The organism is Sphingomonas sp. NCPPB 2930, assembly GCF_042867205.1.
GTDB lineage: Bacteria > Pseudomonadota > Alphaproteobacteria > Sphingomonadales > Sphingomonadaceae > Sphingomonas.
The window spans coordinates 1-226,009 of the sequence record NZ_JBHZQU010000005.1 but is presented as its reverse complement, the minus strand read 5'-3'; the positions used below and the strand labels follow the sequence as shown (position 1 = coordinate 226,009).

Here is a 226,009-nt window from a genome sequence, read left to right as displayed (position 1 = left end):
GGCTGGTCCATGAGGACTTCGCGCCGCATCTGCTCGACAATCTGGCGCGCGGCGACACGCTATGGATCGAACCGATCTGGAAGATGATCTGGTCGAACAAGGCGATCCTGCCGGTGCTATGGGACCTGTTTCCGGGCCATCCCAACCTGCTGCCCGCCAGCTTCACGATCCCCGACGGCGATGCGGTGGCCAAGCCGCTCCTGTCGCGCGAAGGCGCCAATGTCTCGATCCGCCGCGCGGGCGACATCATCGCCGAGACGAAGGGCGAATATGGCGAGGAAGGCTATGTGTACCAGTCGCTCTATCGCCTGCCGGAGACGGCGCCGGGATGTTTTCCGGTCCTGGGGAGCTGGGTGGTCGACGGCGCGGCGGTCGGGATGGGCATCCGCGAGGACGGGCTGATCACCTCGAACACGGCGCGGTTCGTTCCGCACGTGATCGACGGCTGATCCGTCATGCTGGCGCTGTCTGGGGAAAGACAGCGCCGGTGGCTCCCTGAGTAGGATTCGAACCTACGGCCGCTCGATTAACAGTCGAGAGCTCTACCGCTGAGCTATCAGGGAATGTTCCGGCGCTGTGGAGGGGTCCTATAAAGGGCTCGAAAAAAGCCGCAACCCCTTTTTTGACGGTTTCGCGTAAGCCCGGCCGTCAAAGCTGTGGATAAAATGCGGGTCAGGCGACGAACTGCTCCCCCCGTCGCCGGTCAGGCGACGAACTGCTCCATCGTGATGCGGTCGTCCAATGCGTGTTCGGGATCGAACATCAGCGTCAGCTCGCGCGAGCGGTCCATGCAGATATCGACCTGCGCCACGTCGCGCACCTCGCGCTGGTCGGCCACCGCCGACACGGGGCGCTTGCCGGGATCGAGCACGCGGATCGAGATGCGCGCCTTGTCGGGCAGGATCGCCCCGCGCCAGCGCCGGGGACGGAAAGGGCTGATCGGGGTCAGCGCGATCAGCGCGGAGCCGAGCGGCAGGATGGGCCCTTGCGCCGAGAAATTATAGGCGGTCGACCCCGCCGGAGTGGCGGCCAGGATGCCGTCGCAGGCCAGTTCGGGCAGGACGATGCGGCCATTGACTATGACCTCCAGCTTGGCGGTCTGGCGCGTCTCGCGGAGCAGCGACACCTCGTTGATCGCGGGCAGCGTGTGGACGCGGCCGTCGATCCCGGTCGCGGTCATCTTCAGCGGGGTGACGCGGAACGGCTTGGCGCGGGACAGCCGGTCCTCCAGCCCATAGCCGCGCCACTCGTTCATCAGGAAGCCGACCGTGCCCAGGTTCATGCCGAACACCGGCACCGGGCCACGCCGCCGCTCGAGCATCCGATGCAGCGTCTGGAGCATGAAGCCGTCGCCGCCGAGTGCGATGACATAATCGGCTTCGTCGAAATCGACCCAGTCGGCGCTGTTCTGCAGGTCGGCGACCGCGGCTTGGGCCGGGGCGGTGGGCGAGGCGACCAGCGCCCGCCGGACGGGAAGCGTCATCCGCCGGTCACGCTCATATGACGCGACACCGCCGGGGCCGATCCCGCCTCGATCCGGAAATCGTGCCGCGCGGGCTTGGCCGCCAGACCCGCATCGATCGCCTCGTCCAGCGCGCGCAGCCCGCCCTCGCGCAGGGCCGCCTTCAAATCCACCTGATCCTCATGGCCCAGACACATATACAGCTTGCCCTCGGTCGTCAGCCTCACCCGGTTGCAACCGTCGCAAAAATTGGCGGTGAGCGGGGAGATGAGGCCCAGTCGCGTGCCGGTGCCCTCGACCTGCCAATATCGCGCGGGGCCTCCGGTCCGATGCCCGGCGCGCACGAGCGGGAATTGCGAGGACAGCCGGTCGAATATTTCGGTCAGCGGCAGGAAGCGGTCGACCCGATCCTCGTCGATCGCGCCGAGCGGCATCGTCTCGATCAAGGACAGGTCGAGGCCCTCGGCCACGCACCAGGCGAGCATCGCCCCGATCTCGTCGTCGTTCAGCCCCTTGAGCGCGACCATGTTGATTTTGACCGACAGCCCGGCGTCGCGCGCGGACAGGATGCCATGGATCACCTGCGCCACGTCGCCGTGCCGGGTGATGTAGCGGAAGCGTTCGGGATCGCGGCTGTCCAGGCTGACATTGATTCGCCGCACGCCCGCATCGACCAGCGCCCCGGCATGGTCCGCCAGCCGGGTGCCGTTGGTGGTCATGGTCAGTTCGTCCAGGCCCTGCCCGACATGGCTGCCCAGCCGCCGGACCAGATCGGCGACGTCGCGCCGGACCAGCGGCTCGCCGCCCGACAGACGGATCCGGGTCACGCCGCGCGCGATGAACCGCTCGGCGATGATCGCGATTTCGTCCAGGGTCAGCAGCTTGGCGCGCGGCAGGAAGGTCATCTGCTCGGCCATGCAGTAGCGGCAGCGCAGGTCGCACCGGTCGGTGACCGAAATCCGCAGATAGCGGATGGTCCGGCCATGCTGGTCGACAAGGGACCCACGCGAGGACCCACCGGGTGAGGCGGAGGCGCAACCCATGGTCATATCGCTAGACCCATGACGGGACGTCGACAAGACGGATAGGCGTTGGTGATGCCGATGCCGGGGGATAGGATGCGTTCATGACGCAGGATGAATTCGGATTTAACGCCCACATGGGGGGAACGGCGGTCTTTGCGCTTTCGTTCCACCCCGGCGACCCGGCATCCGGCAAAGCCATGCCCACGCTGGACGAGGCGGTGATCCGCGCGGGCTGGGCGATCTGGTCGATGGCGCCGCGCGACGGCGATCCGCCCGGCGGCGACACGTTGATTGGGTCCTTCCTGACGAGCGAGGCGCGCATCGCACTGATCGACGCGCGGTGGAACGAGGATGCCGGACTGCGCGCGGCGCAGGCGCTCGGCGCGGTGGTCGCGGCGACGGGGGCGGCGATGCTGGTCGCGGTTCCCGATGGCGACGGCATGACGCTCGATGCCTTCTTGGCCGCGGGGGCGACCCATATCCTGACGTCAGGGGCCGACGACGCGATGATCCGCGCCGCGCTGAAGATGGCGGATCGGCACGCGCGGCGCACGCTCGACGTGCGGCGGCGGCGAAGCCATGCCGATGGCGAGGTGGGGGAGATCCATCGCTGGATCGCCGACACCATCGGTCGCGGTCATCCTTGCGTCGCGATCGTCATATCGCTGTCGCGGCTGGACCTGGTCAATGCCGCGCATGGGCGTCCGGCGGGCAACATGCTGCTGCGCGGGGTGGAGGCGCGAATCCAGGCGGCGGCGGCCGAGGCCTTTGGCGACGGGGCGATCGTCGCGCGGTCGGGCGGTGCCGAGTTCGTCATGGCGGGCATCGCGCCACCGGGCGAGGGGCGCGCCATCGCCGAGACGCTGGAGGCGCTGCTCGCGCTGCCGTTCCAGGCGGGGGCGGTGCCGATCCGGCTGGGCGTGCGGCTGGGCCTGGCCGAGCATCGCCCCGGCGAAGACCCCGGCATGCTGCTGACCCGCGCGGGCGAGGCGTTGCGCAAGGCGCGGGCGAGCGACGGGGCGATGCTGCGCTTTGCCCATCCGGGCGATGCCGCGCCGCTCGACGTGCTGGGTGCCGATCTGCACCATGCCATCGAGCGGGGGGAGATCGACATCGTCTTCCAGCCGCAGGTCGCGATCGCCACCGGACGGATCACCGGCGTCGAGGCCCTGGCGCGCTGGCGGCATCCGACGCTGGGGCCGCTGGGGGCCGATCCCCTGTTCGCGGCGGCCGAGCGCGCCGATCTGGGGCTGGCGCTGTCCGACCATATCCAGCAGATCGCGTTGCAGCGCGCGGCATGCTGGCCCGCGCCGCTGGCCAAGCTGCGCCTGTCGATCAACATCACCGCCGCCGATGTCGGCCGCTCGGGCTTCGCCCGGCTGTTCCTCGACCGGGTGGCGGCAAGCGGCTTTCCGCTCGACCGGCTGACAGTGGAGATCACCGAGACGGGGCTGATCAGCGAGCTCGACCGTGCGGCGGTCGTGCTCGACACGCTGCGCGCGGCGGGCGTCCGGGTGGCGATCGACGATTTCGGGACCGGCTATTCCAGCCTCGCCTATCTGACCAGCCTGCCGATCGACTATCTGAAGCTCGACCGCGCGCTGGTGGCGGAGGTCGACGGATCGCAGCATGACCGGGTCGTGGTGCGCGGGGTCATCGGGATCGCGACGCAACTGGGCATGGGCATCATCGCCGAGGGGGTCGAGACGCATGAGCAGGCGCAGCTGCTCGGCCGTCTGGGCTGCGAGACCTATCAGGGTTTCCTGCGCGCCGCGCCGCTCGACGGGCCCGATCTGGTCGCGATGGTCGAGGAGGAGATGGAATGCGCGAAGTGATGGTGATGGCGGCGGTCGCGCTGGCCCCGATGACCGCCCATGCGGCGGCCCCCGCCGTCGATCCGGCGGAAGCGGCGATCCGCGCGACGATGCTGGCGAGCGCGGCGGGATGGAATGCGGGCGATTTGGACCGCTTCATGGCGATCTATGCCCCCGATGCGGTTTTCGTCGGCAGCAAGGGGCTGATCCGCGGAAAAGCCGCGATCGCCGACAATTACCGCAAGAGCTTCGCAGGCGGCGGCAACAGCCGGGGACAGCTGCGCTTCGCCTTTCTCGAATGCAAGCGGATCGGCGAGCGGCGCATCCTGTTCGCGCGCTGGATGCTGACGGGGGGCGCCAAGGACGAGAGCGGGATGACCACCCTGGTCTTCGAGCACCGCGCCAACGGCTGGAAGATCGTCGCCGATCACAGCAGCTAGGCACATGCTGTCGCCCCAGCGCAGGCTGGGGCCTTTCCCGACGAGGTCCGACGATCGCGAGAGGCCCCAGCCTGCGCTGGGGGCGACGATTTACCCCGCCGCCTTCGCCAATCCCTTCGACAGTTGCAGCGCGCCGTGCAGCCGGGCCTTGGCATCGGGCCAGGCGCGGTTGAGGACCAGCTTGCCGTCGGGGCGCAGCTTGGCGAGGTCGCCCAGCCGCTCGACATAGGCGAACAGACCGTCGACATTGGGCGGACGATTGTCGTGGAAGCTGATCAGCACCCCGCGCGGGCCGACGTCCATCTTGGCGATGCAGGCCGTTTTGGCGTTCAGCTTGATCTTGATGACCTGGATCAGATTGTCGGTCGCCTCGGGCAGCGGGCCGAAGCGGTCGATCATCTCGGCGGCGAATTCCTCGACTTCCCTGTGCTTTTCCAGGTCGTTGAGGCGGCGATACAGCCCCATGCGCAGGTCGAGATCGGGGACATAGTCCTCCGGGATCAGGATCGCCGCATCGACGGTGATCTGGGGCGAGAAGTCGCGCTTCTTCTCGAACGCGCCGCCCGCCTTGGCCTCCAGGATCGCCTCTTCGAGCATCGACTGATAAAGTTCGTAGCCCACCTCCTTGATATGCCCCGACTGTTCGTCGCCGAGCAGATTGCCGGCGCCGCGAATGTCGAGGTCGTGGCTGGCCAGCTGGAAGCCCGCACCCAGCGAGTCTAGGTCGGACAGCACCTTCAACCTTTTCTCCGCCGCCTCGGTCATCATCCGTTCGGGCGGCGTGACCATATAGGCATAGGCGCGCGTCTTCGACCGGCCGACGCGCCCGCGCAGCTGGTAGAGCTGGGCGAGGCCGAAGCGGTCGGCGCGGTTGACGATCATCGTGTTGGCGGACGGAATGTCGATGCCGCTTTCGATGATGGTGGTCGAGACCAGCACCTCGAACTTGCGGTCGTAAAAGGCCGACATGCGCTCCTCGACTTCGGTCGGCGACATCTGGCCGTGCGCGACGACATAGCGGACCTCGGGCACTTCCTTGCGGAGGTACTCTTCAATATCCGGCAGGTCGGCGACGCGCGGGGTGACGAGGAAGCTCTGCCCGCCGCGATAATGTTCGCGCAGCAGTGCCTCGCGCAGCACCACCGGGTCCCAGGGCATGACATAGGTCCGCACCGCAAGCCGGTCGACCGGCGGCGTCTGGATCACCGACAGCTCGCGCAGGCCCGACATCGCCATTTGCAGCGTGCGCGGGATCGGCGTGGCGGTCAGCGTCAGCATATGCACATCGGCCTTCAGCGCCTTCAGCCGTTCCTTGTGCGTCACGCCGAACCGCTGTTCCTCGTCCACGATGACGAGGCCGAGCCGCTTGAACTCGACATTCTTGGCCAGCAGCGCATGGGTGCCGACGACGATGTCGATATCGCCCGACGCCGCACCGTCCTTGACCTTCTTCGCCTCGGTCGCGGTGACCAGGCGGGAGAGGCGGCCGATCTTGATCGGAAAGCCCTCGAACCGCGCGACGAAGTTGTTGTAATGCTGGCGCGCGAGCAGCGTGGTGGGACAGACCACCGCCACCTGCATCCCCGCCATCGCAGCGACGAAGGCGGCACGCAGCGCGACCTCGGTCTTGCCGAAGCCGACATCGCCGACGATCAACCGGTCCATCGGCTTGCCTGCGGTCAGGTCGCCCAGCACATCGTCGATCGCCCGGTCCTGATCGTCGGTTTCCTCATAGGGGAAACGGTCAACGAACGCCGGATAGCCCGCGCTGTCGGGCTCGGCCACCTCGCCGGGGCGCAGCGCGCGTTCGGCGGCGGTGGCGATCAGCTCACCCGCGATCTCGCGGATGCGCTCCTTCATCTTCGACTTGCGCCGCTGCCACGCCTCGCCTCCCAGACGGTCCAGCGTCGCGCCGTCCTCGCCCGAGCCGTAGCGGGTCAGGACTTCGAGATTTTCGACCGGCACGTACAGCTTGTCGCCGCCCGCATAGGAGAGCGCGACACAGTCATGCGGGCTCTTGCCGACTGGGATCGAGGTCAGCCCCTCATAGCGGCCGATGCCATGGTCCGAATGCACCACCAGATCGCCGGGCGACAGCGTCGCCAGCTCCGCCAGGAAGGCATCGGCCGACTTGCGCCTTTTCTGCCGCCGGACCAGCCGGTCGCCCAGCATGTCCTGCTCGGTCAGCACCGCAATGCCCGGTGCGGTAAAGCCATGGTCGAGCGGCAGGACGACCAGCGCGACGCCGAAGCTCTTCGTGGTATCGGCGATGCCCAGCGCTTCCTGCCATGTCTCGGCGGCCTTGGCGCCCTTCAGCCCATGGTCCTTCAACAGGCTGCCGAGCCGTTCGCGCGCGCCGTTGGAATAGCTGGCGAGGACGGGCTTGCGGCCTTCCTTGCGCAGCGCCTCGACATGATCGACCACCGCCTCATAGATATTGGCATGGGCCGCGCGTTCGGGGGCGAAGTCGCGCGCGCCGTCCACCTCGAAATCGAGGACGGTGGCGCTTTCGGGCTCGTGGAAGGGCGAAACGAGGTGCGCGGTCGCCGCCTCCAGCCCAGCCTCCCATTCCTTGGGCGCCAGATAGAGCGCCTTGGCGGGGAGCGGCCGGAAGCTGCCCGGTTGCGCGGCTTCTGCGCGCTTGCGGTTCTCGTAATAGTCGGCGATCGCGTCGAAGCGGCCGCTCGCCGCCGCCGCGACGCCATTGTCGCGCACGATGACCGCGCCGTCGCCGAGATGGTCGAACAGCGTCGACAGCTTCTCCTCGAACAGCGGCAGCCAATGCTCCATCCCCGCCATGCGCCGTCCCTCGGACACCGCCTGATAGAGCGGGTCGCCGGTCGCGGTCGCGCCGAAGGTTTCGCGGTAGCGGGTGCGGAAGCGCTTGATCGATTCCTCGTCCAGCAGGGCTTCCGACGCGGGGAGCAGGGTGAAGCCCTCGATCCGCCCCGTGGTCCGCTGGTCGGCGGGGTCGAAGGTGCGGACGCTCTCGATTTCGTCGCCGAAGAAGTCGAGCCGCAAAGCCTGTTCCTCGCCGCTGGGGAACAGGTCGACCAGCCCGCCGCGCACCGCGAACTCGCCCTGGTCGTGGACCGTCTCGGTGCGGACATAGCCGTTCGCCTGGAGCAGCGCGGACAGCCTTTCCAGGCCGATCCGCTCGCCGGGGGCCAGGCGCGCGACCAGCTGGCGGATGCGGAACGGCGTCAGCACCCGCTGGGTCGCGGCATTGGCGGTGGTCAGCACCAGCTGCGGCGTCTTCGGCTTGGCCTGAAGCCGGTGCAGTCCCGCGATCCGCTCCGCCATGACCCGCAAGGTCGGCGAGGCGCGGTCATAGGGCAGGCAGTCCCAGGCCGGGATCTGCAAGATTTCCAGCTCGGGCGCGAAATAGGGCGCGGTCGAGGCGAGTTCGCGCATCTGCGCTTCGTCGGCGCAGATGAAGACCGCACGGGTCGTCGCGGCGCGCGACAGGTCGGCCAGCAGCACCGGCAGGAACCCCGCCGGAACGCCCGACAGGGTCAGCGGGCTCTTGGCGGTCAGGATCGTCTTGATATCGGGCATGGGGTTCCGAAGCTGGGGAAAGCAAAGGGCCAAACGCGTGTCGCGGAAAATTTCCCCCTCATCCGTCATCCCGGCGAAGGCCGGGATCTCGTGCGGCAAGGGAAGAATAGCCGCCAAAGGCCCCAGCCTGCGCTGGGGCGACGGTTTTACCGGGCGATCGGCACGAAATTCAGCGCGCGCATCCGCTGCATCACCGGGCCGTCCCATTGCGGCGGACAGGCTTGCGTGCCGATGGCCCAGGCCATGATGTCGACATCCTGTTCCTCCAGCAGCGCCTCGAACCAGTCGAGCTCTTCCGGGCTCAGCGTCTCATGATGCGCGTCGAAAAAGCCGCCGATCATCAGATCGGCTTCCTTGGTGCCGCGATGCCATGCGCGGAAGCGGAGGCGCTTGATACGGGTTTCGTGGTCCATGGGGCTCCGATCGGACGAGATTGTCCGCACGCTCTGGCGACATGCGGCGGGTAGGCTATACAGACCCATCTAGTCATGCGTCCCGATATCCTCAATCCGCTGTTCGCCGAGGTCACGTCGCTGAAAGGCGTCGGGCCCGGCCTCGCCAAGCCGCTCGAACGCCTGCGCATCGCGCGCGTGGTCGATGTCGCCTTTCATTTGCCGACCGGGCATATCGACCGCTTTCCCCGCGACGAACTGATGGTGTCGGACGCGGGGCGGGTGATCGCCATCCCGCTGACCGTGAAGGAGCACCGCGTTTCCTCCTCCCCGCGTGGGCCGACACGGGTGCGCGCGGAGGATGCGCGCGGCAACAGCGTCGCGCTCGTCTATTTCGGCGGCAATTCGGGCTGGGTGAAGAAGCTGCTGCCGATCGGCGAGACCAAGGTCGTGTCGGGCCGGCTCGACCTGTACGGCCAGGATTTGCAGATCGTCCATCCCGACCTGGGCGACAGCGCCGAGGGGTTTCGCGAGCGCGAGGCCATCTATCCGCTGTCGGAGGGGATCACCTCCCGACGGCTGGGCGCGCTGGCGGCGCAGGCGGTGGAGCGTTCGCCCGACCTGCCCGAATGGATCGAGCCGGGGCTGAAGGCGCAGCGCGGCTGGCCCGACTGGAGGGAGGCGCTCGCCCGCATCCATGCGGACCCCGCCGATGCGAAGGCGCGCGAGCGGCTGGGCTATGACGAGGTGTTCGCGAACCAGCTGGCGATGACGCTGGTGCGCGCCGACACTCGAAAGCGACGCGGGCGGGCGCTGAACGGCGACGGACGCTTAAGGGACATGCTCAGGCTGCCCTACACGCTGACCGGCGCGCAGAGCCGGACGGTGCGCGAGATCGAGGGCGATCTGGCGCAGGACGCGCCGATGCTGCGGCTGCTCCAGGGCGATGTGGGCGCGGGCAAGACGCTGGTGGCAGCCATGGCGATGCTGATCGCGGTCGAGGCCGGAGCACAGGCTGCCATGCTGGCCCCGACCGAAATCCTCGCGCGTCAGCATTATGAGACGCTCCGCAAGACGCTCGCCGGGCTGCCGGTCGAGATCGCCGTGCTCACGGGCCGCGACAAGGGCAAGGCGCGCGAGGCCACGCTGATGGCGCTGGCGGCGGGAGAGATCGACATTCTCGTCGGCACCCACGCCATCTTCCAGGAAACCGTGACCTATCGCGACCTGGCATTGGTCGTGGTGGACGAACAGCACCGCTTCGGTGTGGCGCAGCGAATGATGCTGTCCGCCAAGGGCAAGGCGCCGCCGCATCTGCTGGCGATGACCGCGACGCCGATCCCGCGCACGCTGACGCTGGCCAATTATGGCGAGATGGATGTCAGCCGCCTGGACGAGATGCCCCCCGGTCGCCAGCCGATCGAGACGCGGGTGGTGTCCGAGGATCGGCTGGACGAGGTGGTCAACGCGCTCGGGCGGCATCTTTCCGATGGCGGTCAGGCTTATTGGGTTTGCCCGCTGGTCGAGGAAAGCGAGAAGTCCGACCTCGCCGCCGCCGAGATGCGCGCCGAGTCCTTACGGGCGCGGTTCGGCGAGCGGGTCGGCCTTGTCCATGGCAAGATGAAGCCCGCCGAGAAGGACGCCGTGATGGAGGCGTTCGCGGGCGGGCGGCTGGGCGTGCTGGTCGCGACGACGGTGATCGAGGTGGGGGTGGACGTGCCCAACGCCACGCTGATCGTGATCGAACATGCCGACCGCTTTGGCCTGGCCCAGCTGCACCAGCTGCGCGGGCGCGTCGGGCGGGGCGGGGGGCTGTCGCGCTGTCTGCTCTTGCGCGGTTCGCATCTGTCGGAGACGTCGCGCGCGCGGCTGGCCTTGATGCGCGAGACCAATGACGGCTTCCGCATCGCCGAGGAGGATCTACGGCTGCGCGGGGCGGGCGAACTGCTCGGCACGCGGCAATCGGGGGAGATGGCATTCCGCCTCGCGACCCCTGAGAATATGGCCGACCTGATGCAATGCGCGCAGGACGATGCGCGGCTGCTGATCGACCGCGACGGCGGGCTGGAGGCTCCGCGCGGCCAGGCGGCGCGGACCGCCCTCTATCTGTTCGAGCGGGATGCGGGCGTGGCGCTGTTGCGCTCGGGCTGAACGAAGCGGCTTGGTTGGCGTTGAGCGCGGATGGCTGCTGTCTTTCCGCTTATTCTCGTCCTGATCGCCGGTATCGGCCTTGCCATCCAGCCGCCGACCAATGCCGAACTCGCCAAGGTGTCGGGGTCGGTCGTGCTGGCGGCGCTGACCTCGTTCCTGATCGGAACGGTGGTACTGGCGGTCGCCTGGGCGGCAATGGATCGGACCAGTCCGGCGGCGCTGAAGGGGGCGCCGGGCTGGGCCTGGCTGGGCGGCTTCTATGGCGCGGGGTTCGTGGCGGTGCTGGCCTATGCCGCGCCGAGGCTGGGGATTTCGGTGGCGTTGACGGCGGCGATCGCCAGCCAGCTGGTCGCCGCGCTGATCGTCGACCATTTCGGGCTGTTTGGGGTGCGGGTGGAGCCGGTGACCTTGGGGAAGGTCATCGGTGTCGCGCTGGTGATTGCGGGGGCGGTGGTGGTTCGGCGGGGTTGAGGGGGCCCATACCCCGGCGGAGGCCGGGGCCCAGTTGCTGGTCGTTGGTGGTGGAAGGAAGGTGCCTCCCACGCATTGTTATCCCGCTTCTTCGGCGACGTAGAAACTGGGCCCCGGCCTTCGCCGGGGAACAGGTTGTTGAGGGGTTTAAGGACCTCAACCCCCGTTCAGCCTGACCGAAGTCGAAGGCCAGGGGAATCACCCGGCCGTCAGCAGCCCATGGTTCTTCTTGCCCGACGACAGCTTCACCGGCTCGCCGCCGACCGCGATGACGGCATTCTCGTCCGCTACCTTCTCGCCATCGACACGCGCGCCGCCGCCCGCGATCAGGCGGCGTGCCTCGCCCTTGGACTTGGCGAAGCCCAGCCCGATCAGCGCATCGACAATGGTGATCGATCCGCCCGCGACGGCAAAGCTGGGCAGCGCGGCACCCGCCGCGCCTTCCTCGAAGGTCCGCCGCGCCGTCTCCGCCGCTTCGTCCGCCGCCGCGCGGCCCCGGCACATGGCGGTGGCTTCGTTGGCGAGGATCTTCTTGGCCTCGTTGATCTCCGCGCCTTCCAGCTTTTCCAGCCGGGCGATCTCGTCCAGCGGCAGGTCGGTGAACAGGCGCAGGAAGCGGCCCACGTCACGGTCGTCGGTGTTGCGCCAGAACTGCCAGTAATCGAAGTGCGGTAGCTGGTCCTCGTGCAGCCAGACCGCACCGGCCATGGTCTTGCCCATCTTGCCGCCGTCCGCCGTGGTGATCAGCGGGGTGGTGACGCCGAACACCTCGGTCCCGTCCATGCGGCGGGCGAGTTCAATGCCGTTGACGATATTGCCCCACTGGTCCGACCCGCCCATTTGGAGACGGCAGCCATGACGCTGCGCCAGTTCGCGGAAGTCGTACGCCTGGAGGATCATATAGTTGAATTCGAGGAAGCTGAGCGACTGCTCGCGGTCGAGCCGCAGCTTCACGGAATCGAACGACAGCATCCGGTTGACCGAGAAATGCTGCCCCACTTCGCGCAGGAAGGGGATATATTCCAGCTTGTCGAGCCAGTCGGCATTGTCGACCATCACCGCATCGGAGGGGCCGTCGCCGAAGGTCAGGAAGCGTTCGAAGATGCGCTTGATCGAGGCGACATTGTCCTTGATCCCGTCCTCGCCAAGCAGCTTGCGCGCCTCGTCCTTGAAGCTGGGGTCGCCGATCTTGCCGGTGCCGCCGCCCATCAGCACGATCGGCTTGTGCCCGGTCTGCTGCATCCGGCGCAGCAGCATGATCTGCACCAGGCTGCCCACGTGCAGCGACGGCGCGGTGGGGTCGAAACCGATATAGCCGGGCACCACCCCCGACGCCGCCAGCTTGTCCAGCGCGGCGGCATCGGTCATCTGGTGGACGTAACCCCGTTCATCCAGGGTGCGAAGCAGATCGGACGTGTATGCCATAGGGCTGACTCGTTACACCGCCGATCCGCATTCGTCACCCTCCGACGAAGGGCTTAGCGACAGAGCGTCCGGCCATTCTGGCGGACATAGCGGCAGGGGCGATAACCGCGACCGTTGTAATTGGTATAGTCGCCCTGCGAGCGCGGATCGACATAGCCGGGGGTGCGGCGGGCTCGGTCCATCTCGCGCTGGACGCGCGCCTCGCGACGGCCGCGCCAGTCGTCGCCCCGCCAGCCGCGATCGTCGCGCCAGCCACGGCGTTCGCCGCGCCGGTCGTCCCGCCAGTCCCGCCGATCGTCGCGGCGCCACTCGGCCCGGTCGCGATCGCGATCCCGGCGCGGCCCGTCATCGCGCCAGGACTGGGCCTGCGCGTTGGAGAGCGGCAGCGCGGTCGTGGTCGCGACACCCGCCACCGACAGGCCCATCATGGCCAGCATCCGGAACATCTTCTTCATACGCCAACTCCCGGGGGCAACGGCCCCATGTCGTTTTCAACCTATGACAGGTCGTGGCGTTCCGAATCCTGAACCGGCCGTTAGGCAGCGTTCAGGATTCGGATAAGAGGGGTCAGCGTCCGGGCAATTGGCTCAGCGGGTCGACCGGGGTGCGCCCGCGCCGCAGTTCGAAATGCAGCTCGGGCCGTTCGGCAAAGCCGCTCTGCCCCGACAGCGCCAGCGTCTGCCCGCGCTTCACGCTTTGCCCGCGCTGGACGAGCAGCTTGGAGGCATGGCCATAGACGCTGGTCCAGCCGCCGCCATGCTTGACGATGACCAGCCCGCCCAGCGCGGCGATGCCGTCACCGACATAGGCGACCACGCCGTCCGCCGTCGCCTTGATCGGCGTGCCGGCGGGCACCGCGATCTTGATCCCGTCATTGCGCTCGCCGCTGGGCCCCGCGCCGAAGCGTTTGACGACGCGGCCCTCGACCGGCCAGGCGAAGCCCGAGCTGAGCCGGGCGGGCGCCGCCACCACGGCGGTCGGCGGCAGGACGCGGCGCGGCGTCGGGCTGGGCCGGGCGGGGGCCTGGTTGCTCGCCAGCGCGGGCTCGCCGCCGGTCAGGATGTCGTCGACGTCCAGGGTGAAGGCGGCGGCGCGCTCGGCCGCGCTGCTGAGCGGCGCGCTGACCGGATTGCCGGGGATCAGGATGCGCTGCCCGGCGCGCAGGACATAGGGCTCGGCAAAGGCATTGGCCTCGACGATCCGCGACCAGGGCACGCCGTAGGCGCGCGCGATCGCGATGCCGCTTTCGCCGGGGCGGACGAGGTGGAAGCGCCCGGCGGGGATGATCAGCTTCTGGCCCGTGCGGATCACATAGGGCGGGGGCAGGCCGTTGGCGCGCGCGATCGCCTCGGTCCCCGCGCCGGTCCGGTCGCCCACGACGCGCAGCGTGTCGCCCGGCTTGACGATATAGGTCGACCCCTCGATCACCTGCGCGTCGGGCGTGACCGGATGGAGTTCCCAGCTGGGACGCGGCGCAGGCGGCGAGGGCGCGTGCGCCTGCACCGGGGTCGGCACGGGCCGGACCGGCATTGCCGCGACGGGTGGGCGAACGGCCGGGCGGACCGGCACCGATCGCCGGATCGGCGGCCGCGTGCCGGTCGCATGGGGCGGCACGGTCGCGGTCGGGCGGACCGGAACAGGCTGGCGCGGCGGCAGCGGGCGAGCCTCCACGGAAGGGGGCGGTGCGGTGGGCTGGGCTGCTGGCTGGGCGACGGGCGGGGCGGGGCCGTCCGGCGGCTCCATGTTCGGGATGCAGCCCGACAATAACAGGCCGATTCCGACCACGCCCCCCGATAGTCTCAAACTCCGATCCACGCCCCGTTTCCCCCCAGGCACTGTGTCAGCGATATGCCGCGTCGAGCATAGCAAGCGATGTTTGATGCGTCAGATCAAGATGAAGCGGCGTGACCGCGATATGATCGTCCGCGATCGCGTCCAGATCGGTATCGTCCCCCGGCTGGTGCGGCAGGCGGCCCAGCGCCAGCCAGTAATAGTCGTAGCCGCGCGGATCGCTGCGCCGCTCCAGCCTGGCGCGGCCATAGTCGCGCAGGCCCTGGCGGGTGGCGCGGATGCCCTTCACCGCCTCGGACGCGACCGGCGGGAAATTGACGTTGACCAGCGTGCGCGGCCCGAAATCACGGGTCAGCAGCGGCCGGAGCACCCGCTCGCCCCACGCCTCGGCGGTGGCGAAGGACACCGCATCGCCCTTGCCCTGATGCGGATAGCGCTGGCTGAGCGCGATCGAGCGGATACCCGCCAGCGCGCCCTCCATCGCGGCGGCGACCGTCCCGGAATAGAACACGTCCTCACCCAGATTGGCGCCGCGATTGACCCCCGACAGGATCAGGTCGGGCTTATGATCCGCCATCACCTCGCCCAGCGCCATCAGCACCGAGTCGGTCGGCGTCCCCGTCACCGCGAAGCGCCGCTCGCCGAACTGGCGCAGTCGCATCGGCCGGGTCAGCGTCAGCGAGCGGCTGGTCCCCGACTGGTCCTCGGCGGGCGCGACGATCCAGACATCGTCGGACAAGGTCGCCGCGATCCGCTCCAACGCGGCGAGCCCCGGCGCGTGATAGCCGTCGTCGTTGGTCAGGAGGATGCGCATCAGCGCGGCTCCAGCACCGCCTGTCCGCCGAGATAGGGGCGCAGCGCCTCGGGCACCACGACCGAGCCGTCGGCCTGCTGGTAATTCTCGATCACCGCAACCAGCGTCCGGCCGACCGCCAGTCCCGATCCGTTGAGCGTATGGACGAAGCGCGTGCCCTTGCCCTCGGTCGGGCGATAGCGGGCCATCATCCGCCGCGCCTGGAAATCGGTGCAGGTCGAGCAGGACGAAATCTCGCGATACCGCGCCTGTCCGGGCAGCCAGACCTCCAGGTCATAGGTGCGCGCCGCCGAGAAGCCCATGTCCCCGGTGCACAGCAGCATCCGGCGATAGGGCAGGCCCAGCGCCTCCAGCACGCCCTCGGCCGCCGCCGTCATCCGCTCATGCTCGGCATCCGACTGGTCGGGGGTGGTGATCGACACCATCTCGACCTTATCGAACTGGTGCTGGCGGATCAGCCCGCGCGTGTCGCGCCCCGCCGCCCCCGCTTCCGAGCGGAAGCACGGGGTCAGCGCGGTGAAGCGCAGCGGCAGCTCCGCTTCGCTCAGGATCGCCTCGCGCACGATATTGGTCAGCGACACCTCGGCGGTGGGGATCAGCCAGCGGCCGTCGGTGGTGCGGAACAGGTCCTCGGCGAACTTGGGCAGCTGGCCGGTGCCGAACGCCGCCTCGTCGCGGACCAGCAGCGGCGGCTGGACCAGCTCGAAGCCGTGCTGCTCGGTCATCCGGTCGAGCATGAACTGGCCGAGCGCGCGCGACAGCCGCGCCATGGGACCGCGCAGCAGCGTGAAGCGCGCGCCGGACAGCGCCACGCCGGTCTCGAAATCCATGCCCAGCGCGGGCGCGATTGCGTCATGCTCGCGCGCCTCGAAGGCGAAGCTGGTGGGCTCGCCCTTCTGGTGGACCAGCGCATTGTCATTCTCGTCCGCGCCCTGCGGCACGTCGGCAGCGGGCAGGTTGGGGATCGCGGCGAGCGCGGTGTTCAGCTCGGCCTCCACGGCGCGCTCCTGCTCCTCCAGCTCGGGCAGCTTCGCCTTCAGCGCCGCGACCTCGTCCATCAGGGCTTGCGCACGTGCCTCGTCCTTCGCCGCCTTGGCCTGGCCGATCTGCTTGGACAGGTCGTTGCGGCGGGTTTGCGCGGCTTGCGCCTCGGCGATGATCGCGCGGCGGCGCTCGTCGATCGCGATCAGCGAGTCGGCCAGGGGGGCGGCGCCCCGCTTGGCGAGTGCGGCGTCAAAGGCGGCGGGGTCGGCCCCGATCAGGCGAATGTCGTGCATGGGGCGGAGGCTATGGCCCCGGCTCCGCCGTCACGCAACCCGTGGCGACGCGTCCGCGTTAACCTTGCTGCGCAATCAAGGAGAGACGCGATGCAGGTGCCGCATAACAGTTTCGTACTGGTCGTCGATGGTCGCAAGAGCCTGTTCTTCCGCAACGAGGGGGATGCCGAATATCCCAATCTGAAGGTCGAGCATGCCGTGGAGCATCCCAACCCCGCTGATCGCGACCAGAAGACCGATCGCGCGGGCTCGGCCTCCTCGACCCAGAGCGGCCCCGGCGCGCCCGCCATCGCGCAGGGCGGATCGAACCAGGCCGGTGGCGGCGGGCAGGGCGCGCAGTTCGCCGCCTCGCGCGGGTCGATGGGCGAAACCGACTATCACCAGCAGGAGGAGGATCGCTTCGCGGCGGAGACGGCCGACATGCTGAAGCGCCGCGCGCTGGCCAATGAGTTCGAATCGCTGATCGTGGTCGCGCCGCCCCGGACGTTGGGCGAACTGCGCAAACATTATCACAAGGAAGTCAGCGACCGGCTGGTCGGCGAACTGGCCAAGGACCTGACCGGCCATCCGGTGCCGGAAATCGAGGCCGCGCTGCAAAAGGCGTAACCGACCGTCCCCGGCGGCGGCGCGGCTCAGCCTGCCTTGGCTGCCAGCCGCCGCCGGATGACCAGGGCCGCCGCCGCGCTGCCGAAGAGCAGGATCATCGGCGGCGCGGGCACCGGCGTATAGGGTGGCTTGCCGTTGCCCGACGACGACGCGCTGCTGGCCGACGAGGCGCTGGACGCGGACGACGCGCTTGAGGCCGAGGAGGCGGAGCTGGCCGACGAACCGTTCGAGGACCAGCCGTTGCTGCTCGACGCATAGCCCCCGGACGATGCCGACGAGGCGGAGGATGCCGAGGAGGCGCTCGACGCGCTCGACGTCGACGAACTGACATTGCCCGACGAGGAACTGGTTGACGAGACGTTGCCGCTCGACGACGTGCTGGACACGTTGCCCGACGACGATGTGCTGGAGACATTCCCCGACGAGGACGTGCTGCTGACCCCGCCGGTGGAGGTGGACGAGGAGGACCCGCCCGAGCCACCCGAACCGCCCGAGGCCGAGGAGGTGGAGGTCGACCCGCCGCTGCTGGTCGACGAGATCACGATGTTGCCGCTCGATCCGCCGCCGCCAAAGCCCCCGCCAAATCCGAAGCCGCCGCCAAAGCCGCCGCCCCAACCGCCGCCGCCGCCCCAGCCGCCGATCACCGCCGGGACATAGCCGCCGCCGGACGTGACCGCCGGACCGGCATCGGGCAGGGGGACGGGGATCGGCGGCGCCTGGGTCGTGACGGTCACGATGGTCGGCGGCGGCGTGGTGGTGGTGACGGTGCGGCGGGTGACGATGCGACGCGGCGGCGCCTTGGGCCGGCGATGGACGATCCGCTTCTTCACCTTGGTCTGCTTGACCAGCGGCGGGCGCTTGGGACTTTCGACCATGTGGACGGCACCGCCGCCGATCACGGCGCCACCGGCGGCACATGCCGTCAGCTTCGCCAAGGCCATTCGCACTGACATCCACAATTCCTCAAACGGCACAATATGGCGGCATCCGGTTCTCCCGACCGTCCGCACGGCTTTTGCACCCTATCCTGTCATCATAGTGACCAACAAAGGCTTAAGCTCCAAGCCTCTTATGCCCGGCCACGTTCAGTTATGGGATTCGCGGGCATGTCGTGCCGCAGGTTCTGGGCGGTCGGTTGGCGCGCGCGCAGCCGTCCGATCGCCCTGTTGCATCGCGCCCGTATTTCGATGATCGGGTCTGGAAAATCCTTTGCAATCGATGGTTTCGTGCATCTCGCGTTAAGTTTGCAACTTTATTATAGAAATTCGAACTTCGATGAAATGCCGGTCGCTTGCGGCAGACGGTGGCACCGACTATAGGCGCTCTCGACCATCAGGGGGCGGCCCCGGGGACGCGGTGCGGGGTGTCGCACCGACGGGCCCTTTGGGAGAGTGGTATGGCGACGGTGTTTAATCACGTGACGGACTCCACAGGCCCGGATGTGGCCAACGATCTCGACGAAAACTATCGTCCCAGTGCGGACGAGCCGTTCATGAGCCTGAAGCAACAGGCCTATTTCCGGCGCAAGCTGATCGATTGGAAGGAATCGATCCAGCGTGAGGCGCAGGGAACGCTGTCTCAGCTTCAGGTGGATTCGCTGCGCGAACCCGATCTGACCGATCGCGCATCGAGCGAAACCGACTGGTCGATCGAGCTGCGCACCCGCGATCGCCAGCGCAAGCTGATCTCCAAGATCGACGCCGCGCTGCGTCGCATCGACGAGGGCGAATATGGCTATTGCGAAGTGACCGGCGAGCCGATCAGCCTGGGCCGCCTGGAAGCGCGGCCCATCGCGACCATGACGGTCGAGGCGCAGGAACGGCATGAGCGCAACGAAAAGGTCTCACGCGACGACTGAGGCGTGATGGCGGCCCCCGCTTCTCTTGCGGAGTCGGGGCCGGTCAGCGCGGGCGGATCCAGCCGGTTTTCGCATTAACGGCTTGGCAATCGGCATGCGGTTATCGCATGACGGCGCGAGAGACATACGGGCGCCACGGGCATCGACATGGACGCGATGGCCGTACGCCTGACAGCAGGGCTGACATGGCGGAAGACGAACTGGACGAAGGCCACCGCAACGGACGTCGCGATAGCCTGTTGCTGATGGCGGCGATGACGCTGGGCGACGATCCGGCGACGCGCGAAGTCCGGGTGCGCAACATCTCCGAGGGCGGCTTGATGGCCGAACTGCCGGTCGCGGTGGAAATCGGCACGCCGATCCAGTTCGACCTGCGCGGTATCGGTCTGGTCGCAGGGCGGGTCGCCTGGTGTACCCAGGGGCGGGTCGGGGTGGCCTTCGACCGGCCAATCGATCCGAAGCTGGTCCGCAAGCCCGTGGGCGGCGGCACCTCGACGCCGGAATATGCCAAGCCCAACATGGCCGGGCGGACTCGACCCTTTACCTATTGAGCGTTGGGTGACGGGCGTTGGCGGGACGCCTCCGGGCGTCCGGCTCGACGATGATCGCCATGGCCTATCGTGACGGCGCGGTCGGCGCGCCGAAAGGGCCGCGGCGGGTCGGTGTGACCCGCGCGGCCGGTCAGGGTTACAGGCCTTGTATCTCTTCCTTCAGCCTCAGCTTCTGTTTCTTGAGATCCGCCAGGATCATCGCGTCCGGCACGGGGCGTTGCGTCTCGGCACTGATTCGCCGGTCCAGCGTCGCGTGCTTGGTCTCCAGGGCCGTTTGATGCGCCGTATGCATAGGGCTTCAACCTCCTGATCCATTGCTTTGGGGCAGGAAGTAAAACACCAAAATGCGCGTCTGTCCCCCCTCAATTTCGTCAGAATCGACCAAGCGAGCCGATCCGTGCGACGATGCGAAGGCCTCTCGCGCGCATCGCCCGGCCTTGCTAGAGGTGGGGCGGATCGACGCGCAACCCTGCGTCGGTCGCGTCGAAAAGGGGGCAGGATGGACGTCACGCTGGCACGCGCGCGCATCGACATGTTGCGTGTCGAGCATCGCGATCTCGACGATGCGATTTCGGCCCTGTTGCAATCCGCCACCCCCGACCAGTTGCAGATCGCGCGCCTGAAGAAGCGCAAGCTGCGGCTGCGCGACGAGCTGGCCGAGCTGGAGGATCGCCTGATCCCCGACATCATCGCCTGACCGCGTCGTAACGGGACAAGGGGCCGGATTTCCGGGGCTTGTCCGATCCTTGGCGGTCGTGCGAGCGATGGCGCCATGCTTTGCGCGGCGTTCCGGTCCCAGTTCCAGTCACGGCTGATCGACAGCCTTTATGCCGAGGCGATGCTGCTGGCCGAATCGGCACGTGGTTATTTCGACGAGGCGGGGCGCGACGAACGCGGCACACTCGACCCGATCGCGCGCGTGGCCTTTTCCTGCGAGTCGCTCAAGGTCACGACACGGCTGATGCACGTCATCGCCTGGGTCCTGACCCAGCGCGCGGTCGAGGCGGGGGAGATCAGCTGGTCGCAGGCGCGCGAGCCCGTCCGGCGGCTCGGCGCGTCGCCCGAGTCGGAGGAGGCGGTCGTAGCCAGCCTGCCGACCCGCGCGCGGATGCTGATCCATGCCAGCCTCGACCTCCACCGGCGGCTGGACCGGCTCGACCAGATGGCGGACGAAGAGCCCCCCTCGACCAGCCCGGTCGGCGCCCTGCACGCCCGGCTGGACCGTGCCTTCTAGGCGGATCGCAACTGAGCGATGCCTTTTCTTCCCTCGCCCCTCGCAGAGGGGAGAGGGTTGCGCAGACTTGGTCTTTGCGAGAGCAAAGACTTAGTCGGAGCTGGGTGAGGGGTGGGCGCTCGCTTGGCGAGCGCGCGAGCCGAAGGCTCGCTCAACCCCTCACCCAAGCTGCGCTAGCCAGCAGGCTGGCAAGCTCCGCTATCCCTCTCCCCTGTCCAGGGGAGAGGGGGAGAAGGGGGTCTGAATGTCGATGGCCGTCAGGCGGAACCGCCTAGCAGCCGCTCGCGCGCGGCGTCATATTCGCGGCGAAGCTGCGCGATCCGATCGGCGGCGGGGACGATCGCATCGACCGCGCCGATCCCCTGGCCCGCGCCCCATATGTCGCGCCAGGCCTTGGCGGCCTGTCCGCCGCCGAAATCCATATGCGCCGCATCGCCGTCCGGCAGATGGTCGGGGTCCAGCCCCGCCGCGACGATCGAGGTGCGCAGATAATTGCCGTGCACCCCGGTAAAAAGGCTCGAATAGACGATGTCGCGGGCATGGCCGTCGACCACCGCCTTCTTATAGGCCTGTGCGGCCCGCGCCTCGACCGTCGCGATGAAGGGCGAGCCGATATAGGCGAAGTCCGCGCCCATCGCCTGTGCCGCCAGCACCGCATCGCCGGTGGCGATCGCCCCCGCCAGCGCCAGAGGGCCGCCGAACCATTGCCGGATTTCCTGGACCAGCGCGAAGGGGGACAGGCGCCCCGCATGGCCGCCCGCGCCGGTCGCCACCGCGATCAGGCCGGTCGCCCCCTTTTCGATCGCCTTTCGCGCGAAGCGGTCGTCGATCACATCGTGCAGCGTAATCCCGCCCCAGGCCGATACGCCCGCATTCACATCCTCGCGCGCGCCGAGCGAGGTGATGACGATCGGCACCTTCCACTTGGCGCACACCGCCAGATCCTCCTCCAGCCGGTCGTTCGAGCGGTGGACGATCTGGTTCACCGCAAAGGGGGCCGCGGGGCGATCGGGATGGTCGCGGTCATGCGCGGCCAGCGCCTCGGTGATCTGGTGCAGCCATTCGTCGAGCTGGCTGGCGGGGCGTGCGTTCAGCGCCGGGAAGGAGCCGACGATCCCCGCCTTGCACTGGGCAATCACCAGGTCCGGATGGGATATGATGAACAGCGGCGACCCGATCACGGGCAAAGTCAGGCGACTCAGGGCAGGGGGCAGGGGGGAGCGAGGCTGGGTCATGCCTTGACGATAACGTAAGCGTAAAGGCTGTCCAGCCCTCCCGTGTCCCGGCCCATGAGACTATGTGACATGACCGTCATTTGCTTTGCGCGGGTGAGCGCGTAGAGATTTGCCGATCCCTATGGAAAGGCCTTGATCGTAATGAAGTCTGCCCTCTCGGCGCTGCTTGCCCTGACCGTTTCCACCCCGGCGCTGGCGGCGGGCCAGCTGCCGCAGACGGTGGCACCCGTGCTGTACGACATCTCGATCCGTCCCGATGCCAAGGCGATGCGCTTCTCGGGCGAGGAGACGGTCGATGTCGATGTCCGCCAGGCCACCGCGACCATCGTCCTGAACGCCGCCGAGTTGACCATCACCCGCGCCACCTTCGACGGCAAGCCGGTGCCCTTCGCGCTCGACAAGGATGCGCAGACGCTCACCCTGACGCTGCCGCAGGCGGCGAGCACGGGGCGGCACAAGGTCGGCTTCGCCTGGACCGGCACGATCAACCGCTCGGCCAACGGGTTGTTCGCGATCGACTATACCAATGCCGACGGCACGCCCGACCGGATGCTGGCGACCCAGTTCGAGGCCCCCGACGCGCGCCGCTTCGCGCCGATGTGGGACGAGCCCGCGTTCAAGGCGAAGTTCCGACTGACCGCCACCGCGCCCAAGGGGCAGCGCGCAATCAGCAACATGCCCGCCTCCTCGATCACGCCGCAGGCCGATGGCAGCCAGCTCTATCGGTTCGACGAGACGCCGGTGATGTCGAGCTATCTGCTCTATTTCGGATCGGGCAATCTCGACCGCAAGACGGTGGATGCGAACGGCGTCCAGATCGGCGTCGTCAGCCGCAAGGGCGTGGTCGACCAGGGCGATTATTCGCTCGCCTCGGCGTCGAAGCTGCTCGCCTATTATAACGATTATTTCGGCACGCCCTATCCGCTGCCCAAGATGGACATGATCGCGGGGCCGGGGTCCAGCCAGTTCTTCGGCGCGATGGAGAATTGGGGCGCGATCTTCTATTTCGAGAATGAGCTGCTCTTCGACCCCAAGGTCATGACCGAGAGCAATCGCCAGCGCATCCACACCGTCGTCGCGCATGAAATGGCGCATCAGTGGTTCGGCGACCTCGTCACCCCGCGCTGGTGGGACGATCTGTGGCTGAACGAAGGCTTTGCCTCGTGGATGGAGGGCAAGGCGTCCAATGACCTGAACCCCAGCTGGAAGGCCGCCGCCGCCAGCATCGCGGGCGAGCGCGAATCCGCGATGGGCATCGACGCGACCAGCGCCACCCATCCGATCATCCGCAAGGTCGAGACGGTCGACCAGATCGGCGAGGCGTTCGACAGCATCACCTATCTCAAGGGGCAGGCGGTGATCGGGATGCTCGAATCGACGCTGGGCGCGGACACGTTCCGCAAGGGCATCCGCGCCTATATGGCCAAGTACAAGTATCAGAACACGGTGACCGAACAGCTGTGGGAGGAACTGTCCAAGGCGTCGGGCACCAATGTCGCGACCATCGCGCACGACTTCACCTTGCAGGGCGGCGTGCCGTTGGTCACGCTGTCGGGCGCGCGTTGCGAGGGTGGCAAGACGGTGGCGATGCTGGCGCAAGGCCGGTTCGGCCTGGACGAAGCCTCGAAGACGCCGCAGACCTGGCATGTGCCCATCCGCATCGCCACGATCGGCGGCGGTGAGACCAGCGCCATCGTCACCGGCGCGACGCCGACGCCGGTCAGCGTCGGCGGGTGCGGGACGCTGGTCCTGAACCGGGGCAAGGGCTCCTATACCCGCGTGATGTACGACGATGCGGGCCATGCCGCGATCGTGCGCGACTATGCCAGGCTGGCGCTGGAGGATCGCCTGGGCACGCTGGGCGACGATTATGCGCTGGCGGCGGGCGGCTATCAGAGCCTGGGTCGCTGGTTCGACCTGATGGCGCAGGTGTCGCCCGAAGCCAGCCCGCTGGAATGGCAGACGGTGGCTGGCGAGCTGTCGCGCCTCGACGGGCTGTATGAGGGCACGCCGCTCGAAAAGCCGCTGCGCGCGAAGATCGCGGCTCTCTTGTCGCCGGTGCTGGCGCGGATCGGGTTCGAGGCCAAGCCCGATGAGGGCGCGCTCGTCTCCAACCTGCGCGAGACGCTGATCGGGCGGCTGGGGACCAGCGGCGACGCGATGGTCGCGGCACGCGCGCGCGGCTATGTCGGGGCGCTCGCCAAGAATCCCAACGCGATCCCGGCGGCGATCCGCCAGCCGATTCTGGCGACCTATGCCACCCGCGCCACCCCGGCCGAGTGGGACCGGCTGTACGAACTGGCCAAGGCCGAGCGCAATCCGGTGGTCAAGAACCGCTATGTCTCGCTGCTGGGCTATGCCGAGGACGAGAGCGCGGCGCGCCGGGCGCTGAGCGTCCTGAAGAACGACACCTTCACTCCGCCGCAGCGTGCGGCGTTGCTCCGTTCGATCGCGGGGGCGCATCCCGACATGGCGTTCGACTGGGCGGCGGCGAACAAGTCGCTGGTCGACAGCTTCCTCGAGGAGAGCAACCGGGCGACCTTCATCGTCGGCCTGGGCGCCGGGTCGAACGATCCCGCCATGCCCGGCAAGATCGAGGCCTGGGCCGCCGCCAACCTGCCCGAAGGGTCGCGCGGCGGCGCCAAGCGCGCCATCTCGTCCATCGCGGTGCGCAAGGCGGTCGCCGACCGGCTGAAGCCTGCGGTCGAGGCCTGGCTGGCACGCTGATCCCGATCCTCTTCTTCCCCTCTCCCCTGGAAAGGGGAGAGGGTTAGCGAAGCTTGCCAGCCTGCTGGCTAGCGCAGCTTGGGTGAGGGGTCGAGCGAGCCCAAAGGCTCGCGCGCTCGCTTGCGAGCGCCCACCCCTCACCCAGCTCCGACTAAGCCTTTGCTTTCGCAAAGGCCAAGTCTGCGCAACCCTCTCCCCTCTGCGAGGGGCGAGGGAAGGAAGGGCATCGCCGAATGTCGATCGGGCCTGGGGAGGGAGCCGTCTGGCAGGGGAGGGGCGGGGCCCGCGCAACCCGCTTGCCTTGAACGACGAAACACGAAACGATGACTTATCCGTCATTCATTCGTGAGCGCTTCGTGATCCGCAACAGCCTTGCCCTTTTCCTCGCCGCCACCGCCCTGACCGCGCCGCTTGCCGCGCAGGAAGAGGGAGAGAAGAAATCCTCGCACGAAGCGGCGGCCAAGGCCGAGGTCGAGGCCGCCTGGGCCCGCGCGCCGCTCGATGAAGCCGAGGTCCGCCACCGCGACAGCGTGACCCTGGGCGGCCGCGCCTATCCCTATGTCGCCTCGGCGGGCACGCTGACCGTCCGCGATATCGAGGGCAAGCCGACCGCCTCGATGTTCTACACCGCCTATACGCTGGAGGGGGTGAAGCCCGGCACCAAGCGACCCATCACCTTCCTCTATAATGGCGGGCCGGGTTCGCCCTCCTTCTGGCTGCGCATGGGATCGTTCGCGCCGATCCGCATCCGCACCACCAGCCCGGAATTCGTCCGGCCCGCGCCCTATGATGTCGGGCCCAATCCGGATTCGCTGCTCGACAAGACCGACCTCGTCTTCCTCGATGCGATCGGATCGGGCTATTCGCGGCCGCTGGGCGACATGAAGCCCGCGCAATTCTACGGCGTGGACGAGGATGTCGACGTCTTCGCCAAGGCGATCCAGCGCTACGTCACCAAATATGGCCGCTGGATGAGCCCCAAATTCCTGCTGGGCGAAAGCTATGGCACGCTGCGCTCGGGCGCGCTGGCCTATGAGTTGCAGGAGCGGGGCATGGCGCTGAACGGGGTGATCCTGCTCAGCTCGATCATGAATTACGGCTATCGCCAGCCGGGGCTGGATCAGGTCTATCTCAATTACCTGCCCAGCTACGCCGCGACCGCCTGGTATCACAACCGCCTGCCCGACCGCCCCGCCGATGTGGCGACCGTGGTGGCGCAGGCGCGCGCCTTTGCGGTGGGCCCGTACATGTCCGCGCTGGCCAAGGGGCAGAGCATCTCGCCCCAGGAGCGCGACCAGATCGCCGAGCAGATGAGCCGGTTGATCGGCCTGTCGCCCGACTTCATCAAGCGCGCGAACCTGCGCATCGACCTGCCGCGCTTCCAGAAGGAATTGCTGCGCGGCTCGGCGCGGACGGTAGGGCGGTTCGACTCGCGCTACCTCGGCATCGACACCGACGCGGCGGGCGAACGGCCGGAGACGGACGCCTCTTCGGATGCGATTTCAGGCGCTTATATCGCGTCCTTCCAGGATTATCTGCAATCGACGCTCGGCTACAAGACCGAGCTGCCCTATCGCCTGTCGGCGCGCGATGCGGCGGGCTGGACCTGGAACTGGAAGCACAAGGCGCCCGACGGGTCGCAGAACAACCCGAACACCGCGATCGACCTGGCCGCCGCGATGCGGGCGAACCCGTATCTGAAGGTGCTGTCGATGAACGGCTATTACGACATGGCGACGCCGTTCTTCGGCACCGAGAACGACCTGGGCCATATGATGCTGGAGCCCGCGCAGCAGGCGAACCTGCGCTTTACCTACTATCCGGCGGGGCATATGACCTACCTGAACCCCGATGCGCTGCGGAGCATGAAGGCCGATCTGGCGGGCTGGTATGACGAAGCGGTGAGTGACGCCAGGTCATCGACCCCGCCGGTGCCGCCTTCGGGGCAGGGGGCGCGGTAAGTGAGCGAGGGGGCATGCGTTTCGGCGCCTGCTCCGCTTTGTCGGAGAGGCCCCCACGGACCCGTCATGACGATGAGGTTATGCCTAGGCCTCTTGGCGAAGCATATGTAAAGATATATGGAAAATGGTGGACGCACTTGGGCTCGAACCAAGGACCCGCTGATTAAGAGTCAGCTGCTCTACCAACTGAGCTATGCGTCCAATGCCGGTCTGCGGCATGGCGGGGAAGCGATGTCCCCGTCTGGTGGCGCGCTGTTAGCCGAGCTTTTTCGACCTGCCAAGAGGGTTTTTGACATTTTTCTTGCGACAGCGAAATGACGGCGAAACGGCCCGGCCCGCCGAAGCGCGCCGGGCCGGATGCGTCAGGCGATATGGACCGCCTTGGTGATCATGTGGTTGGCGATGCCCTCGGGGCCGTCCTCGGAGCCATAGCCGCTTTCCTTGACCCCGCCGAAGGGCGCGTCGCCCCAGCTGAGCCGTACGGTGTTGATCGCGACCATGCCCGCCTCGATCTCGTCGCCCAGCTGGTTCTGGCGGCGGCCATTCTCGGTGAAGCAATAGGCGCCCAGGCCGAAGGGCAGGCGGTTCGCCTCGGCAATGGCGTCTTCGGTGGTGGCGAAGGGGCGGATCAGCGCGATCGGGCCGAACGGCTCCTCGTTCATCGCCTTGGCGTCCAGCGACACATCGGCCAGCACGGTCGGCGCGAAGAAGAAGCCGTCACCGCCCTTCGCCTCGCCGCCGGTCAGCATCCGCGCGCCCGAGCGCACCGCATCCTCGATCATCGCGCCGATCGCCTCGGGGCGGCGGGGATTGGCCATCGGGCCCATCTGGGTGTCGCTCGACAGGCCGTCACCGATCTTCAGTGCGGCGGCGCGCTCGGCAAAGCCCTTGGCGAAACGCTCGTAAATGCCCTCCTGCACATGGAAGCGGGTGGGCGCGACGCAGACCTGGCCCGCATTGCGGAACTTGTGGGTGACGAGCGTATCGAGCGTCTTGTCGAGGTCGCAATCGTCGAAGACCAGCACCGGGCCATGCCCGCCCAGCTCCATGGTCGACTTCATCACCGTGTCGGCGGCCAGCTTCAACAGGTGCTTGCCGACTGGCACCGATCCGGTGAAGCTGAGCTTGCGGGTGACGGGCGAGGCGAGCAGGTGGCGCGACACCGCGTCGGGCACGCCGAAGACCAGCTGCGCGACGTCGCCGGGCAGACCCGCATCCTGGAAGCAGCGCATGATCGCGATCGCGCTGGCGGGGGTCTCCTCGCTGGGCTTCAGGATGACCGAGCAGCCCGCCGCGATGGCGGGCGAGATCTTGCGCACCGGGTTCATGACCGGGAAGTTCCAGGCGCAGAAAGCCGCGACCGGCCCGACCGGCTGGTGCAGCACCAGCGAGCGGGTGCCGGTGGGGCGAGGCAGGACGCGGCCATAGATGCGCACCGCCTCGCCCGCATGGAATTCCAGCAGCGCGGCGGTGGCGGCCACCTCGCCGCGTGCCTCGACGATCGGCTTGCCTTCCTCCAGCGTGGCGAGGCGGGCGAGATCCTCGGCGCGCTCGCGGACCAGCGCGGCGGTGCGCAGCAGGATGGCGGCACGCTCCTGCGGCGCGGTCTTGCGCCACGTCTCGAAACCGCGCGCGGCGGCTTCCAGCGCACGGTCCATGTCCGCCTTGGTCGCCAGCGGCAGGTCGCCCAGCGGCTGGCCGGTGGCGGGGTTCAGCACCGCCTGCGTCTCGCGCCCGTCCGCGCCCAGCCATTCGCCCGCGATATACAGGCCGGTCTTCACGTCGAAATCAGTCGCGGTCATGCGCGTCCTTTCCAGGGAATAAGGGGATGATGCGGGCGGGAGATCGGCCCTGTCCGCGCCCGATGCAAGGGCGAAGGAGGCCGGACCGGGCTTCTGTCGGGATCGAGGGAGCAAAAGCAGGGCTTTGTGCGTCCCAAGCTTTCCGGCATTTCCTATCGGGGGGATCGAGATAGGTTACGCACCGAAACGAAAGGGACGGGTCCAGATGCGAGCACCATTTTCGGCAAGCCTTGCCGCGTTGATGATCGGGGCGATTGGCCTGTCCGGCTGTTCGGGGGGCGGCAGCGGCGGCGGGAAGGGCTCGGTCGAGCTGCTGAACGTCAGCTATGACCCGACGCGCGAGCTGTACAAGGACGTCAACGCCGCCTTCGCCAAACAATGGCAGGCCAAGACCGGGCAGACCGTCTCGTTCCGGATGAGCCATGGCGGATCGGGCAAGCAGTCGCGATCGGTGATCGACGGGCTGTCGGCGGACGTGGTGACGCTGGCGCTCGCCTATGACATCGACGCGATCGCCGAGCGGGCCAAGCTGCTTCCGGCCGATTGGCAGGCCCGCCTGCCGGACAATAGCGCGCCCTATACCTCGACCATCGTGTTCCTGGTCCGCAAGGGCAATCCCAAGGGCATTCGCGACTGGGCCGATCTGGTGAAGCCGGGCGTGCAGGTCATCACCCCCAGCCCCAAGACCAGCGGCGGCGCGCGGTGGAATTTCCTGGCCGCCTGGGCCTATGGCAAGAAGGCGGGCGGCTCGGAGGCGGCGGCGCAGCGCTATGTCGCGGACCTCTACGCCCATGTGCCGGTGCTGGATTCGGGCGCACGCGGCGCGACCACGACCTTTGTCGAACGCGGCCTGGGCGATGTGCTGATCGCGTGGGAGAATGAGGCGCTTCTGTCGGAGAAGGAGCTGGGCGCGGGCAAGTTCGACATCGTCGTCCCCTCCATCTCGATCCTGGCCGAGCCGCCGGTCGCGGTGGTCGATGCCAATGCCAAGGCGCATGGCACCGAGAAGGTCGCGACCGAATATCTCAAATTCCTCTATACGCCCGAAGGGCAGGAGATCGTCGCGCGCAACTTCTACCGCCCGCGCGACCAGGCGGTGCTGGCGAAATATGCGGCGGTGTTTCCCAAGCTGGACATGGTGACGATCCGCGACTTTGGCGGCTGGGGCGCGGCGCAGAAGCGCTTCTTCGCCGATGGCGGCGTATTCGATGCCATCTATGCCGGCGGCAGGAAGCGCTGATCCGGATGCGGGCTTCGACGCGCCGATCCGCCTTGCCGGGCTTCGGCCTGACCATGGGGATGACCCTGTTCTGGCTGGGGCTGGTGGTCCTGCTGCCGCTGTCCGCGCTGGTCATACGCGCGGCGGGCATGGGCTGGGACGGCTTTGCCGCGGTCGGCCTGTCGCCGCGCGCGCTGGCCGCCTATCGGCTCAGCTTCGGTGCGGCGCTGGCGGCGGCGGCGGTCAATGCGGTGTTCGGGCTGCTGATCGCCTGGATCCTCGTCCGCTATGAATTTCCCGGCAAGAAGCTGATCGATGCCGCGGTCGACCTGCCTTTCGCGCTGCCGACGGCGGTGGCGGGCATCGCGCTGGTTTCGCTCTATGCGGATAATGGCTGGATCGGGTCGCTGCTCGCACCGCTGGGGATCAAGGTCGCCTATACGCCAGTGGGTGTCACCATTGCTTTAGTTTTCATTGGTTTGCCGTTCATTGTTCGCTCGGTACAGCCGGTGCTGGCCGATCTGGGGCGCGATGTCGAGGAGGCGGCCGCCACGCTCGGCGCGACGCGGGCGCAGACCTTTCGCCGGATCATCCTGCCCGCCATCGCCCCCGCGCTGCTGACCGGCTTTGCGCTCGCCTTTGCGCGCGGGGTCGGCGAATATGGCTCGATCATCTTCATCGCGGGCAACATGCCCTTCAAGTCGGAGATCGCGCCGCTGCTGATCATCACCCAGCTGGAGCAGTTCGACTATGACGGCGCGACCGCCATCGCGTGCGTGATGCTGGTGCTGTCCTTCGCGATGCTGTTGTTCGTCAATCTGCTCCAGGCGTGGCGCGCCAAGCGGGGGACGCGATGAGCGGTTCCAACCCCACCACCGTCGAAAGCCCGGTGGCGCGCTGGGCGCTGATCGGCACCGGCTTCGCCTTTCTGGCGCTGTTCCTGTTCCTGCCGCTCGTCATGGTGTTCGCGGGTGGTCTGGCCAAGGGATGGCAGGTCTTCGTCGCGGCCATCGCGGACCCCGACGCGCTCGCCGCGATCCGCCTGACGCTGCTGGTCGCCGCCATTGCGGTGCCGGTCAACGCGGTGTTCGGCGTGGCGGCCTCCTGGGCGATCGCCAAGTTCGACTTTCGTGGAAAAAGCCTGCTCATATCCCTGATAGACCTGCCTTTTTCGGTGTCGCCGGTGGTGTCGGGCCTGATCTTCGTGCTGCTGTTCGGGGCGCAAGGGTGGCTGGGGCCGTGGCTGACCGAGCATGGCGTCCGCATCATCTTCGCGGTGCCTGGCATCGTGCTGGCGACCGTGTTCGTCACCTTTCCCTTCGTCGCGCGCGAACTGATCCCGCTGATGGCCGAACAGGGCCGCGACGACGAGGAGGCGGCGCGGTCGCTGGGGGCGAGCGGGTGGCAGACCTTCTGGCATGTCACGCTGCCCAATATCCGCTGGGGGCTGCTCTACGGCGTGCTCCTGTGCAATGCCCGCGCGATGGGCGAGTTCGGCGCGGTGTCGGTCGTGTCGGGGCATATCCGGGGGCTGACCAACACCATGCCGTTGCATGTCGAGATCCTGTACAATGAATATGACTTTGTCGGCGCGTTCGCGGTGGCGTCCCTGCTCGCCTCGCTTGCGCTCGTGACCTTGGGAGTGAAGACCGTGCTGGAATGGCGTTTCGGCATCCACCGGGCGGGAGCCGCGCATTGAGCATCGTCGTCGAGAATATTTCCCGTCGCTTCGGCGGCTTCACCGCGCTCGACCGCGTGTCGCTGGAGACGCGGGCGGGCGAGTTCCTGGCGCTGCTGGGCCCGTCCGGATCGGGCAAGACGACGCTGCTGCGGACCATTGCGGGGCTGGACTTCGCCGATGAGGGTCATGTGCTGTTCGACGGGCAGGACATGACGGATACGCCCGCGGCCGAGCGTCGGATCGGCTTCGTGTTCCAGAATTACGCGCTGTTCCGCCACATGACGGTCGCGCAGAATATCGCCTTCGGCCTGACCGTGCGGAAACGGCGCGACCGTCCGGCCAAGGCGGCGATCACGGCCAAGGTCGCCGAACTGCTCGCCCTGATCCAGCTCCCCGATGTCGGGGACCGCTATCCCGCGCAGCTGTCGGGTGGGCAGCGGCAGCGCGTGGCCCTGGCCCGTGCGCTGGCCATCGAGCCGCGCCTGCTATTGCTCGACGAGCCATTCGGCGCGCTCGATGCCCAGGTTCGCAAGGATCTGCGCGGCTGGTTGCGGCGGATCCATGACGAGACAGGGCTGACCTCGATCTTCGTGACGCACGATCAGGAAGAGGCGCTGGAACTGGCCGACCGGATCGTCGTGATGCGCGGCGGCGTGATCGAACAGATCGGCACCCCGCATGAGGTGCAGGCCGAACCGGCCACCGCCTTCGTGTCGTCCTTCATCGGCGAGACCAACTGCCTGCCCGTCACCCGGTCGAACGGTTCGGCGATGGTGGGGCAGGGGCAGACGGTGCTGCCCGACACCGGCCAGGGGCAGGGGGCGGGCGAGCTTCATATCCGGCCGCATGATGTCGAACTGGTCGAACCCGGCGCCCCCGATGCGCTGGCCGTCACGGTGGAGACGAGCCGCCCGATCGGCCGGTCGCGTCGGATCACCGCCACGATGGCGGGGCTGGCCGAGCCGTTGACCTTCGACCTGCCCGTCGACGCCAGCGCCGGGGCGGGCGATGTGCTGAACCTGCGCCCGACCCGCTATCGGATATTCACAAAGACCTGATCGCCGTTCCCACGGACCATTTCGCCATCGCAACCGTTTGGCCATTTGCCAGCCCGGCAGGGCGTGGGCATGAGATGGTCGTGGACGCAGGCAGACGGGGAGATCGGGTTTGAAGGTCGGACAGGAGTGCTGGCGGATCGAGCAGGCCGAGCGCATGGCGGTCATCATCGATGCGGAGAAATATTTCCGGATGGCCCGCCGCGCGATGCTCGGCGCCCGCAAGCAGATCCTGCTGATCGGATGGGATTTCGACGCGCGCATCGTCCTCGATCACGACGAGTCCCCCAACGAATCCGTCGGCGATTTCATCTATTCGCTGGTCGAGCGGAACCCGGAGCTGGAAATCTTCCTGCTCCGCTGGGACACCGGCGCGATCAAGTCGCTGCTCCGGGGGCGGACATTCTTCACGGTGATGAAATGGATGGCGCACAAGCGCATCCATACCAAGCTCGACGGCCATCACCCGATCGCGGCCTCGCATCATCAGAAGATCGTCATCATCGACGACAAGCTCGCCTTTTGCGGCGGGATCGACATGACCAGCGACCGTTGGGACACGCGCGAGCATCGCGACGACGATCCCGGTCGCAAGCGGCCCGGCGGCCAGCCCTACAAGCCCTGGCACGACGCGATCAGCGCGGTGGAGGGGCCGGTGACGCATGCGCTGGGCGAGCTGTTCCGCGAACGCTGGCACGCCGCCGGCGGCAAGCGCATGGCCCCCGCCTCGCCGGGCGAAAGCTGCTGGCCCGAGGGGCTGGAGCCCGACTTTCTCGACCAGCCCGTCGCCATCGCGCGCACCATGCCCGAGATGGACGACCAGACGCCGGTGCACGAGAATGAGGCGCTGTTCCTGGCGCAGATCGCGCGGGCGGAGCGCTATGTCTATATCGAGAGCCAGTATTTCGCGTCGCGCCGCGTCGCCGAGGCGATTGCGCGGCGGCTGGACGAAGAGAATGGCCCCGAATTCGTCATCGTCAATCCGCTGACTGCGCAAGGCTGGCTAGAGCCGATCGCGATGGACACGGCGCGCGCGCGGCTGGTCGAGGCGCTCAGGCGGCGCGACCGGCACGGGCGTTTCCGCATTTATCATCCGTTCACGGCGGGGGGCGAGCCGATCTATTGCCATGCCAAGATCCTGATCGCCGATGACCGGGTGTTCCGGCTGGGTTCGTCCAATCTCAACAACCGTTCGATGCGGCTGGACACCGAATGCGACCTGGCGATCGCGGTCGAGCCCGACAGCGCGGCGGGGCGACGGATCGGGGCGATCCGCGACGACCTGCTCGCCGAGCATCTGGGCACCAGCCCCGCCGAGGTGCAGGCGGCGGTGCAACGGACCGGCGCGCTGATGGCGGCGGTCGAGGCGCTGCGCGGAGCCGAGGGGCGGACGCTGCGCCCCTATGAAGTGCCCGATCTGTCGAGCGTCGAGGAATGGCTGGCCGACAATGAGGTCCTCGATCCCGAAAGCCCCGACGAGATGTTCGAGGCGCTGAGCAGCCGCAAGGGGCTGTTCCGGCGGTGGCGGCGGCGCTGATGGGTGAGATCGTCAACTTCCGTCAGGCGCGAAAGGCCCGCGACCGGCGGCAGGCCGAACAGCAGGCGACGGAAAACCGCGCGCGCTTCGGCCGGACCAGGGCCGAGAAACAGCGGGATGCGGCGGAGCAGGAGCGTCTTCGCCGTGAGCTGGACGGGGCGAAGCGGGAAGAGGATGGGGAGTAAGCCCCGCCTATGACGGTCGGCCCGGCCTTTGCCGGGGCGACGATCGCGTTCAGCGTGGCGTGGCGAACCAGATGGTGTGGGTCGCGCCCTTGCCGTTCTCTCGGGCGCGCACCTTCACCTCGTCGACGGTGAAGCCCGCGCGCGACAGCCGCCGGGTGAATACCGGATCAGGCGCGGCGGACCAGATGGCGAGCACGCCGCCGGGGCGCAGCGCGACGCGGGCCTCGTCCAGTCCACGGAGCGAATAGAGCCCGTCATTGTCCGGCCGGGTCAGCCCGTCCGGGCCGTTGTCGACGTCGAGCAGGATCGCGTCATAAGCCCCGCGCCCCGCATAGATCGCATTGCCGACATCGCCCATTGCCAGGGTGACGCGGCGGTCGTCCAGGCATCCGGCGGTCAGTTCCGCCATCGGCCCGCGCGCCCATTCGATGATGCCGGGCACCAGCTCGGCCACCGTGATCCGCGCATCGCGCCCCAGCTTGGCCAGCACGGCGCGCAGGGTGAAGCCCATGCCATAGCCGCCGATCAGCAGATGCGGCGCCGCGCGCCCGCCCAGCCGGTCGCAGGTCATCGTGCCCAACGCCACCTCGGAGCCGCTCATCCGCGTGCTCATCAGCTCGTTGCGATCGAGCACGATCATGAAGTCCTTGCCCCGGCGGAACAGCCGCAGGGGCTCGCCGCCCGGCACTTCGGCAATGCCGAGCAGCTCGCGCGGGGTCATTTGCCCTGGCGCGCCTTGCGAGCGGCGTAGCGGGCGTCGCGGGCGGCCTTCAGCTCGGCGGCGGTCGGCACGACCGGCGGGCGTGCGGCGGCAGCGGCGGCCTCCGCAGCGGCCTCGGCCTCGGCCTTCGCCTTGGCGCGGGCTTCCTCGCGCGCGGCCTTTTCCTGCTCGATCGCAGCCTTGTGCGCGGCGCGGCGCTCGGCCTCGGCGGCCTCCTTGGCCTCGCGCGCGGCAGCGCGGGCGGCGACCACCGCCGGGTCGGGCGCGGCCTTGTTGCGCAGCTTTTCGAGCGCAGCCGCCTTGGCATCGCGCGAGGCCGATGCGCGATCGGCGAAACCGGGAACCTTATATCCTGCCATCAATCATCTATCCCGTTGGGGGCCGGACGGCCCCATAGCACAACGGCCCCGCATCGCTGCAGAGCCGTTGGAGAAACTGGTGGACGCACTTGGGCTCGAACCAAGGACCCGCTGATTAAGAGTCAGCTGCTCTACCAACTGAGCTATGCGTCCGTTCGTCACGTCGACCTGGCCGTCCGGCGGCCCGCCTCGTGATCGGGAGGCGCGCCTTTAGCATCGTGTTCGAGCTTTGCAAATGCTTTTTGCGTGGATGGCCGATTTTTTGACGATCACCAGCGGGCGGCGCGGCGATTTTCGCGGTCGATCGCCATCAAGATGCCCAGGCACAGCAACACCGTCATCTGCGACGATCCGCCATAGCTGACCAGCGGCAACGGGATGCCGACCACCGGGGCCAGCCCCATGACCATCATCAGATTGACCATGACATAGATGAAGATCGTCGTGGACAGCCCCGCCGCGGTCAGCCGGGCAAAGCGGTTGGGCGCTGCCTGCGCGACGTTCAGGCCCCAGCGGATGACGAGGAGGAAGGCCAGGATCAGGAAGCAGCCGCCGACCAGTCCCCATTCCTCCGCCATGGTGGCGAAGACGAAATCGGTATGCCCCTCGGGCAGATAGTCGAGATGGCTCTGGGTGCCGTTCAGGAACCCCTTGCCCCAGATACCGCCGGAGCCGATCGCGATCTTGGACTGGCTGATGTGATAGCCGGTGCCCAGCGGATCGCTTTCGGGGTCGAGGAAGATCAGCACGCGGTTGCGCTGATAGTCGTGCAGCAGGAAATTGACCGCGAGCGGCGCCATCACCGCCAGTCCGATCGCCCCGCCGATGAACAGCCGCAGCGGCACCCCGGCAAGGAACATGACGGTCGCCCCGCCCGCGCAGATCATCAGCGCGGTGCCCAGATCGGGCTGCTTCATCACCAGCGCGGCGGGCACGCCGATCATCGCCGCGACCGGCCATATGCCCGAGAAGCGCCTGGTTTCGGCGGGCGGCATCATCTCATAGAAACGCGCGGCGCCCAGCACGATGAACAGCTTCATCAGCTCGGACGGCTGAAGCCGGATGAAGCCCACGTCCAGCCATCGCTGGCTGCCCCCGCGTACCGCGCCCAGCAGTTCGACCAGAACCAGCGCGACGACGAGGATCAGATAGCCCGGCATGGCGATGCGCCGCCACAGGTCGAGCGGCAGTCGCGACAGCACCAGCGACCCGGCGAGCAGCACGAAGAAGCGCACCCCTTGCGGCTTGGCCCAGGGGGTCAGCGAGCCGCCCGCCGCCGAATAGAGCACGACCAGCCCGAAACAGCCGATCGCCATGACCAGCAGGATCACCCGCCAGGGCAGCTGCGCGATCGGTTCGGGGATGATGCGCGGGCCGCTCATTCGTCGGTGGTCCCGGCATCGTCGGCGGGCTGCTCGCTGCTGCTGGCGGCCATCGCCTCGGCCTGCGCGTCGGAAACGTTGGTCGCGGCCTTGACCGCCGGGGCGGCGGTGGGGGCACCGGCATCGGTCTTGGTCGCGGCAGAGGCGGGCTTGGGGGCCTGTGCCGCGCGATAGGCGGCTTCCTCGGCCGCCATGCGCGTGGCGATGTCGCCGCCCCAGGTGGGCTCGTCCTGCGCCAGCGACGCCAACGCGCGGTCGCGGTCGAACAGATAGGTCATGATGTCGCGCCCGATCAGCGGCGCGTCGAGATTGCGCACGGTATGGCCGTTATGCTCCAGCACGACGGCGGCCGCGTAACGCGGATTGTCGGCGGGGGCGAAGCAGACGAGCAGCGCGTGGTCGCGCAGCTTGAAGGGCAACTGGCCGTTCTTCAGCACGCCCATGCGCCGCTCCGCCATGGTGATCCGGCGGACCTGCGCGGTGCCGGTCTTGGCGGCCAGGCTGACGCCCGGCACCAGCATTCGCGCCGCGCCACCGGTGCCGCCCTGGTTGACCACGCCGAACATCGCGTCGCGCACGACCGCCAGATGCTCGGAGGCGACCGGCAGGGCGGGGGCGTCGAGATGGACCTGATGCGCCAGCAGGCTGGGCTGCAAGGCGCGGCCCGAGGCGATCCGCGCCGCCATCACCGCCAGCTGAAGCGGATTGGCGAGCACATAGCCCTGTCCGATCGAGGCGTTCAGGCCATCCGCGATCGTCCACTTCTTCTTGTATTTCCGTAGCTTCCAGTCGGGATCTGGCACGGTGCCGTAACGCTGCGCGCTGAGCGGCAGGTCGAATTTCTGGCCCAGCCCGACCATCCGCGCAATGGGCGCGATCCGGTCATAGCCCATGCGGCGGATCATCTCGTAGAAATAGATGTCGCAGCTCTGCTCGATCGCGCCCTTCAGGTTCAGCGCGCCGTGCCCGCCGCGCTTGTGGCAGTGGAAGACGCCGGTGCCGACCCGCATCGCGCCGGTGCACAGCACCCGGTCGTCGGCGCCGACCCCGGCCTCCAGCAGCGCGAGGCCGTTCATCGGCTTGACCGTCGAGCCCGGCGGATAGAGCCCCTGCGTCACCTTGTTCATCAAGGGCACATGGTCGTTCTCCGACAGCATCGCCCATTCCAGATGGCTGATCCCGTCCGAAAAGCTGTTGGGGTCATAGGCGGGCATCGACACCATCGCCAGCGTCTCGCCGGTGCGGCAGTCGAGCACCACGGCCGAGCCCGAATTGGTCCCCAGCCGCCGCGCCGCGAATTCCTGGAGCCCCGCATCGATGGTCAGGCGGATGTTGCGGCCGGGCGTGTCGGGCCGGGTGGCGAGTTCGGCCACCACCTTGCCGCGCGCCGTCACCTCGACCCGCTTGGCGCCGGGCTTGCCGCGCAGCACCGGCTCCAGCATCTTTTCCAGCCCGTCCTTGCCCAGCTTGAAGCCGGGGGTGACGAGCAGCTGGTCGTGGGTCGCCTTGAACTGTTCGGCGGTGGGCGTGCCGACATAGCCGGTCAGGTGCGCCACCGCCGCGCCCGCCGGATAGAAGCGCGCAAAGCCGCGCGTCGGCTGGACGCCGGGCAGCTCGGGCAGGCGGACGCTGACCGCCGCGAACCGCTCCCAGTCGAGCCGCTCGGCGACCTGCACCGGCTGGAACCCGGCGGCATGTTCCAGGTCGAGGCGGATGCGGTTCATCGCCTCGTCGTCCAGCCGCAGGATCTGGCGGAGCAGCGCGAGCACGCGGTCCTTGTCCTCCAGCCGGTCGGGGATGATGTCGACGCGGAAATCGGTGCGATTGTTGGCGATGGGCAGGCCGTGCCGGTCGATCAGCCAGCCGCGACGCGGCGGGATCATCGTCGTGTTGACGCGGTTGCTCTCGGAGAGGAGGTTATACTTCTCGTTCTGCGCGATCGACAGCCAGGCCATGCGCCCGGCGAGCAGCAGGCCGACGGCCCCCTGCGCCGCGCCCAGCACGAAGGCGCGCCGGGAAAAGCTGTAGGCCTGTGCCGCCTCGGTCATGATCCGCCCCTGGCGTTCCATGCCTATGCCCCTACCTCATTACGGCCACGCTTGCGATCGATCCATGCGACCAGCCGGGTCGCCATGGGAAAGAGCAGGATGGTGATCGCGATCTGGATGACCAGCGCCGCATCGACCTGCGCGCCGACCGGCACCGCCAAGAAACGCCCCGCGATCAGGCAGAAGGCGATGGCGCCGCTGGCGATCAGCCAGTCTTGCCAGAAATCGCGGAACACCAGCCGATGCTCGAATAGGTCGATCGCCAGCGAGGTCAGCGACCAGAGCAGCATCGCGGAGCCCAGCGGCTGGCCCGACAGCAGATCGTCGAACAGCCCCAGCGGCGCGGCCGCCCAGAGCCGCAGCGCGAACCGCGCGACCAGCCGCCAGGCGAGCAGCATGACGAGGCCCATGGGCGGCTGCAACGGTACGATCGCCACCACCGGCACGATGGCGAGGAGCGAACCGGCCATCACGGTCAGCCAGGGCAGCGCGCGGGCGCGTGCGGGCGGCAGTCCGGGGTCGAAGGGGTTGCTGATGTCGAGGGTCACGGCCGGGGCGACGGCGCCGATACCGGCATCGGCATGAAGGCGCGCTGAACGATCGCGAAATCCAGCGTGTCGGGATGGATGAAGGGCCGCGCCACCGCCGTATCGCCGCCATCGGCGCGGATGCGGGCGACGGGAATATCGGGGGCATAGAGCCCGCCGGTGCCCGAGGTGACGAACAGCTCGCCCTTGGCCAGCCGGACATTGGTGTTGACCGAGCGTATGTCGAGCGTCCCGTCGCCGCGCCCGACCGCGATGGCGGGCAGGCCGTCGCGGGTGCGGCGGACCGGCACGATGCTTTCGGGATCGGTCAGCAGGAGGACGCGCGCGGCGGCGGGCCCCGCCTCGGTCACGCGTCCGATCAGTCCCTCGGGACCGCGCACCGCCATGCCGGGCGCGACGCCCTGCCACCGCCCCGCATTGAGCAGCGCGAAGCGGCGACCGCTGCTGCCGGTCGAGCTGACCAGTCGCGCGGTGACGACGGTGTCGGGCGTCCGGTCGCGCACCGCCAGCAAGGTGCGCAGGCGGCGATTGTCATAGGCGATGGTGCGCGCGGTCAGCAGCAACTGGCGCGACTGGGCCAGTTCGGCGCGCAGCCGTTCGTTTTCCGAATGGACGAAGAAATAACGCCCGATCGCCGGGGGAATGTCGTCGACCGCGTCGCCGACCGCGACGAAGGCGCCGGAGACGGGCGCGGTGACGCTGCCCAGCGTCATGCGCAGGCCGGCGAAGGCGGGTGGGTTGAACGTGGATGCGACAAGCAGCACCACGCCCACCACCGCACCCGCCACCGCGAGCACATAGGCCAGGAAAGCTCCATATTGCCGCCGTCGCGAAAACCCGGTGCGACGGTCGCGGGCGGGCGCCATGCGCCGGTCCCCTTATGCTGGAGGTTAGCCGTTCAGCAGGACGCCGCGGTACATCGGATCTTCCAGCGCGCGGCCGGTGCCCAGCGCCACGCAGGTCAGCGGATCCTCCGCCACCGTCACCGGCAGCCCGGTTTCGTCGCGCAGCACCTCGTCCAGCCCTTCGAGCAGCGCGCCGCCGCCGGTCAGGACGATGCCCTGGTCGACAATGTCGGCGGCCAGTTCGGGCGCGGTGTTTTCCAGTGCGACGCGGACGCCCTCGACGATGGTCGCGACCGGTTCGGACAGCGCCTCGGCGATCTGGCCCTGGTTGATCTGGATTTCCTTGGGCACTCCGTTGACCAGGTCGCGGCCCTTGATCTGGATCGTCACGCCGATGCCGTCCGCCGGGGGACGCGCGATGCCGACTTCCTGCTTGATCCGCTCGGCGGTGGCTTCGCCGATCAGCAAATTATGGTTGCGGCGCACGTAAGAGACGATCGACTCGTCCATCTTGTCGCCACCGACGCGGACGCTCGTGGTGTAGGCGAGGCCGCGAAGCGACAGCACCGCGACTTCGGTCGTGCCGCCGCCGATATCGACGACCATCGATCCGATCGGTTCGGTGACGGGCATGTCGGCGCCGATCGCGGCGGCCATCGGCTCCTCGATTAGGAAGACCTGGCTGGCACCCGCGTTCGAGGCGGCGTCGCGGATCGCGCGGCGCTCGACCTTGGTCGAACCCGACGGCACGCAGATCACGATCTCGGGCCAGCGCGCGAACTTGCGCGGGCCGTGCACCTTCAGGATGAAGTGCTTGATCATCTGCTCGGCGACGTCGATGTCGGCGATCACGCCGTCGCGAAGCGGACGGATCGCCTCGATATTGCCCGGCGTCTTGCCCATCATCAGCTTGGCGTCGTCGCCGACCGCCTTCACCTTCTTGATGCCGTTGATCGTCTCGACCGCGACGACGGACGGCTCGTTCAGCACGATGCCGCGTCCGCGGACATAGACCACGGTGTTCGCGGTGCCGAGGTCGATCGCCATGTCTTGCGACATGAATTTCAGGAAGCGGGGGAGGGGCATCGAGGCTTTCGTTCCGTCTGTGGACCGGGTGGGCGTGACTCATATCCCGAACCGCCGCCAAGAGCCGTCACAGGCACCTGCACCGTCATTTGCGGGGTCGCGGGATGCCGTCGCTTGGGCTAGGGTTTGCCGCATGTCAATACGGCGTCTGCCTCCCCATCTCGTCAATCGTATCGCGGCCGGTGAAGTGGTGGAAAGGCCCGCCAGTGCGTTGAAGGAGTTGGTCGAAAATTCGATCGATGCCGGGGCGACGCGGATCGCGGTCGCGCTGGGTCAGGGCGGGGTCGGCCGGATCGAGGTGGCGGACGACGGATGCGGCATGTCGGCCGAGGACATGGCCCTCGCGCTGGAGCGGCATTGCACCTCCAAGCTGCCCGACGAGGCGATCGAATCGGTCCTAACCCTCGGATTTCGCGGCGAAGCCCTGCCGTCCATCGCCAGCGTCGCGCGCGTGACGATCGAGAGTCGTCCGGCGGGGCGCGACGGCTGGAGCCGGGTGGTCGACAATGGCGAGGTGCTGCGCGACGGCCCCGCCGCCGTGCCGCCCGGCACCCGCATCCTGGTCGAGGACCTGTTCGCGCGTGTCCCGGCACGGCGCAAGTTCCTGCGCTCGCCGCGCTCGGAATATGCCGCCTGTCTCGACATGGTGCGCCGGCTGGCGATGGCGCGGCCCGACATCGCCTTCACCCTGGAACATGACGGGCGGCGGGTGCTGACCGTGCCGGGCGGGGAGGAGCGGCCGGGGCGCGTCGCGGGGCTGACCGACCGGGCACTCGCGGAAAACTCGGTCGCGATCGACTGGGTGCGCGACACGGTGTCGCTGGGCGGCGTCGCGGGGCTGCCGACCTTCAACCGGGGCATCGCCGACCACCAATATCTGTTCGTCAATGGCCGCCCGGTCCGTGATCGCCTGCTGATGGGCGCGATCAGAGGTGCTTATGCCGAGATGTTGCCACGCGATCGTCACGCGGTGGTCGCGCTGTTCCTCGACATGCCGCCGTCCGAGGTCGATGTGAACGTCCACCCGGCCAAGACCGAGGTCCGCTTTCGCGACCCGGCGCTGATCCGGGGGATGATCGTGTCGGGCCTGCGCCGCGCGCTCGACGAAGCCGGGCATCGCAGCGTCCAGCGCCCGCCCGACTCGGCGCTGGCGATGTGGCAGAGCGAGAGCGTCGCCGCCCCGCCCGGCGGCACGCCGCCACTCGACAGCTGGGCCGCGTCCGCGCCCGAGACGCGCGTCATGGAGCGCCAGTCGCTCTTCGCGCCGCGCCCCGGCTTTGCGGCCCCGCCGCCGCTTGCCCGCGCCGAAGCCGCTTTCGCGGCCCCGCCCGAGGTGCGCCAATATCCGATGGGCGTCGCGCGCGGCCAGGTCGCCAAGACCTATATCGTCGCCGAGGCCGAGGATGGCCTCGTCCTGGTCGACCAGCATGCTGCGCACGAACGGCTGGTGCTGGAGCGGATGCGCGCCGCGCTGACCGGCGGGCGGATCGCGTCACAGGCGATGCTGATTCCCGAAGTGGTCGAGCTGGACGAACCCGCCTGCGACCGGCTGGAAGCGCGCGCCGAGGAGCTGGCGGAGTTCGGGCTCGATCTCGAACGGTTCGGCCCGACCGCGATGCTGGTCCGCGCCACGCCCGCTTTATTGGGTCAGAGCGATCCCAAGGGGCTGGTCGCCGATCTGGCGGACGAACTCGCGGCGTTCGACCAGGCGCTGTCCTTGCGCGAGCGGCTGGATCATGTCGCGGCGACCATGGCCTGCCATGGCTCGGTCCGCGCGGGTCGCATCCTGTCGGTCGCGGAGATGAATGCGCTCCTCCGCGAGATGGAGGTCACGCCACACTCCGGACAATGCAATCACGGCCGCCCGACCTGGGTGAAGTTGCAGCACGGCGATATCGAGAAGCTGTTCGGGCGGAAGTGAGTTTGGCGCGCGGCTAGCTTGGAGGGGCGTTGCATCCCCCTGCTGTGCCGACAGGCTGGTTGCCGTGCGCTCCGTCTTTGCTGCCTTATGCCCGAAATTGCCCAATCCACGATAAACCGGGCTTATTGCGACGGTGAGTCGAGCTGATAGGACGATGAACCGAAAAATTTTTCGGTCGTGCGTTCATCGGAACGAAACTTTTGCACTCGGCTGTTTATTTATCGTCCGTTGGACAGGATCGGGCATCATCATGAAACATATCATGCCACTCATTTGCGCGCTCATTCCGCTGGCTGCGGTCGTTAGCGCGTGCGTCACCTGTCCCTGAGCTGATCCCCGCGCGGCCCGTTGATTGTACGTGACGGCCGTCCACAAGACAAAAAAAGGGCCGCCCGGACATGCCGGACGGCCCTTCTTCTATTCGACCGAGGGCCGAAGCGTCGGGATTAACCCTGCGCTTCGTCCTGCTCCGGCTGAACCTCGGCGGTGGCGCCCGGCTCGGCGTTGGGATCGTAATCCTCGGTGAAGCCGGCTTCGTCACGCTCGAACATCGAGGCCATGACGTCGACGCCCTGCGCCTGCATCTCGGCTTCTTCCGGCGAGCGGGCGACGTTGACCTTGACGGTCACGGCCACTTCCGGGTGAAGCGCGACGCGCACGTCGTACAGGCCGATCGCCTTGATCGGACGGTCGAGCACGATCTGGCTCTTGTTGACCTTGTGGCCGTCGGCGACGAGCGCCTCGACCAGGTCGCGCACCGCGACCGAGCCGTACAGCTGGCCGACGTTCGACGCCTGACGGATCAGGGTGACGGTGGCGTTCTCGAAGGTCTTCGACTCGACCTCGGCCTCGGCGCGACGGTTCGCGTTCTCGGCTTCGATACGGGCGCGGTTGGCCTCGAACACCTTCTTGTTGGCTTCGTTGGCGCGCAGCGCCTTCTTGCGCGGCAGCAGGAAGTTACGGGCAAAGCCGTCCTTCACCGTGACCACGTCGCCGATGGCGCCGAGCTTTTCGACGCGCTCAAGCAGAATAACGTCCATCTTCTAGGACTCCTTACTTCACGACGTAGGGCAGGAGGCCCAGGTGACGGGCGCGCTTGATGGCCTGGGCCAGTTCGCGCTGCTTCTTGGCCGACACGCTGGTGATGCGCGAAGGCACGATCTTGCCGCGCTCGGACACGAAGCCCTGGAGCAGACGGACGTCCTTATAGTCGATCCGGGGCGCGTCCTTCGCGGAGAAGGGGCAGCTCTTGCGGCGACGGAAAAACGGGCGGGCCATTATGCGGCTTCCTCTTCACGATCACGACGGGGGCGGTCAGCGCGGTCGGGGCGTTCGCCACGATCGGCACGACGCTCGCGGTCGCGCTCCTGCTTGCGCATCATCACCGACGGACCTTCTTCATGGCCGTCAACCTTGACGGTCATGTAGCGGATCACGTCTTCGTTGATCTGGGTCTGGCGCTCCAGCTCGGCGACGACACCCGCGGGGGCGTCGATTTCGAGCATGACGTAGTGCGCCTTGCGGTTCTTGGCGATCTTGTACGCCAGCGAACGCAGGCCCCAGGTCTCGGTCTTCACGACCTTGCCCTGATTGTCCTCGACGATCTTCGTGGCGGCTTCCGCCAGCGCGTCCACCTGCGCCTGTGCCAGATCCTGGCGCGCAAGGAACACGTGCTCGTAAAGAGCCATGCAGCTTACCTTATGTTGGCCGATCGCTGACGCCCACCCCATGTGGAACGCCCCTCCGGCTGTCTTCCATACTTCAATACCGTCACGCCAAAATGGCATGAGGGCGGGTGAAGCAGGTGCTTCCCGCCCAATGGTGCGCTGGCTCATAGCGATTTGGCGGCAAAAGGCAAGCGGCGAAGGGGCCTCGGACTTGCCAGCGGCGGGCGACCTTTCTACCGCGCGGGCCATCCTATTACCGTTTCATGGCAGATACGAACATGCGTGCATTCATCTTTCCGGGCCAGGGCAGCCAGGCCGTCGGCATGGGCAAGGCGCTGGCCGAGGCGAGCCCGGTCGCCCGCGAGGTGTTCCAGGAGGTCGACGAGGCGCTGGGCCAGCATCTCTATCGCCTGATGGTCGAGGGGCCCGCCGACGAACTGACCCTGACCGAGAATGCGCAGCCCGCGATCATGGCGAATGCCATCGCGACCCTGCGCGTGTTGGAGAAGGAAGGCGGCGTCCGACTGTCGGAAAAGGCCGACTTCGTCGCGGGCCACTCGCTGGGCGAATATACCGCATTGTGCGCGGCCGATGCGATCGACCTCGCGACCACGGCGCGTCTCCTCAAGCTGCGCGGCCGGGCGATGCAGGCGGCGGTGCCGGTGGGTGAGGGCGCGATGGCCGCTCTGCTGGGCGCGGACCTCGAAAAGGCGAAGGTCATTGCGGGCGCGGCGGTCGATGCGATGCTGGCCGAGGGTGGCGAGCCGCTGGTCTGCACGGTCGCCAATGACAATGACCCGAGCCAGGTGGTGATCTCGGGCCACCGTGCCGCGATCGAGAAGGCGGTGGCGCTCGCCAAGGACCTGGGCGCCAAGCGCGCCGTCCTGCTGCCGGTGTCGGCGCCGTTCCACTGCCCGCTGATGCAGCCCGCCGCCGATGCGATGGACGCCGCCCTCGCCGAAGCGACGATCCGGGCGCCGCTGGTCCCGGTCTATGCCAATGTCGAGGCGGCGCCGGTCGCCGACCCGAGTGCGATCCGCGCGCTGCTGGTGGCGCAGGTGACGGGCATGGTCCGCTGGCGCGAATCGGTGCTGGCGATGGAAGCGGCGGGCGTGGCGCAGTTCGTCGAGTTCGGCGGCAAGGTGCTTGGCCCCATGGTCAAGCGCATCGCGCCCGATGCGGACGCGGTCAGCGTCGTGACGATGGACGATATCGAGGGGCTTCTGGCCAAGCTCTGATTTTTGCGCGCAGAGGCGCGGAGGACGCAGAGGGGGATTGGGGCCATTGCGTGATATCGATCTCATCAGCGGGGATGTCGTCGATGTGGCCTTGCGGCTGCACCGCGAATTGGGTCCCGGTCTCCTGGAAAGTGTCTATGAGATTGTCCTGGCCGCCAGATTGGCGGCCATGGGCTACTCCGTCGCGCGCCAGCGCAGTATCGACATCGAATTTGAAGGCGTGCGTATTGAGGGAGCCTTCAAGATCGACCTTTTGGTCGATGAGCGTCTTGTGGTCGAAATCAAATCGGTGGAACGCTTGGCTCCTGTTCACGCCAAACAACTACTGACGTATCTGCGTCTGACTGGTCAGCCCGTTGGGCTGTTGATCAACTTCGGAGGGGAGACGTTGCGCGAGGGCATACGCCGTCTCGTCAACAACCATAACCCCTCTGCGTCCTCCGCGCCTCTGCGCGAACAAAATTTCTAGGGAGTTTCCAATGTTCGACCTGACAGGAATGACCGCCCTCGTGACTGGCGCGTCCGGTGGGCTGGGTTCGGCCGTCGCCAAGGCGCTGGCGGCGCAGGGTGCGAAGCTGGCGCTGTCCGGCTCCAATATCGACAAGCTGGAGGCGTTTCGCGCCGAACTCAGCGGCGATCATGTCGCGGTGCCCTGCAACCTCTCCGACCCGGCCGCGGTCGATGCGCTGATCCCGCAGGCGGTCGAGGCGCTGGGCGGCAAGCTCGACATCCTGGTCAACAATGCGGGCGTCACCCGCGACAACCTGACCATGCGGATGAAGGACGAGGAGTGGGATCAGGTGATCCGCGTCAACCTCGAAGCCGCGTTCCGCCTGATCCGCGCCTCGGCCAAGCCGATGATGAAGGCACGTTTCGGCCGCATCATCTCGATCACCTCGGTCGTCGGGGCCACGGGCAATCCGGGGCAGGCCAATTATGCCGCGTCCAAGGCGGGCCTGGTCGGCATGTCGAAGGCGGTCGCGCAGGAGCTGGCCAGCCGCAACATCACCGTCAATTGCGTGGCGCCCGGCTTCATGCGGTCGGCGATGACCGACGTGCTGCCCGAGGCGCAGAAGGCCGCGCTGCTGGGCCGGATCCCGGCGGGCGATCTGGGCAAGGGCGAGGATATCGGCGCGGCCGTCGTCTATCTGGCGTCCAGGGAAGCGGGCTACGTCACCGGCCAGACGCTGCACGTCAATGGCGGCATGGCGATGCTGTAAAACGGCATAATCGCCACGAATGATCTTATCCTGGCGCTGGTCCGTCGCTGGACGGGCTTGCCAGACATGGGCGCGCGTTCTACGTGCGTTCAGGAATTACCAACCCCCGATTAGATACGAGAAGGGATTACCATGAGCGAGACCGCCGACCGCGTGAAGAAGATCGTCGTCGAGCATCTCGGCGTCGAAGCCGACAAGGTGACCGAGGACGCGAGCTTCATCGACGACCTCGGTGCCGACAGCCTCGACATCGTCGAGCTCGTCATGGCGTTCGAGGAAGAGTTCGGTGTCGAAATCCCGGACGATGCCGCCGAGAAGATCACGACCGTCAAGGACGCGATCACGTACATCGACGAGAACAAGGCCTGATACCGGGGCCTCGGCCCGCAGATGATGCGGGCCGAACGGGCCGCCAAGGCCAGGTTTCAAGCGGCTCCCCGACCCCGACTAGCGGGCGGGGAGCCGTTTTCGTTGTGGAATGGAGTGGAATATGCGGCGCGTCGTCGTAACCGGACTGGGTCTTGTCACGCCTCTGGGCGCGGACGTGGAAACCGCCTGGGCCAATCTGATCGCTGGCAAGTCCGGCGCCGGTCCGATCACGCGGTTCGATACCACCGGGCAGAAATGCACCATCGCGTGCGAGGTGAAGCCCAAGGATCATGAATATGGCTTCGACCCCGACAAGCGCGTCGACCACAAGGTCCAGCGCCAGGTCGATCCGTTCATCGTCTATGGCATCGACGCCGCCGGACAGGCGCTGGAGGATGCCGGCCTGACCGAGATGGACGAGGCCATGAAGCTGCGCGCGGGCGTGTCGATCGGCTCGGGCATCGGCGGCCTGCCGGGCATCGAGATCGAATCGGTCAATCTGCACGAGCGGGGCCCGGGCCGGGTCAGCCCGCACTTCGTCCATGGCCGCCTGATCAACCTGATCTCGGGTCAGGTCAGCATCAAATACGGCCTGATGGGCCCGAACCATGCCGTCGTCACCGCCTGCTCGACCGGCGCGCATTCGATCGGCGACGCGGCGCGGATGATCCGTGACGACGATGCCGACATCATGCTGGCGGGCGGTGCGGAAAGCACGATCAACCCGCTGGGCGTGGCCGGTTTCGCCCAGGCGCGCGCGCTGAACATGAGCATGAACGACCGCCCGACCGAGGCGAGCCGTCCCTATGACAAGGACCGCGACGGCTTCGTGATGGGCGAGGGCGCGGGCGTCGTCGTGCTTGAGGAATATGAGCACGCCAAGGCGCGCGGCGCGAAGATCTATGCCGAGGTGGTCGGCTATGGCCTGTCGGGCGACGCCTATCACGTTACCGCCCCGCACCCCGAGGGCAAGGGTGCCGAGAATGCGATGCGCATGGCGCTGCGCAAGGCGGGCATGGAGCCGTCGGACATCGACTATATCAACGCGCATGGCACCTCGACCATGGCCGATACTATCGAGCTGGCCGCCGCGAAGCGGGTGTTCGGCGACGACCTGTCGGGTGCGTCCATGTCGAGCACCAAGTCGGCGATCGGCCATCTTCTGGGCGGTGCCGGTGCGGTGGAGAGCATCTTCTGCATCCTGGCGCTGCGCGACCAGATCGTGCCGCCGACGTTGAACCTCGACAATCCGGATGAGGGCACCGAGGGCGTCGACTTGGTTCCGCACGTCGCCAAGAAGCGCGAAGTGAAGGCGGTGCTGAACAACTCGTTCGGCTTCGGCGGCACCAACGCCTCGCTGGTGATGAAGGCGATCTGACGCCCGTCCGCCGTTCGGGCGGGGCGGAGTCGCTGCGCTCCAGGGGTTTCCCCTGGCCTTCGACTGCGCTCAGGCTGAACGGCGGTTATACTATGCCATGATCCCCAACCTCCGTTCGGCCTGAGCAAAGTCGAAGGCCAAGGGGATCAGTGGCAGCGGGCAGCACGGGCACTTCGACTTCGCTCAGGGCGAACGGAGGACCGGGCTCGCCCGGCGAAATATCCAACCCCGGCTACGACCGGGTCCGGTTGCAATCTGGATCAAGCCGCGCCATCGGCCTGATCGCGACCGGACCCGGATCGGGGCCGGGGTTGTTCTATGTCCGGGGCATCGCCCCACCAAACCAGGTGAGATATGCGCAAGGTCGGCTGTATCGGGTTGCTGCTGGGGCTGATCGGCATCGCCGTCTTCGGCTGGGTCGCGCATGACTGGGCGGGCAGTGGCCCGGCGGACAAGCCGCTGGCGGTGGTCGTCCCCGAGGGCGCGAGCCTGGCGCGCGCCGCCACCGCACTCCAGAAGGCGGGCGCGATCCGCTCGGCGGGGCGCTTCCGGCTCTATGCGCGTCTGTTCGGCCATGGCGGCGCGATCAAGGCGGGCGAATATGCCATTCCCGAACAGGCCAGCGCCTCGGACGTGCTGGCGCTGCTACAGGAAGGCAAGGTCCGCCAGCGGCTGGTGCCGGTGCCGGAGGGCTATCCCTCGATCTTGGTCCATGACGCGCTGATGCGCGCCGACGGGCTGACTGGCGATGTGGCCGTCCCCGCCGAGGGATCGATCCTGCCCGACAGCTATGCCTATCAGAAGGGCGACACGCGCGCCTCGGTCGTCGCGCGGATGCAGAAGGCGATGAAGGACTATCTCGCCCGCGCCTGGGCCAACCGAAAGCCCGGCATCGCGGTCAAGTCGCCGCAGGAGGCGATCATCCTGGCCTCGATCGTCGAGAAGGAGACGGGCAAGTCCTCCGAACGCCGGACGGTGGCGGCGGTCTATGGCAATCGCCTGCGCATCGGGATGCCGCTCCAGGCCGATCCGACCGTCATCTATCCGATCACCAAGGGGCGTCCGCTCGGTCGCCGCATCCTGCGGTCCGAACTGCACGCGAAGAACGGTTACAACACCTATGCCAGCCCCGGCCTGCCGGTCGGGCCGATCGCCAATCCGGGCCGCGCCTCGATCGACGCGGTGCTCGATCCGGCGGACAGCAGGGCGCTGTATTTCGTGGCGGACGGATCGGGCGGCCATGTATTTGCCGACACGCTGGCCGAGCATAATGCCAATGTGCAGAAATGGTACGCGATCCGCCGCCAGCGCGGGGAAATGTAAGCGACCCTAGACGGCGTGGGGCCGACGCCAGTCCCTTCCCTGATGGGCTCTACGGCGCGCCGTGCCGCTCCTCGGCGATGCGCCGAGCCAGGGCGCGCTGCGACGAGAGGGCATAGGCGCGGCAGGCGCCGGGGGTAGTGCGGAAGCGGTCGGTGGCGCCGTCCTGATCGGCATGCGCGGTGATCAGGATGTCGCAGGGCAGAGCGCGCATCGCCGCCTGCCCCCGGGCGAAGGCGGCGACCACCGACCTGTTGGCCGGGGCAGAGAAACGATACTCGTCGGTCGAGACGGGGTTCAGGCTCGCCGCGAAGACGATCGCGCGGCATGATCCGTTCGCGCAGCTCCGCCAGCTCCAGCTGAGGCTGCCCATCGTGTGTCCCGGCGTCGCGCGTGCGGTGACGGTCGTGTTGCCGAGCGTCAGCGTTTCACCGTCACGGATCGTCTGCACTTTGGAAACCGCCGGGAAGCGGCTGTCATAGCCGCGTTGCGGATCGTCCGCCGCCAGCCGTCCGGTGCGCAGGCCCTGGGCCCCGCGCGGGCTGGCGATGACGGTCGCGCCGGTGTCGCGGGCCAGCGCGGCGATCCCGCCGGCATGGTCGAAATGCGGCTCGGTGCTGAGAATATATTTGATGTCGCGCGGGCGAAAGCCGAGCCGGGCGACATTGGCGAGGATCGCGGGCGCGGCCTGGGGCAGCGCGCCGTCGATCAGGATCAGCCCCCGGCCAGTATCGATCAGCGCGACGTTCAGGCCGCCAAAGCCCACCAGATAGCTGTTGCCGAAGACGCGGGTCGGCGGGCGCGGGGCCAGCCATTCGGCGGTGCGGTCGGTCACGATCGGGCGGGTCAGCGGATCGTCGGCACGCTGGGGTGCGGCGGTTGCGGATGCGGCGAGGATCAGCGCGGCGGCTATTCGGATCGGCATGTCCCATCTCCTTCGCCCCCTTGATGCCGGTGATGCGCGCCGGTGACAAAGCATCTTCCCTCGACAGAGCCATGAGCGCATTTCATGATGAAGCATGGACCGCGCCCAATTGCCGCTTAACGCCCTGCGCGCCTTCGAGGCGGCGGCACGGCATTTGAACTTCACCCGCGCGGCGATCGAGCTGTGCGTCAGCCAGGGCGCGGTCAGCCATCAGGTCGCAGGCCTAGAGAAAAGGCTGGGGGCGCGGCTGTTCCACCGCCTGCCGCGTGGGCTGGCGCTGACCGATGACGGGCAGGCGCTGGTGCCGGTGCTGGCGGAGACGTTCGACCGAATCGGCGCGACGCTGGATCGCTTCGCCGATGGGCGGTTCCAATATGTGCTGAACATCGGCGTGGTCGGGACCTTCGCCACCGGCTGGCTGCTGGCACGGCTGGACGATTTCGCGGCCACCCATCCGCACATCGACCTGCGCGTGTCGATCAACAACAATCGGGTCGATCTGGCGGGGGAGGGGCTGGATTATGCCATCCGCTTCGGAGACGGCGCGTGGCACGGCACCCATGCCGAGCGGTTGATGGCGGCGCCGCTGACCCCGCTTTGCGCGCCGCTGGTCGCCACGCGGCTGCGCGAGCCCGGGGATCTGGTACGCGAGCGGCTGTTGCGATCTTACCGGGTCAGCGAATGGGAAAGCTGGTTCGCGGCGGCGGGTGCTCCGGCACCGGCATTGCGCGGACCGATGTTCGACAGCTCCGCCCTGATGGTGGCGGCGGCGATGGCCGGGCTGGGCGTCGCGCTCGCGCCCAAAGTGATGTTCGGCAACGAATTGACGACGGAGCGGCTGGTCCAGCCTTTCGCGATCGAGATCGATGCCGGATGCTATTGGCTGACCCGGTTGCTGTCACGAAAAGAGGGGCTGGCGATGAAGGCGTTTCGTCAGTGGCTGATGGAGGCGGTCCAGCACTGATACTCCCCGGTACGGGGAGGGGGACCGCCGCAAGGCGGTGGTGGAGGGGGCGCACCCCAGGACGCGCCTGGTGCAGCCCCCCCGTCCGTCAGCCCCGCAGAGCCGACGCCGCGCGGGCCTTGGCCTCGACGTCCGCCATCGAACCGCCGGTGACCCAGCTCCCGCCGACGCACAGCACGCGGTCGAACGCGAGCCAGTCGGGCGCGCTCGCCTCGGTGATGCCGCCGGTCGGGCAGAAGCGGGCCTGGTAGAAGGGAGCGGCCAGCGCCTTCAGCGCCTTCAGCCCGCCGCTGGTCTCAGCGGGGAAGAACTTGAAGTGCGTCAGGCCCAGGTCCAGCCCGCGCATGATGTCGCCCGCATTGGCGACGCCCGGCAGATAGGGGATGCCGCTTTCCACGACCGCCGAACCGAGACGGTCGGTCAGGCCCGGCGAGACGATGAACTCGCCGCCCGCATCGGCCACGTCGCGCAGCTGCTGCTCGTTGACGACGGTGCCCGCGCCGACGATCGCGCCGGGGACTTTCTTCATCTCGGCCATCGCCTCGAGGGCGGCGGGGGTGCGCAGCGTCACCTCCAGCACCCGCAGGCCACCGGCGACCAGCGCCTCGGCCAGGGGCCTGGCGGTGGCGGCGTCGTCGATGACCAGCACGGGGATGACCGCGCTGGTGCGCATGATGGTGGCGATGTCGGTCATGAATGCTCCTGTGCGAAGGCCGCGGCCGCGCCGAACAGGCCGGGCTGGGGATGGGTGATGAGTTTGACGGGGATGCGCGCCATCAGCGACTGGAAACGCCCCTTGGCCATGAAGCGCTGGTCGAAGCCCGAGCGCAGCAGCTTGTCCTTGATCCGATAGCCCAGGCCGCCCGCGATCACGACGGTCTTGGCCCCCTGCGCCAACGCAAAGTCGCCCGCGACGGCACCCAGAGCGAGGCAGAACCGGTCGAGCGCGGCCAGTGCGATCGAGTCGGTGCCCTCGAGCGCCTCGGCCCAGATTTCGCGATCGTCGCGGCTGGGCACCGCGCGGCCTTCGAGCGAGGCAAGCGTTTCGTAGATCGCGATGATGCCCGGCCCCGAACAGATGCGTTCACACGACACGCGGGTATAGGTGCGACGCAGGCGCTTGAGGATCGCATCCTCGATCCCGTCGAGTGGGGCATAGTCCATATGCCCCCCCTCGGTTTCGATCACGTGATAACGCTGCGGCGTCATCAGCACCTGCGCGACGCCCAGGCCGGTGCCGGGACCGCAGACGGTGACGACGCCGTGCGCGGGCATCGGCTCCTCGGGGCCGCAGATATGGAGGAAATCCTCCTCCGGCACCTGTGCGACGGCATGGCCGATCGCGCCGAAGTCGTTGATGACGGTATAGATGTCCGCGCCCAGCCGCTCGGGGATCAGCGAAGGGCGGATGACCCAGGGATTGTTGGTCATCCGGATCACGTCGCTGGTGATCGGCGAAGCGATGGCCAGCGACGCCGCCCTGGGCAGTGGGCGTCCGACATGCGCGGCGAAGGCCTGCCACGCGGTCTGGAGCGAGGCGTGCTCGGCGGTCTTCTGCGTGCAGGGCTCGCCCAGCTTGACGACGCGGCCATTCTCGACCTCGGCGAGTGCGAAGCGTGCGTGGGTGCCCCCGATATCGGCAGCGACGATTTCCATGATATCCTCCCCCTTATCTTTTACAGGCCGGCGCCGGCGAGAATGGGCGATGCGCCCTTCTCGGCCTCGTCGGCGGCCTGGCGGAACAATGCGAACAGCTCGCGGCCCATGCCCTGAACCGGGGCGGGGGTCACGGCCTGTTCGCGCGCGGCCCATTCGGCCGGATCGACCAGCGCGTCGAGCGTGCCCGCCACCGCGTCCAGCCGGACGATGTCGCCGTCGCGGATCAGCCCGATCGCACCGCCGCCGATCGCCTCGGGGCTGAGATGGATGGCGCAGGGCACCTTGCCGCTGGCGCCCGACATGCGGCCGTCGGTGACGAGCGCCACCTTGAAGCCCCGGTTCTGGAGCACGCCCAGCGGCGGGGTCAGCTTGTGCAGCTCGGGCATGCCATTGGCCTTGGGCCCCTGGAAACGGACGACGACGACGACGTCGCGCTCCAGCTCGCCCGCCTTGAACGCGGCCTGCACTTCGGACTGGTCGGAGAAGACGCGCGCGGGCGCCTCGATGATCCAGCGGTCGCGCTCGACCGCCGACACCTTGATGCAGGCGCGGCCGATATTGCCCGACAGGATGCGCATCCCGCCATCGGGCGAGAAGGGCGCAGCGGCCGGGCGCAGGATCGTCTCGTCGCCGCTGTCGCCCACCGGGGTCCAGGCCAGCTTGTCGTCGGCGATCACCGCCGTCTGGCCGTAATCGGACAGGTCCTTGCCCGCGACGGTCAGGATGTCCTGGTGGAGGAGCCCCGCCGACAGCAGTTCGCGGATGACATAGGGCATGCCGCCCGCCGCCTCGAACCCGTTCACATCGGCCGAGCCATTGGGATAGACCCGCGCGATCAGCGGCACGGCGGCCGAGAGGCGGTCCATATCCTCCCAGTCGATGATGATCCCCGCCGCGCGCGCAATGGCGGGCAGGTGGATCAGGTGGTTGGTCGAGCCGCCGGTCGCCAGCAGGCCAACCGCCGCGTTGACGATCGCCTTTTCATCGACGCACCGTCCCAGCGGCCGGTAATCCTCGCCGCGCTGCCCGATCTTCGCCAGCTGGTGGACGGCGGCGCGGCTGAGTTCCTGGCGCAGCTTGGTGCCCGGATTGACGAAGGCGGCGCCCGGCATGTGCAGGCCCATCACCTCCATCATCATCTGGTTGGTGTTGGCGGTGCCGTAGAAGGTGCAGGTGCCCTTGGAATGATAGGCCGCGATCTCGGCGTCGAGCAGCTCGTCGCGCCCCGCCTTGCCCTCGGCAAAGGCTTCGCGGACGGCGGCCTTCTGCTTGTTGGGCAGGCCGGTCGGCATCGGGCCGCCGGGAACCAGGATCATCGGCAGATGGCCGAAGCGCAGCGCGCCCATCAGCAGGCCGGGCACGATCTTGTCGCAGATGCCCAGCAGCGCGGCGCCCTCGAAGGTGCCGTGGCTCAGCGCGACCGCCGTCGACAGCGCGATGGTGTCGCGGCTGAACAGCGACAGCTCCATGCCCGCATAGCCCTGCGTCACGCCGTCACACATGGCGGGCACGCCGCCCGCGACCTGCGCCGTGGCACCGACCTCGCGCGCCCAGACCTTCATCAGCTCCGGATAGCGGTAATAGACGGCATGCGCGGACAGCATGTCGTTATAGGCCGACACGATGCCGATGTTCATGCCGCGATCCGCCTTCATCGCGTCGCGGTCCTCCTCGGTCCCGGCATAGGCATGGGCGAGGTTGGCACAGCCCAGATTGGGGCGGCGCACCGCCGTTTCGGCCTCATGCGCGATCAGGTCGAGATAGGCCTGCCGACCGGGCTTCGAGCGTTCGATGACCCGGTCGGTGACGGCCGAGACGGCGGCGTTCAGACTCATTGCTCGCTCCAGTGGATGTCGATCGGCAGTTCGACGTCGGCCAGCACGCGGCCGATCGGATAGGGGGACGATGCCCCTTCCTTGATCGCGTCTTCCAGCACCTTTTTCTTGGCCGGTCCCGAAATGGCAATCATGATCGATCGGGCCGAGACGATGCCCGCCCGGCTGAGCGTCACGCGCGCGACGGGTGCCTCGGGGGGCAGGGGCTCCGGCATCAGGCCCAGCGCGCGGCGCTCCTTCGGGCCATTGAGCGCCTCGTCATAATCGGGGCCGGGGAAGATCGAGGCGGTGTGCCCGTCGGCGCCCATGCCCAGCAGGACCAGGTCGAGCGGCCAGTGGAGTTCCTGCATCAGCGCATCGGCCGAGCGGCCCGCGGCCTTATAGTCCTGGGTCGCCTGCGGCACGATCGGCATCACCCGCGCGCCCTTGGGCAGGAAGATCTTGCCGATCATCGTCACGTTGGACAGCGCGTCGCCCAGCGGCACGATGCGTTCGTCGGCGGGAACGATCGTCACGCGCTTCCAGTCGAGCTTGGCCTGGGCCAGCTTCTCATAGACCGGGATCGGCGTCTTGCCGCCCGACAGCGCGATCACCGCCGCACCGCGCGCCTCGATGGCGCTTTCGATGATGAACTGGATATCGCCCGCCAGCGCGCCCGCCATCTCGGCGGTGTCCTCGTAATCCCACCATTCGATTTCGTCGGTCATGTCGTCTCTATCCTGATAGTCCGGGCGCGAGGCGCGGCCCGCCGTGTGGGGCGGGCCGGGATCGCGCCGATGTCGTCCGCCCGCTCGGTGGGGCGGGGGTGGGTCAGTCGTCCTGCCAGGTCACGCCGTCGCGCTCGGTCAGCGCGATCGCGGCGGACGGGCCCCAGCTGCCGCTGGGATAGGATTTGGGCTTGAGGTCGTTGGCGTCCCAGCCAGCGCGGATCGCGTCGATCCAGGTCCACTGCGCCTCCACCTCGTCGCGGCGGACGAACAGCGTCTGGTCGCCTTCGATCAGGTCGAGCAGCAGCCGCTCATAGGCGATGCGGCGGCGGGTCCCGGCGAACTCGGCGTCGAGCGACAGGTTCAGCGGCACTTCGCGCAGATGGATGCCGTCGCGGTCCAGCCCGGGCTCCTTGGCCATCACCAGCAGCTGGATATATTCCTCCGGCTGGAGGCGGATGACCAGCGTGTTGGGCTGGAGCAGGCCGCCGCGCCCCGCGAACATCGAATGGGGGACGGGCTTGAACTGGATCGCGATCTCCGAACGGCGCGCGGCCATGCGCTTGCCGGTGCGCAGGTAGAAGGGCACGCCCTGCCAACGCCAATTGTCGACATGCGCCTTGATCGCGACGAAGGTCTCGGTGCGCGACGGCTTGCCCAGTTCGTCGGCATAGGAGCCGACGATCTTGCCGCCCACCGCGCCGTCCACATATTGGCCGGTGACGGTGTTGTGGGGCACTTCCTCGGGCTTCATCAGGCGCAGCGAGCGGAAGACCTTGGCCTTCTCGTCGCGGATCGCGGTGCCGTCATAGCGCGCGGGCGGCTCCATCGCGATCAGCGCGAGCAGTTGCAGGATATGGTTCTGCACCATGTCGCGCAGCGCACCGGCGCCTTCATAATAGCCCGCGCGATCCTCCAGCCCGACCGTCTCGGCGATGGTGATCTGGACATTGTCGATGCCGTTGGCGTTCCAGATCGGCTCGAAGAAGAAATTGCCGAAGCGCAGCGCCAGGATGTTCTGGACGGTTTCCTTGCCCAGATAATGGTCGATGCGGAAGGTCCGCTCCTCGGGGAAGCCATAGGCGACCGCGTCGTTGATCTCCTTGGACGAGGCGAGGTCATAGCCCAGCGGCTTTTCCAGGCCGATCCGCACCGTCTCGCCCGCCAGGCCCACCGATTCGAGGCCCTTGATCGTCGATTCGAACAGGCTGGGCGCGGTCGACAGATAGATGGCCAGGCCGTTCGACACGTCGCCGACCTTCTCGGCGAGTGCGGGGAAGCCCTCCGTCGAGGAGGCATCGAGCGACTGGTACTGCAATCGATTTAAGAAGCCTGCAATTTTTTCGGCGTCCTTGCGGTCATCGGGCAGGAACGTGTCGAGCGCGTGCGCGGCGAAGTCGCGGAAGCCCGCATCGTCATAGTCGGACCGCGCCGTCCCGGTGATCGTCAACTCCTCGGGCAACAGCCCATCGGCGTGAAGATTATAGAGCGACGGCAGCAGCATACGCTGCGACAGGTCGCCGGTCGCGCCGAACAGCAGCAGCTTGCCAACGGGATTGCGCGTCATGACGTCTCCTTAGAGCACGAGGCCGGCGGTCGGATCGAGCCCGGCCATGATGTTCAGATTCTGGACTGCCGCCCCACCGGCACCCTTGCCCAGATTGTCGAGCGTGGCGATCAGTCGAGCAAGACCCGTGGCCGGATTGCCGCAGACACGCAAGGTCATCCGGTCGGTTCCGGCATTTTCCTCGATATCCACCGCCGCCACGTCCTGCGTGGAAAAGCGGACGATGCGGCTGTCGGCATAGGCAGCGGCCAGCGTGTCCGACACCGCCTGGAGCGAGGGGCGGCCGGGCAGGGCGTAGAGCGGCAACGGCACCTCGACGACCATGCCGCGATAAGTGTCGACCACGGCGGGGGCGAAGATCGGCGCATGGGCCAGGCCCGAATGACGCTGCATCTCGGGCGCATGCTTGTGCGCCAGCGACAGGCCATAGGGGCGGAAAGCCCGGTGCTCGGCGGTCTCATATTCGGCGATCATCGCCTTGCCGCCGCCCGAATAGCCCGATGCGGCGTTGACCGACACCGGCCAGTCGGCGGGGATCAGGCCCGCGCGCACCAGCGGCCGGACCAGCGCCAGGAAGCCGGTGGGATAGCATCCGGGATTGGAGACGAAACGCGCCGCCGCGATCCGGTCGCCCTGCTCGGGCTCCAGCTCGGCCATGCCATAGACCCAGCCCTCCACGGTGCGGTGCGCGGTGGAGGCATCGACGACGCGCGTGCGATCATTGTCGATCAGCGACACCGCCTCGCGCGCGGCATCGTCGGGCAAGCAGAGGATGACGAAATCGGCATCGTTGATCGCCTCGTGCCGCGCATCCGCATCCTTGCGGCGGTCGTCGGGCAGCGTGACGATCGCCAGGTCGGGGCGCCCGGCCAGTCGGTCGGCGATTTCCAGCCCGGTCGTGCCCGCGCCGCCGTCGATGAACACCGTCTTCGTCATTGCACCCGCTCCAGCAACGCCGCATCGCAATAGCCGACCAGGCCCATATGCGGCGCAATGCCCCAGGCCAGACCGCCCGCGACTTCCAGCACCTCGAACGCCTCGCCGGGGGCGAGTTCGGCGAGCACCTCGCTGTCGGTCTTGCGTCCCTCGCGCAAGGTCAGCGCGCTGCACGTCTTATAGGGCAGGGGCGCGGCATAATGGGGTGCGAATACGTATTCGGCCAGCCGGACATCGGCCAGATCGGCGCGAACCGCATGGGTGCGAGGGTCGAGGCTGACCCGGCGTCCCTGCAGCGCAAAGCTCTTACGCGCTGGCTCGCTGGAGGGCAGGGGCGTCGCCAGCGCCGATGAAATGTCCGAATTCTTCAAGAAAGTCCGCCCCTTCAGGTGTCCTGGCGACAAAGATGTTACGCTTGTCGCTATCATCGCGTTGGCGGCGCAGATAGCCCAGCGTTCCCAGTCTATTCAAGGCGCGGGTGACGACGGGTTTCGAGACGTTCAAGGCGCGCGCCAAACCGCGCACCGTATGCGGGCCCGGACGCAGGTAAACGACGAGCAGCAGGGCCATCTGCCGGTTGGTCAGGTCGGGTTCACCCGAACGGACATAATCGACCAGCGCCGACATCCAGGCCAGCAGCGTCTGCGGTTCGTGTGGGTGGGACACGATGGCGATTCCAATGGCTGTGCCGGGCTTTGCCGGGCGTTGTTACGTGTTCATAACGCCCTTTCCCAATGGTGGTTTCCACTGATGTTCCGCATTTGCGAACATCTTATCGCCCCCCGACCGGCGATTCGTCGCGGCTCGGTCCGGCGCGGCAAGGTTGATCGCAGGCGCGGCCTCGCCTATGTGCGCGCTTTCGAACACCCTCCATCGGGATCACACGCGCCTCATGTTCGCATTCCTGCTCGTCATCCACGCCATCATCGCCGCGACCCTCGTCACGGTGATTCTCATGCAGCGGTCGGAAGGCGGCGGTCTGGGCATGGGGGGCAGCCCGTCGGGGCTGATGTCGGCACGCGGCGCGGCCGACTTCCTCAGCCGTGCGACGGCGGTGCTGGCCACGGCCTTTATCGGCTTCTCGATCCTGCTCGCGGTCCTGGCCGCGACGCGCGGCGCGCCCGCCATCGACACCTCGCTGGCCCGCACGCCCGCGACCCAGGCGCCGATTACCCAGCCCGCGCCCGCTCCGGTCCCGACCGGGACCGCGCCGGCCCAGGCTCCGGCGGACAATTCGGCGGTTCCGCTCGCCCGCTAAATTTCGTTTCCATCGCAGCATAGGCCAACGCGCCGCCGATAATTTCCGGCGGCGCGCATCTTTGCTGTTGTCGTATCCACCCCATCCAAGCTAGGCGATTCTTCCCATGGCGCGGTATATCTTCATCACCGGCGGCGTGGTTTCGTCGCTCGGCAAGGGCCTCATGGCGGCCTCTCTTGCGGCTCTTCTGCAGGCACGCGGTTACCGCGTGCGCATCCGCAAGTTCGATCCCTATCTCAACGTCGATCCGGGCACGATGAGCCCGTATCAGCATGGCGAGGTCTATGTGACCGATGACGGGGCGGAGACCGACCTCGACCTCGGCCATTACGAACGCTTCACCGGCGTGGCCTCGCGCCAGTCGGACAACGTCACCTCGGGCCGCATCTACAAGACGATCATCGAGCGCGAGCGGCGCGGCGACTATCTGGGTGCGACCGTCCAGGTGATCCCGCACGTCACCGACGCGATCAAGGCGTTCGCCAAGGCCGATACGGTCGACGAGAATGGCGAGGATCTCGACTTCGTGCTGTGCGAGATCGGCGGCACGGTCGGCGACATCGAATCGCTGCCCTTCATCGAGGCGATCCGTCAGCTCAAGAACGAGCTGGGCCGTGGCAAGTCGATCAGCATCCACGTGACGCTGGTGCCGTATATCGCGGCGGCGGGCGAGCTGAAGACCAAGCCGACCCAGCATTCGGTGCGCGAGATTGCGGCGCTGGGCGTGGCCCCCGACGTGCTGGTCTGCCGCTGCGAGCATCCGCTGCCCGCCTCGGACCGCGCCAAGATCGGCCTGTTCTGCAATGTGCCGCCCTCGGCGGTCATTCCGGCGCTGGACGCGGCGAGCATCTATGCGGTGCCGCTTCAGTACCATGCCGAAGGTCTCGATTCGGAAGTGCTGCGCGCATTCGGGATCGAGCCCGAGGGCGCGCCCGACCTGTCGCGCTGGACCGAGATCGTCGATCGCCTCACCAATCCCGAGGGCGAGGTCACGATCGGCGTGGTCGGCAAATATGTCGGCCTGCAGGATGCGTACAAGTCGCTCAACGAGGCGCTGGTGCACGGTGGCATCGCCAACAAGGTGAAGGTCCATATCCGCTGGATCGACGCCGAACTGTTCGAGGGCGACGAGAGCGAGATCGCGCAGCAGCTCGAACCCTGCCACGCCATCCTGGTCCCCGGCGCGTTCGGCGAGCGCGGCGCGGCGGGCAAGATCGCGGCGGTCCGGTTCGCGCGGGAACGCCGCGTGCCTTATTTCGGCATCTGCTTCGGCATGCAGATGGCCTGTGTCGAGGGCGCGCGCGATCTGGCGGGGATCACGGACGCCTCCTCGACCGAGTTCGGCCCGACCTCGGAGCCGGTGGTCGGCCTCATCACCGAATGGATGGGCCGTGACGGCCTGGAAAAGCGCGAGGCCAGCGGCGACCTGGGCGGCACGATGCGGCTGGGCGCCTATCAGGCGAAGCTGGCGGGCAACAGCGTCGTCGCCTCGATCTATGGCAGCGAGGATATTTCCGAGCGGCATCGTCACCGCTACGAGGTGAACACCGCCTATAAGGAAGCGCTGGAAAAGGGCGGGCTGGTGTTCAGCGGCATGTCGCCGGACGGCACGCTCCCCGAGATCGTCGAGCGGCCCGATCACCCCTGGTTCGTCGGCGTGCAGTTCCACCCGGAACTCAAATCGAAACCCTTCGACCCGCATCCCCTGTTCGCCAGCTTCGTTGAAGCGGCGGTGAAGCAGAGCCGGTTGGTGTGATTTGATGACCCCGCCTCCAGATGGAGGCGGGGTTTTTCTTTGAAGGTGATTTCTTTGCTCCGGTCGGCGTGGGCGAGGTTGAAGGCCGAGAGAGGCCCTGTCCGCTTGGCGGATGGCTGGGCGTGGGCTTCGACTACGCTCAGCCTGAACGGGTGTGGGATTTGGGGAAGGCGTTCGAAGCGACAGTCCTTGCCACCCGCCCACCCTCCGTTCAGCCTGAACGGGTGTGGGGTTTCGGGAAAGGCGTCCAAAGCGACAGCCCCTGCCGCCCGCCCACCCTCCGTTCAGCCTGAGCGTAGTCGAAGGCCAAGGGGGAAGCCTGCCCACTTGGCGGATGACGGGGCGTAGGCTTCGACTACGCTCAGCCCGAACGGGTTTGGGATTTGGGGAAGGCGGCCAAAGCGACAGTCCTTGCCGCACGCCCACCCTCCGTTCAGCCTGAGCGTAGTCGAAGGCCAAGGGAAAACCTGTCCACCCGGTGGATGACGGTACACAGACCTCGACCTCGCCCAGCCCGAACGGAGGCCGGAGAGAAACCAAAAGGCGCCCGGACCCGTCGGTCCGGACGCCCCGCGACGTCTTCAGGGAGGGGAAAGACGTCGAGCCTTGTTATGCCGCCTTGGCCGCGTCGGCCTCTTCGGCGTGATGTTCGACCGCCGCCAGCGGCTGGCCCGTCTTGATCGCGATCGTCTTGGGCTTCATCGCCTCGGGCACCTCGCGGACGAGGTCGATGACGAGCAGGCCGTCGTTCAGGCGCGCATCCTCGACGAACACGAAGTCCGCCAGTTCGAAGCGCCGCTCGAACGAGCGATTGGCGATGCCGACATGCAGGAAGTTGGGCGCAGTCGCCTTGTCATCCTTCTTGCCGGTGACGAGCAGCATGTTCTGCTGCGCGGTGATCTCGATCTCGTCGCGGGCGAAACCGGCCACCGCCAGGGTGATGCGGTAACGGTCCTCGGCCAGACGCTCGAGATTGAAGGGGGGATAATTCTCCGCCGAAGCGCCGCGCGAATTGGCCTCCAGCAGATCGAACAGCCGGTCGAAACCGATGGTCGAACGGCGATACGGGGTCAGGTCGATACGCATGTCAAAACCTCCATCAGAAGCGAATTGAAGAGGATCGGCCCACCCGTCGCCCGGACGGGCAAGGCCGCTCCGTGCGGCCCGTCAGCGGCACCGCACGCGAACCGATATGGTTCGTGTTTCATGTCCTTCAAGAGCCCACGCGGATCGAGAAGCAAATCTTCCAGCGGCCCAAGCCGGTCCGCGCTTGAATGCCCAGTAAATCGATGTGTGAATAGGAGGTGAAATCAAAAGGGGAGCTTCCATGTCCTTGACCCTGGCACTCATGCTTGCTGCCCAGACGGTGGCGGCCACGTCCGATCCACAGACCGCCACGCCGCCCGAGCCCGCCGCCCGGTCGGGTCGCGAAGAAGGGCGGCTGGGCACCGCGCAACAGGGCGGGGGCGACGTCGTCGTCACCGCGCGCCGTCGCGCCGAGACGATCCAGTCGGTTCCCATCGCCATGTCGGTGATCGGCGGCACCGCGCTGGCGGAGACGGGCACCTATAATGTCAACCGGCTGACCCAAATCCAGCCGACGCTGCAATTCTATTCGACCAACCCGCGCAATTCGGCCGCCAATATCCGCGGGCTCGGCGCGCCGTTCGGGCTGACCAATGACGGGATCGAGCAGGGTGTCGGCATCTATGTCGACCAGGTCTATTACAGCCGCATCGCCTCGGCGACGTTCGACTTCACCGATACCGAGCGGATCGAGGTGCTGCGTGGGCCGCAGGGCACGCTTTATGGCAAGAACACCACGGCGGGCGCGATCAACATCATCACCCGCCCGCCCAGCTTCACGCCCGAGGCGCGGGTCGAGCTGAGCGGCGGCAATTACGACTTCTTTCAGGGCAAGGCGTCGGTGTCCGGCCCGCTGGTCGACGACAAGGTGGCGGTGCGGCTGTCGACCTCGATCACCACGCGGCGCGGCACCGTCTGGAACACCCGCCAGCAGGAGTGGCAGAACAGCCAGGACAATCTGTCGCTGCGCAGCCAGTTCCTGTGGCATGCCACGCCCACGCTCGACCTGACCCTGTCGGGGGATTATGCGCGGCAGAACCCCAATTGCTGCGTCCAATATTATGCGCGGGTGGGCGCGACCCAGCGTCCGCTCAATCGCCAATATCCGGCGCTGGCCGCCGCGCAGGGCTATAGCGTGCCGTCGACCAACGCCTTCGACCGGCTCACCGATGTCGACACCGATCTGCGCGCCAAACAGGAACTGGGCGGCCTGTCGCTGGTCGCCAACTGGGACATCGGATCGGCGACGCTGACCAGCGTGTCAGCGTGGCGCTTCTGGCACTGGGACCCGTCCAACGACCGCGACTTCATCGGCTTGCCCATCACCACCGTCTCGGCCAATCCGTCGCAGCAGAGCCAGGTGACGCAGGAAATCCGCATCGCCTCCAACGGCAAGCGGACGCTCGATTATGTGCTGGGCGCCTTTTACTTCTGGCAGTCGATCGACACGCAGGGGTTGCAGGTGCAGGGCCCGGCGGCGAGCGCCTTCCTGCTCAATCCGACCGGCTCCGCCGGGCGCAACCCTGCGACGCTGAACGGGCTGACCGCGCGCAACACGATCGGTTTCACCAACACCTCGGCGGCGCTGTTCGGCAAACTGACCTGGCATGTCGACGACCGCCTGTCGGTATCGCCGGGCCTGCGGCTCAATTACGACCGCAAGGACGGCTCCTATGTCTCGGTCGTGACCAATGGCGCGGGTTCGACCAGCCTGACCAGCGACCAGCGCGGGGTGCTGGCGCCGCAAAACTACACGCCGTCCTTCACCAACTGGAACCTGTCGGGCGATCTGACCATCGCCTATGAGTTCAACCCCAATGTCCATTATTACGCGACCTATGCGCGCAGCTATAAGTCGGGGGGCATCAACCTGTCGGGCCTGCCGCTGGATGCGCAGAACAACCCGATCCTGGCGACCCAGACGGTGAAGCCGGAAAAGGTCAATCATTTCGAGCTGGGGCTGAAGACCCAGTTCGCCGACCGCCGCGCGACGGTGAACATCGCGGGTTTCTGGACCGAGATCGGCGATTATCAGGCGACGGTGAACAATCTTCAGGTCAATGTCCTGCGTGGCTATCTGGCGAATGCCGGGCGCGTGCGGACGCGGGGGATCGAGATCGATTCGGCCTTCCGCCCGACCGAACGGTTCAACGTCTATGCCAATGGCGCCTTCACCGATGCGCGCTATACCCGCTTCACCAACGCGCCATGCCCGCCCGAGCTGTCGGGCGGCACCGCGCTGCCGGTGGTCAACGGCCAGATCGTCGGCACGCCGGCGGCGGCGGGGACGCCGGGCAATTCGCTGCCCTATTGCAACATTTCGGGCCAGTGGCTGCCGGGCGTGTCGCGCTGGGCCTTTTCCTACGGCGCGGAATATGACCTGCCCGCGACCGTGGCGGGGACCGAGGGGCAATTCTATCTCGGCTATGACGGCAGCTATCGGTCCAAATTCTCGTCCAACCCGTCGCGCTCGGCCTATACCGACATCAATGGCTACAGCCTGTCCAATGTGCGGGCGGGGTTCAAGGCGCCGGGCAGCTGGAACGCGTTCGTCTGGGTCCGCAACCTGTTCGATCATGATTATTACGAGCTGTTGGCGACCCAGTCGGGTTCGACCGGGCTGATCGTCGGCCAGCCGGGCGATCCGCGCACATATGGGTTCACCATTTCCAAGTCGTTCTGACCCATTCCTCCCCATCGGTGGTGGGGAGGATCGAAGGGGACGAATCACAGGATTCGTCCACATTCGGTTCATCTTGATCTGGTATAGCGACAGTCCCGTGAACGGGCGCCGGGCCGGCATCTGGAAACGGAGTTTGGAAGCTCCCCGTTTCTCAGCCGGTTCCGGCGGCTTTTCGATGGAGCGATGCGCGACGAGGCCCCAATGACAAACGCCCGGACCGTTTCCGATCCGGGCGCCTGCGTGACGATCGCTCGTCAGCCCCCTTTTCCCGCTCCCGCATCAACCTCTTTGGGTGAGCGTTGGAGCAATCCCCGAACCACGGCCGTTGCTGCCTGTGTCTCAGTGAGATTGTGGTACGTTAGGATGGCGGGGCTTGTCATCCCTCTTGCGGCATCGATGCTACGATTGCGGGGCTTGTGTTGCCGTCGCGCAACAATGCGGCGAGTCGGCCGTTTGGCCGCCGGAATCGGGCGCGGCATTGCCACCGCCGGATGCCGCCCGTACAGCCGCTGGGCTTATCAGTTTCTCCACGGATCGATCGGACATCAATGATCCTGTCACGCTATGAACGGATGATCGCCCGGCGCTATCTGCTGCCGGGCAAGGGAGAGGCGTTCATCTTCCTCGTCGCCTCGATCAGCCTGGTCGCGGTCATGCTGGGCGTCGCCGCGCTCGTCATCGTCATGAGCGTGATGAACGGCTTTCGCGCCGAACTGTTCGACAAGATCGTCGGGCTGAACGGTCATGCGGTGGTGCAGGGGGTGGGCGGGCGCCTGCCCGACTGGCGCGACATCGTGCGCGAGGCCAAAGCGACGCCGGGCGTGACCAGCGCGGTGCCGATGATCGAGCAGCCGCTGATGTCCAGCTATAACGGCCGGGTCGAGGCGGTGCTGGTGCGCGGCATGCGGGTGCAGGACATCCGGGGCAATTCGGCGATCCGCTCCAAGATCATCATGGGCAATCTGAACAGCATCACACCGGGCAGCGGCCGCATCGCGATCGGCAGCCGGCTGGCGGAGGCGCTGGGCGCGCAGGTCGGCTCGGAGATTTCGCTGATCAGTCCGCAGGGGCAGACCACCCCCTTCGGCACGGTGCCGCGCATCGTCAGCTATACGGTCGGCGCGATCTTCGAGATCGGGGTGTACGACTATGACAAGGCCTATGTCATCATGCCGATCGAGGATGCGCAGACGCTGCTTCTGATGGGCGACACGGTCGGCATGGTCGAAATCCAGACGGTGGACGCCGACCGGGTGGGCCAGATCCTTGCGCCGCTCGCCGACAAGCTGGGCGGGCGCGCGGTGATCGCCGACTGGCGGACGATGAACGCGCAGCTGTTCGAGGCGCTGGCGGTCGAGCGGGTGGCGATGTTCACCGTGCTGTCGATCATCATCCTGGTCGCGGTGTTCAACATCCTGTCCTCGCTGATCATGCTGGTCCGTGCCAAGACGCGCGACATCGCCATTCTGCGCACGATGGGTGCGACGCGCGGCGGGTTGATGCGCATCTTCATGACGGTGGGCACGACGATCGGCGCGCTGGGCACGGTTGCGGGGCTGGCGCTGGGCGCGGTGTTCCTGTTCTATCGCCAGGGCGTGGTGAACTTCGTCCAGTTCGTGACGGGGCAGAATCTGTGGGACCCCTCGATCCGCTATCTGACCGAGCTGCCGTCCAAGACCGACCCCGTGGAGATCATCGTGATCGCGTCGATGGCGCTGGTCTTCTCCTTCCTCGCCACGCTCTACCCCGCCTGGAAGGCGGCGAGCACGGACCCGGTGCAGGTGCTGCGTTATGAATGATCCGATCATCCGCATGGGCGATGCCGTCGCCCCCCGCACGGCCGAGCCGGTGCTGGAGACGCGTGAGCTCTCGCGCAGCTTCACCCAGGGCGGGCAGACGATCGAGGTGCTGCGCGGCGTCGACCTGGCCGTCGCGCCGGGTGAGATCGTGGCGCTTCTGGGCCCCTCGGGCTCGGGCAAGTCGACGCTGCTCCAGGCGGTCGGTTTGCTGGAGGGCGGTTTCTCGGGCTCGATCCGGATCGCGGGCGAGGAGGTGTCGAAGCTCGACTCGCACGGCCGCACCATCGCGCGGCGGGATTATCTGGGCTTCGTCTACCAGTTCCACCACCTGCTGCCCGATTTCAACGCGATCGAGAATGTCGTCCTGCCGCAACTGGTGCAGGGCAAGCTGCCCGCCGCCGCCGATACGCGGGCCAGGGGGTTGCTGACCGCACTCGGCCTCGGCCACCGGCTGACCCATCGGCCGAGCCAGCTATCGGGCGGCGAGCAGCAGCGAGTCGCGGTCGCCCGTGCGCTCGCCAACCAGCCGCCGCTGGTGCTGGCCGACGAGCCGACCGGCAATCTGGACGAACACACCTCCGAGGTCGTGCTGGCCGAATTCCTGCGGCTGGTGCGCGGCGAGGGTTCGGCAGCGCTGGTCGCGACGCATAACGAGCGGCTGGCATTGAAGATGGACCGGGTGGTGCGCCTCCACGAAGGCCGCCTGCAATGAGCGTCTGGAGCGAGACGCCGACGCTGACCGGCCGCCACGTTCGCTTGCGCCCCTTCGTCGAGGCCGATCTGCCCGCGCTGGTCGAGGCCGCGCGCGAGGGCGAACTCTGGAACATCTTCTACGCCAATGTCTCGATGATGAAGACGCCCGAGCGCTGGCTGGCGGCGGCGCTCAAGGAGCGCGACGTGGGCCGTGCGCTGCTCTTCACGGTCGAGACGCCGGACGGCGCGGTGGTCGGCACGACCCGCTATATGCGGATGGCGCCGCAGCACCGGCGGCTGGAGATTGGCGGCACTTTCTACGCGGCGCGCGTCCAGCGGACCGGCGTCAATACCGAGGCGAAGCGGATGCTGCTGGCCCATGCCTTCGAGGTGATGGAGTGTCAGGCGATCCAGATCCGCACCGATTCGCTCAACAAGCGCAGCCAGGCGGCGATCGAGCGGCTGGGCGCGAAGAAGGACGGCGTGCTGCGCGGGCATCAGGTGATGGCGGACGGGCGCATCCGCGACAGCGTCGTCTATTCGATCATCGATCGCGAATGGCCCGGCGTGCGCGCCAATCTGGACTATCTGCTGGGGAAGCATCGATGAGCGGGATCAGCGATTTCACCGTTCGGGCGGCGGACGGCACGCCGGTCGCCATGGCGGCCTATGCCGGGCGCGTGCTGCTGGTGGTCAACACCGCGTCCAAATGCGGCTTCACCCCGCAATATGAAGGGCTGGAGGCGCTGCATCGTCGTTATGCGGCGCAGGGGCTGACCGTGATGGGCTTTCCCTGCAACCAGTTCGGCGCGCAGGAGCCGGGCGACGCGGCGGAGATCGCGAATTTCTGTTCGTTGACCTATGACGTGACCTTCCCGGTGATGGCGAAGGTCGAGGTCAATGGCGACGGCGCCGATCCGTTGTTCGGGTGGCTGAAGCGCGAAGCGCCGGGGTTGCTGGGGACGAAGGCAATCAAGTGGAACTTCACCAAGTTCCTGGTGGATCGGTCGGGCAAGGTGGTCGGCCGCTATGCCCCGACGACCAAGCCGGAGGATCTGGCGCACGACATTGAGGGGCTCCTCTAGGTCTCACGGTTGCTGGGGCTTGGACCCAACCCCCGTTCGGCTTGAAGCCAGGGAGCAAGTAGCGCCGTTTGGTAGAGGTCCGGGCGTGCGCTTCGACTTCGCTCAGCGTGAACGGAGGTTGGTTCGAACGGCCGTTCAGCCTGAGCGAAGTCGAAGGCCAAGGGCCTCAAAGCGAAAACGCACTCGCCCCCTTCTTGTGATCCAGTGCCGAGGCGATGGAGGTGATCCCGCCGAACAGGAAGCTGAGCCCCAGTATATAGCCCGGCAACGTCATCGCGCTCCACGGCAGCGTCGCCAGCACGAACAGCGCCAGGATGATGTTCAGCACGCCCAGCGCGATCATCCAGCCGCGCCGCCGCCGCATCCGCGCGCCCAGCCCGATTTCCAGCACGCCGCGCAAGGCCAGCCACACCGCGATCAACAGAGTGATCGAAATGGCCCCGGTCGCGGGCTCGAACGCCATGATCAGCCCGATGATCAGCGACACGATCCCGAAGCCGATCGCATAGCCGCGCCCCTCATGCCCCTTGCCGAAGATACCGGCACCGATCGACACCAGCCCCGAGGCGATGAGGAACGCGCCGATCACCAGCGTCGCAGCGAAGGTGGCGGGAACCGGGAACAGGAACGCCGCCAGACCCAGCAAGGCCGACAGGATGCCGTAAGCCAGAATCCAGCCCCATCCGGCACCGGGCCGAAGCGAGGCGGCAAAAGAACGGTCCGTATCGGTCATCATCACGTCCTTGAGCGAGATCAGGATATTCTGTCGGCGTAACGACTCCCTTTGACCGGGGTTCCGTGCTGGTCGAATCATGTTGCTTGGCGTAAGGGTGCGTGATGCATTCCGGATATGTGCCGCTTCGCATCTTTTCCTCCTTCACGATGCTCGACGGCGCGATCGATCCCAAGGCGATTGCGGCGCAGGCCAAGGCGAACGCCTTTCCCGCCGCCGGGCTGACCGACCGCAACGGCCTCTATGCCGCGATGGCCTTTTCGGACGCTGCCAAGAAGGCCGGGGTTCAGCCGGTGATCGGCACCATGCTGGGCCTGGCGCGGCCGGACATGCCCGACAATGTCGGCGCGGTGGTGGACTGGATCGCGCTCTATGCGCAGGACATGACCGGCTATGACAATCTGTGTGCGCTGGTGTCGGCGGCGCATCTCGACCGGCCGATCGAGTTGGCGGCGCATGTCGGCTTCGACACGCTGGAGAAGTTCAGCACCGGCCTGATCGCGCTGACCGCCGCCGGGGAGGGCGGGATCGCGCGGCTGTTCGCCGAAGGCCAGCCGGACCGGGCGAAGGCCTATGCCGACCGGCTTCAGGCGATCTTCGGCGACCGGCTCTATGTCGAACTGGCGCGGCGGGACGATCCCGTCGAGATCGCGGCCGAGCAGGATCTGATCGACCTGGCCTATGACCGCGACCTGCCTTTGGTCGCGACCAATCCCTGCTGCTTTGCCGATAGCGGCTTCCGCGATGCGCATGATGCCATGCTGTGCATCGCCAATTCGACCTATGTCGAAATGGACGACCGCCCCAAGAGCAGCCCCGAGGCCTGGCTGAAGCCTGCCGAGGTGATGAAGCAGCTCTTCGCCGACCTGCCCGAAGCGATCGACAACACTTTGGTCGTCGCACAGCGCTGTGCCGTCATGGCCCCGTGGCGCAAGCCGATCCTGCCCAGCCTGGCGGGCGACCGCGAGGGCGAGGCGGCGATGCTGCGCCGCGACGCGACGGCGGGTCTGGAGGCACGGCTCGACCGTATCGCAGAGCTGGAGGGCGAGGGCGAGCCCGGCTGGCGCGAGGCCTATCACGAACGGCTGAAGTTCGAGGTCGACATCATCATCCAGATGGGCTTCCCCGGATATTTCCTGATCGTCGCCGACTTCATCAAATGGGCCAAGGATCACGACATTCCCGTGGGTCCGGGCCGTGGTTCGGGCGCGGGCTCGGTCGTCGCTTGGGCGTTGACCATCACCGACCTCGATCCGCTGAAGCTGGGCCTGCTGTTCGAGCGCTTCCTGAACCCGGAACGCGTGTCGATGCCCGACTTCGACATCGACTTTTGCGAAACCCGGCGTGGCGAGGTCATCCGCTACGTCCAGGAGAAATATGGCCGCGACCAGGTCGCGCAGATCATCACCTTCGGTAAGCTGAAGGCGCGCGCGGTGCTGAAGGACACCGGCCGCGTGCTCCAGATGAGCTATGGCCAGGTCGACCGCCTCGCCAAGCTGGTCCCCAACCACCCGACCGATCCGTGGGACCTGAAGCGCGCGCTGAACGGCGTGCCCGAGTTGGCGAAGGAATATGCCAACGACAACCAGGTCCGCCGGTTGCTCGATCTGGCGACGAAGCTGGAGGGGCTGCCGCGCCACAGCTCGACCCACGCCGCGGGTGTGGTGATCGGCGACCGGCCGCTGGCGCAGCTGGTCCCGCTCTACCGCGATCCGCGCTCGGACATGCCGGTGACGCAGTTCGACATGAAGTTCGTCGAGGGTGCGGGGCTGGTCAAGTTCGACTTCCTCGGCCTCAAGACGCTGTCTGTGCTGCAAAAGGCGGTGCAGCTGCTCGCCAAGCGCGGGGTCGAGGTCGATCTCGGGGCCTTGGCCTGGGATGACGAGGCCACCTACGCTCTTCTGCAGAAGGGCGACACGGTCGGCGTGTTCCAGCTGGAATCGGAAGGCATGCGGCGCACCCTGTCCGCCGTGCGCCCGACCAATTTCGGCGACATCATCGCGCTCGTGTCGTTGTACCGACCGGGCCCGATGGACAATATCCCCAGCTTCGGTCGCCGCAAGCAGGGGACCGAGGAGATCGTCTACCCGCATCCCCTGCTCGAACAGATCTTGTCCGAGACCTATGGCATCTTCGTCTATCAGGAACAGGTGATGCAGGCCGCCCAAATCCTGGCGGGCTATTCGCTGGGCGGCGCGGATCTTCTCCGCCGCGCGATGGGCAAGAAGGTCAAGGCGGAGATGGACGCGCAGCGCGCCATCTTCGTCAAGGGATGCCAGGAGGTGAACGGCATCCCGTCGCAAAAGGCCAATGAACTGTTCGACTTGATCGACAAGTTCGCCGGCTACGGCTTCAACAAGAGCCATGCGGCGGCCTATGCGCTGCTCGCCTATCAGACCGCGTGGCTGAAGGCGCATCACCCGCATGAATTCTATGCTGCGTCGATGTGCTACGACATGGCGCTGACCGACAAGCTGGCGATCTTCGTCGACGATGCGCGGCGGATGGGCGTGACCATGCTGCCGCCCTGCATTAACGCCAGCCAGGCCGAGTTCGATGTCGAGCCACATGAGGACGGCCTGGGCGTCCGCTATGCGCTGGGCGCGCTCAAGTCGGTGGGCGAGGGCGCGATGGAGAAGCTGGTCGTCGAGCGCAATGCGGGCGGCCCCTTTGCCTCGCTCGATGCGCTGGCCAAGCGGGTCGATCCGCGCCTGATGAACAAGCGCCAGCTGGAGACGCTGGCGTCCGCAGGGGCGTTCGACGGGATCGAGGTCAACCGTGCGGGCGTCCATGCGGTCGCCGAAACCGTGCTCGCCATCGCCGCGCGCACCCATGAGGGGCGGACGAGCGGGCAGGGTGGACTGTTCGGCGAGACCGAGGTGGCGGGCGACGCGATCAAGCTGCCGACTGGCACCCGCTGGAGCCTGTCGCAGCGGATGGAGCAGGAGAAGGAGGCGTTCGGCTTCTATTTCTCCGCCCATCCGGTCGACCGCCATGCGCATATCGCCAAGATGCACGGCGCGCGGACCTATACCTCGCTGACCGACCTGATCATCCCCGACGACGGCGCGCGGATCGGCGCGACCATGGCGGTGCTGGTCGAGGATGCGCGTTGGCGGACCTCGGCGCGGGGCAAGCGCTATATGATGGCGCAGCTATCCGACGCGACGGGGCAGTTCCTGGCGACCTGTTTCGACGATTCGGTGGCGGGCGATCTGGAAAAGGCCGCCAAGGAGGGCGATTGCGCGCTCATCACCGTCGAGCTGGATCGCCGTCCGGGCGAAGAGGCGCCGCGTGTCAGCATCAAGCGGGTCCAGCCGTTTGACGGACTCGCCAGCACTGCAAAGTTCGTGGTCGAGGTGACGGTGGCAGACAAGGCAGCGTTCAAGGCGCTGCACGCGATGCTCGACCCGCTGCGCAATGGCCGGGGCGAGGTCCGGGCGCGGATCGCGGGGCCGGACGGCGATACGCTGCTAATGCTGGGGCGCAACTTCCTGCTCGACGCCGAGCTGGCCAGTCATATCGAGGACCTGCCAGGCGTGACCGCGGTGGCGATGAAGTCGTCGGAAGCGCGGCTGGCGTTGGTAGGGTAGCAGCCCGGACCGTCACCCCGGCGCGGGCGGGGGTGACGGTGTTCGGGCGATGACGCAATCAGCTCAGCCGCCGACCTCGCGGCGATCCTGCTCTTCTTCGCCCGCTTCGCCATGATTGCCATAGCCGCCGCCGGAGCTGTCGGCCTCGTCCTCGTTCGGCACCTGTTCGGGCTGGGTCTGTTCGGGGTCGTGGATCATCGTCGCTCTCCTTCCCGGTCCCAACGCGCGGGCAAAGCGGGATGATCCTCAGAACAGCTCGCCCTGCGGGCCGCTCGGCGGACGGAACTGGCCGGTGTCGAGCGGCGGCCGGTTGCGATTGAGGCCGTGCAACCGACAGGCGCGGTGGAAGCGGACGCGCAGCAATTCCGCCCAGGGGCCTTGCCCGCGCATCCGGGTGAAGAAATCGGGATCATTGTCGCGTCCCCCGCGCAACGACTGGATGATCGCCATCACCTTGCCCGCGCGCTCGGGGAAATGCGTGTCCAGCCATGCGCGGAACAGGGGCGCGACTTCATGCGGCAGCCGGACGGGGACGAAGAAGGCATGGCGCGCCCCCGCCTCGGCGGCGCGGGCGACCAGATGCTCGATCTCGTGATCGGTGATCGCGGGGATGACCGGCGCGATCGAGACATAGGTGGGGATGCCCGCCGCCGCCAGCTTCGCCACCGCTGCCAGCCGCCGCTCCGGCGTCGGCGCGCGGGGCTCGACCGTGCGCGCGACCCTGGCGTCGAGCGAGGTGATCGACACGCACACTGTCGCCAGCCCTCGGGCCGCCATGGGGGCCAGAATGTCGATGTCGCGCACGACGCGGTCCGATTTGGTGGTGATCGCCAGCGGATGGTTCGTCTCCGCCAGCACGCCCAGAATGTCGCGCGTGATCCGCCATTCGCCCTCGATCGGCTGATAGGGGTCGGTGTTGGTGCCCAGCGCGATGGGCGCGACGCGGTAGCCGGGCCTGGCCAGTTCGGCGCGCAGCAATTCGGCGGCGTTCGGCTTGGCGAACAGCCGGCTTTCGAAATCCAGCCCCGGCGACAGGTCGTGATAGGCGTGGCTAGGCCGCGCGAAGCAATAGATGCAGCCATGCTCGCAGCCGCGATAGGGATTGATCGAGCGGTCGAACGGCACGTCGGGCGAGCTGTTGCGGCTCAGGATCGTGCGCGGTCGCTCGACGGTCACGCTGGTCCGCAAGGGGGGCGGGGCGCCATCGACCTGATCCTGCATGTCGAGCCAGTCGCCGTCGGCCATGACCTGCGGCAAGGCGAAACGGGCGCTGGTCGCGTTGACCGTCGCACCGCGTGGAGTCCGCCTGGCCATATCGCGCTTGCCCATCACCCGAAACTAGGGCAGGAAATGGAACATAGCAAGAACGAAGGAGTCGGGTCATGGCGCGTCTGGACTATCTCGAACTGCCGGTCGGGGACCGGGCGGCGGCGAAGCGTTTCTATGCCGAGGCGTTCGGCTGGTGCTTCACCGATTTCGGGCCGGACTATGCCGCGACGATGAGCGGGGATACCGATGTCGGGCTGGACGCCTCACCCGAAAAGGTGAAGGCGCCGCTGCCCGTCATCCGGGTCGAGGCGCTGGAGGCGACGCTCTCGGCGGTCGAGGCGGCGGGCGGGACGATCGTGGTGCCGATCTTCGCCTTTCCGGGCGGGCGGCGCTTTCATTTCCGCGATGTCGACGGGCATGAGCTTGCCGTGATGCAGGCGGACTGACGCCGGTCAGCGTTCCAGCAGGCGGGGCATCAGCTCGACGAAGTTGCACGGGCGGTGGCGGCTGTCGAGCTGGTCGCGGAGGATGCCGTTCCACGCATCCTTGACCGCCCCGGTCGATCCGGGGAGTGCGAAGATATAGGTGCCCCGCGCGACGCAGGCACAGGCGCGCGACTGGATGGTCGAGGTGCCGATCGTCTGGAAGCTCAGCCAGCGGAACAGCTCGCCGAAGCCGGGGATCATCTTGCTCGCGACCTGCTCGACCGCCTCGGGGGTGACGTCGCGCCCCGTGACGCCGGTGCCGCCGGTGGTCAGGATGCAGTCGATGCTGGCATCGTCGATCCAGCGGTTCAGCTGGGCGACGATCTGGTCGGTATCGTCACGCAGGATGCTGCGCGCGGCGAGTTCATGCCCCGCCTCGGTCAGCAGTCCCGCCAGCGTGTCGCCCGAGCGGTCCTCCGCCAGCGAGCGGGTGTCGGAGACGGTCAGCACCGCGATGCGGACGGGCAGGAAGCTGCGGCTTGTGTCGATGGGCATGGGGGGTGAACGTCTCTGCGGGAGTTTCGGGGGCGGCTTGGCGCGCGGAGGGGCGTGGCCTTCGACTTCGCTCAGGCTGAACGGAGGGGAGGGACTGGCGGGCGGAAGCGATATTCGGGTTGCGTCATGGCTGGCCTGTCGGGAAGGGGCGGTGTGATCGACCACGCCCGCGGGGGCGGATCGATATTCAGGATTGTGTCTTCTTCCTTCTCCCCTGGACAGGGGAGAGGGTTAGCGAAGCTTGCCAGCCTGCTGGCTAGCGCCACCCCTCTCCCAGCTCCGACTAAGCCTTTGCTCTCGCAAAGGCCAAGTCTGCGCAACTCTCTCCCCTCTGCGAGGGGCGAGGGACGGGAAGGCATCGCTGAATGTCGACTGGCCCTTACCGGATAGAAATGGCGATGGTCCTCGCACCCCCCGCCGTTCAGCCTGAGCGAAGTCGAAGGCCAAGGGAAACCCTCAGCCCCGACACCCCCGCTCAATTCGCCTGGGGAAGCGCGGTGCTCGACTGCGGGTTCACCGCCGCGTTCAGCGCGATGGTGGTCCGGCGGGGCAGGCTCGCCTGCGCGGTGTTGGGCCGTTGGAGCCGTACCGCGCTGGCCCCCGGAAGGCCGGGGAAGCGCGGCCACATCCCCTGGGCCAGCGCGGCGCGGCTGGGCGACTTGGCCTTGCCGGTCTGGCCTTCGTACATCCAGTAATTGCGCAGCACTGTGGTCACGTAACCGCGCGTCTCCCAATAAGGAATGCTCTCGATATAGAGCAGCGGGTCGCCATTGTCGCGGACCAGGCTGTTCCATTCGCCGACCGGCTTGGGGCCAGCATTATAGGCCGCGATCACCTTGGGCAGCAGGCCGCCGGTTACGCCGGTCATGTCGCGCAACCGCTCCAGATGCCGCTGGCCGATATCCATGTTGGTCGACGGCTTGGTCAGCGCCGAGCGGTCGATCGACACGCCGCGTTCGCGCGCGAAGTCGGTGGCGGCTGCGGGCATGATCTGCATCAGGCCGTACGCGCCCGCCGGGCTGACCACCTTGTTGCGAAAGCCGCTTTCCTGAAGCGTGTGCGCATAGACCAGCGCCTTTTCGACCCGCCAGCCGCTGTCGGGCGTCCAGCTGGGCGTCGGATAGCGCGCCTCGGCGGTGGCGGTGACGCCCGCCGGGCAGTTGTGCGCCAGCCATACGGTCGTGGCGGGAAGGTCGAGCGATTCGGCCAGGCGGACGAGGTTGCGGAACTCCTGCGGCTGGCCGATCCGCGCCTGCTGGCGGATGACCTGATCGGCCAGATCGGTCTCGCCGATCTCGACCAGCGCGGCGGCGACGAGGATGTTGGGGCGACGGTCGAGCGCGACCCAGTCGGTCGCGACCAGCTGCCCGCGCGGCTCGCGGTCGCCGCGCATGCCCAGCGCCTGGCGCGCGAGCTGGCCATAGAAGCTCTCGCGGAACTGCGAGGCGGAGCGGAGCCGCCCCTCGACCTTGTCGGGACGGCCACAGACCATGTCGGCGCGCGCGGCCCAATAAAGCGCGGCGGCGCGCAGGTCGACATCGGTGGCGCGCGCCGCCGTACCCTCGAACGCGGTCTCGGCGGCCTGGCAGTCATTCTGCCGCCACGCCGACAGCGCGGTGGTCCATCGCCCCTGCACCGCCCATTCGCCGGCCCCGTCGGCCGCCTTGGCCGCCATGGTCCGGGCATTGGCGTCGTCGCCCATCAGGAAATAGATCCAGGCGACACGCTGCTGCCACTCGGTCAGCGCCTCGGGCGACAGGCCCTGGGTCGCATCCAGCAGGGCCTGGGCCGAGGGGCCGTCATCGGCCTTGATGAAGGGCTGCATCCGCACCGCCAGCTCGGCGGCGATCTGGTCGCTCCGCACGCTCTTGGCGCGGACGCGGCGGGGCGCGCCGTCCTGCCAGATCAGGCTGTGCGCCTCGGGCAGCGGGGGAAGGTCCTTCGCGCCGCGCGACCGGGCGAGCCGGGCGAGCTGTTCGGCCTGGGGCAGTTCGGGCGCTTCGTTGAGAAGCGCGACCAGCCGCTCGGCATCGACCCTGGGCGATCCCTTGGCGGTATAGAGCTCGGCGCGGGCGATGGCGTGGAGGGGCCCCGGCTTCAGCGAGTCCAGCTCCAGCTGCGCATCGGTCCAGCGGCTCTCGCGGATCGCAGTGAAGATGCGCGCATAGCCCGTCTTCTGATCGGCATCGAGCAGCGCGGGGATGGCGGGCGGGGCCTTTGGCGAGGCGGTGGCGCGGGCATCCGCCGCGGGTTCTCCCGGCGCGGCGGCGAAGGCGGTGCCGGTTCCGGCCGCCAGCAAAGCCCCGATGGTCGCCGTCCGTGCGATCGCCTGGCCCAGCTTCATGCGCGCATGTCCCCCATGATCCTTTGCAAATCCTTCCAGCTCTCCGCCTTTGCCATCGGCTTTTCGATCAGAAAGCGCGGATGGAAACTGGCGACCGCCTGGCTTTTGCCGCTTTTATGGTCAACGGCATGCGAATGTCCGCGCGCGCCGGTGAGTTCGGTCCCGAGCACGGCACGGCTCGCCGCATTGCCCAGCAGGAGCAGCGAACGCGGCCGGACCAGCCCGATATGATGCAGCGAAATCTCGGCCAGCCGCGTCTCCAGTCCCGCCGGAGTCCGGCCCGCCAGCGGCCGCCGCGCGCAGACCGAGGCGAGGTGGATGGTCTCGCGCGACTGGCCGATGGCGGCGAGCATCCGGTCGAACAAGCGACCGGCCGCGCCCGACAATATCTGTCCCGCTTCGCCGTCGTCGCGGTCGGGGCAGTCGACCAGCACCATCAGCGGCGCCTCGGCGGGGCCGGTGGCGGTCAGCGAGATGCCGTCCCACGCCGCCTCCGGCGCGGCGTCGGACAGGCGCCAGGCCAGGAAGGCGTCCAGCGTATCGGGCAGCAGTGCGGCCGGGGCGGCGGCGGGCAGGGTGGGGACCAGACCCGGTGCGGGCAGCGGAGCGGGCGCGGGGGCGGCGAAGCCGATCGGCCGCACGGGCTCGGCGGCCATCCAGTCGCGGGGTTCGTCCTCGACCAGCAGGTCGACGCCCGCGTCGTGCCACCAGTCGAGCACGCTGGCCGCCTGTGCGCTGTCGAACGGTGCGCTGTCGAACGTCGGAATAGCCCCCATATGGGATTAGCCCATGCTGCAAGGTTGACGTGCGCGTCAATCTGTCGGATCGGCTGTCAGGACAAGTTGTTTCCCGTCCGCGCCCGGACGAGCCCGATCCACGGGACGCTACGGCAGCGGTGCGGACCAGATGCGAGGATGCCATGAGCGAACGCGAATCGATGCCCTATGACGTGGTGATCGTCGGCGCCGGGCCAGCGGGCCTGTCGGCCGCGATCCGCCTGAAGCAGCTGGCGACGCAAGGCGGCGCCGAGCTGTCGGTCTGCGTGCTGGAAAAAGGCTCGGAGGTCGGCGCGCACATCCTGTCGGGTGCGGTGATCGACCCGATCGCGCTCGACGAACTGCTGCCCGACTGGCGCGACGACGGCTGCCCGCTGGCTGAGGTGCCGGTGACCGAGAATCATCATTGGATCCTGACCGCGGGCAAGCACCGCAACGTGCCGCACGCGCTGGTCCCGCCCTTCATGCACAACAAGGGCACCTATACGGGGAGCCTCGGCAATCTGTGCCGCTGGCTGGCGGGCAAGGCCGAGGAACTGGGCGTCGAGATCTTCCCCGGTTTCGCCGCCGCCGAAATCCTGTTCCACGAGGATGGCCGGGTGAAGGGCGTGGCGACCGGCGACATGGGCGTGGCGCGCGACGGCACCCACAAGCCCGATTACCAGCCGGGCCTCGAGCTCCACGCCAAATACACCTTCTTCGCCGAGGGCGTGCGCGGGCATCTGTCCAAGGAGATTATCCGCCAGTTCGACCTGGCGCGCGACAGCGATCCGCAAATCTATGGCCTGGGCATCAAGGAATTGTGGGACATCGATCCCGCCAAGCATGTGCCGGGCCGCGTCATCCATACCCAGGGCTGGCCGCTGGGCGACGACGCCAATGGCGGCGGCTTCATCTACCACCAGGCGGGGGGACAGGTCGCGATCGGCTTCGTGACGTGGCTGAACTATTCCAACCCGTACATCTCCCCGTTCCAGGAGATGCAGAAGTGGAAGACCCATCCGGTCATCGCCGAGCTGCTGAAGGGCGGCAAGCGCGTCTCCTACGGCGCGCGCGCGATCAATGATGGCGGGCTTCAGGCGATCCCCAAGTTGACCTTCCCTGGCGGCGTGCTGGTCGGTTGTTCGGCAGGCTTCCTCAACGTGCCGCGGATCAAGGGCACGCATGGCGCGATGAAGTCGGCGATGCTGGCCGCCGAGGCGGCGTTCGCGGCGGTGCAGGCGGGGCGCGAGGGCGACGAGCTGACCGACTATCCCGAGGCGTTCCGCGCCTCCTGGCTCTACAAGGAGCTGGCGGGCGTCCGCAATGTCGTGCCACTCGTCAAGAAATATGGCGATTTCGTCGGCAGCGGGCTTGCCAACGTCACCATGTGGTCGGAGCATTTCGGACTGAAGATGCCCTTCACCATGAAGCACAAGCCCGATCACGAGACGCTGTGGCGCAAGGATCAGGTGAAGAAGCCCGACTATCCCAAGCCCGATGGCGTGCTGACCTTCGATCGCCTCTCCTCGGTGTTCCTGTCGAACACCAACCATGAGGAGGATCAGCCGGTCCATCTGACGCTCAAGGATGCGAGCGTGCCGATCGCGCACAACCTGCCGCTGTTCGACGAGCCCGCGCAACGCTACTGCCCGGCGGGTGTTTATGAGGTGGTCGGCGTGGACGAGGGCGATCCGAAATTCGTGATCAACGCCCAGAACTGCGTCCACTGCAAGACGTGCGACATCAAGGACCCGACCCAGAATATCAACTGGGTCGTACCCGAAGGCGGCGGAGGACCCAATTATCCCAATATGTAAGCGTCGGCTGGCCTTCCTCCTATCGGCGACCGTCCTGGCCTCCGCCGCCTGGACGGTGCCTGTGGCGGCGGCGGTTCGTGCCACGCCCGAGCCGCTCTCCGCCTATCTCGCCGCCCGCGTCGCGGCGGCCGAGGGGCGTGCGGCCGAGGCGGCGGGCGATTATGCGACCGCGCTGGCGGGGTGGCCCGACGATCCGGCGGTGGCGGTGCGCGCCTATCGCGAGGCGATGATCAGCGGCGACGAGGCGCTGGCGCTGCGCGCCGCGCGCGTCATGCAGGCCGAGAAGGTCGCGCCGATCGACGTGACGCTGCTCGACCTGGCGATCGCGGCGCGCAAGGGCGACCGGGCGGGCTATGACGCGGCGATCGCCGGGATCGCGGGCGGGCCGCTCAAGATTCTGTCGCCGGTGCTGAAGGCCTGGGCGGCCTGGGATCGCCGACAGCCGGTCGAACCCGCGCTCGACAGCGCAGGCAAGGAGCCGGTCGCGCGGCGGTTGGCCGAGGAGCATCGGCTGCTGCTGGCGCTGGCGGCGAGGAAGATGGACGATTCCTCGGTCCGGCTGCTGCTGGAGGCGATGCGCCCGCCCGCCGATACCCGGATCGCCGCCGCCGCGCTGATGGCGGGCCATGGCGACGAGGCCGATGCCCGCCGCCTGATGACCGATCCGCTGGTCGATGCCGGTCGCAAGGCGCTGGGTGTCAAGCCGGACCTGGGCTTCGGCGTGTCGCAACTGTTCGTCCGCGTCGGTGCCGAGCTGGCGAGCGACGGCCCGCGCCCGCTGGTCATCGCGCTCGCGCGCACCGCTCTGATCGCCGATCCGGGCAATGATCGGGCACGGCTGTTGCTGGCCGAGGCGCTGTCGAAGGACGAGGCGTGGGACGCCGCCATCGCCGCGCTGGCGGGGGTGGACCCGCGCCGCGCCTTTGCCCACCGTGCGGCGGTGGTGCGGGTCGGGCTGCTCGGGGCGGCCGAGCGGATGGGCGAGGCACTGATGCTGGCGCGTGGGCTGGCGACCGCGAAGAATGCGACGGTCGACGACTGGCAGGTCTATGCCGACCAGCTGATCGCCGCCCAGCAACCCGCCGAGGCGGTGCCCTGGTATGAGCGGGTGACCCGCGCCGATCCGCCGCTGCCCTGGGCGGCCTGGCTGCAATATGGCGGCGCGCTGGATCAGGCGGGGCGGCGGGACGAGGCGGATGCAGCGCTCGCCCGCGCGGTGGCGCTGGCGCCGGACGAGCCGCTGGCGCTCAACTATCTGGGCTATGCGCGGGTCGAGCGGGGGCAGGATGTCGCGGGCTCGCTGGCCATGCTGGAGCGGGCGAGCAAGCTGGCGCCCGACAATGGCTCGATCACCGATTCGCTGGGCTGGGCCTATTTCCGGGCGGGGCAGCCCGGGCGTGCACTGCCGCTGATCGAGCGTGCCGCCATGGCCGAGCCCGCCAATAGCGAGATCAACGATCATCTCGGCGACATCTATTGGTCGCTGGGGCGGCATTATGAGGCGCGCTATGCCTGGCGCGCGGCGGCGCTGACCGCCGACGAGAGCGAACGGGCGCGGATCACGCCCAAGCTGTCGCGCTGATCGCTCTTGCTGGCGGGCGCGGGGCGTCGCATGGGGCGGGGATGACCGCCATTGTCGAGACCGCGCCCGCCAAGATCAACCTGGCCCTTCACGTCCGGGCGCGCCGGGCGGACGGCTATCACGAGCTGGAGACGCTGTTCGCCTTTTGCCGCGACGGCGACGTCGTGACGGTCGCACCCGCCGCCGCGACTGGCCTGACCCTGACCGGGCCGTTCGCCGACCGTCTGGCGGGCGAGGCGCAGCAGGACAATCTGGTAATGCGCGCCGCGCAGGGCTTTGGCGTGCGGTTCGGCGTTGCGGCGGATCATGCGATCACGCTCGACAAGCATCTGCCGGTCGCCTCGGGCATTGGTGGCGGGTCGGCGGATGCGGCGGCGACGCTGCGCGCGCTGGCGCGGCTGCATGGCGTGGCGCCCGACCATCCCGAATTGTTCGCGCTGGCGGGCGAGTTGGGCGCGGACGTGCCCGCGTGTCTGCTCGGCCGGACCGCATGGGGCCGGGGCAAGGGGGATGCGCTGCAACCGCTGCCGCCGCTGGGCGATGTGCCGGTGCTGCTGGTCAATCCGGGCGTCGGCGTGTCGACGGCGGCGGTGTTCGGCCGCTGGGACGGCATGGATCGCGGCGGACTGGGAGAAGGCGAGGTGATGGCGGTCGCGGCGGCGGGGCGGAACGATCTGGAACCCCCGGCGCGCGCGCTGGCCCCGGCGATCGACGCGGTGCTGGCCTTTCTGGGCCAGGCGCCCGGCGTCGGGCTGTCGCGCATGTCGGGATCGGGGGCGACCTGTTTCGCGATCTTCGACACCGTCGCGGACCGGGATGCGGCGGCGACGCAGGCGCGCGACCAGGGCTGGTGGGCGCTGCCGACTTTTTTGACCTGATATTTGTTCCCATCTTGTTCCTGTGGAACAAAGTGCATACATTGCAGATGCGTTGAATGGACCACGCGCTTGGTCTAGCGAAGGAAGCATCTGATGGCCGCCAATCTGAAAGTGATCGAAACAGGCATGGCAACCGCAAACGCAGACCGTCAAAAGGCGCTCGACGCCGCGCTCGCTCAGATCGACCGGGCGTTCGGCAAGGGCTCGGCGATGAAGCTGGGGCAGAAGGAGACGATGCAGGTCGAGGCGATCTCGACCGGCTCGCTGGGGCTCGACATCGCGCTGGGCGTGGGCGGCTTGCCGCGCGGTCGCGTGATCGAGGTCTATGGCCCCGAATCCTCGGGCAAGACCACGCTGGCGCTGCACGTCATCGCCGAGGCGCAGAAGATGGGCGGCACCGCCGCCTTCGTCGACGCCGAACACGCGCTCGATCCCGTCTATGCCAAGAAGCTGGGCGTCAATATCGACGAACTGATCGTGTCGCAGCCGGATACCGGCGAGCAGGCGCTGGAGATCACCGACACGCTGGTCCGCTCGAACGCGATCGACGTGCTGGTGGTCGACTCGGTCGCCGCGCTCGTCCCGCGCGCCGAGATCGAGGGCGAGATGGGCGACAGCCATGTCGGCCTTCAGGCCCGCCTGATGTCGCAGTCGCTGCGCAAGCTGACCGGATCGATCAGCCGTTCGCGCTGCATGGTGATCTTCATCAACCAGCTGCGCATGAAGATCGGCGTGATGTACGGTAACCCGGAGACGACGACGGGCGGCAATGCACTGAAATTCTATGCCTCGGTCCGGCTCGACATCCGTCGCACCGGCCAGATCAAGGACCGTGAGGACATCACCGGCAACGCGACCCGCGTGAAGGTGGTGAAGAACAAGGTCGCCCCGCCGTTCAAGCAGGTCGAATTCGACATCATGTATGGCGAAGGCATCTCGAAGATCGGCGAGATCCTCGATCTGGGCGTCAAGGCCGGGCTGGTCGAGAAGTCGGGCAGCTGGTTCTCCTACGACTCGGTCCGCATCGGGCAGGGGCGTGAGAACGCCAAGAATTACCTGCGCGAGAATCCCGACATGGCCGACCGCCTGGAACGCGCGATCCGCCAGCGGACCGAGCAGGTGGCCGAGGACATGATGACCGGTCCCGATGCGGACGACGATCTGTAAGAGGGACCAGCGGCCCGCCGGAGACGGCGGGCCGTTTTGCTTTGGGGGACGATAGGGGGCGATGACCAGCGGACTGGATTGGAGCGGCCGGGTCGGCGATGTCTGGGCCGAGCAATGGCGTCGCACCGAACGCAGCTTCACCCATCTGACGGCGCATCTCGACGCCGCCATCGCCGCCGTCGCGCCCCAGCGGGGGCGGGCGCTGGATATAGGCTGCGGGGTCGGGTCGACCGGCCTGGCGCTCCGGGCGGCGCGTCCCGAACTGGACGTCGTCGGGGTCGATCTGTCGCCGGAAATGCTGGCCCTGGCAGGGACGCGGGCGGTGGACGTGGAGGGCCGGGGCGGGGCGCTCCGCTTCGTCTGCGGCGACGCGGTGTCGGTCGCCGCGTCCGAGGGGCCGTTCGACCTCTTCGTCTCGCGTCACGGCGTGATGTTCTTTCCCGACCCCGTCGCGGCGTTCACGGGCTTGCGGGCGGCCGCGTCGCCGGGGGCGGCGATGGTCTTTTCCTGCTTCGACGAGCGGGCGCGCAACGGATTTGCGACGCTGGCGGACGAGGCGATCGGCCATTCGCCCGCGCCCGCCGCCGGTTATGAACCGGGCCCCTTCGCCTTTGCCGATTCGCATCGCGTGGGGGCGTGGCTGGAACAGGCCGGATGGGCGCTGGAGGCCGCCGCGCGGGTCGATTTCGAATATGTCGTCGGGCAGGGCGCGACGCCGATCGAGGATGCGGTGGATTTCCTGTCCCGCATCGGCCCGGCGGCGCGAGCGATGTCGACCGCCGGCCCGGATGAGCGGGCGCGGATCGCGGCGGCGTTGCACGAGGGGCTGTCCCATCACCGCACCGGCGATCAGGTGGCCCTGCCGGCCTCCGCCTGGATCTGGCGGGTAAGGGCGGGAGCGGCCTGAGCCATCGGTTCATGGCCGCATTCCGGCGGCCTTTGGGCCTTGCGGTCGGTCTGGCGCGTTACCCCGCCCGCATCATGGGGAACAGGCATGACGATCATCGTCCATCATCTCGAAAATTCGCGGTCGCAACGCATCCTGTGGATGCTGGAGGAACTCGACCTGCCCTATGCGGTGAAACGCTATCGGCGCGACCGCAAGACGATGCTCGCCCCGCGCGAACTGCGTGCGGTGCATCCGCTCGGCAAATCGCCGGTGATCGAGGATGACGGCATGGTGATCGCCGAGACGGGGGCGATCATCGAATATCTGGTCGGCAAGGCCGATGGCCGCCTGGGCCCGCCCGCACACCGCGACGCGGTGCAACGCTGGCGCTTCTGGCTGCATTATGCCGAGGGCTCGCTGATGCCGCCCCTGTTCGTCCTGCTCGTGCTCAGCCGCATTCCCGTGCTGGGCAAGGCGGCGATCAAGCGGTTCATGCCGATGATCGACCGGCATCTCGACTATGTCGAAAGCGAGCTGACCCATTCGCCCTGGTTCGCGGGCGACCAGTTCACCGCGGCGGACATCATCATGAGCTTCCCGCTCGAGGCGGCGCGGGCGCGGGCGGGGCTGGACGAAAGCCGCCCCGCGACGATCGCCTGGCTGGAACGCATCCACGCGCGCCCCGCCTATCAGGTCGCGCTCGCCAAGGGCGGCCCCTATGCCTATGCCTGAGAAGGACAATCCCGCTCGGCCATAGGGGGCAGGGCCGCCCCCGGATGGCGGGCGAGGGGATCAATGCCCCCCGATCTGCCGGAAGCTGTCGGGGGCGGGCTGGGCCAGATGTCCCGACGGCGCGTGGAGCGACTCGACATCGACCGGCTCGGGCGCGTCGAGCGGCCCTTCCCATTTCGCGATGACCGCGCTGGCCACCGCATTGCCGATCACGTTGGTCGCCGACCGGCCCATGTCGAGGAAATGGTCGACCGCCAGGATCAGCAGCAGCCCTGCCTCGGGAATGTGGAACATCGGCATCGTCGCCGCGATCACCACCAGCGAGGCGCGCGGCACGCCCGCAATCCCCTTCGACGTGACCATCAGGACCAGCAGCATGGTGATCTGCTGCCCGATCGACAGGTCGATGCCGTACGCCTGGGCGATGAACAGCGACGCGAACGTCATGTACATCATCGACCCGTCGAGGTTGAACGAATAGCCCAGCGGCAGCACGAAGCTGGCGATGCGCGGCGGCACGCCGAACCGGTCCAGCCCCTCCAGGATGCGCGGATAGGCGGCCTCGGACGAGGCGGTCGAAAAGGCCAGGATCAACGGCGCGCGGATATGCGACAGAAGCTCGCGGATGCGCCCGCCGATGAACAGCGTCGCGACGGCGATCAGCACCACCCAGAGCAGCAGCAGCCCGAGATAGAAGCTGCCCATGAACACCGCGAGATTGCCGATGACCCCCGGCCCCCGCTCGGTCAGCGTGCCCGCAACCGCGCCGAACACGGCCAGCGGCGCCAGGCGCATGACATAATCGGTCACCTGCAACATGACCGCGACCAGCGCATCGACCGCGCGGACCAGCGGCGCGGCGCGTTCGCCGACCGCGGTGATCGCCACGCCCAGGAACAGCGATCCGATGACGATCTGCAACACCTCGTTGGTCGCCATCGCCTCGACCAGCGAGGCGGGGACCAGATGGGTGACGAATTTCTGGAGGTCGAACCCGGTCTTCACCACCCCGCTATCGGCGGTGACGGCGGGCAGCGGCAGGTTCAGGCCGACGCCCGGATGCAGCAGGTTGACCAGGATCATGCCCAGGCTGAGCGAGACGAGGCTGGCCGAGATGAACCAGGCGAGCGAACGAAAACCGATCCGCCCCAATGCCTTGGTGTCGCCCATCTGCGCGATGCCCGAGACCAGGGTGGCGAAGACGAGTGGTGCGATGATCATCTTGATCAGCCGCAGGAACAGGCCGGTGACGATCGCGAAATAGCCGGCGATCGTCTTCAACTCGGCGGCCGCCGCGGCGCTGCCGTCGTCGAGCGACAGGTTGAGCGCCAGTCCGACGACGAGCCCGAGAACCAGCCCGATGAAGATGTACAAGGTCAGCCGCTTGGCCATGCATACCCCAATATAGATTACGCGCGCGAGCCAAGGGCATTGCGGCGCTCAGGTCAAGAATTCTATCGTCGCGGTCATGCAGACTCCGATGTCCCGCCGCGCCGTGCTCGCCGCCGCCGCCCTGCCGCTCCTCGTCCGCCCCGGCCTGTTGCGGGCGGCCGAACCCGATCTGGCGGGGCTGTCCGACATGACCGGCGGTGCGGTGCCGATCGGCGCGCAGGAGCGGGCCCGGCGGCTGTCCCGCGCGCAGGCGCTGATGAAGGCGAACGGTATCGGCGCGATCCTGATCGAGCCGGGATCGACCATGGTCTATTTCACCGGCGTCCAATGGTGGCGCAGCGAGCGGCTGACCGCGGCGATCCTGCCGGTCGAGGGCGAGCCGTGCATCGTCACCCCGTTCTTCGAGGAACCCTCGGTCCGCGAGACGCTGGCGGTGCCCGCCGAGATACGGGTGTGGCAGGAGGACCAGAACCCGCTCGCCATCGTCGCGGGCTTCCTGCGCGACCGCAAGCTGGCGGGCCGTCCGGTGGGGATCGAGGAGACGGCGCGCTTCTTCGCCTTTGACGGGTTGCGACAGGTGTTGCCGAGCGCGCGGCTCGTCTCGGCCAATCCGGTCGTGCGCGGGTGCCGGATGATCAAGGCCCCCGCCGAGATCGCGCTGATGCAACTCGCGACCGATGTGACGATGGCGGCCTATCGCTGGCTCCACCCGCGCGTCGAGGCGGGGATGACCGGCGCGGAGATCGGCGCGCTGATGAGCGCCGCGACGCGCAAGCTGGGCGGCAGTCCGGAGTTCAGCATGGCGTTGATCGGCGAAGCGTCCGCCTATCCGCATGGCAGCCGCCAGGTGCACCGGGTGGCGCAGGGACAGGTCGTGCTGATGGACTGCGGCTGCACGGTGCAGGGCTATCAGTCCGATGTCTCGCGAAGCTGGGTCCATGGCGCGGCGACCGCCGAGCAGCGCAAGGTCTGGGATCTGGTCGCCAGGGGGCAGCAGGTGGCGCGGGCGGCGGCGCGGATCGGCGCCCCGGCGGGCAGCATCGACGACGCGGTGCGGCGGTTCTACGAGGGGCAGGGCTTCGGCCCCGGCTATCGCCTGCCCGGCCTGTCGCACCGGACCGGGCACGGCATCGGCATGGATGGGCATGAGCCGGTCAATCTCGTGCATGGCGAGGCGACGCCGCTGGCGCCCGGCATGTGCTTTTCCAACGAACCCGGCCTGTATCTGCCCGGCAAGTTCGGCATCCGGATCGAGGATTGCTTCCACATGACGGAGAGCGGGCCGGTCTGGTTCTCGACGCCGCCCACCTCGCTCGATACGCCGATCGGATGATCGCCGAACTGGACGCGCGCGGCTATGCCCTTTGGCCGTCGCGACTGGATCGGGGCGAGCTTGCCGAACTGGCCCGGCTTTTCGGTGACTGGCCCGAGGGGCGCCCGGGACAGCGGATCGATCCCGCGCGGGTCGCGCGTCTCGGGGGTGTTCGGCGGCTCTGTGCCGCCATGGTGCCGGTGATCGGCCAGGGCGCGCGACCGGTTCGCGCGATCCTGTTCGACAAGCAGGACGGCGGGAACTGGGCGCTCGGCTGGCATCAGGATCGCACGATCGAAGTGTTGGAGCGGCGAGAGGTCGCGGGCTTCGGTCCGTGGACGGTCAAGCAGGGCCGGGTCCATGTCGCGCCGCCGGTGTCGCTGTTGGAGCGGATGGTGACGGTGCGCCTTCATCTCGATCCGGTCGATGCGGACAATGCGCCGTTGCTGGTCGCGCCGGGGTCCCACCGGCTGGGCCTGATCGCGGAGGATGCCATATCCGGCGTGGTCGACCGACTGGGTGACGATGCCTGTCTGGCCGGGGCAGGCTCGGTGTGGCTGTACCGGACGCCGATCCTTCACGCCTCCGCGCGGTCGGCACCGGGACGACGTCGACGGGTGTTGCAGATCGATCTGTCTGCGGAGAGCTTGCCCGGCGGCCTGTCCTGGAGCACGGATGGCGAAGGGAGGGCATGATGAGCGCCGATGTGATCGTCGCATTGCTGGTCGGGTTCGCCAACGGCCTTCTGGGCACCGCCATTTTCTGCGCCTTTGCCCATTGGCTGCTCGGCCGGGTGTTCGATGTGGCCGATCCGCAATTGTCCGCCTTTCTGTTCGTCCTGGGCCTGACGCTGGGGCGGTTCGAGGATGCGGCGGATATGGCGGGGCATCCGGTCGGGCGGCTGATCGGCGATATGCTGGGTTTCGCTATGATCTGGTATCTGTGGTGGCGTCGTCCGGCGGTCCGGGCCGATGCGATGGAACGCCCCTGACGCGCGGGCGCTTGAGCGCGCGCGAAACCTCGCCTAAGTCGCGTGCATGACCTCGACCAACGACATCCGCCGCGGCTTTCTCGACTATTTCGGAAGCGAAGGGCACCAGATCGTGCCTTCCGCGCCGCTCGTGCCGCAGAACGACCCGACGCTGATGTTCGTGAATGCGGGCATGGTGCCGTTCAAGAACGTGTTCACCGGCCTGGAATCGCGCCCCTATTCGACCGCGACCAGCTCGCAGAAATGCGTGCGCGCCGGGGGCAAGCATAACGATCTGGACAATGTCGGCTATACCGCGCGGCATCACACCTTCTTTGAAATGCTGGGCAATTTTTCGTTCGGCGACTATTTCAAGGAACAGGCGATCACCCATGCCTGGACCCTGTTGACCAAGGTCTGGGGCATTCCGGCCGAAAAGCTGACCGCCACCGTCTATCACACCGATGACGAGGCGTTCGACCTGTGGAAGAAGATCGCGGGTCTCCCCGATCACAAGATCATCCGCATCCCGACCAAGGACAATTTCTGGGCGATGGGCGAGAATGGGCCGTGCGGTCCGTGCTCGGAAATCTTCTACGACCACGGCGACCATATCTATGGCGGCCCTCCCGGCAGCCCGGAAGAGGATGGCGACCGATTCGTCGAGATCTGGAATCTGGTCTTCATGCAGTTCGAGCAGGAAGCCAATGAGATCGTCGGCGAGCTGCCCAAGAAGTCGATCGACACCGGCATGGGGCTGGAGCGGATCGCGGCCGTGCTTCAGGGCGTCCACGACAATTACGACACCGACACCTTCAAGGCACTGATCGCCGCGTCGTGCGAACTGACCCACACCAAGGCCGAGGACGGACAGAAGGCGTCGCACCGCGTGATCGCCGACCATCTGCGCTCGGCCGGGTTCCTGGTCGCCGACGGGGTGCTGCCCGCCAATGAGGGGCGCGGCTATGTCCTGCGCCGCATCATGCGCCGCGCGATGCGGCACGCGCATCTGCTGGGCGCCAAGGAGCCGTTGATGCACCGGCTGGTCCCGGCGCTGGTGTCGGAGATGGGCGCGGCCTATCCCGAGCTGGTCCGCGCGCAGCCGCTGATCGAGGCGACGCTCCGCCAGGAGGAAACCCGCTTCCGCCAGACGCTGGACAAGGGCCTCAAGCTGCTCGACGAGGCGACGGCGGGCATGGCCCCCGGCGCGACGCTGGCGGGTGAGACGGCGTTCAAGCTCTATGATACCTATGGCTTCCCCTATGACCTGACCGAGGACGCGCTGCGGGCGCAGAACCTGTCGGTCGACCGGGCGGGCTTCGACGCCGCCATGGCCGAGCAGAAGCGCGCCGCGCGCGCTGCCTGGAAGGGCTCGGGTGCGAAGGCGTCGGACGATGTCTGGTTCGACATCGCCGAAGAGACGGGCTCGACCGAGTTCCTCGGCTATGCCTCCGACACTGGCGAGGGCGAGGTGCTGGCGCTGGTCAAGGACGGCGCGCGGGTCGACAGCGCGGCGGCGGGCGAGAGCGTCGCGATCATCGTCAACCAGACGCCTTTCTATGGCGAGAGCGGCGGCCAGGTCGGCGATACCGGCACCATCTCCAGCGATGCCGGGCTAAAGGCGGTCGTCACCGACACGTCCAAGCAGCTCGGCCGCGTCTTCGTCCACAATGCCGAAATCCAGGAAGGCGGGATCAAGGTGGGCGACAGCGTGAAGCTGGCGATCGACACCACCCGCCGCGCCGCGATCCGCGCCAACCACTCGGCGACGCATCTGCTGCACGAGGCGCTTCGCCAGCGGCTGGGCACGCATGTCGCGCAGAAGGGCTCGATGGTCGCGCCGGAACGCCTGCGCTTCGACTTTTCGCAGCCGGTCGGCATGACCGCGGACGACATTGCCGAGGTCGAGGCACGCGTGAACGAGCAGGTGCGCGGCAACGGCCCCGTCGTCACCCGGCTGATGACGCCCGACGAAGCGATCGAAATGGGCGCGATGGCGCTGTTCGGCGAGAAGTACGGCGACGAGGTGCGCGTCGTGTCGATGGGCGAGGATGCCGACGGCACCTACAGCCTCGAACTCTGCGGCGGCACGCATGTGAACGCGCTGGGCGAGATCGGCGTGTTCAAGATCGTGTCCGAAGGCGCGGTGTCGAGCGGCGTGCGCCGGGTCGAGGCGCTGACCGGCGAGGGCGCGCGGGCCTATCTCGGCCACCGCGACGATATGCTCAAGGCTGCCGCCGCGACGCTGAAGACCACGCCCGACGAGGTGCCCGCGCGCATCGCGGCTTTGGTCGAGGATCGCCGTCGCCTGGAGCGCGAACTGGCCGAGGCCAAGAAGGCGCTGGCGATGGGCGGCGGGGCCGGAGGGGCTGCCGCCGGACCCGAGCAGATCGGCGATGTCGCGTTCATCGGCCAGGTGCTCGACGGGTTCGAGGCCAAGGGGCTGCGCGGCGCGGTGGACGACGCCAAGCAGCGGCTGGGCGGATCGGGCGTCGCGGTGATGGTCGCGATCAATGACGGCCGCGCCTCGGTCGCGGTGGGCGTCACCGACGACCTGACGGCCCGGCACAATGCGGTCGAGCTGCTGCGCAAGGCGGTGGCGGCGCTGGGCGGGCAGGGCGGCGGCGGCCGTCCCGACATGGCGCAGGGCGGCGGGCCGGACGGCACCAAGGGCGCCGAGGCGGTTCAGGCGGTACGGGACGCACTGGCCGGTTGAACGTAGCCAAAGGGGGGGCAGGTCGATGCGAGGAACGGTTGTTACGTCGTTGGCATGGCTTGCTTCCCTGGGCGGGGCGTCGATCGCCCTGCCGCTGGAGGCGCAGACCGGCGCATTGCCCGCCGATCCGGTCGTGGTGACCGCCCGGCCGCTGCCGCCCCGGCGGGAGACGTTACGCTGGTTCGGCGCGATTTCGGGCTATCCCGATGGCGACGCGCCGCTGTCGCGGCTGACCGAACCCCTGTGCATCGCCAGCTCCGGCCTGGCGGCCAAGGCCGCGCTGCCGGTCGCCGACCGCATATTGGGCCATGCCGAGCGGCTGGGCATTCGGCTGGGCGGCGACAAATGCCGCCCCAATGTCCTGATCCTGTTCGTCGACAATGGCGCGCAGCAGGTCGCATGGCTGATCGATCACCGGCCCGGCATCTTCGGTGACCTCCCCTTCGCCGATGTCCGGGCGATGGCGAAGGACAAGGGCCCGGTCCATGCTTGGCACATGACCGCGATCACCAGCCGCGACGGCGACCAGCTGGTCCCCGGCGCCAACAATATTCCGACCCTCAACATCCCCAGCGCCAGCCGGATCACCCTGCCCACCAAATCGCATATCGCGGCGGCGGTGGTGATGATCGATCGGGACGCGGTGAACGGCAAGACGATCCACCAGATCGCCGATTATGCCACGATGCGCGCGCTGGCGGTCGTCCGGCCGCGCAGGACCGAGGGGATCTCGACGATCCTGACCCTATTCGACGAGCAGGCGGCGCCGGAAGGGCTGACCCCGTTCGACTGGGGCTATCTGCGCGGGCTATATGCGGGGCAGGGCAACCAGAGGCCCGGCTTTCAATATGCGGCGATGGCGCGGTTCGTGGACGAGGAAATCAACGCCGGAGGCAAGACGCCGTGACTGCGCCCAACGGACGCCGGGACCTGACCGCCGGGCCGATCGGCCGCACCCTGTTGCTGTTCGCGCTGCCGACGCTGGGATCGAGCATCCTGCAATCGCTCAACGGCTCGATCAACGCGATCTGGATCGGCCAGTTTCTGGGCGAGCGCGCGCTGGCCGCGACCACGAACGCCAATATCATCATGTTCCTGCTGGTCGCGGCGACCTTCGGCTTCGGCATGGCGGCGACCATCCTGATCGGCCAGAATATGGGGCGCCGCGATATCGATGCGGTGCGCCGGGTGCTGGGATCGGCGCTGGGGCTGTTCGCGGTCATCTCGACCCTGACGGTCGGGATCGGCTGGTGGGCGGCGCCCGCCATCCTGCGCGCGTTGGCGACCCCGGCGGAGGTCTATCCGCTCGCGCTCGCCTATCTGCGGGTGATCTTCGTCGCGATGCCGCCGGGGTTCATCAGCGTGCTGCTGACCATGGCGCTGCGCGGGGTGGGGGATTCGATCACCCCGCTCAAGTTCATGGCGCTGGGTTCGGTGCTCGATGTCGTGCTGAACCCGGTCTTCATCCTGGGGCTGGGGCCCGCCCCGGCGCTGGGGATCGAGGGGTCGGCGGTCGCCACGCTGATCGCCAATGGCGGCTCGCTGCTGGCCCTGGTCGCCTATCTCTATGCCAAGGACCTGGTCATCCGGCTGCGCGGGGCAGAGTGGCGCTATCTGATCCCCACGCCCGCATTGCTGAAGACGATCCTGGTCAAGGGCTTCCCGATGGGGCTCCAGATGCTGGTCGTCTCCACCTCCGCGCTGGCGATGATGGGGCTGGTCAACCGGCACGGCACCGCGACCACGGCGGCCTATGGCGCGGCGAACCAGCTCTGGACCTATATCCAGATGCCCGCCATGGCGGTGGGCGCGGCGGTCAGCGCCATGGCGGCGCAGAATATCGGTGCGGGGCAATGGGACCGGGTGGGCCGGATCACCCAGGCGGGCCTGCGCATGAACCTGCTGCTGACCGGGGCGCTGGTGGTGCTGGTCACCCTGCTCGACCGGCATGTCCTGTGGCTGTTCCTGGGCAGCGAGCCCGGCGCGATCGCCATCGCCGCGCGGATCAACCTGATCGGCGGGTGGAGCTTCATCCTGTTCGGCGTCTCGATGGTCCTGGCGGCGACGGTGCGCGCCAACGGGGCGGTCGTCGGGCCGCTGGTCATCCTGGCCATTTCGATGTTCCCGGTCCGCTTCGGCCTGGCCAATGCCTTCGCGCCGATGCTGGGCGCGGATGCGATCTGGTGGAGCTTCCCGGCGGGCTCGCTCGCCTCGATGCTGATGACGATCGCCTATTACCGGCATGGCGGCTGGCGCAAGGGCAGGCTGGCCCAGGCGACCACCCCGCAGGAATGCGAGGAACAGGCCCTGGCCGAGGGGCAGCCGACCAACAAGGCGATGCCGGTCGGCTGACGATCAGGCCGGGGCCATCACCTCGATGATCCCCGGCGCGATCCTGGCCGTGACGGGCGTGTGCGCCAGCACCTCGCCATCGATCGAGATGGGTAGCGGCGGGATGGTGTTGATCCGGATCGCGCGGCCCCGGAACTCGCGCACCTTTTCCTTGCGATAGTCGCTGCGCAGGATGCTGGCCGCCCAGTTGACGATCAGGCGCCGCTTCACATGGCCGCACACCGCCTGGACCACGATCTCGCCCGAATCGACCGACGCCGACTCCACCAGCTCGGTGCCGCCATGATAGGGCCCGTTGGAGATGCGGACCTCGACCACGCGCAGCCTTTCGCGAGTCCCGTTCTGTTCGACGATCAGGGTGAAGGGGCGGAAGCGCAGGAACTGATAGGCCGCCCAGCCCAAATAGCCCAGCCGCCCCGCCACTTTCTTGAGCTTGTGCGGCACCGTCTCGGCGATCTTGGGGCTCATCCCCATCGCGGCGCAATTGGCGTAATAGTCGTTGTCGATCATGCCCAGGTCGATCCGGCGGGGCTGGCCGGTCCGGATCACCTCCACTGCCCCCTCGATATCGAGCGGAATGTCCAGCGAGCGCGCGAAGCTGTTCGCGGTGCCCAGCGGCAGCACGCCCAGCATCACGTCATGCCCGACCATCAGGTCGACCAGCCCGCTGATCGTGCCGTCGCCGCCGCCCAGGATCAGCAGGTCGGGCTTGGCCGCCAGCAGTTCGCGGACGGTGGGCTCCAGATCCTCCGGATCCTCGACCGCGCGCGCATCGACCGGATAGGGCAGGCCCGACATGGCCTTACAGGCCCGCTCGAACAGTGCCTGTCCGCGCCGCGACTTGGCGTTCACCACCATCGCCGCCGATCGTATCTCTCTCAAGACGGATTTCCTTTCGCCCCCGGAACGCTTGCATGCAACGCTTGGCAAGCGCGGTCCGATCCCCCAAATGCGGACAATCATGACGGCATCATACCCTGCGCTTCGCCTTCGCCGCACCCGAGCTTCCCAGTGGAGCCGGCGGCTTCACGCCGAAACGGTGCTGACCCCGGCCGATCTGATCTGGCCGCTGTTCGTGACCGAGGGGCAGGGGGTGGAGGAACCGATCGCCAGCCTGCCCGGCGTGTCGCGCTGGTCGCTCGACGGCATCGTGGCGCGGGCGCGCGAGGCGGCGGACCTGGGCATTCCCTGCCTGGCGCTGTTCCCCAACACCCCCTCGCACCTGCGCACCGATGACGGGCGCGAGGCGCTGAACCCCGACAATCTGATGTGCCGCGCGATCGCGGCGATCAAGGATGCGGTGCCGGACATCGGCGTGCTGACCGACGTCGCGCTCGATCCCTATACGACGCATGGCCATGACGGGCTGGTCGATGCGGCGGGCTATGTCGTCAACGACCGCACCGCCGACGCATTGGTCCAGCAGGCGCTGACCCAGGCGCGCGCGGGCTCGGACGTGATCGCGCCGTCGGACATGATGGACGGCCGCATCGGGCTGATCCGCGCGGCGCTGGAGGCCGAGGGCTTCGTAAACGTCCAGATCATGGCCTATGCCGCCAAATATGCCAGCGCCTTTTACGGCCCGTTCCGTGACGCGGTGAACACGCGCGGGCTGCTGAAGGGCGACAAGCGCACCTATCAGATGGACTCCGCCAATGCCGAGGAGGCGCTGCGCGAGGTCGCGCTCGATCTGGCCGAGGGCGCGGACAGCGTGATGGTCAAGCCGGGCCTGCCCTATCTGGACATCATCCGCCGCGTGAAGGACGAATTCCGCGTGCCGACCTTCGCCTATCAGGTGTCGGGCGAATATGCGATGATCGAGACGGCGGTGGCGGCGGGCGCGGCGGACCGCGATGCGATGGTGCTGGAGACGCTGATGGCGTTCAAGCGCGCCGGATGTTCGGGCGTGCTGACCTATCATGCCGCCCATGCCGCCCGGCTGCTGAACGGCTGAGCCGGACCATCGCCATTTCCCGGTCCGGCCGCTTGCCCGCGCTACTGGTGCGCGCGCTGTTCGTGGCGACGATCCTGACGGGATCGTTCCTGCTGTTCCTGGTCCAGCCGATGGTCGCGCGCATGGCGCTGCCCCGGCTGGGCGGCGCGCCCGCCGTCTGGAACTCAGCGATGCTGGTCTATCAGGCGCTGCTGCTCGGCGGCTATGCCTATGCCCATGCGCTGGGCCGATGGCGGCCGCGGGTGCAGGCGGCGGTTCATGTCGGGGTGCTGGCGGCGGCGGCCTTGTGGCTGCCGATCGGGCTGATCGCGGTCGACCTGCCCGCCAATGCCGAGCCGACCTTGTGGGTGCCCTGGCTGCTGGGCCTGTCGATCGGGCCGCTGTTCTTCGCGGTGTCCGCGCAGGCGCCGCTGATCCAGCGCTGGTTCGCGCTCGCCGCGCCGGGGCGTGACCCTTATGTGCTCTACGCGGCCTCCAATCTGGGGAGCTTTGCGGGGCTGATCGCCTATCCGCTGCTGGTCGAGCCCGCCATGGCGCTGCGGGGGCAGAGCCTGATGTGGAGCATCGGCTATGGGCTGCTCGCCTGCCTGGTGCTGGCCTGCGCGGTGCGACTGCCCGCGACCGGGCAGAAGGCCGAGGGCATCCCCACGCCGACGCCCGCACCCGGATGGCGGCGGCGCGCGCTGTGGACCGCACTGGCGGCGGTCCCGTCGGGGCTGGTGCTGGCGACCTCGACCTATATCACCACCGACATCGTCGCGATGCCGCTTTTATGGGTGTTGCCGCTGGGGCTCTATCTGTTGAGCTTCATCATCGCCTTTGCCGCGCGGCGCGGAGTCGCGGACATGCTGACCCGGATCGCGCCGGTCACGCTGCTGCTGTTCGGCGGGGTCATCATGGGCGGCTATCCGCAGCGGCCCTATTTCAACGTCGTCGTCGCGCTGATGCTGTTGTTCATGGTGTCGGTCGCGCTGCACACCGCGCTGTACCGGGCGCGACCCGCGGTCGACCGGCTGACGGGCTTCTATCTGTGGATGGCGGTCGGCGGGGCGCTGGGCGGCGTGTTCACGGGTCTCCTGGCGCCGGTGCTGTTCGACTGGACCTATGAGTATCCGCTGCTGATCCTGGCGGCGGGGATGCTGATCCCGCAGCAGTTCATGACCGCCTCCTTGCGAGACCTGTGGCGGCGGCATCGCCGGACCATGCTGGTCGCGCTGGCGATCGTGGTGGGCGTGCTGCTCGACCTGCGGCTGGTCGGTTCTTCGGCCTGGTTCGGCGAGGAGCGGCAGGGCCTGGCGTTCCTGGTCATCGCGGCGCTGGGCTTCCTGACGATCGGCGCGCGGACGGGGTTCGTCCTGCTGCTGGCGGGGGCGCTGGTGCTGTTCGGCGGCTATCGCGCGCTGTCCCTGTCGATGGAGCGCGACGCGCGGATGCGCAGCTATTTCGGCGTCTATACGGTTCGCAACGGGCCGGGCTATCGCGAGCTGGACCATGGGGCGACCGTGCATGGCATCCAGCTGCGCGGCTCGGCGGAGCGGGAGCGGACGCCGACCACCTATTACGCCCCCTATTCCGGGGTTGGCCGCGCGATGCGCGCGGCGCCCTCGCTTTACGGTCCGGGCGCGCGGATCGGGGTCGTCGGATTGGGGACGGGGACGCTGGCCTGCTATGCCCGGCCGGGGCAGCATTGGCGCTTCTACGAGATTGATCCGGTCATCGTCCGCATCGCGCGCGACACCGGCCAGTTCACCTATCTGCGGCGGTGCCAGCCCGATCCGGTGATCCGCATCGGCGATGCGCGGATCCGGCTGGCGGCGGAGGCCCCGGACAGCCTCGATCTGCTGGCGCTCGACGCCTTTTCATCCGACGCGGTGCCCGCGCATCTGCTGACGCGCGAGGCCTTTGCGACCTATGCCCGGGTGCTGTCCCGCCGGGGGCTGCTGCTGATCCATATCTCCAACCGCTTCGTCGATCTGGAGCCGCTGGTCGCGGCGGCGGCGCGCGATGGCGGATGGGCGGTGCGCAAGCTGGCCTATGCGCCCACCGACCTGGACCGAGAGGCGGAGGCGACCGGATCGGTCTGGCTGGCGCTGTCCCGCGATGCGGACATGCTGGCCCGGCTGGCGGCGCAGGGGGGCGACTGGCGCCGGGTCGCCGCGCCCAGGGGGCTGGCCGCCTGGACCGACGATTATTCGACGGTCCTGCCCTTCATCCGCAACTTCTGAGCGACGTTCAGCCTGCGGGCAGGCTGGCCGACAGGGCCTTGATCTGTTCGCCCTGCCGCGTGTTCGCCTCGACCGCGCGCGTCCTGAGCGCGGTGAGCGCGGGATAGTCCGCCTCCAGCGCCGCCGCGCGCGCGATCGCCCGGTCGTCAATCTCGGTCAGCAGGCCCGAGGTGCGCGCCCGGATCTCGTCGAGTGCGGCAAGGTCGGTCTGCGCGGTCAGCCAGGCATCGCTGCCCACCGTCTGCCCGCGCGCCTTGGCGGCGCTGGCCCGCGCCTGGTCATAAGCCTTGGCGAATTCGTCCTGGATGCCGTCCAGCCGCCCGGCCAGCTGTGCGATCTGCGCATCGAGCGCGGGGTTGGGCCTGGCCTCGGGCGTTTCCACCTCGGGCTCGGCAAAGCCGCGCTTCTCGACCGGCCGCACCGCCAGCGAGGGATAGGCGCCGGTGTCGCGCGAACATCCCCCCAACAAACCGGCGGACATCAGGCCGAGTGCGAGGAGGGGGCGGGCGGTCTTGCGAAAGCGGAACTGGGTCATCGTCGCCCATCCTAGCCGTGGAAGCATCCGGTGGAAAATGCCCGGCACGGCAAAGCAGACCCGATTGCAAGAAAATGTGGATAACTGTTTTTTGTATATTGCCACGATCGGAAACCGCTTCTATCAGCCCACCTCCACAGCGCGCCCGTAGCTCAGCTGGATAGAGCATCAGACTACGAATCTGAGGGTCGGACGTTCGAATCGTTCCGGGCGCGCCAGTGGATCACATAACAGGTCTTCACGGCCTTATGCGCGCCCGTAGCTCAGCTGGATAGAGCATCAGACTACGAATCTGAGGGTCGGACGTTCGAATCGTTCCGGGCGCGCCATTTCTTCCCACATCGCCGGTATCGCCACCCCGCCGGGGGCCAGTCGTCGCGCGCCAGCGCCGACGCAGCCATGGGCCGCGCCGACGCCGATGCGGCTCAGCGCCAGCCGAGCGCGGGCGCGATGTGGCGCAGGATGTTCTCGATCACATGCGCGTTATACGCCACGCCCAGCTGGTTGGGCACGGTCAGCAGCAGCGTGTCCGCCTCGGCAATGGCTTCGTCGGCGCGGAGCTGTTCGATCAGCCGTTCGGGCTCGTCGGCATAGGATCGGCCGAAGACGGCGCGCATATTGTCGATGATGCCGACCTGATCCTGGCTGTCGTCGCGGCCGAAATAGGCGCGGTCCTGGTCGGTGGTCAGCGCGAAGATCGAACGCGAGACCGACACGCGCGCGGGACGGGCATGGCCCGCCGCCGCCCAGGCCTCGCGATAGGCGCGGATCTGCCTGGCCTGCTGGACATGGAAGGGCTCGCCGCTCTCATCGGCCTTCAGGGTCGAGCTTTGCAGGTTCATGCCGCGCTGCGCCGCCCAGATCGCGGTCGCGTTGGAGGCCGAGCCCCACCAGATCCGGTCGCGCAGGCCCGGCGAATGCGGCTCCAGCCGCAACAGGCCCGGCGGGTTGGGGAACATCGGGCGCGGATTGGGCTTGGCGAAACCCTGGCCTTTCAGCAGGTGCAGGAAGACCTCGGCATGGCGACGGCCGAGATCGGCATCGCTCTCGCCCTGGGCGGGGCCATAGCCGAAATGCCGCCAGCCCTCGATCACCTGTTCGGGCGAACCCCGGCTGATGCCCAATTGCAACCGGCCGTTGCCGATCAGGTCCGCCGCGCCCGCATCCTCGACCATGTAGAAGGGATTTTCGTAGCGCATGTCGATGACGCCGGTGCCGATCTCGATCCGCGAGGTCCGCGCGCCGACGGCCGCGAGGAGCGGGAAGGGTGAGGCGAGCTGCTGCGCGAAATGGTGCACGCGGAAATAGGCGCCGTCGGCGCCCAGTTCCTCGGCGGCGACCGCCAGGTCGATCGACTGGAGCAGCACGTCCTGCGCCGAGCGGGTGGCCGACTGGGGCGAGGGCGACCAATGGCCGAACGACAGGAATCCGATCTTCTTCATGCCCCCAAGATAGCGCGGGCATGGCCGCCTTGCACGGGGGGCTGGGGCACCGATCGGGAAACGCTGGGTTTTCCCGATCGGCGTAACCGGGGCTATCGGGTGCGCCAGCCCCGGTCGAGCGCCGCCCGCTCGCCATCGCGGTCGAGCGGCATGTCGGCCATCATGTCCTGCGCCGCCGCCATCAGCGCGGCGTCGGAGGAGCCCGCCTGCGCATAGCCGCCGCCGCGCTCGGGCGTGCTGCCCGGCATGGTTCGCTCCAGCGCCCAGCCGCGATCGGTGCGACAGGCGATGCCGTCGGCGGCGGCGGACTGGAAGACACGGCAATAGCCATTGTCCCGATTGCGGAAGCTGACCGCGATCCGCACCGCACCCGCCGCCCCGCTGGGCTGTCGGTCGAGCGCCTTCGCCAGCGACCCGGCGGCATAGAGCCCGTCGGCATTCGCGGCAACCGGCCCCTGGTCCACCCGCTGCCCCAGCACGACGCCGATCACGAGACAGGCCGCCATCGCCGCGACCGAGCGCCACGGGGCCCCGGCCCAGCGCGACGGCGCGGGCGCGCGGGTCGGCAGGGCGACGACATTGGACCGCAGCAGCGCGGCCAGCCGGTCGGGCACGGGCTCGTCGGCGACCGGGGCATAGGCGCCCGACAGCGTCGCGCGGAGCCGCCGGTGCCGCGCCACCTCCTCGCCCAGCGCGGGATCGGCGGCGATGGCGGCCTCGACGCGCTTGGCGGTCAGCGGATCGAGCGCGTCGTCGGCATAGGCCATCAGCATTTCGGGTTCGATCGTCATGCCGCTTCTCCCAGCCGCGCCATCAGCGCCTGTCGCCCACGCACCAGCCGCGAGGTCAGGGTGCCCATCGGAATATCGAGTATCTCCGCCGCCTCCTTATAGGCCAGCCCTTCGACCAGGACGAGCGCCACCGCCTCGCGCTGTTCGTCGGGCAGGGCGCGCATCGCCGCCTCCACCTCGGTCAGCGCGACATGCGCCTCCGCGGCGCCCGGCGCGCCGACGCCCATCCCGGCATCCTCCGCGATGAAGGTCTCGGACGCGCGACGGCGGGCGCGGGCGGTGTCGATCCAGGCGTTGCGCATGATGCGGTACATCCAACTGTCCAATCGCGTTCCCGGCTGCCAGGACGAGCGGGCGAGCAACGCCTTCTCGATCGTGACCTGTGCCAGATCGTCGGCATCGGCCGCGTCATGGGTGAGCGATCGCGCGAACCGCCGCAGACGCGGCAGCAGGGCCAACAACTCCTGTTCGAACGCAGCCAAGCCTGATTCCTTGTTTGTCAGGATGAAACGGGTGAGGATCGTCGTTTAATCCATGTCAGTGGCGATTTTGGCAATGGGGCCGGTTTCGGCGATGGGAGCGTGACGATGCGGCCGGTGATGATGGGGCTGGTGCTGGTGGCGGGCATGACGGCATGGGGGGCGGCCTCGGCACAGCTGCTGCCGGGCCTGCCCTCGCTGCCCGCCATGCCGGGGATCGGCGGCGGCCTGCCCGACATTCCCGGCCCCGATACGATCCTGTCCGAAGTCGGCCGCGTGTCGCGCGCGACGGTGGCACGGCTGGACGCAGCGCGGCGGGCGGCGTTCGCACAGCTGGTCCGCGACCACCCCGATGCGATCGTGCTCGATCCGCAGGGCTTTCCGGCGCGTGCGGGCGAGGTGGTGGTCGATTCGCCCAGCGAGGCGCTGCTGAACGCGGCGGCGCGGTCGGGATATGGCGTGATCGCGCGCGAGGATGTGCTGGGCGTCGGCTTCGTGCGGTTGCGGCTGCCGCCGGGGCGGTCGCTGAAGGCCGCGCTGGACGAACTCCGCGCGCTGGGGGGAGAGGTCAGCGCGGACCAGCTCCACCTGCCCAGCGGTGGCGGCCGCGCCCTCGCGATGATGCCGCTGGCGCAGCGCGGCGGGCAGGGGACGCTGGTCGGCGTGATCGATGGCGGGGTGGAAGGCGCGGCGGTGACGCAGGGTTTCGCGGCCGGTGCGCCGCGCGCCAACGACCATGGCACGGCGGTCGCCTCGCTGATCGCGGGCGGGCATGGCATCACCGGGTCGCTGCCGGGGGCGCGGATCGCCTCGGCCGATGTCTATGGCACCGATCCGGCGGGCGGCAACGCCACCGCCATCGCCCGCGCGCTGGGCTGGATGGTGCAGCAGGGGGTGTCGGTCGCGACGATCAGCCTGGTCGGCCCCGCCAATCCGCTGCTGGCGCGGGTGGTCGCGGCGGCACGGGCGCGCGGGCTGGTGATCGTCGCGGCGGTCGGAAACAACGGCCCCGCCGCGCCCCCGGCCTATCCGGCCTCCTATCCGGGCGTCATCGCGGTCACCGCCGTCGATGGCCGGAACCGGCGACTGATCGAGGCGGGGCAGGCGAGCCATGTCGATTATGCCGCGCCGGGGGCCGATATGCTGGCGACGGGCGTGGGCGGGCGGCGGTTCAAGGTGCGCGGAACCTCCTTTGCCGCCCCGCTGGTCGCCGGGCGGATCGCCGCACTCTATCCGCGCCTCGATCCCGGCGCCATCGCGGCGGCGCTGGCGCGGGTCGACGCCTCGGCGGAGGATCTGGGGCCGCGCGGACAAGATAAATTCTTTGGTCGTGGAATGGTTTGCGGCGATTGCCGCACATTTTCGCGATAAATTCGACAGCCGCCGGGATTAAACCCCGATGGCGCGCCGTTGTCTCCGCAGAAGAAAAGGAGAATGACGATGAAGACGCTTCTGTCCAGCACCGCGATGCTTGCCGTGGCTCTGATCGCGGCCCCCGTATCGGCACAGCTGCTTGGGGGCAGCGGAGGGCTTGGCGGCGGCCTGGGTGGTGCGCTCGGCGGGGCGACCGGCACCCTAAGCGGGGCTGCGGGCGGTACGCTGAACGGCACGCTGGATCAGGGCCGGATCGCCACCGAGGGCGCGACCCGCGCGCGCGGTTCGGTCCGCGCCGATCGCGCCGTCGACACCCGTCGCGGCCGCGTGTCAGCCTCGGGCAATGCCTCGGGCGGATCGACGCTCGATAACGCCACGCGGATCGGCGGCGCTTCGGGTGGCGGTAATGGCTCGGCCTCGGGCTCGGTCGGCGGCGGGGTCGATGCGCAGTTGGTCGGCACCGACGCGGTTCGCGACGCCGCCGGTCGCGGGGTGAATGCGGTGGGCCGGGTCGCCGACGGCGCGCGCAGCACAGCGGGCGCGGTGGAGCAGCGGGTGCGCGGCACGGCCGCCGGCCTGACGGAGCGTGCATCGAACCTCGGCACTATCGGCGGCAGCGCGGCCGGATCGGGTTCGGCCTCGGGCGGCAACGGCCTGTTGTCGGGCAATCTCGCTCTGGCCGGTAGCGGCGCGGCACGCAGCGGCGGCTTCCCGGTCAATCCCGGCATGGCGGTGACCGATGCCAAGGGGCGTGCGATCGGCGCGGTCCAGTCGGTCCGCACCAATGCGCAGGGCGCGGTCGACCGGGTGCTGGTGAAGGTCGGCAACCGGGTCGCCGACCTGCCCGCCGCCAATTTCTCGGGATCGGGACAGGTCCTGGTCTCGGCGATGGGCAAGGGCGCGGTGAAGAACGCCGCCGAGTAAGCGCCACCTCTGCTCAAGCGATGCGCCCGGTCCCACGGCCGGGCGCATCCTTATATATTGGGGCCGTATCTCAGGCAGGCACCCCTTGTGCGGCGGGCAGGGTGACGATGTCCGAGGATTCGGCCCATAGGTTGATGCCGCCATCCTCCGCCGCGCGGTCGATCGCGCCTTGCTCTTCCGGCGAGAAGTCGAGGTTTTTCACCGCATCGAGCGAGTCGTCCAGCTGCTCGACGGTGCGCGCCCCGATCAGCGCCGAGGTGATCCGGGGATCGCGCAGGACCCAGGCGATCGCCATTTGTGCCAGCGTCTGGCCTCGCGCCTCCGCAATCGCGTTCAGCCGCCGGATCGCGGCCAGATTGTCTTCGGTCAGCAATGTCTCGGACAGCGATCCGCCCCGGCTGGCCCGCGCATCCTGCGGCACGCCGTTCAGATATTTGGCGGTCAGCATCCCCTGCGCCAGCGGCGAGAAGGCGATGCAGCCCGTGCCTAGTTCCTCCAGCGTGGCCAGCAGCTCGCGCTCGATCCAGCGATTAAGGATCGAATAGCTCGGCTGGTGGATGAACAGCGGCACCTTCTCCTCCGCCAGCAGCGCCGCCGCCCGCCGGGTCAGTCCGGGTTCGTAGGAGGAAAGACCGATATAGAGCGCCTTGCCCTGCCGGTGCAGCTGGACGAGCGCGCCGACCGTTTCCTCCAGCGGGGTGTCGGGATCGACCCGGTGCGAATAGAAGATGTCGACATAGTCCAGGCCCATCCGCTTCAGGCTCTGGTCGCAGCTGGCGATGAGATATTTCTTGGACGAGCCGATATCGCCATAGGGGCCGGGCCACATGTCCCAGCCCGCCTTGGTCGAGACGATCAGCTCGTCGCGATGCGCGGCGAAATCGCTGGCGAGGACGCGGCCGAAGTTCTCCTCCGCCGATCCGTAAGGCGGGCCGTAATTGTTCGCCAGGTCGAAATGGGTGACCCCCCGGTCGAAGGCGCGGCGCAGGATTGCCCGGCCGGTCTCGAACACGTCGGCGCCTCCGAAATTCTGCCATAGTCCCAGGCTGATCGCGGGCAGCTTCAACCCGCTTCGCCCGCAGCGGCGATAGGGCATGCGACCGTCATAGCGCGCCGGATCGGCGGCATAGGGGGCGGGGAAGGGCATCGGGATCATCCTCTTTGACTTTGGCGGCCAGGATTAGGCGGCCGCGCGCGCGCCGCCAATCGCCTGGGATAAGCGGCGGCCTTTATCCGAGCAGCGTCGCCAGCCGCTCCAGCCGCTCGGTCGGGTCGTCATGGCGCTCCTTCAGCAGATAGCGGCCGTCCTTCTCGACCAGCCCCTCCACCTGCGCCAGATCGGCATCCTCGCCATGCGGGGTCAACGCGATCGCGGCCGGACCGGCATCGATGCGTGCGATGCCCAGTTCCCGCATCCGCTCGCGCAGCCGGGCGGTGGCCAGCAGGATGCGCGCATCCTCGGGCAAAGTGCCGAACCGGTCCTCCAGCTCCGCCTCGAACCCGTCGATCGCCGCATCGTCGCGCAGCCGACCCAGCCGGGCATAAAGCGAGATGCGCAGATCCTCATCGGGTATCCAGTCCTCGGGCAGCCGCCCCTCGACCCCCAGACGCAGGTCGGGCGTCCAGCGCTCGACCGTTTCGCCGCGCGCGGTGCGCAGCGCATCCTCCAGCAGTTGCTGGTACAGCTCGACGCCGATCAGCCGCATATGCCCGGCCTGGGTATCGCCCAGCAGCTCGCCCGCGCCGCGCATGTCGAGGTCGCGCGCGCTGATCGCAAACCCCGCCCCCAGCCGGTCGAACGCCTCGAGCGTGCGCAGCCGCTTCAGGGTGCGCGGGGCGATGGCGTCCTCCGCCTCGGTGAACAGCAGCACCTGGCCCCGCCGATGACCGCGCCCGACCCGGCCGCGCAGCTGGTGGAGCTGGGACAGGCCGAAGCGATCGGCATGGACGATCGCCATGGTGTTGGCGCGGGGGACGTCCAGCCCCGCCTCGATGATGTTGGTCGCCAGCAGCACGTCGCCATCGCCCCGACCGAAGCGAACCATCACGTCATCGATGTCGGCGGCGGGCAATTTGCCATGGGCATGGAGGATCTCCAGCTCGGGGACCAGCGTGGCCAGCCGCTCGGCCAGCGGGGCCATGTCGGCGATGCGCGGCACCACGACGAAGCTCTGTCCGCCGCGCGACCGTTCGCGCAGCAGCGCGGCGCGCAGCGTCTCGGGCGAGAAGCGCGACACCGCCGTGCGGATGGGTTGCCGCCGCGCCGGTGGCGTCGCGATGATCGACAGTCGCCGCAAGCCGACCAGCGCCGATTGCAGCGTGCGGGGAATGGGGGTGGCCGACAGGGTCAGGACATGACCGGCGGACAGTTCCTGCAGCCGCGCCTTGTCGCCCGCGCCGAACCGCTGTTCCTCGTCGACGATCACCAGCGCCAGGTCCCGATAAGCGACGCCCTTGCCCGCCACCGCGCCGGTGCCGATCACTACCCGGATGCTGCCATCGGCCAGCCCCGCCTTGACGCGGCGCTTCTCGGCGGCGGTCGACAGGCGCGACAGCCCGGCGACGGTGACGCCGGTCCCCTCGAACCGCGCGGTAAAGCTGTCGAGATGCTGGCGGGCCAGCACCGTGGTCGGCGCGGCGAGCGCGACCTGGCGGCCCGCGAGCGCGGCGATGGCGGCGGCGCGCAATGCGACCTCGGTCTTGCCATAGCCGACATCGCCGACCACCAGTCGGTCCATCGGCCGCCCGGAGGCAAGGTCGGCGCGCACCGCCTCGATCGCGGTCAGCTGGTCGGGGGTTTCGCTGAACGGGAAACCGGCGGCGAAACGCTCATAGTCGGCCACCGGCGGATCGAGCACCGGGGCATGACGCTCGGCCCGGTCCGCCGCCATATCGGTCAGCTGGCGGGCGGTCTGCGCGATCGCGGCGTCGATGTCGCCGCGCCGCTCCTGCCAGCTCTTGCCGTCCAGCGTGTCGGGCCTGACCACGTCGTCCTCGCCGCCATAGCGCCACAGCCGATCGGCCTCGGCGACCGGGACCAGACGGGTCGCGGACTTGGCATAGACCAGCTTGATCGCATCGCCCTGCACCCCGTCCTGCCCGTCGAGCGGGACGATGCCCGCCACCGTCGCGATGCCATGATCCTCATGGATGACGGTATCGCCGACGCGGATCTCGGCGGTCTGGATCAGCGACAGGTCGACATGCGGCGTGCCGCCGTCGCCGCGATCGGCGCGACTGCCCAGCAGGTCGGCGGCGGCGATGGCGATGATCCCCTTGCGCCGGAACCCCCGCTCGGCCGGAGCGACCAGGGTCAGCAGCGAGCCCCGTCTGGCCCTGGTCGCCTGTCGCCAGCCCTCGACCCGCTTCGCCTCGGCCTTCAGGACATGGTCGACGCGGCGCCCCAGGAAGCGAAGATCGCGCTCGCTGCCGATCAGCACGACCCGGTCCCCGGCGTCGAGCGCGGGGCGGGCGAGCCTGGCGAAGTCGCGTAGCGGCGCGCGCGTCTCGACGAAGCGGGGCGGCTCCTCGCCATCGCGCGGGATGGTGGCGGTGCGGCGCCCAGCCAGCGCGTCTTTCCAGGCCGCGTCACCGATCATGTCCCGCGCGGCGCGCTTCGAGCCGCGCCTGGCGACATCGGCGCTGAGCAGCAGCAGACGGCGGCGCCGCTCGTCCGCGCCCGGCTCGACGATGACCAGCGCATCGGGCAGATGGTCCAGCAGGCTGCTGGTTCGGTCGCCCTGCACCGGCTCCGCGACGCGGCCGAGTTCGCGCCGGGCGATATCGCCGGTGCTGCGCTGGTCGGCGGGGTCATAGGCGCGGATCGCCACGATCCGGTCGTCGCCGACCTCGATCCGCAGCGGCTGTTCGGCATCGGCGGGAAAGATGTCGAGGACCTGCCCGCGCAACGCGATCTCGCCGGGTTCGTCCACCCGCTCGTCGGCGACATAGCCCAGGTCGATCAGCGTCGCATACAACGCGGCCAACTCGCATGGCTCGCCCGTCGCGACGCAGGGCGGTTCGGCATCGAAGGTCGCGGGCGAGGGCAGGGGCTGTGCCAGCGCCTCGCCCGAGGTGACCAGCGCGATCCGGCCCCGCCTGGGCTGCGCCAGCGCCACCCGCACGCCGTGAAGCGCGGAGACGCGCTGGCCGACATTGGCGGGGGAGGCGGGGGCGTCGTCACCGGGTAGCGCATCCGATCCGGGACAGAACAGCACCGTCGCGTCGGGCGCCATCGCGGCCAGCATCCGCGCGACCGCAATGGCGCGCGTCTCGTCGGTGACGGCGAGGAGGACATCGTCCTTCGCCAGATGCCCGGCGACGCCCGCCGCCAGTTCGGCGATGCCGAGCAGGGGTATGGGGCCGTCGCCGACCGGCGGCATGGTGGCGATCTGGGTGTCGGACAGCTTGCGCACGGACGATGGCATCCCCTGAAATTGCCAGTTCCGAACGGGCGGGGTGCGGCGTCGTTCCGTGACGGATCAGGCATTTACCGGATCGCTCGCGGCGGAACCCTATGCCGTCTCGCCCCTTACGGACCGGGACATGCGAGGGAGAAGGTGAATGGATCTGGGCATCAAGGGCCGCATCGCACTGATCAGCGGCGCGGATTCGGGCATGGGTAAGGAAACCGCGCGGCTGCTGCTCGAAGCCGGGGTTCGCGTCGCGCTGACCGACAAGCCGGGCGGCACGATGGACCAGGCGGTGGACGAACTGACACCGCTGGGCGAGATCGTGGCGGTGACCGGCGACGTCACCAAGCCCGATCAGGTCGCCGCGATCTGGCGCGAGGTGCGCGAGCGGCTGGGCGAGCCGGACATCTATGTCAACGCGGCGGGAGTCACCGGCGCGACCGGCGATTTCCTGGAGATCGACGACAAGGGCTGGCTGGAGACGCTCGACATCGACCTGATGGGCGCGGTGCGCATGTGCCGCGAGGCGATCCCGGCGATGCGTCGCAAGGGATGGGGGCGGATCGTCCTCTTCGCCTCCGAGGATGCGGTGCAGCCCTATGTCGACGAACTCCCCTATTGCGCGGCGAAGGCGGGAATCCTCAGCCTGGCGAAAGGGCTGTCCAAGGCTTATGGCGCGGACAATGTGCTGGTGAACACCGTCTCCCCGGCCTTTATCGCGACGCCGATGACCGATGCGATGATGCAGAAGCGCGCCGAGGAAAAGGGCGTCAGCTTCGACGAGGCGATCGCGACCTTCCTCGACGAAGAGCGTCCCGGCATGGTGCTGAAGCGGCGCGGCCGCCCCGAAGAGGTTGCCGCCGCCGTCGCCTTCCTGGTGTCGGAGCGGGCGAGCTTCATCAACGGTGCGGGCATACGCGTTGATTCCGGGTCGGTTTTTACGATTGCAGGCTGATTTCCCGCAGGCCGCCAGCATGGCTTTCGCCGATGGGCGGGGCTAGGCTGGCGGCCGGACGAGATGGGAGGATGGCCGATGATCGGGCGGGGATGGCTGGTGCTGGCCGGTGTGGCGGCGCTGGCGACGGGCGGGGCGGCACAGCAGACGCAAGCCCCTGTCCGGACCGATACACTCGGCGCGACCAATTACGGATTTGCCGGGCCGATGACCGCCCCCCGCACCGCGCCCAGCTTTGGGGACGAATTCGGCCGCCGCATCGACCCCACGCGCTGGCGCTGGGATGTCAGCCAGAACCGCAAGGGCTGGCCGAACAACGAGCTGCAATATTATGCCGGGCCGGACCGCGCCAATGCGCGGGTCGAACACGGCGCGCTGGTGATCGAGGCGAAGGCCGAGGCCCTGCGCGACGAGGCCGACTGGGGCGGCCAGAAGTACAGTTCGGCAAAGCTGGTGACGCAAAGGCCGCTTGGCTATGGTTTCTATGAGGTGCGCGCCAGGCTGCCATGCGGGCGCGGCATGTGGCCCGCCATCTGGCTGCTGCCGATGGACGGCTCGCGCTGGCCCGACGGGGGCGAGATCGACATCATGGAGATGGTCGGCTGGAACCCGGACGTGATCCATGCGACCGTCCACTCGGCGGCCTATAACCACCGGCTGGGCACGCAGCGTGGGGCCGAGACGCCGGTGCCGGGGGCGTGCACCGCCTTTCACCGCTATCAGCTCGACTGGACGCCGCAGGCGATCACCATCGGCGTCGATGGCCGCGCCTATATGCGGGTGAGGAACGACCGGCCGGGTGGCGCGGCGGCCTGGCCCTTCACTCGCCCCTATTCGCTGATCCTGAACCTGGCGGTCGGGGGCGACTGGGGCGGCAAGAAGGGCGTGGACGACGCCGCGCTGCCCCAGCGCATGGAGGTCGATTATGTCCGCTACTGGCGGCGTTAGAGCAACGTGCCGGACAGGATCGCCAGCGCGATCGTGAAATAGATCACCAGCCCGGTCACATCGACCAGCGTCGCGACGAACGGGGCCGAGGCGCTGGCGGGGTCGAAGCCCAGCCGCTGGAGCAGGAAGGGCAGCATCGATCCTGCCAGCGAGCCGAAGGTGACGATGCCGACCAGCCCGGTGCCGACCGTCGTCGCCACCAGCACCCAGTGCGGGCCGTAATCATAGAAGCCCAGCGTCTGCCACAGCGCGATCCGCGCGATGCCAAGCATCCCCAGGATCGCCCCCAGCGTCAGCCCGGCGGGCAGTTCGCGCAGCGCCACCCGCCACCAGTCGCGCAGCCGCACCTGGCCCAGCGCGAGTGCCCGGATGATCAGCGAGGTCGCCTGGCTGCCGCTATTGCCGCCCGAGCTCATGATGAGCGGGATGAACAGGGTCAGGACGACCGCGCGCTCCAGCTCGGATTCGAAATGCTGCATCGCGCTGGCGGTCAGCATCTCCGAGAAGAACAGGATGCTCAGCCACCCGGCGCGCTTGCGGATCATCGCGAGGAAGCCGGTTTCCAGATAGGGATTGTCGAGCGCCTCGACGCCGCCGAACTTCTGCGTATCCTCGGTATGCGCGGCGACCAGCGCGTCGAGCACGTCGTCGACCGTGACGATGCCGATCGGGCGACCCTGTTCGTCGATGACGGGCAGGGCGAGCAGATCGTGGCGGCGGATCATGTGCGCCACCTCCTCGCGGTCGGTGGTCGGCGCGACGGTGATCGGGTCATGGCCGCGCGCCAGCTCGATCGCCAGTGATTCCGGCTCGGCGGCGATCAGCTGGCGCAGCGAGACGGTCGCGACCAGCCGCCCCTGCGGTTCGAGCAGGAAGACCGAATAGACGGTCTCGCGGCTGCGCTCGACGGTGCGAATATGCGCCAGCACCTCGCCGACGGTGGCGTCGGCGGAGGCGGCGACATATTCGGTCGTCATCATGCCGCCCGCGCTGTCGGGCGGCCAGCGGAGCAGCGTGTCGATCGATGCGCGGATCGGGGCGGGGAGCGCGGCGTGGATCGCGGCGGCATCGTCCTCGTCCATTTCGGAGAGCACGTCGGCGGCGCGGTCCTCGGCCATTTGCGACACCAGCGCGGCGGCGCGCGCGGTGGTCAGCAGCGGCAGGATTTCGGACGCGCAGCGGAGTTCGGGGCTGTCGAGGACCGCCACGGCGCGCGCATCGGGCATTTGCGACAGGGCGTCGGCGGCCTCCGCGACCGGCAGCGACTGCAACGTATCGACGAGATCGGCGATGGACAGGCCGCGCCGCGAGGAACGGAAACCGGCGGCGACGCCGGCAATCAGATCGTTGACCATTTCAAACCTTTCGTCCGCACGACCCGGGCGGACGAAAGCCAGTCACGAAAACTAGCGAACGGGCCCGAGGCGTGCGGCGCTACTGGAACTGTCGCTGGACATGTTCTCGCTTTCTGGAACGACGCGGGGGGCCCCGCATCTGCCCGGCCCTGTGATCCTCCGCAGGGCAATCGTCAACACCGCCGGGCAACCTGACAAAATTTTAATCCGGGCGGCAAGGATCGGGGGCCGTGGCTCCGTCTGGAGGGGCAAAAGGGACATAAAGGGGACCTCATCCGTGCATCGCCTGCTCTTCGCCTCGACCGCCACGCTCGCGCTGGCGGCGGGAGCGGCCGCCTCGGCCCAGACCGTGATCGACACCAAACGCACGACGCCGGTCCGCACCGCCACCGTCAACAACGGCGCGGCCGCCGATGTCAGCATCACGGCGGCGGGCAGCGTGGTCCCGACCGGCGGCACCGCCGTCCGCATCGACAGCAACAACAAGGTCGCCAATGCCGGGACGATCCAGATCACCGACGCCAACGATTCGACCGGCATCGGTGCGGCGGCGGGCGTGAACGGCCAGATCACCAACACCGGCAAGATCATCATCGACGAACGCTATACGGCGGTCGATGTCGACAAGGACGGCGACCTGGACGGCCCCTTCGCACAGGGCGCACGCCGCTATGGCATTCGCACCGATGGCGCGTTCACCGGCACCATCACCAATAGCGGCGAGATCACGATCAAGGGCACCGATTCCGCCGGGATCGCGCTCGGCGGTCCGCTGACCGGCAGTCTCGTCCAGTCGGGCAAGATCAACGTGCTGGGCGATCGTTCGGTGGGCGTGCAGACCGGGGCGGTCTCGGGCAATGTGACGCTGGGCGGCAGCATCGTCGCGGTCGGCGAGAATGCGGTCGGCGCGCGGATCGACGGCGATGTCGGCGGGGCGCTGACCGTCGAGGGCGGGATCGGGTCGACCGGCTATCGCTACACCACCCCGCCCGCCGATGTGTCGAAGCTGGACCGTGACGACCTGCTCCAGGGTGGATCGGCGCTGGTCGTCGCCGGCAATGTCGCGGGCGGCATCACGCTGGGCAATGTGACGGGCAAGGCGGCCGACCTGATCACCAGCGGCGCGGCGCCGACGATGCAGATCGGCGCGGCGAACCGGGCGGTCGTCATCGGCGCGACCGGCGGCACCACCCCGGCGGCGGGGCTGGTCGTCAACGGGCGTGTGTCGGCGGCGGGCGTCTATAGCGGCGTGCGCGCGACCGCGCTGTCGATCGGTGGGCTGGGCGGCGCGGTGCAGATCGCGCAGGGCGTCTCCGTCGGCGGCACCGTGCAGGCGACGGCGAATGGCGCGGAGGCGACCGCCATCCGCTTCGGCACGGGCGCCTCGACCCCGCAGCTTCAGGTCGGCGGCAGCGTGACCGCGACCGGCGGGGGCGCGGCGAGCGCGATGACGACCGCGATCCTGATCGATAGCGGCGCATCGGTCCCGACGCTCCGCAACACCGGCGCGATCAAGGCCAGCGCGACCGGCGCTTCCGCCACCGCGATCCTCGATCGCTCGGGCGGGCTGACCCTGATCGAGAATGGCGGCTCGATCGCCGCGGCGGGGGGCGATTCCTCGCGTAGCATCGCCATCGACCTGTCGGCGAACACCAGCGGCGCCGTCGTCCGGCAGCTCGCCCCCGCGACCGGCGCCACCGCGCCGAGCATCAGCGGGGCGATCCGCTTTGGCAGCGGCAATGACAGCCTGGAGATTGCGGGCGGCTCGGTCAGCGGCGATGTGAGCTTCGGCGCGGGCAACAACCGGCTGGAGATGAGCGGCGGCACCTATGCGGGCACCGCGACCTTCGGCACCGGCGCCGACACGCTGGTCGTCGGCGGCAGCGCGCGGTTCGACGGCGTCGCCGATTTCGCGGGCCAGGGCCAGGATCTGCTGTCGATCACCGGCAAGGGCGTCTTTGCCGGTCGGCTAGCCAATGCGGGCCATGTCGCGGTGACGGTCGCCAGCGGCGGCGGCACCTTCGCGGCCAACGGCGTATCCAGCATCGGCTCGCTGACGCTGGGCGACCAGTCGATCCTGAGCGTGGCGCTGGACAAGGCCAATCCGACCGGCAACCTGATCCAGGTCGGCGGCGCGACGGTGATCGGCGCCAACAGCCAGCTGGCCCTTCGTGTGTCGGGCGGGACCGACGTGACGGGGCGCTATGTCGTGTTGCGGTCGGGCACGCTGACCGGCGCGAACAACCTGACCCTGGCCGCGAGTGCGATGCCGTTCCTCTACAAGGGAGCGATCGTCGCCACGCAATCCAATGAGATCGCGGTCGACGTCACGCGCAAGGCCAAGACCGAACTGGGCCTGAACCGTGCGGGCGTCAGCGCCTTCGACGCGATCGACACCGCGATCGCAAAGGACGCCAAGCTGTCCGACGCGATCCGGGGCATTTACGACGGCGCGGCGTTCCGGGGCGCGATCGAGCAGATGCTGCCCAATTACAGCGGCGGCGTGTTCGAAAGCGTGACGCTGGCCTCGCGCACCGCCGCCGCGCAGTTGCGCGAACCGGCGGGCGAGTTCAGCGAAGAGGGCAAATGGGGCTATTGGCTGACCCCGATCGGCTGGGACGCGTCCAAGGGCACGCGCTCGACCCGCAGCTATGACGTGCGCGGCTGGGGGATCAGCGGCGGCATCGAGCACAAGACCGATGCGGGCAATTTCGGCGCCTCGCTGTCCTATATGAGCGGTCGCGACAATGAAGGCTCGGCGGTCAACCGCGTCGACCACAGCCAATATGAGCTGGCCGGTTTCTGGCGCGCGCGCTGGGGTGCCCTGGCGAGCCAGGCCCGCGCCTCGGCGGCGTTCCTGTCCTTCGGGTCGCAGCGTCAGTTCAACGGCGTGGTGGGATCGGAAGCGGTCCAGCGCCGCGCGACCGCCGACTGGAAGGGTATGCTCTATTCGGGGTCGGGATCGGTGTCGTGGGAACATTGGGCGGGCCAGTTCAGCGTCCGGCCCATCCTGGCCCTGGACTATTACCGCCTGAACGAGGACGGCTATCGCGAGAGCGGCGGCGGGACGGGGTATGACCTGACCGTGCGCAAGCGGAGCAGCGACGAACTGGCGGTCACCGCCAGCGTCGCGGCGGGCATCAATTTCGGCGGCGACAACCGCTATGACCAGTGGAGCCGCCTGGAGATCGAGGGCGGACGGCGCGAGCGCGTCGCCGGGGCGCTGGGCCGCACGATCGCCAGCTTCGGCGACGGCACGCCCTTCATCCTCGATCCCGAGGCGCGTCGCGGCGGCTGGGTCGGCCGGGTGCGCGCGATCACCGGGACCAGCGAGATACGGTTGAGCGGCGAGGTCAATGCCGAACAGAGATTGGGCAACGTGGCGCTGGCGGCGCGCGCGGCCCTCCAATTCGCCTTCTAGGCGAGTTCGCCCGCGTGCATCACCCCTGTAGCGCACGCGGGCGTTCGGAGCCCCACCCCGTCCTTGGGTGGGGCTCCTTTCCACATCGGGGCTCTTCGGCTAAACCACGACATTCCCTTTCCCTTTCTTCGGTCACCAGCATGCCGCCCACCGGGATCGAGGCCGTCTTCCTCGCCAATCGCGACAGGCTCGTGCGCTTTCTGGGCGCGCGCGGGGCGGGCGACGCGGCCGAGGATCTGGTCCAGGACCTGTGGTTGAAGGTGTCGGGGCGGATGGACGGGCCGATCGCCAATCCGCTGGCCTATCTCTACCGCGCGGCGGACATGCTGATGATCGATCGTTACCGGGCCAGCCGACAGGCCGAGCGGCGCGAGCGGGACTGGGCCGAGGGGCAGCAGGCGGGCGATACCGACGCCCCCGCCGCCGAACGCGCCGTGGTCGCGCGCCAGACCGCCGAGCGGATCGCCGCGACGCTGGCGGCGCTGGGCGAGCGGCCCGCGCTGGTGTTCCGGCGCGCACGGGTGGAGGGGGTGCCGCAAAAGCAGATCGCCGCCGAACTCGGCATCAGTATCAGCACCGTCGAAAGCGATCTTCGCATGGCGGCGCACGCGCTCGCCGCGCTCAAGGAACAGATTGGATGAGCCAGCCCCCGCAATCCCCGCCCGATGCGACGATCGACACGGTCGCGATCGATTGGGCGCTGCGCATGGCCGATCCGGCATCGGCCGACTGGGACGCCTTCACCGATTGGCTGGAGGCCGATCCGGATCATGCCGGACGCTATGATCGCGCCGCGGCGATGCTGCTGGATGCGGCGGACGCGCTGGCGGCGCATCCCGATGTCATGGCGGCGCCGGTCGTCGTCGACGACGAACCCGTCATGCCCGCCCGGCGGTGGCGACCGCTGGGCTGGATCGGCGGCGCGGTCGCGGCGGCGCTGGTCGGGATGGTCGGCGTCCCGCTCTGGCTCGACCGGCCGCAGCCCTATGCCGTCGAGACCGCGGCCGGGGAAATGCGGCACATCGCCTTGCCCGACGGCAGCCGGATCATGCTGGCCGGGGGATCGCGCGTCACGCTGGACCGGGCGGATCGACGCCGCGCCGTGGTCGACCGGGGCGAGGCCCTGTTCGAGGTGCGGCACGACGCCGCGCATCCCTTTGCGGTCGAGGCGCGGGGCATCGGGCTGACCGATCTCGGCACCGTCTTCGACGTCAGGCTGGGCGCGCGCGCCATGCGGGTGGCGGTGGCCGAGGGCGCCGTCATGGTCGATCCGAAGGGTGCCGCACTTCGCCTGACCCCCGGACAGGCGGTGGTGGCGGAGGGGGATCGGCTGATCCGCCAGCCGGTCGCGGTCGAACAGGTCGGCGGCTGGCGGCAGGGGCGGCTGGCCTATGACGGGGCGCCTTTGGCCGAGGTCGCCGAAGACCTCTCGCGCTTCCTCCGCCAGCCGGTCGCCGTCATGCCCGCCATTGCCGACCGGGGATTTCGCGGCACCATCGAGCTGGACGCGGTGCGGGAGCAGCCCGACCTGCTGGGCCGGTTGCTCGACGTGCGGGTCCGTCGCCAGGCGGCCGGGTGGATGCTGGAACCGCGCGGGTGAGATTATCGGGGGCGGGGTTCGCGGTCCTGACGGCGACCGTCGCGGCTTGCGCGACGACGGCGACGGCGGCCGAGCGCCTGCCCCTCGACCTGCCCGGCGGGACCGTCGCGACCCAGGTGATGGCGCTGGGGCAAAGGGCGCATGCCAATATCGTGGTGCCCGATGCGCGCCTCTGGTCCCGCGCGCTGCCCGCCCTGCGGGGCCGCATGTCGGTGGAGCGGGCGCTGGCGCTGATCGCCGAGCGCAGCGATGCGCGGGTCGAGGCGCTCGGCCCCGGCAGCTGGCGGCTGCTCCCCAGGGCGCGGCCCCGGATCGCGATCCCGCATCGCCGCCGGTCCGCGCCGCCGCCGCCACCGCCGCCGGAAGTGCCGGACGGCGATGTCGTCGTCACCGCCAGCAAGCGCGACACGACCCGCGATCATTTCGCGGGGCAGGTGGTGCAGGTCGCGGGCGGCGATCTGGAGCTCGGCGGCGCGGGCGGCACGGGCAAGCTGGCGGACCGGATGACCGTGATCGCCTCGACCTATCTGGGTCCGGGACGCAACAAGCTGTTCATCCGGGGCATCGCCGACTCCAGCTTCACCGGCCCGACCCAGGCGACGGTGGGGCAATATTTCGGCGATCTGCGGCTTAGCTACAATGCGCCTGACCCCGATCTGCGGCTCGCCGATCTGGCGGCGGTCGAGGTGCTGGAGGGGCCGCAGGGGACCTTGTACGGCGCGGGGTCGCTGGGCGGGTTGATCCGGCTGGTTCCCAATGCGCCCGATGCGACGCGGGCCGGGGGATCGGTGATGCTGGGCGGGTCGGCCACCGCGCGGGGCGCGCCGGGGGTGGATGCGCAGGCGGTGCTCAACATGCCGGTCATCGCCGACCGGCTGGCGATCCGGATCGTCGCCGATACCGCGAGCGAGGGCGGCTATATCGACAAGCCGCTGCTCGGCCGGACCGATGTCAACCGCACCCGGATCGAAGGCGGACGCGCCGCCGCGCGGCTTGACCTGGGCGGCGGCTGGAGCGTGGAGGCGATCGGGATCGGCCAGCGGATACGCGGCGCCGACAGCCAATATGCCGATCGCGACGGCCCCCCGCTGACCCGCGCCGCGCCGGTGGCGGAGGGCTTTTCCGCCGATTTCGGCCAGGCCCAGCTGGTCCTGTCGGGCCGCCTGGGACGCGTCCGGTTCCGTTCGAGCAGCGGCATCACCGCGCACGACCTGATGGAACGCTATGACGCGACCCCGCCGGGCGGGCCGGTCCAGCTGTTCGCCCAGGCCAATGTCACCCGGATGCAGGCGAACGAGACCCGGCTGTGGCAGTCGTCGCCCGATGGGTCGGGCTGGCTGGCGGGGTTCAGCTATGTCCATAACCGCACCCGGCTGACCCGCCTGTTCGGCGAGCCCGGCGCGCTGGTCGCGCGGACCGGCGTGGTCAACGGCGTCGAGGAGGCGACGCTCTATGGCGAGGCGAGCGTGCGGCTGCTCCCCGGCCTGCTCACCACGGGCGGGCTGCGCGTCACCCATTCGGTGCTCGACGGGGCGGGCGAGGACCTGCCTTCCGCCCTGTCGGTGCAGGCGCTGGCGCGGTTGCAGGATGTGACGGCGCGGCGCGCGCAGACGATCCTGCTGCCCGCCGCCTCCGCGCTGATCGACCTGACGCCGCGGGCGCAGCTCTTCCTGCGCTATCAGCAGGGATTTCGTCCCGGCGGGCTGACCATCGAGGGGCCGGTGGTCCGCAGGTTCCGCAACGATCGGGTGGCGACGATCGAGGCGGGGTTGCGGACCGGGCGGCCGGGGCGCGACCGGTTCGACGGGTCGATCACGCTGGCCCACACGTCGTGGCGCGACATCCAGGCCGATTTCATCGATTCCGGCGGCCTGCCCAGCACCGCCAATATCGGCGACGGAAAGCTCTGGACGATCGAGGCGCTGGTCGGCGCGCGGCTGGCCGAGGGGCTGCGGGTCGAGGGGGCGCTGTCCTATAATGACAGCCGGATCGACGAGCCGTCGAGCACCCGCGTCTTCGCGCTGGCCGAGGATCTTGCCGGCGATCCGGCGGCGGCGCGCGCGGCGGTGCTGGCGCGGTTGAGCCAGATTCCCAATATCGCGCGGGTCACCACGCGCGCGGGCTTGGTCTATCGCCGCATGCTGGCGGGCGGGCGCGACCTGCGCGTCGATGGCTGGCTGCGCTATGTCGGGGCGTCCCGGCTGGGCGTGGGGCCGATCCTGGGCGAGCGCCAGGGCGATTATCTCGACAGCGGGCTGACCGCGCGGCTGGGGCTGGGCGCGATCGGGGTGACCGCCAGCGTCACCAACCTGGCCGATGTGCGCGGCAATCGCTTCGCGCTCGGCACGCCCTTCGCCACCGGGCGCGACCAGGTGACGCCGCTGCGCCCCCGCACGCTGCGCATCGGGCTGGACGCCGCCTTCTGATCAGCGGCGCGGAGCCGCGAACAGCGACAGCGGCACCGCCTCGGCCATGGCGCGATAGCCCGCCATGCTGGGATGCAGATGATCGCCCGAATCGTAGGCGGGCAGCAGCCGGTCGGGCCTGGCCGGATCGCGCACCGCCCGGTCGAAATCGATCACCCCGTCGAACAGCCCCGACGTGCGGATGAAGCGGTTGATAGCCTGCCGGTCCGCCTCGGTCTCGGGGCCGGGATGATAATAATCATTGCCCTGGAACGGCGTGATCGTCCCGACGATCAGGCGGATGCCATGCGCATGGGCGCGTTCGGCCAGCTGGCGATAGGCGCCGGTGATCCGGCGCACCATCGCCTGATGGGTCGCGGCGTCGACCGGATGCTCGCGGGTCAGCACGCCCAGGTCATTGACCCCTTCCAGCAGAATGGCATGGCTGACGCCCGGTCGCGCGATCACGTCGCGGTCGAACCGCGCCATCAGATTGGGGCCGATCCCGTCGAGCAGCATCCGGTTGCCGCCGATCCCGGCATTGACCACCGAGAAGCGGCGCGTGGCGGGCGATACCGCCAGCCGCTGCGCGAGATCGTCGGGCCAGCGGGTGTTGCTGTCGTCCTTGATGCCATAGCCGTCGGTGATCGAGTCGCCGATGGTGACGATAGTCGCGGTCTGCGCCGCGTCGCGTATCTCGACATCGGACAGCGCCCACCAGCCGCCGATCTTCTGCGCATCGGGCAGGGCGGGCCGGGCGGTGGCGTCTCCGGCGATCAGGAAGGTGGTCGAGCGTGCGCCGGTATGGCCGGTCGGGGTCGTCACCGGATCGGGGAAATAGAGGCTGACCGCGACATCGCCGCCCGCCGCGACCGGCAGGGCGATCGCGTCCGAATAGAGTTCGGCCCCCGGCGGCACCACGACCTCGCCCGCGCCGTCGAAGGTCACCGCCAGCGGCGTGGCGACGTCCGACCGGCCGGGCGCGGTCAGGCCGATGCTCGCCGCGCCGATATGAAGCGGGGTGGTGCCCGCGACATTGGACAGGCGAAGGCGAAGCACCCTGCCGCCGGCGGTCAGGCGGACGATCTGGCGGATCGTGACGGGACCGGACTTGGCCACCCTGTCGGCATTGGCCCCCTCGACCCGCACCTGGGACGAGCCCCAGGCGGGGGTCCAGCGGGTGTCGCGCGCCTGGACGCCGGTCGCGATCATCACGGCCGTCGCGGCCACCATCGTCCAGTGCTTCATGCCCGATCCTCTCTTTGTCGCATCCACGCTTGCGGCCTGCGGTTTGTGAGCGATAACAGTAAGCGAGACAAACGAAAATAGTCCCGGTCGTCCTGCACGACGGGGAGACCGGAGAGACGATGAACCCCCTGCTATTGTCCGCCGCGCTCGTCGCGCTGATCCCCGGCGCCGCCGCTGCGGCCGCCACCCGTCCGGCCTGTGCGGGACCGGTCGTCGCCTGCGAGCGGAACGTGGCGGGCGCCCTGTCGCTGCTGGCGCCGGGGCGGGTGGCGACGGTGGTCGTCGATCCGGGGGACGAGCCCGGCGTCCGCCGCGCCGCCACCGATCTGGTCGCCGACCTGAAGGCGGTGGGCGGCGGCGATGTCCGGCTGGCGGGGGATGCGGCGGGCGGGGCGACCGTCATTGCCGGGACGCTGGGGCACAGCGCGGTCGTGGACGCGCTGGTCAAGGCGGGACGGATCGACGTCACTGGCCTGGCCGGGCAATGGGAGGGCTATGTCGAGCAGGTGGTCGACAACCCGATGCCGGGCGTCGCGCGGGCGCTGGTGATCGTGGGGGCGGATCGGCGCGGCACCATCTATGGCCTGTACGACATCAGCGCGAAGGCCGGGGTCAGCCCCTGGACCTGGTGGGCCGACGTTCCGGCGCAGCGCCATCCGACGCTCTATTTGACGGCGGGACGCGTCGCCGATCATCCGGTGGTCAAATATCGCGGCATCTTCATCAACGACGAGGAGCCCGCATTTGGCGGCTGGGCGCGCAAGAGCTTCGGGGGGATCAACCACCGGGCCTATGAGCGGGTGTTCAACCTGCTGCTCCGCTCTAAGGCGAATTTCCTGTGGCCCGCCATGTGGGGCAAGTCGTTGTGGCAGGACGACCCCGCGACCGCGCCGCTGGCGCAGGAGATGGGGGTGCTGCTGGGCACCTCGCACCATGAACCGATGCAGCGCGCGCAGATCGAGTGGAAGCGGCAGGGCGGCGGCGCGTGGGACTATACGAAGAATACCGACGAACTCCGCAAATTCTGGCGCTTCGGGATAGAGCGGCGCGGTCGGGCGGAGGACCCGGTGACGATCGGTATGCGCGGCGACGGCGACGAGCCGATGACCGAGGGGACCGCGACCGAGCTGCTCGAACGGATCGTCACCGACCAGCGCAGGATCATCGCCGATGTGACCGGACGCCCGGCCGCGCAGACGCCGCAGGTCTGGGCGCTCTACAAGGAGGTGCAGGATTATTACGACAAGGGGATGCGCGTTCCCGACGACGTGACCCTGCTGTTCGCCGACGACAATTGGGGCAATATCCGCCGCCTGCCTCCGATTGGCGAGACGCGTGTCGGCGGATCGGGCGTCTATTATCACTTCGATTATGTCGGCGGTCCGCGCAACTATAAGTGGCTGGACACCAATGCGATCCCGCGTGTGTGGCAGCAGATGACGATGGCGCACCAATATGGCGCGGACCGGCTGTGGATCGTCAATGTCGGTGACCTGAAGCCGATGGAATATCCGACCAGCTTCTTCCTGGACATGGCGTGGAACCCGGACCGCATGGACCTGTCCGCGATGCAGGGCTATCCGGTGCGCTGGGCGACGCAGCAGTTTGGGGCCGCGCAGGGGCCGCAGATCGGCGAACTGATCCGCCGCTATGGCCAACTCGCCAGCCGTCGAAAGCCCGAGCTGATCGACGCCACCAGCTATGAATATCAGGGCGGCGAATGGGCGCGGGTGCTGGCCGAGTGGAACGCGCTCGACGCGGCTGCCCGCAAGCTCGAGACGCGGATCCCCGCCGACCGGCGCGACGCCTATTACGAACTGGTGCTGCACCGGATCGAGGCGATGACGAACCTGCATCGGCTGTATCAGGCGGTCGCCGCCAACCGCGCCGCCGCCAGTGCGGGCGATGCGGAGACGGCGGAGAAGATGGCGGCCGCAGCGCGGGGCTTCTTCGCGCGCGACGCCGCGATCCGCCGCCGTTACGAGGTGGACACGGCGGGCGGCAAATGGCCCGCGATGATGGCGCAGACTCATATCGGCTATACCGGCTGGCAACAGCCCGACAGCGACGCGATGCCCGCGCTTGCCACCGTCGCCGCGCCGCTCCCCCTGCCACCCGCGCCGCCCCGTGCCGTGCAGCGGATCGCAGCCGATCAGGGCCGGGCGGTCGATGGCAGCGGCATCAGGTGGCAGCGTGTCGCGAACTTCACCGCCGAGGGGGCCGCGATGATCGCCACGCCGACCACCGCGCCGACCATCGAGCGACCGGGCGGGGCGAGCCCGCACCTCGTCTATGACCTGGCCACCGAGCGCGCCGGGCCGCTCAAGCTCGCGATCGTCGCGGCGCCGGGACTGGACGTGCGCGGCGGCGGGCGGCACCGGATCGCGGTGTCGGTCGATGACGGCGCCCCCGTCATCCTGAACCTGATGGCCGATGAGACGCCCGCCACCTGGGACCGTTCGGTGATCGAGAACCGGAGGGTCGCGACGACGACCCTGCCGGACGTCGCGGCGGGGCGGCATCGTATCACGCTCTGGCTGGTCGATCCCGAGGTGGTGATCGAGGGTATCGAAGTCCTGCCCTGACGGCTTAGCCGCCGCGCAGCAATCGCATCGCATGGGCGCGCAGCATCCCGGTATTTTCCGGGGCCGCGCCCAGCACGCCGCGTCGTTCCTCGGGCAGATGTGCCAGCGGATGCCCATCGGGGCGGAACGCGTAATGATCGAACCACGCACGCCAAGCCGCGCGCTCCGCTTCGGGCCGTGCGGCGATGGCGGTCATGGCGAGGAGCAGTGCGGCGAAGGGCTGGTCGGGGCTGACCGGAAACGCGTCCCACCAGTAATTGACCAGGATGTTGAGCGTCCCCGTCGCCTCGACCCGGTGCCACCAGAGCTTGGGCATGTAGAGTGCATCGCCTGCCTCCAGCTCGACCATGATCGCGCGGTGCCGGGCCTGCTCGAACCGGGGATAGCGCGGATCGCCGCTCTGTGCCTCGACCGCCAGCGCGATCGGCTGGCCCGCCATGGTATGGTCGATCGGCCCGACATAGAGGTCGCCGATCGCATCGGGCGGATAGAGGGTGAACCGCCGCCGCCCCGCCACGACGCAGGCGATATTGTCCATCATGTCGTAATGACAGGGCACGGTCGACGCATCGCCGATCCAGATCAGCGGCGACACGCCCGGCGGCGCGAAGGCCAGGGCGTTGGCCTGCGCCAGTCCGGGCAGGACCGCCTCGGTCGGCACCGATCCGATATAGAGGCTCTCGTCCCTCTCCTCCCCGCTCGTCAGCCGTTCGATCGCGGCGCGCAGGGTCATCGTCTCGCGGCGGAAATTGAAGCCGGTCAGGTCGTCGCTATAGCTGTAGCGCCCGGCGATGGCGCGCGGGCCGATAAAGGCCTCCACCTGTCGTCCCGCATCGAAGCCCGCCAGATACCCGGCCAGCGTCGCCGCGCTGGCCGCCTTCCGCAACGGCCAGCCATCGGCCGCGCCCCGAATGATCGCGGGGCGACAGGGTTCGGTCACCAGATGCCGAAACGCGTCATATCCGTCGAGCGCGGCGCGATCGATCTCGACCGCCGCGTCGGTCATGCCGCCAGCCCGCTCAGCCGGTCGTTGCGCCGCCGCGCGAGGAACGGGATATGTCGGACTGATGCGGTCTGCGCATAGATGAGTTGCAGGTCGCCCGACCGGAACAGCGCCAGTGCGGCCTCGTCGGGCAGGTCGTGCAGCGCATCGAGGCTGATCGTATAGAGCGCGTCGAGCCGCAGGCTCTCGCCATTGTCGAAGCGGAAGCTGAGGTCGATCGGCTCGATCAGCTTGTGCGCCAGCAGGCGGCCGACAAAGGCCTCGGTCTCGGGCAGCCCCCGGTGCAGCCGTCGCAGGGCGGCCTGGATCCGCTGCAACGCCGGGGCGGCGTCGCCGTCCTTTTCGAAGATCGGGTCCCCTTCGCCCTGGCCGAGCGCGGCATGGCCCGGATCGATCGCGATATTCTCGCCGGAGACGTAGAAACCCTGTCTTTCCAGATCGGCGGCGCGGTATCCGGTCAGCGTCCCGTTCGCGCCCAGGCAGAGATTTTCCTCCGGCACCAGCCCCATCAACGCGCCGGGATACAGGTCGCCGGTTTCCGGATGACGGGCGAACAGGATCGGATAATGGAGCGCGGCGGGCAGGAATTCATCGGCCACCAACTGCACGAAATGGCGGTTTCGGTCGGGTGCGGCGGAGACGCGGAGCGCGGCATGCCGTGCGCTGTCGAGCAATTCCATATCGGCCATGACGGGCAATCCTTTCGCGTCGCATCCTCTCGCCCCGCGTCGTCCGGCTGGCCGACAGCGGCGTCGAAGCCCGGTTTGTGTTCGGTTCCCAAGGTCTTCGTCAAGGGTGGGCATAACGCGGCCCCGTCGCTCTGACAAATGGCTTGTTATAGCGCTATCATAGGAGTAGCATAAGCGTATCGAAAGGGCGGTATGGCGGCATAACGCTAGCGGCCCCGGTGATAAAAGATTGAAGGAGAGGGGAAAATGGTGTCTCGCACTGTTTCTGTTGCCGCACTGGTTTCACGCCGTGCACTGATGGGCGGCGTCTCGCCGTTGATGGCGTTAGCGCTTCTCGCGCCCGGCACCGCCTATGCGCAGACCGCCGCGCCGGGTGCCGTCCGTCCCGATACGCCCGTTCAGGCCAACGCCACCACCGCGCAGCAGGCCGGCACGCCGCAGGATCAGGCGACCGCGCCCAGCGAACAGGACAATGCTCCGTCGCCCTCGGGCGAGGCGAGCTCCGCCGAGATCATCGTCACCGGCCTGCGCAGCTCGCTCCAGCGCAACCTCGACATCAAGCGGACCGCGACCGGCGTGGTCGACGCCATCTCTGCCGAGGATATCGGCAAATTCCCCGACTCCAACGTCGCGGCGTCGCTCCAGCGTCTTCCCGGCGTCTCGATCCAGCGCAACGGTTCGCGCGGCGAGCCGACCGGCATCACGGTTCGCGGCTTTGGCGGCGACTTCAACACCACCCTCTATGACGGCCGTCGCATCTCGACTGCCGCGGGCGGCCGCCAGATCGACTTCAGCACCGTCGGTTCGGACTTCATCGGCGGGATCAGCGTCCTGAAGACGCCGGACGTGTCGCTGGCCTCCAGCTCGATCGGCGCGACCGTCGACATCCAGTTCCCCAAGCCGTTCGACCATCCCGGCTTCCGCGCGGCGGTCAGCGCCTCGGGCTCGCTCCAGGACCGTTCGGGCCATGTCACCCCGACGCTGGGCGCGCTGGTCAGCGACACCTTTGCCGACGATACGATCGGCATTCTGTCCAGCTTCATCTACACCCGCCGCGATACCGATACCAACCGCGTCTTCGTGTCGGGCTGGCCGGGTGGCAATTTCGCGCCCTGCCAGTTGTCGGGCAGCACCGCGACCAGCTGCGCGCCGACCACCAACGGCACGGCGGCGGCGTCCGACCAGCGCACGTTGACCGGCTGGTTCCCGCAGCAATATGGCGCCGAGCAGCAGCGGACCAAGGACGAGCGCGTCGACGGTCGCGTCGCGCTGCAATGGCATCCGTCCGAAGACGTGATGCTGACCCTCGACAACAATTATTCGCGCCAGACGATCACGACCGACGTGTTCGGCTTCGGCGTGTGGTTCAACCAGGGCGACCTGCGCAACGTGAAGCAGGACGCCAATGGTACGGCGGTCAGCTTCACCCAGACCGGCACCCCGACCGACTTCACCTCCGCGATCAACAAGCAGGTGCTTCAGACCAACCAGACCGGCCTGAACGTCAAATGGGACGTCAGCCCCAAGCTGACCGTCGAGGCGGATGGCGCCTATGCCAAGAGCTGGCTGAACCCCGGCGGCGTCGTGGGCAGCAGCAATGGCGACATCGGTTACGGCGGCAATCTGGGCACCAATCTGGGCTTCAACATCACGGGTGACAGCAACAAGGCGTTCCCGACGATCAGCAATTTCGGCCCCGCCGGCGACGGCGCGCGCTGGGCGGACCAGTCGCTGATCGGCTCGCACGTGACCGTGCTCCAGACCCAGAAGAACACCGACGAGCTGAAGCAATTCCGCGCCGTCGCCACCTGGAAGGAAGACAATCTGACGCTGAAGGCGGGCGGTCAGTATGTCGACGACAAATTCTACCAGCAGAATGCCAGCACCTTCACCAACAATTACTGGCAGGCCTATGCCGGTTACGGTTCGCCGTCGGGCCGCACCTCGGGCATCGCGCCGTTGCCGTCGAACCTGTACCAAGGCTCGATCAGCCTCAACAACTTCATCCCCGGCTTCCAGGGCGGCCTGCCGCCATCGGTCCTGATCTACAGCCCGCAGGCCTATCAGAATTATCTGACCAGCCTGGGCAACCCGCAGGCGCAGACCGTGCCGGGGTTCAACTATGGCGGCGGGGTCAACGGCTTTACCGGCGCGTTCGATCAGGCGATCGATCCCAACTCGGTCCGCACCATCCAGGAAAAGACCTGGTCGCTGTTCTTCAGCGCGCAGATCGAAGCGCAGGTCGCCAGCATGCCGCTGCACATCGCGGTGGGTCTGCGTAACGAGAACACGCATCTCAGTTCGGCCGGGCAGGGTCGCCAGCCGACCACCATCACGCGCAGCGCCGCCGACCCGACCCTGTTGTCGATCGACTTCACCCAGACCCAGCCGGTCGTCGGCCGCAACAATTATTCCTATATGCTGCCGACCCTCGACCTGCGTCTGGAGGTCACCGACAAGCTGCAGCTGCGCTTCGACGCGTCGCGCACGCTGACCCGTCCGGGCCTGACGCTGCTCAGCCCGGTGCTCAGCATCGGCAACGGCCAGCGTGTCGGCGCGCTGTCGGGCAGCGGCGGCAACCCGCAGCTGAAACCCTATCTGGCGGACAATTATGATCTGGCCGCCGAATGGTATTATCAGCGCAACTCCTATCTGTCGGTCGACTTCTTCCTGAAGAATGTCAGCAACTTCATCGTCAACGGCGTGACCCGCCAGACGGTGAACGGCGTGGTCGACCCGACCACCGGCCAGCCTGCCGTCTTCTCCATCTCGCAGTCGATCAACGGCCCGGATGCCACCGTGCGCGGCGTCGAGATCGCCTGGCAGCAGGTGTTCGGCGACAGCGGCTTCGGCTTCCAGGCCAATGCCACGCTGGTCGACACCAACAAGCCGTACAACGCCAAGGACGTCTCGCAGAGCGGCTTTGCGGTGACGGGGCTTGCGAATTCGGCCAACTTCGTCGGCTTCTATGACAAGAACGGCTTCCAGTTCCGCACCGCGCTCAACTGGCGCGACGAGTATCTGCTGGCGTTCAGCCAGAACCAGAATACCGGCTCCTATGGTGCCGAGCCGACCTTCGTGAACCAGAGCTTCCAGGTCGACCTGACCAGCAGCTATGACGTGTCGAAGAACTTCTCGATCTTCGGCGAGATCCTGAACCTGAACAACAACAAGCAGAGCACGCATGGCCGGTTCAAGAACCAGCTGCTCGACGTGTTCGACTATGGCCGCCGCTTCACCGTCGGCGCGCGCTATCGCTTCTGACGATGGCCAGGGGCGGGGATGCCGGGCTTCGGCTTGACATCCCCGCGTCCAATCGGACCTTCTGACACCATGGTTCAACCCGTCCAGAATATCGTGATCGTCGGCGGCGGCACCGCCGGTTGGTTGACCGCGGGCGTGATCGCCGCCCGGCATCAGGGGCGGCGGCCGCATGGCTTCACCGTTACGCTGGTCGAATCTCCCAACGTCCCGATCATCGGGGTGGGCGAGGGGACCTGGCCGACGCTGCGCACCACGCTGAAGCGGATGGGCGTGTCCGAGACCGAATTCTTCCGCCAGTGCGACGCCTCGTTCAAGCAGGGTGCGCGCTTCAACCGCTGGACCACCGGCGCGGCGGATGACGGCTATTACCACCCGCTGATGCTGCCGCAGGGCTTTGCGCAGGTGAACCTGGCCTCGCACTGGCTGGCGGGCGAGGGCGAGGGGAGCTTTTGCGACGCGGTCACGCCGCAGGGGCGCATCTGTGACGCGGGGCTGGCGCCCAAGACCATCGCGACACCCGAATATGACGCGCTGGCCAATTATGCCTATCATCTCGACGCGGGCAAATTCGCCGATTTTCTGCGCAGCCATTGCTGCGAGACGCTGGGCGTCCGGCATGTGCTCGCCGATGTCGAGGAGGTGCTGCTGACCGAGGGCGGCGACATCCGCGCGGTCCGCACGGCGCAGGCGGACGAAGTGGCGGGCGACCTGTTCGTCGACTGCACCGGCTTCCGCTCGCTGTTGCTGGGCGAGGCGATGGGGGTGCCGTTCCAGCCGCTGAACGACGTGTTGTTCTGCGACACGGCGCTGGCCATCCAAGTGCCCTATGACGATCCCGAGGCGCCGATCGCCTCGCACACCATCTCGACCGCGCAGTCGGCGGGGTGGATATGGGATATCGGCCTGCCGACCCGGCGCGGGGTGGGCCATGTCTTTTCGAACAGCCATATCGACCGCGATGCCGCCGAACGTGAACTGCGTGCCTATCTGGGCGAGGCGGGGCGGGACCTGCCCGTCCGCGAGTTGAAGATCCGCGCGGGCCACCGGGCGCGCTTCTGGGAACGCAACTGCGTCGCCGTCGGGCTGGCGGCGGGATTCCTCGAACCGCTGGAGGCCTCGGCGATCGTGCTGATCGAGCTGTCCGCCAAGCTGATCGCCGAGCAGATGCCCGCCTGTCGCGAGGTGATGGACACGGTCGCCAGGCGGTTCAACGACACGACCCTGTATCGCTGGGGCCGGATCGTCGATTTCCTGAAGCTGCATTATGCGCTGACCCAGCGGACCGACAGCGATTTCTGGCGCGACAATCGCCGGGCCGAGACGATGCCCGACCGTCTGCGCGAGCTGATGGCGCTATGGCGATACCAGACGCCGTGGATGCATGACGAGTTCGACCGAGTGGAAGAGGTCTTCCCCTCGGCCAGCTATCAATATGTCCTGTACGGCATGGGCCAGCGGACCGAGATTGCGCCGGGCAGCCTCCACGCCGAAACCGTGATCGCCGAGCGGGCGCGGCGGGAGAATGACGTGCAGACCGGGCGATTGCTGGCGGGTTTGCCAAAGCACCGCGACCTGATCCGCAAGATCGTGGAGCGGGGGATGCCGACGATCTGACCGGTGGGGGGCGTGGCCTTCGACTTCGCTCAGGCTGAACGGCGTGAGGTATCCAGATCGCCCATTTTCCACCGCCGTTCAGCCTGAGCGAAGTCGAAGGCCAAGGGATTCGCTTTCAACCTACCGTCCCGACAGCGTAAAGCGGTCCACGTCCATCCACCCGCCCCTGTCCCCCGGATTGTAGCAGAACAGCGCGAATTGCTGTCCCTGGAAGGTGCCGGTCCGCCAGTCGAACGCCAGCGGGAAGTCCCCGCCCAGCGCCTGCCAATCGCGCCCGTCCAGACTATAGGCGACACGCGCCCGGTCGGTGCGGAAGTCCATGTCGGTGCGCAGGAACAGCCTTTGCCCTGCGACCGGCCGGGCGTAGATGCGGACATCGGTCTTCTGCGTCGTGCCCTTGTCGGCGGCGACATCCTCGATCACCCGCATGGTCAGGGTCAGCCGCCCATCGGCCCCGCGCCCGACCGCGATATGGCCGCTATATTTGCCGAAGGTGCCAAAGCCGCACTGATCGCCCGCGACGATGTGCGAGGCATCGATCGCCACGACCCCGCGTCCGAACGGCCCCTGACCCTTTTGCAGTAGGGTGTTGCGCGCGCTCCACAGCGCCGGGGCCTGGGTGGCGCGCAGCCGCAGGAAGCCGGGCCGCTGGGTCAGCGACCAGCGGTCGGGCAGGGGGTTGTGGTTCCACTGCCATTGCAGGCCGAGCGTGCGGCCCGCAAAATCGTCCGAGGCGGGAAGCTGGCGGATCGGCTGGCCCATGATCGGCTTGGTCGCGGTGGCGGGAACGCGGCCGGGCGCGTCGGGCGTACCCCAGACGGGCCAGCCGTCGCGCCAGAAGACCGGGCTGATATTGGTCATCCGCCCGATCGCGCCTGCATCGACCATGACGAAGCCATAGTCGCGACCATCGGGCAGGTCGACGATCGCGCCCTGATGGCCGCCCGTCTTGTCGTCGATCTGGTCGCGCGTTTCCCAGGGGCCGAACAGGCTTTTGGCGCGGGACACCGTCATGCCCAGCCGACGGGGTATCGCGTTGAACATATAGTAGAAATCGCCGCGCTTGACGATCTTCGACCCCTCGGCCCCCTTGTTGAAATAGACGACGCGCTTGTCGGTGACGCGGCGCAGGTCGCGGTCCAGGCTGAGCAGCGTGGTCGTGCCGTCCGACCCCACCGAGGTCATGATATAGGCGCTGCCGTCGGTGTCGAAGAACAGCCCCGGATCAAAGGCTTCCTCGCCGATCCGGTTCATCGCCCAGGGGCCGCGAATGTCGCGCGAACGATAGATGCGCGTCTTCTCGCCCACCGGCGTCACCGCGATATAGAAGACCCCGTCGCGGTAGCGCAGGCTGGGTGCGAAAATGCCTTTGCGATAGGCGCCGCCATCCTTCAGCTCATAGGCGGCCAAGCCCTCCAGCCGGTCGATGACATGGCCGACGAAGCGCCAGTTCACCAGATCGCGCGAGGTCATGATCGTCAGGCCGGGGACGTTCGCGAAGGTGGTGGTAATGAAATAGAAATCGCGCCCGACCCGGATGATGTCGGGATCGGGATAATCGGCATAAAGCGGCGGGTTGGCATAGGTGCCGTCACCGCGATCCGACTGCCAGACCTGTCCGCCCGCCATGGCGGATACCCCCGCCAGCGCCGCGCCGAGCGCAAGCGAGAAAAGCCGCCGCGCCGTCATTGTGGGCTATACGCATAGGGGCCGATCACCGTGCCGACGAACCCGCCCGCTTTGGCGGTGCTGAGGAAGCGGACATCCATGTCGGACTTGAGCGTCGCCGTCCGCCCGTCCGCCTGATAGTCGAAGCTCATCGTCCCGCCCCTGGCATGGATGGTCAGCGTGACCGGCCCCTTGGCGGCGAAGGGCGCGGAGGCGATCAGCGTTTCGGGCGCGGTTTCGTCGCGGGTGTTCCGACCCTCCCGCGCATAGAGCGCGATCCGGGGCTGTCCGTTAATCCGGGTCAGCCCGAAGAACAGATAGGCATAGTCGTTCTGGATCGCCGCCAGCCCGGCCCGCGCGCCGTTCGTGGTCGAGGCGAAGGTCAGCGTGGTCGAGACGTCCGCGACGACATGCTGCTGCCGCCGTCCGACAAAGGCGGGCACGCCGCTCCGGTCGCCCAGCGCCGCGCCGCCATTCAGCGACAGGCGGCCGTTCGCCACGCTGTAGAACGGCGTTCGGGGCGTCCGGATGCCGATCCACTGCATCGCCAGACGCTGGCCTTCGAACTCGTCGGTATAGCCGAAGTCGCCGCTGGTCGGCAGCGTGGGCGCCGGGCTGGCGGGCAGCGGGGGCCGTTTTTGCGTCCAGGGCACCGTCTTGCCCTTGTCCAGGATGATCGGCCAGCCATCGCGCCACGTCACCGGCAGCAGGAAGGTCTCGCGTCCGATATTGTAATAATCCTCGGCATAGGGACGCGTCGCCAGGAAGGTCGCCCACCAGTCGCCATTCTGGGTCTGGACCAGCTCGGCATGGCCCGCCGCGCTGATCGGATGCGGGCGGGCGGGGTCGAGGTCGCGCTGGGTCAGGATGGGATTGCCCGCGAATGGGACATAGGGGCCGCGCAATTGGTTCGAGCGGAGAACGACCTGCGAATGGTTGACGCTGGTCCCCCCTTCGGCGGCGGTCAGATAATACCAGCCGTCCTTCTTGAAGATGTGCGGCCCCTCGATCCAGACCGGCTTCTTGGACAGGTCGACGCCGCCGTTGATGAGCTGCGTGCTCTCGCCGACCATTTTTCCTGCGCGCCAGTCATATTCCTGGATCCAGATGGCACGGTGGCCGTCATAGCGGGGCGGCTCGGCGGGGGCGCGATTGTTGACGATATAGGCGCGGTCGCCCTCCCAATAGAGCGAGGGGTCGATCCCCTCGAAGGGCAGCCAGATCGGGTCGGACCAGGGCCCGGCGGGGTTCTTCGCGGTGATGACGAAATTGCCCCGGCACTGGACGCAGGTGTTGACGATATAGAAGGTGCCGTCGTGATAGCTGATGTCGGGCGCGAACACCGCCTCCGATATGGCGCGACCGGAAAAGTCGAGCTGGCCCGGCCGGTCGATCGCATTGCCGATCTGGGTCCAGTGGACGAGGTCAGTCGAATGGAAGATCGGCAGTCCGGGGAAATGCGCGAAGGACGAGTTGACGAGGTAATAGTCCTGGCCCACCCGCGTCACCGAGGGGTCGGGATAATAGCCCGCGACGATCGGATTGAGATACTCGCCCGCCTTCGGCTTCACCTGTTCGAGCGAGCGGCCCTGATAGGTGAAGCGGTCGAAGCTGGCGGTCTGCGCGGCGGCGCCACCGGTGACGGCCAGTGCCAGGGCGAGCGCGGTCAGGCTGCGGCGGATCATGCGATTCCCTTTCGGACGGGGGCGGCGCGCAGCGCGTCGGCGATGGCGGCGCGCATCGGCTTAGGGCGAAGCGCCTCGTCATAGGGCAGGGGCCGCTGGGGCAGGCCGTCGGCGCGCGGCGCGAAGCCGTTCAGCCAGCTATGCTTGTCCCACAATCCCCAGCACAGCAGCTGGTCGAGCTGCGGATAAGCGAGCATCTGGTCGAGATAGCTTTTGGCGACGGCGGCGGTCTGCGCATCGCGCCGGGCCACGTCGCGCGGCATTTCGCGGTCGTTGATGTCGAACTCGGTGATCAGCAGGCGATAGCCCATGGCGACGACCTCATCCAGGAACCGCTTCCATTCGGCGCGCTGGACGCGCGAATGGCTGCCGTCATTGCCGAGATGGCTCTGGATGCCGAGCGCGTCGACGGGAACATTCTCCTTGCGGAACCACGCGAGCAAGCGGAGCACGCTGGCGCGGTGGGTCTCGTTGCCGACCTCCCAGGACATATAGTCGTTATAGACGCGCTGGGCATGGGGGGCGTGTTCGCGCGCGGTCTCATAGGCGATCTTGAACACGTCGAAGCCCAGCGCCTTGTCGAACACCGTGCCGCGGACCTCGCCCGTCTTGGGATCGATCGTCTCGTTGACCACGTCCCAGGAATAGATGCGGTCGCCGAAATGCCCCGCGACCTTCGCGATATAGGCGCGCAGCCATTTCTCGGCCCCGGTCGCCTCGACCGTCTGGGCAAGCGCGGGCGAGATATATTTGCCGTAATTCCACAGCAGCGTGTGGCCGCGCAGCTTCATGCGGTGATCCTGCGCGAACGTCGCGATCCGGTCGGCGGGACCGAAGTTCAGCGCCTGCGGATCGTTGCCGAGGACATAGACCTTCATCTCGTTCTCGGGCACGACGACCGCGCATTCGCGGGCCACCAGCGCGCCATAGCCGGGATCGGCCATCGGCGAGGATCGACCCGCGCTGATCGCGGTGCCGAACAGGACGCCCTTTTGCGCGGCCAGGTCCTTCAACGGTTCGTCACCCGCCGCGTCGAGACGCGAAGGGAGCGCTCCCATAACCAGGCCGCCCGCGATACCGGCCAGCTGCTGACGACGGGTCAGCATCGGCCCCTTTCCATTGGGTTCCATCACCCTCTCCTTAGTCTTTGCGCGGGACAGTCGCATGGCCCAACCGATCCGGCAAGGCCATGATCGCCCCTGTCAAAATGGATCAGTCGATCAGCCGCGCCTCGCCCCAGACGACCGGCAGGGCCGCCTCGGGAGCGCTATCGGCGCGGGCGACCAGTTCGATCAGCGCGCGGCCCCGCACATCGGCCTCGATCGGGGCGGGGGCCTGGTTCAGCGCCATCGGCCGGGACCGGGCGAGCAGGCGTCCATCGCCATAAACCTCGAACACGACGCGCCGCCCGCGCGCGGTAGCGGAGTCGTCGATGCCCACCGTCGCGGCAAAGCGCGCCTGCCCGCGATTGCGCACCTCCAGCCGCGAATTGGCCAGCACGCCCAGCCCAGTGTCATACCCCTTGCCCGCCAGCCGCAGGGGGCGGCCAAAGGGGGTGCGGTCCGCCTGCGCGCCGCCCCAGCCCGCATATTGCGGATAGTCGCCCGGCCCCTTGCTGCCGCCCCAGGGGCTGAGCTCGTGATGGATGGTGGGATCGCCTTCGGGCGTGCGGATGCCGTCCTCGGCGGGGTTCACGTCGCCGGGCGCTTCGGAGAGGTAATGACCCTTCGCCAGCCGGTGCGCGCCCGTGACGCGGTAGATCAGCGTCTGGTGCGGCGCGACGGTCAGCTTGGTCTCACCCGAAAAGCTGCTCTTCTGACCCGTCCACAGATCGGTCATCGCGACCGGGCGGTCGCCGCGCAGCTTCAGATGATCGGCGGTCAGGACGGGCTGGACCGGGCTGGCGGTCCGGTTGAGGATCGCCACCGCCTTGTCGCCATTGGCCAGGCTCTTCACGAAGATCTGGACATCGTCGGACAGATAGGCGGGCACTGCCTGATGCCCGGCCGGGTCCTGGTTGAGCGCGATGATCGCCCGGTTGCCCAGCAGCGCGATCTGCTCGGCATTGGCCTTGCGCAGGTCGAACCCGATCAGCAGCGGCGCATTCATCATCGCCCAGAGCGCGAAATGCGACCGCGCCTCGGTCATGTGGTTCGCGTCGAAATCGCCCGATCCGACGAACAGCATGTCGGGGTCGTTCCAGCCATGCGGATGCGCATAGAGCGCGCGGCTGGCGCTGGTATCGAAATTGGTCAGCATCCGCGACCAGTGCGCGGTGATGTCGTCGCTGGTGCGCGAGACATTGCCGATCTGCTTGCCCCAGCTTCGGACGTCGGACGATCCCCACAGGCAGAGCGAGAAGATATAGTCGCCGTCCGGATTCTCGCGGCGCAGCGCGGCGGCGACTTGGTCGTAGAGCGCCCGGACCCCCGGAATGTCGGTGCGCGCCAGCGAATTCATGTCGATCAGCGGCGTCAGCTCGCGATAATCGCCCTTGCGCACATGCTCGGAATCCTTGCCCAGCCCCCGGATGCCGCAACCGTCGACCTTGATGTAATCGAACCCCCATTCGCGGAAATACAGCGCGATGTCCTGGTCGATATGGCCGTACAGCCCGACCTCGCGCTCGGCCACCGTGCCCTCGGGCTGGTTGGCGAAGCTCGGCGTATAGACCTGACCGCAGCTGTTGCGGCCGATATCGGAATAGATGCCCGCCTTGAACCCCATGGCGTGCAGCCGGTCGGTCAGCGGGCGAAAGCTGGTCCGCTGGTCGGGGCCGGCGGCGGCGGAAGGGAACTTGTCCGCGCGGATGACCATGCGCCCATCGGGCTGGCGACGACGCAGCCACCAGCCGTCATCGATGTTGATATAGCGATAGCCCGCCTCCGCCAGCCCCTTTTCCCGGATCAGCCGGGCCGAGGCCATGACCTTCTCCTCGTCGACATCGCTGTTGAAGGCGTTCCAGCTGTTCCAGCCCATCGGCGGCAGTGCGGCCTGCCCGTCCTGATTGGCGCTCCAGCGGCCGGTCGGGGCGAGCGGATCGACCCTGGCCTGTGCGCTGGCCGGAACGCCGGATATCGCCAGCGCGATCAGGGCGACAGCATTCCCCAGCGCCGCTCTCATGACAGGCCGCATGGCCATCCTCCCCATATTCGATCTTGGTCTTATCTTGTCCGAGTAAACTGCCGCTGTCCACCGCCTTGCGATTGAAAAAGCGGGGAATTTGTGCCGCCGAAAGACGGTCAGGCCAGATCGGCGCCGTCGAGGCGCACAGAGCGGCCGGGGGTGAGTGTCACCTCGACCCGGCGTCCGCCCAGCCGCACGGTCCGCCTGCCCGCCAGATCGCCGGTCAGTGTCGCCGAAACCAGCCGACCCTCGCGCCAGACCAGATCGACCCGCGTCCGCCCGCGGGCGCGCAGCCCGGCGACCGATCCGCTGTGCCAGGCGCGGGGGAGGGCGGGGAGCAGCAGGATCTCGTCGTCGCGGCTCTGCATCAGCATCTCGACCATCGCCCGCGTGCCGCCGAAATTGCCGTCGATCTGAAAGGGCGGGTGCGAGTCGAACAGATTGGGATAGGTGCGCTGCGGCCCCAGCAGATAGGCGATGATCCGGTGCGCATGCTCGCCATCATGCAGCCGCGCCCAGAGGTTCGCGCGCCAGGCGGTGGCCCAGCCGGTCGACTGGTCGCCGCGTATCTCCAGCGAGCGGCGGGCCGCGCTGGCGAGCGCGGGCGTGCGGTCGGGGGTGATCTGGTCGCTGGGGAACAGCGCATAGAGGTGCGAGACATGGCGGTGGTGCGGATCGGGGGCGCGGCCGTCCCAATCCTCCTGCCATTCCTGCAATTGGCCATCGCGCCCGATCCGATCGGGGGCGAGGCGGGCGCGCGCCTCGCGAACCTGCCGGGCGAAGGCGGTGTCGGTGTTCAGGATCGCGGCGGCGCGGGCCACCTGATCGAACAGGTCGCGCAGGATCTGCTGATCCATCGCCGGCCCCGCGCAGATCGAGACGCCGGGCGCATGTTCGTTCTCGGGCGACAGCGAAGGGCTGGTGACGAGCCGCCCGGTCCGGGCATCGGTCTGAAGCGCGTCGAGGAAGAACAGCGCCGCCCCGCGCATCAGCGGATAGACCGAGGCGAGGAAGGCCCGGTCGCGGCCATAGTCATAATGCTCCCACAAATGGGTGCACAGCCAGGCCCCGCCGGTCGGCCACATGCCCCAGAAGGCGCCGTCGATCGGGGCGGTCGCGCGCCACAGATCGGTGTTGTGGTGACAGACCCAGCCGCGCGCCCCATACATCTCGCGCGCGGTCCGCTCGCCCGTGACGGCCAGGTCACGGATCATGGCGACCAGCGGCGCGACGCATTCGCCCAGCCCCGTCGGCTGGGCGGGCCAGTAGTTCATCTCGGTGTTGATGTTGACCGTGTATTTGGAGCCCCAGGGCGGGTTCGTGCTCTCGTTCCACAGCCCTTGCAGATTGGCCGCCTGTCCGCCGGGGCGCGAACAGGCGATCAGCAGATAGCGGCCATAGTTGAAGTACAGGGTCGCCAGTGCCGGGTCATCCACCGCGCGGTCGGCGAGGATTCGTTCGTCGGTGGGGCGCGAACCCTGCGGACTGGTGCCGAGGTCGAGGCGGACCCGCCTGTAGAGGCGGCGATGCTCGGCCACCGCGTCGGCGGCGATCCGATCGTCGGTGCGGGCGGCGGCCTTGCGGAGCGTCGCGGTGGTCAGCGCGACCGGATCGCCGCCATGGTCGTCGAACCGCCGATAGCTGGTGGCCATCGCGACCCGCAGCGTCACCGCACGCGCGCCGCGCACCGCCAGCCGGTCGCCCGACACCGTCACCCGGCCGCCGACGGTCCGGGCCTGGAGCCGGGCGGCAAAGCGCAGCACCGCCTTTACCCCCGCATGATCGGCATTGCGTCCGGTCAGCGTCAACCGCATGTCCGCCGCCTCGACCCGTGTATCGGGTTGCGGCGAGGTCAGCGCGATGTCGAGGTCGAAGGGGCGATCCGCCTCGATCCGCACCATCAGCAGCTGATCGACCGGCGAGGCGAAGACGGTCCGCCGATGCTCCACCCCGCCGACCGAGAAGCGCGTCGTCGCGGTCGCGGCGTCGAGATCGAGTTGCCGCTGATAGCCGGTCGCATCGGCATCGCTCAGCCCCGGCCAGCTGAGGATCAGGTCGCCCAGCGGCTGATAGGGCATCTGGGTGCGCGGAGTGCCTAGCAGCGCCTTGTCGGCCAGGGCCTGCGCTTCTTTCCACTGCCCCGCCGCGATCAGGCGGCGGACTTGGGGCAGGGCGGCGCGGGCGGCGGGGTTGACCGGGTCATAGGGGCCGCCGCTCCACAGCGTATCCTCGTTGAGCTGCAACCGCTCGCGCGCCACGCCGCCAAAGACCATCGCCCCCAGCCGCCCGTTGCCGACCGGCAGCGCCTCGGTCCAGGCCTTGGCGGGCTGGCGATACCAGAGGGTGTGAGTCGGGTCGGGCGGGGCCGCCGGACGGGCGCCGACCGGCCCCGCCAGCGAGCCCGAAACCGCGCCGGCGGTCAGCCCGTGCAGGACCCCGCGCCGCGACGGGCGCATCACCGGCCGCCCTTGGCCGTCAACATCTCTCCGAAGAAGGGCAGCACCTTGTCCTGGAAACGAACGCCGATCCGGTTGACGTGATCGCCCTCGTAAATCTCGAACCGATGCGCGATGCCATAGCGGTCGAGCGTGTCGTGCAGCGCCTGCGCATCCGCCTTCAACCCGTCCTGCGAGCCGACATCCAGCGCGATCGCGCGATAGCTGCGCAACGGCGTGATATATTGGTCGACAAAGGCCAGCGGCGTGTTGGCGAGCCACTTGGCCATCACGTCGTCGCGCACCTTGCCGTCCTTGACCGGCAGGTCGAGATAGAGCGGCGGGTTCTTGGGATCCGGGGACCAGGCGGCCGAGGCGGCGAGCATCGCGCGCTGGCCCCAGTTCAGCTTTTCCGACTCCTTCGGCGAGGCCAGGCCGGTCAGCAGCGTCTCGTCGGTCCCCTCGGGCCGCGCCATCATGCGCGGCGACAGGCAGCAGGGGCTCATCATATAGATGGCGCCGTACATGTCGGCATGCTTCATCCCGATCCGCGACGTGCCGTATCCGCCCATCGAATGGCCGACCAAGCCACGGGCTTCGCGGCGGGCGATGGTGCGATAGCGCGCGTCGATCGCGGCGATCAGGTCGTGGCTGATAAAGCGCTCGAAATCGCCCACCGTCTGCGAAGAGGAGTACATCGACCCGTTGTGCATCGTCCGGCTGTCGGGAAAGACCAGGATCATCGGCGGAACGCCGCGCGCGAACGCGCCCTCGATCGAGGAGGGGACATGGATTTCCTTCGTCCACTGGTCCGCGCCGATCGAATAGCCGTGAAGCGCATACACCACCGGATAGCGGCGCGCCTTGTCCCTGGCATAGTCGGGGGGCAGCACCACGATGACGTCGCGGTCGGGGCTGTTGCCCTCCAGATTGCCTTCGATCGCGGGCGAATGGACCTTGATCCGCTCGATCGTGACGGGCTTCGCGCCCGGCACCACGGCGGGGGCCTGGGTGGCCATCTGGGCGGGCGCGGCGTGGAGCGGAAGCAGCGCCAGTCCGGCGGCGATCAGCCAGCGCGGCTGCGAAAGGCGAAGGGCCATGCGGTCATCCTCTGTCCTGGAGATTGCGCCGACATGGGCATGTCGGTCTGTTCGTTCACCGTATCGGGTATCGTTACCAACTATGCGGGGCGGGGTGTTGTCAAGCGGGGTGGAGCGGGTTGCCTGGTCCCGAATGCCCGACCGCCCCAGCGGTGCCGACGGCCACGTCGGGTCGCCACCGGAAAACGATGAACCGACCTTGCATCCTTCCGCTTGATAGCGCTATCGTTACTCGAAAGCTCCGAAGATGGAGCGAAAGGGAGAGGTAAGCGATGAAGCGCTTGATGATGGCCAGCGTGGCCGTGCTGAGTCTTTGCACGACGGCCTGCGGAACGTCGACCGACGCCGGGAACACGGCGCAGGAAACCGCCGCAACGTCCAACGACACCAACCCGACCGCCCCCGACGGCCGCCATTATCTGTCGCAGCCGCTGGTCCGCGACATCTTCACCGCCGATCCCTCCGCCCATGTCTGGGGCGACGGCAAGATGTATATCTATCCCAGCCACGACATCCCGACCGAAACCAAGGACGACGATCTCGGCAACCAGTACGCGATGCGCGACTATCGCGTGCTGCGCATGGACGAGCCGGGCGGCCCGGTCACCGTCGGTCCCGTCGCGCTCGACGTGAAGGATGTGCCCTGGGCCTCGCAGCAGATGTGGGCGCCCGATGCCGCCTATAAGGACGGCACCTATTATCTCTATTTCCCGGCACGCGATAAGACCAAGGACAAGAACGGCTTGGGCGCGTTCCGCATCGGCGTTGCCACCTCGAAGAACCCGATGGGCCCCTTCAAGGCCGAGCCCGAGGCGATCCCCGGCAGCTTCTCGATGGACCCCGCCGTCTTCCAGGATACGAACGGCACGGCGTATATGTATTTCGGCGGCATCTGGGGCGGGCAGCTCCAGCGCTGGAAGGACGGCAAATATGATCCGAACGGCAGCGACACCGACCTGAAGCAGGACGACCAGCCCGCGATTTCGGGCAAGATCGCCAAGCTGAACCCCGACATGAAGACCTTTGCGGAGACCCCGCGCGACGTCGTCATCCTCGACGAGCAGGGCAAGCCGGTGCTGGGCGGCGACCATGACCGCCGCTTCTTCGAGGCATCCTGGGTCTTCAAGCGCGACGGCAAATATTATTACACCTATTCGACCGGCGACACGCATTTCCTGAACTATGCGATCGGGACCAGCCCCTATGGCCCCTTCACCTATAAGGGCCATATCCTGAGCCCGGTGCAGGGCTGGACCACCCATCATTCGATCGTCGAGTGGAAGGGCAAGTGGTGGCTGTTCTACGCCGATACCCAGCTGTCGGGGAAGAACCACCTGCGCAACGTCAAGATGACCGAGCTGAGGTTCAACCCGGACGGCACGATCCCGACCATCGATCCATTCGTGAAGTAAGGACCGGGCCATGTTTCTGGGCATCGATATCGGCACCTCGGGCGTGAAGGCCGTCGTGCTGGACGAACATGGCGCGGTGGTGGGGCAGGGGACCGCCGCGCTGACCGTGCAGCGGCCTCACCCGCTCTGGTCCGAACAGGATCCTGAGGCCTGGTGGCAGGCGACGACGGCGGCGGTCCGCGCGATCGATCCGGCGGTGCGCCGATCGGTGCGCGGCATCGGTCTGGCCGGGCAGATGCACGGCGCGACGTTGCTGGGCGCGGACGATCAGGTCCTGCGTCCGGGCGTCCTGTGGAATGACGGGCGCAGCCATGCCGAATGCGCTGAGCTGGAGGCGAAGGCGCCCGAACTCCACCGGGTCGCGGGCAATCTGGCGATGCCGGGCTTCACCGCGCCCAAGCTGCTCTGGGTCGCGCATCACGAGCCGGAAACGTTCGCGAAGGTCCGGACCGTCCTGCTGCCCAAGGATTATGTCCGGCTGCGGATGACCGGCGAGAAGGCGTCCGACGTGTCGGATGCGGCGGGCACGCTGTGGCTGGACGTCGCCGCGCGCGAATGGAGCGATGACATCCTCGCCGCGACCGGGCTGACCCGCGAGCAGATGCCGCAGGCGGTCGAGGGGACGGCGCAGACCGGCCGCCTGCGCGCCGAGGTGGCGGAGGCCTGGGGGCTGGACCGGGTGCCGGTCGCGGGCGGCGGTGGCGACAATGCCGCCGGAGCGGTCGGCGTCGGCGTGGTCAAGGACGGCGATGCGCTGCTGTCGCTGGGCACGTCGGGGGTGATCTTTGCCGCGACGAAGGACTTCCGCCCCAACCCGGCGGGCGCGGTCCATGCCTTTTGCCATTGTCTGCCGGACCTGTGGCACCAGATGTCGGTGCATCTGTCGGCGGCTGCCTGTATCGACTGGGTCGCGCGGCTGACCGGCGCGGCGGGCGCGGCCGAGCTGTTCGCCCGCGCCGAAAGCGTCGGCCCGGCGAGCGGCCCGGAAATCTTCCTGCCCTATCTGTCGGGCGAGCGGACGCCGCATAACGACGCGGAAGTGCGGGGCGCGTTCCTGGGCCTCGATCATGACACCACGCCGGAGCGGCTGGCGCAGGCGGTGCTGGAGGGCGTGGCCTTTGCGCTGGCCGACGGCCTGTCGGTGCTGCGCGACGCCGGGACCGAACTGACGCAGCTGGCGGTCATCGGCGGCGGCGCGCGGTCGTCCTATTGGGGCCAGACGCTGGCCGCTGCGCTGAACGTCGAGCTCGTCTATCTGAAGGGCGGCGAGGTCGGTCCGGCGCTGGGCGCGGCGCGGCTCGCCCAGCTGGCGGTCGATGGCGGCTCGCCCGAGGCGGTCTGCGCACCCCCGCCCGTCAGCCACAGCATCGCGCCCGACGCGGCGCTCGCCGAGCGTTTCGCCCCCAAGATCGCGCGTTTCCGCGACAGCTATTCCCGTATCACCCCGAGGAGCTTCTAAATGGCTACCGATTTCTTCGCCGACATCCCGACGATCCGTTACGAAGGCCCGGACAGCGACAATGAGCTGGCCTATCGCTTCTACGACAAGAACCGCGTCGTGCTGGGCAAGACGATGGAGGAGCATCTGCGCTTCGCCGCCTGCTTCTGGCACACCTTCTGCTGGCCGGGGTCGGACGTGTTCGGCGGCGGCACCTTCAACCGCCCCTGGCATGCGGGCGCGAACGACAGCGCGGCGGCCGCGCAGAAGCGCGAAGTGGCGTTCGACTTCTTCTCGAAGCTGGACGTGCCCTATTACTGCTTCCACGATGTCGACGTGATGGCCGATGCGCAGGGCGTTGCCGAGCATCGCCGCTATTTCGCCGAGGCGGTCGATCATCTCGAAAAGCTCCAGGCCTCGTCGGGCCGCAAGCTCCTCTGGGGCACCGCCAATCTGTTCAGCCATCCGCGCTTCGCCGCCGGTGGCGCGACCAACCCGGACCCCGAGGTCTATGCCTTCGGCGCGATGCAGGTCCGCGACGCGCTGGAAGCCACGCATCGTCTGGGCGGTGCCAACTATGTGCTGTGGGGCGGTCGCGAAGGCTATGAGACGCTGCACAACACCGACATGAAGCGCGAGCTGGACAATCTGGGCCGCTTCCTGAGCCTGGTGGTCGAGCACAAGCACAAGATCGGCTTCACCGGCACCATCCTGATCGAGCCGAAGCCGCACGAGCCGACCAAGCACCAGTACGACTTCGACACCGCGACCGTGTACGGCTTCCTGAAGGCCTATGGCCTGGAAAACGAAGTGAAGGTCAATATCGAGGCGAACCACGCCACGCTGGCGGGCCATACCTTCGAGCATGAGATTGCGACGGCCGGCGCGCTGGGCATCTTCGGTTCGATCGACGCCAATCGCGGCGACCACCAGAATGGCTGGGATACCGACCAGTTCCCCAATTCGGTCGAGGAACTGACGCTGGCGATGATCGAGATCATCCGGGCGGGCGGCTTCACCACCGGCGGCTTCAACTTCGACGCCAAGGTGCGCCGCCAGTCGATGGACGCGGTCGATCTGTTCCATGGCCATGTCGGCGGCATCGACGTGGTGGCCAAGGGCCTGCTCAACGCCGCCGCGCTGATCGAGGACGGCCGCCTGGATGCGATCAAGGCCGAGCGCTATGCGGGCTGGACCGGCGAGTTCGGCCAGCAGGTCGGCAGCCTCGACCTGGCCGGGATCGCCGATCTCGCCGAGCAGAAGGCGATCGATCCCAAGCCGCGTTCGGGCCGTCAGGAGCGGATCGAGAATATCGTCAACCGCTTCGTCCACTTGGGCAAGTAAGCGACGGGCCGGGTGATCCGGCCCGCTTCCTGAAAGGGGCGCATCCGGTGGTTCGGATGCGCCCCTTTTTGCAGGTTCGCGTGGCCTTCGACTTCGCTCAGGCTGAACGGGGCGTCGTATGGCACCTTGGCCCAAACCTCCGTTCAGCCTGAGCGAAGTCGAAGGCCAAGGGACTCCCGCCGCCCCAAGCGAACGGCGGGAGCCGCTGGATCAGGCGACCTCGTTCGCGACCATATCGCGCAGCGCGTCGTGGAAGCGCGCGATCGCGGCGGTGCTGAACCCGGCAATGTTGATCCGCCCCGATCCGGCCATGTAGATGCCGTGCCGGTCGCGCAGCCAGGCGACCTGGCTGGGGGAGAGGGGCAGGGTGGCGAACATGCCCTTGCCATGGGCGACCGCCGCCAAGTCGATCGCGCCGATCCGCCCGCCCGCCGCCAGGGCGGCGCGCAGGCTGGCGAGCCGCTGGCGCATCGCCTCCAGCTCGTCGCGCCATTCGCGGGTCAGGGCGGCGTCCTCCAGGATGATGCGGACGATCGCCGCGCCGTGGTCGGGCGGCATCGACCAGTTGGCGCGCGCCAGCGCCAGCAGGTTGGACAGCACGACTGCACCCGTATCGGCATCGGGCGACAGCGCGAACAGCGCGCCGGTCCGCTCGCGATACAGCCCGAAATTCTTGTCGCAGGAATAGGCGAGCAGCGCTTCCGGTACCGCCGACAGGATCGTGCGCGCGCCTGCCGCATCGATATCGAATCCGTCGCCCAGCCCCTGATAGGCGAGATCGACCACCGGCAGCAGCGCATGGTCGGCGACATGCTGCGCGATCGCGGCCCAGCCCTGCGCATCGGGATCGATCCCGATCGGATTGTGGCAACAGCCGTGCAGCAGCACCGCATCGCCCTGCGCCGCGCCGCCCAGACCGGCGAGGAAACCGTCCAGGTCGAAATGCTGGCTGGTCAGGTCGTAGCAGGGGATCAGGGCGGGCTCGACCCCCGCCTGCTTGAACAGCGGGGCATGGTTGGCCCAGCTCGGGCTGCCGATCCAGATGCGCGGCACGCCCGCGCGCGCCAGCAGCTCGGCGGCGAGGCGCAGCGCCCCGGTGCCGCCCGGCGTCTGCAACCCGACCCGGCGGTCGGCGGGTACGACCTGGCCCAGCACCAGCTCGGCCAGCGCCCGGACGAAGCCGACATCGCCCTCCGGCCCCAGATAGGATTTGGTCGACTGTTCGGACAGCAACCGCGCCTCCGCCGCCTTGACTGCGGTCATCACCGGAGTCCGCCCCGCCTCGTCGCGGAAGACGCCGACGCCCAGGTCGATCTTGTCGCTGCGGGGATCGGCGGCGTGCTGGCCGATGATCCGCAACAGGGGATCGTCGGGCTGGCGGGTCAGTTGGGCGAAACGCATCGGTGGAACCTCTTGAGGAAAAGGCGCGCACCATAGGGCCGTCGCGCCGAAAGGGAATGTGCCATGACCCAAATCGCGCCGTCCCGGTCGCGCGGTCGCGACCGCCATGCCGCCCGGCGCAAACACCACCCCAAATGGGCGGCATGTAAGCACGGCTCGCCCTGTTTTTCGCGCTAACGCACGAAATAATCTGGATATCGATTTGAATTATGGAGCCCGGCGGATTGTTGTTCGTACACAATGTGAACGGAAATCGCCGCTGCGGCATCCGACACGGTGTGCAAGTTCGGGAGGGCGCACCGACGACGGATGACATGGTCGGTGCGATCGCCGCGTTGGATCCGACACGATCTTTTCCCCGGTGACGTGGTTCGCGTCATCGCCCTCGCCGCATGACCGATGGTCGGCGGCCCGAAGAGGATAGCCTGCGATGAAGATCTGCCGTTCCTATGATCGATATGGGGTGCCGGGCGACGACGCATCGCGAGACCGGATGCCCGCCCCGGCGCGTTCGCCATTGGGATATGTCCCATGAGCCTGAGCCTCAGCCGACCGCTCGGCAGTTCGCCGCCCGCGCTCCAGCGTCTGTCGCGGCTGGCGACGCTCGACCAGGCCGCCGTCGCGGCGCTGATGGAGGCGCTGGGCCGTCCCATAGTCTTCCGGCCGCGTCGCGAATTGCTGGTCGAGGGGCGCGACATCGTGACGCCGCACCTGATCCTGTCCGGTTGGGCTGCGCGGGTGCGCATCCTGCTCGACGGGCGGCGGCAGTTCCTCAACTTCGTCCTGCCGGGCGATGTGGTCGGCCTCTATCATCACGCCCGTGCGATCGCGCCGACCACGGTCATCTCGCTGACCGAGGTGACGAGCTGCGTGCCGCCCGACTGGGGCGTCTCGCCCGCGCTGGACCAGGCCTATGCGGTGGGACATGCGCTCGACGAGGCGTATCTGCTGGCGCAGATCGCGCGGCTGGGGCGGATGAACGCGATGGAGCGGATCGGCGACCTGATGCTGGAGCTGCACGAACGGCTGGCGCTGAGCGACCTGAGCCATGGCCGCAGCTTCGAGCTGCCGATCACGCAGGAAACCCTGGCCGATGCGCTGGGGCTGACCGCGGTGCACGTCAACCGGATGCTCCAGGCGGCCCGGCGCGCGGGCGACCTGATCTGGTCGTCGCGGTCGATGACAATCCCCGATCCCCGTCAGCTGGCGCGCAAGGTCGGGCGGGCGCAGATCCGGGTCATGGCCGACTGAGCCGCCCACCATCGGTCGCGGAATTGGATCAATCACCCACATGGGTGATTGATGCTCATCAAGATGCTGTAAAACCGATGTAAATCACGGAACAAGCCGCCTCACCCGACGCTGTCCGGGCTCGGAACGAGGAGAGGCTTATGCCGGATAGCGCCGACAGACCCTATGACGACGCGCCGCTTTCGACGGCGAAGGACACGGACGCCGCGGTCCGGATCGCGACCCATGAAGCGATCGCGGATCGCGGCGACAGCCTGACTGCGTGCGCGACCACGATCAACCGCCCGGCGGGCGAGCTGTTCGCCTGGTGGCGCGACTTTCCCAATCTGGCGAGCGTGATGGAGAATGTCGAACGGATCGACAGGATCAATGCCACGCGCTCGCACTGGGTGGTCAAGGCGCCCGGCGGGACGACCGTCGAATGGGATGCGATCGTGACCGAGGAAGAGGAGGGGCGGCTGATCGCCTGGGCCTCCGCCGAGGGGGCCGATGTCGCCAATTCGGGGCGCATCACCTTCCGCGACGCGGGCGCGCGCGGCACCGTCGTGACCGCGACGATCCTCTATGACCCGCCCGCCGGGGTCATCGGCAAGCTGGTCGCCAAGCTGTTCCAGCGCGAACCCAATATCCAGCTCCGCCGCGACCTCGCCCGCTTCAAGCAGCTGATGGAAACCGGCGAGGTCGCGACCAACGCGATGAACCCCAAGCAGTTCGAGGAGCAGGGTGCATGAAGGCGCTGACCTGGCACGGCAAGCATGACGTCCGCATCGACAATGTCGACGATCCCGGCATCGTCAACCCGCGCGACGCGATCATCAGGGTGACGGCGACCGCCATCTGCGGATCGGACCTGCACCTCTATGACGGCTATATCCCGACCATGAAGTCGGGCGACATATTGGGCCATGAGTTCATGGGCGAGGTGGTCGAGACCGGCTCCGCCTCGACGCTGAAAAAGGGGCAGAAGGTGGTGGTCCCGTTCACCATCGCCTGCGGCGCCTGCTATCATTGCGGCAAGCATCAATATTCGGGGTGCGAGAACGGGCTGCCCGCCGACAATCAGGACATTGCCCGCGAAATCTATGGCCATCCGATGGCCGGGCTGTTCGGATACAGCCACATGACCGGCGGCTATGCGGGCGGACAGGCGGAATATGTCCGCGTGCCGTTCAGCGATACCGGCCCCATCGTCATCCCCGACGGGGTGGACGACGAGAAGGTGCTGTTCCTCTCCGACATCCTGCCCACCGGCTGGATGGCGGCCGAGAACGCCCAGATCGAGCCGGGCGACACGGTGGCGGTCTGAGGCTGCGGCCCGGTCGGTCTCTTCGCGGTCCAGTCGGCGTTCCTGATGGGCGCGGAGCGGGTCATCGCGATCGACCATTTCCCGCACCGGCTGGAGCTCGCCCGCCAGTTCGGCGCCGAGACGATCAATTTCGAGGAAAGCGCGACCTATGACGCGCTGATGGTGATGACCGGCGGGATCGGCCCCGATGCGGTGATCGACTCGGTCGGGCTCGAGGCGCACGGCCTGTTCGTCGACAATGCCATCGACCAGATCAAGGCATCGACCTTCCTGGGCACCGATCGCATCCATGCCATCCGCCAGGCGATCCTGGCGGTGCGCAAGGGCGGCCGGGTGTCGATGCCCGCCGTCTATGGCGGCTTTGTCGACAAATTCCCACTGGGGGCCGTGATGCAGAAGGGGCTGACGCTCAAGACCGGGCAGACGCATGTCCAGCATTACCTGCCCGGCCTGCTCGACGCGATCATGGAGGGGAAGATCGATACGACCTACCTGATCTCGCACCGGCTGCCGCTGGAACAGGCGCCCGAGGGCTATCGCATGTTCCACGACAAGCAGAACGAAGTGACCAAGATCGTGCTGAAGCCCGGTCAATAAGGAGGTCCGACATGGCAGAGACATTCGCAATCGTGACCGGGGCCTCTTCGGGCATCGGCTATCATCTGGCGGCGTGCGCGGCGCGGGACGGCTATGACCTGCTGATCGTCGCGGACGAACCGGCGATCCACACCGCCGCCGCCGATCTGGCCGCGCTCGGCACCAAGGTACAGGCGGTCGAGGCCGACCTGTCCACGCTGGAGGGCGTCGACACACTGCTGGCGGCGGCGGACGGGCGGCGGATCGACGTGCTGTGCGCCAATGCGGGCAACAGCAAGGGCGGCGCGTTCCTCGACCAGCCGGTGGAGGACTGGCGGCGCTCGATCGACACCAACGTCACCGGCACCGTCCATCTGCTCCAACGGGTGCTGACCGGCATGGTCCGGCATGGCGAGGGCAAGGTGCTGGTCACCGGGTCGATCGTCGGCTTCATCCCCGGCCCGTTCAACGCGATCTACAATGCGACCAAGGCGTTCATCGACAATTTCACCGAGGCGCTGCGCAACGAGCTCAAGGAGCAGAAGGGCGTCACGCTGACCACGCTGATGCCCGGGCCGACCGATACCGAATTCTTCGCGCGCGCCGACATGCTCGACACCCGCGTCGGGGCCATGGACAAGGACGACCCCGCCCAGGTCGCGCGCGCAGGCTGGGACGCGATGAAGGCGGGCCGGGGGCACATCACCGCCGGGCTGCTGAACAAGGCGCAGGTCGCCGCAGCAGGCGTCGTTCCGCAATCGGTGCTGGCCGAAGCCCATCGCAAGATCGCCGAGCCCGGCTCGGCCGACCGCTGACCATCAAGAAGGAGACGGACCATGGGCCTATTCAGCAAGGACATCGCGACGCTGGACGATCTGTTCGTCCACCAGTTGCAGGATATCTATTATGCCGAGCACCAGATCACCAAGGCGCTGCCCAAGATGATCGAGAAGGCGACCGACCCGCAGCTGAAAGCGGGCTTCGAGCAGCATCTGCGCGAGACCGAGGGGCAGATCCGGCGGCTGGAACAGGTGTTCGAGATGCACGGGACGACCGCCAAGGCGGTCACCTGCCCGGCGATCGACGGCATCATCAAGGAGGCCAATGAGGTCGCGGGCGAGGTCGCCGACAAGCAGGTGCTGGACGCGGCCCTGATCGCGGCGGCGCAGGCGGTCGAGCATTATGAGATCGCCCGTTACGGCACGCTGGTCGCCTGGGCGCGGCAGCTGGGGCGCAGCGACTGCGCGGCGATACTGGATGAGACGCTGGCCGAGGAAAAGGCGACCGACGAGAAGCTGACCGGCCTGGCCGAAGGCGGCGCGAACGCGGCGGCGGAAGCGGTTCAGCCCGCCTGACATTTGGGGTATCGCCGTCGGCTCCTCGCGATCCGGCGGCGGTCCCGCCTCAATGGGCGAAATGCGTGACGCCCAGCATCAGGGCCATGCCCGCCAGCGTCGCCATGCTGGTCCAGAGCCGGGGATCGAGCGCCCGGCTGCGTGGCACCAGCTCGCACGCGCCGATATAGAGGAAGGCCCCGGCGAACAGCGCCATCAGCGGCGCGAGCATCCCGCTTGGGATCGCGATGGCCAGCCCCAGCACCACGCCCAGCATCGGCGCCAGCCCGTTGACCAGCAACCAGCGCCGCGCCGCCGCTTCGGAGCGGGCGGCGAGGCTCAGGCTGACCGTGTTCACGCCGTCCGCCACGTCATGGGTCAGCACGGCCAGCGCGATCATCCATCCCGCCGCCGTATCGATCTGAAACGCCAGCCCGATGCCCAACCCGTCCATCAGGCTGTGCAGGCAGAGCATGGCGGGGCCCAGATGCCCGCGCCAGGATTCGGCGGCGCGCGGGATGCCCGCCAATAGCCGGTCGAGCAGCATATAGCCCCCCAGCCCGGCGGCGGAGAACAGCATCAGCCCGCGCACCGGCCACCGCCCCTCGGCGAGCCCCAGCGCCTCGGGAATCAGGTCGAACAGCGCGACGCCCAGCACGATCCCGGCGGTCACACCCAGGACCAGCCCGATCCGGTGCCGGAGACGCAGCGCCAGCAATCCGCCCGCCAGCGTCGCAACCATCGCTGCAAGACCGAAGGCCAGGGGAATGAACGTCATCGGGTGGACCGCGTAGCGGAAGGGGCAAGGGGGGCAGGCGGCATATATTCCCCATGGACCAGCCGATGTGACGTTACAAGGTTACCTGTAACAGTCGTGGTCGCCTGCCGGGACGGGATGGGTGGGCCCGGTCGCGCGCTATCCGCGCGCGATCGCGTCCAGCACCTGCGCGGCGACCTCCCGCCGACAGATCAACAGATCGGGCAGCAGGGGATTCGCGCAATTATAGACGAGCGGACTGCCATCGATGCGCGAGGCATGAAGCCCGGCGGCCAGGGCAACGGCGGCGGGGGCGCAATTGTCCCATTCATATTGGCCGCCGTCATGCAGATAGATGTCCGCGCGCCCCTCGACCACCGCCATCGCCTTGGCCCCTGCCGACCCCATCGGGATCAGCGTCGCACCCAGAAGGTCGCCGACGCAACGTGCGATGTCGGGCGCGCGGCTGCGGCTGACGACGACGCGCAGGCCCGCCGGGCAGGGGGGATGGACCGGGGGAAGGTCGTCGGTCGCGAACACCTGCCCCCGTGCCGGGACGGCCACCGCGCCGAGCGCCGGGCGACCGTCGATGGCGAGGCCGATATGCACCGCCCATTCGTCCGACCCCTCGGCATATTCGCGCGTGCCGTCGAGCGGGTCGACGATCCACACCCGGCTGGCCGCGCACCGGGCGCGGTCGTCGAGCGACTCTTCGGACAGGATGAAATCGTCGGGCCGTGCGGCGCGCAGCCGGTCGAGGATCAGCGTGTTGGCGTCACGATCCCCCCTGGCACCCAGCGCCGCGCCTTCCAGCCCGCTCGATTGCAGGTCGCGAAGCAGTGCCCCCGCCTCGACGGCGATGGCCCGTGCGAGTTCGGCATCGGTCACAGGTCGTAGCTCCAGACGCCCAGCACATGCTCCACGATCCGCGAGGCGGCCTGTTCCGCCGTCTCCTTCGTCGTGTCGACGCGGATCTCCGGCCGTTCGGGCGCTTCATAGGGGCTGGAGATGCCGGTGAACTCGGCGATCTCGCCCGCGCGCGCCTTGGCATACAGGCCCTTCACGTCGCGCTCCTCGGCAACGGCCAGCGGCGTGTCGACGAAGATCTCGACAAACTCCCCTTCGGGCAGCAGCGCGCGGACCATGTCGCGCTCGGCCTTGAAGGGCGAGATGAAGGCGGTCAGCACGATCAGGCCCGCATCGGCCATCAGCCTGGCGACCTCGCCCACGCGGCGGATATTCTCGACCCGCCCGGCTTCGGAGAAGTCCAGGTCGCGGTTCAGCCCGTGGCGGATATTGTCGCCGTCCAGCAGGAAGCTGTGGCGGCCCATGGCGTGCAGCTTCTGCTCGACCAGATTGGCGATGGTCGACTTGCCCGATCCCGACAGGCCGGTGAACCACAGCACGCGCGGCGACTGTCCCTTTTGCCGGGCATGCGCCTCGCGGGTGATGACGGTCGACTGCCAGTGGACGTTCTGCGCGCGGCGCAGCGCATGGTCGATCATCCCCGCCGCGACCGTCGCATTGGTCGCGCGGTCGATCAGGATGAAACCGCCTAGCGCGCTGCCCTTCTCATAGGGCTCGAACACGATCGGGCGGTCGGCATAGACTTCCGCCAGGCCGATATCGTTGAGCGCCAGCGTATCGGCGGGGCGTTCCTCCTGGCTGTTGACGTCCACCACATGACGCGGCGGCTGGACGGTCGCACCGACCAGCTGCGTGCCGAGCTTGAGCGAATAGCTGCGCCCCGGCACCAGCGGCGCATCGGCCATCCAGACGATGGTGGCGACGAACTGGTCGGCGACTTCGGGCGGGTCCTCGGCCGCCGCGATCACGTCGCCGCGCGAGCAGTCGACTTCCTCGGCCAGCACCAAGGTCACCGCCTCGCCCGCGATCGCCTGGTCCCGGTCGCCGTCATAAGTGACGATCCGCGCGATGCTGGTCGTCCGGCCCGATGGCGCGATCCGCACCCGGTCGCCGACCGACACCCGGCCGCTGGCGATCAGCCCGGCAAAGCCGCGAAAGTCCAGGTCGGGCCGGTTGACCCATTGTACCGGCATCCGGAACGACGCCGCGACCGCGCGGTCGCCGTCGATCGCCACCGTCTCCAGATGCGGCAGCAGCGGCGGCCCCTCATACCAGGGCATGTCGGGCGAAAGCGTGGTGACGTTCGCGCCGGTCAGTCCCGACAGCGGGATGGCGGTGAAACGCTCGATCCCGATGCCGCGCGCGAAGGCGGCATAGTCGGCGACGATGGCGTCGAAGACCGACTGGTCGTTGCCGACCAGGTCCATCTTGTTGACCGCCAGCACGACCTCCTTGATGCCGACAAGATGCGCCAGATAGCTGTGCCGCCGCGTCTGGGTCAGCACGCCCTTGCGCGCGTCGATCAGGATCACCGCCAGGTCGGCGGTGGACGCGCCAGTCACCATGTTGCGGGTATATTGCTCGTGGCCGGGCGTGTCGGCGACGATGAACTTGCGCTTCTCCGTCGCGAAGAAGCGATAGGCGACGTCGATGGTGATGCCCTGCTCGCGCTCGGCGGCGAGGCCGTCGACCAGCAGCGCGAAGTCGATATTCGCCCCTTGCGTGCCGACCCGGCGGCTGTCCGCCTCCAACTGGCTCAGCTGATCCTCGAAGATGGTCTTCGAATCATAGAGCAGCCGACCGATCAGCGTCGACTTGCCGTCATCGACCGAGCCGCAGGTGATGAAGCGCAGCATCGACTTGGCGGCGTGCGTCGCGAGATAGGCGTCGATGTCTGCGGCGATCAGCGCATCGGGTTGATAGGCGGTCATCTCAGAAATACCCCTCGCGCTTCTTCTTCTCCATGCTGGCGGCCTGATCATGGTCGATCGCGCGCCCCTGCCGCTCCGAGGTGGTGGTCAGCAGCATTTCCTGAATGACCTCGGACAGCGTCGCCGCCTCGCTCTCGACCGCGCCGGTCAGCGGATAGCAGCCCAGCGTGCGGAAGCGGATCGAGCGTTCGACCGGCACCTCGCCGGGCCGCAGGCGGAAACGGTCGTCATCGACCATCAACAGCATCCCGTCGCGCTCCACCGTCGGGCGGGGGGCGGCGAAATAGAGCGGCACGATCTCGATGCCTTCCTGCAGGATATATTGCCAGATATCGAGTTCGGTCCAGTTGGACAGCGGGAAGACGCGGATGCTCTCCCCCTTGTGAATGCGGCTGTTATAGAGGTTCCACAGCTCGGGCCGCTGCGCCTTGGGGTCCCAGCCATGCGCGGCCGAGCGGAAGGAGAAGACGCGCTCCTTGGCGCGGCTCTTTTCCTCGTCGCGCCGCGCGCCGCCGAACGCCGCGTCGTATCCGCCCGCGGTCAGCGCCTGCTTCAACCCCTCGGTCTTCCACATGTCGGTGTGGCGGCTGCCGTGGTCGAAGGGATTGATCCCCAGCGCCTCGGCCTCGGGGTTGCGGTGGACGATCAGCTCCATCCCCGCCGCCTCGGCGGCACGGTTGCGCAGTTCGTACATCGCCTGGAACTTCCAGGTCGTGTCGACATGGAGCAGCGGGAAGGGCGGGCGCGCCGGGAAGAATGCCTTCTTGGCCAGATGGAGCATCACGGCCGAATCCTTGCCGACCGAATAGAGCATCACCGGCCTTTCGGTCTCGGCAACGACTTCGCGCAGGATGTGGATGCTCTCGGCTTCGAGGCGCTGAAGGTGGGTTAGGCCAGTCATCGGATTGTCAGATAATGTCGCCAGCGAACCGCGCGACCAACTTATCCTGTCAATCGCGATAGTCCCGCTCCAGCGAGTCCAGAATTCGCGCGCCCGCCATGAACACCGCTATGGGGCAGGCGGCGAACAGGATCTTGCCGGGAAGTCCCGGATAAGCGGTCAGATAATGCATCCCGCGCTCGACCGCGCCCAGGCCGAGCCCATAGATGACGAGAAACGCCTCGAACTTCGTCTTGATGGTAAACAGGGCGACCAAGCGGGACCACATGCAGCGCTTTACACCACCGCTCAGGCCCCGCGCCAAGCCTCAACCGGCGGCCAATATGAGACAGTCGAGCGATTCCAGCAGCGCGCGCCGGGCGTCCTCGACCTGTGCGACCAGGCGGGGATCGGCGATCCCGGTCGGATCGATCGCCTCGGGCCAATGCGCCTCGACGACGGCGGCGATCCGGTCGAGCGCGGCATGATCGACCAGGAAGCGCGGGTCGATGGTCGCGGGGTCGGCGACGACGCGCAGCCGCAGACAGGCGGGACCGCCGCCATTGGCCATCGATTCGCGGACGTTCACCACCTCCAGCCGCCGGATCGGGCCATTGCCCGCGACATGCTCCTGAAGCCAGGACCAGACGGCGGCGTTGTCGCGCGCCTCCTGCGGCAGGATCAGCGTGGGCTGGCCGTCCGGCGGCGTGACGAGCTGCGCGTTGAACAGATAGGAGGTGATGGCATCCTCCAGGCTGACCCGCGCGGCGGGCACCTCGACGATCTCGACATCGGGCATCAGGGTGCGCAGGTCGGCGTGGAGGCTCTCCCGGTCGGCAAATGCCTGTTCATGCGCGAACAGCACGCGTTCATTGGCGACCGCGACGACATCGTTATGGAAAGCGCCCGCCGCGATGGCGGCATCCGACTGGCGCGCGAACAGCACCCGGTCGGGCGACAGGCGATGTGCACGCGCCACGGCCTCGCACGCCTGACGGTGCTGGCGCGCCGGGAAGGGGCCGCCGCTCTCGCCATAGACGAAGATCTCGACCCCGGGATGATCGTGGCCGCTGCACAGCCGCATGTGGTTGGCCGCGCCCTCGTCGCCGAACGGGGCGGGGACCGGCGGATGGACGACGAAGGCCGGATCGGCGAAGATCAGCTTGAGCTGCGCCAGCGTCGCGGGCCATTCGTGGCTGCGATGCGGCATGGTCAGCAGATTGGCGACGGTCAGATGGCATCGTCCGTCGCGCGTGTCGGGCGCGGGCGAGACGGTCGCCGCATTGGCCGCCCACATCGCCGAGGCGGACAGGCTTTGCGCCTTCAGGACGGGTGAGGCGGCGTCATAGTCGGTGGCCAGCCGCCCGAGCCAGCCATGATCGGGCCGGGGATGCGGCAGGAGGATGCCCTGCACCAGTCCCAGGTCGAGATTCGCGCGCATCTTGGCGATCCCCTGAAGCGCGGCGGCGCGGGGGTGCGAAGTCCTGCCCGCATTGCGGGTCGCGGCGAGGTTGCCATGGCTGAGCCCCGCATAATTGTGGCTCGGCCCGATGATGCCGTCGAAGTTGATCTCTCTCAGCATGACGCTCACCGATCGATATGCAGGACGGTGTCGCCGACCGCCAGGTCGAGCGTGTTGGCGGCCTGTTCCGACAGGATGACCCCGCCGTCCCCGTCGCGCACCTCCGCCAGCGCGCAGCGGAAATCGGTCAGCCGTCCCGCCGCCACCAGCGCCTCGCGCCCCGGATGCGCGTCGATCGCGACCACCCGGCTCTCGCGCGCGTCGCGGATGGTGCGCACCTGGTCGGTCCGCGCGGTCATGGTCGGGCCACCGTCGAAGATGTCGATATAATGCTCGAAGGCGAAGCCCTCATTCTCCAGCATCCGCATCGCCGCGCGACCCGAGGGGTGCGGCAGGCCGATCGCGGCGCGTGCGGTGTCGGTCAGCATCGCGGTATAGATGGGATGCTTGGGCATCAGGTCGGCGATGAACTGATGGCCGTGGATCGCATTGAACTGGTCGGCTTCCTGGAAATTCATCCCGAAGAAGCGGCCTGCCAGCCCGTCCCAGAAGGGCGATCCGCCCGCCTCGTCGATCACCCCGCGCAGCTCGGCCAGCACCCGGTCGGCGAAGCGCGCCCGGTTGGCGCGCATGAACAGGTAGCGACTGCGCGCGAGCAGCAGGCCCAGCCCGCCCGCGCGTTCGCCGGGATGCAGGAACAGCCCGCCGACCTCGCTCGCGCCCTCCAGGTCGGTGGTCAGCGACAGCATTTCGGCGCGGAAGGTGCGCTCCAGCTCGCGGCTATGCTGGGTCAGCGTGCCGATGCGATAGCTGTAGAAGGGATGTTTCTGCCCGACATGGGTGAAGATCTGGCAGGTGCCGCGCACCTCGCCGGTCGCGCGGTCCTCCAGCATCAGGACGAACAGCTCGTCCTTGACCTTGCCGTCGCCCTCACCGGCAAAGGCCTCATGGCTGCGCGCGAGCTTCGCGGTCAGCGCGCGGCGGTCGGGGGGCAGGTTGGTGAAGCCGCCGCCGGTCAGCTTGGCCATTTCATACAAATGGCGAAGGTCGCTATCGACCGCGGGGCGGATGCAGAAGCTGCTCATGCGGCACCGATGATGCGCAGGATGGTCAGCGCCGACAAGCCCGCGCGTTCGGCCAGGCTGTCGATCAGCATATATTCCTCCGCCGAGTGGATCGCGCCGCCGCGCACGCCCATGGTGTCGACCACCGGAACCCCGGCCGCGGCGATGTTGTTGCCGTCGCACACCCCGCCCGTGTCGCGCCAGCCGATGGTCAGGCCCAGATCGCCGCCCGCCGCGCGCACCGTCTCGAACAACCGGGCCGCACCGTCGTCAATGGGTTTGGGCGGACGGTTGAAGCTGCCATGCACCGCCACGCCCACGTCATGTTCGGCGGCGATCCGCTCGGCAATGGCCTGCATCGCGGGGCCGGTCCGCTCGATCGCGGCGAGCGCGCGGGGGCGGAAATTGACGTGCAGCATGGCGAGGTCGGGCACGACATTGTTCGGCCCGCCGCCGTCGATCCGCGCCGGGTTGACGGTGATGTCGTCCGAGCCCAGCCGCGCCAGTTCCAGCGTGATCCGTGCGGCGGCGACGATGGCGTTGCGCCCTTCCTCCGGATTGCGGCCCGCATGGGCGCTGCGCCCGCGCACGACGATGGTGAAATTGCCGGTGCCGCCGCGCGCCCCCGCCAGCGTCCCGTCGGGCAGCGCGGGTTCATAGGTCAGCGCGGCGACCTTGCCCGCCGCGACCCGCGCGATCAGCGCCGCCGACGATGCGGAGCCGGTCTCCTCGTCGGAGTTGATGAGGACGTCATAGCCGAACCGTTCGGCCAGCGGGCTCGCCTCCACCGCCTGGAGCGCGGCGAGCAGGACCGCCAGCCCGCCCTTCATGTCGGCGACGCCGGGCCCGCCGATCCGGTTGGCGTCGAGCCGCGTCACCGCCTGAAAGGGGTGGTCGGCCGGATAGACGGTGTCCATATGGCCGGTGAACAGCATCTGCACCGGCGCGTAGCGACGGACCGAGAGATGCAGGTGGCGGCCATGGTCGAGGGGGGCGAGCCGCCCGTCCGCGCCGACCCGCTCGACCCGGTCGGGATCGACCAGGGTCAGGGTGCCGGGCAGGGTGCCGAATCGCTCGGCCAGTTGCTCGGCCATGATCGCCAGTCCGGGCAGGTTGCGCGTGCCGCTGTTGATCGCGGCCCATTGCTCGACCAGCGGCAGCATCGGATAGGCGGCGGCGGATGCCACGGCGTCGCGTTCGATGGGTGTCAGTCTCTCCATCGCGCGAGACTATGCCATGCCATGGGGGCAGGTGAACCCCCCGCCGCGTCAGAAGCTGTACACCACCGAGGCGCGGGTGATCGTGTCGGTCGTCTGGCGGCCCGCCGGCGGCTGGCTTTCATACTGGACATTATACGAAATCTGCGCGGAGAGCGGCCCGAACACCTTGGCGTTCAGCGCCGAATTGGTGCCGATCGTGCTGTTGAACTTCTGCAGATAGGCCGAGGCGCTCTGGGTCAGCGACATGGCCGGGGTCAGTTTCCAGACGAAGTTCAAATTGCCGCGCGCCGCCAGCGCGCTTTCGATCCGGCCATCGGTGAACTCGGTGTGCCGGAACGCCGGGCCGAGTTCGACGTCCAGCGTCATGCGGGGTTTCCGGATCGCGCTGTAACCCGCACCCGCCGAAGCCGAGAAACGGTTGAAATAGCCGAGGAAGCGGTCGCCTTCATATTGCGCCGCGCCATAGACGTAATTGTTCGCGCTGAGTTTGTAATTGGGTTCGTAGGACGCGACATAATGTTCGCGGCTGGTGACGTTGAAGCTCTCTTGATAGTCGCCCTGGACGTGCAGCTTGTGCCGCCATTGCAGCCCCTCGCGCGTCAGGTCGAGCACGCCGGTCAGCCCCAGATTCTGGCTGTTGCCCGTCGTGGCGAAGCCGCCCAGTTCGACGCGGCCATGCCACAGGTCGAAAAAGGTCGCCTCGCGCAGCGTCCGGCTGCGACTGGCGGTCTTTTCGTCGCGCCACACATCGGCCATTGCGTCGATCGCGTCGGCGGCCTCGGGCACGGCGTTGCGGGCATATTTGACGACCGTGGTGATCTCGGTCTCGTTCCCGCTGGCGATCGCGGCCTCCAGCATGGCACGGATCGGCGGCGGGATCAGCGCGGGGTCGGGATCGTTCGGCTCGGCATTGGCCAGCAGGCCGAGCGCCATGGGGATCAGCAACAGCCGGGTCTTCATGGTTCGTGCCTTACGCCTTTGGCGGTTCCGCGGAAACGGCGCGGGCCCCGTGCCCTGCGGTGAAATGCGCCGCGAAGACGACCAGCAGTTCCTCGTACAGCGCCTTCTTGAACGGCACGATCATCGCGGGCAGCGTCTCCGGCTCGGCCCAGCGCCAGGCGCGGAATTCGGGATGCTCGGTGTCGATGCGGATGTCGCTGTCCTCGCCCAGAAAGCGATAGAGGAACCAGATCTGCCGCTGGCCGCGCCATTTGCCCTTCCACACCTTGCCGATCATGTCCTCGGGCAGGTCATAGGTCAGCTCGCGGGGGGCCCTGGCGATCAATTCGACCTTGTCGGCGGTGACGCCGGTTTCCTCGAACAACTCGCGAAGCCCCGCCGCATCGGCATCCTCGCCCGGATCGATCCCGCCCTGCGGCAGCTGCCATGCCTCCAGCGTCGAATCGATCCGCTGGCCGACAAAGACCCGGCCGTCGCGGTTCATCAGGATGACGCCCGCGCAGGGGCGATAGGGAAGGTCGGTCATGGCTGTTGTCCCATTTCGCTATGCCCCATCGCCTCGGCGATCAGTGCGCGCAACGCAAGCAGAAATCCGGTCAGGTCGGCAACGCCGGAGGGGATCGCCTTGCGGAGCGTCGCAAAGCCGTGGATCGTGCCCCGCGCCTCTCGGAAGGTGACGGGCGCGCCAGCGCGCGCCAGTGCGGCGGCATAGGCGCGGCCCTGATCGCGGATCGGATCGCACTCGGCGGTGACGATGACGGCGGGCGGCATGGCGGTCAGGTCGCCGCGCATCGGGGCGGCGCGGACATCGCCCAGGTCGGCGGCATAGCAGGCGACGAACCAGTCCAGCATCGCGCGCGTCAGGAAATGCCCCTCGGCGAAATCGCGCAGCGAGGGATGCGCGCGGCCCATGTCGGTCGCGGGATAGAGCAGGCCCTGCGCGATCACCGGCACGGCGGCGGGCCGGTCGCGCAGCGCCATGGCGGTGACGGTGGCGAGCGTCCCGCCCGCGCTGTCGCCGGCGACGATCAACCCGGTCGTACCCGGCTGTCCCGCCAGCCAGCGCGCGGCGGCCTCGCAATCCTCGGGCGCGGCGGGCCAGGGATGTTCGGGGGCGAGGCGGTAATCGACCGACACCACCGGCAGGTCGAGCCGTCGCGCCATCTCGGCCGCCAGCGAGGCGTGGGTATAAATGTCGCCGATGACGAAGCCGCCGCCATGGCAGAACAGCAGGACCGGGCCGGGCGCGCGCTCCTCGCGCGGATCGAACCGCCGCGCCGGGATCGCGCCCGCCGGGCCCTCGATCGTGAAGGACCGATCGGTGCCGAGCGGCCCGACTGGCGGATCGGTCAGGTCGCGCGCCGCCCGCATCATCTGTCGCGCACGCTCGGGCCCCAGTTCATGCTGCGGCGGGCCGGGCAGGCGGTTGTAATAGCCGAGGAAGCGGGCGACATCGGCGCGCAGTTCGGGCAACGGGGCCGGGGCCCTCCTATCGCGGGTCATGGCTTCCTAACTAGGGCGCATGATCCATGTCGTCCATCACCCGTCCTATGTGACGGAGGCCCCGGCCCGCTCCACCTATCGCTGGGGCAAGAATGGCGCGATCCGCGACCTGCTGCGCGCGAAGGGGGATGATGTCGCCTGGACAGAGCCGCTGCCGCTGCCGCGCCGCTGGCTGGAGGCGGTGCATGATCCCGACTATGTCGCCGAAGTTCTGGAGGCGCGGGTGCCGCCGGACAAGACGCGGCGGATCGGCTTTCCCGTGACCGAACAAGTCGCCTTTCGCGCGCAGGCGGTGCCGGGAGGAAGCTGGACGGCGGCGATGCTGGCGTTGGAGCACGGCTTTGCCGCCAACACCGCCGGGGGCAGCCATCATGCGCTGGCGACGACGGGCGCGGGCTATTGCGTGTTCAACGACCTGGCGATCGCGGCAGTGCGTCTGGTCGAGGAGGGGACGGTCGACCGCGTGGCCATCATCGACTGCGACGTGCATCAGGGCGACGGCACGGCGGCGCTGACCGCCGGGCGGCCCGATATCGTCACCTATTCGATCCATGCCGAAAAGAACTTCCCCGCGCGCAAGGCGCGCTCGACGCTGGATGTCGGATTGCCCGACGGTGTGGACGATGACGGCTATCTGGCCGAGCTGGAGGCGACGCTTCGCCCGTTCCTCGCCGAGCATCGGCCCGACATCATCTTGTACCAGGCGGGCGTCGATCCCTTCGTCGACGACCGGCTGGGACGCTTGTCGCTCAGCCAGGCGGGGCTGGTCGCGCGCGAAAACCTGATCGCGGACCTGGCGCTGGCGCACGCGCTGCCGCTCGCCAGCACCGTGGGCGGCGGCTACGCCGACGATGTGATGGCCATCGCCAAGCGGCACGTCACCGCGCTCATGACGCTGGGCCAGAGATTGGCGCGACGACCGGAACGCGGGGAACCGGAACGGGATCGAAACGTAACGGCTGCATGACATCCCCGCATATCGTCTGGTTTCGCCAGGACCTCCGCCTTCACGATCAGCCCGCGCTTCTGGAGGCGGCGCAGGCGGGGCCGGTCATCCCGGTCTATATCCTGGACGATGAGACGCCCGGCGACTGGCGGATCGGCGGCGCGCAGCGTTGGTGGCTGCATCACAGCCTCACCTCGCTGGGCAAGGATCTGGAGGCGCTGGGCAGTCGCCTGATCCTGCGGCGCGGGTCGGCGGTCGCGGCGATCCGCGCGCTGGTCGAGGAGACGGGCGCCGAGCAGGTCCACGCCATCCGCCATTACGAACCCTGGTGGCGCGCGGCGGAGGACGAGCTGAGCGACGTGCTGACCCTGCATGACGGCAATCACCTGGCCCGCCCCGAATGCGTGACGACGGGCGGGGGCAAGCCGTTCCGCATCTATTCGGCCTTTTGGAAGGGCTTGCAGGGTCATATGCCGCCCGCCCATCCGCTCGACGCGCCCGACCGGCTGGATGCGCCGGAGGCATGGCCCAAGGGCGAGGCGCTGGCCGAGTGGAAGCTGCTGCCGACCAGGCCCGACTGGTCGACCGGCTTCGGTCAGGACTGGGAACCGGGCGAGGCGGCCGCGCGCGAGCGGATGGCGGATTTCGGGGCCAAGGCGTCCGCCTATGACACCGCGCGCAACATGCCGTCCGAGGAGGGAAGTTCGCGCCTGTCGCCGCATCTGCATTTCGGTGAGGTGTCGCCGCGCGCGGTGTGGCACTCGCTCGACCGGCATGGCGATACCGAGACGTTCCGCAAGGAACTGGCGTGGCGCGACTTCACCGATGGCGTGGTGATGGCGCTGCCCGATTATGCCGATCGCAATGGGCGCGAGGCGTTCGATCGCCTGCCGTGGCGCACAGGCAAGGCGGCCGAGGCCGACCTGAAGGCGTGGCAGACCGGCAGGACCGGCTATCCCATCGTCGATGCCGGGATGCGCCAGCTCTGGACGACCGGATGGATGCACAACAGGGTGCGGATGATCGCCGCCTCCTTCCTCATCAAGCATCTGCTGATTGACTGGCGCGAAGGCGAACGCTGGTTCTGGGACTGTCTGGTCGATGCCGATTACGGCAACAATTCGGTGAACTGGCAATGGGTGGCGGGGACCGGGATCGACGCCAATATGTTCGGCCGGATCATGGCACCGCTCAGCCAGTCTGAGAAGTTCGACGCGGGGGATTATATCCGCCAATGGGTGCCCGAATTGCGCGGTCTGCCCGATGCGGTGATCCATGATCCCGAAGAGGCGGGACGGCGGCCCAAGGGCTATCCGGCCAAGATCATCGGCCACCGCGAGGGGCGCGAGCGCGCGCTGGCGGCGGGGCAGGCTGTGCGGGGATAGGGTGGGACGTGGCCTTCGTCTTCGCTCAGGCTGAACGGAGGTGAGAATGGCCCGACCCGTTCAGCCTGAGCGAAGTCGAAGGCCAAGCGAAAACCTCACCGCTTCCTGCGGCAAGCATCCGAGCAATAGACGACCTGGTCCCAGTCCCGCGCCCATTTCTTGCGCCAGGTGAAGGGGCGTCCGCAGGCCGGGCAGGTCTTGCTCGGCAGATCCTGCTTGCGGACGCCATTGGGCATCAGCGCGCTTCCGTGTCCAGGAACGCCGCCACGTCGGTCAGATCGACCGTCTTGTCGAGATAGGTCCGGCCGATCCCGCGCGCCAGCAGGAAGGGCAGGGTGCCCGCCGCCATCTTCTTGTCGTGCTTCATATGCTCGACCAACGTCGCGGACGGCGCATCGATCCCGGCGGCGGCGAGGCCGTCGGGCAGGCCGACCGCGCGCAGGTGCGCGGCGACCCGCTCGGCATCCTGCCCCTCGCAAATTCCCTTGCGCACCGAATAGCGGAAGGCGAGCGCGCAACCCGCTGCGACGCCCTCGCCATGGAGCAGTCGGTCGGAGAACCCGGCCTCCGCCTCCAGCGCATGGCCGAAAGTGTGGCCGAGATTGAGCAGCGCGCGGATGCCGTTCGTCTCATGCTCATCCGCCGCCACGATCCGCGCCTTGGCCGCGACCGAATGCGCGATGGCATGGACCCGCGCTTCCGCATCGCCCGCCAGCAGCGCGGGAGCATTGGCTTCGCACCATTCGAAAAAGGCGAAATCGTCGATCAGGCCATATTTGACGATCTCGGCATAACCGGCGCGCACCTGGCGCGCGGGCAGCGAGTCGAGCACGGCCGGGTCGATCAGCACCATCGCGGGCTGGTGGAACGCGCCGATCAGGTTCTTGCCCGCCGAGGTGTTGATCGCGGTCTTGCCGCCGACCGACGAGTCGACCTGTGCCAGCAGCGTCGTCGGGATCTGGACGAAGCGGCAGCCGCGCTTGACGATCGAACAGGCGAAACCGACCAGATCGCCGATCACCCCGCCGCCCAGCGCGATGACATGGTCCGACCGCTCCACCCCCAGTTCGAGCAGTCGGTCGCAGACCCGCTCCAGCATCGCCCAGCTCTTGGTCTTCTCGCCCGGCGGCAGGATGATCGCCTCGCTGGCGACGCCCGCATCGGCCAGCGACGCCTGGAGCATGGCCAGGTGCGGGCGGACATTCTCGTCGGTGACGATCGCCATGGCGCGGCCGCGCGACAGCGGCGCCAGTATCTCGCCCGCGCGCGCCAGCAGTCCGGCCTCGATATGGATGGGATAGCTGCGGTCGCCCAGCGACACGGTGACGGTCTTCATCGTCCGATGGCTTTCAATATGGCGTTGACGGTGGCCTCGTGCGGGCCGCGCTTGCTGGAGACGTGGATGGGGGCGAGCGCATAGATCGGGTTGCGGACCGCCGAGAGCTCGCGCAGCACCTTCAGCGGGTCCTTGCCGCGCAGCAGCGGGCGGGTGTCGCGCCGCCGTACCCGCTCGGCGAGCACCTCGGGGCTGGCGTTCAGCCAGATGGCGGTGGCCTGTTCCAGGATCAGCGCGCGGGTCTCGTCATTGATGAACGCGCCGCCGCCGGTCGCGATCACCTTGGGACGGCCATCGACCAGCCGCGCGATCACGCGCCGCTCGCCGTCGCGGAAATAGGGTTCGCCGAATTGTTCGAAGATTTCGGTTACGCTCATGCCGGCGGCTTGTTCGATCGCGTGGTCGGCATCGACGAAGGGCACGCGCAACCGATTCGCCAGACGGCGGCCCACGGTCGACTTGCCCACGCCCATCAGGCCGACGAGCACGATCGGCGAACCGGTCCAGCTTGCATCAACGGGGTTGTGGCTTTGCAACATTGCACTCTGCGCTATACAGCGGGCGCGCGCCCGGCAACACCGACCGGGCTTTCACGGGTCCATTATAAGGTTTTGCGTTTCATGTCCCGTATGGTCGTATCGCTTATCGTCCTGCTCGTCGTCATTGTCGGGGGGCTGTTCCTGCTCTCGGGCCGGGCGACCGAACGGCCCGTGACGCAGGTCGAAAAGGCGGTCTCGCTTGGCAACCTGCAATAAGCGTCGTCGCGCTCTCCGCCATGTGCCGAGGGCCGTCGCGCTTCTGATGGCCGGCGCGGCCGCGCTGGCCGCCGCGCAGGATCGTCCCGAATCGCTGCTCCCGCCGGGGTTCGGCCAGCCGAGCGCGCCGGGCGCGCCCCGGCCGACGCCGCGTGGCACCCCGACGCCCCGCGCCACGCCGCGTCCGGTCGCGAGCGGGACGCCCGTCGCGGTGCCGTCGCCCGCGCCGACTCCGGCCCCGGCCGACCCGGTCGGCGCGCTGATCGAATCGCTGTCGACCCCGGTTCCGACCCCCACGCCGTCCCCTTCGCCGACCCCGGCGATGGATGCGCGGACGCTGGCCGAATATGAGCTGCCCGCTTCGTCGCGCCGGTCGCTGGCGCTGGTCGGGCCCGCCGGACCGCGCGAGGGCGCGATGGGGCCGGAAATGTTCGCCGGGGCCGATGGCCGCGTCGCCGAGGCGCTGATGCGGCGCCTGTCCGCCCCGCTGCCGTCGCGCTGGATGTCGATCCTGCTCCGCCGGACGCTGGCCGCGCAGCTGACGACCCCGAATGGCGTGAACGGCGCGGATTTCGCCGCCGAGCGCGCCTGGCTGTTGCTGCGCATGGGCGAGGCGCAGGTCGCGCGCGCGGTCGTCCAGTCGGTCGATACGGCCAATTATACGCCCAAACTCTATCAGGTCGCGATCAACGCGCTGCTGGCGTCCAGCGATCCGGCCGGGCTCTGTCCGCTGGCGGATCGCGGTGCGGCGGTGACCGGGCTGGTCGGATACCGCGTCGCGCAGGGCATGTGCGCCGCGCTGGCGGGCGATGCCGCGCGTGGCAGCGCGATCGTCCGGCAGGTCCGGCGACAGCGCGCCGCCGACGATTTCGACCTGAAGCTGGCCGAAAAGCTGATCGGGTCGGGCGGCAATGGTCGCCGGGCGGTGACGATCGAATGGAGCGGTGCGGACCGGCTGACGACTTGGCGCTTCGGCCTGTCGACCGCGACCGGCGTGTCGATCCCCGAAGACTATCTGTCCTATGTCGGCCCGCAGGTGCGCGGCTGGCTGGCGACATCGCCTGCCGTCCCAGCGACCGAGCGCGCAAGCGTGGTCGATCAGGCGGCGGCCATGGGCGTGCTCTCCAACGTCGCGCTGGTCGATTTCTATGCGGCGCTGGCCGATAACGACCAGGCCAGCCGCGCCCAGGGTGCGATTGCCGACGATCTGCGCAATGCCTATGCCGCCGGGGATGCGGGTGCGCGGTTGAGCGCGATCCGTTCGCTCTGGGGGGATGGTGCGCGCACGCCTTATGGCCGGTTGATCCTCACCGCACGGGCGGCGGCCCGGTTGCCGGTGGTGGACGATGGCGAGGAGGCGGACCGGCTGGTCGCCTCGATGCTGTCCGCCGGACTGGATCGCAACGCGGCGCGCTGGCACGGCGCGGTCAAGCAGGGCGGCGATGGCTGGGCGATGATCGAGCTGACCGATCCCGAGCAGCAGGGTCAGGTCCCGTACGACCGCATCACCGGCTATGCGGGTACGGGCGGCGACACGCGGTTGAAGCAGCGGCTGTTCTTCGCGGCGATGGCCGGGCTCGGCCGGCTGTCCGCCGCCGATATGGAGCGCGGGGCCGAAGCCTTCGACGTCCGCATCGGCCAGCGCAATCCCTGGACCGAGGCGCTGGAACAGGCGGTGGCCGACGGGCAGACCGGCATGGTCGTCCTGCTCTGCGCGATCGGCATGCAGACCGGCAGCTGGAGCGGCGTGCCGCCCCAGGCGCTGTACCGCATGGTCGAGGCGCTGCGCAGCGTCGGGCTGGACGGCGAGGCGCGGATGATCGCGGCGGAGGCGATCGCGCGGGCATGAGCGCCACCGACCCCGTCCTGACCGACCGGGCGCTGATCGACCGTTTCCTGGAGATGATGGCGGCGGAGGCGGGGGCGGCGGGCAATACCGTCGCCGCCTATCGCTCCGATCTGCGGCTGGCGGGCGAGGCGATCGGCGGGCTGGCCGAGGCGGATGAGGCGGCGCTGCGGCGGCTGGCGGATGGCTGGTGCGATCTGGCCAACGCCACCGTGGCGCGCAAGGCGGCGGCGCTGCGCCGTTTCTATGCCTTTCTGTACGAGGAAGGGATGCGCGGGGACGACCCTTCCTCGGTGCTGCCGCGCCCGGGCCAGCGGCGCGCGCTCCCCAAGATCCTGAGCCATGCCGATATCGACCGGCTGTTCGCGGCGATCGGCGAGCGCGTGACGGCCGCGCATCCGGCCCCCGCCGACCTGCGGCTCGCGGCCTTGATCGAGCTGCTCTATGGCTCCGGCCTGCGGGCGAGCGAACTGGTCGCGCTGCCCCGCAACGCCATCCATCCCGACCGGCCGTTCCTGATCCTGCGCGGCAAGGGCGGGGTCGAGCGGATGGTGCCGATCTCCGACCGCGCGCGCGCGGCGGTGGCAGCGTGGCGCGCGCATGTCCCGGCGGACAAGCCCTGGCTGTTCCCCGGCGGCAAGAAGCACCTCTCGCGCATCCGCCTCTATCAGCTGGTCAAGGCGCTGGCGGCGGAGGCGGGCATCCCGCCCGACCGGGTGAGCCCGCATGTCCTGCGCCATGCCTTCGCCACCCATTTGCTGGGCGGGGGCGCCGATCTGCGCGCGGTGCAGGCGATGCTGGGCCATGCCGACATCGCGACGACCGAAATCTACACCCATGTCGAGGCGGGTCGGCTGGTCGAACTGGTCAACACCCGCCACCCGCTCGTTGATTTTCGGGACAAGCGCCCTTAGGCGGTAGCGCCATGTCAACGAGCTTCCTCGATTTCGAGAAACCCATTGCCGAGCTTCAGAGCCGGATCGACGAACTGCGCGACACGACCGCCGAAGGGACGGTCGATATCGGCGCGGAGATCGCCAAGCTTCAGGCCAAGTCGGACAAGCTGCTGCGCGATACCTTCGCCAAGCTGACCCCGTGGCAGAAGACCCAGGTCGCCCGGCATCCGCAGCGTCCGCATTTCAAACATTATGTCGCCGGGCTGTTCGACGAGTTCGTACCGCTGGCGGGCGACCGCGCCTTTGGCGACGACCAGGCGATCATGGGCGGCTTCGCCCAGTTCCGGGGCCGGCGCGTGATGGTGCTGGGCCATGAAAAGGGCGAGGATACCGCCAGCCGCCTGCGCCACAATTTCGGCATGGGCAAGCCCGAGGGCTATCGCAAGGCGATTCGCCTGGTCGAGCTGGCCGATCGCTTCGGCCTGCCGATCGTGACGCTGGTCGACACCTCGGGCGCCTTCCCCGGCATCCAGGCCGAGGAGCGCGGCCAGGCGGAAGCCATCGCCCGCTCGACCGAGGCCTGTCTGGCGGCGGGCGTGCCGGTCGTCTCGGCGATCGTCGGCGAGGGCGGCTCGGGCGGCGCGGTGGCGCTGGCGGCGGGCAACCGGGTGCTGATGTTCGAGCATGCCGTGTATTCGGTGATCAGCCCGGAAGGCTGTGCCTCGATCTTGTGGCGCACCGCCGACAAGGCATCCGAGGCCGCCGAGGCGATGCGCGTGACCGCGCAGGACCTGAAGGGCTTTGGGGTGATCGACACGATCGTGGCCGAGCCGGTGGGCGGCGCGCACCGCGATCCGGCGGGGGCGATCGCCAATCTGGGCGATGCGGTCGAGAAGGCGCTGGGCGAGCTGGGCGGCCTGGGCCGCGACGAGCTGAAGCGTGGTCGTGCCGCCAAGTTCCTGGCGATGGGGCGGCTGTAACCGGCGTCGGCCGCCTGGACGGCCGGGTCTGAAACGAAAAGGGTCGGCGACCGCATCACGCAGTCGCCGACCCTTTTTCTCGTATCCGGCAAGCGGCGTTGGCACCGGTTGCCGGGTCCGTTCATCAATTGGCGCTGGACGAATTGTTGAGGCGGGTCGAGACGTTGGTGAAGGTGTTCTTCAGGCTGTTGCCGAGCGTGTTCATCGCGCCGATCGCCGCGACCGCGATCAGGGCAGCGATCAGGCCATATTCGATAGCCGTCGCGCCCTTGCTGTCCTTCATCATCTTGCGGATCGTCTTCATTCCGGGCTCCATTCCTTTGAATGCCGTGTTGACCAGTCACAGTCTGAGCCGGAGGGCCGGATCAGCTGGTTATTCATAGGCTTGTATTCATTGAAGAAAGTTTAATTCGCGGGTTTCCGGCCGAGCGCGGATCAGGTCGCGTCGGTCAGGGTCGTGCTGATCCGGTCGAACACGGCCTGGAGGTCCCCGCCGATCTGCGACAGGGCCGCGACGATGGCCAGCATGACACAGGCTATGATCAACGCATATTCGACGGCGGTCGCGCCGCGATGGTCCGCCGCGATTTCGCGTGCCAGGGTGAGGATCGGGCCGAGCGCTTTCATCGATTCTATGGCGTAACGAGGAAAGGTTAAGAATGTCTGTCGAACCCATGGCCCGCCCGCTCTTTCCGGTCGTCGCCGCGGCGCTGGTCGACGGCGAGGGGCGGGTGCTGTTGCAGCAGCGTCCGGCGGGCAAGACGCTGGCCGGGCTGTGGGAATTTCCGGGCGGCAAGCTGGAGCCGGGCGAAAGCGCCGAGGAGGCGCTGGTCCGTGAACTCCATGAGGAACTGGCGATCACCGTCGACCTCGCCACGCTGGAGCCCGCGGGCTTCGCGACCGAGATATTGCCCGACCGGCATCTCCTGCTGCTGCTCTATGTGATCCGGCGCTGGTCGGGCGAGCCCGTCGCACTGGAGGCGGACGGGCTGGTGTGGCGCACGCCGGAGGCGATGGACGCGTTGCCCATGCCCCCGGCGGACGGCCCGCTGGTGCGTCAGTTGCGCGCTTATCTGGGCGAGAGGACGACCTCGGTCAGCCCGGCGGCCAACGGCACCGAATAACCGCCGCGCTCCATCACCCCTCGATCGGGCGTATAGGCGCGGCCGCCGGTCGTCGTGGTCTCGACGAACAGCCGGGCCTGCGGCGTGTCGGCCCTGGCGGGATCGAGGATCAGCCGCACCGTGCCGGTGGCGGGGGTGTAGCGCACCTCGGCGATCTTGCCCGCCTCCAGCGTCAGCCAGAGCCCTGCGGGCGCGACGAACAACCGGCTGCGCGCGCCGTCCTTGGGCACGACGCGGATCGTCCCGTCCGCCTCTGACAGGTTGCCGCCATAGGACAGCCAGCCCAGCCGCGGATCGTTCACCACATAGGTGGCGGCGGCATAGGCATGGCCGAAAAAGCCCATGCCATAATCCCCGCTATATGGATCCCACTCCATCCGGTCGGGCCAGCTGTGGAAGGCGGCGGAGGAGGATCCGTCCTGGCCGATATTGGTGATCCCGCCCATCAACCCGCCATAGGCGACGCGCAGCAGATGCAGGTCGGCCGGGTTGCGCCGGAACGAATCGAACAGCGGGATGGCATTCAGCGTCGATCCGTAATGATGGATTTGCCGCTCCAGCCGGGGATATTTGCCGCCATAGAGGAAATCCCAATAGCGCCGGGCATTGCCGTTATAGCCCCAGCTGGGGATGGACGGGTCATAGCCCAATATCACTTCGCGCGTGACGTCGGCCTGCGGGCCATAGCCGAAATAGCGCATCCAGGCATAGACCTCGGCCTGGCCGGTCGAGTCCCACGCCATCTCGCTGCCAAAGGGATAGCGCAGCGTCCGCCAATGGTCCGCACGGCCCTTCATCAGCGCCTCCACCTCGGCGGCCTGGGCGGTCCAGCCCTCGCGCTTCAGATCGGTCAGGATGTCGACGAAGACGTCGCCTTCCATCAGGCCGTATTGCGCATAATGCGGCGCGTCGCGCATCATCGCGGTGATGGTGCGATAGGCATGGTCGAGATACCAGCGCCAGTCATGCACCCGCGTCATCCCCGGATGGTTGCGCGCGATCCGGTAGAGCGCCCAATGCCCCGCCGCGACATGCGGATAATTATAGGCGCGACCCAGATCGTCCGCCTGATCCTTCTTCCACGAGGTCCAGCTCTGCCAGTCCTTGGCGGGTTGATAGAGCGAGGGGAAGGCGGCCGGGTCGTAATAGAACAGGCTCTTCTTCACGCCGCCCGCATGCAGGCCGTCGGCGACCTGGAGGCGGCCGACCACCGTCTTGTCGACCAGCTCCTCGATCCGGGCGAGCTCGGTCGCGTCGGGATTGTCGAGCTGCTTCATGACGGCGGCGACCCAGCTGCCCGCGCCGCCCTCGTCGCTCATCCCCGAAATCCACACGCGCGGATCGGCGGTGACGATGCGATCCGCCTCGCGGTCATAGGTCAGGATGGCGGGCGACCGGCCGAAGGGATCGTCCTTGCCCTCAAACCATTGCCGCGTCGTCGCAAAGTGGCCGAGATCGGCCATGGTCCGCTCGAGCGGCTTGGTGACGAAATAGGGAATGGTCTGCACCTGGCCGTCGGCATAGGTCAGCGACAGCCGCGCACGGCCCCATTGCCGCCCGCGCACCGACAGCTTCTCCCAGCCGGGCTTGCCCGCCGCCCGCGTCACCTCCAGCGCGCCCGCCGGATAGCTCTCGATCCCGGTGATGGGCGAGGGGGCCCGGACGAACAGCGATGCGTCGAGGTCGCTCGGCACGACATAGCCCGGCACGCCGACGACGACCGGCCGCTTCTGCGCGATCAGGGTCGGCTCGATCCCCCGGATGCTGGGCGCGGCGACGAAGCGAAGGCCGATCCGGCGGCTCTCGCCGGGGGCGAGGCGGATGCTGGTCGGCGCATTCCACGGCGCGCCCGCCTTGGTCCAGTCGGTCTGCGCATAGGCGGCGCTGGCGACCGTCCAGTCGTAAAAGCCCTCTGACGTCTGGGCGCGCGGGCTCGCCTCGGCGATCACCGCCTTGCCGCCGGTCTCGCGGGCCGTGGGGATTGGGACATAGGCCTCCAGCGGCGTTGCGGCCTGGGGCAGGACCAGCAGCGCGGGGCCAGCACCATTCAGCCGCGTCACCTGCACATAGCCCGCATCGCGCCCGATATAGGGATCGGCGAAGCTCGCCTGGGTATGCGCCTGTTCGAGCGTGCGGTCGGTGATGATGTTGTCGAACACCATCGGCAGGCCCAGCCCGCCAATTTCCACCGTCTGGCCGCTGGTGTTGGTCAGCGTGAAGGCCAGCCCCGGCGCGCCCGCCGCGTTCGTCCATTCGCGCACGATGCGCAGCGGCAGTCCCGGGCCCATCGTCGCGGTCATGTCCGCCGCCGCCAGCACGTCACCCTTGGCGGGCAGGACGCGGACCGGCACGCGCCGCTTCGAGGAGGAGAAATCCTGCCACGGCCCGGTGCCGGTACGGACCCGCAGGTGCAGGTCGCCCAGATGGTTGTACCCATTGCCGCTCCGCTCCCGCGACCGACCGACCGGCAGGAAGTCGAAAGCGGGATCGGCGAGCGGCGACAGGCTGCGCGCGGTCTGGCTGGCCGGATCGAGGCGCAGGCGAAAGGCGCCGATTCGCATCGCCGGGGCGGAGGGTGCGGCCGCCTTGGGCCCGGTCGCGCGGGGCACGGCCTTTTGGGCCGGAACCGCCGCGACGGACAGCAGGGCCAGTGTCACGGGGAACAGGCGGAACGGAGAACGACGCATCGAGAACCCTTTCATCGGGTGTCGCTTCGCCGGTTATGGCAACGCGATTGACCCTCTCTCCAACGAACGCTAACGGTATACGGTATTTTGTGGAGAGCAAGATGGTACGGGCAAGCAGGCGCGAATGGATGCGGGGAGCGGCCACCGCCGCCTTGATCGGTGCGGCGCCCCGCGCGATCGCGGCACCGGCTTCGCGACTTCCCGCCAAGGCCGAACCCCTGCCGCTGAACGCCGTTCGCCTGCGCCCGTCCATCTATGCGACCGCGGTCGAGACCAACCGGCGCTATCTCTATCGGCTCGATCCCGACCGGTTGCTCCACAATTTCCGCCTCTATGCCGGTCTGAAGCCCAAGGCGGAGATCTATGGCGGCTGGGAAAGCGATACGATCGCGGGCCATACGCTGGGCCATTACATGTCGGCGCTGGTGCTGACCTGGCAGCAGACCGGCGATACCGAGATGCGGCGCCGCGCCGACTATATCGTCGCCGAACTGGCCGAGGCCCAGGCCAAGCGCGGCAACGGCTATGTCGGCGGGCTGGGACGCAAGCGCCCCGACGGCACCATCGTCGATGGCGAGGAGATCTTCCCCGAGATCATGGCGGGCAAGATCAAGTCGGGCGGGTTCGACCTCAACGGGTCCTGGTCGCCGCTCTACACGGTTCACAAGCTGTTCGCCGGGCTGCTCGACATTCATGGCGGCTGGGGCAATGCGCAGGCGCTGTCGGTCGCGGTCGCGCTGGGCGGCTATTTCGCCCGCGTCTTCGCCGCGCTGGACGATGCGCGGCTACAGGAAGTGCTGGGCTGCGAATATGGCGGGCTGAACGAGAGCTTCGCCGAACTCTATCAGCGGACCGGCGACCGCCAGTGGCTGGCGCTGGCCGAGCGCATCTATGATCGCAAGGTGCTCGACCCGCTGGTGGCGGGGAAGGACCAACTCGCCAATTTCCACGCCAATACCCAGGTGCCCAAGCTGATCGGCCTGGCGCGGATCCATGAGATCACCGGCAACCCCGCGCCGGCGGCGGGCGCGCGCTTCTTCTGGGACACGGTGACGCAGCATCACAGCTATGTCATCGGCGGCAATGCGGACCGCGAATATTTCTCAGAGCCCGACACGATCGCGCGGCACATCACCGAGCAGACGTGCGAGCATTGCAACACCTACAACATGCTCAAGCTGACCCGGCACCTCTATGGCTGGCAGCCACAGGCGGCGCTGTTCGACTTCTATGAACGCGCGCATCTGAACCATGTCATGGCGGCGCAGAATCCGGAGAATGGCGGCTTCACCTATATGACGCCGCTGATGACCGGCATGGCGCGCGAATTCTCGACGCCCAAGGACGACGCCTTCTGGTGCTGCGTGGGTTCGGGGATGGAGTCGCATGCCAAGCATGGCGAGTCGATCTTCTGGCAGGGCGGGGACGCGCTGCTCGTGAACCTCTATATCCCGGCCGAGGCGCGGTGGGAGCGTCGCGGGGCGACCGTCACGCTCGACACCGCCTATCCGATGGAGGGGCAGGCGACGTTGCGCTTCACCCGTCTCGACCGTGCGGGACGCTTCCCGGTGGCGCTGCGGGTGCCCGGCTGGACGCAGGGCCAGGCGGTGGTGGAGGTCAACGGCCAGCCGGTCGAGCCGGTGTTCGACCGCGGCTATGCGGTGGTCGAGCGGCGGTGGAAGGCGGGCGACAGCGTCGCCATCCGCCTGCCGCTGGAATTGCGGGTCGAACCGACGCCGGGCGACGACAGCGTGGTCGCGGTGGTGCGCGGGCCGATGGTGATGGCCGCCGATCTGGGGTCGGTCGAAACGCCGTGGAACTCGCCCGACCCCGCCATGGTCGGCGCGCACCCGCTGGCCGCCTTCACCCCGGCGGAGGGCGCACCGGGGCGCTATGCGACGCGCGGCGTGTTCCGCCCGGCGGATCTCAGCTTCGTCCCCTTCTTCAGCCAATATGATCGCCGCAGCGCGGTCTATTTCAAGCGCTTCACCGAAGCGGGATGGAAGGCGGAGGAGGCGGCCTTCCTCGCCGATCAGGCACGCGCCCGCGACATCGCCGCGCGCTCGGTCGACGTCATGCATCTGGGCGAGATGCAACCCGAGCGCGATCACGGACTTACCTCGGAGATTTCCTATCCCGTCTCCTATCGCGGGCGGCAGGGGCGCGATGCGCGGTCGGGGGGCTATATCGAGTTCAGCATGGCGGTGCGTCCCGGCCCGCTGGTGCTTCAGGCGACCTATTGGGGCGACGAGCGCAAGCGCGACTTCGACATTCTGGTCGACAATGTGAAGGTCGCCACCCAGCATCTGGAAAGCGACAAGCCGGGTCAGTTCTTCGACGTCGAATATCCGCTTCCGCTAGGGGTGACGGCGGGCAAGAAGAGCGTGCGCATCCGCATCGTCCCGCATGACCGCAGCACGGCGGGGCCGATCTTCGGCATGCGCCTGTTCACCGCCAAGAAGGGCGCGACTGCGTGACCGGCATCCGCATGACGCTGGCGGAGTTGCGGTCGCTCGCGCGAGCCAAGCTGCTGGGCGCGGGGCTCGCCCCCGCCCATGCCGAGGCGGTGGCCGAGACGATGGTCGCGGGCGAGCGCGACGGATGCGCGTCGCATGGCATTTATCGCCTGCTGGTCGCGGTCTCCAGCATCAACAAGGGTGTCGTCGTGCCCGACGCCGAACCCGTCCTGTCGCATCCCGCGCATGCGCTGGTCCGCGTCGATGGCGGCGGCGGCTTTGCCCAACTGGCGTTCCAGACCGGCAAGCCCGCGCTGATCGAAAAGGCGCGCAGGAACGGCATCGCCGCGCTGGCGCTGAACAATGTCGTGCATTTCGCCGCGCTCTGGCCCGAGGTCGAGGAACTGGCCGAGGCGGGGCTGGTCGCGCTGGCCTTCACCCCCAGCCATGCCTGGGTCGCGCCGTCGGGCGGGGCTGAGCCGGTGTTTGGGACCAATCCCATCGCATTCGGCTGGCCGCGCCCCGATGGCCCGCCCTTCGTCTTCGACTTCGCCACCAGCATGGTCGCGCGCGGCGAGATCGAGCTTCACCGCCGCGCGGGCAAGGCGGTGCCCGACGACTGGGGCGTCGATGCGGAGGGACGGCCCACCACCGATCCCGCCGCGATCCTGTCGGGCGCGATGCGGACCTTTGGCGGGCATAAGGGATCGGCGCTGGCGGCGATGGTCGAGCTGCTCGCCGGGCCGCTGATCGGCGACATGACCAGCCGCGAGTCGATCGACGTCGATGCCGGACGTGGCGGATCGCCGCTGGGCGGCGAACTGATCATCGCTATCGATCCCAAGGGGTTCCTGGGCGATCTTCTGCCCGAACATCAGGCGCGGGCGGAGGCGATGTTCGCCGCGATCACGGGGCAGGGGGCGCGGCTGCCCTCGGCCCGGCGCTACGCGGCGCGGGCGGTCTCGCTGGCGGAGGGCGTGGTGATCCCCGCCGATCTGCACCGCGACGTTACGTCACTGAATGGTTGAAGCAGGAAGGGTATGAGCATGACGAACCGGATCGCACCGCTTCTGGCGGGAATGGCCCTTCTCTGCGTACCGGGGGCCGCGGAGGCGAAGGCACCGACGGCGCAGCCGCGTGGCAAAGCGGCGACGGCGACGCGTGCGGCGGACGCCCGCTTCCGGGCCTTGTCCGAGGCGGAGTATAAATGGCGGGTCAGCCAGAACGCCGCCGACGAGGATAGCGGCAGCGCCGGATCGCGCCAGCTGCCCGATGTCGGTCCGGTGGCGCAGGCGGCGCGGCTGGCCCGTTGGGAGGCGACCGCCAAGGCGCTGGACGGCATCGATATCAACGCCTTGTCGCCCGATGTTCGCATCGATTACATGGTCTATCGCGGCCAGATCGATGCCCTGCTCGCCGCCCAGCGCTTCCGGGAATATGAGAGGCCGCTGAACGCGGACACCAGCTTCTGGGGCAATCTCGCCAGCTGGGCGCGGGGCAACTTCACCAAGGAAAGCCAGTATCGCGACTATATCGCGATGCTCCGCCAGATGCCGCGCTATTACGACCAGCAGATCGGCAATATGCGCGCCGGACTGGCGCGGGGCTTCACTCCGCCGCGCGTCACGCTGAAGGGACGCGATATCGGCGTCGCGCAGGTGGTCGATGCCGGCTTGGGCGAGGACCAGCCCTTCTACGCGCCGTTCCGCACCATGCCCGCCACCATGGCGCCCGCCACCGTCGCGGCGCTGCGGGCCGAGGCGAAGGCGGCGATCCGCGACGATGTCCTGCCCGCGCACGTCAAGCTGCTCGCCTTCCTGCGCAACGACTATATGCCGGGCGGACAGGCCAGCACGGCCGCCTATGATCTGCCCGACGGCAAGGCCTATTACCGGTCGAAGATCCGCGAATATGTGACTGCCGACATGACCCCCGAACAGATCCATGCCATCGGCCTGTCGGAGATCAAGCGCATCCGGGCGCGGATGGACGATGTGATGCGCGAGGTGAAGTTCACGGGCGATTTCCCCGCCTTCCTGACCTTCCTGCGCACCGATCCGCAATTCTATGCCAAGACGCCGCAGGAACTGCTCGACCGCGCGGCCTGGTTCGCCAAGAGCTTCGACGGCATCGCCGCCGACTGGTTCGGCCGCCTGCCGCGCAGCCGGTTCGCGATCAAGCCGGTGCCCGCCGATCTCGCGCCCTTTTATACCGCCGGGCGCGGCGGTCCGGGCATCTATCTGGTCAACACCTATGACCTGCCGTCGCGTTCGCTCTATGCGCTGCCCGCGCTGACGCTGCACGAAAGCGCGCCCGGCCATGCCTTCCAGATGCCGCTGGCCGCCGAGAACAAGGATCTGCCCGCCTTCCGCCGCGACAGCTATCTGTCGGCCTATGGCGAGGGCTGGGCGCTGTATTGCGAGGCGCTGGGCGAGGATATGGGCTTCTACAAGACGCCCTATGATCGGTTCGGCATGCTGTCCTATCAGGCCTGGCGCGCCGCGCGGCTGGTGGTCGATACCGGCATCCATGCCATGGGATGGAGCCGCGAACAGGCCCAGGCCTATCTCCACGACAATACCGCGCTGTCGGATCACGAGATCGAGACCGAGGTCGACCGCTACATCGCATGGCCGGGCCAGGCGCTGTCCTATTATATGGGGCAACTCGCCTTCCAGAAGGCGCGCGCCAAGGCGGAGAAGGCTTTGGGGCCAAAGTTCAACATCCGCGCCTGGCATGATGCGATGTTGCAACTGGGCTATGTCCCCTTGCCCGTCATCGCGCAGCGTACCGATCAGTTCATCGCGGAGGGCGGCAAGGGCCCCTATCCCGATGAGGAATGATCGCGATTGACCTGCGGCGATCGATTTGCTAAAAAGTATACGGTATCTAAATATAAACAGCAGGAAGACAGATTGTGAGCATCGGCTGGCGTGGCGTATTCCCCGCGGTGACGACCCAGGTGCGGGAGGATCTTTCGATCGATCTCGCCGACACGCAGCGCGTGGTGGACGATCTGGTCCGCGACGGCGTGACCGGCGTCATCGCCCTTGGCACGGTCGGCGAGAACAACTCGCTCGACTATGATGAGAAGGTCACGGTGCTGACCGCGATCGTCGAGGCGGTCGACGGCCGCGTGCCGGTGATCACCGGCGTGTCGGAATATGACACGCGCCGCGCGGTCCGCTATGCGCAGGCCGCCGAAAAGGCCGGCGCCGACGGCCTGATGCTGCTGCCGCCGATGGTCTATGTGCCCAAGGCGCATGAGCTGGTGAACCATTTCAAGGGCGTGGCGGATCAGGTCGGCCTGCCGATCATGCTCTACAACAACCCGCCCGCCTATCGCACGGTCATCGACCAGACGGTGCTGGAAGCGCTGGTCGACGTGAAGAACGTCGTCGCGGTCAAGGAATCGGCCCCCGACACGCGTCGCTTCACCGACTTCCGCAACGCCTTTGGCGATCGTTATGTCCTGTTCGCGGGACTGGACGACGTGGCGCTCGAGGGCCTGTACCTCGGGGCGCAGGGCTGGGTCTCGGGCCTGACCAACGCCTTCCCCAAGGAGTCGGTCGAACTGGTCGCCGCGTTCGAGCGGGGCGATCATGCCAAGGCGATGGAGATCTATCGCTGGTTCATGCCGCTCCTCCACCTCGATGCCGAGCATGACCTGGTCCAGTCGATCAAGCTGGCCGAGCAGGTCATGGGTCGCGGTTCGGAGCGCGTGCTGCCGCCGCGCTACGTCCTCGAGGGCGAACGCCGCGCCCAAGTGATCGCGATGGTCGAAAAGGCCGCCGCGACCCGCCCGACCCTCGGGCTGAGCAAGGCCGCCTGATGGCGACGACGCTCCCGCCCCGCGACATGGTGCCGGATGACGGCCGAACGCGGGGCGGGGGCGTCATCGTCGTGCAGACGCTGGCGGACCGTATCTTCGCCATCGTCCGCGAACGGATCGTGGCCGGGACGCTGGGGGGCGACCGACCGATCCGGCAGGACGCGCTGGCCGCCGAGCTGGGGGTCAGCAAGATCCCGCTGCGCGAGGCGCTCGCCCGGCTGGAGCAGGAGGGGCTGCTCCAGGGGGTCCCCAATCGCGGCTATCTGGTCGGTCGGCTGAGCGCGGCGCGGGCCGAGGAAATCTACATGCTTCGCTGCCGCCTCGAACCGGCGGCGGCGGCGCGCGCGGCGCTGGTCGCGGATGACGAGGACCGGGCGCGGCTGATCGCGGCGTTCGACATGCTGGACCGCGCCGCGACCAGCGATCTGGCGCAGGTCGCCATCTCCAACCGGCAATTCCACATGGCGATGGTCCGCCCGATCGGACGGCCGCTGACCATCCGCATGATCCGACAATTGGCGGTGCTGGCGGAGCGCTACGTCGTCGCGCATCTGCAACCCGCCGGGCGCGATGCCCGCGCGCATCTGGAACACCGCGAACAGCTCGATGCCTTTCTGGCGCGCGACGCGGAACGGGTTCAATCATTGCTTGACGCGCATATCCGGTCCACGCTGATGGACCTGAAGGGCGGGTTCGCACTCGCCGGATAGCATGGAAACCATCGAGGCGGGGGATTTTGCTTCACATGTTCGGACCGTTCAAACCGCTGGGCAGCGCGACCCAGCATGGGGAAGGGCAGGCGCTGGCCAAGACGCTCAGCTGGCCGCACCTCATCGCGCTGGGGGTCGGCGCGATCGTCGGCACCGGCATCTACACGCTGACCGGGGTGGGCGCAGAACGGGCGGGGCCCGCCGTCATCCTGGCCTTCGCGATCGCGGGTGCGGTCTGCGCCTGCGCGGCGCTCGCCTATGCCGAACTGGCCACGCTGATCCCGGCGGCGGGCAGCGCCTATACCTTCAGCTATACCGCCTTGGGCGAGACGCTGGCCTGGGTCGTGGGGTGGAGCCTGATCCTCGAATATTCGCTGTCCTGCTCGGCGGTCGCGGTCGGCTGGGGCGGCTATCTGGTCGGCTGGATACAGGCGGCGGGGATACACTTGCCGCCCGAACTCCTGTCCGGGCCGCATGGCGGCGGCATCGTGAACCTGCCTGCGGTGGTCGTCGCCCTGTCGGTGATGGGCATGCTGATCGCGGGTACGCGTGAGAGCGCGACGCTCAATATCGTCCTCGTCGTCATCAAGCTGGTGGCGCTGGGCATCTTCGTGGCCTTTGCCCTTCCGGCCTTCCAGGGCGATAACCTCCATCCCTTCATGCCCTATGGCTTTGCCGCGCACGAGGTGGACGGTGCCAAGCGCGGCGTGATGGCGGCGGCGGCGATCGTGTTCTTTGCCTTTTACGGGTTCGACGCGGTCGCGACCTCGGCAGAGGAAGCCAAGAACCCCAGCCGTGACCTGACCATCGGTATCGTCGGCTCCATGCTGGTCTGCACGTTGATCTACATGGCGGTGGCCGTCGCGGCGATCGGGTCGATGCCCTTCCAGCAGCTCGCCAATTCGCCCGAGCCGCTGGCGCTGGTCCTTCGCTCGCTGGGCCAGCCCCAGGCGGCGCATCTGATCGCGCTGGCCGCGGTCATCGCGCTGCCTTCGGTCATCCTGGTCATGATGTACGGACAGAGCCGCATCTTCTTCACCATGGCACGCGACGGCCTGTTGCCGCAGTCGCTGGCCGTGGTCAGCAAGCGCAGCGGCGCGCCGACCCGCATCACGCTGGTCACCGGCCTCTCGATCGCGCTGGTCGCTGGCACCTTCCGGCTGGACGAGATCGCCGAGCTGGCCAATGCGGGCACGCTGCTCGCCTTCATCGCGGTCGGCGCCTGCTTGATGGTGCTGCGGCGCAAGGCGCCGGACGCCAAGCGGCTGTTCCGCTGCCCGCAGCCCTATCTGGTCGGCACGCTCGCCATCCTGGGCTGCATCTATCTGTTGTTCAGCCTGCCCAGTTCGACCATCATCCGGTTCGTCGTCTGGAACCTGGCCGGGCTGGCCTTCTATTTCGTCTATGGTCGGCGGCGGAGCGCGCTGGCGGCGGGATAAGCGGGCAGGCGGCCCGGGCGGCCGAACAGATAACCCTGGGCCTGGGGACATCCTTCCTCCAGCACCATGCGATGCTGTTCGGCCGTCTCCACCCCTTCGGCCACCACCGGCAGGTTCAGGCTCTGGCCCAGCCCGACGATCGCGCGGACGATCGACCGCGCGGCCTCGTCATCGGTGACGCCGGAAATGAAGCTGCGGTCGATCTTGATCTTGTCGAACGGAAAGCACTGGAGGTTGCTGAGCGAGCTGTAGCCGGTGCCGAAATCGTCCATGACGATCGCGACCCCCATGGCCTTCAGCCGGTGCAGCGTCCGCAGCGTGCCCTCCCGGTCGTGGAGCAGGACGTTCTCGGTGATCTCCAGCTCCAGCCGACGCGCGGGAAAGCCGCTTTCGGCCAGCGCCTTGGCGACGATCTCGGCCAGGTTGGGGAGCTGGAACTGGATGGGGGAGACGTTGACCGCCAGCGTCATCGGCTCGGGCCAGGCGGCGGCGGCGCGGCAGGCTTCGCCCAGCACCCATTCGCCGAGTTGCAGGATGATGCCCGTATCCTCGGCGATCGGCACGAACTCGTCGGGGACGATCTCGCCGCGCTCGGGATGCTGCCAGCGGAGCAGCGCCTCATAACCGATGACGCTCGCGCCCTCGGTCGAGACGAGCGGCTGATAGACCAACTGCATCTGGTCGCGCAGCAGGGCATGGCGCAGGTCATGTTCGAGCGCGCGGCGATGGCGGACCGCATGGTCCATGTCCTGGTCGAAGAAGGACGCCGCGCCGCGTCCGCTCGTCTTGGCGCGGTACAGCGCGACATCGGCATTGTGGCGAAGCCCATCGGCGTCGGCGGCATCCTGCGGGAACAGCGACACGCCGATGCTGACCCCGACCGCCGTCGGATCGCGGCTCAGGTCCATTTCGGTGGCAAAGGCGCCCAGGATCGTCGCGACCAGCTTGTGGACCCGGTCGGGATCGTCGACCCCGCGCTGGAGGATCAGGAACTCGTCGCCGCCGACCCGTGCGACCACCGCCGCCTCGTCGACCACGCCGGTCAGGATCCGGGCGACGCGACACAGGATCATGTCGCCCGCCGCATGGCCGAACAGATCGTTGACCGCCTTGAACCGATCGAGATCGAGCGCGAGCAGCGCGAAGGGGCCTTTCTGGTCGGCCTGTGCGATGGCCCCCTCCAGCGCCTGGGCGAAATAGGCGCGATTGGGCAATCCGGTCAGCGGGTCATGGACCGCCATATATTCGATCTGGCGCTGCGCCCGCCGCTGCTCGGTCAGGTCGCGCACCGCCATCACGGTCGATCGTCGTCCGCGATATTCGATCTCGTGACAGGCGACCTCCAGATAGCGTTCCATCGAGGCGTGGCAGGGGCGCGTCTCGACCGGGTGATCGTGCGTCAGGCTCAGCGGCACGCTGTCCATGGTTTCCAGCCAGTCCCCGGGGGTGGAGCCGATCAACGCCTGCGGCTCGACCCCCAGCATCGTGGCGAGCCGGGCATTGGTCTCGACGATACGGCCGTTCAGCAGGATCGCGATCCCTTCGCGGGTCGCCTGGGTCAGGCCGTGCAGGTCGGTCAGTCGCCGGTCGAGGATGGCCGCGCCGATCATCATCACGACGATCAGTGCGGTCGCCCCCAGCACGGCGCGGGCCAGGCCGTGCGGCTGGAGCGGTTCGAGCGTCGGATCGACCACCACTCCGCCGGGCAAGAGCGTCGTCGCCGCCATCGCCCCGAAATGCAGCATCACGACCCCCATCGCGCCCGCCAGGATCGGCAGGACAGCGCGCGTCATCCCGCGCAGCCGGATATGGGCAATCAGCGCGAGCGAGAGGAAGGCTGTCGCGCCCAGCATCGCCTGCGTGACGCCCCATGGACTATACAGGATGCGGGCGGGCACGATCAGCGCGCTCATGCCGGCGAAGTGCATCGCGGCGATGCTGGCGGCGATGATCGTGGCGGCGATCACGAGCATCCCCGTCTCCCGCCGCCGGGCGATGAAGGTCAGCGCGAGCCAGATGCCCGCGATCGGAATCCCGATCGAAACGACGGTCAGCGACAGGTCGAACCCCAGCGGCAGGGGGCCCCGATAGGCGAGCATGGCCAGGAAATGCGTCGCCCAGATGCCGATCCCCGCGGTGATCGCGGCAAAGGCCAGCCAGCTGCGACGGCGACCCTCGACGCATTCCTCCGACCGGGCGTGCAGGAGGAAGAGCGCGGACAATCCCAGGACGCAGATTCCGGCGGCCAGTCCGACCAGCCAGGGATCATGGTCTTTGGTGATACATCCGACGATATTGAGCATGCTGTCCTGGTCCCCCGACGACCCTTCATAGGACGACGTCGCTTTCCGAACATTTAAGAGCATTGGCACCGGATCGGAGGAAGCCGACCGGGCGGGGCGTTCGGGGGTTTCAAAAATCGCCGGGATAATTATATACCGACTGTTATGGAAAATGCTTTGCCCGCTTGTAAGGGGCGTCCTCGCGAATTCTGCACCGAGCAGGCGCTGGCCTCGGCGCTCCGGGTCTTCTGGAGCAAGGGGTATGAGGGCGCGTCGATGGCGGACCTGACCGAGGCGATGGGGATCACCAAGCCCAGCCTCTATGCCGCGTTCGGCAACAAGGAAGCATTGTTCCACAAGGCGCTGGACCTCTATGAGGCCGAGAAGATGGCCTTTATCCGCGAGGCGCTGAACCAGCCCACCGCGCGGGGCGTGGCCGAGCATCTGCTGCGCGGCGCGGTCGATGCGCAGACCAACCAGCAGGAACCGCGCGGTTGCCTGGGGGTGATCCACTCGGTCGCCTGCGGGTCGGAAGCCGAATCGATCAAGGCGGAGGTCGTCGCCCGCCGTGCCTCGTCACAGGCGGCGCTGCTCGCCCGGTTCCAGCGCGCCAAGGACGAAGGCGATCTGCGCGAGGATGTCGAGCCCGAGGGGCTGACCGCGATGCTCTATGCGCTGTTCCAGGGAATGGCCGTGCAGGCCGGGTCGGGGGCCAGCCGCGCCGATTTGGAAAGGCTGGTCGAGACGGGGCTGAAATGCTGGCCGACGCGTTGAATACCGGTCGGTATAAAATGCTTGACGGGGCGTTGGTGGCTTAATATACCGCTTGGTATGGAAGGCGCCTGGTAGTCTTCCGAACATCATTGGCGAGACATGGATACGGGCGGCATGGGGTCGCCGGATCGCGGCGGGCGGATGCGCTTTGCCGGACAGGGTGTCGCGCGACGCAAAAGGGGTATGTCATGGCCTATGTCGCTTTTCAGGAAATCGGTGCCGCGCGGGCCGCGTTCGATGCCGCCACCGCCGAACAGGGTGCGGCGGCGATCCGTCCTGACGCCCGTCTGTCCGCGCTGGAATGGCAGGTCGTGGCGCTGGCCCGTCGCGACCGCGTCTCGTCGCTGCGCGCGCCCAGCCGCCTGGGCCGCGCGCTCGGCTCCATCTTCGGCGAGACGCGCAATCCCCGGCTGGCCGACCCTTCGCTCGAGGCGCTGCGCCGGATGGCGGTGCTGAGCTGGCATCATGGCTATAGCGTGCCCTCGCACGAGGTCCGCGCGTTCCTGGCCGCCGGGTACACCCCCGATCAATATGAGCTGATGGTCGACAGCATCGCGACCGCGCTGGCGGGTTCGCGCCGCTCGACCCGGATCGCCGCCGCTGCCTGACGGCGATCGTCGCGCCGGGACGAGGCGGCGTCGCGTCGATGCCCCTTGCCTCGCGCGATAAGCGGCGTACCTTGGGGGGATCAGCGACGGAGCAGATCCATGGCGGCCGAACTGCGTCTGACCGACCCCTTTTCAATCATCACCCTGCCCATGGCGGGCGCGCCGGGCAGCGAGCAGGCGATGCCGTGGGAAAGGCTGTTCGCCTGGCCCCGTCGTGGCGATGTCCAGCTTCCCTTCGACGCCAGCAGCCGCGAGGCGCGCGATGCCTGGGCGACCCGGCTCGACCATGCGGTGGCGCATGCCGACAAGGCGGTTCTGCTGGTCGCGGAAAACGCCGCCTGCCTGGCCAGCATCTGGTGGGCGCGGCTGTCGCCCAGCCATTATGTCTCGAAGGTCGCGGGCGCGCTGTTCTTCCAGCCGCCCTCCATCGCGCCGCTCGACCGGTCCGGCGGGCAACTGTTCGCCTCGCCCGAAGCGGCGCTGCCTTTCCCGTCGCTGGTGATCGACGGCGCGCTGCACGGACCCGCGCTGGCGCAGGCTTGTGGCGGGCGGCTGCTGGACGCACCGCGCGCCGCGCCGCCCGCGACCGGCATGTGGCGACAGGCGCAGCGTTTGATCGAGCGGCTGTCGGCCGGGGTGGTCGAACAGGATATGCGCGTCCTGCGCACGCTGGGTATTCCCGACCGATGACAGGCATAAAAATGGCCCGGCGGAATGCCGCCGGGCCAGTCGAACGCCATAGGGAGCTTCCTTTGGCGAGCAGGAGAGGTGGCGGGCCGCGTCGCCCGCGTCCGTCCGCCGCTATTGCGGGGCCGTGCTGTTGAGGTCGGCGTCGTTGGACGTCAGCAGATCGTTGCCCAGAGCCTCGTTTTCCGCCACCGGCGTTTCGTCATTGGCAAGCACCACCGATCCGTTATCCAGCGTGGCATTGTCGGCGGCGGTCCCCTTGGGCGAGCAACCGGCAAGCGGCGCGATCGACGCCAGCAGGATCAATGGAAAGGCGCGACGTCGCATCATGAATCCGGTTCCCTTCTGTCCCTGTACAGCCCTGTTCGGCTCGGTTCGATAAATACATACCAAATAGATGGGATATAAGAAGCGCTATTCTTTCGTGGCTGATAGCTGGGCTATCTGGCGCCTGATATTGGCTCTGGTCGGCATGGTGTCGATCGCCGGTGTCGCCAGCGCCCAGCCGGTCGGTCCGCGCGCGCTCGACGGGCAGGCGGCGCTTGCGCTCGATGCTGCGACCTATGCGGCGCAATCCGGCCTGTCGCCGTCCGACGCCTTGCGCGAGTTGCAGGTTCAGGACGCATCGGTGCCGGTGACCGATGCGCTTCGCATGGAGTTCGCCGATCGGCTGGCCGGGCTGTCGGTGGGGCATGCGCCCTTCCATGTCGATGTGCTGCTGACCGGCGACGCGCCCGTGGCGGACAGGGTGGTGCAGGTGGCGGGCATGCCGGTGCTGATCCGCTTTCGCACCGGAGCCTATGCCACCCATGGCCAGCTCGTCACCGCGCTTGCGCTCCACCAGACCGAAATCCGCGCCAGCCTGACGCGCCCGCCGGGGATCGGCGTCGATCCGCGTATCGGCGCGCTGGTCGTCATGGTGGGACAGGCGGACCTGCTGGCCGAGCCGGGCGAGGCCCTGCGCGACCGGATCGCGCGGCTGGCGGGGGTGCCGGTGCGGATCGCGACCATGGATACGCCCGATGCCGACCTTGCCGATCTGCAAGGCGGTGCGCGGTTGGTCGGAGTCGATCCGGCCGACGGGCGGCGCTATGCCTGTACCAGCGGCTTCGTCGTGCGGCGCGGCGCGGAGGATGCGGTCGTCACCGCCGCGCATTGTCCCGACAATCTGTCGTGGAGCGACACCGCCCGCACCGAACATTCGCTGCCTTTCCTGGGGCAATGGGGCTGGGGCTATCAGGACGTGCAGGTCAATGGCAGCCCGGTGCCGCTCGCGCCGCGTTTCTGGAGCGACACGGCCAAGACGATCAGCCGGACCGTCACCGGCGAGCGCCCGCGCGATTCGACGCGGGCGGGCGACATCGTCTGCCATCGCGGCGAGCGGACCGGCTATAGCTGTGCCGAGATATGGATGCCCGATTTCGCGCCCGCCGGCGATCTGTGCGGCGGCGGCTGCACGGCGGCCTGGGTCGCGGTGCGCGGTCCGACCTGCCGTAGCGGCGACAGCGGCGGGCCAGTCTTTCTGGGCGGCACCGCCTTTGGGATCGTCAAGGGCGGCAGCTACCGCGCGGACGGCAGCTGCGCCTTCTATTTCTACATGTCGCTCGATTTCCTGCCCAGCGGATGGTCCCTGGCGACCGGCTGAGGATCGCATCGCTGCATTGCAACGTTGGCGTGTCGGTAACGGATGTCGACAAAGGGCGACGACATGAAAGCGATGATCCTCGACGCACCCGGTGGGCTGGACCGTCTGCGTCTGGTCGAGCGTCCCGATCCGGGCGCGCCGGGCGCGGGCATGATCCGGGTCCGGCTGCATGCCACGTCGCTCAACTATCATGACTATGGCGTTGTCTCGGGCCGGATGCCGACCGAGGATGGCCGCATCCCAATGGCGGATGGCGCCGGGATCGTCGAGGCGGTGGGCGAGGGCGTGACCGACTTCGCGGCGGGCGATTCGGTCGTCGCATGTTTCTTTCCCGATTGGCAGGAGGGACCCGCGCGGGTCGGCGACTTCGCCCGGACGCCCGGCGACGGCATCGATGGCTATGCCTGCGAGACGGTGGTCGCCCCCGCGACTGCCTTCACCCGGTCGCCCAAGGGCTATGACCATGCGCAGGCTGCGACGATCACCACCGCCGGGCTGACCGCGTGGCGCAGCCTGGTGGTCGATGGCGGGCTGAAGGCCGGGGACCGGGTGGCGGTGCTGGGCACGGGCGGCGTGTCGATCTGGGCACTCCAGATCGCCAAGCTGATGGGGGCGAGCGTGGTCGTCACCTCGTCCTCCGATGCCAAGCTGGAACGGGCCAGGGCCCTGGGCGCGGATCATGTCATCAATTACCGCACCCATGCCGACTGGGGCCGGATGGTCCATGACTGGGCCGGAGAGGGCGTCGACCATGTGGTGGAGGTCGGCGGTCCGGGTACGCTCGCCCAGTCGATCGATGCGGTCCGGATCGGGGGACATATCGGCCTGATCGGCGTGCTGACCGGCGCCAGCGGCGAGGTGCCGACCGCGACCATGATGCTGAAGCAGGCCCGCCTCCAGGGCCTGATCGTCGGCAGCCGCCGGATGCAGCAGGATTTCGTCCGCGCGCTCGACACCGCCGACCTCCGCCCGGTGATCGACCGGACCTTTACGCTGGACGAACTCGGCGATGCGTTCCGTCACCAGGAAAGCGGCGCGCATTTCGGCAAGATCGCGGTGACATGGTGAGGGCGCCGTCATGAGCGGGCCCGAAGGCCAGGCCGTCGATCCCGCCTGGCCGCATGTCGTCATCGTCGGCGCCGGGTTCGGCGGGCTGGCGGTGGCCAAGCGGCTGGCCCGCGCGCCGGTGCGGGTGACGGTGGTCGACCGGAACAACTATCACCTGTTCGTGCCGCTGCTCTATCAGGTCGCGACCGCCGCGCTGTCCCCGGCGGATGTGGCCGAGCCGATTCGCCATGTCCTCGGCCGGTTCCCCAATATCCGCGTCGTGCTGGGCGAGGTCGCGCAGATCGACACCGGGGCGCGCCGGATCGGCCTGTCGACCGGCGAGACGCTGTCCTATGACCGGCTGGTCGTCGCCACCGGATCGACCAGCAGCTATTTCGGGCATGACGAATGGCGCAGCGTCGCGCCCGCCTGCAAGTCGATCGAGGAGGCGCGGCTGATCCGCTCGCGCGTGCTGGGCGCGTTCGAGGAGGCGGAGCGCGACGGTGCGGCAGATCGCGAGGCGCTGATGACCTTCGTGATCGTCGGCGGCGGCCCGACCGGGGTGGAGCTGGCGGGCTCGGTCGCCGAGCTGGCACGCTATACGCTGACCTCGGACTTCCGGCGCATCCGGCCCGAAACGGCGAAGATCATCCTGGTCGAGGCGGGCCCGCGCATCCTGGCGGCCTTTCCCGATTCGCTGGCCGATTATGCCGAGCGGGCGCTCGGGCGGCTGGGCGTCGAGATCATGACGAACATGCCGGTCGAGACGATCACCGAAGAGGGGCTGACCGCGGGCGGCCGCTTCATCCCGGCGCGCACCGTCCTGTGGGGGGCGGGCGTCGCGCCGACGGGGGCGGCGGCGCTGTTGGGGGTGAAGCCGGGGCCGGGCGGTCGGGTCGCGGTAAAGCGCGACCTGAGCGTCGAGGGGCTGGAGGGTGTCTATGCGCTGGGCGATGTCGCCGCCTGTCCGGACGAGGCGGGCAAGCCGCTGCCGGGACTGGCGCAGGTGGCGCAGCAACAGGGCGACTATCTGGGCAAGGCTTTGCGCGACCTGTTGACCCGGGGCCGGTCCGCGCCGCCCTTTCGCTTCCACAATCGCGGCAATGCGGCGATCATCGGGCGACATGCCGCGATCTTCGATTTCGGCCGCTATCGGTTGAAGGGCTATCCGGCCTGGATGCTATGGGCGATCGTCCATGTCGTGCTGCTGGTCAGTTTCGCGCAGCGTATCCGCGTCAGCCTGCAATGGCTCTGGCGCTATCTGACCTATCGCCGGGGCGCGCGGATCATCACGACGCCTGTGGTGCGGGGTTCGGGATAGCGTTTATTCGGCCAGCTGGGCGCGAAGGTCGACGATCGTCGCGCCGATATGATCGGTCAGCAGCCCGGCGACCCGCGCCTCGTCGCGCGCCAGCCATGCGTCGAGCAGCGCGTGATGCTCCTCATGCGCGCGGTCCTCGCGTCCGGCGGGTTTCAGATGCTGGACGACATAGCGTTCGGCCAGCACCTGCAATCGCTCGATCAGCTGGAAGGTGAGCGCGGCGCCCAGCGGCCGGACCAGCGCGAGGTGGAAGGCGCGGTTGAGGAGCGCTACCTCGTGCAACGCCTCGCGCGCCGCCACGTCGAGCGCGGTCAGCGCCTCGCGCGCCGCCGCCTGATCGGCGATCGACGCGACGCGGCTGGCCCGCGCGGCGGCATCGGGTTCGATCGACAGGCGGAGTTCGTAGATCTCCTCCGCCTCGCCCGCGCCCAGCGACCGGACGAAGAAGCCGCGATTGGCCTGGCTGACCAGCAACCCCTCCTGCTCCAGACGCGCCAGCGCCTCGCGAAGCGGGATCTTGCTGACGCCCAGCTCGTTGGCCAGCGCGTCCTGGCGGATCGGCTGGTCTTCGGGCAGGGCGCCGCTGATGATGCGTTCGCGGACGATCGTGAAGATCTGCTCCGACAGGGTGCGAACGACAAGGCTCATGGTATCTCTCGTGCCGACAGGCCGGGAGGAGCCTGTAATTTGGGAAGAAACGTATACGTCAAGCGTTCAGCATAGCGCCGAACGTCCTCCCCTGCCAAGCCCGCTCTGGTCAAGCCGGTGGCAGGGTGTCCCGCAACTCCGCCAGCCAGATCGCCGCACTGCCGTCCGAGGGCGCACGCCAGTCGCCACGGGGCGAAAGCGCGCCGCCCGGCGACACTTTCGGCCCGTTGGGAAGTGCCGAACGCTTGAACTGGCTGGTCTGGAAGAAGCGCGTCAGGAACCGCTCCAGCCAGTGGCGGATCACGGGCAGGTCATAGGCGATGCGCGCATCCTGCGGCAAATCCTCGGGCCAGCCGCCCACCTCCGCGTCGCGCCACGCATGCCAGGCGAGGAAGGCGATCTTGGAGGGCTTCAGGCCGAAGCGGATGACGTAATGCGCGAAGAAGTCGTTGAGCGCATAGGGGCCGATCATCGCCTCGGTCGACTGCATCGCGCCGCTGGCATCGGCGGGGACCAGTTCGGGCGAGATTTCCTGCGCCAGGATCGCGGCCAGCACCTGGTTGGTCGCCGCGTCATACTGGCCGGTGCGGATGCACCAGCGGATCAGGAACTGGATCAGCGTCTTCGGAACCCCCGCATTGACCGCATAATGGCTCATCTGGTCGCCGACGCCGTAGGTGCACCATCCGAGCGCCAGCTCCGACAGGTCGCCGGTGCCCAGCACGATCCCGCCGCGCTGGTTGGCGAGGCGGAAGAGATAGTCGGTGCGGAGCCCCGCCTGCACATTCTCGAAGGTCACGTCATGGACCGGCTCCCCGGCGGCGAAGGGATGGCCCATGTCCGCCAGCATCTGCTGCGCGGCGGGGCGGATGTCGATCTCCTCGGCGCTCACCCCCAGCGCGCGCATCAGCGCCCAGGCCTGGGCCTTCGTCCCCTCGCCGGTGGCGAAGCCGGGCATGGTGAAGGCCAGGATGCGGTCGCGGCTCCAGCCCAGCCGGTCGGTCGCCTTGGCCGCGACGATCAGCGCATGGGTGGAATCGAGCCCACCGGACACGCCGATGACCAGCGACCGGGCGCGGCTCGCCTCCAGCCGCTTGGCCAGCGCCTCGACCTGGATGTTATAGGCCTCGAAACAATCCTCGTCGCGCCGCGCGGGGTCGTCGGGGACGAAGGGAAAACGCTGGACCTGGCGGCGGAGGCCCTGATCGACCGGCTCGACACCGTGGACGAAGCCGATGCGGCGGAACCGCGTCTCGGGATGGCCCATGGCGGCGGCGGCGTCGTTGAACGTGCCGAAGCGCAGCCGCTCCTGCACGATCCGTTCGACATCGACATCGGCGATGGTGAGCGCCGGTCGCCGGTCGAACCGCTCCGACTGGGTCAGAAGCTCGCCCAGTTCGTGGATCAGCCCCTGGCCATCCCAGGACAGGTCGGTCGTGCTCTCGCCGATCCCCGCCGCCGAATAGACATAGGCGCAGGCCGCCCGCGCCGACTGCGCCGCCGCCAGCATCGTCCGGTCGCGCGCCTTGCCGATGACGATGTTCGACGCCGACAGGTTGCAGCAGATCGTCGCACCCGCCAGCGCGCCCAGCGTCGAGGGCGGGGTGGGGGCCCAGTAATCCTCGCAGATTTCGGCATGGATGACGAAGCCCGGCAGGTCCTCGGCCGCGAAGATCAGGTCGGTGCCGAAGGGCACGGACTGTCCGTCCAGATCGATGGTCAGCCCGGTCAGGCCGGCGCCGCTCGCGAACCAGCGCTTCTCGTAATATTCGCGGTAATTGGGCAGGAAGCTCTTGGGCACCACGCCCAGGATGCGGCCGCGCGCGATGGCGACGGCGCAATTGTAGAGCCGCCCGTTGCGCGGCAGCGCCGCTCCGACGAGCATCACCGGCGATAGGGCGGCGCTGGCATCGACCATCTCGCCCAGCGCCTCCAGCGTGGCACGGTGCATCGCGCTCTGAAGATGCAGGTCGTCGATTGCATAGGAGGTCAGCGACAATTCGGGAAAGACGATCAGGTCAACCCCGTCTTCGTCCGCCCCGCGCGCCAGGTCGAGCATGGCCTGCGCATTGGCGAACGCATCTCCCACCGAGGCGGCGGGCGTCGCGGCGGCGACCCGGATCAGGCCATGAGTGTGAAGCGCGTAGAAGGGATGGTCCTGCATGGCTGTCGGGATAGCGGGCCGGGAAGGGGGGCGCCACCCCGTGTGGATTGCCACGGGTTAGGTTTGTGGAGCCCTTGGCCTTCGACTTCGCTCAGGCTGAACGGAGCGCGGGAATGGGGGTTTTCCCCAACCGCCGTTCAGCCTGAGCGAAGTCGAAGGCCACGCCCCACCCGCCAGCCCAATCCCCGAACCCGCCTGCTGCAATTCCCCCACATCACCGTTAAAGCCCCCGACGAACCACGATCCGGAGCCTCGAATGACCGTCCAACTCTACGGCATCCCCAATTGCGACACGATGAAGAAGGCGCGGACCTGGCTCGACCAGCACGGCGTCGACTATCGCTTCCACAACTACAAGACCGACGGGATCGACGAGGCCAGCCTGCGCCGCTGGGTCGATCAGCTGGGTTGGGAAGTGCTGCTCAACCGGGCGGGCACGACCTTTCGCAAGCTGGACGAGGCCGAACGCCAGGATATCGATGCCGACAAGGCGATCCGCCTGATGCAGGCGCAGCCCTCGCTCATCAAGCGGCCGGTGCTCGACCGCGACGGCACGCTGACCGTGGGCTTCAAGCCCGAACGCTACGCCGAGATCCTCCCCTGAAAATCCGCCCGCAAAGCAGGGGGCTGGAGCCGGTGGCGTAGCGAGAGTAGAGGCTGGCGCCATGTCCACGACCTACACGCTCGACACCGCGACGAGTCGCGCCAATCCCACGCCCGCGCCGATGAAGCGGCTGACCATCCCCGCCATCCGCCGTGCCAAGGGCGGCACGCCCCTGGTCATGCTGACCGCCTATACGGTGCGCTCGGCGCAGTTGCTCGACCCGCATTGCGACATGCTGCTGGTCGGCGACAGCCTGGGGCAGGTGATCTATGGCCTGCCCTCGACCGTGCCGGTCACGCTCCAGATGATGGCGGCGCACGGGGCGGCGGTCGTGCGGGGCAGCTATCATGCGGTGGTCGTCATCGACCTGCCCTTTGGCAGCTATGAGGCGAGCCCGGAAAAGGCGTTCGAGAATGCTGCCTGGCTGCTCAAGGAAACCGGCGCGGCGGCGGTCAAGCTGGAGGGTGGGGTCGCCATGGCGCCGACCGTCCGCTTCCTGGTCGAGCGTGGCATCCCCGTCATGGGCCATGTCGGCCTGACGCCGCAGGCGGTGAACGTGCTGGGCGGCTATGGCGCGCGCGGCCGCAGCCCCGAGGAAGCCGCCAAGATCGTCGCCGATGCGGTGGCGGTGGCGGAGGCGGGGGCCTTTTCGGTGGTGATCGAGGGGGTGGTCGAACCCATCGCGATCGAGATCACCCGGCAGGTCGCCTGCCCGACCATCGGCATCGGCGCGTCGGCCGAGTGCGACGGGCAGGTGCTGGTCGGCGAGGACATGCTGGGCCTGTTCGACCGCACCGCGCGCTTCGTCCGCCGCTACGAGACGATGGGCGAGCGGATCGGCGAGGCGGCGCGGACCTATGCCGAGGATGTCCGCGCCCGGCGTTTTCCGGGGCCCGAACAGGTCTACGCCCCCCGCGAATCCTGATCGCGCGGGGCGCAATTCCCAACCCCGCTTCCCACCGGGGCCGCTCCTCGCTAAAGGTCGCGGCTTCCTTATTGCCCTGATCCAGAATAGCGGAGCCCGTCTTGGCCCTAACGCCCCAATCCAGCCAGGCCTTTATGAGCGAGGTCGACGACGAACTGCGTCGCGACCGGCTGACCCGTTTCTGGACCCGCTGGGGCCTGGTGGTCGGGGCGGCAATCCTGATCGGCCTCGCGGCCTTTGGCGGCTATCTCTATTGGCAGCACCGCCAGCATCAGGCCGCGGGCGTCGATGGCGAGCAGTTGCAGAGCGCCTATGACGCGCTGGCGCAGAACGACACTAAGACGGCGGACGCCAAGCTGAAGACGCTGGCCGGGTCGAATGTCGACGCCTATCGCGCGCTGGCGGAATTCACCCAGGCGGACATCCTGCTCCAGCGCGACGACCTGAAGGGCGCGGCGGCCAGGTTCGCCGCGATCGCGGGCGATGCCTCGCTGGCGCAGCCGTTCCGCGATCTGGCGCTGGTCCGCCAGACCATGGCCGAATATGACACGATGAAGCCCCAGGCGGTCGTTGCCCGTCTGGGCACGCTGGCGGTGCCCGGCAATGCCTGGTTCGGCAGCGCGGGCGAGATGGTCGCGGTCGCCTATCTGCGGATGAACAAGCGGGCCGAAGCGGGCCGCCTGTTCGGACAGATTGCCAGCGACAAGGATGTGCCCGATACGTTGCGGCAACGTGCGGTTCAGATGGCCGGCGTATTGGGGGTCGATGCGGTCGGCCAGAGCGAGGACACGAAGACCCAATGACGAAGCATTTCCGCACCTCGGCAGCGCTTGCCGCGCTGATGGCGCTGGGCGCCTGTGGGGTATTCAAGGGCGCACCCAAGAAGACGCCGACCATCGGCAACCGGGTGCCGATCCTCGTCTCCGAGACGGGGGTCGAGGCTGACAAGACGATCGCCGACGTGCAGGTCCTGTTGCCCGCACCCGAAACCAACACCGACTGGTCGCAGCCGGGCGGCAATGCCGCCAAGTCGATGGGGCAGCTCGCGCTGGCGGCGCAGCCGCAGCGTCTGTGGCAGAGCACGATCGACGGCGGCTCGGCCCGCGATCCGCTGACCACCGCGCCGGTGGTGGCTGAGGGCAAGCTGTTCGTCGTCGATGTCGACGGCAACGTCATCGCCATGAACGCCGATACCGGGGCCAAGCTCTGGTCGACCGCGGTCAGCGAGGGGGAGGCCAACCGTTCGGCCCGTTTCGGCGGCGGGGTCAGCTATGATTCCGGCACCGTCTTCGCCACCGACGGCCTGGGCGACGTGATCGCCGCCAGCGCGGCCGACGGCAAGGTGCTGTGGCGCGCCAAGCCCAGCGGCCCGCTGCGCGGTTCGCCGACGATCGCCAATGGCAATGTCTATGTCCTGACCCAGGACAACCAGCTTTATGCGATCAACCAGGCCGATGGTAAGATCGTCTGGGCGGGGCAGGGGACGCTCGGCACGCAGGGCGTGCTCGGCGTCGCCGCGCCTTCGGCCAGCCAGGGCACGGTGATCGCCGGCTTCTCCAGCGGCGAGCTGAACGCCTATCGCTATGAGAATGGCCGCATGCTGTGGCAGGACGCGCTGTCGCGCACGACCATCTCGACCTCGGTGTCGAGCCTGTCGGACATCGACGCCGCGCCGGTGATCGACCAGGGCCGCGTCTATGCGCTGGGCCAGGGCGGCCGCATGGTCGCGCTGGAGCTGTCGACCGGACAGCGGCTGTGGGAACAGAATTTCGCCGGTATCTCGACGCCGTGGATCGCGGGCGAATGGATCTTCCTCGTCACCGACGATGCGCGTCTGGTCGCGCTCGCCCGGTCGAGCGGCAAGGCGCGCTGGATCGCCCAGCTCCAGCGTTTCCACAACGAGAAGAAGAAGACCGGCGCGATCACCTGGTTCGGTCCGGTGCTGGCGGGCAACCGCCTGATCCTGACCAATTCGGAAGGGCAGATCGTCTATGCCAATCCGGGCGACGGCTCGGTCGAGGCGACGGTCGACACCAAGGCGCCCTTCGCGCTGCCGCCGATCGTCGCGAACGGCACGCTGTACGTCCTGGATCAGAAGGGGCGGGTCACCGCTTACAAGTGATCGCTTGTCGCCTCCCCGGCACGGTCGGGGAGGCGATACGTTTGTACCGTGACGAAGGGCTCGGCTTTCGCTAACGCAGCGCGATGGCTAAACTCCCTATCGTCGCGATCGTCGGCCGACCCAATGTCGGCAAGTCGACGCTGTTCAACCGTCTGGTCGGCAAGAAGCTGGCGCTGGTCGACGACCGGCCCGGCGTGACGCGCGACCGGCGTGAAGGCGACGCGCATCTCCTGGGCCTCGATTTCCGCGTGATTGACACGGCGGGTTACGAGGACGAAGATCCCGATACCCTGCCCGGCCGGATGCGCCGCCAGACCGAGGCCGCGATCGGCGAGGCCGATGTCGCGCTGTTCCTGGTCGATGCGCGCGCGGGCGTCATGCCGCTGGACGAGGAAATCGCCCGCTGGCTGCGCAGCTCGAACACCCCCATCGTGCTCGCCGCGAACAAGGCCGAAGGCCGCGCCGCCGAGCAGGGCGTCCTCGAGGCGCTGGCGCTGGGCTTTGGCGACCCGGTCCAGCTGTCCGCCGAGCATGGCGAAGGCGTGGGCGACCTGTTCGAGGCGCTGCTGCCCTTCATCGACCGCGAGGACGAGGAGGAAGAAGAGGAGGTCGATCTCGACAATCCCTATGCCCCGCTGAAGCTTGCGATCGTCGGCCGTCCCAATGCGGGCAAGTCGACGCTGATCAACCGTTTCCTCGGCCAGGACCGCCTCATCACCGGCCCGGAGGCCGGGATTACGCGCGATTCGATCGCGATCGACTGGGAATGGCGCGACCGGGACGGCGAAGTGCGGCAGGTTCGCCTGATCGACACGGCGGGCATGCGCAAAAAGGCGAAGGTGCAGGACAAGCTGGAAAAGCTGTCGGTCGCCGATGCCCTGCGCGCGGTCGATTTCGCCGAGGTCGTCGTCCTGCTGCTCGACGCGACGCTGGGGCTGGAGTCGCAGGACTTGCGCATCGCCGACCGCGTGCTGGAAGAAGGCCGCGCGCTGCTGATCGCGCTTAACAAATGGGACGTGGCGGAAAGTCCGTCCTCGCTGTTCAACGGTGTGAAGAAGGCGCTGGAGGACGGGCTCAGCCAGGTGAAGGGCGTGCCGCTGCTGGCGGTGTCGGCGGCGACCGGCAAGGGGCTCGACACGCTGATCGAGGCCGCGTTCGAGACGCGCGCCGCCTGGTCGAAGCGCGTTCCGACCGGCGAACTCAACCGCTGGTTCGAGCGCGCTGTCGACGCCAATCCGCCGCCCGCGCCCGGCGGCAAGCGGATCAAGCTGCGCTACGTTACCCAGGTAAAGTCGCGCCCGCCGAGCTTCGTGATCTTCGGCACGCGCGTCGATCAGCTGCCCGCCAGCTATGAACGCTATCTGGTCAACTCGATGCGGCGCGAACTGGGCTTCGGCGCGGTTCCCGTTCGCCTGACGCTGCGTGCGCCGAAGAACCCGTTCGGCAACAAGGACGGATAAGGGCCGGGGGCGTCTCGGCCTGCCTTGGCGAGAGCGAGGCCCTAGCCCCTTCTCTTCAGGGGAGGGGTTGGGGTGGGGCATCGCCGCGAACCCCACGCTTGCGGAGGCGCCCCACCCCCGGCCCCTCCCTTGAAGGGGAGGGGTGGGTCAGTTTCATATCGTCGCTATGGAATTGGGGCGACGGGGTGGAGGTCTGCCCTTGGCCTTCGACTTCGCTCAGGCGGAACGGCTGGTGGGACGGCATCGTGACAGGCGATGGAAGAGCGCCGCCCTAAGGCCCGCTCTCGCCTTATCCAACCCACAGCCCCGTTCAGCCTGAGCGAAGTCGAAGGCCACGCCATTCGACAGCGACGGGGCCGTGCCACGCAAAACCGGGGGGCGAACCCTCGGGCCCACCCCCTCGAAATCACCCCTTCAGATGCGGAGCCGCGCCGGACTTGGGCGTGTCGTTCTCGGCCATCGCGTTGAGCTGGACGTAATTCTGGATGCCCATGCGCTCGATCATCTCGAACTGGCGCTCCAGCGTGTCGACATGCTCTTCCTCGCTGGCGAGGATGCGCGCGAACAGGTCGCGGCTGACATAGTCCTTCACCTCTTCGCAATAGGCGATCGCGCCCTTCAGCTGCGCCACGGCCTCGATCTCAATGGCCAGGTCGCCCTTCAGCACCTCTTCGACCGTCTCGCCGATGCGCAGGCGGCCGAGCAGCTGGAAATTGGGCAGGCCGTCCAGATACAGGATGCGCTCGGCCAGCCAGTCGGCGTGGCGCATCTCGTCGATCGATTCGTGATATTCGAACTGCGCCAGCTTGTAGACGCCCCAGTGGTCCAACAGGCGATAGTGGAGGAAATACTGGTTGATCGCGGTCAGCTCGTTCTTGAGCGCCTCGTTCAGAAATTCGATGACCTTGGGGTCGCCTTTTGCGGCCATATGCTCGTCCTTTGTGATCGTTTCGGTCGCCATCTTAACGGCGGTTAGTTCCGGGCGACAAGTCGTCCCTTGCCGATAGGGTGCGAAACGCCCTCCCGGTGGCCGCGAAATGTGGTATTCCAAATATATGTTAAGCGAGATGGAAGGCCAGGCGCTGGCGAGACAGGCGACGGATCAGTTGGCCCGGGTCATGGAGCATCTGCGTCACGGCATCCTGATCTACGATCGGGACGAGCGCATCACGCTGATCAACCACTATGTCAGCCGCATATTCGGGATCGCCGAGACGGCGGTGACGGTCGGGTCGACGCTTTCGGACTATCTCACCTGTGTCGGCGAGACGGTGGGTTGGTCGCGCGAGCGGGTGGCGGGCATATTGGAGAATCACCGGAGCTGGGCCCGCGAAGGCGTGCGGCGGCAGTTCGACCATCATTTCGATGACGGGCTGGTGTTCGAGATCACCTTTCACCCCGAGGCCGGTCATGGCGCGGTCATGACCTTTGTCGACGTGACCCATGCCCGCAACCTGGCGCGGGTGAGCGAACGGCGCGAGGATCTGGCGCGGCAGGCTCAGGCGATGCTGGAGCGGGTCGGCCGGATCTCGGCCAATACCCGGCTCGTCGCGCTGAACGCCCGTATCGAGGCGGCGAGGCTGGGCCATGAGGGGCGGGGCTTCGCGGTCGTCGCCGACGAGGTCCGCGACCTGTCGCTGGAGACGTCGGATGTGCTGGTGGAGATCGGGCGGATCAACCAGGCGTCGCTCAATCTGGCCTGATCCCGAAGCCGGGCGACGTGCGCGGGGACGGTTGGTGGGCCCGGCAGGACTCGAACCCGCAACCTAGCCGTTATGAGCGGCCAGCTCTAACCATTGAGCTACAGGCCCAACCGTAATCCGTCCGTAGCGTGACGCAGGGCCTTTTCGCAACGCCGGATCGGCACTTTCCACAAGAAATTCGGGCAAAGAAAAAGGGCGCCTCCCCGTGGGGAAGCACCCTTTTTCCGACATACAGTCTGCGCTTCGGACCCGAAGGTCCGAGGCCGCATTACTGCAGGTTGTCAGCCTTGGCGTCGGCAGCGTCACGGACGTTGTCGGCGGCGGCGTTGATGTTGTCGGCAGCGTTCTCGAGCGACGCAGCAGCGGCGGTGTTCGAGGTGTTGTCGGCAACCGCGTCGAGGTTGTCGGCCTGCATTTCCATGTTGTCAGCCAGCATGTCCGCGTTGTTTTCAACAGCGGCCGCTTCCGGCGACTTCGTGCAGGCGGCCACGGACATCAGGCCGGCGGCAGCGAGAACAAAGGCAATCTTCTTCATTCGAATGCTCCCAAGCATAAGCAATCATCGCGGCCGACCCGAATGCCGTCGCGAAGCGGCTCAAATAACGTGCGGTTCATCGCGGTCAATCCGCAAAATTCATACGAAAGCAAGGTTCGCGACGAACCGATGGCGCCTATCGGGCTTTTTCAAGGCGTTGACGTTACCAAAAGGTTACCGGAATCGCCCCGGTCAGCGCGGCGTGACGGCCCCGATCGGCTCGGGCGCGTTGGCCACGACCGCCAGCATCGTCGTCCAGGCCGCGACATTCTGGCGCAGTCCCGCCGGGTCGACGCGGTCCAGTACGTCGTCGGGCGTGTGATGGGTATCGAAATAATCCCATCCCGACTGGTTCAGGTCGATCGCCGCGGTGCCCAGCTTCAGCGTCGGGCCGATATCGGTGCCGTCGCCGCCGAGGCCGCTGCCCCGCGTGATGCCCAGCGGCGCCAGCGCGGTCTGGAGCCGGTCGGCGACCGGGCTGGCGGCGGCGGGCAGGTTGACCTCGAACCGCCAGACCCGGTCGGCGCCGAAATCGCTCTCCGACGCGGTGGCGTGGCGTTCGCCCGCATGCGCCTTGGCATAGGCCGCTCCGCCCATGCCGCCGACTTCTTCCGCACCGAACCAGACGACGCGGATCGTCCGCTTCGGTTGGCCCGCATCCATGATTCGCTTGGCGGCGGCGGTGGTGATCGCCAGTCCGCTGGCATCGTCGATCGCGCCGGTGCCCAGGTCCCAGCTGTCCAGATGCCCACCGACCAGCACGATGCCCGCCGACGGGTCGCTGCCCGGCACCTCGGCGATGACATTGCCCGATTCGCGGGTGCCGACCATGCGCGGGGTCAGGACCAGCTTCATCCGCACCGGCTGGCCGCGCGCCGCGACGCGTTCGAGCTGTTCGGCATCGGGCACCGACAGGGCCGCCGCCGGGATCGGCTTCACGCCCTCGGGGAAATTGGTCGTGCCGGTATGCGGAAAGCGGTGATGGTCGGTGCCGATCGAGCGGATCACGATGGCCAGCGCACCCCGCTTGGCCGCCAGCGCGGGCCCGGTAAAGCGCGCGGTGCCATAGGCGCCATACCCCGATCCGTCCTGGGTCCGGGGCATGGCGTTGCCGATATAGACGATCCGTCCCTTGATCGCCGAGTCGGGCGCCGACTGGAAGGCGGCCATGCTGGGGAAGACCGCGACGTCGGCGGTCAGCCCGCCCGCCGGGGTCGCCCCCGAATTGCCGAGCGCGGCAAGGGTCAGCTTCTGCGGGAAGGGCGCGATGATCTCGGCGCTCTCCGCACCGCGTTCCCAGACGGGCATCTGATAGGGTTCGATCCGGACATTCTTGAACCCCAGCGCGGTCAGCCGGGCGACCGCCCATTGCCGCGCCCGCGCCTCCGCCTCGGTTCCCGCCAGGCGCTGGCCGACTTCGGTCGTCAGCCCCTCGACAATGTCCCAGGCGACCGTGTCGGTCAGCGCGGCGTCGCGCAGCCGTTCGACCTCGGGCGCGACGGTTGCGGGCATGGGCGGGGGCGTCCGCTGTGCCAGAACGGGAGAGGAAAGGGCGGAGGCGGCCAGTGCCGCAAGGACAATTCGCTTCATGGGCGCGACTGTTGCCCAGCCCGTCCCGTTTGCCAACCGCCCGCGCAACCACTACATGGTCGGGCAAACATCCAACAGTCGCAAAAAAGCACGGAGCCCCGCGCCGCCATGGCCGTCCAATATACCTATGTGATGAAGGGTCTGACCAAGACCTTCCCCGGCGCCAACAAGCCTGTCCTCAACAACATCCACCTTCAGTTCCTGCCGAGCGCGAAGATCGCGATCATCGGCCCGAACGGCGCGGGCAAGTCCACGCTGATGAAGGTGATGGCGGGGATGGACACGGACTTCACCGGCGAGGCCTGGGCCGCCGAGGGCGTCCGGGTCGGCTATCTGGCGCAGGAGCCGCAGCTTGACCCCGCCAAGGACGTGATGGGCAACGTCAAGGACGGCGTCCGCCCGATCGCCGACCTAGTCGATCGCTTCAACGCCATTTCGGCCGAGATGGGCGACCCGAAGGACGACACCGATTTCGACGCCCTGATGGAAGAGATGGGCGAGCTTCAGGCCAAGATCGACGCGGTCGACGGCTGGTCGCTCGACAGCCAGCTGGAACAGGCGATGGAAGCGCTGCGCTGCCCGCCGGGCGATGCCGACGTCACCCGCCTGTCGGGCGGTGAGAAGCGCCGCGTCGCGCTCTGCAAGCTGCTGCTCGAAAAGCCCGACATCCTGCTTCTCGACGAACCGACCAACCACCTAGACGCCGAGAGCGTGTCGTGGCTTGAGAATTACCTCAAGGAATATACCGGCAACGTCATCCTCGTCACCCACGACCGTTACTTCCTGGATAACGTCGTCAACTGGGTGCTCGAGCTGGATCGCGGCCGCTATTACACCTACGAATCCAACTATTCCGGCTATCTGGAGAAGAAGGCCAAGCGGCTGGAGCAGGAAGAGCGCGACGAGGCGGGCAAGCAGAAGGCGATCGCCGACGAGCTGGCCTGGATGCGTCAGACGCCCAAGGCCCGCCAGACCAAGTCGAAGGCGCGTATCCGCGCGTTCGAGGAGCTGATGGAGAAGCAGGAGAACCGCGTCGCGGGCAAGGCGCAGATCCTGATCCAAATCCCCGAGCGTCTGGGTGGCAAGGTGATCGAGGCCAAGGGGCTGACCAAGTCGTACGGCGACAAGCTTTTGTTCGAAAATCTCGACTTCATGCTGCCGCCGGGCGGCATCGTGGGCGTGATCGGGCCGAACGGCGCGGGCAAGTCGACGCTGTTCAAGCTCATCACCGGCCAGGAACAGCCCGATGCGGGCACGATCGAGATCGGCTCGACCGTCAAGCTCGGCTATGTCGACCAGAGCCGCGACGAACTCGATCCCAACAAGAATGTCTGGCAGGAAATCTCCGACGAGCTGGAGGTCTTCCGCTTCGGCAAGCAGGAACTGGGCACGCGCGCCTATGTCGGCGCGTTCAACTTCCGCGGTCCCGACCAGCAGAAGAAGGTCGGCCAGCTGTCGGGCGGTGAACGCAACCGCGTCCACATGGCCAAGATGCTGAAGGAGGGCGGCAACGTCCTGCTGCTCGACGAACCGACCAACGACCTCGACGTGGAAACGCTGCGCGCGCTCGAAGAGGCGCTGGAGACGTTCGCGGGCTGCGCCGTGGTCATCAGCCACGATCGCTTCTTCCTCGACCGCCTCTGCACCCACATCCTGGCGTTCGAGGGCGACAGCCATGTCGAATGGTTCGAGGGCAATTACGAGTCGTACGAAGAGGACAAGCGTCGCCGCATGGGCGATGCCGCCGACCGTCCGACCCGCCTGGCCTATAAGAAGCTGACGCGCTGATCCGCCTCGCGCATCGCTGACATCCGACGCCCTTCCCGAGCGATCGGGGAGGGCGTCGTGCCATGGGCAGTCGGCCCATTTGCGGCCAGGGGTGCCGATCGCCTTCGGAACGGACCCGGATCGGGTTTAAAATGGTTAAAACAATCCTTATTCTGGACGCGTCCGGAACGGGGATGAAAGGGGTTCGACGGCGAATGGCGGTGGTGGAGCAGGCGCAGGGCGAGGATTTGGAAATCGCCGGCGCGGGGCAGTTGCATTATCGGCTTCGCCAGCAATCGGTGCTCGCCGCCTTCGGGATCGAGGCGCTGCGCGCGCGCGATCTGGACCCGATGCTGCAACGCGCGACCGAATTATGCGCCGAGGGGATGCGCTCGCGCTTCTGCAAGTTCCTGGAATATCGCGCCGACCGTGACACGCTGCTGGTGCGCACCGGCGTCGGCTGGGGGCCGGGTGTGGTCGGGTCGACCGAGATGCGGACCGACATGGGCTCGCCCGCGGGCTTCGCGCTCCAGACCGGGCAGGGCGTGATCTCCAACCATCTCGACCAGGAAGAGCGGTTCCGCACCCCGCAATTCATGGCCGACCATCATATCCGCCGCGCGATCAACGTCCTCGTCGAGGCCTCGGGGCAGCGTTACGGCGTGCTCGAGGTCGACAGCCCCGACGAAGGGCGATTCGAGGAGGCCGACCTCGCCTTCATGCAGGGTTTCGCCAATCTGATCGGCGTCGCCATCGAACGGCAGGAGGCCGAGCGTCGGCTGGCCGAGGCGGTCGAGCACCAGCAATTGCTGACCCGCGAGGCCAGCCACCGGGTCAAGAACAGCCTCGCGCTGGTTTCCGCCATGCTGAACCTGCAAAAGCAGGAGGATGACGATCCCCGCGTGCTGCGCATGCTGAACGACGCGCAGGCCCGGATCGCCGCCATCGCCCAGACGCATGACCAGCTCTGGCGCGGCGAGCGGGTGGGGATGGTGTCGCTCGACGATCTCGCCTGCGGGATCGCGCATCAACTGGCCGAGCAGGCGCAGAACCATAAGGTGCATTGCGATATCGAGGCGATCGAGATGAACGCCGATACCGCGATCCCGATCGGCCTGATGCTGACCGAGCTGCTGACCAACGCGATCAAATATGCCTATGACGAACAGGGCGGGGCGATCGACGTCTCGCTCCACGCGCGCGATGGCCAGATCGTCCTGACGGTGCGAGACCATGGCCAGGGGCTGCCCGCCGATTTCGATATGAAGGCGGCGTCGCGGCACAGCCTGGGCATGCGCATGATCGCCAGCCTGGCGCGCCAGCTGCGCGGCGAGGTGCGGTTCGACGATGCGACGCCCGGCACCTGCGCGACGCTGACCATGCCCGACCCCAGAGAGTAGGACATTCCTCCCCTTGCCGGGGAGGAAATTACGGGATCACCGCACCCGCTTGACGAAGGTCCGGCCGTCCTCGCGGCGTTCGGTCTGGAAATTGGGCACCGCCTCGATCAGCTCGGACAGGCGCTTGAACCCGTAATTGCGCGTGTCGAAGCTGGAGCGGTTGCCCGCCAGCTGGCCGATGGCGGACAGGCTGGCGAAGCCGCGTTCGTCGCGCTTCACCGAGTTATAGGCATCGACCAGCAGCTTCAGCAGTTCCTCGTCGATCGGGCGCGGCGTGCCGGCGGTCCGCTTGGTCTGCTCGATCGAGGGGGGTAGCGATTCGGCCAGCGGTACGTCGGCGGCGGTCGGCTTGGCGCTTGCCGGGCGGGTCGCCTCGCCGATCAGCGCGCCGACATCGATGAAGCGGCTGCACGCCTGTTTGAAGGCCTCGGGCGTCCGGGAATTGCCGAAGCCATAGACGGGAAAGCCGTCCTGCCGGATGCGGGTGGCGAGCGGCATGAAGTCGCTGTCCGACGACATGATGCCGAAGCCGTCGATCCGCCCCCGGAACAGAAGGTCCATCGCGTCGATGGTCATCTTCATGTCGGTGGCGTTCTTGCCCTTGGTCAGGTCGAACTGCTGCTGCGGTTCGATGCCATGTTTGACCATGACGTCGCGCCAGCCCTTCAGACCGGGTTTCGACCAATTGCCATAGGCGCGGCGGACATTGACCGTGCCGAGCTCGGCCAGCACGGTCAGGACCGGGTCTATGGCAGCCGACTGGGCGTTGTCGGCATCGATCAGCAGCGCGATGTTGCGGGTCAGGGCATTCATCCGCCCTGTCTAGCAAAGCCGCGCCGCCGGAGCCATGGGCCGAAGCGTCAGCGTCGGCCGCCGTTGCGGACCTGTCCATTGGCCATTTCGGTGCCCTTGGTCACGCGCTCATGGCTCTCGGGATCGTCGACGGCGCGGGTCAGCTCGTCGCGCGTGCCGACATCGGTGGCGATGCCGCCGGTCCGACCGACCGCCGAGGGGGCCGCCTCGGCCGCGTCGATGATCGCGCTGTCGTCATGATCGCGCGCGCTGGTGGTACGGGGATGTTCCATGGTCGCTCTCCTGTGCTGCGCATCAAGCGCATGAGAGCGATCACCCGTTGCTCAGTTCGTCGGGTAAGCGATGGCGATGACCTCATATTCCTTTTCACCGGCCGGGAGAACGACGCGGCGCAGATCGCCCACCGCCGCCCCGCGCAGCGCCCGGACCAGCGGGGCGTTCCAGCCGACCCGGCCCTGGCCCGCCTCGGCCTCGTCATCGCCGACCAGCGTCAGGATGCGCTCATTGTCATCCTCGTCGGCGATGGTGACGGTGGCGCCGAACCAGACCTTGGACCGATCCTCCTGCCGGGCGGGATCGACCACCTTGGCCGCCTTCATCCGCTTGGACAGCCAGCCCAGCCGCCGGTCGATCTCGCGCAGGCGCTTGCGGCCATAGATATAGTCGCCATTCTCCGACCGGTCGCCATTGCCCGCCGCCCAGGCGATGGTGTCGACCAGCTTGGGCCGCTCGACGGCGAACAGCGTCTCATATTCCTGACGAAGCGCGGCATAACCCGCCGGGGTGATGTAGTTGGGGCGATCCATCCGCCTGCTCTATCGACTGGGCCCAGCTGATCAACCCGGCCGATCAACCCGGCCGGGACGTCTTGCCCAGATACCAGCTGAGCGGCGTCGGCCCCCGGCTGGTCGCGCGGGCCGGGTTCATCAGGTCATAGACGACGGCGTTTTCCAGCACGCGCTGGACGTAATTGCGCGTCTCCGAATAGGGGATCGCCTCGATCCAGTCGACGATGTCGACGCTGCCCGTGCGGGGGTCGCCATTCAGCCGCAGCCATTTGTTCACATTGCCGCCCCCGGCATTATAGGCCGCGATCGCAAGCGGATAGCTGGCGAAGTTGTTGCGGATCCGCTCGAAATAGCTGGCGCCCAGCTGGATCGAGATATTGGGATCGGCGGTCAGCGAGGCGGGCGAATAGGCCAGTCCGATCTTGCTCGACTGTTCGGCGGCGGTGGCGGGCATCAGCTGCATCAGGCCGCGCGCGCCCGCATGGCTGACGGCGGCGCGGTCGAACTGGCTTTCCTGGCGCGCGATCGCGTGGATGATCGTCCAACTCGATTCATAGCCGGGGGGCACCGGCACGGTCGGGAAACCGGCGGCCGAATAATCGGTCAGCCCATTCTGCATCGCGCTGCGCCCCACCATCACCGCCAGGTCGGGGCGATTGATGCTGCGCGACAGGTCGGCGGCGAGCAGATGGTCGTTCTCGTCCTGCGCATCGGCCGCGATCTGGCGGACAAAGGCGGTCTGGTCCTGCCACTGCCCGATCTGGCCCAGGAAGCGTGCCGCGCGGACGATCTCCTTGGCGTCGAAGGCGGCGCGAATGGCGGGTGCGATGCCGGTGGCGGCGATCGCGGGCGGCGCGACCAGCGGACGGCCGGTGCGCTCCAGCGCGAGTTGGCCGTAGAATTGATCGCGATACTGCGCCGCGCGATTGTAGAAGGCGGCGGATTCCGCCGTCCGGCCCGCCGCCTCGGCCGCGCGTCCGGCCCAGTAAAAGCCCTTGGCGCGGGTCTGCGGCGACTGGCTGCCCCGGCCATAGCGGTCGAACAGCGTCATCGCGTCGGCGGGCCGACCCAGCTTCATCGCGGTCTGCCCGCCCAGCCAGACGAGGCTGGTATAATCGTCGCGCTCGCCATAGGGCTTGGTCGAGACGTCGGTGCCCGCCGGATAGGCGTCGTCGACCTGCCGCGCGATGTCATAGGCGGTCTGAAGCTGGTTGTCGGCCGAGGCGGCGCGCGCATTGACCAGCAACGCCTCGTAGAATTTCTCGACATTGCCCGGCCGCACGGTCAGCTGGCGGCTGCGTGCCAGCCAGGACCGCGCGGTCAGGCTGTCGCCGGTGTCGCGCAGCCACATCGCGCGGTCGGCGACATAGCCCGCATCATTGGCGTAAAGCTCGGCGGTCGAGGCGGACAGGCTGGCCGCATCCGCCGACTTGGTGCGGAAGGCCAGGCGGGCGGCGAAGACCGGGCGCCGGGTGTTGCTCGTATAGCCCAGCTGGCGTGCCGCGGCGCTGGTCTGGCCGCTCCACAGCAGCATGTCCATGCGCGCGTCATGATCCTCGGGCGTCAGTGCCGAGGCGAAGGTCGACATGACCAGCGCCTCGTCGGTCGGGGACAGCACGCCGCGTCGCCAGGCGGCACGCGCGGCCTGCGCCGCCTCGCCCGGCGCGCCGGTCGCCAGCAAGGCGCGGGCATAGGCGACGCCCCCCGCCGCCGACAGGGGCGGGAAACGGCGGAAATAGGCGACGATGCTGCCGGGCGCGGCGGTGAAGTTCGCCGCCTGTCGCTCGGCCGCGCGGCGGTTGTTCGCCTCGCCGGGCCAGCCGGGATGCGCCATCACGAACCCGGCATAGCTGTCGAAGGGCAGCGAATCGGTCTGTTGCAGCGCGCGCCACTGGGCCAGCGCCGCCGCGATCGCGCCATCGGCGGGGGCGGGCATCCCCCGAACCTCCTGCGGGCTCATATTCGCCATCTGGGTGCGATACCGTTCGAGCTGATCCTGCTCGCCCGATGCGACCATGGAACTCGCCAGCGTCGCGAGGATCGCCCCCGCCTTCGTCAATGCCATCATGGTGGACAGAATAGGGCCTCTACCCGTACATGTCCTGAACAATTTCCCATTTCGGCCCAATTTCGGCGCAGCAGGAGCGCATTTCCTCTCATGTTTTCAGGGTCCATTCCGGCGCTCGTGACGCCGTTCGACGATCGTGGCGATCATCTCGGCGGGGCGTTCGACGAAGCGAAATTCCGGGACTTTGTCGAATGGCAGATCGCCGAGGGCTCGTCGGCGCTGGTCGCGTGCGGCACCACGGGCGAGGCGGCGACCATGCCCAAGGACGAGCATTTCCATGTCGTCCGGGTCTGCGTCGACCAGGCCAATGGCCGGGTGCCGGTGATCGCGGGTGCGGGATCGAACGACACGATCGTCGCGATCGAGAATATGAAGGCCGCGCAGGCGGCGGGGGCCGACGCCACGCTGATGGTGCCGCCCTATTACAACAGGCCGAGCCAGGACGGCATCGTCCGCCACTTCGCCGAGCTGGCGCGCGAGGCGCCGCTGCCGATCATCCTCTACAACGTACCCGGCCGCACGGTGACCGACATCCAGGCGGCGACGCTGATCCGGATCGTCCAGTCCGCGCCCGACATCTTCGTCGGGGTGAAGGATGCCAGCGGCGCGCTGCCGCGCGTCTCGCACCACCGCGCGGCGCTGGGCGCGGATTTCTGCCAGCTGTCGGGCAATGACGATCTGGCGCTGGCATTCAATGCGATGGGCGGCGTCGGCTGCATCTCGGTCACCGCCAATGTCGCGCCGCGCCTGTGCGCCGAGTTCCAGGCGGCCTGCGCGGCGGGTGAGAGCGCGCGCGCGCTCGAACTGCATGACCGGCTGTTCCCGCTGCACGAGGCGATGTTCGCCGACGCCTCGCCCGGCCCGGTCAAATATGCGCTCAGCCGGATCATGCCGCATTTCCCGACCGGCATCCGCCTGCCGATGACCTGGCCGTCCGAGGCGGCGCGCGCGCAGGTGGACGCCGCGCTGGCACATGCCGGATTGATCTGACCGGAGCTGCCCGGCCCTGTTCCTGCCGCAATCATCGCCGACCTTTGCCCGAGATCAGGGAAAGGTCGGCCGATGTGGATCGCGGTGATGATGGCCTTGCAAGCCGGGGCAGTGGCGGGCCCGGTCCTGCCCGCGCCCAGGCGCCCCTCCACCGGCCGCTGTCCGGCGGACGATGCGGGCGGCGATGTCGTGGTGTGCGGGCGGTCGTCCGAAAGCTATCGGTTGCGGCCGATCCCGGACCGTTCCTCGCCCCTGACCCTGCCCACGGCGCGTACCGAAATCCCCGGCGTCGGGACCCTGTCGGCGGAGGTCGAGCAAGGGGGCGTCGGCGGCTTTCCCAGCAACCGCGCGATGATCCGCCTCAAGATCCCGCTGGGCGCGCGTTGTCGCAACTGAAGCGATAGCTGTCGTCCAGCGCCAGCGCGAGGACCAGCGTGCGGACCCCCTGCTGGCGCGAGGCCGCGCACATCGCGTCGCGCGCGCCGCCGCTGTTGCTGCGATAGCGGTCGGCATATTCGGCGACCAGCACCGGCTTTCCGGCATCGAGAAAGGCCGAATAGCCGCCGCATTCCGAGAATTCATGGCATTGCTCGTTGAGTGCGAAGTCGAAGGCGGGTTGCAGCGCGGCGATCTGGTCGGTGTCGTTCTTGAGCCCGATCGCCAGCCCCCGGCCATGCGCCTCGGCGGCGAGGAAGCGGTTATAGTCGAGCTGCATCGCGGCGGTCAGCCCGAGCCCGTTGTCATTGGCATAGCCATCGACATTGTCCGGCTCGACCGCGTCGCAGCCCTTGGCCCTCGCCAGATCGAGCCGCGCAGCCATCACCTTGCGGACGCCGGCCGAATCGATCCGAAGCCAGCGTTCGCCCGCCCAGCCGGACAGCGCCTTGCCGCGGTCGCCGCTGGCGAATTGCGCGTCGTCGGGGCGCCAGTTTTCCGAACTGCCCGCCGAGAAGTAACAGATCACGCGTCGCCCCTGACGATGGAGATCGGCGATCGTCGTGGCCGAACTGTCGAACAGGTCGATATCATAGGCGGCGACGGCATAGCCGGTATTGAGCGTCCCGCTGAGCTGCCATTGCCAGCTGAGCGTCCGCTCGGGCCGCCACCATCCACCCGCGCTCGGCGTGGGGGTCGCGGTCGGGGTGGGCGAGGGGACGGGCGTGGGCGTCACGATCACCGGGTCGCCGTCCGCCGCGCCGCCGCCACAGGCGCCGACCATCGCCAGTGCGGTACAGGCGACGCCCAGGCGCCATATGCGGGAGAGCGATCGATGCTTGCGTGTCCGGCCCATGCCCGCGCCTTTGCGCCGCCATTCCACCCGGGGCCAGTCCTGTCGCGGGATGGCACAGGCGGGGAACGCCCGGAAACGGGACATTGCACAGCGAGCGGCTTTTCATGGCGGACGCGAACGCCTACATCGCTCCGTCCATGCGCCCGAAACCCCAGACATTCGACAAGAAGAAGATCGTCGCCGAGAACCGGCGCGCCCGCTTCGACTACGCCATCGAGACGACCTATGAGGCCGGTATCGCCCTGACCGGGACCGAGGTGAAATCGCTTCGCTTCGGCGAGGGATCGATCGCGGAATCCTATGCCGAGGTGCGCGGCGAGGAGGTCTGGCTGGTCAATTCCAACGTGCCCGAATTCAGCCACGGCAACCGCTTCAACCACGAAGCCAAGCGGCCGCGTAAATTGCTCCTTCATGAGCGCGAAATAAACAAGCTCCACGGTGCGGTGGCGCGCGAGGGGATGACCCTGGTGCCGCTGATGATCTATTTCAACTCGCGCGGTCGCGCGAAGGTGGAGCTGGCTTTGGCGAAGGGCAAGAAGGCGCACGACAAGCGCGATTCGATCAAGGAACGCGACTGGAAGCGCGAGCAGGGCCGTATCCTGCGCGATCGCGGCTGATGGCCACGGCCGCGCCGACGATGTGGGGCCGGACGATGAACTGGGTCCGGCGCAACATGCCGACCCGCGATTCAATGGAGAGCAACCGGCTGCTCCGACCGGTCGCGCACCGCGTGCTGGCACCCGAGCTGTGGCGTTTCACCCGGCGGTCGGTGCCGCGCGGCGTCGCGCTGGGCGTGGTGGCGGGTTTCCTGTTCCCGGTCGCGCAGATCGCGATCGCGGCGGTCTTCGCGCTGCCGTTCCGCGCCAATGTGCCGGTCGCGGCGCTGACCACCTTCATCACCAACCCGCTGACCACCCCGATCATCTGGGTCATCGCCTATCGCATCGGCACGTTCCTGTTGCGCAGCGAGACGCCGATCAACACCCAGCCGGTGGCCGAGGCCGCGACCGGATGGCTGCAATGGGCGCTCAGCGCCTTTCACTGGTTGTGGGAGCAGGGGCCCGCCTTTGGCCTGGGGCTGTGCGTCCTGACCGCGTCCTGCGCGGTGGTCGGCTATGCCGGGTCGGCGCTGGGCTGGCGGCTGTGGATCGCGCGCAAATGGCGCAACCGGCTGAGATCGCCCGCAATTTGATAGCGGTATATCGGTTTGGCGTGGGTTTCTAACGGTTTGACTAGCCGTGTCGTCCCGCTACAACCGTCGCATCACTGTCCTGTTCGGGAATTTCGATGCGCTCTCTGCTGGTCGCCGCTCTTCTGTCCACCGCGATTACTCCCGCTTTCGCCCAGACCCAAAACCCCGTCGACAAGGCCGCCGTCGGCCCGGTCAAGCCGCATGCCAAGAATGGCCCCGAAATCGGCGATTTCGGCTTCGACATGGCGGGCCGCGACACCACGGTGAAGCCGGGTGACGATTTCTTCGACTATGCCAACGGCACCTGGTACAAGACCACGACGATCCCCGCCGATCGCTCCTCCTATGGCATGTTCCACGTCCTGCAGGACCGCTCGCTCGAGCAGACCCGCACCATCCTGGACGACGCGGCCAAGCGGCCGGGCGACAAGGTCGGCGATTTCTATACCAGCTTCATGGATGAGGCGGCGGTCAACGCCAAGGGCGTCGCGCCCGTCAAGCCGTGGCTGAACCAGATCCGCGCGACCCAGAGCCGCGACGCGCTGGCGGTCGAGATGGCCAAGCTCCAGCGGCAGGGCGTCGGCGCGCCGTTCGGCGTCTATATCGGCCAGGACGACAAGGCGCCTGACACCTATATCGCCAATTTCGGCCAGAGCGGGCTCGGTCTGCCCGACCGCGATTATTATCTGAAGGACGACGCCAAGCTGGCGACGATCCGCACCGCCTATCAGGCCTATCTCGCCAGGATGCTGACGCTGGCGGGCGAGCCCAATGCCGAGGCGCGCGCGGCGGCCGTGTTCAACTTCGAAAAGGCGCTGGCGGGCGTCCACTGGACCCGGATCGAAAGCCGCGACGCGGACAAGACCTATAACAAGTGGTTGGCGGCGGACTTTACCGCCAAGGCGCCGGGCTTCCCCTGGGCGCAATATATGCAGACGCTGGGTATTGCGGGTCGCCCCGCCTATCTGGTCGCGCAGCCCAGCGCGATCATCGGCGAGGCCAAGCTGTATAGCGAGACGCCGCTGAACGTCCTTCAGGACTATGCGATGCTGAAGGTCCTACGCAGCTATGCGGGCTATCTGTCGAGCGACTTCGACAAGACCAACTTCGCCTTCTACGGCACCACCCTGTCGGGCACGCCCGAGCAGCAGGCGCGGTGGAAGCGCGGCGTCGGCCTCGTCTCCAACGGGCTGGGCGAAGAGGTCGGCAAGCAATATGTCGCCAAATATTTCCCGCCGGAATCGAAGGCCGCCGCCGACGCGCTGGTCCGGAACCTGATCTCCGCGATGGGCGACCGGCTGCGCGATCTGGAATGGATGGCGCCCGAGACCAAGCAGAAGGCGCTGGCCAAGCTCGCCGCCTTCACGCCCAAGATCGGCTATCCCGACAAGTGGAAGGATTATTCGGGGCTTCGGATCGACCGGAACGATCTGGTCGGCAATGTCGCACGCGCCAATGCCTTCGAGTTCCAGCGTGATCTCAACAAGCTGGGCCAGCCGATCGATCGCGGCGAATGGTTCATGACGCCGATGACGATCAACGCCTATGCCAACCCGCCGATGAACGAGATCGTCTTCCCGGCGGCGATCCTCCAGCCGCCCTTCTTCGATCCGAAGGCTGATCCGGCGGTGAACTATGGCGGTATCGGCGCGGTGATCGGGCATGAGATCAGCCACCATTTCGACGATCAGGGCCGCAAATATGACGCGACCGGCAAGCTGACCGACTGGTGGACGCCGCAGGACGTGGCGCGGTTCAAGACCTTCACCGACGCGCTGGTGAAGCAATATGACGGCTATGAGCCGCTGCCCGGACAGCATGTCCAGGGCGGCCTGACGCTGGGCGAGAATATCGCCGACCTGGCGGGTCTGACCGTGGCGCTCGACGCCTATCACAAGTCGCTGGGCGGCAAGCCCGCGCCGATCATCGACGGGACGACCGGCGACCAGCGCTTCTATTATGGTTGGGCGCAGGTGTGGCGGACCAAGTGGCGCGACCCCGCGCTGCAACAGGCGCTGCTGTCCGATCCGCATTCGCCCGGCCATGAGCGGGTGCTGACCGTCCGCAACCTCGACCCCTGGTACAAGGCGTTCGGCGTCAAGCCGACCGACAAGATGGCGCTGACCCCGGCGCAGCGCGTCCGCATCTGGTAAGCGGGCCCCGCATGGGGGCATGGTTCAGGATCGCGCTTGACCCATGCCCCGTCGGCGGACGATGAGTCGCACCATGGCGATCGCGTCTTCCGAAACCCTGTCCCCCGTCCGTGCCGCCGCGCTCGTCTCGACCCTGGGCGGTACGGCGGCGGCGGGGTTGATGTTCTTCGCGATCCGGAACTGGATCGTCGCGGCCGGCTTTCTGGCGACCGCGCTGCTGATGCTGGCCATCCTCGTCATGTGGCGGCTGCTCAGCCCGCGCGCGCAGGAGATGCGGCGCACGATCGACTGGGATTTCGCGCGCGTCGTCGCCGATGCCAGCCATGACGCGATCGCGGTGACCGACCGCGCCGGGCGTCTGGTCTGCGCCAACGAGGCCTATGCCGCGCTGTTTCCCGGCATGCCGACCCCGCCGGGCGTCCCGCTGGACGGCCCGTGCGTCGAGGCGCTGGCCCAGGCGGGGCGGACGGCGTGGCGCGACGGACTGGGCCGGGCCGACCGGATCGGGGTGATGGGCACTGAGCTGTCGGTGCTGGTCACCCGGTCGGGGGACGAGGCGGACCTGCTGGTCTGGCGCTTCGCCATCGCCGAGGAGCAGGACCTGGCCGAGACGGTCGAGCAACTGATCGGCGGCATCCATGGCGACCGGCTGGGCGCGGCGGGGATCATGGCGGCGCTGATCGCTCCCGATGGCCGCGTCCGGGCCGCCAACCGGGTGCTGTGCGCGCGGGCGATGGGCGGCGAGATGGAGTCGATCGTCGGCCGCGACTTCGCGACCTTCCTCGCCCACAGCCCCTCCGGCCAGATCCGGTTCGTCGCCGAAAAGGATGCGGCGACCCAGCACAGCCTGCGCATCCTGCAAATCCCCTTTGTCGAGGGCGAGGGCGCGCCGATGCTGGTCGTCCTGCTGGACGAAGAGCAGCAGATGGTCGCGCCCACCGGGGCGAATGCGGGCAACCATGTCCGTGGGCTCGTCTCGCTGATGCCGTTCGGCATCGCGCTGGTCGACCGGGACGGGCGGTTCCTCCAGATGAACTCCGCCTTCATGCGCGCGGCCGGGGTGAATGGCGGGCAGCCGCCGCTCTATCCGGGCGACCTGGTGGTGCGCGAGGACAAGGCGGCGGTGGCGGACGCGATTCGCCGCTTTGCCGGGGGGGCGACCCATTCCGCCGACATGGCGGTCCGGCTGAAGGATCATCCCGAGGAACCCGTCGCGCTGACCATCGCGGGCGCGCGCGGGCTGGGTGATGCCGCCGTGCTGTTGAGCCTGAAGGACAATTCCGAGGAAAGTCGCCTCAAGCGCGAAGTGGCGCAGGCGACCAAGATGCAGGCGGTCGGCCAGCTGGCGGGCGGCGTCGCGCATGACTTCAACAACATCCTGACCGCGATCATCGGGCATTGCGACCTGATGCTGATGCGCCATTCGCCCGGAGACAGCGATTATGACGACATCCAGCAGATTCGCACCAACTCCAACCGCGCGGCGAGCCTGACCCGCCAGTTGCTGGCCTTTTCCCGCCAGCAGACGCTGCGCCCGCAGATCCTGCAACTGCCCGATGTCGTGTCCGAGGTATCGAACCTGCTCAAGCGGCTGCTGGGCGAACGCGTCCGGCTGGACGTCAGCCATGGCCGCAACCTGGGCCCGATCCGCGCCGATCCGGGGCAGCTGGAGCAGGTAGTCGTCAACCTGGCGGTCAATGCGCGCGACGCGATCCTGGAGAATGAACCGGCGGGCGGCGGCATCCTGACCATCCAGACCCGCGGTGTCTCGATGGCCGACGTGCGCGCGATGAACCACGACATCCTGCCCGCCGCCGACTATACCGCGCTCATCATCAGCGACAACGGCACGGGCATTCCGGTCGAGATCCTGCCCAAGATCTTCGAACCCTTCTTCACCACCAAGGAAATGGGGAAGGGGACCGGGCTGGGCCTGTCGACCGTCTATGGCATCATCAAGCAATCGGGCGGCTATATCTTCGCCGAATCGCCATCGGGCGGGGGGGCGCGCTTCTCCATCTATCTGCCGGTCCATGCGGCCCCGGCTGTGCCCGTCGGCAAGGCGGTGGAGGTCAAACCGGCTCTGCCTGCGCCGACGCCCTGGGGTTCGGGCACGATCCTGCTGGTCGAGGACGAGGACATGGTCCGCGCGGTTGCCGAACGCGCGCTGACCCGGCAGGGCTATACCGTCCTGTCGGCGGAAAATGGCGAGGCGGCGCTCGACATGCTCGACAGGCATGGCAAGCCCGACCTGCTGATCTCCGACGTGGTCATGCCGACCATGGACGGGCCGACGATGGTCGGGCTGGTCCGCAAACGCTATCCCGACCTGGCCGTGCTGTTCATGTCGGGCTATGCCGAGGAACAGCTGCGCAAATCGATCACCCTGCCCAATGTCGGTTTCCTGCCCAAACCCTTCTCAGTCCAGCAGCTTGCCGAGGCCACGCAGATCGCGCTGGCGCAACAAGCGGCTGGCGGATGACGCAAAGCATGATATGGCGGTGCCGATGACAGAGCCCGTGCAGATCCTCATCGTCGAGGACGAACCCCTGATCGCCATGATGCTGGAGGACTTTCTGGACGTCCTCGACAAACAGGTCGCGGGCACCGTGGACAGCGTCGACGACGCGCTGGCCCGGGTGGCCGAGGGGGGTATCGACGCCGCCATCCTCGACGTCAACCTGCGGGGCGGCCAGAAGAGCACCCCCGTCGCCGAAGCGTTGGCGGCGCGCGGCGTGCCCTTCGTCTTCGCGACCGGCGGGTCGGACGATGCGGTGGACGAACGCTTCCGCGACCGCCCACGCTTGCAAAAGCCGTTCACCATGGACGGCGTGGCCAAGGCGCTGGGGTCGCTCTGACCGTTCCGACGGGGTGCGAAAAGCCCCGTCGATGGCATGGCTCGCGAAATTTGCTTGCGTGGGCGGGGTGTCTGGCGACATAGGGCTGCGTCATGACACGCCAATTCGACAAGTCCCGCCTGCCGTCCCGCCACGTTTCCGTCGGCCCGGAGCGTGCGCCGCACCGCAGCTATTACTACGCCATGGGTATCCAGGAAGAGGATATCGCCAAGCCGTTCGTCGCGCTGGCGAGTGCGGGTAACAATTCCGCCCCCTGCAACACCACCCTCGATGCGCAGGCCGATGCCGCGCAGGGCGGGGTGATCCGCGGCGGCGGCATGCCGCGCCGGTTCAACACCATCACCGTGACCGACGGCATCGCGATGGGCCATCAGGGGATGAAGTCCTCGCTGGTCAGCCGAGAGGTCATCGCGGATTCGGTCGAGCTGTCGGTGCGCGGCCATTGTTATGACGCGCTGGTCGGCTTTGCCGGGTGCGACAAGTCGCTGCCCGGCATGATGATGGCGATGCTGCGCCTGAACGTGCCGTCGATCTTCGTCTATGGCGGCTCGATCCTGCCCGGCCGCCACCAGGACCGTGACGTGACCGTGGTCGACGTGTTCGAGGCGGTCGGCCAGCATGCGGCGGGCAATTGTCCGCTCCATGACCTGATCGCGCTGGAAAAGGTCGCCTGCCCCGGCCACGGCGCCTGTGGCGGCCAGTTCACCGCCAACACCATGGCGTGCGTCGGCGAGGCGATCGGCCTGTCGCTGCCCAACAGCAACATGATGCCCGCGCCCTTCCTCGACCGTCACGGCATTGCCGAGGCGGCGGGCGAGCAGGTGATGGAGTTGGTCGCGCGCAACCTGCGCCCGCGCGACATCTGCACCCGCGAAGCCTTTGAGAATGCCGCGCGCGTCGTCGCCGCGACCGGCGGCTCGACCAATGCCGGGCTTCACCTGCCCGCGATGGCGAACGAGGCGGGGATCGACTTCGACCTGTTCGACGTGGCCGAAATCTTCAAGACCACCCCCTATATCGCCGACCTCAAGCCCGGCGGCCGCTATGTCGCCAAGGACATGTACGAGGCGGGCGGCGTCTATATGCTGATGAAGACGCTGCTGGCGGGCGGCTATCTGCACGGCGACTGCATCACCGTCACCGGCAAGACGCTGGCCGAGAATATCGACGAGGTGACGTGGAACCCCGACCAGAAGGTCATCTATGACGTGAAGACCCCGATCACGCCGACCGGCGGCGTCGTGGGCCTGCGCGGCAGCCTGGCGCCCGAGGGGGCGATCGTGAAGGTGGCGGGCATGAAGCGCCTCCAGTTCGAAGGCACCGCGCGCGTGTTCGATTGCGAGGAAGAGGCGTTCGCCGCCGTCGAGGCGCGCGAGATCATCGACGGCACCGTGGTCGTCATCCGCTATGAAGGGCCCAAGGGCGGTCCGGGGATGCGCGAGATGCTGTCGACCACCGCCGCGCTCTATGGCCAGGGGCTGGGCGAGAAGGTCGCGCTCATCACCGACGGGCGCTTCTCGGGCGGCACGCGCGGCTTCTGCATCGGCCATGTCGGGCCCGAGGCGGCCGATGGCGGCCCGATCGCGCTGGTCGAGAATGGCGACACCATCCGCATCGATGCCGAGGCGGGGACGATCGACCTGGACGTGGCCGAAGATGTGCTGGCTGAGCGCCGCGCCCGTTGGACCCCGCGCATGAACGATTACCAGTCCGGCGTGTTGTGGCGCTATGCCCAGAATGTCGGCCCGGCGCACCAGGGCGCCGTCACCCATCCCGGCGCCAAGTCCGAGCGCCATGTCTATGCGGATATCTGAGTCCGTCTGTCTGGCCGGCGCCCTGGCGCTGGCCGGATGTTCGGGGCGGAGCGATGGCCAGGCCGGGGATGACGCCGCCGCCGCCGCTCCGGCCCAAAAGCCCGGTCTCGCCATTGCCTGTGCCCGGGCGGGGAGCGCGCGATTTTCGCAGGACTGTACCGTCGAGCAATCGGCGGCGGGCGATGCGGTGATCCTGACCCTTCGCCATTCCGATGGCGGATTCCGGCGGCTTAAAGTGACGCAGGACGGTCACGGCGTCGCCGCCGCCGATGGCGCGCTTCCGGCGCAGGTCACGATCGCGGGCGATCGGGAGATCGAGATCGCCATCGGCCCCGACCGCTATCGCCTGCCTGCTACGGTCGGCGCGCGATGATCCCGATCGCTGGCCGCACCGTCCTGACCGCCGAGGCGATGCGCGCGGCCGAGGCGGCGGTCTTTGCATCGGGCCTCGACCCGACCGCGCTGATGCGGCGTGCGGGAGAAGCGGTGGCCCAGGCCGTGGCCCGGCTCGCGGGTCCGCGCGAGGTTCTGGTCCTGTGCGGCCCCGGCAATAATGGCGGGGACGGCTATGTCGCCGCCGCCACGCTGAAACATCTGGGCGTCGCCGTCCGGGTCGCGGCGAGCGACGAGCCGCGCAGCGACGGTGCGCGCTGGGCTCGCGCGCTTTGGGATGGCCCGGTCGAGCTGCTGGCCACGGCGCGTCCTGCGCCAGTGCTGGTCGATGCGCTGTTCGGGATCGGCCTGTCGCGGGCGCTCGATCCCGTGGTGCAGGCGGCGCTGGCGCGGCTGGCGGGCGAGGCCTGGCTCGCCATCGCGGTGGACATGCCCAGCGGGGTCGCAAGCGATGACGGCGCGATAGGGGGCGAGGTGCCCCGCTTCGACGTGACGCTGGCGCTGGGGGCGGTGAAGCCCTCGCATCTGTTGCAACCCGCCGCCGGTCGGATGGGGCAGGTGCGGCTGCTCGATATCGGCGTGCCGGTCGAGGGCACGACCCATGTGCTGGATCGCCCCGCTTTGCCCGAGCCCGACGCCCGATCGCACAAATATAGCCGTGGCATGGTCGCTGTGGTGGCGGGGAGCATGGCGGGAGCGTCGGAACTCGCCGCCACCGCAGCCCTCCGCGCCGGGGCGGGCTATGTCCTTCATTTGAGCGCAGGGGCGTCCGCCGTCGTGCATCCGCATGCCATCGTCCGCCGCGACTATGCGCCCGAAGCACTGGACGAGCAGCGGATCGGCGCGATTGTCATCGGCCCCGGCCTGGGCCGGGATGGCGCCGCCAGCGCCCGGCTGGCGGCGGCGCTGGGCAGCGGTCGTCCGCTGGTCGTCGATGGCGATGCGCTGCGGCTGATCGATGCCGACGCGCTGGGGCAGCATATCGGCCCCAAGATCCTGACCCCGCATGGCGGCGAGTTCAGCCATCTGTTCGGCGATGGCCCCGGCAGCAAGCCCGATCGCACCCGCCGGGCGGCCGAGCGGACCGGGGCGGTCGTCGTCCATAAGGGCGCCGACACGGTCATCGCCGCGCCTGATGGCCGCACCATCCTGTGCCCGGAGGCCAATTCCTGGCTGTCGACCGCGGGGACCGGCGACGTGCTGGCGGGCGCGGTCGGCGCGATGCTGGCGGCCGGGCTCGATCCGTTCGAGGCGGCGGCGGCGGGCGTGTGGCTTCATGCCGAGGCGGCGCGGCGTTGCGGGGCGGCTTTCATCGCCGACGACTTGGCAGACGCGCTTTCCGCCGTCAGAGGCTGATCGCATGAGCGATATCATCATCCGCGTTGCCGCACGCGGCGACGGCGTGACCGAAAACGGCCGCCACGCCGCCTTTGCCGCCCCCGGCGACCTGCTGGAGGCGGACGGCACCGTCACGCCCGGCCCGCATCACCAGGAGCCGCCCTGCGGTCACTTCCCCCGCTGCGGCGGATGCCAGCTCCAGCATCTGGACGACGAAAGCTATGCCGCCTTCGTCACCGATCGGGTCGCCTCCGCGCTGGACGCGCAGGGGCTGGCCGCGCCGCTTCGTGCCACTCATGTCTCGCCGCCGCGCAGCCGCCGTCGCGCGACGCTGCATGCCGAGGCGAAGGGCGGGCGCGTGATGATCGGCTTTTCGGAGGAAAAGAGCCACGCGATCGTCGACATCGCCGAATGCCATATCCTCGACCCCATACTGTTCGCGCTGGTCGCACCCCTGCGCGCGCTGCTCCAGCGGCTGGGGTTCAAGCGGCGCGGCGACGTGCACCTGACGCTGGCGGACCAGGGGGCGGACGTCCTCGTCACCAATTTCTCGCCGGATGGCCTCGAAGCGGCGGAGACGATCATCGGTTTTTGCGAGCGGCACGGCGTCGCGCGATTCGCGGTCGATGACGGGCTGGGCCCGGAGACGCGCTGGGAGCCCGAGCCGGTGACGGTGACGCTCGGCGGCGTGGGCGTGCCCCTGCCGCCCGGCGCCTTTCTCCAGGCGACGCGCGATGGCGAGGCCGCACTGGTCTCGGCGGTGCGCGAAGCGGTAGGCCGGCCGCGCACGACCGCCGACCTGTTCGCCGGGCTCGGCACCTTCGCGTTGGCGCTGCCCGGCAAGGTCTATGCGGCCGAGGGTGCGCGCGACGCGATCCTGTCGCTCAAGGGGGCCGCCAATGCGCAGGGGCGGCCGGTCTTTGCCGAGCATCGCGACCTGTATCGCCGCCCGCTGACCAAGGCGGAGCTGGACCGTTTCGACGCGATCGTGCTCGACCCGCCGCGCGCGGGCGCACGCGATCAGGCGGCGGCGCTGGCCAGCGCCAATGTCGCCTCGGTCGCCTATGTCTCGTGCAACCCGGCCAGCTTCGCGCGCGACGCCCGCGAGATGGTCGACCAGGGCTGGCAGCTGGAATGGGTGCAGCCGGTGGGCCAGTTCCGCTGGTCCACCCATGTCGAGCTGGCGGCGCGCTTCGTGCGTCAGCCGTCCGAGGGATAATCGGCCGCGACGAAGAACAGCCCGTCCGACGGCGCGTTCAGCCCCAGCTGCGCGCGGTCGCGGGCGAGCAGTGCCGCCTCGACATCGTCCGGCGTCCAGCGGCCCATGCCGACCAGCGCGAGACAGCCGACCATCGAACGCACCTGATGATGCAGGAAGGACCGGGCGGCGGCGCGGATATAAAGGCGGGCATCGACCCGCTCGACCGACAGCAGGTCGAGTGTGCGGACCGGACTGTCCGCCTGGCAATGGACCGAGCGGAAGGTCGTGAAGTCGTGCCGCCCGACCAGCCGGGAGGCCGCCTCGGCCATCGCGGCCTCGTCCAGCGGCTGGGGCACCTGCCACGCCAGCCCCGCCTCATGGGTCAGGGGGGCGCGGCGGTTGACGATGCGATATTCGTAAGAACGGCGGATGCACGAAAAGCGCGCATGCCAGTCGTCGGCCACCGTGACGCAGTCCAGCACCGCCACCGGATTGGGTCGGATGCGCGCGTTGATCGCCTCCATCAGACGGAAGGGCGCGATGTCCTTGGCGATATCGACATGCGCGCGCATCGCCAGGCCGTGCACCCCCGCATCGGTGCGCCCGGCGGCATGGACGGCGGTGCGCTCGCCGGTCACGGCATGGATCGCATCCTCCAGCGCCTGCTGCACGCTCGGCCCATGCGACTGGCGCTGCCAGCCCATGAAGGGCCGCCCGTCAAATTCGACCGTCAGCGCGAAACGCGTCAAAGCCGCGTTCCCGCCGGGATCGCAAAGCCGCGCAGCAGCTCGTCCGCGCTCGACACGCCGCGTCCCGCCCGCTGGACCGAGACGGCGCGCAGCGCGCCTTCGCCGCACGCGATGGTCAGCGAATCGTCCAGCACCGCGCCGGGGGCCCCTTCGGCCTCGACCGGCTCGGCGGCGAGCAGCTTGACCCTCTCCCCCGCGACCTCGAACCACGCGCCCGGTGCCGGGTTGAACGCACGGACCTGTCGCTCGACCTCGACGGCGGGGCGGGTGAAGTCGATCCGTGTCTCCGCCTTGTCGATCTTGGCGGCATAGGTCACGCCCTCCTCAAGCTGCGTCCGCGCAGGATAGCGATCGGGGTCTTCCAGCACCCGGACCATCAGCCGCGCCCCCATCGCCGCCAGCTCGTCGGTCAGCTCGCCGGTCGTCTTCCGCCCGATCGGGGTGGCGTCCTCCAGCTTGACCGGGCCGGTGTCGAGCCCCGCCTCCATCTGCATGATGCCGACGCCGGTCACCGCATCCCCCGCCAGGATCGCCCGCTGGATCGGCGCGGCGCCGCGCCACCGGGGCAGCAGCGAGCCATGGACGTTCAGGCAGCCGAGGCGCGGCGCGGCCAGGATCGGCCTGGGCAGGATCAGGCCATAGGCGGCGACCACCGCGACATCGGCGGCGTGCGCGGCGAACCGCGCCTGTTCCTCCTCGCCGCGCAACGACACGGGGGTGAGGACGGGGATGCCCAGTGCCTCGGCCGCCTGCTGCACCGGTGAGGCGACCAGTTGCCGCCCGCGCCGCCCGCCGGGGCGGGGCGGCTGGCTATAGCTGGCGACGATGTCATGCCCGGCCTGCGCCAGGGCTTCCAGGACCGGGACGGCAAAGCCCGGCGTGCCCATGAAGATGATCCGCATGGCAATGCCTCTCTGCGCTGGCGGGACGGCGCGCAACCCCCTATCTGTTCCCCATGGCATCCCCCGAGATCGAGGCGCTGGCCCAGGCGCTGGCGCGCATCCCCGGCCTTGGCCCCCGTTCGGCGCGGCGCGCGGTCCTGCACCTGCTCAAGAAGCGCGAGGCGGCGCTGGCCCCGTTGCTGTCGGCGCTGGCGGCGGTCGAGGAGCGGCTGGAGACCTGTTCGACCTGCGGCAATATCGACACCGCGAACCCGTGCGCGATCTGTGCCGATCCCCGGCGCGACGCGGGCGCGCTCTGCGTGGTCGAGGAGGTGGCGGACCTCTGGGCGCTGGAGCGGTCGCGGCTGTTTCCGGGGCGCTTCCATGTGCTGGGCGGCCGCTTGTCCGCGCTGGAGGGCGTGCGGCCCGAAGACCTGGCGATCGACGCGCTCGTCCGCCGGATCGAGGGCGGCGGCATCGACGAGGTGGTGCTGGCGATGAACGCCACGCTGGAGGGGCAGACGACGGCGCATTACATCGCCGAGCGGATCGAGCGCTTCCCGGTCCGCGTGACCCAACTGGCGCATGGCCTGCCGGTCGGCGGCGAGCTGGACTATCTGGACGAAGGGACGCTGGCCCAGGCCCTGCGTGCGCGCCGGCCTGTGGTCTGACGCCCCGGCTTGACGCTTTTGCCCATGCGCCGTAGCGAAACCGTCATGGCCATTCTTCCGATCGTCGAAGTTCCCGACCCCCGTCTGCGTCTCGTCTCCAAGCCGGTGGAGGCGGTGGACGACGGCGTGCGCCAGCTCGTCACCGACATGATCGATACCATGTACGACGCGCACGGCATCGGCCTGGCGGCGATCCAGGTCGGCGTCGACAAGCGCGTGCTGGTCATCGACCTTCAGGAAGAAGAGGATGAAGAGGGCAAGCCGGTCAAGAACCCGCGCGCCTATATCAATCCCGAGATCCTGTCGGTCAGCGACGAACTGTCCAGCTATAATGAGGGCTGCCTGTCGATCCCCGAGCAATATGCCGAGGTGAAGCGGCCCGCGCGCTGTCAGGTGAAGTGGCTGGACGAAAAGGGCGAGGCGCATGAGGCCGAACTCGACGGACTGCTCGCCACCTGCATGCAGCATGAGATCGACCATCTGAACGGCGTGCTGTTCATCGACCATGTCAGCCGGTTGAAGCGCGACATGCTGATGCGCAAGCTCAACAAGATGCGCAAGGGCTGATCCCTTTCGCGCGAATGGGCCTGTTCGTTCGGGCCCGTTCGATCTATGTTCCGGCCTGTTCTTTGGTTCTGACAGGTTGTGACAATGCCCGAATTGATTGCCGTCGCGCTGCTGGCGCTGTTGCTGGGCGGACTGGCCGGATGGCTGGCGGCCCGGCGCAAGGCCGACGGGCTGGCGGGGGAGCTGGCGACGGCCAAGGCGCGCGCGGCCGAGGTCGATCCCTTGCGCGCCGCCCGTGACGCCGCCGAGCGTGACAAGAGCGATGCGCTCCAGGCGCTGGCGGAGTTGCGCGGGCGCGCCGCCGACCTCGACATGATCCGCGCCGCGCGCGACGCCGTGGAGGCCGAGCGCAATGCGGCGCTTCGCGAACTGGCCGAGCTGCGCGCCCGGTCGCAGGAGCGCGAGGCCGCGCATGCCCAAGCGCTCGAGGCGCTGGGCCAGGCACGCGAGCAGATCAACAGCCAGTTCGGCGAGGCGGCAGCACGCGCGCTCGAAGTCGCGCAGCGGCAATTCCTGGAACGCGCCGAGGCGCGCTTCCGCCAGTCGGAGGAAGCCTCGGGTCAGACGCTCAAGGCCTTGCTCGATCCCGTCCACCAGCGGCTGCAACGCTATGAGGAAGGGGTGCGCAAGGTCGAGGACGAGCGTCGCGACGCATTTGGCGAGCTGAAGGGCCAGATCGAGGCGATGCGGATCGGCCAGGAGCGCGTCTCGGGCGAGGCGGCCAAGCTGGTCAACGCGCTGCGCAACGCCCCCAAGGCGCGCGGGCGCTGGGGCGAGCAGCAACTGCGCAACGTGCTCGAAAGCTGCGGCCTGTCCGAACATGCCGATTTCCAGACCGAGGTCAGCGTCGCGGACGGCGAGGGCGGCCGGCTGCGCCCCGATGCGATCGTACGCGTGCCCGGCGGCAAGGCGCTGGTCATCGACGCCAAGGTGTCGCTCAACGACTATCAGGACGCGTTCGGCGCGGTCGACGAGGTCGAGCGGCTGGCGGGCCTGTCGCGCCATGCCGCCGCGATGCGCGCGCATGTGAACGGGTTGGGCAATAAGAGCTATTGGAACCAGTTCGACGACGCCCCCGATTATGTCATCATGTTCGTGCCGGGCGAGCATTTCCTGTCGGCGGCGCTGGAACATGACCCGACGCTGTGGGACTTCGCCTTCGACAAGCGGGTGCTGTTGGCGACGCCAACGAACCTGATCGCGATCGCGCGGACGGTGGCTGCGGTGTGGCGACAGGAAAAGCTGGCGCAGGAAGCGCGGCAGATCGGCGCGCTGGGCAAGGAGCTGTACGCGCGCCTTGCCGTGATGGGCGGGCATGTGTCGAAGCTGGGCAAGAATCTCGACACCGCGATGACCGCCTATAACGCCTTTGTCGGCAGCCTGGAGAGCCAGGTCCTGACCAGCGCCCGCCGGTTCGAGGCGTTGAACATCGACACCGGCGGCAAGAGCATCGAACAGCCGCCGATCGGCGAACAGGCGGCGCGGCCGCTGACGAAGTTGATGCCGGTGGCGGAACTTGCGGGCGAGGGGGCGGAGATTTCCGGCTAGGGCTGCTGACAATTGGGGCGAGGTCGGGGCGTGGCCTTCGACTTCGCTCAGGCTGAACGGAGGTGGGGTGGGGCGGCTATGGTCATAGTCTCTCCCTTAGTCTTAGGGCGGATCGACATTCAGTATTGCTTCTTCTTCCCCTCTCCCCTGGAAAGGGGAGAGGGTTAGCGAAGCTTGCCAGCCTGCTGGCTAGCGCAGCTTGGGTGA

At 68.1% G+C, this 226,009-nt stretch carries 197 protein-coding genes, 6 tRNA genes and 1 pseudogene (1 of these 204 cut by a window edge); 111 read left to right on the top strand and 93 right to left on the bottom strand.

Annotation, left to right across the window (positions count from 1 at the left end):
• A protein-coding gene (locus ACFX59_RS08720; RefSeq protein ID WP_387431550.1) for a glutathionylspermidine synthase family protein crosses the window boundary here: on the top strand, positions 1-449 show its 3' end. Its footprint begins 700 nt before the window's first position; only the last 449 of its 1,149 coding nucleotides appear in the window; its start codon lies beyond the left edge, outside the window; it ends in the stop codon at positions 447-449.
• A gap of 39 nt (positions 450-488) precedes the next feature.
• Here ACFX59_RS08720 and ACFX59_RS08715 read toward each other — a convergent pair.
• The 3 genes from ACFX59_RS08715 to moaA form a co-directional block, all read right to left on the bottom strand.
• A tRNA-Asn gene (locus tag ACFX59_RS08715) sits at positions 489-563 on the bottom strand.
• Between the two features lie 140 nt (positions 564-703).
• Positions 704-1,483: an NAD kinase gene (locus ACFX59_RS08710; protein WP_387431548.1), complete on the bottom strand. Its 780-nt coding sequence runs from the start codon at positions 1,481-1,483 to the stop codon at positions 704-706.
• Positions 1,480-2,511: a GTP 3',8-cyclase MoaA gene (gene moaA, locus ACFX59_RS08705; protein ID WP_387431545.1), complete on the bottom strand. Its 1,032-nt coding sequence runs from the start codon at positions 2,509-2,511 to the stop codon at positions 1,480-1,482. The genes ACFX59_RS08710 and moaA overlap by 4 nt, the downstream gene beginning before the upstream one ends.
• A gap of 77 nt (positions 2,512-2,588) precedes the next feature.
• On the opposite strand from moaA, the gene ACFX59_RS08700 reads away from it, so the two are divergent.
• Together ACFX59_RS08700 and ACFX59_RS08695 are read left to right on the top strand one after the other, a co-directional pair.
• Positions 2,589-4,322: a putative bifunctional diguanylate cyclase/phosphodiesterase gene (locus tag ACFX59_RS08700; RefSeq protein ID WP_387431543.1), complete on the top strand. Its 1,734-nt coding sequence runs from the start codon at positions 2,589-2,591 to the stop codon at positions 4,320-4,322.
• The gene (locus ACFX59_RS08695) at positions 4,310-4,741 is read left to right on the top strand and encodes a YybH family protein (RefSeq protein WP_387431540.1); all 432 of its coding nucleotides are present in this window, start codon (positions 4,310-4,312) and stop codon (positions 4,739-4,741) included. Before ACFX59_RS08700 ends, ACFX59_RS08695 begins: the two co-directional genes overlap by 13 nt.
• 90 nt (positions 4,742-4,831) lie before the next feature.
• Here the strand turns inward: ACFX59_RS08695 and mfd are convergent, their stop codons facing one another.
• Positions 4,832-8,299 (bottom strand): transcription-repair coupling factor, encoded by a 3,468-nt coding sequence (gene mfd, locus ACFX59_RS08690; protein WP_387431537.1) that lies wholly within the window; start codon positions 8,297-8,299, stop codon positions 4,832-4,834.
• 146 nt (positions 8,300-8,445) lie between these two features.
• Positions 8,446-8,712, bottom strand: coding sequence for a succinate dehydrogenase assembly factor 2 (locus tag ACFX59_RS08685; protein ID WP_058716446.1), 267 nt, complete (start codon positions 8,710-8,712; stop codon positions 8,446-8,448).
• Positions 8,713-8,787: 75 nt separating this feature from the next.
• Here ACFX59_RS08685 and recG point away from each other — a divergent pair, with 75 nt between their 5' ends.
• Positions 8,788-10,842: an ATP-dependent DNA helicase RecG gene (gene recG / locus ACFX59_RS08680; RefSeq protein WP_387431534.1), complete on the top strand. Its 2,055-nt coding sequence runs from the start codon at positions 8,788-8,790 to the stop codon at positions 10,840-10,842.
• A 30-nt stretch (positions 10,843-10,872) separates the two neighbouring features.
• Complete coding sequence (locus ACFX59_RS08675) at positions 10,873-11,313, top strand: DMT family transporter (RefSeq protein WP_387431532.1); 441 nt, start codon at positions 10,873-10,875, stop codon at positions 11,311-11,313.
• Between the two features lie 198 nt (positions 11,314-11,511).
• Here ACFX59_RS08675 and tyrS read toward each other — a convergent pair whose 3' ends face one another.
• From tyrS to serS, 5 genes are all read right to left on the bottom strand, one after another.
• The gene (gene tyrS, locus ACFX59_RS08670) at positions 11,512-12,738 is read right to left on the bottom strand and encodes a tyrosine--tRNA ligase (RefSeq protein WP_387431529.1); all 1,227 of its coding nucleotides are present in this window, start codon (positions 12,736-12,738) and stop codon (positions 11,512-11,514) included.
• A gap of 53 nt (positions 12,739-12,791) precedes the next feature.
• Positions 12,792-13,193 carry a hypothetical protein gene (locus ACFX59_RS08665; protein ID WP_387431526.1) on the bottom strand — a complete coding sequence of 134 codons (402 nt, stop codon included), beginning with the start codon at positions 13,191-13,193 and terminating at the stop codon, positions 12,792-12,794.
• Between the two features lie 112 nt (positions 13,194-13,305).
• Positions 13,306-14,541 (bottom strand): peptidoglycan DD-metalloendopeptidase family protein, encoded by a 1,236-nt coding sequence (locus ACFX59_RS08660; RefSeq protein ID WP_387431524.1) that lies wholly within the window; start codon positions 14,539-14,541, stop codon positions 13,306-13,308.
• 37 nt (positions 14,542-14,578) lie between these two features.
• Positions 14,579-15,343: a 5'/3'-nucleotidase SurE gene (gene surE, locus ACFX59_RS08655; protein WP_387431522.1), complete on the bottom strand. Its 765-nt coding sequence runs from the start codon at positions 15,341-15,343 to the stop codon at positions 14,579-14,581.
• Complete coding sequence (gene serS / locus ACFX59_RS08650; protein WP_387431520.1) at positions 15,343-16,620, bottom strand: serine--tRNA ligase; 1,278 nt, start codon at positions 16,618-16,620, stop codon at positions 15,343-15,345. Before serS ends, surE begins: the two co-directional genes overlap by 1 nt.
• Positions 16,621-16,710: 90 nt before the next feature.
• Here serS and ACFX59_RS08645 point away from each other — a divergent pair, with 90 nt between their 5' ends.
• On the top strand, positions 16,711-17,226 hold the full coding sequence (locus ACFX59_RS08645) for a host attachment family protein (protein WP_387431518.1): 516 nt from the start codon (positions 16,711-16,713) through the stop codon (positions 17,224-17,226).
• A 26-nt stretch (positions 17,227-17,252) separates the two neighbouring features.
• On the opposite strand, the gene ACFX59_RS08640 is transcribed toward ACFX59_RS08645, so the two are convergent.
• On the bottom strand, positions 17,253-18,179 hold the full coding sequence (locus tag ACFX59_RS08640) for a PEP-CTERM sorting domain-containing protein (RefSeq protein WP_354297055.1): 927 nt from the start codon (positions 18,177-18,179) through the stop codon (positions 17,253-17,255).
• Between the two features lie 443 nt (positions 18,180-18,622).
• Here ACFX59_RS08640 and dksA point away from each other — a divergent pair, with 443 nt between their 5' ends.
• Together dksA and ACFX59_RS08630 are read left to right on the top strand one after the other, a co-directional pair.
• On the top strand, positions 18,623-19,084 hold the full coding sequence (gene dksA / locus ACFX59_RS08635; protein WP_307099566.1) for an RNA polymerase-binding protein DksA: 462 nt from the start codon (positions 18,623-18,625) through the stop codon (positions 19,082-19,084).
• Positions 19,085-19,269: 185 nt separating this feature from the next.
• Positions 19,270-19,635 carry a PilZ domain-containing protein gene (locus ACFX59_RS08630; protein ID WP_307099564.1) on the top strand — a complete coding sequence of 122 codons (366 nt, stop codon included), beginning with the start codon at positions 19,270-19,272 and terminating at the stop codon, positions 19,633-19,635.
• Positions 19,636-19,771: 136 nt separating this feature from the next.
• On the opposite strand, the gene ACFX59_RS08625 is transcribed toward ACFX59_RS08630, so the two are convergent.
• On the bottom strand, positions 19,772-19,927 hold the full coding sequence (locus tag ACFX59_RS08625; protein WP_307099562.1) for a YdcH family protein: 156 nt from the start codon (positions 19,925-19,927) through the stop codon (positions 19,772-19,774).
• Positions 19,928-20,134: 207 nt separating this feature from the next.
• Between ACFX59_RS08625 and ACFX59_RS08620 the strand changes: the two genes are divergently transcribed.
• A complete protein-coding gene (locus ACFX59_RS08620) occupies positions 20,135-20,332 on the top strand; it encodes a YdcH family protein (protein WP_307099560.1) in 198 nt (65 codons plus the stop codon).
• Positions 20,333-20,407: 75 nt separating this feature from the next.
• Positions 20,408-20,869, top strand: a complete 462-nt coding sequence (locus ACFX59_RS08615) for a DUF1465 family protein (protein WP_387431513.1) — start codon at positions 20,408-20,410, stop codon at positions 20,867-20,869.
• Between the two features lie 257 nt (positions 20,870-21,126).
• On the opposite strand, the gene ACFX59_RS08610 is transcribed toward ACFX59_RS08615, so the two are convergent.
• Positions 21,127-22,104 (bottom strand): NAD(P)H-dependent flavin oxidoreductase, encoded by a 978-nt coding sequence (locus tag ACFX59_RS08610; protein ID WP_387431511.1) that lies wholly within the window; start codon positions 22,102-22,104, stop codon positions 21,127-21,129.
• 141 nt (positions 22,105-22,245) lie between these two features.
• Between ACFX59_RS08610 and ACFX59_RS08605 the strand changes: the two genes are divergently transcribed.
• Together ACFX59_RS08605 and ACFX59_RS08600 are read left to right on the top strand one after the other, a co-directional pair.
• Positions 22,246-24,831, top strand: coding sequence for a M1 family metallopeptidase (locus tag ACFX59_RS08605; protein WP_387431509.1), 2,586 nt, complete (start codon positions 22,246-22,248; stop codon positions 24,829-24,831).
• Between the two features lie 323 nt (positions 24,832-25,154).
• Positions 25,155-26,792: a S10 family peptidase gene (locus tag ACFX59_RS08600; protein WP_387431507.1), complete on the top strand. Its 1,638-nt coding sequence runs from the start codon at positions 25,155-25,157 to the stop codon at positions 26,790-26,792.
• A gap of 125 nt (positions 26,793-26,917) precedes the next feature.
• Here ACFX59_RS08600 and ACFX59_RS08595 read toward each other — a convergent pair.
• A tRNA-Lys gene (locus ACFX59_RS08595) sits at positions 26,918-26,993 on the bottom strand.
• A gap of 161 nt (positions 26,994-27,154) precedes the next feature.
• Positions 27,155-28,594: an NAD-dependent succinate-semialdehyde dehydrogenase gene (locus ACFX59_RS08590; RefSeq protein ID WP_387431505.1), complete on the bottom strand. Its 1,440-nt coding sequence runs from the start codon at positions 28,592-28,594 to the stop codon at positions 27,155-27,157.
• Between the two features lie 205 nt (positions 28,595-28,799).
• Here ACFX59_RS08590 and ACFX59_RS08585 point away from each other — a divergent pair, with 205 nt between their 5' ends.
• The 6 genes from ACFX59_RS08585 to ACFX59_RS08560 all read left to right on the top strand — a co-directional run bounded on the left by ACFX59_RS08585 (position 28,800) and on the right by ACFX59_RS08560 (position 34,271).
• On the top strand, positions 28,800-29,834 hold the full coding sequence (locus ACFX59_RS08585; protein WP_387431502.1) for a sulfate ABC transporter substrate-binding protein: 1,035 nt from the start codon (positions 28,800-28,802) through the stop codon (positions 29,832-29,834).
• A 5-nt stretch (positions 29,835-29,839) separates the two neighbouring features.
• Positions 29,840-30,670: a sulfate ABC transporter permease subunit CysT gene (gene cysT / locus ACFX59_RS08580; protein ID WP_387431500.1), complete on the top strand. Its 831-nt coding sequence runs from the start codon at positions 29,840-29,842 to the stop codon at positions 30,668-30,670.
• Positions 30,667-31,512, top strand: a complete 846-nt coding sequence (gene cysW, locus ACFX59_RS08575; protein ID WP_309696189.1) for a sulfate ABC transporter permease subunit CysW — start codon at positions 30,667-30,669, stop codon at positions 31,510-31,512. The genes cysT and cysW overlap by 4 nt, the downstream gene beginning before the upstream one ends.
• Positions 31,509-32,552: a sulfate/molybdate ABC transporter ATP-binding protein gene (locus ACFX59_RS08570; protein ID WP_387431498.1), complete on the top strand. Its 1,044-nt coding sequence runs from the start codon at positions 31,509-31,511 to the stop codon at positions 32,550-32,552. Before cysW ends, ACFX59_RS08570 begins: the two co-directional genes overlap by 4 nt.
• Positions 32,553-32,706: 154 nt before the next feature.
• On the top strand, positions 32,707-34,086 hold the full coding sequence (locus ACFX59_RS08565; RefSeq protein ID WP_387431618.1) for a phospholipase D-like domain-containing protein: 1,380 nt from the start codon (positions 32,707-32,709) through the stop codon (positions 34,084-34,086).
• Positions 34,086-34,271, top strand: a complete 186-nt coding sequence (locus ACFX59_RS08560; RefSeq protein WP_387431615.1) for a DUF4169 family protein — start codon at positions 34,086-34,088, stop codon at positions 34,269-34,271. The genes ACFX59_RS08565 and ACFX59_RS08560 overlap by 1 nt, the downstream gene beginning before the upstream one ends.
• 49 nt (positions 34,272-34,320) lie before the next feature.
• Here the strand turns inward: ACFX59_RS08560 and ACFX59_RS08555 are convergent, their stop codons facing one another.
• The 8 genes from ACFX59_RS08555 to ACFX59_RS08520 all read right to left on the bottom strand — a co-directional run bounded on the left by ACFX59_RS08555 (position 34,321) and on the right by ACFX59_RS08520 (position 41,260).
• A complete protein-coding gene (locus tag ACFX59_RS08555) occupies positions 34,321-34,992 on the bottom strand; it encodes a spermidine synthase (protein ID WP_387431496.1) in 672 nt (223 codons plus the stop codon).
• Positions 34,989-35,351 (bottom strand): DUF6481 family protein, encoded by a 363-nt coding sequence (locus ACFX59_RS08550; RefSeq protein WP_307099536.1) that lies wholly within the window; start codon positions 35,349-35,351, stop codon positions 34,989-34,991. Before ACFX59_RS08550 ends, ACFX59_RS08555 begins: the two co-directional genes overlap by 4 nt.
• A 77-nt stretch (positions 35,352-35,428) precedes the next feature.
• Positions 35,429-35,504: transfer RNA gene (locus ACFX59_RS08545), tRNA-Lys, on the bottom strand.
• Between the two features lie 116 nt (positions 35,505-35,620).
• Positions 35,621-36,733, bottom strand: coding sequence for a rod shape-determining protein RodA (gene rodA, locus ACFX59_RS08540; RefSeq protein WP_307099534.1), 1,113 nt, complete (start codon positions 36,731-36,733; stop codon positions 35,621-35,623).
• Positions 36,730-38,802 (bottom strand): penicillin-binding protein 2, encoded by a 2,073-nt coding sequence (mrdA, locus tag ACFX59_RS08535; protein ID WP_387431494.1) that lies wholly within the window; start codon positions 38,800-38,802, stop codon positions 36,730-36,732. The genes rodA and mrdA overlap by 4 nt, the downstream gene beginning before the upstream one ends.
• Before the next feature lie 2 nt (positions 38,803-38,804).
• The gene (locus tag ACFX59_RS08530) at positions 38,805-39,329 is read right to left on the bottom strand and encodes a rod shape-determining protein MreD (protein ID WP_307099530.1); all 525 of its coding nucleotides are present in this window, start codon (positions 39,327-39,329) and stop codon (positions 38,805-38,807) included.
• Positions 39,326-40,195: a rod shape-determining protein MreC gene (gene mreC, locus ACFX59_RS08525; protein ID WP_387431491.1), complete on the bottom strand. Its 870-nt coding sequence runs from the start codon at positions 40,193-40,195 to the stop codon at positions 39,326-39,328. Before mreC ends, ACFX59_RS08530 begins: the two co-directional genes overlap by 4 nt.
• Positions 40,196-40,219: 24 nt before the next feature.
• The gene (locus tag ACFX59_RS08520; RefSeq protein ID WP_261267979.1) at positions 40,220-41,260 is read right to left on the bottom strand and encodes a rod shape-determining protein; all 1,041 of its coding nucleotides are present in this window, start codon (positions 41,258-41,260) and stop codon (positions 40,220-40,222) included.
• Positions 41,261-41,393: 133 nt separating this feature from the next.
• Here ACFX59_RS08520 and mutL point away from each other — a divergent pair, with 133 nt between their 5' ends.
• Complete coding sequence (mutL, locus tag ACFX59_RS08515) at positions 41,394-43,181, top strand: DNA mismatch repair endonuclease MutL (RefSeq protein ID WP_307099525.1); 1,788 nt, start codon at positions 41,394-41,396, stop codon at positions 43,179-43,181.
• A 446-nt stretch (positions 43,182-43,627) separates the two neighbouring features.
• Here the strand turns inward: mutL and rplI are convergent, their stop codons facing one another.
• The 3 genes from rplI to rpsF are packed head-to-tail and all read right to left on the bottom strand — an operon-like array spanning position 43,628 to position 44,869.
• Complete coding sequence (gene rplI, locus ACFX59_RS08510) at positions 43,628-44,221, bottom strand: 50S ribosomal protein L9 (protein WP_307099521.1); 594 nt, start codon at positions 44,219-44,221, stop codon at positions 43,628-43,630.
• 13 nt (positions 44,222-44,234) lie between these two features.
• The gene (gene rpsR / locus ACFX59_RS08505; RefSeq protein WP_007403456.1) at positions 44,235-44,459 is read right to left on the bottom strand and encodes a 30S ribosomal protein S18; all 225 of its coding nucleotides are present in this window, start codon (positions 44,457-44,459) and stop codon (positions 44,235-44,237) included.
• Positions 44,459-44,869 carry a 30S ribosomal protein S6 gene (gene rpsF / locus ACFX59_RS08500; protein WP_037567458.1) on the bottom strand — a complete coding sequence of 137 codons (411 nt, stop codon included), beginning with the start codon at positions 44,867-44,869 and terminating at the stop codon, positions 44,459-44,461. Before rpsF ends, rpsR begins: the two co-directional genes overlap by 1 nt.
• A 257-nt stretch (positions 44,870-45,126) precedes the next feature.
• On the opposite strand from rpsF, the gene fabD reads away from it, so the two are divergent.
• The 6 genes from fabD (at position 45,127) to mltG (ending at position 50,376) form a co-directional block, all read left to right on the top strand.
• A complete protein-coding gene (fabD, locus tag ACFX59_RS08495; RefSeq protein WP_387431485.1) occupies positions 45,127-46,086 on the top strand; it encodes an ACP S-malonyltransferase in 960 nt (319 codons plus the stop codon).
• A 46-nt stretch (positions 46,087-46,132) separates the two neighbouring features.
• Positions 46,133-46,555 (top strand): GxxExxY protein, encoded by a 423-nt coding sequence (locus tag ACFX59_RS08490; RefSeq protein ID WP_387431483.1) that lies wholly within the window; start codon positions 46,133-46,135, stop codon positions 46,553-46,555.
• 10 nt (positions 46,556-46,565) lie between these two features.
• Complete coding sequence (gene fabG / locus ACFX59_RS08485; protein WP_387431480.1) at positions 46,566-47,306, top strand: 3-oxoacyl-[acyl-carrier-protein] reductase; 741 nt, start codon at positions 46,566-46,568, stop codon at positions 47,304-47,306.
• A 132-nt stretch (positions 47,307-47,438) separates the two neighbouring features.
• Positions 47,439-47,675, top strand: coding sequence for an acyl carrier protein (locus ACFX59_RS08480; RefSeq protein WP_007403554.1), 237 nt, complete (start codon positions 47,439-47,441; stop codon positions 47,673-47,675).
• A gap of 121 nt (positions 47,676-47,796) precedes the next feature.
• The gene (gene fabF / locus ACFX59_RS08475; RefSeq protein ID WP_387431478.1) at positions 47,797-49,053 is read left to right on the top strand and encodes a beta-ketoacyl-ACP synthase II; all 1,257 of its coding nucleotides are present in this window, start codon (positions 47,797-47,799) and stop codon (positions 49,051-49,053) included.
• Between the two features lie 354 nt (positions 49,054-49,407).
• On the top strand, positions 49,408-50,376 hold the full coding sequence (mltG, locus tag ACFX59_RS08470; protein WP_387431476.1) for an endolytic transglycosylase MltG: 969 nt from the start codon (positions 49,408-49,410) through the stop codon (positions 50,374-50,376).
• Between the two features lie 49 nt (positions 50,377-50,425).
• On the opposite strand, the gene bla is transcribed toward mltG, so the two are convergent.
• Entirely contained in the window at positions 50,426-51,298 is an 873-nt protein-coding gene (gene bla, locus ACFX59_RS08465) for a subclass B3 metallo-beta-lactamase (protein ID WP_387431473.1), read from the bottom strand.
• Between the two features lie 94 nt (positions 51,299-51,392).
• Between bla and ACFX59_RS08460 the strand changes: the two genes are divergently transcribed.
• Positions 51,393-52,262, top strand: a complete 870-nt coding sequence (locus ACFX59_RS08460) for a LysR family transcriptional regulator (protein ID WP_387431471.1) — start codon at positions 51,393-51,395, stop codon at positions 52,260-52,262.
• Positions 52,263-52,350: 88 nt separating this feature from the next.
• Here the strand turns inward: ACFX59_RS08460 and eda are convergent, their stop codons facing one another.
• From eda to ACFX59_RS08420, 8 genes are all read right to left on the bottom strand, one after another.
• Positions 52,351-52,956: a bifunctional 4-hydroxy-2-oxoglutarate aldolase/2-dehydro-3-deoxy-phosphogluconate aldolase gene (gene eda, locus ACFX59_RS08455; protein WP_309702025.1), complete on the bottom strand. Its 606-nt coding sequence runs from the start codon at positions 52,954-52,956 to the stop codon at positions 52,351-52,353.
• Positions 52,953-53,918, bottom strand: a complete 966-nt coding sequence (gene glk, locus ACFX59_RS08450; protein ID WP_387431469.1) for a glucokinase — start codon at positions 53,916-53,918, stop codon at positions 52,953-52,955. Before glk ends, eda begins: the two co-directional genes overlap by 4 nt.
• 20 nt (positions 53,919-53,938) lie before the next feature.
• The gene (edd, locus tag ACFX59_RS08445) at positions 53,939-55,756 is read right to left on the bottom strand and encodes a phosphogluconate dehydratase (protein WP_387431467.1); all 1,818 of its coding nucleotides are present in this window, start codon (positions 55,754-55,756) and stop codon (positions 53,939-53,941) included.
• The gene (gene pgl, locus ACFX59_RS08440) at positions 55,753-56,463 is read right to left on the bottom strand and encodes a 6-phosphogluconolactonase (RefSeq protein ID WP_387431465.1); all 711 of its coding nucleotides are present in this window, start codon (positions 56,461-56,463) and stop codon (positions 55,753-55,755) included. Before pgl ends, edd begins: the two co-directional genes overlap by 4 nt.
• A gap of 103 nt (positions 56,464-56,566) precedes the next feature.
• Positions 56,567-58,030: a glucose-6-phosphate dehydrogenase gene (gene zwf, locus ACFX59_RS08435; protein ID WP_387431462.1), complete on the bottom strand. Its 1,464-nt coding sequence runs from the start codon at positions 58,028-58,030 to the stop codon at positions 56,567-56,569.
• Positions 58,031-58,039: 9 nt separating this feature from the next.
• Positions 58,040-58,966, bottom strand: coding sequence for an N-acetyl-gamma-glutamyl-phosphate reductase (gene argC / locus ACFX59_RS08430; RefSeq protein WP_387431459.1), 927 nt, complete (start codon positions 58,964-58,966; stop codon positions 58,040-58,042).
• A complete protein-coding gene (locus ACFX59_RS08425; RefSeq protein ID WP_387431457.1) occupies positions 58,963-59,337 on the bottom strand; it encodes an SH3 domain-containing protein in 375 nt (124 codons plus the stop codon). The genes argC and ACFX59_RS08425 overlap by 4 nt, the downstream gene beginning before the upstream one ends.
• On the bottom strand, positions 59,273-59,593 hold the full coding sequence (locus ACFX59_RS08420; protein ID WP_058732142.1) for a MarR family transcriptional regulator: 321 nt from the start codon (positions 59,591-59,593) through the stop codon (positions 59,273-59,275). The genes ACFX59_RS08425 and ACFX59_RS08420 overlap by 65 nt, the downstream gene beginning before the upstream one ends.
• Positions 59,594-59,858: 265 nt before the next feature.
• On the opposite strand from ACFX59_RS08420, the gene secG reads away from it, so the two are divergent.
• Both secG and ACFX59_RS08410 read left to right on the top strand, forming a co-directional pair.
• Positions 59,859-60,224, top strand: coding sequence for a preprotein translocase subunit SecG (gene secG / locus ACFX59_RS08415; RefSeq protein ID WP_307099489.1), 366 nt, complete (start codon positions 59,859-59,861; stop codon positions 60,222-60,224).
• Between the two features lie 106 nt (positions 60,225-60,330).
• Positions 60,331-61,980: a CTP synthase gene (locus tag ACFX59_RS08410; RefSeq protein ID WP_307099486.1), complete on the top strand. Its 1,650-nt coding sequence runs from the start codon at positions 60,331-60,333 to the stop codon at positions 61,978-61,980.
• A 609-nt stretch (positions 61,981-62,589) separates the two neighbouring features.
• On the opposite strand, the gene ACFX59_RS08405 is transcribed toward ACFX59_RS08410, so the two are convergent.
• The gene (locus ACFX59_RS08405) at positions 62,590-63,066 is read right to left on the bottom strand and encodes an Hsp20 family protein (RefSeq protein WP_309696143.1); all 477 of its coding nucleotides are present in this window, start codon (positions 63,064-63,066) and stop codon (positions 62,590-62,592) included.
• Between the two features lie 241 nt (positions 63,067-63,307).
• On the opposite strand from ACFX59_RS08405, the gene ACFX59_RS08400 reads away from it, so the two are divergent.
• From ACFX59_RS08400 to ACFX59_RS08380, 5 genes are all read left to right on the top strand, one after another.
• The gene (locus ACFX59_RS08400) at positions 63,308-65,749 is read left to right on the top strand and encodes a TonB-dependent receptor (RefSeq protein WP_387431454.1); all 2,442 of its coding nucleotides are present in this window, start codon (positions 63,308-63,310) and stop codon (positions 65,747-65,749) included.
• 548 nt (positions 65,750-66,297) lie between these two features.
• Positions 66,298-67,548 carry a lipoprotein-releasing ABC transporter permease subunit gene (locus ACFX59_RS08395; RefSeq protein WP_309696140.1) on the top strand — a complete coding sequence of 417 codons (1,251 nt, stop codon included), beginning with the start codon at positions 66,298-66,300 and terminating at the stop codon, positions 67,546-67,548.
• Between the two features lie 13 nt (positions 67,549-67,561).
• Positions 67,562-68,260, top strand: a complete 699-nt coding sequence (locus ACFX59_RS08390) for an ABC transporter ATP-binding protein (RefSeq protein WP_387431612.1) — start codon at positions 67,562-67,564, stop codon at positions 68,258-68,260.
• Positions 68,257-68,850, top strand: a complete 594-nt coding sequence (locus ACFX59_RS08385) for a GNAT family N-acetyltransferase (protein ID WP_387431450.1) — start codon at positions 68,257-68,259, stop codon at positions 68,848-68,850. Before ACFX59_RS08390 ends, ACFX59_RS08385 begins: the two co-directional genes overlap by 4 nt.
• The gene (locus tag ACFX59_RS08380; RefSeq protein WP_387431448.1) at positions 68,847-69,326 is read left to right on the top strand and encodes a glutathione peroxidase; all 480 of its coding nucleotides are present in this window, start codon (positions 68,847-68,849) and stop codon (positions 69,324-69,326) included. Before ACFX59_RS08385 ends, ACFX59_RS08380 begins: the two co-directional genes overlap by 4 nt.
• Positions 69,327-69,492: 166 nt before the next feature.
• On the opposite strand, the gene ACFX59_RS08375 is transcribed toward ACFX59_RS08380, so the two are convergent.
• Positions 69,493-70,059 (bottom strand): HdeD family acid-resistance protein, encoded by a 567-nt coding sequence (locus ACFX59_RS08375; protein ID WP_387431445.1) that lies wholly within the window; start codon positions 70,057-70,059, stop codon positions 69,493-69,495.
• Positions 70,060-70,160: 101 nt separating this feature from the next.
• Here ACFX59_RS08375 and dnaE point away from each other — a divergent pair, with 101 nt between their 5' ends.
• The gene (gene dnaE / locus ACFX59_RS08370) at positions 70,161-73,652 is read left to right on the top strand and encodes a DNA polymerase III subunit alpha (RefSeq protein WP_387431442.1); all 3,492 of its coding nucleotides are present in this window, start codon (positions 70,161-70,163) and stop codon (positions 73,650-73,652) included.
• Between the two features lie 63 nt (positions 73,653-73,715).
• On the opposite strand, the gene ACFX59_RS08365 is transcribed toward dnaE, so the two are convergent.
• Together ACFX59_RS08365 and ACFX59_RS08360 are read right to left on the bottom strand one after the other, a co-directional pair.
• Positions 73,716-73,850 (bottom strand): hypothetical protein, encoded by a 135-nt coding sequence (locus ACFX59_RS08365; RefSeq protein ID WP_309696130.1) that lies wholly within the window; start codon positions 73,848-73,850, stop codon positions 73,716-73,718.
• 48 nt (positions 73,851-73,898) lie between these two features.
• On the bottom strand, positions 73,899-74,966 hold the full coding sequence (locus ACFX59_RS08360; RefSeq protein WP_387431440.1) for a PA0069 family radical SAM protein: 1,068 nt from the start codon (positions 74,964-74,966) through the stop codon (positions 73,899-73,901).
• Positions 74,967-75,034: 68 nt separating this feature from the next.
• Here ACFX59_RS08360 and ACFX59_RS08355 point away from each other — a divergent pair, with 68 nt between their 5' ends.
• The gene (locus ACFX59_RS08355; protein ID WP_387431438.1) at positions 75,035-75,367 is read left to right on the top strand and encodes a VOC family protein; all 333 of its coding nucleotides are present in this window, start codon (positions 75,035-75,037) and stop codon (positions 75,365-75,367) included.
• 6 nt (positions 75,368-75,373) lie between these two features.
• On the opposite strand, the gene moaB is transcribed toward ACFX59_RS08355, so the two are convergent.
• The 3 genes from moaB to ACFX59_RS08340 form a co-directional block, all read right to left on the bottom strand.
• Positions 75,374-75,901: a molybdenum cofactor biosynthesis protein B gene (moaB, locus tag ACFX59_RS08350; RefSeq protein WP_387431436.1), complete on the bottom strand. Its 528-nt coding sequence runs from the start codon at positions 75,899-75,901 to the stop codon at positions 75,374-75,376.
• Positions 75,902-76,376: 475 nt separating this feature from the next.
• Complete coding sequence (locus ACFX59_RS08345) at positions 76,377-78,245, bottom strand: lytic transglycosylase domain-containing protein (protein ID WP_387431434.1); 1,869 nt, start codon at positions 78,243-78,245, stop codon at positions 76,377-76,379.
• Positions 78,242-79,021 (bottom strand): uracil-DNA glycosylase, encoded by a 780-nt coding sequence (locus ACFX59_RS08340; protein WP_387431432.1) that lies wholly within the window; start codon positions 79,019-79,021, stop codon positions 78,242-78,244. Before ACFX59_RS08340 ends, ACFX59_RS08345 begins: the two co-directional genes overlap by 4 nt.
• A 143-nt stretch (positions 79,022-79,164) precedes the next feature.
• Here ACFX59_RS08340 and ACFX59_RS08335 point away from each other — a divergent pair, with 143 nt between their 5' ends.
• The 6 genes from ACFX59_RS08335 to ACFX59_RS08310 all read left to right on the top strand — a co-directional run bounded on the left by ACFX59_RS08335 (position 79,165) and on the right by ACFX59_RS08310 (position 86,068).
• On the top strand, positions 79,165-80,820 hold the full coding sequence (locus tag ACFX59_RS08335; protein WP_307099459.1) for an electron transfer flavoprotein-ubiquinone oxidoreductase: 1,656 nt from the start codon (positions 79,165-79,167) through the stop codon (positions 80,818-80,820).
• 61 nt (positions 80,821-80,881) lie between these two features.
• Complete coding sequence (locus ACFX59_RS08330; RefSeq protein WP_387431428.1) at positions 80,882-82,402, top strand: tetratricopeptide repeat protein; 1,521 nt, start codon at positions 80,882-80,884, stop codon at positions 82,400-82,402.
• 41 nt (positions 82,403-82,443) lie between these two features.
• Entirely contained in the window at positions 82,444-83,280 is an 837-nt protein-coding gene (locus tag ACFX59_RS08325; RefSeq protein ID WP_387431425.1) for a 4-(cytidine 5'-diphospho)-2-C-methyl-D-erythritol kinase, read from the top strand.
• A 93-nt stretch (positions 83,281-83,373) separates the two neighbouring features.
• Positions 83,374-84,447 carry a recombinase RecA gene (gene recA, locus ACFX59_RS08320; protein ID WP_307099453.1) on the top strand — a complete coding sequence of 358 codons (1,074 nt, stop codon included), beginning with the start codon at positions 83,374-83,376 and terminating at the stop codon, positions 84,445-84,447.
• A gap of 61 nt (positions 84,448-84,508) precedes the next feature.
• Positions 84,509-85,354, top strand: coding sequence for a class I SAM-dependent methyltransferase (locus ACFX59_RS08315; RefSeq protein ID WP_387431423.1), 846 nt, complete (start codon positions 84,509-84,511; stop codon positions 85,352-85,354).
• Between the two features lie 87 nt (positions 85,355-85,441).
• Positions 85,442-86,068 (top strand): glutathione S-transferase family protein, encoded by a 627-nt coding sequence (locus tag ACFX59_RS08310; protein WP_387431421.1) that lies wholly within the window; start codon positions 85,442-85,444, stop codon positions 86,066-86,068.
• A gap of 60 nt (positions 86,069-86,128) precedes the next feature.
• Here the strand turns inward: ACFX59_RS08310 and ACFX59_RS08305 are convergent, their stop codons facing one another.
• Positions 86,129-87,460: a dicarboxylate/amino acid:cation symporter gene (locus ACFX59_RS08305; RefSeq protein WP_387431419.1), complete on the bottom strand. Its 1,332-nt coding sequence runs from the start codon at positions 87,458-87,460 to the stop codon at positions 86,129-86,131.
• Between the two features lie 88 nt (positions 87,461-87,548).
• Here ACFX59_RS08305 and ACFX59_RS08300 point away from each other — a divergent pair, with 88 nt between their 5' ends.
• Genes ACFX59_RS08300 through ACFX59_RS08275 form a run of 6 tightly spaced genes read left to right on the top strand, consistent with a single transcriptional unit; the run spans position 87,549 to position 94,810 of the window.
• Entirely contained in the window at positions 87,549-88,793 is a 1,245-nt protein-coding gene (locus ACFX59_RS08300; RefSeq protein WP_387431416.1) for a M24 family metallopeptidase, read from the top strand.
• Entirely contained in the window at positions 88,790-89,467 is a 678-nt protein-coding gene (locus tag ACFX59_RS08295) for a phytanoyl-CoA dioxygenase family protein (RefSeq protein ID WP_387431414.1), read from the top strand. Before ACFX59_RS08300 ends, ACFX59_RS08295 begins: the two co-directional genes overlap by 4 nt.
• Positions 89,467-89,763: a hypothetical protein gene (locus tag ACFX59_RS08290; protein WP_387431412.1), complete on the top strand. Its 297-nt coding sequence runs from the start codon at positions 89,467-89,469 to the stop codon at positions 89,761-89,763. The genes ACFX59_RS08295 and ACFX59_RS08290 overlap by 1 nt, the downstream gene beginning before the upstream one ends.
• Before the next feature lie 46 nt (positions 89,764-89,809).
• The gene (alaS, locus tag ACFX59_RS08285) at positions 89,810-92,458 is read left to right on the top strand and encodes an alanine--tRNA ligase (RefSeq protein ID WP_387431410.1); all 2,649 of its coding nucleotides are present in this window, start codon (positions 89,810-89,812) and stop codon (positions 92,456-92,458) included.
• A 49-nt stretch (positions 92,459-92,507) separates the two neighbouring features.
• Complete coding sequence (locus tag ACFX59_RS08280; RefSeq protein ID WP_387431408.1) at positions 92,508-93,365, top strand: hypothetical protein; 858 nt, start codon at positions 92,508-92,510, stop codon at positions 93,363-93,365.
• Complete coding sequence (locus ACFX59_RS08275) at positions 93,362-94,810, top strand: MATE family efflux transporter (RefSeq protein WP_387431405.1); 1,449 nt, start codon at positions 93,362-93,364, stop codon at positions 94,808-94,810. Before ACFX59_RS08280 ends, ACFX59_RS08275 begins: the two co-directional genes overlap by 4 nt.
• A 3-nt stretch (positions 94,811-94,813) precedes the next feature.
• Here the strand turns inward: ACFX59_RS08275 and ACFX59_RS08270 are convergent, their stop codons facing one another.
• On the bottom strand, positions 94,814-95,668 hold the full coding sequence (locus tag ACFX59_RS08270) for a diacylglycerol/lipid kinase family protein (RefSeq protein ID WP_387431610.1): 855 nt from the start codon (positions 95,666-95,668) through the stop codon (positions 94,814-94,816).
• 103 nt (positions 95,669-95,771) lie between these two features.
• On the opposite strand from ACFX59_RS08270, the gene hemB reads away from it, so the two are divergent.
• Complete coding sequence (hemB, locus tag ACFX59_RS08265) at positions 95,772-96,764, top strand: porphobilinogen synthase (protein ID WP_307099433.1); 993 nt, start codon at positions 95,772-95,774, stop codon at positions 96,762-96,764.
• Positions 96,765-96,796: 32 nt separating this feature from the next.
• Positions 96,797-98,989 (top strand): hypothetical protein, encoded by a 2,193-nt coding sequence (locus tag ACFX59_RS08260; protein ID WP_387431403.1) that lies wholly within the window; start codon positions 96,797-96,799, stop codon positions 98,987-98,989.
• A gap of 7 nt (positions 98,990-98,996) precedes the next feature.
• Here the strand turns inward: ACFX59_RS08260 and ACFX59_RS08255 are convergent, their stop codons facing one another.
• On the bottom strand, positions 98,997-99,524 hold the full coding sequence (locus tag ACFX59_RS08255; RefSeq protein WP_387431400.1) for a hypothetical protein: 528 nt from the start codon (positions 99,522-99,524) through the stop codon (positions 98,997-98,999).
• Positions 99,525-99,665: 141 nt separating this feature from the next.
• Between ACFX59_RS08255 and ACFX59_RS08250 the strand changes: the two genes are divergently transcribed.
• Both ACFX59_RS08250 and ACFX59_RS08245 read left to right on the top strand, forming a co-directional pair.
• A tRNA-Arg gene (locus tag ACFX59_RS08250) sits at positions 99,666-99,742 on the top strand.
• 34 nt (positions 99,743-99,776) lie between these two features.
• Positions 99,777-99,853: transfer RNA gene (locus ACFX59_RS08245), tRNA-Arg, on the top strand.
• 96 nt (positions 99,854-99,949) lie between these two features.
• Here ACFX59_RS08245 and ACFX59_RS08240 read toward each other — a convergent pair.
• The 3 genes from ACFX59_RS08240 to ACFX59_RS08230 form a co-directional block, all read right to left on the bottom strand.
• The gene (locus ACFX59_RS08240; protein WP_309702094.1) at positions 99,950-100,966 is read right to left on the bottom strand and encodes an LLM class flavin-dependent oxidoreductase; all 1,017 of its coding nucleotides are present in this window, start codon (positions 100,964-100,966) and stop codon (positions 99,950-99,952) included.
• A 92-nt stretch (positions 100,967-101,058) separates the two neighbouring features.
• The gene (locus ACFX59_RS08235; RefSeq protein ID WP_387431397.1) at positions 101,059-101,757 is read right to left on the bottom strand and encodes an anti-sigma factor family protein; all 699 of its coding nucleotides are present in this window, start codon (positions 101,755-101,757) and stop codon (positions 101,059-101,061) included.
• Positions 101,754-102,239 carry a sigma-70 family RNA polymerase sigma factor gene (locus ACFX59_RS08230; RefSeq protein WP_309702098.1) on the bottom strand — a complete coding sequence of 162 codons (486 nt, stop codon included), beginning with the start codon at positions 102,237-102,239 and terminating at the stop codon, positions 101,754-101,756. Before ACFX59_RS08230 ends, ACFX59_RS08235 begins: the two co-directional genes overlap by 4 nt.
• Positions 102,240-102,344: 105 nt before the next feature.
• On the opposite strand from ACFX59_RS08230, the gene ACFX59_RS08225 reads away from it, so the two are divergent.
• Both ACFX59_RS08225 and ACFX59_RS08220 read left to right on the top strand, forming a co-directional pair.
• On the top strand, positions 102,345-103,607 hold the full coding sequence (locus ACFX59_RS08225) for a S8 family serine peptidase (RefSeq protein WP_387431395.1): 1,263 nt from the start codon (positions 102,345-102,347) through the stop codon (positions 103,605-103,607).
• Positions 103,608-103,676: 69 nt separating this feature from the next.
• Positions 103,677-104,534 carry a hypothetical protein gene (locus tag ACFX59_RS08220; protein ID WP_387431393.1) on the top strand — a complete coding sequence of 286 codons (858 nt, stop codon included), beginning with the start codon at positions 103,677-103,679 and terminating at the stop codon, positions 104,532-104,534.
• A gap of 70 nt (positions 104,535-104,604) precedes the next feature.
• On the opposite strand, the gene mgrA is transcribed toward ACFX59_RS08220, so the two are convergent.
• Entirely contained in the window at positions 104,605-105,681 is a 1,077-nt protein-coding gene (gene mgrA, locus ACFX59_RS08215; RefSeq protein WP_387431391.1) for an L-glyceraldehyde 3-phosphate reductase, read from the bottom strand.
• 82 nt (positions 105,682-105,763) lie between these two features.
• Complete coding sequence (locus tag ACFX59_RS08210) at positions 105,764-108,949, bottom strand: TRCF domain-containing protein (protein WP_387431389.1); 3,186 nt, start codon at positions 108,947-108,949, stop codon at positions 105,764-105,766.
• 148 nt (positions 108,950-109,097) lie between these two features.
• Between ACFX59_RS08210 and ACFX59_RS08205 the strand changes: the two genes are divergently transcribed.
• Together ACFX59_RS08205 and ACFX59_RS08200 are read left to right on the top strand one after the other, a co-directional pair.
• Complete coding sequence (locus ACFX59_RS08205; protein WP_387431386.1) at positions 109,098-109,901, top strand: SDR family NAD(P)-dependent oxidoreductase; 804 nt, start codon at positions 109,098-109,100, stop codon at positions 109,899-109,901.
• Between the two features lie 78 nt (positions 109,902-109,979).
• Complete coding sequence (locus ACFX59_RS08200; protein ID WP_387431383.1) at positions 109,980-110,849, top strand: family 16 glycosylhydrolase; 870 nt, start codon at positions 109,980-109,982, stop codon at positions 110,847-110,849.
• On the opposite strand, the gene mgtE is transcribed toward ACFX59_RS08200, so the two are convergent.
• Positions 110,846-112,204, bottom strand: a complete 1,359-nt coding sequence (gene mgtE / locus ACFX59_RS08195; RefSeq protein ID WP_387431381.1) for a magnesium transporter — start codon at positions 112,202-112,204, stop codon at positions 110,846-110,848. The genes ACFX59_RS08200 and mgtE overlap by 4 nt on opposite strands.
• Before the next feature lie 277 nt (positions 112,205-112,481).
• Here mgtE and ACFX59_RS08190 point away from each other — a divergent pair, with 277 nt between their 5' ends.
• The 4 genes from ACFX59_RS08190 to ACFX59_RS08175 all read left to right on the top strand — a co-directional run bounded on the left by ACFX59_RS08190 (position 112,482) and on the right by ACFX59_RS08175 (position 119,651).
• On the top strand, positions 112,482-115,625 hold the full coding sequence (locus ACFX59_RS08190) for an autotransporter domain-containing protein (RefSeq protein ID WP_387431378.1): 3,144 nt from the start codon (positions 112,482-112,484) through the stop codon (positions 115,623-115,625).
• 140 nt (positions 115,626-115,765) lie between these two features.
• A complete protein-coding gene (locus tag ACFX59_RS08185; protein WP_387431375.1) occupies positions 115,766-116,266 on the top strand; it encodes an RNA polymerase sigma factor in 501 nt (166 codons plus the stop codon).
• Positions 116,263-117,225, top strand: a complete 963-nt coding sequence (locus tag ACFX59_RS08180) for a FecR family protein (RefSeq protein WP_387431373.1) — start codon at positions 116,263-116,265, stop codon at positions 117,223-117,225. Before ACFX59_RS08185 ends, ACFX59_RS08180 begins: the two co-directional genes overlap by 4 nt.
• Positions 117,222-119,651, top strand: coding sequence for a TonB-dependent receptor (locus tag ACFX59_RS08175; protein ID WP_387431370.1), 2,430 nt, complete (start codon positions 117,222-117,224; stop codon positions 119,649-119,651). Before ACFX59_RS08180 ends, ACFX59_RS08175 begins: the two co-directional genes overlap by 4 nt.
• On the opposite strand, the gene ACFX59_RS08170 is transcribed toward ACFX59_RS08175, so the two are convergent.
• Positions 119,652-120,878, bottom strand: a complete 1,227-nt coding sequence (locus ACFX59_RS08170) for an SGNH/GDSL hydrolase family protein (protein ID WP_387431368.1) — start codon at positions 120,876-120,878, stop codon at positions 119,652-119,654. It lies immediately after the preceding gene.
• A gap of 119 nt (positions 120,879-120,997) precedes the next feature.
• On the opposite strand from ACFX59_RS08170, the gene ACFX59_RS08165 reads away from it, so the two are divergent.
• Complete coding sequence (locus tag ACFX59_RS08165; protein WP_387431366.1) at positions 120,998-123,463, top strand: glycosyl hydrolase 115 family protein; 2,466 nt, start codon at positions 120,998-121,000, stop codon at positions 123,461-123,463.
• Between the two features lie 4 nt (positions 123,464-123,467).
• Here the strand turns inward: ACFX59_RS08165 and ACFX59_RS08160 are convergent, their stop codons facing one another.
• Both ACFX59_RS08160 and ACFX59_RS08155 read right to left on the bottom strand, forming a co-directional pair.
• The gene (locus ACFX59_RS08160) at positions 123,468-124,469 is read right to left on the bottom strand and encodes a cupin-like domain-containing protein (protein WP_387431363.1); all 1,002 of its coding nucleotides are present in this window, start codon (positions 124,467-124,469) and stop codon (positions 123,468-123,470) included.
• Positions 124,466-125,155, bottom strand: a complete 690-nt coding sequence (locus tag ACFX59_RS08155) for a SapC family protein (RefSeq protein WP_387431361.1) — start codon at positions 125,153-125,155, stop codon at positions 124,466-124,468. Before ACFX59_RS08155 ends, ACFX59_RS08160 begins: the two co-directional genes overlap by 4 nt.
• Before the next feature lie 246 nt (positions 125,156-125,401).
• On the opposite strand from ACFX59_RS08155, the gene ACFX59_RS08150 reads away from it, so the two are divergent.
• Together ACFX59_RS08150 and ACFX59_RS08145 are read left to right on the top strand one after the other, a co-directional pair.
• Complete coding sequence (locus tag ACFX59_RS08150; protein ID WP_387431359.1) at positions 125,402-128,419, top strand: TonB-dependent receptor; 3,018 nt, start codon at positions 125,402-125,404, stop codon at positions 128,417-128,419.
• A gap of 69 nt (positions 128,420-128,488) precedes the next feature.
• Entirely contained in the window at positions 128,489-130,033 is a 1,545-nt protein-coding gene (locus tag ACFX59_RS08145) for a tryptophan halogenase family protein (RefSeq protein WP_387431356.1), read from the top strand.
• Positions 130,034-130,153: 120 nt separating this feature from the next.
• Here the strand turns inward: ACFX59_RS08145 and ACFX59_RS08140 are convergent, their stop codons facing one another.
• The 6 genes from ACFX59_RS08140 to ACFX59_RS08115 form a co-directional block, all read right to left on the bottom strand.
• Complete coding sequence (locus ACFX59_RS08140; RefSeq protein ID WP_387431353.1) at positions 130,154-131,722, bottom strand: glycoside hydrolase 43 family protein; 1,569 nt, start codon at positions 131,720-131,722, stop codon at positions 130,154-130,156.
• The gene (locus ACFX59_RS08135; protein ID WP_387431350.1) at positions 131,719-133,386 is read right to left on the bottom strand and encodes a glycoside hydrolase family 43 protein; all 1,668 of its coding nucleotides are present in this window, start codon (positions 133,384-133,386) and stop codon (positions 131,719-131,721) included. The genes ACFX59_RS08140 and ACFX59_RS08135 overlap by 4 nt, the downstream gene beginning before the upstream one ends.
• Positions 133,383-134,516 (bottom strand): endo-1,4-beta-xylanase, encoded by a 1,134-nt coding sequence (locus ACFX59_RS08130; protein WP_387431348.1) that lies wholly within the window; start codon positions 134,514-134,516, stop codon positions 133,383-133,385. The genes ACFX59_RS08135 and ACFX59_RS08130 overlap by 4 nt, the downstream gene beginning before the upstream one ends.
• Positions 134,517-134,598: 82 nt before the next feature.
• Positions 134,599-136,509 carry an NPCBM/NEW2 domain-containing protein gene (locus ACFX59_RS08125; protein WP_387431345.1) on the bottom strand — a complete coding sequence of 637 codons (1,911 nt, stop codon included), beginning with the start codon at positions 136,507-136,509 and terminating at the stop codon, positions 134,599-134,601.
• Positions 136,510-136,628: 119 nt separating this feature from the next.
• A complete protein-coding gene (locus tag ACFX59_RS08120) occupies positions 136,629-138,968 on the bottom strand; it encodes a glycoside hydrolase N-terminal domain-containing protein (protein ID WP_387431608.1) in 2,340 nt (779 codons plus the stop codon).
• Complete coding sequence (locus tag ACFX59_RS08115) at positions 138,968-140,047, bottom strand: alpha/beta hydrolase (protein WP_387431342.1); 1,080 nt, start codon at positions 140,045-140,047, stop codon at positions 138,968-138,970. Before ACFX59_RS08115 ends, ACFX59_RS08120 begins: the two co-directional genes overlap by 1 nt.
• Positions 140,048-140,319: 272 nt before the next feature.
• Here ACFX59_RS08115 and ACFX59_RS08110 point away from each other — a divergent pair, with 272 nt between their 5' ends.
• The 3 genes from ACFX59_RS08110 to xylA are packed head-to-tail and all read left to right on the top strand — an operon-like array spanning position 140,320 to position 144,241.
• Positions 140,320-141,459 (top strand): glycoside hydrolase family 43 protein, encoded by a 1,140-nt coding sequence (locus ACFX59_RS08110; protein WP_387431340.1) that lies wholly within the window; start codon positions 140,320-140,322, stop codon positions 141,457-141,459.
• Between the two features lie 10 nt (positions 141,460-141,469).
• The gene (gene xylB / locus ACFX59_RS08105; RefSeq protein ID WP_387431337.1) at positions 141,470-142,918 is read left to right on the top strand and encodes a xylulokinase; all 1,449 of its coding nucleotides are present in this window, start codon (positions 141,470-141,472) and stop codon (positions 142,916-142,918) included.
• Positions 142,919-144,241, top strand: a complete 1,323-nt coding sequence (gene xylA, locus ACFX59_RS08100) for a xylose isomerase (RefSeq protein WP_387431334.1) — start codon at positions 142,919-142,921, stop codon at positions 144,239-144,241.
• Positions 144,242-144,451: 210 nt separating this feature from the next.
• Here the strand turns inward: xylA and ACFX59_RS08095 are convergent, their stop codons facing one another.
• Positions 144,452-145,642 (bottom strand): aromatic amino acid transaminase, encoded by a 1,191-nt coding sequence (locus ACFX59_RS08095; RefSeq protein ID WP_387431331.1) that lies wholly within the window; start codon positions 145,640-145,642, stop codon positions 144,452-144,454.
• Positions 145,643-146,173: 531 nt separating this feature from the next.
• Here ACFX59_RS08095 and ACFX59_RS08090 point away from each other — a divergent pair.
• The 5 genes and pseudogenes from ACFX59_RS08090 (at position 146,174) to ACFX59_RS08070 (ending at position 150,130) form a co-directional block, all read left to right on the top strand.
• Positions 146,174-146,893 carry a Crp/Fnr family transcriptional regulator gene (locus ACFX59_RS08090; protein WP_387431328.1) on the top strand — a complete coding sequence of 240 codons (720 nt, stop codon included), beginning with the start codon at positions 146,174-146,176 and terminating at the stop codon, positions 146,891-146,893.
• Positions 146,894-147,033: 140 nt separating this feature from the next.
• Positions 147,034-147,624: an SRPBCC family protein gene (locus ACFX59_RS08085; protein WP_387431326.1), complete on the top strand. Its 591-nt coding sequence runs from the start codon at positions 147,034-147,036 to the stop codon at positions 147,622-147,624.
• Positions 147,621-148,796, top strand: a pseudogene (locus ACFX59_RS08080) (zinc-dependent alcohol dehydrogenase). Before ACFX59_RS08085 ends, ACFX59_RS08080 begins: the two are co-directional and overlap by 4 nt.
• An 11-nt stretch (positions 148,797-148,807) precedes the next feature.
• The gene (locus ACFX59_RS08075) at positions 148,808-149,590 is read left to right on the top strand and encodes an SDR family NAD(P)-dependent oxidoreductase (protein WP_387431323.1); all 783 of its coding nucleotides are present in this window, start codon (positions 148,808-148,810) and stop codon (positions 149,588-149,590) included.
• A 21-nt stretch (positions 149,591-149,611) separates the two neighbouring features.
• Entirely contained in the window at positions 149,612-150,130 is a 519-nt protein-coding gene (locus ACFX59_RS08070; RefSeq protein ID WP_309696014.1) for a ferritin-like domain-containing protein, read from the top strand.
• A 49-nt stretch (positions 150,131-150,179) separates the two neighbouring features.
• On the opposite strand, the gene ACFX59_RS08065 is transcribed toward ACFX59_RS08070, so the two are convergent.
• The 11 genes from ACFX59_RS08065 to ACFX59_RS08015 all read right to left on the bottom strand — a co-directional run bounded on the left by ACFX59_RS08065 (position 150,180) and on the right by ACFX59_RS08015 (position 160,813).
• Positions 150,180-150,887 (bottom strand): ZIP family metal transporter, encoded by a 708-nt coding sequence (locus tag ACFX59_RS08065; RefSeq protein ID WP_387431319.1) that lies wholly within the window; start codon positions 150,885-150,887, stop codon positions 150,180-150,182.
• Between the two features lie 138 nt (positions 150,888-151,025).
• The gene (locus tag ACFX59_RS08060; RefSeq protein ID WP_387431316.1) at positions 151,026-151,754 is read right to left on the bottom strand and encodes a 3'(2'),5'-bisphosphate nucleotidase CysQ; all 729 of its coding nucleotides are present in this window, start codon (positions 151,752-151,754) and stop codon (positions 151,026-151,028) included.
• Positions 151,751-153,664, bottom strand: coding sequence for a sulfate adenylyltransferase subunit CysN (gene cysN / locus ACFX59_RS08055; RefSeq protein WP_387431313.1), 1,914 nt, complete (start codon positions 153,662-153,664; stop codon positions 151,751-151,753). Before cysN ends, ACFX59_RS08060 begins: the two co-directional genes overlap by 4 nt.
• Position 153,665: 1 nt before the next feature.
• Positions 153,666-154,565 carry a sulfate adenylyltransferase subunit CysD gene (gene cysD, locus ACFX59_RS08050; RefSeq protein WP_309702160.1) on the bottom strand — a complete coding sequence of 300 codons (900 nt, stop codon included), beginning with the start codon at positions 154,563-154,565 and terminating at the stop codon, positions 153,666-153,668.
• Between the two features lie 49 nt (positions 154,566-154,614).
• Positions 154,615-154,833 (bottom strand): hypothetical protein, encoded by a 219-nt coding sequence (locus ACFX59_RS08045; protein ID WP_307099352.1) that lies wholly within the window; start codon positions 154,831-154,833, stop codon positions 154,615-154,617.
• A 39-nt stretch (positions 154,834-154,872) separates the two neighbouring features.
• A complete protein-coding gene (locus tag ACFX59_RS08040) occupies positions 154,873-156,126 on the bottom strand; it encodes an N-succinylarginine dihydrolase (protein WP_387431311.1) in 1,254 nt (417 codons plus the stop codon).
• A 5-nt stretch (positions 156,127-156,131) separates the two neighbouring features.
• Positions 156,132-157,151 (bottom strand): arginine N-succinyltransferase, encoded by a 1,020-nt coding sequence (locus tag ACFX59_RS08035; RefSeq protein WP_387431309.1) that lies wholly within the window; start codon positions 157,149-157,151, stop codon positions 156,132-156,134.
• Positions 157,148-158,350, bottom strand: a complete 1,203-nt coding sequence (locus ACFX59_RS08030) for a hydrolase (RefSeq protein ID WP_387431306.1) — start codon at positions 158,348-158,350, stop codon at positions 157,148-157,150. The genes ACFX59_RS08035 and ACFX59_RS08030 overlap by 4 nt, the downstream gene beginning before the upstream one ends.
• Before the next feature lie 48 nt (positions 158,351-158,398).
• Positions 158,399-159,310 (bottom strand): YdiY family protein, encoded by a 912-nt coding sequence (locus ACFX59_RS08025; RefSeq protein WP_307099344.1) that lies wholly within the window; start codon positions 159,308-159,310, stop codon positions 158,399-158,401.
• Positions 159,311-159,320: 10 nt separating this feature from the next.
• A complete protein-coding gene (locus ACFX59_RS08020) occupies positions 159,321-159,836 on the bottom strand; it encodes an RNA pyrophosphohydrolase (RefSeq protein ID WP_307099342.1) in 516 nt (171 codons plus the stop codon).
• A complete protein-coding gene (locus ACFX59_RS08015; protein ID WP_387431303.1) occupies positions 159,833-160,813 on the bottom strand; it encodes an alpha/beta hydrolase in 981 nt (326 codons plus the stop codon). Before ACFX59_RS08015 ends, ACFX59_RS08020 begins: the two co-directional genes overlap by 4 nt.
• A 19-nt stretch (positions 160,814-160,832) precedes the next feature.
• On the opposite strand from ACFX59_RS08015, the gene ACFX59_RS08010 reads away from it, so the two are divergent.
• Both ACFX59_RS08010 and ACFX59_RS08005 read left to right on the top strand, forming a co-directional pair.
• Positions 160,833-161,780: a histone deacetylase gene (locus tag ACFX59_RS08010; RefSeq protein WP_387431301.1), complete on the top strand. Its 948-nt coding sequence runs from the start codon at positions 160,833-160,835 to the stop codon at positions 161,778-161,780.
• On the top strand, positions 161,777-163,144 hold the full coding sequence (locus ACFX59_RS08005; protein WP_387431299.1) for a cryptochrome/photolyase family protein: 1,368 nt from the start codon (positions 161,777-161,779) through the stop codon (positions 163,142-163,144). Before ACFX59_RS08010 ends, ACFX59_RS08005 begins: the two co-directional genes overlap by 4 nt.
• A gap of 95 nt (positions 163,145-163,239) precedes the next feature.
• On the opposite strand, the gene ACFX59_RS08000 is transcribed toward ACFX59_RS08005, so the two are convergent.
• From ACFX59_RS08000 to ACFX59_RS07990, 3 genes are read right to left on the bottom strand one after another with little or no spacing between them, the layout of a single operon-like run.
• Positions 163,240-163,380 (bottom strand): DUF2256 domain-containing protein, encoded by a 141-nt coding sequence (locus tag ACFX59_RS08000; protein ID WP_183950758.1) that lies wholly within the window; start codon positions 163,378-163,380, stop codon positions 163,240-163,242.
• Entirely contained in the window at positions 163,380-164,480 is a 1,101-nt protein-coding gene (aroB, locus tag ACFX59_RS07995) for a 3-dehydroquinate synthase (protein ID WP_387431296.1), read from the bottom strand. Before aroB ends, ACFX59_RS08000 begins: the two co-directional genes overlap by 1 nt.
• Positions 164,477-165,019, bottom strand: a complete 543-nt coding sequence (locus ACFX59_RS07990) for a shikimate kinase (RefSeq protein ID WP_307099329.1) — start codon at positions 165,017-165,019, stop codon at positions 164,477-164,479. The genes aroB and ACFX59_RS07990 overlap by 4 nt, the downstream gene beginning before the upstream one ends.
• A gap of 81 nt (positions 165,020-165,100) precedes the next feature.
• On the opposite strand from ACFX59_RS07990, the gene ACFX59_RS07985 reads away from it, so the two are divergent.
• From ACFX59_RS07985 to ACFX59_RS07970, 4 genes are read left to right on the top strand one after another with little or no spacing between them, the layout of a single operon-like run.
• Positions 165,101-165,235, top strand: a complete 135-nt coding sequence (locus tag ACFX59_RS07985) for a hypothetical protein (RefSeq protein WP_307099327.1) — start codon at positions 165,101-165,103, stop codon at positions 165,233-165,235.
• A 46-nt stretch (positions 165,236-165,281) separates the two neighbouring features.
• The gene (locus ACFX59_RS07980; protein ID WP_387431293.1) at positions 165,282-167,084 is read left to right on the top strand and encodes a hypothetical protein; all 1,803 of its coding nucleotides are present in this window, start codon (positions 165,282-165,284) and stop codon (positions 167,082-167,084) included.
• Positions 167,081-167,995 (top strand): tyrosine-type recombinase/integrase, encoded by a 915-nt coding sequence (locus ACFX59_RS07975; protein ID WP_354293253.1) that lies wholly within the window; start codon positions 167,081-167,083, stop codon positions 167,993-167,995. The genes ACFX59_RS07980 and ACFX59_RS07975 overlap by 4 nt, the downstream gene beginning before the upstream one ends.
• Positions 167,996-168,006: 11 nt before the next feature.
• Positions 168,007-168,957, top strand: coding sequence for an acetyl-CoA carboxylase carboxyltransferase subunit alpha (locus tag ACFX59_RS07970; protein ID WP_387431290.1), 951 nt, complete (start codon positions 168,007-168,009; stop codon positions 168,955-168,957).
• A 124-nt stretch (positions 168,958-169,081) separates the two neighbouring features.
• Here the strand turns inward: ACFX59_RS07970 and ACFX59_RS07965 are convergent, their stop codons facing one another.
• Complete coding sequence (locus tag ACFX59_RS07965) at positions 169,082-169,261, bottom strand: Flp family type IVb pilin (RefSeq protein WP_387431288.1); 180 nt, start codon at positions 169,259-169,261, stop codon at positions 169,082-169,084.
• Positions 169,262-169,392: 131 nt separating this feature from the next.
• Positions 169,393-169,584 (bottom strand): Flp family type IVb pilin, encoded by a 192-nt coding sequence (locus ACFX59_RS07960; protein ID WP_387431286.1) that lies wholly within the window; start codon positions 169,582-169,584, stop codon positions 169,393-169,395.
• Between the two features lie 32 nt (positions 169,585-169,616).
• Here ACFX59_RS07960 and ACFX59_RS07955 point away from each other — a divergent pair, with 32 nt between their 5' ends.
• A complete protein-coding gene (locus ACFX59_RS07955; protein ID WP_387431284.1) occupies positions 169,617-170,081 on the top strand; it encodes a (deoxy)nucleoside triphosphate pyrophosphohydrolase in 465 nt (154 codons plus the stop codon).
• Here the strand turns inward: ACFX59_RS07955 and ACFX59_RS07950 are convergent.
• Positions 170,027-172,768, bottom strand: coding sequence for a DUF5695 domain-containing protein (locus ACFX59_RS07950; protein ID WP_387431282.1), 2,742 nt, complete (start codon positions 172,766-172,768; stop codon positions 170,027-170,029). The two genes, ACFX59_RS07955 and ACFX59_RS07950, sit on opposite strands and share 55 nt — an antisense overlap.
• Before the next feature lie 128 nt (positions 172,769-172,896).
• On the opposite strand from ACFX59_RS07950, the gene ACFX59_RS07945 reads away from it, so the two are divergent.
• The 6 genes from ACFX59_RS07945 to ACFX59_RS07920 all read left to right on the top strand — a co-directional run bounded on the left by ACFX59_RS07945 (position 172,897) and on the right by ACFX59_RS07920 (position 181,205).
• Positions 172,897-175,245 (top strand): beta-L-arabinofuranosidase domain-containing protein, encoded by a 2,349-nt coding sequence (locus ACFX59_RS07945; protein ID WP_387431280.1) that lies wholly within the window; start codon positions 172,897-172,899, stop codon positions 175,243-175,245.
• A gap of 11 nt (positions 175,246-175,256) precedes the next feature.
• Complete coding sequence (locus ACFX59_RS07940; RefSeq protein ID WP_387431605.1) at positions 175,257-176,252, top strand: Ldh family oxidoreductase; 996 nt, start codon at positions 175,257-175,259, stop codon at positions 176,250-176,252.
• Between the two features lie 18 nt (positions 176,253-176,270).
• Positions 176,271-178,067: a DUF885 domain-containing protein gene (locus tag ACFX59_RS07935; protein WP_387431278.1), complete on the top strand. Its 1,797-nt coding sequence runs from the start codon at positions 176,271-176,273 to the stop codon at positions 178,065-178,067.
• Between the two features lie 74 nt (positions 178,068-178,141).
• Complete coding sequence (locus tag ACFX59_RS07930) at positions 178,142-179,056, top strand: dihydrodipicolinate synthase family protein (protein WP_387431276.1); 915 nt, start codon at positions 178,142-178,144, stop codon at positions 179,054-179,056.
• Entirely contained in the window at positions 179,056-179,766 is a 711-nt protein-coding gene (locus ACFX59_RS07925; RefSeq protein ID WP_387431274.1) for a GntR family transcriptional regulator, read from the top strand. The genes ACFX59_RS07930 and ACFX59_RS07925 overlap by 1 nt, the downstream gene beginning before the upstream one ends.
• A 35-nt stretch (positions 179,767-179,801) precedes the next feature.
• Complete coding sequence (locus tag ACFX59_RS07920) at positions 179,802-181,205, top strand: amino acid permease (protein ID WP_307099303.1); 1,404 nt, start codon at positions 179,802-179,804, stop codon at positions 181,203-181,205.
• Here ACFX59_RS07920 and ACFX59_RS07915 read toward each other — a convergent pair.
• Positions 181,169-183,508, bottom strand: coding sequence for an EAL domain-containing protein (locus ACFX59_RS07915; protein WP_387431271.1), 2,340 nt, complete (start codon positions 183,506-183,508; stop codon positions 181,169-181,171). The two genes, ACFX59_RS07920 and ACFX59_RS07915, sit on opposite strands and share 37 nt — an antisense overlap.
• A 144-nt stretch (positions 183,509-183,652) precedes the next feature.
• On the opposite strand from ACFX59_RS07915, the gene ACFX59_RS07910 reads away from it, so the two are divergent.
• The 3 genes from ACFX59_RS07910 (at position 183,653) to ACFX59_RS07900 (ending at position 185,559) form a co-directional block, all read left to right on the top strand.
• Positions 183,653-184,261 (top strand): TetR/AcrR family transcriptional regulator, encoded by a 609-nt coding sequence (locus tag ACFX59_RS07910; protein ID WP_307099299.1) that lies wholly within the window; start codon positions 183,653-183,655, stop codon positions 184,259-184,261.
• Between the two features lie 188 nt (positions 184,262-184,449).
• Positions 184,450-184,869 carry a hypothetical protein gene (locus tag ACFX59_RS07905; protein WP_309702199.1) on the top strand — a complete coding sequence of 140 codons (420 nt, stop codon included), beginning with the start codon at positions 184,450-184,452 and terminating at the stop codon, positions 184,867-184,869.
• Between the two features lie 99 nt (positions 184,870-184,968).
• Complete coding sequence (locus tag ACFX59_RS07900) at positions 184,969-185,559, top strand: alpha/beta hydrolase (RefSeq protein WP_387431268.1); 591 nt, start codon at positions 184,969-184,971, stop codon at positions 185,557-185,559.
• A gap of 111 nt (positions 185,560-185,670) precedes the next feature.
• Here ACFX59_RS07900 and ACFX59_RS07895 read toward each other — a convergent pair whose 3' ends face one another.
• Positions 185,671-185,886, bottom strand: a complete 216-nt coding sequence (locus tag ACFX59_RS07895; protein WP_354293241.1) for a hypothetical protein — start codon at positions 185,884-185,886, stop codon at positions 185,671-185,673.
• 94 nt (positions 185,887-185,980) lie between these two features.
• On the opposite strand from ACFX59_RS07895, the gene ACFX59_RS07890 reads away from it, so the two are divergent.
• From ACFX59_RS07890 to ACFX59_RS07880, 3 genes are all read left to right on the top strand, one after another.
• Positions 185,981-187,201, top strand: coding sequence for a hypothetical protein (locus ACFX59_RS07890; RefSeq protein WP_387431266.1), 1,221 nt, complete (start codon positions 185,981-185,983; stop codon positions 187,199-187,201).
• Positions 187,202-187,264: 63 nt separating this feature from the next.
• The gene (locus ACFX59_RS07885) at positions 187,265-188,269 is read left to right on the top strand and encodes an NAD(P)-dependent alcohol dehydrogenase (RefSeq protein ID WP_387431264.1); all 1,005 of its coding nucleotides are present in this window, start codon (positions 187,265-187,267) and stop codon (positions 188,267-188,269) included.
• Between the two features lie 10 nt (positions 188,270-188,279).
• Entirely contained in the window at positions 188,280-189,569 is a 1,290-nt protein-coding gene (locus tag ACFX59_RS07880) for an NAD(P)/FAD-dependent oxidoreductase (protein ID WP_387431262.1), read from the top strand.
• Positions 189,570-189,572: 3 nt separating this feature from the next.
• Here ACFX59_RS07880 and ACFX59_RS07875 read toward each other — a convergent pair whose 3' ends face one another.
• Together ACFX59_RS07875 and ACFX59_RS07870 are read right to left on the bottom strand one after the other, a co-directional pair.
• Positions 189,573-190,217 carry a GntR family transcriptional regulator gene (locus tag ACFX59_RS07875; RefSeq protein WP_307099286.1) on the bottom strand — a complete coding sequence of 215 codons (645 nt, stop codon included), beginning with the start codon at positions 190,215-190,217 and terminating at the stop codon, positions 189,573-189,575.
• 109 nt (positions 190,218-190,326) lie between these two features.
• Positions 190,327-192,381, bottom strand: a complete 2,055-nt coding sequence (locus ACFX59_RS07870; protein WP_387431260.1) for an NAD(+) synthase — start codon at positions 192,379-192,381, stop codon at positions 190,327-190,329.
• Between the two features lie 256 nt (positions 192,382-192,637).
• Between ACFX59_RS07870 and ACFX59_RS07865 the strand changes: the two genes are divergently transcribed.
• The 5 genes from ACFX59_RS07865 (at position 192,638) to der (ending at position 197,492) form a co-directional block, all read left to right on the top strand.
• Entirely contained in the window at positions 192,638-192,985 is a 348-nt protein-coding gene (locus tag ACFX59_RS07865; protein ID WP_309695952.1) for an ArsC family reductase, read from the top strand.
• Between the two features lie 61 nt (positions 192,986-193,046).
• Positions 193,047-193,910, top strand: a complete 864-nt coding sequence (gene panB / locus ACFX59_RS07860; protein WP_307099279.1) for a 3-methyl-2-oxobutanoate hydroxymethyltransferase — start codon at positions 193,047-193,049, stop codon at positions 193,908-193,910.
• Positions 193,911-194,044: 134 nt separating this feature from the next.
• Positions 194,045-194,713 (top strand): tetratricopeptide repeat protein, encoded by a 669-nt coding sequence (locus tag ACFX59_RS07855; RefSeq protein WP_354293235.1) that lies wholly within the window; start codon positions 194,045-194,047, stop codon positions 194,711-194,713.
• Positions 194,710-196,032: a PQQ-binding-like beta-propeller repeat protein gene (locus ACFX59_RS07850; protein WP_307099274.1), complete on the top strand. Its 1,323-nt coding sequence runs from the start codon at positions 194,710-194,712 to the stop codon at positions 196,030-196,032. Before ACFX59_RS07855 ends, ACFX59_RS07850 begins: the two co-directional genes overlap by 4 nt.
• Positions 196,033-196,115: 83 nt before the next feature.
• Complete coding sequence (gene der, locus ACFX59_RS07845; RefSeq protein WP_309695947.1) at positions 196,116-197,492, top strand: ribosome biogenesis GTPase Der; 1,377 nt, start codon at positions 196,116-196,118, stop codon at positions 197,490-197,492.
• Positions 197,493-197,898: 406 nt separating this feature from the next.
• On the opposite strand, the gene bfr is transcribed toward der, so the two are convergent.
• On the bottom strand, positions 197,899-198,420 hold the full coding sequence (bfr, locus tag ACFX59_RS07840; RefSeq protein WP_307099269.1) for a bacterioferritin: 522 nt from the start codon (positions 198,418-198,420) through the stop codon (positions 197,899-197,901).
• Positions 198,421-198,547: 127 nt separating this feature from the next.
• Here bfr and ACFX59_RS07835 point away from each other — a divergent pair, with 127 nt between their 5' ends.
• Positions 198,548-199,195, top strand: a complete 648-nt coding sequence (locus tag ACFX59_RS07835) for a PAS-domain containing protein (protein ID WP_387431254.1) — start codon at positions 198,548-198,550, stop codon at positions 199,193-199,195.
• Positions 199,196-199,227: 32 nt separating this feature from the next.
• Here ACFX59_RS07835 and ACFX59_RS07830 read toward each other — a convergent pair.
• The 3 genes from ACFX59_RS07830 to ACFX59_RS07820 form a co-directional block, all read right to left on the bottom strand.
• Positions 199,228-199,303, bottom strand: a tRNA-Ile gene (locus ACFX59_RS07830).
• A gap of 160 nt (positions 199,304-199,463) precedes the next feature.
• Entirely contained in the window at positions 199,464-199,730 is a 267-nt protein-coding gene (locus tag ACFX59_RS07825) for a hypothetical protein (RefSeq protein ID WP_307099264.1), read from the bottom strand.
• A gap of 192 nt (positions 199,731-199,922) precedes the next feature.
• Positions 199,923-201,320 carry a M20/M25/M40 family metallo-hydrolase gene (locus tag ACFX59_RS07820; protein WP_387431251.1) on the bottom strand — a complete coding sequence of 466 codons (1,398 nt, stop codon included), beginning with the start codon at positions 201,318-201,320 and terminating at the stop codon, positions 199,923-199,925.
• A gap of 108 nt (positions 201,321-201,428) precedes the next feature.
• On the opposite strand from ACFX59_RS07820, the gene ettA reads away from it, so the two are divergent.
• Together ettA and ACFX59_RS07810 are read left to right on the top strand one after the other, a co-directional pair.
• Positions 201,429-203,108, top strand: a complete 1,680-nt coding sequence (gene ettA, locus ACFX59_RS07815) for an energy-dependent translational throttle protein EttA (RefSeq protein WP_309695939.1) — start codon at positions 201,429-201,431, stop codon at positions 203,106-203,108.
• 194 nt (positions 203,109-203,302) lie between these two features.
• Positions 203,303-204,487, top strand: coding sequence for a sensor histidine kinase (locus ACFX59_RS07810; RefSeq protein WP_387431248.1), 1,185 nt, complete (start codon positions 203,303-203,305; stop codon positions 204,485-204,487).
• A 36-nt stretch (positions 204,488-204,523) separates the two neighbouring features.
• On the opposite strand, the gene ACFX59_RS07805 is transcribed toward ACFX59_RS07810, so the two are convergent.
• The 4 genes from ACFX59_RS07805 to ACFX59_RS07790 are packed head-to-tail and all read right to left on the bottom strand — an operon-like array spanning position 204,524 to position 208,156.
• On the bottom strand, positions 204,524-205,300 hold the full coding sequence (locus ACFX59_RS07805; RefSeq protein WP_309695934.1) for an NYN domain-containing protein: 777 nt from the start codon (positions 205,298-205,300) through the stop codon (positions 204,524-204,526).
• 47 nt (positions 205,301-205,347) lie between these two features.
• A complete protein-coding gene (locus ACFX59_RS07800; RefSeq protein ID WP_387431246.1) occupies positions 205,348-205,572 on the bottom strand; it encodes a hypothetical protein in 225 nt (74 codons plus the stop codon).
• A gap of 51 nt (positions 205,573-205,623) precedes the next feature.
• Complete coding sequence (gene greB, locus ACFX59_RS07795; protein WP_387431243.1) at positions 205,624-206,106, bottom strand: transcription elongation factor GreB; 483 nt, start codon at positions 206,104-206,106, stop codon at positions 205,624-205,626.
• A gap of 43 nt (positions 206,107-206,149) precedes the next feature.
• Positions 206,150-208,156, bottom strand: a complete 2,007-nt coding sequence (locus ACFX59_RS07790; protein ID WP_387431240.1) for a transglycosylase SLT domain-containing protein — start codon at positions 208,154-208,156, stop codon at positions 206,150-206,152.
• Between the two features lie 90 nt (positions 208,157-208,246).
• Between ACFX59_RS07790 and dapA the strand changes: the two genes are divergently transcribed.
• Positions 208,247-209,146, top strand: a complete 900-nt coding sequence (dapA, locus tag ACFX59_RS07785; protein WP_387431238.1) for a 4-hydroxy-tetrahydrodipicolinate synthase — start codon at positions 208,247-208,249, stop codon at positions 209,144-209,146.
• An 87-nt stretch (positions 209,147-209,233) separates the two neighbouring features.
• The gene (locus ACFX59_RS07780) at positions 209,234-209,542 is read left to right on the top strand and encodes a 5'-nucleotidase (protein WP_387431236.1); all 309 of its coding nucleotides are present in this window, start codon (positions 209,234-209,236) and stop codon (positions 209,540-209,542) included.
• Here ACFX59_RS07780 and ACFX59_RS07775 read toward each other — a convergent pair.
• Positions 209,508-210,437: an endo alpha-1,4 polygalactosaminidase gene (locus tag ACFX59_RS07775; RefSeq protein ID WP_387431234.1), complete on the bottom strand. Its 930-nt coding sequence runs from the start codon at positions 210,435-210,437 to the stop codon at positions 209,508-209,510. The genes ACFX59_RS07780 and ACFX59_RS07775 overlap by 35 nt on opposite strands.
• A 137-nt stretch (positions 210,438-210,574) precedes the next feature.
• On the opposite strand from ACFX59_RS07775, the gene smpB reads away from it, so the two are divergent.
• The 9 genes from smpB (at position 210,575) to ACFX59_RS07730 (ending at position 221,404) form a co-directional block, all read left to right on the top strand.
• Entirely contained in the window at positions 210,575-211,054 is a 480-nt protein-coding gene (gene smpB, locus ACFX59_RS07770) for an SsrA-binding protein SmpB (protein ID WP_007403364.1), read from the top strand.
• Entirely contained in the window at positions 211,054-211,629 is a 576-nt protein-coding gene (locus ACFX59_RS07765; protein ID WP_387431231.1) for a DUF2062 domain-containing protein, read from the top strand. The genes smpB and ACFX59_RS07765 overlap by 1 nt, the downstream gene beginning before the upstream one ends.
• 95 nt (positions 211,630-211,724) lie before the next feature.
• The gene (locus tag ACFX59_RS07760; RefSeq protein ID WP_387431228.1) at positions 211,725-213,782 is read left to right on the top strand and encodes a M13 family metallopeptidase; all 2,058 of its coding nucleotides are present in this window, start codon (positions 211,725-211,727) and stop codon (positions 213,780-213,782) included.
• A 73-nt stretch (positions 213,783-213,855) separates the two neighbouring features.
• Positions 213,856-216,264 (top strand): response regulator, encoded by a 2,409-nt coding sequence (locus ACFX59_RS07755; RefSeq protein ID WP_387431226.1) that lies wholly within the window; start codon positions 213,856-213,858, stop codon positions 216,262-216,264.
• 25 nt (positions 216,265-216,289) lie between these two features.
• Positions 216,290-216,640 (top strand): response regulator, encoded by a 351-nt coding sequence (locus ACFX59_RS07750; protein ID WP_307099237.1) that lies wholly within the window; start codon positions 216,290-216,292, stop codon positions 216,638-216,640.
• Positions 216,641-216,732: 92 nt separating this feature from the next.
• Positions 216,733-218,454: a dihydroxy-acid dehydratase gene (gene ilvD, locus ACFX59_RS07745; protein ID WP_387431224.1), complete on the top strand. Its 1,722-nt coding sequence runs from the start codon at positions 216,733-216,735 to the stop codon at positions 218,452-218,454.
• Positions 218,441-218,827: a hypothetical protein gene (locus ACFX59_RS07740; RefSeq protein WP_387431222.1), complete on the top strand. Its 387-nt coding sequence runs from the start codon at positions 218,441-218,443 to the stop codon at positions 218,825-218,827. Before ilvD ends, ACFX59_RS07740 begins: the two co-directional genes overlap by 14 nt.
• Positions 218,824-220,203: an NAD(P)H-hydrate dehydratase gene (locus tag ACFX59_RS07735; protein WP_387431220.1), complete on the top strand. Its 1,380-nt coding sequence runs from the start codon at positions 218,824-218,826 to the stop codon at positions 220,201-220,203. Before ACFX59_RS07740 ends, ACFX59_RS07735 begins: the two co-directional genes overlap by 4 nt.
• A 4-nt stretch (positions 220,204-220,207) precedes the next feature.
• Positions 220,208-221,404, top strand: coding sequence for a class I SAM-dependent RNA methyltransferase (locus ACFX59_RS07730; protein WP_309695898.1), 1,197 nt, complete (start codon positions 220,208-220,210; stop codon positions 221,402-221,404).
• Here the strand turns inward: ACFX59_RS07730 and truA are convergent.
• Complete coding sequence (gene truA, locus ACFX59_RS07725; protein WP_387431217.1) at positions 221,386-222,135, bottom strand: tRNA pseudouridine(38-40) synthase TruA; 750 nt, start codon at positions 222,133-222,135, stop codon at positions 221,386-221,388. The genes ACFX59_RS07730 and truA overlap by 19 nt on opposite strands.
• Complete coding sequence (gene fmt / locus ACFX59_RS07720) at positions 222,132-223,037, bottom strand: methionyl-tRNA formyltransferase (RefSeq protein ID WP_387431215.1); 906 nt, start codon at positions 223,035-223,037, stop codon at positions 222,132-222,134. The genes truA and fmt overlap by 4 nt, the downstream gene beginning before the upstream one ends.
• A gap of 53 nt (positions 223,038-223,090) precedes the next feature.
• Between fmt and recR the strand changes: the two genes are divergently transcribed.
• The 3 genes from recR (at position 223,091) to rmuC (ending at position 225,802) form a co-directional block, all read left to right on the top strand.
• Positions 223,091-223,687, top strand: coding sequence for a recombination mediator RecR (gene recR, locus ACFX59_RS07715; RefSeq protein WP_387431212.1), 597 nt, complete (start codon positions 223,091-223,093; stop codon positions 223,685-223,687).
• A 45-nt stretch (positions 223,688-223,732) separates the two neighbouring features.
• Complete coding sequence (gene def, locus ACFX59_RS07710) at positions 223,733-224,254, top strand: peptide deformylase (RefSeq protein WP_309695892.1); 522 nt, start codon at positions 223,733-223,735, stop codon at positions 224,252-224,254.
• Positions 224,255-224,338: 84 nt separating this feature from the next.
• Complete coding sequence (rmuC, locus tag ACFX59_RS07705; RefSeq protein WP_387431210.1) at positions 224,339-225,802, top strand: DNA recombination protein RmuC; 1,464 nt, start codon at positions 224,339-224,341, stop codon at positions 225,800-225,802.
• Positions 225,803-226,009 lie beyond the last annotated feature (207 nt).

What these genes read in the sequence shown, in the direction of transcription:
- fmt (WP_387431215.1), bottom strand. Translation starts at nt 223,037, where the DNA reads ATGCGGATCATCTTCATGGGCACGCCGGGCTTTGCCGTCCCGGTCCTG.
- ACFX59_RS08070 (WP_309696014.1), top strand. Translation starts at nt 149,612, where the DNA reads ATGGGCCTATTCAGCAAGGACATCGCGACGCTGGACGATCTGTTCGTC.
- mgrA (WP_387431391.1), bottom strand. Translation starts at nt 105,681, where the DNA reads ATGCCCTTCCCCGCCCCCTATGCCGCCGATCCGGCGCGCTATGACGGT.
- ACFX59_RS08390 (WP_387431612.1), top strand. Translation starts at nt 67,562, where the DNA reads ATGGGCGATGCCGTCGCCCCCCGCACGGCCGAGCCGGTGCTGGAGACG.
- ACFX59_RS08645 (WP_387431518.1), top strand. Translation starts at nt 16,711, where the DNA reads ATGCAGGTGCCGCATAACAGTTTCGTACTGGTCGTCGATGGTCGCAAG.
- mfd (WP_387431537.1), bottom strand. Translation starts at nt 8,299, where the DNA reads ATGCCCGATATCAAGACGATCCTGACCGCCAAGAGCCCGCTGACCCTG.
- ACFX59_RS08405 (WP_309696143.1), bottom strand. Translation starts at nt 63,066, where the DNA reads ATGCGTATCGACCTGACCCCGTATCGCCGTTCGACCATCGGTTTCGAC.
- ACFX59_RS08395 (WP_309696140.1), top strand. Translation starts at nt 66,298, where the DNA reads ATGATCCTGTCACGCTATGAACGGATGATCGCCCGGCGCTATCTGCTG.
- ACFX59_RS08410 (WP_307099486.1), top strand. Translation starts at nt 60,331, where the DNA reads ATGGCGCGGTATATCTTCATCACCGGCGGCGTGGTTTCGTCGCTCGGC.
- bla (WP_387431473.1), bottom strand. Translation starts at nt 51,298, where the DNA reads ATGCCGATCCGAATAGCCGCCGCGCTGATCCTCGCCGCATCCGCAACC.
- tyrS (WP_387431529.1), bottom strand. Translation starts at nt 12,738, where the DNA reads ATGGCATACACGTCCGATCTGCTTCGCACCCTGGATGAACGGGGTTAC.
- rpsF (WP_037567458.1), bottom strand. Translation starts at nt 44,869, where the DNA reads ATGGCTCTTTACGAGCACGTGTTCCTTGCGCGCCAGGATCTGGCACAG.
- greB (WP_387431243.1), bottom strand. Translation starts at nt 206,106, where the DNA reads ATGGATCGCCCCAACTACATCACCCCGGCGGGTTATGCCGCGCTTCGT.
- cysT (WP_387431500.1), top strand. Translation starts at nt 29,840, where the DNA reads ATGCGGGCTTCGACGCGCCGATCCGCCTTGCCGGGCTTCGGCCTGACC.
- ACFX59_RS08150 (WP_387431359.1), top strand. Translation starts at nt 125,402, where the DNA reads ATGGTGTCTCGCACTGTTTCTGTTGCCGCACTGGTTTCACGCCGTGCA.
- ACFX59_RS07825 (WP_307099264.1), bottom strand. Translation starts at nt 199,730, where the DNA reads ATGAAGAAGATTGCCTTTGTTCTCGCTGCCGCCGGCCTGATGTCCGTG.
- ACFX59_RS08365 (WP_309696130.1), bottom strand. Translation starts at nt 73,850, where the DNA reads ATGATCCACGACCCCGAACAGACCCAGCCCGAACAGGTGCCGAACGAG.
- ACFX59_RS08560 (WP_387431615.1), top strand. Translation starts at nt 34,086, where the DNA reads ATGGGTGAGATCGTCAACTTCCGTCAGGCGCGAAAGGCCCGCGACCGG.
- ACFX59_RS08115 (WP_387431342.1), bottom strand. Translation starts at nt 140,047, where the DNA reads ATGGCCCTTCGCCTTTCGCAGCCGCGCTGGCTGATCGCCGCCGGACTG.
- recR (WP_387431212.1), top strand. Translation starts at nt 223,091, where the DNA reads ATGGCATCCCCCGAGATCGAGGCGCTGGCCCAGGCGCTGGCGCGCATC.
- ACFX59_RS08625 (WP_307099562.1), bottom strand. Translation starts at nt 19,927, where the DNA reads ATGCATACGGCGCATCAAACGGCCCTGGAGACCAAGCACGCGACGCTG.
- ACFX59_RS08520 (WP_261267979.1), bottom strand. Translation starts at nt 41,260, where the DNA reads ATGCCCCTCCCCCGCTTCCTGAAATTCATGTCGCAAGACATGGCGATC.
- ACFX59_RS08380 (WP_387431448.1), top strand. Translation starts at nt 68,847, where the DNA reads ATGAGCGGGATCAGCGATTTCACCGTTCGGGCGGCGGACGGCACGCCG.
- bfr (WP_307099269.1), bottom strand. Translation starts at nt 198,420, where the DNA reads ATGGCCGCAAAAGGCGACCCCAAGGTCATCGAATTTCTGAACGAGGCG.
- ACFX59_RS08385 (WP_387431450.1), top strand. Translation starts at nt 68,257, where the DNA reads ATGAGCGTCTGGAGCGAGACGCCGACGCTGACCGGCCGCCACGTTCGC.
- ACFX59_RS07895 (WP_354293241.1), bottom strand. Translation starts at nt 185,886, where the DNA reads ATGATGCGACGTCGCGCCTTTCCATTGATCCTGCTGGCGTCGATCGCG.
- serS (WP_387431520.1), bottom strand. Translation starts at nt 16,620, where the DNA reads ATGCACGACATTCGCCTGATCGGGGCCGACCCCGCCGCCTTTGACGCC.
- ACFX59_RS08480 (WP_007403554.1), top strand. Translation starts at nt 47,439, where the DNA reads ATGAGCGAGACCGCCGACCGCGTGAAGAAGATCGTCGTCGAGCATCTC.
- ACFX59_RS07805 (WP_309695934.1), bottom strand. Translation starts at nt 205,300, where the DNA reads ATGAATGCCCTGACCCGCAACATCGCGCTGCTGATCGATGCCGACAAC.
- mreC (WP_387431491.1), bottom strand. Translation starts at nt 40,195, where the DNA reads ATGGCGCCCGCCCGCGACCGTCGCACCGGGTTTTCGCGACGGCGGCAA.
- ACFX59_RS07870 (WP_387431260.1), bottom strand. Translation starts at nt 192,381, where the DNA reads ATGCAGGACCATCCCTTCTACGCGCTTCACACTCATGGCCTGATCCGG.
- ACFX59_RS07750 (WP_307099237.1), top strand. Translation starts at nt 216,290, where the DNA reads ATGACAGAGCCCGTGCAGATCCTCATCGTCGAGGACGAACCCCTGATC.
- argC (WP_387431459.1), bottom strand. Translation starts at nt 58,966, where the DNA reads ATGACGAAGACGGTGTTCATCGACGGCGGCGCGGGCACGACCGGGCTG.
- ACFX59_RS08075 (WP_387431323.1), top strand. Translation starts at nt 148,808, where the DNA reads ATGGCAGAGACATTCGCAATCGTGACCGGGGCCTCTTCGGGCATCGGC.
- ACFX59_RS08620 (WP_307099560.1), top strand. Translation starts at nt 20,135, where the DNA reads ATGGACGTCACGCTGGCACGCGCGCGCATCGACATGTTGCGTGTCGAG.
- ACFX59_RS08120 (WP_387431608.1), bottom strand. Translation starts at nt 138,968, where the DNA reads ATGCGCCCGTCGCGGCGCGGGGTCCTGCACGGGCTGACCGCCGGCGCG.
- ACFX59_RS07800 (WP_387431246.1), bottom strand. Translation starts at nt 205,572, where the DNA reads ATGGAACATCCCCGTACCACCAGCGCGCGCGATCATGACGACAGCGCG.
- hemB (WP_307099433.1), top strand. Translation starts at nt 95,772, where the DNA reads ATGACGGCATCATACCCTGCGCTTCGCCTTCGCCGCACCCGAGCTTCC.
- ACFX59_RS07940 (WP_387431605.1), top strand. Translation starts at nt 175,257, where the DNA reads ATGACGCTGGCGGAGTTGCGGTCGCTCGCGCGAGCCAAGCTGCTGGGC.
- glk (WP_387431469.1), bottom strand. Translation starts at nt 53,918, where the DNA reads ATGGAAATCGTCGCTGCCGATATCGGGGGCACCCACGCACGCTTCGCA.
- smpB (WP_007403364.1), top strand. Translation starts at nt 210,575, where the DNA reads ATGCGCCCGAAACCCCAGACATTCGACAAGAAGAAGATCGTCGCCGAG.
- ACFX59_RS07950 (WP_387431282.1), bottom strand. Translation starts at nt 172,768, where the DNA reads ATGCGTCGTTCTCCGTTCCGCCTGTTCCCCGTGACACTGGCCCTGCTG.
- eda (WP_309702025.1), bottom strand. Translation starts at nt 52,956, where the DNA reads ATGACCGACATCGCCACCATCATGCGCACCAGCGCGGTCATCCCCGTG.
- ACFX59_RS08340 (WP_387431432.1), bottom strand. Translation starts at nt 79,021, where the DNA reads ATGGGGGCTATTCCGACGTTCGACAGCGCACCGTTCGACAGCGCACAG.
- ACFX59_RS08615 (WP_387431513.1), top strand. Translation starts at nt 20,408, where the DNA reads ATGCTTTGCGCGGCGTTCCGGTCCCAGTTCCAGTCACGGCTGATCGAC.
- ACFX59_RS07945 (WP_387431280.1), top strand. Translation starts at nt 172,897, where the DNA reads ATGCGGGGAGCGGCCACCGCCGCCTTGATCGGTGCGGCGCCCCGCGCG.
- ACFX59_RS07760 (WP_387431228.1), top strand. Translation starts at nt 211,725, where the DNA reads ATGCGCTCTCTGCTGGTCGCCGCTCTTCTGTCCACCGCGATTACTCCC.
- zwf (WP_387431462.1), bottom strand. Translation starts at nt 58,030, where the DNA reads ATGACGCGCAATCCCGTTGGCAAGCTGCTGCTGTTCGGCGCGACCGGC.
- ACFX59_RS07970 (WP_387431290.1), top strand. Translation starts at nt 168,007, where the DNA reads ATGTCAACGAGCTTCCTCGATTTCGAGAAACCCATTGCCGAGCTTCAG.
- ACFX59_RS08235 (WP_387431397.1), bottom strand. Translation starts at nt 101,757, where the DNA reads ATGACGATCGAACCCGAAATGCTGATGGCCTATGCCGACGACGCGCTC.
- ACFX59_RS08325 (WP_387431425.1), top strand. Translation starts at nt 82,444, where the DNA reads ATGACCGCCATTGTCGAGACCGCGCCCGCCAAGATCAACCTGGCCCTT.
- ACFX59_RS08155 (WP_387431361.1), bottom strand. Translation starts at nt 125,155, where the DNA reads ATGGCCGATATGGAATTGCTCGACAGCGCACGGCATGCCGCGCTCCGC.
- ACFX59_RS08130 (WP_387431348.1), bottom strand. Translation starts at nt 134,516, where the DNA reads ATGGAACCCAATGGAAAGGGGCCGATGCTGACCCGTCGTCAGCAGCTG.
- ACFX59_RS07875 (WP_307099286.1), bottom strand. Translation starts at nt 190,217, where the DNA reads ATGAGCCTTGTCGTTCGCACCCTGTCGGAGCAGATCTTCACGATCGTC.
- ACFX59_RS08160 (WP_387431363.1), bottom strand. Translation starts at nt 124,469, where the DNA reads ATGACCGACGCGGCGGTCGAGATCGATCGCGCCGCGCTCGACGGATAT.
- ACFX59_RS08255 (WP_387431400.1), bottom strand. Translation starts at nt 99,524, where the DNA reads ATGACCCAGTTCCGCTTTCGCAAGACCGCCCGCCCCCTCCTCGCACTC.
- ACFX59_RS08200 (WP_387431383.1), top strand. Translation starts at nt 109,980, where the DNA reads ATGATCGGGCGGGGATGGCTGGTGCTGGCCGGTGTGGCGGCGCTGGCG.
- ACFX59_RS08460 (WP_387431471.1), top strand. Translation starts at nt 51,393, where the DNA reads ATGGACCGCGCCCAATTGCCGCTTAACGCCCTGCGCGCCTTCGAGGCG.
- ACFX59_RS07965 (WP_387431288.1), bottom strand. Translation starts at nt 169,261, where the DNA reads ATGAAGACGATCCGCAAGATGATGAAGGACAGCAAGGGCGCGACGGCT.
- ACFX59_RS08095 (WP_387431331.1), bottom strand. Translation starts at nt 145,642, where the DNA reads ATGCGTTTCGCCCAACTGACCCGCCAGCCCGACGATCCCCTGTTGCGG.
- ACFX59_RS07980 (WP_387431293.1), top strand. Translation starts at nt 165,282, where the DNA reads ATGGCCGGCGCGGCCGCGCTGGCCGCCGCGCAGGATCGTCCCGAATCG.
- ACFX59_RS08600 (WP_387431507.1), top strand. Translation starts at nt 25,155, where the DNA reads ATGACTTATCCGTCATTCATTCGTGAGCGCTTCGTGATCCGCAACAGC.
- ACFX59_RS08015 (WP_387431303.1), bottom strand. Translation starts at nt 160,813, where the DNA reads ATGACCCGCGATAGGAGGGCCCCGGCCCCGTTGCCCGAACTGCGCGCC.
- moaA (WP_387431545.1), bottom strand. Translation starts at nt 2,511, where the DNA reads ATGACCATGGGTTGCGCCTCCGCCTCACCCGGTGGGTCCTCGCGTGGG.
- edd (WP_387431467.1), bottom strand. Translation starts at nt 55,756, where the DNA reads ATGAGTCTGAACGCCGCCGTCTCGGCCGTCACCGACCGGGTCATCGAA.
- mutL (WP_307099525.1), top strand. Translation starts at nt 41,394, where the DNA reads ATGTCAATACGGCGTCTGCCTCCCCATCTCGTCAATCGTATCGCGGCC.
- ACFX59_RS07740 (WP_387431222.1), top strand. Translation starts at nt 218,441, where the DNA reads ATGCGGATATCTGAGTCCGTCTGTCTGGCCGGCGCCCTGGCGCTGGCC.
- der (WP_309695947.1), top strand. Translation starts at nt 196,116, where the DNA reads ATGGCTAAACTCCCTATCGTCGCGATCGTCGGCCGACCCAATGTCGGC.
- ACFX59_RS08375 (WP_387431445.1), bottom strand. Translation starts at nt 70,059, where the DNA reads ATGACCGATACGGACCGTTCTTTTGCCGCCTCGCTTCGGCCCGGTGCC.
- ACFX59_RS08140 (WP_387431353.1), bottom strand. Translation starts at nt 131,722, where the DNA reads ATGACGGCGCGGCGGCTTTTCTCGCTTGCGCTCGGCGCGGCGCTGGCG.
- ACFX59_RS08305 (WP_387431419.1), bottom strand. Translation starts at nt 87,460, where the DNA reads ATGGCCAAGCGGCTGACCTTGTACATCTTCATCGGGCTGGTTCTCGGG.
- ACFX59_RS08165 (WP_387431366.1), top strand. Translation starts at nt 120,998, where the DNA reads ATGAACCCCCTGCTATTGTCCGCCGCGCTCGTCGCGCTGATCCCCGGC.
- ACFX59_RS07925 (WP_387431274.1), top strand. Translation starts at nt 179,056, where the DNA reads ATGGCGACGACGCTCCCGCCCCGCGACATGGTGCCGGATGACGGCCGA.
- aroB (WP_387431296.1), bottom strand. Translation starts at nt 164,480, where the DNA reads ATGAAGACCGTCACCGTGTCGCTGGGCGACCGCAGCTATCCCATCCAT.
- cysN (WP_387431313.1), bottom strand. Translation starts at nt 153,664, where the DNA reads ATGACCGCCTATCAACCCGATGCGCTGATCGCCGCAGACATCGACGCC.
- ACFX59_RS08675 (WP_387431532.1), top strand. Translation starts at nt 10,873, where the DNA reads ATGGCTGCTGTCTTTCCGCTTATTCTCGTCCTGATCGCCGGTATCGGC.
- ACFX59_RS07975 (WP_354293253.1), top strand. Translation starts at nt 167,081, where the DNA reads ATGAGCGCCACCGACCCCGTCCTGACCGACCGGGCGCTGATCGACCGT.
- ACFX59_RS08610 (WP_387431511.1), bottom strand. Translation starts at nt 22,104, where the DNA reads ATGACCCAGCCTCGCTCCCCCCTGCCCCCTGCCCTGAGTCGCCTGACT.
- panB (WP_307099279.1), top strand. Translation starts at nt 193,047, where the DNA reads ATGTCCACGACCTACACGCTCGACACCGCGACGAGTCGCGCCAATCCC.
- fabG (WP_387431480.1), top strand. Translation starts at nt 46,566, where the DNA reads ATGTTCGACCTGACAGGAATGACCGCCCTCGTGACTGGCGCGTCCGGT.
- recA (WP_307099453.1), top strand. Translation starts at nt 83,374, where the DNA reads ATGGCCGCCAATCTGAAAGTGATCGAAACAGGCATGGCAACCGCAAAC.
- ACFX59_RS07880 (WP_387431262.1), top strand. Translation starts at nt 188,280, where the DNA reads ATGAGCGGGCCCGAAGGCCAGGCCGTCGATCCCGCCTGGCCGCATGTC.
- ACFX59_RS07780 (WP_387431236.1), top strand. Translation starts at nt 209,234, where the DNA reads ATGATGGCCTTGCAAGCCGGGGCAGTGGCGGGCCCGGTCCTGCCCGCG.
- ACFX59_RS08030 (WP_387431306.1), bottom strand. Translation starts at nt 158,350, where the DNA reads ATGGAGAGACTGACACCCATCGAACGCGACGCCGTGGCATCCGCCGCC.
- ACFX59_RS08005 (WP_387431299.1), top strand. Translation starts at nt 161,777, where the DNA reads ATGACATCCCCGCATATCGTCTGGTTTCGCCAGGACCTCCGCCTTCAC.
- ACFX59_RS08020 (WP_307099342.1), bottom strand. Translation starts at nt 159,836, where the DNA reads ATGACCGACCTTCCCTATCGCCCCTGCGCGGGCGTCATCCTGATGAAC.
- ACFX59_RS08180 (WP_387431373.1), top strand. Translation starts at nt 116,263, where the DNA reads ATGAGCCAGCCCCCGCAATCCCCGCCCGATGCGACGATCGACACGGTC.
- ACFX59_RS07905 (WP_309702199.1), top strand. Translation starts at nt 184,450, where the DNA reads ATGGCCTATGTCGCTTTTCAGGAAATCGGTGCCGCGCGGGCCGCGTTC.
- ACFX59_RS08170 (WP_387431368.1), bottom strand. Translation starts at nt 120,878, where the DNA reads ATGAAGCACTGGACGATGGTGGCCGCGACGGCCGTGATGATCGCGACC.
- alaS (WP_387431410.1), top strand. Translation starts at nt 89,810, where the DNA reads ATGACCTCGACCAACGACATCCGCCGCGGCTTTCTCGACTATTTCGGA.
- ACFX59_RS08550 (WP_307099536.1), bottom strand. Translation starts at nt 35,351, where the DNA reads ATGGCAGGATATAAGGTTCCCGGTTTCGCCGATCGCGCATCGGCCTCG.
- ACFX59_RS07835 (WP_387431254.1), top strand. Translation starts at nt 198,548, where the DNA reads ATGTTAAGCGAGATGGAAGGCCAGGCGCTGGCGAGACAGGCGACGGAT.
- ACFX59_RS07820 (WP_387431251.1), bottom strand. Translation starts at nt 201,320, where the DNA reads ATGAAGCGAATTGTCCTTGCGGCACTGGCCGCCTCCGCCCTTTCCTCT.
- ACFX59_RS07790 (WP_387431240.1), bottom strand. Translation starts at nt 208,156, where the DNA reads ATGATGGCATTGACGAAGGCGGGGGCGATCCTCGCGACGCTGGCGAGT.
- rodA (WP_307099534.1), bottom strand. Translation starts at nt 36,733, where the DNA reads ATGAGCGGCCCGCGCATCATCCCCGAACCGATCGCGCAGCTGCCCTGG.
- ACFX59_RS08640 (WP_354297055.1), bottom strand. Translation starts at nt 18,179, where the DNA reads ATGTCAGTGCGAATGGCCTTGGCGAAGCTGACGGCATGTGCCGCCGGT.
- ACFX59_RS08295 (WP_387431414.1), top strand. Translation starts at nt 88,790, where the DNA reads ATGATCGCCGAACTGGACGCGCGCGGCTATGCCCTTTGGCCGTCGCGA.
- ACFX59_RS08035 (WP_387431309.1), bottom strand. Translation starts at nt 157,151, where the DNA reads ATGAGCAGCTTCTGCATCCGCCCCGCGGTCGATAGCGACCTTCGCCAT.
- dapA (WP_387431238.1), top strand. Translation starts at nt 208,247, where the DNA reads ATGTTTTCAGGGTCCATTCCGGCGCTCGTGACGCCGTTCGACGATCGT.
- ACFX59_RS08135 (WP_387431350.1), bottom strand. Translation starts at nt 133,386, where the DNA reads ATGATCCGCCGCAGCCTGACCGCGCTCGCCCTGGCACTGGCCGTCACC.
- ACFX59_RS07960 (WP_387431286.1), bottom strand. Translation starts at nt 169,584, where the DNA reads ATGAAAGCGCTCGGCCCGATCCTCACCCTGGCACGCGAAATCGCGGCG.
- ACFX59_RS08555 (WP_387431496.1), bottom strand. Translation starts at nt 34,992, where the DNA reads ATGACCCCGCGCGAGCTGCTCGGCATTGCCGAAGTGCCGGGCGGCGAG.
- ACFX59_RS07850 (WP_307099274.1), top strand. Translation starts at nt 194,710, where the DNA reads ATGACGAAGCATTTCCGCACCTCGGCAGCGCTTGCCGCGCTGATGGCG.
- dksA (WP_307099566.1), top strand. Translation starts at nt 18,623, where the DNA reads ATGGCGACGGTGTTTAATCACGTGACGGACTCCACAGGCCCGGATGTG.
- ACFX59_RS08270 (WP_387431610.1), bottom strand. Translation starts at nt 95,668, where the DNA reads ATGGTGGTGAACGCCAAGTCGCGGCGCGGACAGGCACTGTTCGAGCGG.
- secG (WP_307099489.1), top strand. Translation starts at nt 59,859, where the DNA reads ATGTTCGCATTCCTGCTCGTCATCCACGCCATCATCGCCGCGACCCTC.
- ACFX59_RS08590 (WP_387431505.1), bottom strand. Translation starts at nt 28,594, where the DNA reads ATGACCGCGACTGATTTCGACGTGAAGACCGGCCTGTATATCGCGGGC.
- ACFX59_RS07855 (WP_354293235.1), top strand. Translation starts at nt 194,045, where the DNA reads ATGAGCGAGGTCGACGACGAACTGCGTCGCGACCGGCTGACCCGTTTC.
- recG (WP_387431534.1), top strand. Translation starts at nt 8,788, where the DNA reads ATGCGTCCCGATATCCTCAATCCGCTGTTCGCCGAGGTCACGTCGCTG.
- ACFX59_RS08695 (WP_387431540.1), top strand. Translation starts at nt 4,310, where the DNA reads ATGCGCGAAGTGATGGTGATGGCGGCGGTCGCGCTGGCCCCGATGACC.
- def (WP_309695892.1), top strand. Translation starts at nt 223,733, where the DNA reads ATGGCCATTCTTCCGATCGTCGAAGTTCCCGACCCCCGTCTGCGTCTC.
- ACFX59_RS08090 (WP_387431328.1), top strand. Translation starts at nt 146,174, where the DNA reads ATGAGCCTGAGCCTCAGCCGACCGCTCGGCAGTTCGCCGCCCGCGCTC.
- ACFX59_RS08345 (WP_387431434.1), bottom strand. Translation starts at nt 78,245, where the DNA reads ATGAAGCTGGGCCAGGCGATCGCACGGACGGCGACCATCGGGGCTTTG.
- ACFX59_RS07755 (WP_387431226.1), top strand. Translation starts at nt 213,856, where the DNA reads ATGGCGATCGCGTCTTCCGAAACCCTGTCCCCCGTCCGTGCCGCCGCG.
- ACFX59_RS07990 (WP_307099329.1), bottom strand. Translation starts at nt 165,019, where the DNA reads ATGTTGCAAAGCCACAACCCCGTTGATGCAAGCTGGACCGGTTCGCCG.
- ilvD (WP_387431224.1), top strand. Translation starts at nt 216,733, where the DNA reads ATGACACGCCAATTCGACAAGTCCCGCCTGCCGTCCCGCCACGTTTCC.
- ACFX59_RS08360 (WP_387431440.1), bottom strand. Translation starts at nt 74,966, where the DNA reads ATGGCCAGGCGGACTCCACGCGGTGCGACGGTCAACGCGACCAGCGCC.
- ACFX59_RS08310 (WP_387431421.1), top strand. Translation starts at nt 85,442, where the DNA reads ATGACGATCATCGTCCATCATCTCGAAAATTCGCGGTCGCAACGCATC.
- ACFX59_RS08605 (WP_387431509.1), top strand. Translation starts at nt 22,246, where the DNA reads ATGAAGTCTGCCCTCTCGGCGCTGCTTGCCCTGACCGTTTCCACCCCG.
- ACFX59_RS08300 (WP_387431416.1), top strand. Translation starts at nt 87,549, where the DNA reads ATGTCCCGCCGCGCCGTGCTCGCCGCCGCCGCCCTGCCGCTCCTCGTC.
- ACFX59_RS08290 (WP_387431412.1), top strand. Translation starts at nt 89,467, where the DNA reads ATGAGCGCCGATGTGATCGTCGCATTGCTGGTCGGGTTCGCCAACGGC.
- ACFX59_RS08710 (WP_387431548.1), bottom strand. Translation starts at nt 1,483, where the DNA reads ATGACGCTTCCCGTCCGGCGGGCGCTGGTCGCCTCGCCCACCGCCCCG.
- ACFX59_RS07765 (WP_387431231.1), top strand. Translation starts at nt 211,054, where the DNA reads ATGGCCACGGCCGCGCCGACGATGTGGGGCCGGACGATGAACTGGGTC.
- ACFX59_RS07985 (WP_307099327.1), top strand. Translation starts at nt 165,101, where the DNA reads ATGTCCCGTATGGTCGTATCGCTTATCGTCCTGCTCGTCGTCATTGTC.
- fabF (WP_387431478.1), top strand. Translation starts at nt 47,797, where the DNA reads ATGCGGCGCGTCGTCGTAACCGGACTGGGTCTTGTCACGCCTCTGGGC.
- cysD (WP_309702160.1), bottom strand. Translation starts at nt 154,565, where the DNA reads ATGACTGGCCTAACCCACCTTCAGCGCCTCGAAGCCGAGAGCATCCAC.
- ACFX59_RS07900 (WP_387431268.1), top strand. Translation starts at nt 184,969, where the DNA reads ATGGCGGCCGAACTGCGTCTGACCGACCCCTTTTCAATCATCACCCTG.
- ettA (WP_309695939.1), top strand. Translation starts at nt 201,429, where the DNA reads ATGGCCGTCCAATATACCTATGTGATGAAGGGTCTGACCAAGACCTTC.
- ACFX59_RS08085 (WP_387431326.1), top strand. Translation starts at nt 147,034, where the DNA reads ATGCCGGATAGCGCCGACAGACCCTATGACGACGCGCCGCTTTCGACG.
- ACFX59_RS07910 (WP_307099299.1), top strand. Translation starts at nt 183,653, where the DNA reads ATGGAAAATGCTTTGCCCGCTTGTAAGGGGCGTCCTCGCGAATTCTGC.
- ACFX59_RS08420 (WP_058732142.1), bottom strand. Translation starts at nt 59,593, where the DNA reads ATGTCGGCGCTGGTCGATTATGTCCGTTCGGGTGAACCCGACCTGACC.
- ACFX59_RS08000 (WP_183950758.1), bottom strand. Translation starts at nt 163,380, where the DNA reads ATGCCCAATGGCGTCCGCAAGCAGGATCTGCCGAGCAAGACCTGCCCG.
- ACFX59_RS07775 (WP_387431234.1), bottom strand. Translation starts at nt 210,437, where the DNA reads ATGGGCCGGACACGCAAGCATCGATCGCTCTCCCGCATATGGCGCCTG.
- ACFX59_RS08185 (WP_387431375.1), top strand. Translation starts at nt 115,766, where the DNA reads ATGCCGCCCACCGGGATCGAGGCCGTCTTCCTCGCCAATCGCGACAGG.
- ACFX59_RS08700 (WP_387431543.1), top strand. Translation starts at nt 2,589, where the DNA reads ATGACGCAGGATGAATTCGGATTTAACGCCCACATGGGGGGAACGGCG.
- ACFX59_RS08025 (WP_307099344.1), bottom strand. Translation starts at nt 159,310, where the DNA reads ATGAAGACCCGGCTGTTGCTGATCCCCATGGCGCTCGGCCTGCTGGCC.
- ACFX59_RS08205 (WP_387431386.1), top strand. Translation starts at nt 109,098, where the DNA reads ATGGATCTGGGCATCAAGGGCCGCATCGCACTGATCAGCGGCGCGGAT.
- mrdA (WP_387431494.1), bottom strand. Translation starts at nt 38,802, where the DNA reads ATGGAACGCCAGGGGCGGATCATGACCGAGGCGGCACAGGCCTACAGC.
- ACFX59_RS08145 (WP_387431356.1), top strand. Translation starts at nt 128,489, where the DNA reads ATGGTTCAACCCGTCCAGAATATCGTGATCGTCGGCGGCGGCACCGCC.
- xylB (WP_387431337.1), top strand. Translation starts at nt 141,470, where the DNA reads ATGTTTCTGGGCATCGATATCGGCACCTCGGGCGTGAAGGCCGTCGTG.
- ACFX59_RS07920 (WP_307099303.1), top strand. Translation starts at nt 179,802, where the DNA reads ATGTTCGGACCGTTCAAACCGCTGGGCAGCGCGACCCAGCATGGGGAA.
- cysW (WP_309696189.1), top strand. Translation starts at nt 30,667, where the DNA reads ATGAGCGGTTCCAACCCCACCACCGTCGAAAGCCCGGTGGCGCGCTGG.
- ACFX59_RS08565 (WP_387431618.1), top strand. Translation starts at nt 32,707, where the DNA reads ATGGCGGTCATCATCGATGCGGAGAAATATTTCCGGATGGCCCGCCGC.
- mgtE (WP_387431381.1), bottom strand. Translation starts at nt 112,204, where the DNA reads ATGGTCAACGATCTGATTGCCGGCGTCGCCGCCGGTTTCCGTTCCTCG.
- ACFX59_RS07865 (WP_309695952.1), top strand. Translation starts at nt 192,638, where the DNA reads ATGACCGTCCAACTCTACGGCATCCCCAATTGCGACACGATGAAGAAG.
- ACFX59_RS07915 (WP_387431271.1), bottom strand. Translation starts at nt 183,508, where the DNA reads ATGCTCAATATCGTCGGATGTATCACCAAAGACCATGATCCCTGGCTG.
- mltG (WP_387431476.1), top strand. Translation starts at nt 49,408, where the DNA reads ATGCGCAAGGTCGGCTGTATCGGGTTGCTGCTGGGGCTGATCGGCATC.
- ACFX59_RS08220 (WP_387431393.1), top strand. Translation starts at nt 103,677, where the DNA reads ATGAAGACGCTTCTGTCCAGCACCGCGATGCTTGCCGTGGCTCTGATC.
- ACFX59_RS08685 (WP_058716446.1), bottom strand. Translation starts at nt 8,712, where the DNA reads ATGGACCACGAAACCCGTATCAAGCGCCTCCGCTTCCGCGCATGGCAT.
- ACFX59_RS07735 (WP_387431220.1), top strand. Translation starts at nt 218,824, where the DNA reads ATGATCCCGATCGCTGGCCGCACCGTCCTGACCGCCGAGGCGATGCGC.
- ACFX59_RS08400 (WP_387431454.1), top strand. Translation starts at nt 63,308, where the DNA reads ATGTCCTTGACCCTGGCACTCATGCTTGCTGCCCAGACGGTGGCGGCC.
- ACFX59_RS08125 (WP_387431345.1), bottom strand. Translation starts at nt 136,509, where the DNA reads ATGAGAGCGGCGCTGGGGAATGCTGTCGCCCTGATCGCGCTGGCGATA.
- rpsR (WP_007403456.1), bottom strand. Translation starts at nt 44,459, where the DNA reads ATGGCCCGCCCGTTTTTCCGTCGCCGCAAGAGCTGCCCCTTCTCCGCG.
- ACFX59_RS08010 (WP_387431301.1), top strand. Translation starts at nt 160,833, where the DNA reads ATGATCCATGTCGTCCATCACCCGTCCTATGTGACGGAGGCCCCGGCC.
- rmuC (WP_387431210.1), top strand. Translation starts at nt 224,339, where the DNA reads ATGCCCGAATTGATTGCCGTCGCGCTGCTGGCGCTGTTGCTGGGCGGA.
- ACFX59_RS07955 (WP_387431284.1), top strand. Translation starts at nt 169,617, where the DNA reads ATGTCTGTCGAACCCATGGCCCGCCCGCTCTTTCCGGTCGTCGCCGCG.
- ACFX59_RS07810 (WP_387431248.1), top strand. Translation starts at nt 203,303, where the DNA reads ATGGCGGTGGTGGAGCAGGCGCAGGGCGAGGATTTGGAAATCGCCGGC.
- ACFX59_RS08665 (WP_387431526.1), bottom strand. Translation starts at nt 13,193, where the DNA reads ATGAAGAAGATGTTCCGGATGCTGGCCATGATGGGCCTGTCGGTGGCG.
- pgl (WP_387431465.1), bottom strand. Translation starts at nt 56,463, where the DNA reads ATGACCGACGAAATCGAATGGTGGGATTACGAGGACACCGCCGAGATG.
- xylA (WP_387431334.1), top strand. Translation starts at nt 142,919, where the DNA reads ATGGCTACCGATTTCTTCGCCGACATCCCGACGATCCGTTACGAAGGC.
- rplI (WP_307099521.1), bottom strand. Translation starts at nt 44,221, where the DNA reads ATGGACGTTATTCTGCTTGAGCGCGTCGAAAAGCTCGGCGCCATCGGC.
- ACFX59_RS08585 (WP_387431502.1), top strand. Translation starts at nt 28,800, where the DNA reads ATGCGAGCACCATTTTCGGCAAGCCTTGCCGCGTTGATGATCGGGGCG.
- fabD (WP_387431485.1), top strand. Translation starts at nt 45,127, where the DNA reads ATGCGTGCATTCATCTTTCCGGGCCAGGGCAGCCAGGCCGTCGGCATG.
- ACFX59_RS07885 (WP_387431264.1), top strand. Translation starts at nt 187,265, where the DNA reads ATGAAAGCGATGATCCTCGACGCACCCGGTGGGCTGGACCGTCTGCGT.
- ACFX59_RS08315 (WP_387431423.1), top strand. Translation starts at nt 84,509, where the DNA reads ATGACCAGCGGACTGGATTGGAGCGGCCGGGTCGGCGATGTCTGGGCC.
- ACFX59_RS08225 (WP_387431395.1), top strand. Translation starts at nt 102,345, where the DNA reads ATGCGGCCGGTGATGATGGGGCTGGTGCTGGTGGCGGGCATGACGGCA.
- ACFX59_RS08065 (WP_387431319.1), bottom strand. Translation starts at nt 150,887, where the DNA reads ATGACGTTCATTCCCCTGGCCTTCGGTCTTGCAGCGATGGTTGCGACG.
- ACFX59_RS08630 (WP_307099564.1), top strand. Translation starts at nt 19,270, where the DNA reads ATGGCGGAAGACGAACTGGACGAAGGCCACCGCAACGGACGTCGCGAT.
- ACFX59_RS08040 (WP_387431311.1), bottom strand. Translation starts at nt 156,126, where the DNA reads ATGCTGAGAGAGATCAACTTCGACGGCATCATCGGGCCGAGCCACAAT.
- ACFX59_RS07935 (WP_387431278.1), top strand. Translation starts at nt 176,271, where the DNA reads ATGACGAACCGGATCGCACCGCTTCTGGCGGGAATGGCCCTTCTCTGC.
- moaB (WP_387431436.1), bottom strand. Translation starts at nt 75,901, where the DNA reads ATGCCCATCGACACAAGCCGCAGCTTCCTGCCCGTCCGCATCGCGGTG.
- surE (WP_387431522.1), bottom strand. Translation starts at nt 15,343, where the DNA reads ATGCGCATCCTCCTGACCAACGACGACGGCTATCACGCGCCGGGGCTC.
- ACFX59_RS08240 (WP_309702094.1), bottom strand. Translation starts at nt 100,966, where the DNA reads ATGAAGAAGATCGGATTCCTGTCGTTCGGCCATTGGTCGCCCTCGCCC.
- ACFX59_RS08045 (WP_307099352.1), bottom strand. Translation starts at nt 154,833, where the DNA reads ATGTGGTCCCGCTTGGTCGCCCTGTTTACCATCAAGACGAAGTTCGAG.
- ACFX59_RS07730 (WP_309695898.1), top strand. Translation starts at nt 220,208, where the DNA reads ATGAGCGATATCATCATCCGCGTTGCCGCACGCGGCGACGGCGTGACC.
- ACFX59_RS08355 (WP_387431438.1), top strand. Translation starts at nt 75,035, where the DNA reads ATGGCGCGTCTGGACTATCTCGAACTGCCGGTCGGGGACCGGGCGGCG.
- ACFX59_RS08110 (WP_387431340.1), top strand. Translation starts at nt 140,320, where the DNA reads ATGAAGCGCTTGATGATGGCCAGCGTGGCCGTGCTGAGTCTTTGCACG.
- ACFX59_RS08335 (WP_307099459.1), top strand. Translation starts at nt 79,165, where the DNA reads ATGAGCGAACGCGAATCGATGCCCTATGACGTGGTGATCGTCGGCGCC.